We start from the raw sequence: 230,686 nt of genomic DNA on the forward strand, positions 1-230,686 counted from the left end.
ATCATTATGATAAGCGGCCTTATTCGAAATAAGGCCGCTTTTTATTTTGGTCAAATAAAATCATTAACTTATGGAACAAATGGAGCAAATACCTGTGAATTCGAGTGTTGCGCATGAGTTTTTAGCTGTTTACTCGTGAATTCGAACATTACGCAAGATTTTGTGTCATTTACTCATGAATTTGGAGCAAATAATCAAGAGTTTGAAGCGTTACTCGTGAAATTGGAGTAAATACTCGTGAGAATCGTACATTTACTCGTGAATTTGAAGCAAATACACGTAAGGTTTGTACATTTACTCGGATTAAACTGTTTTGGAGGATCTCGACTACAAGAAGATAGGAAATAACAATCTTAATGAAAACCCCCGAATAGCGGCTGCTACTCGGGGGTTTCATTAAGGTGAAAACTTGAAATGCCTCTTTAAGCTCTAGGATAATGCCTTTGCATGAAGAGATCGCTTTTGCCAAGCCATTGTAATCATCAAAGTAATGAATAAGAGGATAAGGCCCAACATGAACGGGTAGGTAATGTGGACATCATACATCATTCCGGCAAGTGTGGGTCCGAGCACATTTCCGATGCTCATATATGCATTATTCATACCCATTGCAAAGCCCTGCTCATTGCCTGCCATCTTGGAAATCAGTGTGTTAAGAACTGGACGTAAGATGGAAGTGGAAAGGAAGATGATAAGTGAAATTAAAAAGAAAATCAGGTAACTTGAAGCAAAAAGTGATAGGAGGAAACCGATGGCTGCAACACTGATAAAGAGATTCAGCACATTCACTTCCCCGAAACGCCGTACAATCCGGTCGACGACAAACAGTTGTACTATTACACTGACGATACCGGTGGCTGTAACCATGACGGCGATGTCCTTAGGACTTGAATTGAATTGATTATCAAGATACAGACCAATTACAGATTCATATGCCATTAAGCCAAAGCTCATTACAAGAGTAATGATAAGTGGGATGAAATAGGGCATTTTCACGGATAAGGCAATCTTCCGAACCATCGTTTCAGTTTTTGCATCCATGGATTGAGTAACCTGTGCCGTTTCGCTTTCTTTTAAAACAAAAATCGAAAATACCACAGCTGATAGGGATACCAGCGCAGAAATCAAAAAGGGAAACTTCAAGCCAAAGTCAGCTAAAAAACCTCCAATTCCTGGACCTACTACAATTCCCAGGGACATGGCGGCAGATACTAAACTATTGCCTTTAGCGCGTTGATCAAATGTGGTGATATCGGCTACATAAGCAAAAATTGCGGGTATAAGCAAAGCTGCCCCGATCCCGCCAATGATACGTGAAGCATATAATAACCAAATGGAATTGACTGCATAAAAAATAAACATGGATAAAGTCAAACCGACCAATCCATAAATAATCATTTTTCTGCGCCCGAATTGGTCAGTCCATTTTCCGGCAATTGGCGAAAAGATAAGTTGTGCACCCGCGAAAATGGCAATCATTAGGCCAGCGGCGGTTCCGCCTTGATTAATGGAAGCAAGGTATGCTGGTAAAATGGGAATGATGATACCGAAACTTCCTATTGCTATAAACATATTGATCATAAGGATAATGATCTTTTTGCGTTGTTCTGCTGACATGGACAGCCTCTCTCTCTCTTTAAAAATCAATAACCAATTTAATTCGCATGGTTAATTTTTTGATACGTTAATTATGTTATAGTTTTAGATAGATAGTGTCAATAAGAAAGGATTGTCAAACATGCATTCAAGTGAATTGTATAATTTACATCTAGAAATCAAGGAACTAAGCAGCCTCTCACAGGAATTGGTTGAACCGTTATTGGTTAAATATGATTTAACTTCTGTACAGTATAGCGCATTGCAATTAATAGTCTTGAATGAATCCATAGCTGTTAAAGATGTTTCGAATCATTTGAAGATTAAACCTGCAGCAGGAACTGCACTAATTGACCGGCTTGAACGGAAGAAATTGATTGAAAGGGTACACAGTGAGGATGATCGGCGGGTCGTTTTTATCCAATCCACCGAAAGTGGAAGGGATGCCTACCATTCTATCAAAAAGGGTTTTGCCAAAATCTTTCGTGACTATTATAGCGTCCTAAATGAAGAGGAAACGGAACGGCTTAAACAAATCGTTGGGAAACTGACCGAACATGTGTCGTCACGCATAGAGAATAAAATATAGTCTTCCTGACGTGTACAATTTCCTTTATAATAGAAAGAAGAAGCTCTATATAATTATTAAAGCAGTGAATTCCACTGTTTTTAGGGGGTTAATTATCAGAATAATTAAAAAATATTCGAATGTGCATTCCCCCGACTATAAAGGTTAGGGGTCATTCAATGATTCTTTAAATGATGTAAGAAATCCATTAAAGAAGATATGACGTTTGGAAAATGAATATGATCAAAAGGGTTAAGAAATTTATTCTCAATGACTCATAATGACGAACCAGGCAGGGTGCTGTAAGCAGAGAATCTCAAAAAAAGGAGATGGTAAAAATGTTTTCCCCATTAACCCCAATGGATTGGAAGCGCAGGGCCGTAAAATATTATCCTCATAAAGTGGCAGTCATCGATGAAGAGAAAGAGTTTACATACAAGGAATTCGGGCAGCGGGCCGATCAGCTTTCCAAAGCACTTTATTCTTCGGGAATTGAAAAAGGTGACCATATTGCAGTAATGTTGCCAAATACGCATTATATGTTGGAATGTTTTTATGGCATATGTCAAATGGGAGCGGTAATGGTTCCTTTGAATTATAGGCTTGCTGCAGAGGATTTGGAATATATCATCAAGCATAGCGATTCAAAAATGTTGATAGTCGATGAAGAATTCACTGCTCCGATCGAAAAGATCATTACTAGACTTTCATTGGAAAAAATCATTATCGTGCCTGTGGAAGGACATGAAACCACTTTACCTGGAATAGACTATGAAAATTTCATTTTGCATGGAATTGATGAAGGACTGCCAGAGGTTACCATCGATGAAAATCAACTTTTGACTATAAATTATACGAGTGGAACGACTTCAAAACCAAAAGGGGTAATGTTAACCCATCGCGGGAATTACATGAACGCCGCTAATTTCATTTATCACCTTGGAGTGAAGCATGACGATGTGTACTTACATACCCTGCCAATGTTTCACGCTAATGGCTGGGGCGGTGTATGGTCGGTAACGGCTACTGGAGGGACTCATGTATGTTTAAGGAAAGTTGATCCCCCTCTTATCCTCAAATTATTCGCCCATCATAATATTACATTGTTATGTGGAGCACCTACTGTAGTAAATATGCTAGTGAATGATCCTAAAGCAAAGGAAACAAGTATCAAAGTGCGTCCAAGGATGGCAACAGCAGGTGCTCCTCCAGCAGCAGCGCTTATACAAAAGGCCCAAGAAATCCTTGGTTTGAATATGATTCACGTATATGGATTAACAGAAACTTCCCCTTTCATCCTATATAACGAGTGGAAGGATGAGTTTGAAGCTAAATCGGCGGACGAACAAGCAATAATAAAGGCAAGACAAGGTATTGAATTGGTTTTCAATGGGGAAACGATGGTAGTCAATCAAGATGGGAAATCAGTCGCTTGGGATGGAAAGGAACTGGGGGAAATCATTACTCGCGGCAATGTTGTAATGGAAGGATATTATAAGGATCCGGAAAAGACGGCCGAAGCAATTAAGGATGGCTGGTTCCATACTGGGGATCTGGCAGTGACCTATCCTAATGGATATATAGAAATACAGGACAGGGCTAAGGATTTAATCATTTCCGGGGGAGAAAATATTTCTTCAACAGAGGTGGAAGGGATATTGTACAAACATCCAGATGTTTTGGAGGCAGCGGTCATTGCCATCCCAGACGATAAATGGGGAGAAACGCCTAAGGCAATCATTGTGCTGCACCCCAAAGCGGAAGTGACAGAAAATGAGATCATTACCTTTTGCCGCTCAAAAATGGCCCACTTTAAAGCACCGACAAAAGTTGAATTCGTAGAGTCTTTACCGAAAACGGCAACAGGTAAGCTACAAAAATACCGTTTGAGGGAAATTCATTGGAAAGGATCGAAAAAGGTAAATTAAAGGCTTTCATTATAGGAACGGGACATGTATTACGGGCTTGCTATAAAAAGTTAAAATAAAAGTACGGCAAATAAAAAAACCAAGAATGCATTTAAATCAGCATTCTTGGTTTTTATAATTATGGAAAGCACAATTTCCTCTATAATACTAGGAACCAGGTAGATTAATTAACGAAAAAGAAAAAAAGAATCTAAATTAGAGATTAGTTTTTCTTTAAAATCATTATTTCTGGATAATTAGAATAGAAGCTTACATCAATGGTTATTTTGTAACAATTCGTAAAAAAACAAAAGGCGGGAAGAAAAACAGATTGTTTTTCTTCCCGCCTTTTGTTTTAAGAATAGTCGAGTGAAATTTAAAAAAACCTAAATGAGATCACGCTATATGGAGGAAACTAATGAGCACATAGAAAAATAAGCGGTGATCTATTAAAGATTTTGTAAATTTAAATCAAACATTATAACGTTATATTGATTAGTTCGACGAAATATGATAATCTATTTTTGTAAAGAGAAATGAAATGAATTCTCACACAATTCAGTGTAACCGTATACAAAGTACTTGCAATCGATAGGATGTACCGAAAAGGATGAGGGAAATGACAGATACGTTAGTTCTGAAGAATGTAAAGATGTTAGAGGGAAATGCAGCGGATATCATACTGGAAAATGGGATGATTAAAGAAATCGCACTTCCCGGAACTGCAACAGGAGATAAGGTAATAGATTATGATCAAAAAGTATTTGTTTCGAGCGGATGGATTGATATGCATGTACATGCTTTCCCGGAATTCGATCCTTATGGTGATGAGGTTGATGAGATTGGATATAAAACTGGTGTAACGACGGTCATTGATGCGGGAAGCACGGGAGCAGATAGGATATCTGATCTGGTTAGCAGTTGTGAAAATTCCAAAACGAATGTTTTCGCCTTTCTGAATATTTCGCGGATTGGATTGAAAAGGATTGATGAGTTATCGGATATTTCATGGCTGGACGAAGGAGAATTAAGGAAGGCAATTTCCAAGTACGGGGATTTTGTCGTTGGACTTAAAGCGAGAATAAGTAAAAGTGTGGTTGGTCCAAATGGTGTCGAGCCATTAAAAATCGCTAGGAAGTTCTCGGCTGAAACTGGTTTACCATTAATGGTTCATATCGGTTCAGGGCCGCCTGATATCAAGGAAGTCCTTGATTTACTTGAGGAAAAGGACATTATTACACATTTCTTAAATGGTAAAGCGAATAATTTATTTGATGAAAGAGAAGAGCCACTGCCTGAGTTATGTAAGGCGATTGAACGTGGTGTTCATTTGGATGTAGGTCATGGAACGGCAAGCTTTTCTTTTAAAACTGCAGAAATGGCGAAAAAGAGGGGAATCCGATTCAATACGATCAGTACGGATATATATCGTAAAAACAGAGAGAATGGGCCAGTTTTTAATATGGCAAAGGTGCTTACAAAATTTTTGTACCTCGGTTATCCATTAAAAGAAGTAATTGATGCCGTTACGGTCAATGCAGCAGCTTGGTTGAATAAACCAGAGCTAGGCAGGATTTTAGCTGGGGATATTGCGAACTTAACCTTATTCTCGATTGATAATGAGCAGACCCTTTTATTGGATTCCGATGGCGAAAAAAGGATGGCAGAAAAAAGAGTTGTTGTTAAAGGAGTGGTTATAAATGGAGAATTCATTGAATGCTAATTACGGTTTGAAAAGAGTCATCAATGCAAGTGGAAGAATGAGCATATTAGGGGTTTCTGCCCCTACTGACACAGTGATGGACGCGATGAAAAAAGGTGGGCAAAATTATGTGGAAATTTCTGATTTAGTCGATAAGTCAGGACAGCATATAGCGAATTTGCTTCATTCTGAAGCAGCGGTCGTCGTTAACTCAGCATCAAGTGGAATTGCGCTTTCAGTAGCGGCGATCGTTACTGAAGGAAACAGAAGGAAAAGCGAAAGGCTTCATCAAGATCTCATTCAAAAGAATGAAATCATCATGCTGAAAGGCCATAACGTTCAGTATGGTGCTCCGGTTGAAACCATGATTTACCTTGGTGGCGGAAAATTGGTTGAAGTTGGGTATGCAAACGAGGGAAAGGCGGAACATATTGCGGATGCCATTAATGAAAATACTTCCGCCATTTTATATGTGAAATCACATCATGCCGTACAGAAAAATATGATATCGGTCGAAGAAGCATGGGAAGTGGCCAATACGAATAATATCCCTCTGATTGTCGATGCAGCAGCGGAGGAAGACTTGGAAAAATATGTGCAATTTTCAGACCTGGCGATTTATAGTGGATCAAAAGCCATTGAAGGTCCCACATCCGGTATCGTTGCTGGCAGAAAGAAATATATCGAATGGTTAAAGGTTCAATTGCATTGTATTGGAAGGAGCATGAAGGTCGGAAAGGAAACTACCTTTGGGCTGCTTCAGGCATTGGATGAGTATTTTGTCAAGACGGATAATAGCGAAAAAGAAAAAGCTAGTTTACAAGTTCTCACATCACTTGACTCCATTGATGGCGTAAAAGTAACGATAGTTCAGGATGAAGCAGGTCGTGCCATATATAGAGCACGTATTTCCATTGATCCTTTGATAACGGAAACAACGGCGAAAGATGTGAACGAGCAGCTCAGAAATGGAGATATTGCCATTTATACACGTGATTATGGGATACGGCAAGGCTTTTTCGATATAGATCCGCGTCCATTGCAAGGTGATGATATAAATGTCATTGAAGCTCAATTAAGAACCATATTAGGAGGAAAACAAGGATGACTAACATAAACAAACGGTTATTGAATGATCGTGTAGCCTTAAATGTACTTGCAAATAGTGTAGAAAATGCAGTGGAAGTCTTTGAAGCAGCTGAAGGACATGTATTGGTTGGAGTACTTTCAAAGGATTATCCAACAGTGGAAGCTGGTGTTACAGCAATGAAAGAGTACGGTGAAGCCATTGATGAGGCCGTTTCAATAGGATTGGGCGCGGGCGATAATAGACAGGCAGCAGTTGTCGCAGAAATAGCAAAATACTATCCAGGCAGTCATATTAACCAAGTTTTTCCGGCTGTTGGTGCTACGAGGGCCAATTTAGGTGAGAAGGATAGCTGGATAAATTCACTTGTTTCTCCAACTGGGAAAGTCGGTTATGTGAATATCTCCACTGGTCCAGTAAGTGCAGGTGCAAGTGAAACTGCCATTGTGCCTATCAAAGCTGCTATTGCGCTGGTTCGCGATATGGGAGGAAATGCATTGAAATACTTCCCGATGAAAGGCCTGAAGCATGAAGATGAGTATCGTGCTGTAGCAAAAGCTTGTGGTGAAGAGGGATTTGCTTTGGAACCAACAGGTGGAATCGATTTAAATAATTTCGAGACCATTCTAGAAATCGCATTAGAAGCAAAAGTGCCTAAAGTCATTCCCCATGTATATTCTTCCATCATCGATGAAGAGACTGGAAAAACGAATGGGGAGGATGTTCGGAAATTATTGGCCATAACAAAAAAATTGGTTGAAAAATATGCCTAAAAGAATTGTGGCATTCGGGGAAGTAATGATGCGTTTGCAGGTACCAGGGTATGAATTGCTTTCACAGGCTAACACTCTGCAATACTCCTTTTCAGGCACGGGGGTAAACGTTGCTTCTGCGATGACAAAGCTAGGACATGATGGATATCTTGTGACAAAGTTACCGGATAACCCGCTTGGGGATTCAGCCATTTCATCTTTGCAGCGCTTAGGAATAGGAAGGGACTTCATCTCTAGAGGTGGCAAATACATGGGGATGTACTTTTTGGAAAATGGTTTTGGACAGCGGGCGAGCCGTGTCACATATTCCAATCGACTTGAAAGCAGTTTTAATACAGCTTCCTTATCCGATTATGATCTGGATATGATTTCGGATAATACGGATATCATCCATTTTTGTGGGATCACGCTTGCAATGGCGGAAAATGTCCGGGAAAGTATGAAGGTGCTGGCTAGAAAAGTCAAAGAAAAAGGCGGTACAGTCTGTTTCGATTGCAATTACCGCCCCTCTTTATGGGAGGGAGGTTACGCTGACGCAAAACCTCATTATGAAGAAATGCTTTCTTTGGCTGATATCGTAATGATGAATGAGAAAGACGCCCTATATATATTAGGTATGAAGTCAGAAGGCTCCACAAGGGAAGAGCAGCTTATTGAATTGATCCCTGAAGTGGCCAAGACATTCAATATTCAATCAATAGCAGGGACGCATCGTTCAATCAACAGTGATAATAGCCATACATTGAGGGGGTATATGTACAAGGAAGAAACATTTTACTTTTCCGATAGCCTATCATTTTCCGTATATGATAGAATAGGTTCTGGCGATGCTTATACCAGCGGAATCTTACATGGCGAATTACGGGGATATTCCCCTGAAAAGACAGTTCGGTTTGCGGCTGTATCAGGAATGCTGGCATGTACTGTCGTTGGAGATACTCCTTTGGCAACCGAAAAGGAGATACTCTCGGCAATGGAAGGTAAAATGGAAGATATTAAGAGATAAAAGGCAGGAGATTAGGAATGAATGTGAACAGAAAAAATGGACCGATGTATTTACAGATAAAAGAAATATTAAAGGATCGTATTTTACATGGGGTTTATGCCATCGACACAAACATTCCCTCTGAGCCTCTTTTGGAAGAAGAATTTAACGTAAGTAAGGTCACTGTCCGTAATGCAATCAAAGAACTTGTGCAAGAGGGGTATGTTGAAAAGAAAAGCGGCAAAGGCACTAGAGTGATAGCTAATGGTTCGATTGTCAAACTTTCCAAAGGAAAGCGTTTCACAGAGCTGTTGGTGGAGGAAGGGCACTCCATTTTAAAAAAGGTGTTAAACATAAGTCATGTTGACCTTTCTTCAGACTCTAAGCTGCAATCTTTATTTGGTGACCATTGCATAAGTATCGAACGGATATATTTATTGGACAATGAACCTTATATTTACTTTACACATTATGTATCACTTGATTTAAACCAAGAAGAGATAAAAGAGGTCCAAATCAATTCATTGTACCGCTTTTTGGAAGATCAAAACTTTAAACTTGAAACATTCAGAGATGAGTTTGCCGTTGCTATCGCTCCGGATCACATTTGCGAAACACTGAAAATCGAAAACAATAGTCCTGTACTAAAAAGGATTCGGATTTCCAGTGATGGGGACGGAAATGTTATGGAATACAGTGAAGGGTATTACAATACGGCTAAACAGAACTACATTGTGACATATAACGAGCCGGTACAATAATTTCCATTTATTGTATTGGTTTGAATGTAAGCGATTTCTTAGGGGTGGGGAGAACATATGGATCTATATTTATTAGGAATCACGCTGATAGCAATCGTAATTGTTATTTTGGGGGTATCATGGTGGAAATGGCATGCATTCATTAGCTTGACTGTAGCCAGTTTATTTTTAGCGGTTTTTTCTGGACTGCCCATGGACAAGATTGTTGGAGCTTATGAAACGGGTGTCGGAGCGGTCCTTGGACATCTTATTGGAATATTGGCCTTAGGGACCATCTTAGGAAAGATGATGTCCGACTCTGGAGCTGGTATGCAGGTTGCTGACTTTTTCATTAATAAATTCGGTGTGAAAAACCTGCCATGGGCCATGCTTTTATCTGGTTTCATCATCGGCATTCCGGTATTTTTCGAGGTTGGTTTAGTAATATTGCTGCCTTTGGTCATTTCCATTCGGAAATCAACCAAAGTGAACATCTTGTTAATTGGTATTCCAGTACTTGCTGGTTTATCGATTGTACATGGGCTGGTACCTCCGCATCCGGGAGCCATGACAGCTATCGGAATCTATAATGCTAACATGGGGCACGTACTTCTGTACTCATTGATCATCGCATTCCCGACTGCTGTAATTGCGGGACCTCTATTCGCAAAATGGATTCATAAACGGGTTATTCCTGTTGGAGAACCCGAATTGATCCGGGTGGAAACAAAGTCAAGTGGATTACCAGGCACTGGAGTTTCGTTCTTCATCATCCTTTTGCCTGTATTGTTGATGGTTTTAACTGTAGTGGCTCCTTATCTTCCGATACCGGGTTTCATTGAAAAATTCTTATTGTTTATCGGAAGTCCAGTGATCGCCCTATTAATCTCCTGTTTTGCAGCTTACTATTTCTTGGGCTACAGACAGGGAATGGATAAATCACTAATTAAAAAGTTGACGGAAGAATGCTTATTGCCATTAGCTTCCATAATACTAATTATCGGTGCTGGCGGAGGATTCAAGCAAATCTTAATTGATAGTGGCGTAGGGACTGCAATCGCTTCTATGTCTGAAGAAATTTCTTTATCCCCGATCGTTCTTGCTTTCCTTGTGGCCGGATTGATTCGGATTGCCACAGGTTCTGCAACCGTCGCTTTGACCACGGCAGCGGGGATCGTTTCACCGGTCGTTGCCAATATGACGGGTGTTAATCTAGAATTGCTTGTTATTGCCACGGGAGCAGGATCACTTATGTTCTCCCATGTTAATGACGCCGGTTTCTGGTTAGTAAAAGAATACATGGGACTAACCGTTAAAGAAACATTCAAAACATGGACAGTGATGGAAACATTACTTTCCTTCGTGGCATTCGGTTTGGTTTTAATTTTCGATATATTCATTTAATAAATAAAGGGTCTGAATAAGTAGCATTTACCTCCTTGATCTGTCTTGGGGTGACAGATCAAGGAGGCTTTTATTTAGTTATGAACATACAGGGGAGGGATTTATTCTCTAAGTAAATGACTGGCTTAGCTCTTAAAGATAGGTCGATTGTGGAAAACAGAAACAAAATTCATTCAGAATTCGAAGTAGTATGACTGTGACAGGGGTGTAGTTTCATCCAGAAGACGTTTGTTTTGCTCCCCGAAGATATAATTCCTGACAGAGACTTCTATATTGAAAGATCGACAGCTTTCCGTTTACATATTCATTCTGAATATAATCCAGCAATTCATTGGCATGGTTAGGCTTCTGACGTTTTTCCTGAATATAATGGAGGATTAAAACTTCTATATTCACACACTCACCTTACTTGACAAGTATTTTTTTCCATTAACAATATAACATGGGTATTCAAAAAAATATCATTTTTTGAATATTTTAACTATCGACATATTTATACAAATAAAGGAGCGATTTGGGCAAGAGCTGGAAAATTGACAAAATATTATCGGGATATGCAAAAAAGAGCGATACCTTCTGGTATGAGCTCTTTCTAACTTCTATTCTACCGTCTAGCTTTTAAGTCTGCTCAAGAAAAAACCCTTGAATTTCAAGGGTCGGATAGTTCATCAAAGTGATAAAAAAATGTTGGCCCTAATTTTACAAGGGGCATTCAGCTTCATACTTGTATCTTTTGTACAGGTATAGGTGATAAGCGCAGCTCTGCGGATTCTCTCTTTATGGAGAATAAATAAGCGCCCAAGCCTAAGAGGGCTGTAAAAATCAGCATGGCGATCGATGAACTGAAGTCCCCGCCAGACAAGTCACGAAGCCATCCCATAATATAGCTCGAAAAGCCGCCCATGATATTCGTGAATCCAATTAGACCAGCGGCTCGTCCTGCCGTTTCAGGTGTTGAGTATTTTACCATGAGCATATTGCTTAGGTGGAACACACCGCCTTGACATCCCATTGCCAGTCCCATACATAGTCCGGCCAAAATAGGGTTGGGGATAAAGACAGCTACAGTTAAAAAGACTGCCGTCAATGAAAATAGAATCGTGGCCATCAAACTTGGACGTCTGGTTTTGTCAGCCAGAAAACCGCAGGCCAAGACAAATCCTAAAGCGAATAGCCAGGAAAGTGAAGTAATGCTCGACATTCCTTCCTTTTCGAATCCTTTTGCTTCAATGAGATATGTAGGAAGCCAAATGCTGATTCCGAAAAATAAGAAGGAGCATACGAGCATGCCGAACCAAACGATCCAGAAACGATAATCTTGGGCGAAACTCTTCTTGTTCTCGGAGGAGGTGGTTTCTTTCATTTCATCATCCGTTTGGCGAATGAAAGCCAATTCCTCCTTACTTATACGGGGGTGCTCTTCTGGCGTATTCCTCGTCATAAAGATGAACATCGGGATATTTATAAATAAGTTGAAAGCTGCAAGCATAAAGAAAGCTGCTTGCCAGTGGAGTAAAGATATCACGAGCACCAAAACAACGGCTCCCATTGCCGGTCCTAAATAGTTTCCGGTAAGCCAAGATGCCTGGGCCCTCCCCAATTCGCGTTTATTAAACCAGTTAGAAATGAGCTTTCCGGAAACCGGAATCATCATCCCTTCACCAAAACCAAGAATTATCCTGCTAATTAAAAATATTTCATATGAATTTGCTAGGCCTGACATAATCATCGTGAGTGTCCAAACGAATAAACCGGCGATGGCTGTTTTTCGGGCACCTAATTTATCAATGATGAAGCCCCAAAAAAGATTTGAAACTCCATAAGCAATGGTGAATACAAAAGATAGAAGACCGATCTTTGCATTTTTGTCATCACCAGTCATACCGAGTGCATGAAGGAATTCTGGATCTGTTTGAATGATGGAAATGCCAACCTTATCAATTTGTCCGAAAAACCAAAAGAAAAAAATTGGAACGGCAATATACAACCATCTTTTTTGCCCATTTAACATAATACCATCTCCTTGTCGCTTTTTAGCATTCCTTAAAACACTTACCATTGAGTATAAGTGTCTTAAGGTTATCCCTTTAGAAAGGTACTAGTTTTGATTTTTCATTTAAGAGCTTTATCCCGCCTTTCTTTATAATTTTGATAGATAAAAAGTAACGGTATGTTTTGTAAGGGAAACAAAGTTTTACTTTCTTAACGATAAATTAAAATAATTTGATTGTCAATTTAATATTTTGACAATTTTCTATTTTTAGAATATAAGCGCTTTCAGTTCAAAATCGAACTTTGTTGCATCCTATTGAGTAGATGGAACTCTATCAAGCAAGGACTTAAAATGGAAGTAAATCTAATTCTTTGTGTCCAAAAAACAAATTATTAACAAATTATTAAAAATTCCGACTTGTTGATATTGAATTTAAAATCAGGAAAATCTATAATTCATTTATATTGTTTTGTATATGAAATACTTAATACGGAAAATTTCGTGATTTGGCAGAGAATATCGATGTATTAAAATTCTTTATTTGTTTTCACTTGTATAATTGGTTATATTTGGTTATATAACAACGAGCTTTTCTATCGAAACGTCAATTAAGCTAGGCCTTCCAAATAGTTTTATATATGTAAATATGCTTTAATTGACACATAAACACTATTCTATTTATACATGAAGAGTAAAGGATTGTGAGGTAGAAATGGTTGCCAATTTGCAGTACTGCCCAATTCATTATCAGGAATAGGGATAAGGAATAGCCCTTGAAGACACCAGCTCGGTTATCGCTCTCGGCTTTTACTAGCCGTTTTCCGGAAGTGGAGAAAGCGTTGATTATATCTGATGTGACTCGTAGACCAGCTGTTGTTAGCATGAAAGAAAGTAAACGGAAACTTTTGAATTGATTACAATCCATCGAAATATGATCGGATGAACTTGTAAAGCAGAGGGCAGTGCGCAGCTACTGGCGCCAAAGTTCCTGTCTAGTTAAGGAAGCAAAAGAAAACAGGCAACCATTGAAGTATGCATCAAAAACATTCACAAAATGAACTATCAGAAAAAAATGTACATATACTGCAAGTTCTTCTTTCTAGGTATGAAGAAAGCTTTACTGAATGGGTTTTAGTCAGGAGAAAATGAGATTTATTCACAACGGGGGGAATACTCGAATGGCAAGCGAAGAAAAAGAGAAAGAGAAATATAGTGCTAATTCATTGGTTAGAGGCTTGGAAATCATTAAGCTCTTTAATGAAGTACAGCCGAGCTTGTCTCTTTCAGAAATAGCAAAACAACTCGGAGTAAGCAGAACAGTACCATATCGTTTATTATTCACATTACAAAATATTGGTTACTTGTCTCAGGATGAACATACCAAACGTTATAGTTTAACTCCTAAAGTTCTTGAATTGGGATTCAGCTATTTGAATAGCTTGAAATTCCAGGAAATTGTCCAACCTTATATGGAGACCTTGCGTGATGAAATCGGAGCCTCCTGCCATCTGTCCATTTTGGATGGACAGGAAGTTGTTTATGTTGGAAGTGCCCCGATCAGAGGTGTATCCGCTGTCAATGTGAACATAGGTTTGCGGCTGCCGGCACATGCTTTGGCCAATGGAAAATTACTTTTGGCATATCAACCGAAAGAAATGCTAATGCAAATGTTCAAAATCTCAAACCTAACTCCTTATACAGACAAAACACTCACCGCGCCGGGTGAATTTCAAAAACAGTTGGAATCGATTCGGCAAAATGGTTATTCGATGACAAGCGGGGAATTCCACCCTGGCATCCGTTCCGTTGCCGCCCCGATTTTTGACAGGACTGGGAAAGTATTGGCTGCCTTGAATGTCGTGGCAACAGAGTCTGCTTACCAGGAGGATTTCATCGATAAAATTGCCTTGCCGAAACTGTTGGAAGTTTCTCGGCAGTTATCCGTTTATATGGGATATAGCGGGGTTAAGCCTTATCAACACGAAGATGTCTGAACGATATAAAAACTATTAATAAATGAATAACCTCTTTCGAAAGTGTGGATCTCCCAATAGGGTATCCACACTTTTTTTGTTAAGAAAAGCAAATCGTTACAAGTTTACCCCATAGTGGTGAGCGTTCGGATTATAAAAATAGTTTTAAATATTCTAAAAACTAATTGACAATGAAGCGGTTTCATTTTAGACTTAATTCATAGACAAAACAATGTTTTGCTTATGAAACATAATACGGTTTAGAAACAACAAATAAGGGAGGAATTTTAAAATGACAAAAGAAGCTTTTTCAGTGAAGGATTTTGAAAAAAAATATGTTGCCCGATTGAAAGACCGTTCGCTTGATTGGGATGTCTTGAAGTTCCAAGAAGAAATTGATCCCGCTTATAGACGCGCACAGATGAGATATATCGGACGTGGTGCCACTGCCAATAACGATACGAATGTAATTGCAGGTGAACATTTCACTTTAAGTACAATGGTGCTTCCTCCGGGATGTGTCGGTCCTTTGCACCTTCACGACGATGTTGAAGAAGTGTTTTTCATTCTTGAGGGTGAAGTCACGGCATTAATTCAAGAGGACAGCTACAGTGAAGTGCATGAAATTAAATTAAGTGCGAGAGACTGCATCAGCAGCCCACCAGGGGTTTATCGGGGAATCAGGAATGACGGGGATGTAGAGGCGCGCATGCTAGTGATGCTAGGGGCAGTGAAGCCTAACTTACCGACATATCCTGAAGGCAGTGAACTGGAAGAACTGCGTAAACAACGCTCTAAAGAAAGAGAAGCCATCATTAAAGACTGATCATTTAGCCGAAAAGGGCACCTGCATTATGAAAATTAATGAGGCGCCCTTTTCGATTAGATTGTAAAAGATGGCCAATGCAAATTATCTAAAGGGCAATCTAAATTATGGGAGGTATAAAAAATGCTTGGGATTACTCATTTACGACATATAAGCATGATAACTCCGAATTTCGACGATCAAGCAGAGTTTTATGAAAAGGTATGGGGACTGGATAGAGTGGATGTTCCGGAAGAGGAGAATACGGTTTATTTCCGCGGGGCTGGACCGGAACATCATATTTTAAGCCTTCACAAGGGAGAAAAACGAGGATTGCACCATATAGCTTTTGGCATGGTCGATAAAAATGCGGTGGATCGTGCAGCCGGGATATTACAATCGAAGGGCGTTCGAATTATTGAACCACCTGGATATTTGGATGAAGCAGGTGCCGGTTATGGCCTGCGGTTTATTGATCCGGAAAACCGCGTGATTGAGCTTTCGGCTTGGGTGGAAGTGCAAACGTCTATTTGGAGTAAGAAAAATGTTGATCCAGTGAAATTGAATCATGTTGTAATGAACACGAAGAACTTAGATATGATCGTTGAGTTTTATACGGATGTACTTGGTTTTAAAGTTACTGATTGGAGTGAGCACCAAATGTCATTCCTCCGGTGCAACAGAAAGCATCACTCCATTGCCTTCAATCAAGATGAGCATGCGTCAGTCAATCATATCGCATACGAAGTCGATTCCGTGGATGAATTGATGCGAGGTATAAGCAATGTGCGAAAGGCGGGCTTGTCAGAACTTTGGGGACCTGGACGTCATGGGCCGGGAGACAATATTTTCTGTTATTTTCAAGACCCAGGCGGTTTTGTTATGGAGTATACATGTTATCTGGAAACGATCGAAGATGAATCTGAGTGGAGAGCACGTGTATGGAAACGGGTTCCGCATTTAATGGATCAGTGGGGGATTGCAGGGCCGCCGAAACCTGAAGCCCGCAAAGCAATGGGAGGAGATCCCGATCCAGGCTGGATTGATTCTCATTTAGATGATTCTGTCATGGCGGAAAAATGAGGAGGATTTTGATTTCCTCCCATGATTCTTGCGCGTAGTTAGCTTCTTGTTGATTAAAGGATATCGTTTGAGGAAAATGACTTTGAAAAGGAGTGAAGAGAGTGGATTTAGGATTACAAGGAAAAGTGGCTGTCATTATGGGCGGCACGTCGGGCGTGGGATTAAAAACAGCAGAAATGTTTTTAGCTGAAGGAGCGAAAGTTGCTATTTGCGGCAGAAGCGCTGAGCGTATGGAAAGTGCACAAAGTCAATTGCTCTCATTTGGTGAAAAGGCAGATATTTTTGCATCAACATGTGATGTCACATCAAAATCGGATGTGGATTCTTTCATTAATGGTACCGCTGAGAGGTTTGGCGGAATCGATATATTGGTGAATGCAGCCGGTCAAAGCGTTATGGGTCACTTTTTTGACATAACGGATGAGCAGTGGGAAGAGCAGATACAGTTAAAGTTCTTTGCCATCATATATGCCGTTCGTGCTTCGCATCCTCATTTAGTGAAAAGGGGAGGAGGGCGGATTATTAATATTAATGCAACGCTTGCTAAAGAACCTGAACGTCATATGGTAGCGACTGCAGCAGCAAGGGCTGGCCTCCTTAATTTAAGCAAAACCTTGTCCCAGGAATTGGCCTTTGACAATATATTGGTTAATTCAGTGAGTCTTGGATTGATCCGGACCGATCAATGGGAGCGAAGAAGATTGAAAAATGCGCCTGATATGGACCCTGAAGAGTATTACGGAGACCTTGCGAAAAAACGGAATATCCCTCTCGGCCGCGTAGGGGAAGCGGAAGAAGTGGCCAGTGTCATTGTTTTCCTTGCTTCAGACAAAGCAAGTTATGTAGCGGGCTCGACGATTGAAACGGCAGGAGCGATCGGAAAGGCACTTTAAATTTATTAAAAAGGTAGGATAACGCGATGAAAATACATGAAGAAATAGAGTTTACGACCGCCGATTCCATTGTAAAGGAGCTGGTTCAAGCAGGAGTGGAAGCTGCTTTCGGGATTGTCAGTATTCACAATATGCCCATCTATGATGCAATTCTTAGAGAAGGTAGCATCAAACTCATTTGTTCACGCGGTGAAAGCGGTGCCGTCAATATGGCTGATGGATATGCCCGCGCCACTGGGAAATTGGGTGTAGTGATTACCAGTACCGGAACAGGGGCAGGAAATGCTGCTGGTTCACTAGTGGAAGCTTGGGCAGCAGGTGTCCCCCTTCTTCATCTTACCGGTGAGGTGGCTTCTTCTTACCTTGGTACTGGCAAAGGATACATACATGAGTGTAAAGACCAGCTTTCAATGATGAGCGGTGCTTGTAAAAATGCAGTGAGGCTTAGAAACCCAGAGCAATCTGCAGCAGTAGTAAGAAAGGCGATCCAAGAAGCGTTAACTGCACCAACGGGACCGGTTACATTGGAAATTCCCATTGACTATCAATCGGCGATCATAGAAGATCTTTCACTGGAAGGGCAGCCGGCTTCAACATCAGCAACAAATTCAACGCCATTTATTCCAGAACAAGCCGTGCAAAAAATGATTGGTGCACGCCGTCCTGTAATATGGGCCGGTGGTGGAGTCATCAGTGCAAATGCTTCGCAAGAGCTGCAAAAATTGGCGGAAATCCTTGGTGCAGCGGTTATAACAAGTCAGTCAGGAAAAGGTTCGATTCCAGAAAACCATGAACAATGCATAGGTCATTTTGCGGCATATGAAACAACAAAAGAGTTTTTAAGAAATGCAGATTTATTGATTAGCATAGGTGTAAGGTTTAGGGGTAATGAAACATCCAACTGGAAAGTGCCGGTGCCGGAAGAACATATAGCGATCGATGCGGATTGGCAGGCCATTAACCGGAACTATAAAGCCACGGTAGGTTTGGTTGGCGATGCAAAAGATATGTTAGCTGCCATCATTCAAAAGCTTGAAGAACATTCAGTTCATGCGGAGCCTTCTTATTTACATGAAGTTCTTTCGCTTAGAAATGAAGTTCGCGCCCAACTCAGGGAAACGCTTGGACCTTATGAGCAATTTGTAGATGGCATGAGGGAGATATTGCCTGACGATACCATTCTAGTTCGTGATGTAACCGTACAGGCAAACGTTTGGGGCAGCCGTTTATTTGAAATCTATGAACCGAGAACATCCATTCATGCATCAGGCGGCGGAATTGGTCAAGGTCTTCCAACAGCGATCGGTGCCCAAATGGGGTGCCAAGATAAAACCGTCGTGCTTATGGCTGGAGACGGTGGGTTTATGGTGAATGTTGGGGAAATGGTCACGGCAGCCGAAGAAAACTTACCAGTAATCATCGTATTGTTCGATGACTCAGGCTATGGGGTTCTTCGCAATATTCAAACAGCCGCATATGGCCGGCAGGTAGCAGTGGATTTATTGAGTCCTGATTTTGTGAAACTGGCTGAGTCCATGCATTTTGATGCAGTCCGTATTGGTTCTGGAGATGAATTCATATCAGAACTGAAGAAGGCAAAGGAAAGACGTAAACCTTCAATGATCGTTGTTAATATGGAAGCTGTGGGGCCAATGGCCAAGCCATTTGGCGGACCGCCAGGAGCTGCAGAAGCATTCAAGCCAAAAAAACTATAAGGAGGATTGAAAATGATTTCGACTTACCCATTGGTTTCAGGAAAATACCTAGTTAATGGAGAATGGATAGAATCGACGGAAAAAGTCGATGTAGTAAATCCGGCAAATACATCGGAAGTAGTTGGCCAGGTGGCAAAATGCTCTGAAGAAATCGTGAATGACGCGATTGAAGCGGCAGAAAATGCTTTTGAAACGTGGTCTCGCTCTGATATTGAGGAACGGGCTAACCGGATGAACACTGCGGCAGAAAAACTTTCAAAAGTAATCGAGGAAAATGTTACAGTGTTCGTACGTGAAAATGGCAAAACACTTGTTGAAGCTAAAAAGGATTTACTGCGCTGTGTTGAAGTCATGAAGGGCTGTGCAGCAGAGTTACTTGATTGGTGGAAGCCGGAAGTGCTCCCAGGAAATCAAAAAGTCCAAATCCGGAGAAGGGCAAGAGGTGTCACGGCAATAATCACACCGTGGAATTCTCCGATGATATTAACATTTAAAAGGGTCATACCTGCTGTTTTGGCAGGCAATGCGGTTGTCGTAAAACCTGCAACGAATTGTCCTTTAACGATAATGACCTGTTTAAAAGTAGTTGCTGAACATTTTCCACCTGGTGTCATCAATATAGTCTCAGGATCAGGAAAAGCAATCGGCGACACACTATGCTCCGATTCACGCGTACGGACATTGGCGTTTGTCGGAAGTACGGAAACCGGAAAAGATATCATGCAGAAATCAGCTGGAAATCTGCAAAAAGTATATATGGAACTTGGCGGCAATGATCCTGCCATCATTTTGGAAGATGCCAATATGGATGAAGCGGCCATCAAACGTTTGAGGATGGGGATCTTACGAGCAGCGGGTCAGGTCTGTTCTGCTGTAAAACGAGTTTACGTCCAAGAATCACGTTTTAATGAGGTTGTGGAAAAGCTGACCAAAGAGTTTAGCCGGATGGTAATTGGTGATGGCATTCAGCCTGATGTTACTATGGGTCCATTGAATAATAAAGCACAATTTGACTTTGTGAATGGCTTGATCGAACGTACCGCTAAGTCAGGAGGAAATATAATCACAACCGGCATTCAGCTGAATCCTGAAACTTGGGATAAAGGTTATTATATGCTGCCTTCCATTATTACTGGCGTCGATCAGCAGAGCGAATTGGTTCGGGTAGAGCAATTCGGCCCTATCATTCCAATTTTATCTTTCAATGATATTGATGAAGCTGTAAAATTAGCGAATGATAGTGAGTTTGCCCTGCGTGCATCTGTTTGGACAGAAAATGAAGATATCGCTGTCGAAATGGCAGATCGCCTTGAAGCTGGAGCGGTTTTCCATAATAATCATACCGTTTTCAGCGACTTGGCTCTGGATTTCCCTGGCTTAAAAGAAAGTGGTGTTTCCCGGGAAACAAGACATTGCGGGCTGGAATTTTTTGCGGACTCATACGGGTTTGCTGATTGAGGAAGGATGAAACTACATGAAGTTAGGTTTAATCGGATGCGGTAATATCGGGAAATTTCTGCTTCAGGCAATTAATAACGAAGGGCTTCTTCCAGGTGGGGAAATTGTTGCGATTTATGCCCGCCGAGAAGAAGTCGCGGCACAAATAGCTGAAGAATTCAGGACACGGTCATATAGTGATGTCGACGAACTCCTTAAATCCGATGTGGATTTAGTCATAGAGGCTGCAACGATTGAAGCAGCTGAAGAGTATGCATTAAAAGTGCTTAAAAGCGGGAAGGATCTCTTGCTAAGCAGCATAGGCGTGATGGCGAATGCTGCCTTTGAAGAACAATCAAACCAGATTTGCAAAAATAATAACGTGAATATTCTCCTTCCGTCTGGTGCCATTGGAGGTCTCGATTTACTTAAATCGGCAAAAGCGGTGAATGGCCTTGAATCTGTTTGCATCACCACAAGAAAACCGCCAAACGCATTGCCAGCAAGTTCTTCAGTGACAGAAGAAACAGTATTATTTGAAGGGTCTGCTGCAGAAGCAATCAAACAGTTTCCGAGAAACATAAATGTTGCGATTGTACTGTCTATGGCTGGTCTTGGATCTGAAAAGACGAAAGTGAAAATCATTGCCGATCCAAAAGTGTTAAAAAACATTCACTTGATAGAAGCGTCAGGTTCTTTCGGGAAATTAAAACTGGAAGTGGAAAATGATCCGATGCCAAATAATCCGAAAACGAGTTACCTAGCGGCATTAAGTGTTTTGGCTACTCTGCAAAATAAGGAAAAGAGCGTTCAAATCGGGTAAGACTTATGATTTAAAGCTTGGAAGGGAGAGAAAAAGTATGCTTAAAACTGATAAATCCTTAGAAGAAATGTCGAAACAGCAAGTTATTAACTATCTGAACGAAACGGTTAAACCAGAGGAAGGCGCTATACCTGCATACCTCCTTGGAGACCCAAAGGTTTATGATATAGAACATGAAAAAGTGTTTTTGAAAACATGGGTTTTTGTCGGTCATGATTCTGAAGTACCCAACAAAGGAGACTTCATGACCCGTGAACTAGCTGGCTACTCGCTCATCATCACTCGTGATGCTGAAGGGGAAATCAGGGCGTTTTATAATATGTGCACACATCGCGGAATGAAACTATGCCGTGCAGATAAAGGGAACAAGTCATTATTTACGTGTCCATACCATGGGTTTAATTTCAAAAACACTGGTGAGCTCGTAGGGGTGCCATTACAAAAGGACATATATGGGGGCAACCTTGACCGGGCGGAAATGGGCCTTCACAAAGTGAAGCTTGCATCCTATAAAGGTCTTTTATTTGGAACTTGGAATGAAGATGCAGAGCCGCTTGAAGAGTTTCTTGGAGACATTAAATGGTATTTGGATATACTCGTAGGTCGTGCAGAAATGGAAGTAATCGGGGTTCCGCAAAGATTCGTTGTTAATTCCAACTGGAAAGTTGGTTCCGATAACTTTGTTGGTGATTCCTATCATACGATGGTCACACACGGATCCATTGCCAAACTGGGCATGGTACCCAATGCTACCTATTCAAAGCGTGGTTTTCAAATCCATACGGAAAACGGGCATGGACTGAACTTAGGGACACCTAACCCTGAATTCGCTTTCCCGGAAGAATTGAAAGATGAATTTAAAACTAATTTGTCTGAAGAACAATATGGAGTGTTATCAAACTTAAAGAATATGATTGGGAACGTTTTCCCCAACTTATCATTTTTAATATCCCATACAAAAATCAAAGACCAATTCATCTCCAACACTTCAATTAGAATGTGGCGGCCAATCGGTCACAATAAAATGGAAGTGATCGCTTGGATGCTCGTGGAAAAGAACGCCTCCCAAGATTGGAAAGATAGATCAAGAGATTCATTTATCTTGACCTTTAGCCCATCCGGTATTTTCGAACAGGATGATACGGAAGTGTTTACGGATATTACTGAAGCAGCCCAAGGCCCAATGCCTTTCCTAAAGAATTTAACCTACAATTATACAATGGGGCTTCATCGTGAACCAGTTGATTTTATAGGACCGGGTGTTGCTTACGATGATAAATTCACTGAAGCGAGCCAAAGGAATTTTTACAAGTACTGGCTTGAATTAATGACGAAATGATAAGCGGGAGGGGGAACGGAAATGAATGTGGAGAAAATGTTGCTCAAATGTGAATTTGAACAGTGGCTGTATGATGAAGCTCAACTGCTGGATGATATTGAATTTGATGATTGGTTCGATCTGATGCACCCGAGCTTGCGTTATCAAATGCCTGTACGTGTTAATAAAGAAGGGGTGGAACGCCCGGATTATTCAACGGACATGTTTACATTTAATGATGATATTGAGCTGCTGAGACTGCGCGTGGATCGTTTGAAAACGGATTATGCTTGGGCGGAAATACCGCCATCAAGAACACGGCGTTTTGTCTCCAATGTACGCGTTAAAGACTATGTTGAAGGTGAAAAGGCTGTAGTTAAGAGCTATCTGCTTATTTATCGAAGCCGCAGCACGGATATTCAACATGATTTGATTTCGGGGGAACGAAATGATGAATTCATTTTCGAAGAAGGTAAATGGAAACTTTCCAAACGGATATTCATTGTTGATCAATCAACGATAAATACCAGAAATCTTGCTATCTTCGTATAATATTGACTTGAAAAAAAAGAGATAACAAGGAGGCTGGTTACAATGACAATGGCGTTAAAGGATAAAGTAGTGTTGATTACCGGAGGAAATTCTGGTATCGGAGAGGCTGTCACTAGACGTTTTATACAAGAAGGGGCGAAAGTCAGCATTATCGGCCGCTCGATAGAAACGCTAAAGAAAATGAAAGAGGAATTTGGTGAAGAAATTCTCATTAACCAAGGCGATGTAAGCAAATATGAAGACAATGAGAGGGCTGTCCAGGCCACTGTCAAGCAATTTGGAAAGCTGGATGTTTTCGTTGCTAATGCAGGAGTCTTTGATGGATTTGCTAAATTTGCCGACGTAACTCCCGATGCACTTTCCGAAGCATATGATTTTCTGATTGATATTAACGTTAAAGGATCTTTCTTCGGTGCTAAAGCCGCTCTTAAAGAACTGCAAAAATCGAATGGCAATATTATTTTCACAGTATCCGGTGCTAGTTTTTATCCGGATGGCGGCGGGGTTTGGTACACAGCAAGCAAGCATGCCCAAATAGGGTTGATGCGCCAACTTGCCTTTGAACTTGCTCCTAACATTAGGGTGAATGCTGTAGCGCCTGGTGGCACTCTGACAGCATTATCGGTCATTCCTCCCCTACGTCCATTCGTTAAAATCGTGGATAATGAAACGAAGGCAAATAGCATAAAAAAAAGAAACCCACTTCAGCTTGCACAGATGCCCGAAGATCATGTAGCTGCATATGTCCTGTTAGCATCGGACGCGGCGCGTGCAATTACCGGCGAAGTCATCTCCAGTGATGGAGGATTGTCAGTTCGCGGACTTGGTTGAGTTCATAACAAAATAAACTATGGGAAGAAGGTTTATAAGTATGGCTGAATCGCTATTGGGCAATAGGAATATTAATCAACTCGCATTTGTTGTAAAAGATATTGAAGCTGCTAATATAGCTTTCACAAGACTGCTAGGCATTAAGAAGTCAGAACCATTTCTAACTGGTGACAGTTCTGTTTCGAAAGTCACTTTTAGAGGTGTACCAACGGAATCACAATCCAAACTGGCTTTTCTGAATACACCAACAGTCCAATTTGAGCTAATAGAACCCGATAAAAATCCAGGAACGATGCGTGAGTTCCTGGATGAAGTAGGAGAAGGGATCCACCATATAGCTTTTGATGTAGACTCTATCCAAAAGAGGCTGCCAATCATGGAGAAAAGTGGATACCCGGCTTTGCAAACGGGTGAATTCACTTCAAGTGCCGGCCGATATGTATATGTGGATACACTAGATGATCACAAAACGTTAGTTGAACTGCTTGAAAGTGCAGAGCCAAGAAAAACGGAATGGGAAAGGCCAGAAGATGAAAGCGCTCAGCCGCTATTAGGGACTAACAAAGTGGAACAGCTTGCGTTAGTTGTAAAAGACCTGGATGCGGCTGCAGATGCATATTGTAAGTTGTTGGGTATTAAAAAACCTCCCATCATACATTCTGGTTCAACCGAAATCACAAACGTGATTTACAAAGGGAAGCCCACCGAAGGAAAATCAAAATATATGTTCATCGATACTCCGTTAATTCAAATAGAATTGATCGAGCCGGGCGAATCACCTAGTACATGGAAAGATCATCTTGAAACATATGGTGAGGGTGTTCACCATATCTCTTTTGTCGTTAAAGACATGGAGGCTAAAATGAAGATGTTAGAAGAAATGGGCTATCCGGTGATACAGACAGGTAACTTTTTTAACGGAAAAGGCCGATATGCCTATATGGATACAATATCGACCTATAAAGTGATTATTGAATTGCTAGAACGTTTTGATGAGTAAACGTGTATCAATTGATCATCAAGAAATGTATCTGATGCAATTGTGTGAGCATTTTGCACTTACATAATTAGGAATTATTAAGCCCTGCAATGATTTCGGAAACCTAGCCATTTTCCCACCTAAACAGCTAATTAAAGTGATAACCTTAAAAAGCATATACAAGGCAATGGGCAAGAAGGGGACTTCAACCATGGCCTTGTACAGTGAATGAAAGTGAAATAATTAGAAACAAACGAAAAACTTATTGACAAATAATTCAGAATATTAATATCATTGAAAGTAGTTAGCGGCTTTGGGAATTTTTTTAAACTAAGATGTATACATGTATGCAGGTGAAGATGTTATTTTGGAGCAAAAAAGGTTATAAAAAATTTGTACAATCGGGGGCGGAGAGAATTGGAAATATCCGGAAAAATAAACTTTGATTATAGTGCAGAAGTGATTTGGGAAGCCATGCATAATCCGGAATTACTCAAGAATGCTATTCCAGGATGTCAAGACCTTTCATTAGTTGCAGATGGTGAATATGATGTTGAACTTAAGCTTGGTGTTGCAGCTGTAAAAGGTGACTATACGGGAAAGGTGAAATTGAAGGATTTGGAAGTGCCTTATCAGTATATTTTAAATGCTGAAGGAAGTGGGAAGCCAGGTTTTGTTTCTGCTGAAATGAATTGTAAAATAATACCAGATAATGATGGTTGTCAATTAATTTGGGAATGTAAGGCAGATATAGGTGGAATGATCGCCGGTGTGGGAAGCAGGGTCATTGGTGGTATTGCAAAATTCATGGCAGGTAAATTCTTTAAAGATATGGAGAAACAGTTAAAAACTCATCAAAGGATTTGATGTCGGTCATTTAAACCCATTTTAACGGTGAATTACGAATGGAGGGATTCCTATCAAACCAGCTAAGTTTAATTACCTTCGGCCTTCGAGCTTGGAAGAAGCGGTGCACTATTTATCAGAATACGGGGAAGATGCGAAAGTGTTATCAGGAGGACAAAGCTTGATTCCATTATTGAATATGAGACTTTCAACGCCAAAATACCTGATTGATATAGGCCGGGCTGAAGGGTTGAGCTATATACAAGAAAATGGTGAATCACTGGTCATCGGCGCTTTGACGAAACACAGGGATATAGAAAAGTCCGAAATGGTTAAGGAAAAGTGTCCATTGTTATCGGAAGCGATCCGGTGGGTAGGCCATGAACAAATACGTAATCGGGGAACTGTTGGTGGCAGCATCGCACATGGTGATCCATCTGCGGAGCTACCATGCGTTTTAACCGCTTTAAGAGGAGAAATAGTCATTGCCGATGTAAACGGAGAAGAAATAGTAAGCCCTGAAGAGTTCTTCCTTACCTATATGCTTACATCCTTACAGCCGGATCAATTGGTTAAAGAGATTCGGTTCCCGATAATAAAGCCGACTAGTGGATCGGCATTTGTAGAAGTGGCTAGAAGGCATGGGGATTTTGGTCTGGTTGAGGTGGCTGCAGTAGTGGAGCTAAATGAAGCTGGGAGTTTTTCTGAGGTTAAATTAGCCATTGGTGGCGTGAATTCCGTTCCAACAACTTTAGAGGATGTGGAGAGGCTTTTGGTTGGAAAGGAACCGGCTGAAGAAATTTATAAGGAGGCAAGTGATTTAACCATGGAGATGGTCGAACCTGAATCCGATCTCCATGGTACTGCTGAATATAGAAGGAAACTATCTGGTACGATGGTCATCCGTGCCTTAAAGCAAGCGACCATTCGTGCACAAGGGGGTAGGGTGATCTGATGGATGGAGTTAAGATAAATCTAAAAGTAAACGGACAAAATATATCGAAGGAAGTAGACGCTAGATTGTTATTATCGGATTTTATCAGGGAGAACTTGTTACTTACTGGAACACATCTTGGCTGTGAACATGGAGTTTGCGGAGCTTGTACAATCCATGTTAACGGTGATCCAGTCCGCTCATGTTTAATGCTTGCAGTCCAAGCGGATGGATGTGAAGTCAAGACTGTGGAGTCACTTATCCAGGAGAGTGGGGAACTTAATCACCTACAGCAAGCTTTTTCTGATAATCATGCCCTGCAATGCGGATTTTGTACACCGGGATTTTTGATGACGGTTTCGAGTTTTCTGGAAGAAAATTCAAATCCGAGTGAGGATGAAATAAGGAAATGCATTTCAGGAAATTTATGTCGATGCACCGGTTACTCCAACATTATTAAAGCTGTGAAGCAGGCTGCCCAAACTGTGTCCAATTAAGGAGGGAACAGGTATGACAAAATACGTTGGTCAAAGTGTTAAGCGGAAGGAAGATTATCGTTTGGTTACAGGTACAGGGCAATTCGTGGGAGATATCCGAATGGCAAATATGGTTGAAGCAGTCTTTGTCCGCAGCACTCATGCACATGCCACAATCAAAGGGATTGATATCTCCGAAGCTCGGGCATTGGAAGGGGTGCATGCCATTCTCACCGGAATGGATATAGATGGGATAATAAAGCCTCTTGTCCAATTTGAATCACATTGTGCTTTGCCACCCAATCTAGAGGAAGCGATCAATCCCACTATCCATTATTGTTATGAAGATGTCCTGGCCAAGAATAAGGTGATGTATGTAGGGCAACCCATTGCAGTTGTCGTTGCAGAAAACAGGTATGTGGCCGAAGATGCAGCAGATTTGATAAAAGTGAAATATGAAACGTTACCAGTAGTTGTCGATCCATTCAAGTCATTGGAAAAAGGCGCACCATTGATTCAAGAGCATTTAAAGAATAACGTCCAGTCAGATTTCCATGTTACGACAGGGAATGCTGTACAGTCGCTTAAAGATGCAGATCATATTCTGAAGGCAAGAATCCAAACGCCTAGAGTTTCTTCCAACCCGCTCGAAACGAGGGGGGTCGTTTCCATCTATGAAAACCGTACTGATCAATTGCATGTTTATTCTTCCACTCAACTTCCTTTTGAAATTAGAACCTATATTGCTAGATTATTGGATTTGGTTGAACAGCAAATCAGGGTGACTGCACCTGACGTAGGTGGTGGTTTCGGACCAAAAGGTGGGGTTCACCCAGAAGAAATCATAATCCCATATCTATCCAAGTTATTGAAGAGACCTGTCAAGTGGATTGAAGACCGTCTAGAACATTTGACCAGTGCCCGCCATTCACGGGATCAAACCCATGATGTTGAGGTTGCTTATAACCTGGATGGCACTATTTTGGGAATTAAAGATCACTTTATTATAGATAGTGGCGCCGTCAATTATTTCGGATTAACATGTGCCTACAATAGTGCCTACCATCTAAGGGGAGCATATAAGATTCCAAACTATGATGTTACTTGCCAGATTGTCTTAACGAATAAAACACCAAATGTTCCATTTAGGGGAGCAGGGAGACCAGAGGTCGTTTTCGTAATGGATAGAATTATCGATATGGTCGCTAGAAGGTTGAAAAAAGATCCAGTGGAAGTAATGCGAAAGAACATGATCCAAGCGGAGGATATGCCTTATGACCAAGGGATTTTGGTTAAAGATGGTGCAAAGCTGATTTATGATAGCGGGGACTATCCAGCTGCACTGGAACAAGGTTTGAAAATGGTAGATTATGAAGGATTTAGAGAGCAGCAAAAAGAGTTGAAGAAGCAAGGAAAACTAGTCGGTGTCGGCATTTCAACTTATGTAGAAGGAACAGGTGCAGGTCCATTCGAAAGTGCCTATGTCACCATTGATGGTTCCGGTCAGGTTGTGGCATACCTTGGAGCATCCCCACAGGGGCAGGGGCACGAAACGGTATTTTCCCAAATCTGTGCGGATGAATTAATGCTTAGCCCAAATGAAATTACAATAAGGGTCGGGGATACAACGAACTTGGCCTTTGGTGCCGGAACGTACGCAAGCCGGAGTGCAGTAAATGCTGGATCGGCCATTCAAGTTGCTTCAGCGAAATTAAGGGAAAAAGTATTGGCGGTCGCAGCTGCCATGCTTGAAGTTGAAACCGCTGATTTACAAATGGAAAATGGTAAAGTCTTAGTTAAGGCCGAACCAGAAAAATGTGTGACCTATAAAGAAATTGCGGAAGCTGCACGTCCAGGAAACAGATGCAAGGTGCCTGTTGGAATGGAACCAGGCCTGCAAGTCACACATTACTTCGTTCCGCCCACTGTTACTTTTTCATCGTCCGTTCACATTGCCATGGTGGAAGTAGATAAGGAAACAGGTTTTGTCGAGTTGAAGGGTTATAGTGTGGTTCATGACGCAGGAAAGGTCATCAATCCAATGATCGTGGATGGTCAAGTGCAGGGTGGCATAGCCCAGGGAATTGGTGCAGCTTTATATGAAGAAGTCGTTTACGATGAGAAAGGTCAACTTTTGACCGGTTCTTATATGGATTATTTATTGCCGACTTCCATGGAGATCCCGTCTGTTGAAAAGTCCCATCAAGAATTCCTCTCTACCAGAAATCCACTTGGTATCAAAGGAGTAGGCGAAGGCGGAGCCATTTCCCCTCCTGCAGCCATAGCGAATGCTGTCGTTGATGCGCTCGATCCATTAGAAGTCACGATCAATCAATTGCCCATTAGCCCAAGTAAACTTCGTAATTGGATTAAGGAAGCTGAAACGAAAAAGTACAAAATCGAAATAAGCTAAAAAATTCATTTAGCGGTTCAGAATTCATTTGTTGGTGGATTATACCCTATGCCATTACAGAAGAAAAGACGAGCATGAAAATGGAAGGTGTAAATAGGGGATTACACTCGTTACGACATTTCATGATAATAGGGGCTGATTTTTTTGAATAATTTAAATCCACAACTGCATGATCCATCGAGCAAAATGACGAATACGCGTTGGTTCTTCACGGCCTTTCCTTTGCTTGTTCTTTTCACTGTTTCCATGATGGATAAGGCGAATATTAACATTTTGCTTGCAAACAAGCCCTTTCTAACTGATTTGGGCATTGATGGTAACTTAGTGAAAGGAACACTTAGCAGCATATTTTTAGTGACTTATGCTTTTGGTCAATTAGCCTGGGGCTTCATCGTTGATAAGATAGGTGCACTACGCAGCGGATTCATTGGGATCGCTCTATGGGCATTTGCGATGGTTTTAGGTGGAATGGCCGATTCCATTAGTGCGATTTTATGGTCCAGGGCCATATTGGGAATCGGTGAAGGTGTTCTGTATCCAATGGCATTGAAATTAACCTCAAGCTGGTTCCCGCAAAATGAACAAGCAAAGGCACAGACAACTTGGTATAACGGAAATGCGATAGGACCAGTTCTAGGGCTTCCGCTAATAGCAATCATAGCGTCCACATATGGCTGGAGGGAAAGTTACTTTATACTTGCGGCATTATCTGTCGTATGTTTGATTTTATTTGTGATCATGACAAGAGATAATCCGGCTAAGCATTATGCAGTTAATTCAATGGAATTAAACTATATTCAAAGTAATCAAAAAGTGGGGAAAACTCCAACCGCAAGTAAAGATAATGTTAAAGCGGTTCTTACGAGTCAGATGTTCTGGATCTTAACGATTGTTTATTCTTGCATTTCCATAGCCTATTATGGAATTTCCACCTTTTTACCAAGTTATTTGACAGAGGAAAAAGGAATTGCTTTTGTAAATTCCGCTGTTATAAATGCCGGTGGATTCGCATTAGCCATTGTTGTACAAATGGTGGCGGGGTTTCTCTCCGATCGATTCATGAAGAGGGCGATTTTTGTAGGCGGGGCATGCGGGCTTATCATCGTTTTCATGCTTTTCTCGCTTTTCACTACTAACAGCACAGTTGCGGCCGTCTTGAGCATTTTATTGATAGGTCTTTTGTTTATGCCAGCTGCCCTGACCATGACCATGCTTCACCGTGTCGCTTCGTCCGAGGTAATGGGGAGCATCAGTGGGGTTTTCGGCTGTGTATCTTACCTAATTGCAGCTCTTGGACCCATGGTTGTCGGTTTATTCAGTCAAATGAGCGGTTCATATAATGGCGGGTTTATTGCCCTTTTATGTTTTGTTGCCCTCTCCCTTTTCTTAAGTGTTTTCTTAGTCAGAAAAGGATATTAGCGCTCTGATTTAAATCATTGAAATGAATAATGGGGGAGAGAGACAAATAGGGTATTTTCTATTTGTCTCCCTTTTTCTGCTTCCAAATATGTGAATGTCAGATTTAGTGGAGGGTGTTAAGGATGTCAAGGTTACAAGAATTAAAAGATGTTTTGAAAAATATAAGTTCCGCATGGGAGCGGCACGAAAAGGCAGCCATGGTCATGCAAATAGGTGTAAAGGGTTCAGCATACAGACTTCCAGGTGCAAAAATGATGATGGCATCGGACGGTGATATGTTTGGCACGATAAGTGGCGGATGTTTGGAAAGCGATTTATATGGCTGGGCGGAAAAAGCTATGGAAACCAATACCTGTGTTACTCACCAATATGACTTAAGCGAGAATGAAATTTGGGGGTTGGGAATAGGGTGCAAAGGTAAATTGGATATATTTATCCTCCCTATTGAGCCAAATGACGAATTCTGGATGATGACAAATCAAATTGTCCAGAAAGGGCAGAAATTCACCATGATATTGGATGTATCCTCTGGTAAAGGTTTAATCGTAGATAAATATGGTAACCTCATTGGAAATCCTGGAAGTGTGCCATCTGAAGTAGTTGAAAAAGCAAGGGTGGTAATGGATACACAAACTCGAGCAGAATTGATGAATCTGGAGGGAAAACGATATCTAATTGATGCTATAAAGCCCAGTGAGCACTTGATTATTGCTGGGGCTGGCAAGGATGCTGTTCCAGTTGTCGAATTCGCAGCAAAAGCTGGATTTTCCGTAACGGTATTGGATTCACGTAAGCATTTCAATAATGATCGCTTGTTTCCTTTGGCTTCAAATTTGCAAAAATGCCCAGATGAAATAGACCCTTCTGAATTTACTGGATCATGGTGGGTAGTCATGAATCATATCCAGTCCTTAGATGAGAAAACCTTACAAGTGGCTTTGAAAAGTGACCCACGATATATTGGAGTGCTTGGTCCAATCTCCCGTACAACGGAAATGCTCAATACAATTGGTGAAGACTTCAACAGCGGTCCAATCCACTCACCAATTGGTTTGGATATCGGTGCAGAAACGATGGAGGAAGTTGCACTAAGTATTGTGTCGGAATTGATGTCGGTTAGAAATGGAAGAATTCCTGCACCCTTGCATGGCAAAGTGAAAATTCATGCCTAAAATAGGCGTGATCATACTTGCGGCAGGCATGTCGATTCGAATGGGAGGACCTAAACTGTTACTTCCTTTACGGGGCCAACCTCTATTTCGGCATGCCATTGATTCTATCCTTGGCAGTTCCATGCAGCCGATCTATTTGGTTGCTGGTAAATATATAGAAGAAATTCGTCAACATAGTGAAGATTATCCAGGATTGAAGATTATTCATAATCCGAATTATGCAGATGGAATGTCCACTTCTTTAAAACTTGGAGTTCAATCCATCAAAGAAAATGTGGATGCAGTCATGATTTTCCTTGCGGATCAGCCCCTTATTTCCCGTGACGTCATACAAGCTTTAATAGAAAAATATATAGAGTGTAAAGATGATGGAGTACGGATCGTTCGACCCAAATATAAAGGAGAGGCAGGACATCCGATACTAGTGGATGCAGTAATACTCAAAGAATTTCATTCAATAGAAGGTGATCAAGGAGGGAAAAGCATCATCCAAAAATATGATGCGATGACTGAGACCGTTTCTTTTGACAATTCGATGTGGGGATTTGACATTGACACGCCTGAAGACTTCCTTAAAGTGAAATTGCATTTAAAATCATAATGGAGAACATTGAAATAACATGAGTAATCCTGGGAAAGTATCCTGCGGAACGGCCGGAAAAAGAGAAAGAGGGTCGAAATATTCCCCGAATCGTCCGAAATGCTCCTGAAATACGTAATATATACCTAATATAAAAGGGTTCCTACAATTGCGGACTGAATACTCGCAAATAGGCACCCTTTATTTTAATTTTATTGTGATACACGTTTTATGTAATCAAGGTAATAATCATAGTTTTTTTGGATATGAATCGTATTGACCTTTATTGCTTTTTCTACATCTTTGTCACGAATGGCATGGATTACCTGTAAGTGCTCGTTGTTTCGTTCCTCATACCAAGATTTATCAACCATTGTAACATCTTCATTCCGGGCCGATAAAAAGGAAATTCGAAAAGAAAGCCATAATGAATCTGTAGTCTTTTGGAGAAAAGTATTTCTCGAGTAGGAATATAATAAGCGGTGAAATTCAATGTTTGCACGACTTGCCGCTATTCGGTCATTATTATTTATGGCCTGTTGCAGTTTATCCGTTGCCCATTCCAGTTTTTTTAATTCCTCTTCCGTAATTCCTTCACAAGCTTTTTGTAAAGAATAGTTTTCGAGCAATTTCCTGATTTCCAATTCTTGCTGCAAAAGTTCAATATCCACATTGGATATTACCATCCCTATACCAGGTTTCACCTGAAGCAAATTTTCCTGTTCTAATTTCCGCAAAGCTTCACGAACCGGTGTACGGCTACAATTGAATTGTTGGGCGATATCATCTTCCGTTAAACGATCTCCGGGCAAAAATATCCCTTCAATGATCGCATTTTTAATAACAAAAAATATAGCTTCCCTTAAGGGCTTAGAAGAATAATGTTCTATTTGTTCTGTAATATATTGATAGTGATTGGTTTCCATGGTGCTCCTTTCTAAAATCCAATTATATACAAGTATATTTATTTTATCTTAAAAAACGATTGAAGTCATTCTCTGCTTCAGACTTTTGATTGTTTAAATATTTCAATGGGTCGACCGCTTATGTTTTTGCACAACTAATGATTTAACTTTTAGATCATATAAAAAAGTTAGTTTATATGATCTATGAAACAATTATTACCAAAGATGCTTACAAGGCTATTTATCCTTATTGGCAAGGTATAAAATTCAGGGAAGCCCCAACCATCCTGAAACTGGAGAAAAGCCTGATAATATGGGGGAAAACAAGGGTGTCATAAAATAAGCGGAAGCAAACTTACAGTAAACATCGATATGAAGTGAGTCACTTTGCCGCGATGAATGATGTATTCCATCCTGTAAGAAGTGCAATGAAGTTGCTCGTTTACCTAAACATGCTATGATGGAAATAGAGGCGTTTGATATTATTTATTTACTAATGTAACGAGAGCGCCAGATTAATATTTTTTTCTTTAATGTACAACATAGGATACAGGAGGAGTTTTAAAATGAATTTAGCACAATTTCCTAGAAAGCGATATACACCAGAATATACATCAGTTGAGAGATTAGATCATTTTTCTGAAGTTCTTGGAGGCCCTTCCATTTATGTTAAACGAGATGATATGCTTGGTCTGACGGCTGGGGGAAATAAAACAAGAAAACTGGAATTCCTTGTTGCCGATGCGTTGGAAAATGGCGCGGATACGTTGATTACATGTGGAGGCATTCAATCAAATCATTGCCGCTTGACACTAGCTGCTGCCGTTAAAGAGAAAATGAAATGCATCCTTGTATTGGAAGAGGGCCTTTCAAAAGAGTCAGAGCCGGATTTTAACGGTAACTATTTTCTCTATCATTTATTGGGCGCTGACCAAATTATAGTTGTACCTAATGGATCGGACTTAATGCAAGAAATGCAGAAAGTGGCTAAAGAGGTGACAGAGAAAGGACATCGACCTTACATCATTCCCGTTGGGGGATCCAATGTCATTGGTGCAACGGGATATGTTGCATGCGCTCAGGAGATTTTAGCACAGTCCTTTGAGCAAGGCATTGATTTGAAAACAGTTATTTGTGTAAGCGGCAGTGGGGGAATGCATGCTGGTTTGGTTGCAGGATTTCAAGGAAACCAAAGTGGAATATCAGTAATTGGCATAAATGTAAGCAGAGGAAAAGCTGAACAAGAAGAGAAAGTTTTTCAGCTTGTTAGAGAAACTACAACACACATCGGCATACAAAATGAGATCCCTCGCGAGGCAGTTACGTGTTTTGATGAGTATGTCGGACCGGGTTATGCTCTGCCTACACCTGAAATGGTGGAAGCAGTCAAGCTAATGGCAAGAACAGAAGGGATTTTGCTGGATCCGGTATATACGGGTAAAGCGGCAGCGGGACTCATTGATTTAATCCAAAAAGGCACCTTTAAGCCGGAGGATAACATCCTATTTGTTCACTCTGGTGGTGCTTCATCGTTATATGCCAATACTTCGCTATTTAATTGAAATGTCATTATATAATAAATTCTAAAGTTAAAGTGGAGAAAAGCTGGCTCATTTGCATAGCTCAAATGCCAAGACAACAGAAGCAGTGAGAGTATTCTAAACGATTCTTTCTATACATAATATGCAGGGTGCCTAATCCGACTTTGTTTAATTTATTAAATCAAACAAGCTTTCATGTGAATTTTAAGAACTTATGCTCTAAGTGTGAAAACGTCACAATGAAATTTAATTGAAAAGTTCCTGTAATGGTCAAGAGGAGAGCACGAAAACCATTTGAAAACTGATCATAGAAATAACAATCAAGGCTTAATATCAATTTAAAGAAGCAATAGAATTGATTCAGCAATGGATGGACGTAGTACATTATGGAGCCTGTTCCCCAATGTGCTAACGTGTTGGTAGCGGAATAGACTATTGTCCATGTACAACAGAGGATTCTACAGTTGTAGAATCCTCCTTTAATAATTATGTTACTTTTCGATTAAAGACGTCGTATGATCAAAAACAACTTTACCATCAACGATCGTTAGCCGTATCTTTGTATTGGGGATTTCTTCTACTGGCATTTCAAAGAGATTTCGTTCTAATACTATGATATCTGCAAGTTTTCCTACTTCTAGTGTACCTAATTCCTCATCTCTAAATGTACCATAGGCGGATCCAGCTGTATAAGCTTTCAATGCTTCGGCAAGTGTGATGCGCTCATGTGGATGCCATACCGTTTTTCCGCTGCTGTCGATTCTCGTTACTGCACGATAGATTTGTAGAAGCGGATTAAGGATATCAATTGGGAAGTCCGTTCCAAATGCCAAATTCGCTCCGGCTTTTTGCAATGTATCAACCGTTACGCTTCGCAACTTCGCCATTTCTCCTATACTCAGCATATTTTGCATGGCTTTTTCTCCTAATCAACACTGAATTTATATATATTAATAACATGATTACCACTTATTATAAAGTAGTGATTCTTTTTGTGTATAGCTAGTAGTAGGATAATTCGCAGAACATTGAACTTCTAGGTTTAAGTCGAATAATGGACGGAAAGTTTGTGCAATTTTATGGACATGAGTCATCCATTTCAACAGTTTTTTCTGGAAGCCTGTACTGAATTAATGGAAAAAGTCTACTCTAAGCTATGAAAAAAAGCAAACGAAATTTCTGAATGGTTTGCCAGTTGGACAAAAGTGTTTTAACAATAATTTATATATAAAGTCAATGACTAGTTTCAAAATCAATTGGTTAAAACTGATATTATTTATTTCAACTAAAGTGGCATTGCATGTTTAATAAGGAATTTGTAATGAGGGAACATATGTTTTATAATGTTTTTTGAGTAAGTAATTATTTATCGAAATAGGGGAGGTATTATATGTATATTACAATTTCAGATTTTATTAAAGAATGGAATAAAGAAGCCATACTGACTCAAAATGTTTTGGATAGTTTGACTGATGATTCATTAGAACAACAAGTTTATCCTGAAGGCCGCACTTTAGGAAGAATTGCGTGGCATTTCACCACGAACATTCCAGATTATCTAGCTCATTTCGGATTAAAGATAGACCGGATAGAAAGTTCAGAAAACGTTCCATCTTCAGCCCAGGAAATTGCTATCACTTTTAATAATGTAAGTTCTCACGCAGCCCAAATTATTGAACAACAATGGACAGACGAATCCCTAGAGCAAATACAAGAAGCGTTTGGAAGACAGGAAACAAATGCTTCCATCCTTATGGGACTAATCAAGCATATTGTTCATCATCGCGGACAAGTTACGGTTCTGATGCGTCAAGCAGGAATAAAACCTTCTGGGGTTTATGGACCGCCAAAAGAAGATTGGATTCATTTAGGTGTGGAAAATCCACCACTTTAATGAAGTTGAAGAAAAGACGGGGGCTAAGTTTAATAAATATATCCCAATTTCTCAATTTAATCACTGTTAATAATATGTTAAAGCATCCTTTGAAGGGTGCCTTTTTATTTTTCCAAGGAAAGAAACCAGCTAATTTGAAGACGATGTTTCAACTGGCATTCTCCTTGTTTTTCCTATTAAAGCTAATGAAGTAAAACTAATAATGCGATAGATCAACATGCCTTGCATACAATGAACGTTTATTCCGTCTTTATCCTGTTGATTAGGCTATTACAGGCCGCAATATCCTGGAACCCCACCCTAATGGTTGTCACCACCGGCACAACAAAATCTGTCAATGATTAGAAGTTAAACAAAACGACTTTAAAGACGAGACCTTCACCAAATTAATTAAAGCTGACTGAAAGTATATAGTTATAGAGCAGGACTTATAAATATCAGTATTTTGTAGAAAAATGTCGTTATTTGCGAATATCATTATCGTCATTTCTGAGATATTATAATATTGAATGTACTTCAATACATTGAAGTGGTAATGCAACCTTTATGTCGGGGCTCAACTTAGTGAGTGGGGGAAAATAAATGAGTGTAATCATCGAGAAGAAACGAGTGGAAAACTATACTCATATGGAAGATTTAATGTTGGTTGGGAAAATCCAGAATGGTGATGAAGATGCACTGGACTTTTTAATCAAAAAATACAGATGTGTCGTTCAATCAAATGCTTTGAAGTATTTTTTAACTGGTGGAGATAAGGAAGATGTATTACAGGAAGGGATGATTGGACTATATAAGGCCATTCGAGACTACAAGAATTGCAAAAAGTCGTCTTTCAGATCATTTGCGGAACTGTGCATTACAAGACAAATCATAACCGCTGTTAAAGCGGCTATTTGCCAAAAGCATTCTCCCTTAAATAATTATGTTTCATTGTATACGCCTATCTATCAAGGGGAATCGGAACAGGCCTTAATTGATCTAATCCCTGAACTGAGACAAAATGACCCAGTCACGATCTTAATAAAATCAGAAGAAATTTGCGATATTGAGCTAATTTTAACGGAAGTCCTTAGTGAGTTGGAAAGTAGTGTTGTGGACTTGTACCTAGAAGGAAAAACTTATATTGAAATATCAAAGGAACTGAATGTTCAAAAAAAGACGATCGATAATGCACTTCAGCGTGTAAAAAGGAAGTTGGAGCGGTACTTCGAGTCAAGGAAGTTGGAAGAATAATAACTATAATCATTAAACATAAAGAATCTATTCAATTCCGAATGGATTCTTTTATTTTTACTTCATAATTTGGTCTACTTAAATTTTCAAATCTATTCTTATCCATGCATCAACAATAAATTTCATTCAAGAAAAGGCGCGATTCTTGAATAAGATCCGCTACTTAATTTTCTGATAAAGGGGAATAGAATGTATCTGTTAGTATAGTAAGTAAAGTGTTTAATAACATTGATTTTCGAGATAGAAGTTTTAAAAAAGTAATACTTGGCACACTGGAACTTACACTTTCCAAATGAGAAAATTTAGTAAGGGGATTCCCTTTTTTCATATTATTAATGAGATCTCGGATAACAAGCGAAGCTAGGACATTACTTGGAGGAATAGGGGTTCAGACTGGATGTACAAATGCTCCAACTGAAAGTAATTACTCACAAAAGGAAAAGTTATAACTATCATAAAAGATTTTAACGAGGGAAAAGTAGGTAAGGAGAGGTCACTGTTAATGTTGTGCACCTTGTTCGACAGGCCCGTGAAGGAATTTTTCGATGATTGGTATGATTTTGTATAAGTATAAAATGATGATTTGATATTAGAAAAAAAAGATGCAATAGACATAATGTCAGATTGATAGAAATGAAGCAGCCTGATCAAATGGAGCTGCTTCATTTTTTTGTGCTTTTTCAATGGATAATAAGTTCAAACTCTGCACAAATGACATAATATTTTTAAAATTTGCACAAGTGGTATTTTTTTGTTGACGTAGCTATTTTTGTAAGCGTATACTAAACTCAACAAAGCACAAATGATTGCGATTGCACAAATGTGCATATTAAAAAAGGATGAGGGACTAAATGGATAAAAGAGAAGAAAAAAGACTCTTAGTTAAAATTGCGCAAATGTATTATGAAGAAGATATGACGCAAGGTGCCATTTCAAAAGAATTAGGTATATACCGAACATCCGTCAGCAGACTTTTAAAAAAAGCAAGGGAAGATGGAGTAGTTAAAATTACTGTTAGTAGCGATATTGATGGAGCTTTTGAATTGGAACGTCGAATGGAAAAATTGTTTGGCTTAAAAGAAGTAATAATTCTTCCTGAAAAGAGAGACAGTACAGAACTGGATAAAAAGAAAGTGGTAGCAGTAGCAGGGGCTGAATTATTAAAACGAATTATTAAAGACGGCGATGTCGTTGGCTGTGCCTGGGGAAGCACAATGGCCAGTATGATCGGTGAATTTACCAATGCCGGAAAAAAAGACGCTCATTTTGTCCCTTTAGTAGGTGGACCTGGACCAATGGATACGAAGCATCACGTTAATAGAATTGTTTATAATATTGCAGAGGATTTTGGAGGAACTTCTTATTTTATTGATGCTGCGGCAGTAGTAGAAAAAAAAGAGACAAAGGATGACATTGTTCAATCACACTATTTCACTAAAATAACTGAGCTTTGGGGCAACTTAACAATTGCAGTAGTAGGGATCGGGAACCCAAACCAATCATCTAATTTAGTCTGGGCTGGCTTTTGTGGCAATAGAGAAATTGAAGATTTAAATCAACAAGGTGCCATTGGTGATATCTGCTCACGATTTTATGATATAGATGGAAACCTGATTCAATCTGACTTAACTGACCGAACAATAGCCATTGAGCTGGAAAAATTAAAAAATATTCCTTACTCAATAGGTATTGCAGAGTCTGTTGAAAAAGCTCCTTCCATTATTGGCGGATTAAGAGGAGGATACATTAACACTCTGATCACCACTGAGGAAACGGCAAATGCAATTATTGAAATTATAGAAAAAGGAACTGCCTTATATTAGGAAGTAGGGATTAATTTTAAACTAGATCTTTTTATCTGATTGTAAGCGGAAACAAGATGTAAGATTCAGTTCATATGAAAAGAGGAAATGAAATGCTATGGTATGTCGTTATTTTAATTGGTTTTTCTTGGCTCCTTCAAAGCATTTTTGGATTTTTGCAAATCAAGCATTTTAATAAAAAGTATGCAGAGTTGAGAAAGCTTGGAAGGGTCGCGATTGGGAAAAAAACGGGACTTATTAAATCAGGAACTGTCGTTATGTTTGCAATTGACCGAAAAAACAACATTTTGAAAGCCACCAAAATGCAGGGAGTAACCGTGCTTTCAAGAGTACGGAACTTAAAAGGATTTGAGGGGAAAAATCTCTTACACCTCGGTGAAGAAGATTTATATAAAGTAAATAAGTTAACAAGGTCAGCCATTGAGGATGCACTGAACAGCTATCATGTTATCTCTAAAGGGGGTGAATTGAAGGTTAAGAAAGGCTGGATTGATTTACTCTTATCAAAAAAATAGGAATTATATGAGGTGAATTGAATGGATTGGCTTACAAATGCAGCAGATGGGTTTATGAATTTATTTAGAGCAGGGGCAGAAACTTTTGTCGATTTAGTAACAGGTATTGTTCCACTTCTTATCATGCTTTTAGTTGCAATGAATGCCCTTATACGGTTGGTTGGAGAAGAAAGAGTGGAACGGATCGCAAAGAAATCGAGTAAGAACCCACTTACAAGATATTTTGTTCTTCCGGTAATTGGAACGTTCGCTTTGGCAAATCCAATGACATTGTCACTCGGTAAATTTTTGCCAGAAAAATACAAACCAAGCTATTATGCTGCTGCTTCTTATTCCTGCCACACGCATAATGGACTTTTTCCACACGTTAATCCAGGAGAGTTGTTCGTATTCTTGGGTATTGCTGCAGGAATTACAACACTGGGATTTGAAACCACAGAACTAGCCCTTCGTTACTTCTTGGTAGGTATTTTCACAAACTTTTTAAGAGGCTGGGTAACAGATTTAACAACTTATTATGTATCTAAACAGCAAGGCGTTAAATTGAAGGAAACAGTGGATCTCTAAAGGAGGGGAAAGAGATGACTCAAACGGTTACGCAGTACAAGTCAATTATCGTCAATGCAGGGCAAGGAGGATTTGGTGGGCCATTAGTGATTTCACCGACAGAAGAAAAAAATAAAGTGGTTTATGTAACGGGCGGAACAAGACCGAATATTGCAGACACCATTGCAGAATTAACAGGCTGTGAGTTAGTCGACGGTTTTAAAACGAGTGTACCTGAGAATGAAATGGCGTGTGTCATTATTGATTGTGGCGGAACGCTCCGATGTGGCTTATACCCCAAAAAAAGAATTATGACGATCAATATCATGCCTACTGGACAAAGTGGCCCGTTAGCAATGCACATTACTGAGGACATTTACGTTTCTGGAGTAAAGTCTCAAAACATTGAATTGTATGAAGGTGCTGCAACACCTCCAATATCCAATGTGAACAATGCTAACGGACAAGTTGAGAAAACAATATCTAAACCTAAGTATAGCGCAGATAAAAAAATTAGTGAACAAAGAAAGCCTAAAGGCGTCATAGCACGCATTGGGATGGCGATGGGTTCCATCGTCAATGTGTTTTATCAGGCTGGCCGTGACACGATAGATACTGTCATTAAAACCATTTTACCGTTTATGGCTTTTGTGGCCATGTTAATCGGAGTGATTAAAGCATCTGGAATTGGTGATGTATTCGCACAATATTTATCACCATTTGCAGGATCTTTGCCGGGCTTACTCTTAATCTCTTTAATATGCTCATTCCCATTATTATCACCATTCTTAGGACCGGGAGCTGTTATTTCACAGGTCATTGGGACATTAATTGGAGTGGAAATTGGAAAAGGAAATATCCCTCCGCACCTTGCATTGCCAGCTCTTTTCGCGATTAACTCTCAGGCTGCAGCCGATTTTGTTCCAGTTGGGCTAGGATTGGCAGAGGCAGAAGTAGAAACTATTGAAGTTGGAGTTCCTTCCGTATTGTACGGACGTTTTTTAACCGGAGCACCTACCGTTTTAATTGCTTGGCTTGCAAGCTTCGGTTTATATGAATAATTACTAGAATAGATTCTGAATAGATTATTTAAAGCAAAGAATTGGAGGAGTTTCTTGTGCAAACAGTTTATCAAACTCAAATTAACCAACTTGGTCCATCTGTCTCTGATTTTCTTGGAGAAAAAATGTTCATCCTATTCGGAGCTGATGCTCCGAGTGAATTAGCGGATTATTGCCTATTAATTGAGGTTAATGAAATTAATGGTGAAATTGAAAAGGGTGACATTCTCGAATTAGGCAATCATCAATATACCATTACCTCTGTAGGTGACGTGGTAAAAAAGAATTTAGGTTCACTTGGACATATCACGTTAAAATTTAATGGTTCTGAAACGGCAGAATTACCTGGAACTTTACACCTTGAAGAAAGAGATATACAAATGCCGCCAGCAGGAACAACTCTTCGAATCTTAAAAAAATAAACTTGTCAAAGGTTTAAATAGAATTAAATGCAAGAAGAGAGATGTTTCCTCGAAGGAACAAAACTCTCCATGAAAATTGCATCAGTTAGAGTTAACAAAGCTAAAACAAGAAAAAATAATTTAGAGTTTGTTACTTATTTTTAAATTTCACCTATGATCCTCGACTCTATATATAATAAGGAGGAAAAAGAATGTATGAATCATGGCATCAATTAGAAAATAAAGTGGCAATTGTTACGGGTGGTGCCTCTGGAATTGGCTCAAAAATTACAGCACACTTAGTAAAGAACGGTACAAAGGTGATTGTTTCCGATCTAAATGTAAATACTGGCGAACAAACTGATGGAACTTATCATATTCAATGCGACGTTACCAATAAAGAAAGCGTTGAAAATATGGTCACAAAAGCCACAGAGTTATTTGGCACTGTAGATATCTTAGTTAATAATGCGGGTGTAAACTTACCACGTTTACTTGTTGATTTCCGTGGCGAAAAGCCAGAGTATGAGTTAAGTGAAAAGGATTTTGATTTCATGGTAGCCGTCAATCAAAAAGGACCTTACCTTTGCGCTCAGGCAGTTGCGAGAGTAATGGTGAAAAATAATAAAGGCGTTATCATTAATATTTCTTCAGAGGCAGGGATGGAAGGATCTTCTGGACAAAGTGTTTATTCCGCAACAAAAGGTGCTGTCAATGGCTTTACTCGTTCTTGGGCAAAAGAACTAGGAAAATTCAACATCCGTGTAATTGGTGTTGCGCCAGGGATCAATGAGCAAACAGGTTTAACAACAGATGCTTATAATGAAGCATTAGCATACACACGTGGAGTGACAGTAGATGGTCTTGGATCAGATTACAGCAAAACGATACCTCTTGGACGACCTGGTAAATTGGATGAAATTGGTGAATTGGTCACTTATCTAGCTTCAGACCGTTCTAGCTATATTACAGGTACAACCGTTAATATTTCAGGTGGAAAATCCCGCGGGTAAAATAATGACATCACCCATAAGACCTTATTCATATTATTAATAAATACAAGGATGCTGGGTGTTATTAAAATTCAACATAGAAGCGTTGTATGTTCTATCATTTAACTTTTAAGTAAGTCTTTAATTAACAAACAGGTACTTTAGTTCATTAACAGGGGTTGCTGCGGCAGCCTTTTTTTATGGAACTAAAGGGGCAGGTAGTTTAAGTACATTTCTTCACAAACTCCATTTTAAATGTTTATACTCCTGGTTAAATCTTCTTTGCCCTATGTCATTCTCTTATTCCTCAATATATTGAAGCTAGTTTTCATAGGGGATAACAATAGATTCTTCACCAATAATATCCCACTGGTATCGTTATGACTTATAGCAGGTCATTTCATTCTATTAAATAATTCAATACGAAGATATTTGTGATTTTGTCAAAATAACCATGCGTATAACTTTAATCTTTATTGTGGTAGGATTAGGCAACCATTTGATAGGAATAGGATATCGGTCGTTTTTTCATTTGCTGCATAATAAAAAAGCCTCTACTTTTTCTAAAACAATTATTCTGTTGAAATAAAATCCAAAGTTTCTAAACAGAGTAGTGAAAAGAAACATAAGCAGCTATTCCCCAATAATAATAGTCATTACCTTTGGTATTCAGAATTCAGAATTTTCAACCATAAAAACAGCACCACATCCCAGAATCTTATACTATTTTACTCCAACGAATCAATACAAATACTAAAAATTGTAGGAGGAAAACAATATGAAAAAACTATTATTTACTACGTTCCTTGCATTGGTGATGTCCCTCACTCTTACTGCTTGCAACAACAATAATGACACAAATGGGAGTTCTCAAAAGGGTCCATCGGGTAATACCTCACAGCAGGAGATGGCTGAGTTCAGTCGTGAACTTGTTAAATTCCCTGAGAACTACGATAAGGGTGTGAACTACACGACTGTAAATAGAGGAAATGTCAGAGAGGACCTCTACACGAGCCAGGAAGCAATAGAAGCGGTGCAGAACGGTCAGCCAATCCCTGACGACACCGTAATCACTCTCGAAATCTATAGGGATGAAAAGCTTGATGAAATCTTTGTGATGGAAAAGCGGGATGGCTGGGTAGACCAGAATCCCCCTGAGATGCGTAACGGCGATTGGCTATACCAGGAATTCAATGGAGACAAGTCAGTGGATTACGAGGAAGACATCGGTCGCTGCTTTTCTTGTCATGCCAATCAGGAGCGTGATGACTTCGTGAACACGTTGGATGAAATGAAGAAATATGATCTTGAAGATTTTACAGGATCAAAGGACAGCAGTACAGAATCCAAGATTGCAGGTATTCCTACAAATCACTGGGAGGTAAAAACGTTAGACGATAATCTGGAGGCCTCACGGGATATATTGAATGGAAATAGCTTAATGGAAGATGAAGAAAAAGTGGGGATTATCCAGAAGGTTCTTTTGATGATCCATTTTAATCAAGAGACATAGGAGATTGTCTAGCATTTAAACGAAATTTGAATGATATCATCAATAATACTTCCCATCGAATAACCGACCCAATTATTAATTAAAGTTGAAAGAGGAGAGCCTTTTGAATCGAAATATGTTAATCAGGCTGGTTATTGACCTTTCAATGACCTTTCTGATGTTAGTTGCTATGGCTTACCATATTACCGGAAATACAATCCATGAACTGGTAGGAGTTTTATTGTTTTTGTTGTTTATTGCCCACAATATTTTAAATCGAAGATGGTATAAGACGATTCTTAAGGGAAAGCACAATGTACTACGTATTCTGAGTATTGCGGTCAATTTGCTTTTTCTCGTTTCTATGGCTGTAGTGATGCTAAGTTCTGTACCAATTTCCCATGTCATATTTGCCTTTATTCCTAAAAACAATGACATGATTCTATTACAGATACATGTTATGACTTCATATTGGGGATTTATCTTCATGGCTGTACATATAGGAATGTCCTGGGGAACAATTATAAATGCAGTACGAAAGATGAAGGGAATTACTAACACCAGCCGTATCCACACAATTGTGTTTCGTGTCATAGCGGTGATGATTGTTGTTTATGGTGTGCAGGCTTCTTTCGAGAGAGATATGCTTTACAAGTTAACGGTATATAACCCATTTGGTTGGAACATTGATAAATCCTCCATGGGATTTTTAATTGATCATCTATCCATCATGGGAATATATATTAGTGGGACTCATTATGCTCTGAAATTTGTTCGGAAGCAGGATAAAGCTTTGGGCTACAAAGATAGGTAAATTGCATAATGAAAAAGTGCATGAATCCGGGATTAGATTTATGCACTTTTCTATATTATTTAAAGTGTAGCTGGCACTAAATTAATACATAGAATGAACCCACGTTAAGGGGAATCAAGCTTTTACACTTTGTTCATATTGCTCCTTCAGGTGCTTTATATCTTCTTTTGGTGGTAAACCAAACATGCGCGAATATTCACGGCTGAATTGTGATGGACTTTCATAGCCAACCTGGAAGGCAACATCTGCTGCATCTGCTGATTCGGATAATAATAGGCTTCGGGCTTCTTGAAGTCTCAGTTGTTTTTGGAATTGAATGGGGCTCATCGCGGTTATCTCTTTAAAGTGCCGATGAAGTGAAGAAACACTCATATTTGCTATTTCCGCAAGTTCCTCAATCTTAAAAGACTTTTCATAGTTATTCATGATATGTTCAATCACGTCACTGATTTGATGAGTAGAACTTCCTTCTATTGCTATTTGTTTCAGCATATCCCCATGTTCTCCTTGCAGAACCCTATAGATGATTTCTTTCACGATTAAAGGAGCAAGTACCTTGATGTCTTTTGGAGTATCTAGTAAACGAGCTAATCTTGTTACCGCGTCTAGCAAAGATGGCTCTGTTCTGCTGACGTACATACCTCGTTTTGCATTTTCCTTTTTGTCAACTCCCATTTGGAATTCACGTAACACTTCTAATATTTCACTCGGTGTAAATTCAAGTTTGAGAGCAAGATAAGGCACTTCGAAAGAGGCTTCCGTGACTTGTCCGGTAATTGGCAGCTTAACGGATGCAACAAGGTAATCGGCAGGACCGTACATAAATAGCTCCTGTGACAACAATACCTCCTTCATCCCTTGAACCACTATGCATAAGGAAGGCTTGTGAACTCCGTAATTTGGTCCAGTATCATTAGAATAACGGGAGAAAAATAAAGACGGAATAGCAGTCATTTGAGTATCGTCACGTCCTGTGTGATCTTCTATGATTTTGGCGAGCTCAACTCTTTGTCTATATAATTGTTCAAACATAAAATCCTCCTTTGTTTTCTTCATCCGTGTTGGTCCCATTATAATGCTAATTCACTTTCTACGTAAATGGTCGTGAGAGGATTGGGCAATCATTTGATAAGAATGGGATACCGGTTGCTTTCTCCCTTGTAGCATAATAAGGATGCGGTTAAATAATATAACCGTTTAAAGCGATAATAATGCAAAGAATGAAAGTTAAATCATGCAAAGCGTAGAGTAGAACGAAATGATCCAGAAGTTTCTTCTAACGGGCTGATTGTATGGAAATAAGCTGTTGTTATGCTGTGACTTCCAAGTGTAGAAGTTCGAGGAGGAGTTTTACTGGTAACTAAACAAGATACAAAAAGTCTAAAATGCAAAACTTGATATATCACATCATAGATAAAGGAGTAGATAGAACAGAATGAAAAACACTTGGAAAATTTACATGCTGACCCTTATTAGCTTCGTAGTCGGTACTTCACAATTCGTCATCGTAGGTACGTTGGATCAAGTGGCTGCTTCCGTCGATGTATCGGTAGCAACCGCAGGTCAGCTTATTACCGTATTCGCTCTCGGTAACGCAATCGGAACGCCTCTTGTTATGGTAGCAACCTCGAAGATGGATCAGCGTAAACAGTTGTTACTGGCTCTGGCCATCATACTACTTGGCGTCATTGGGGTAATCACTCTTCCAGGCTTTGGATTGTTGATGGCCTCTCGAGTTTTACTTGGGGTAGGAACAGGGGTCTTCGTTGTCACCGCTTATGGTATAGCTGCAAAACTGGCGGCTCCTGGACGTCAGGGCGGAGCGATGGCTAACATCGCAATGGGGTATAGTTCTTCACTTGTCTTCGGCGTTCCCCTTGGCCGTATGATTGCTTCGTCTTATGATTGGAAGGGCATCTTCTGGGGCATTGGCCTCTTCAGCCTATTGGCTATCTTTTCCGTTGCACGGACGATTCCGGTCATGGAGGGCGAAGCGTCTGTTTCTCTGGGCAAACGTCTTGCCCTATTGAAGAATCCGAGGATTGCACTTACTCTTGGTGTCACCTTCTTTGTATTTATTAGCTATTCGATGCTCAATACGTATATCACTCCATTTCTCACCGCCGTTATGCCAACCATGAAAGGGAAATTAAGTATCATTCTTTTAGCTATGGGTATAGCAAGCTTGATTGGCTCTATGGTTGGTGGCTTATTGGCAGACCGGATCGGCATCGTTCGCACGCTGGTCGGCTCCATGGTTGTCCACATCATCTCGCTAGTGTTGCTGTCCACTGTCTCTGGATTTGGATTGGGAATGGTTACCCTCCCATTGCTTATGATTTGGGAGATCGCTGCTTGGACGTTCGGGCCTACCCAAAACTTTAACCTAGTCTCGTTGACTCCAGAAGCCTCTGGCATCGTGCTTAGCCTGAACAGTTCCTTTGTACAACTTGGGTTTGCCGCTGGTGCTGGAATTGGAGGTATTGTTGCGGGAAGGTCATCAATACTGGAAATCAGTTGGGTTGGAGCTACATCAGTCGTGATTGCTCTACTGATTGGAGTGTTTTCATTTAGACGCGGCCGTGAGCTCTCAAGTGCACAGTTGTGATTATTTTGGATCTGAAAACAGGAATAGATAAAGCTTATGAAGGTGCGATAAACCATGAGAGTATTGCTGGTGCGACAGTTTTTGCCATTGAACAGCCATCAGATGTAGCAATTAATGAAATGCTTATTCGTCCTACACATCAAGTGAGATAATTTAACACCAATAAATTTTGTTTATTGTAAGTAGTATGTTCCGATTTTTTAAAAAAACAGGAGGTTTTTATATGCAAAAAGTAATTTTGAACAATGGTGTTGAGATGCCTATACTAGGCTTTGGTGTTTTTCAGATTCAAGATGAAAATGAGTGTGAACAAGTCGTTTATGACGCTATAATTGCAGGCTATCGTCTGATCGATACTGCTGCCTCTTATCTAAATGAAGAAGCAGTCGGCAGAGCAATCAAACGGAGTGGTGTGCCAAGAGAGGAATTGTTTATCACTACAAAACTCTGGGTTCAGGATGCTGGTTATGAGAGCACAAAGAAAGCATTCAGTAGTTCACTTGAAAGACTGCAATTGGATTATTTGGATTTGTATTTAATTCATCAGCCATTCGGAGATGTATATGGTTCTTGGCGCGCTATGGAGGAATTGTACCGCGAAGGGAAAGTCCAGGCTATTGGAGTTAGTAACTTCCAAATGGACCGTCTGATGGATTTGATGACTCATAATGAAATAATTCCTGCTGTAAACCAGGTTGAGACACATCCTTTCTGCCAGCAAATAGAAAGTGCTAAATTTATGAAAGAGAACAATGTTCAAATAGAGTCTTGGGGGCCATTTGCTGAAGGAAAAAATAACATGTTCCAGAACGAAATTTTAGTATCAATAGCCGAAAAGCATAATAAATCCGTTGCCCAGATTATTCTACGATGGCTGACACAAAGAGGAGTCGTTGCAATTCCGAAGTCTGTTCGTAAGGAAAGAATGATTGAAAATTTCAATATCTTTGACTTTGAATTAGGTCAAGAGGATATGGAAAGAATCGCTACTTTAGATACGAAAGAAAGCTTATTCTTTTCACATCGCGATCCTGAAATTGTGAAATGGATTGGTAGCCGTAAACTTGATATTTAATGCAATCATACACCTTGCGTTAATTCTATGGTAGTTCATGTATGTTCATTTTAAAAAACAGCCAGTTTACCTAACTGGCTGTTTTTATTAAATTATTATTGAACTCCCTCAGTTTAATAGATAATGCTCAACGAATACTCGCTCAATTTTCCCTTCCTTTTCCTTTACCTACTTAGAAAAAACAAATTGTAAGAGCAGATAACGCCTCTCTCCAGAATAGGGAGGGATATGCTGTTTTTTATACTCAAACAGATAATGTCGCTGAATAATTTGTTTTTTTGTTCAGAAACTAAGACTGGTAAAAATATGAAAAATCTCGCAATGGTACTTTCCATTTATTTTTTCAAACTTTCATTGTATTTGTACGATAACTGTTTTCCATATACCTTCAGAACCTTTTGGACTGAAAAATTTGTCACCCTTATGCTGCTTCTTTAAAAGGATGTCTTTAAAGTGTAAAAACATGTCTTCAAAACCCAATTACTTTTATTATATGTTTTTATATAATCAGCTATATTAATAGAAAAAATCATCAATCATTAAATGTATAAAAAAAAGAAACCGATTACATAATGGTATTTTGCATCAAAAAGAAAAATTAGCGAAGCCCTGCGTATCTTAAAATAGATAAAGTGCACCTTACTCAGCATGTAATTAAAAAAGTTTTTTACTTCAATACCTTCGGTTACCGATGATTCTTAGAAAAAAGCAGAAATGATAAGGGGGATATCTCAGCTTTTTTTGGTGAAATACTCCTGTTCAAGCTTGTGAAACTTTAGTTTGGAGAAGTAGAAAGACCAGATGGGTTCAAGGCTTGATAAATCCCTCCTATTCGCAAAACAAAAACATTTAATGAAAGGAGTTGGAAGAATGGCTACAAAAGTTCGTTGGGGAATTTTAAGTACTGCGTTCATTGCTCAAGATGAATTACTTCCAGCATTTACGGATGCATTTAATGCAGAAGTGGTTGCAATCGCTAGTTCAAATAATAAAGTATACGAAATTGCTTCAAATTTTAGGATTCCTAAGATTTACGGGACTTATGAGGAGTTGTTAGATGATCCAGATATCGATGCAGTTTACATTCCTTTGCCAAATGCACTCCATTCAACCTGGGTAAAGAAAACAGCTGAGAAAGGGAAGCATGTCTTTTGTGAGAAACCCGCAGCCTTGACTGTAATAGAAGCAAAAGAAATGATCGAAGTTTGTAAGAAAAATAGCGTTATGTTTATGGAAGGTTTTATGTATCAATTTCACCCACAACATAAAAGAGTAAAAGAAATTATAGCTTCCGGTGAAATTGGTGAAGTAAAGATTATGAGGGTGAGCCTTTCTTTTTTCCTTGATGATCAAATTGGAAATATTCGAATGAATCAAAAATTAGGCGGGGGCAGTATCTATGATGTCGGTTGTTACTGTATTCATTCAATTAGAAAAATTTTAAATACCGAACCTAAACGGGTTTTTGCTTCAACTCAAAATGACATATCTAAGCTAGTAGATATGTCAGTAACGGGAATAATTGAGCTTGAAAATGGGATCATAGCAGAGTTTGATGCTGCAATGGACCGAACAAGAGTGGGTCAATATGAAATTATTGGGACAAAAGGCACCGTTCAAGCGCCAAGAGCCTTTATACCTCAAAATGGAAATGCGCATATTGTTATAGTTGGTGAAAGTGGAAATTATAGGGTAGAAGATTTATACGGACAGCAATACACGTTAGAAGTAGAGTATTTCTCTCAATTAATAATAGAAGGGAAAATGCAAGTGGATCTTTTAGAAGATACCATTCAAAATATGAAGGTTATTGAGGCGTGTTTTAAGTCTATTGAAAAAGAAACATTTGTAAATTTATCATTAGGGAACCTGTCCTATGTCCGTCAATCTAAGGAGCAGCTCTTTTAAAAAAATGATGAGCTGACAAAAGAAATGAAGTATTTGAGAAGGGGAAGTTATCTAATCTAAAAATAAGCATACGTAACAACTCAGGCTGCCTAAAGATATACAAGACAAATAGAGACTATTAAGCGACAGTCCCTATCTTCCAGGGAGTAAAATACCATGCAATCGTTCCTGTCTCGCTGTATTCTTTGAGGGTGAGGAAAATGGATTTACCTTGTTTTCGTAGGGTGCTAATCACACTTCGAATTGAAGGCAGGGACTTTCCTAAATAGGTAAATGTATATACTACATAAATTCTCAGGAGGTTATTTTATGAATAAACTAAATGTTGGTCTAATTGGTGCTGGAAGAATGGGAGCTTTTCATGGGGAGACGCTTGCCTATCGCTTACCACAAACTAAATTATATGCGGTTGCAGCTCCTGCTCCTGGTGCTGCAGAAAAATTTATAAATCAATTAGACATAAATGCAAAAGCATACACAGATCCGATGGAATTAATTCAAGATCCTGAAATAGACGCCGTGGTGATTGCTTCACCAGCACGTACACATGCTAGTCATGTCCTTGCTGCTATTAAACAAGGTAAAGCGGTATTTTGTGAAAAACCTATGGCTGTTAATTTAAAAGAAGCAAACGAAATTGTTCAAGCGAGTGAAAAAAGTAATATTTTGGTTCAAGTTGGTTTTAATAGAAGGTTTGAAAAAGGCTTTAAAGCTGCCCATGAAGAAATTGTATCTGGTAAAATTGGTATGCCACAATTGTTAAAATCTACAACAAGAGATCCAAAGCTAAATAGAGCGGAATCAATTCCAGAATGGGCGATCTTTTTAGAAACCTTAATCCATGACTTTGATGCATTAATGTATTTGAATCCTGGTGCAAAGCCTGTTGAGGTGTATGCGGTGGCAGATGCATTAATTCGTCCTGATTTAAAGTGTAATGGATTACTAGATACTGCTGTTGTTACGATAAAATTTGATAATGGTGCGATAGCAACTGCAGAAGCGAATTTCCAGGCAGTATATGGTTATGATGTGAGGGCAGAGGTTTTCGGATCTGAAGGTATGCTTACTGCAGGGGGAATCCGTGAATCTAGCATGACGAGATATAATCATAACGGGGTAAGTTTTAATACATGTCGATATGATCAAGATTTATTGTTTGATGCTTATATTGCAGAATTAAGAGGTTTCGTAGACTGTGTGATTCATAATAAACCAGCATTAGTAACTGCGGAAGATGCTCGATGGTCTTTGAAAATTGCACTAGCTAGTATTGAATCTGTGAGAAGAAACAGTCCTATTAAACTTGATCAGCATGTTATGATTTGATTCATTAATAGAAGTGATTGAAGGGGGATTCCCGCCTTCACCACCCCCTTCATTTGCAGGCGTAAGGATGCTTTGTGTCCCAGAATAAAATCCTTCTTAAAGTATCCTGTCCCTTTAGTTCCTTAATGGGTACTGCCACATACCCATCAAGCTTAGACAAAACATTAGCCGATCAGCTGAATGGCATGGGGAAAAGCAAAAAAAATAATGGACTCCGCAACTCGAAATCCATTTCCAAAAAACATGTATGAAAGTCACGTAATCAATCTTCGTATGTATATTGAGTTGCTTTTTCATTACCAGGGACACCTCTCTGATTTGGAAGATCGAATAGTGACCCTGGCAAATGAAATGGAAGAATATAAGATTATCCAATCGATTCCCGGTATAGGAGAAAAAATCGCAGCCACGATTATATCTGAAATTGGTGAAATCGATCGGTTTAATCATCCGAAAAAACTGGTTGCCTTCGCTGGAGTAGATCCAAGTGTTCACTCATCGGGTAAGTTTACGGCAACCATAAATCGTATGACTAAAAGAGGTTCGAGCAGACTACGTCATTCTCTGTATCTTGCCGTACTTTGCGACATAAGAAGTTCAAGGAACAAAAACTTAAAGCATTATATGATAAGAAAAAATCAGAAGGTAAACCTGCCAAAGTGTCAATCGTTGCCTGTATTAATAAGTTGCCTCACTGGATTTACGCTTTATTAAAGAGAAAAGAAACGTTACTAGATTTAGCCTAATTAACGGTTTTGTGAAACAGAGAAAAATCCTTCCAAAAGGGTTTTGGAGGGTTATCTGTCATGAACAAAAATAGTATATCATAAGGGAAATGAAAATATTAGAGAAAGATATTGACATCCTATTAGCTGGTTTAGCTGAAGATCAGAGCTGTCTTTAAGGCAGCTTTTTCTTTATGTAACTATCGGGGCAGATTTGGTTATTCAAAAGGGTGCTTTACTTCAATAAGGTAGGTTGCTGAAGCAACCTTTTTGCGGAAGCCTATTAGACAATACTTGCTTTAGATTTTGGCTGAGCTGAAAAATTATCTAAATAATAGAATAACAATATATTAGACCCTAAATATGGGATTAAATGACCAATGGTCATATTTTAAATTTGTGATAATTTAATCTAATGTTTGTGATTATAACTAGTGGGGAAATAAATTACTCAAAAATCAGTTGCTAATGGTAGTGCAGTTCCATCCCATGGGAAAATAAAAATCACTTTAGGTAAATGCCGATGATAAATTCTCTGAGTATAAACACAAAAAGCCCAACTAAAACAGAAGGGCTTTTTACTATGTTCATTTTTTTAATTCACTCTATTCAACTGGAGATTATATCTCAATGTTTCTTCGTCTGAATATAATTTGTATCCAAGTCCATCACTGTAGTTAAGAAAGACTTTATCCGGAAGATGCTTTTTAGACTCACTTGATATTAATATGGGTACCCCATCAATTATGAATCTCTCATCATCTTCGTTCTTATTATCAATTTTCAATTCGTGTTCCACATAAATCGAACAGCTTCCAACATAGATGGCTTCGATACGAACACCTTCATTCTCTTTATAATCCACTTTTAATAGTTGTTCAATCGCTGCTTCTTTAATCTCAATATTCATAAAACCCGCTCCCATACAAAAGTTGTTATTTTTTATCTATACAAGGAAAACAAAAATCAATATATGAAGAATCCTCTATTTATTCGTATACCCAATTGTTTATAAGTTAATGTGTTAGACCTTTCCTTGCGATATAATAGAGTTTCAAAAAAAAAGGGGCTTTCGCAAAATAAATAAGCTCAAAATATTCGATTTTATGGAGTTTAAAACATTGCGGTTCTTTTTTTGGGAGAAATTCCCTTTTTGTTAATCATTGATAAGGTTGAAGTAAAAGATTTAAGGTCATTCTTTGGTGAAACTATGGCTTTTTTCCCGAACAAAAAAACAGGAGCCTTTCAAATAATAATTACTTTTATATATAAATAGAGGGAGCAAAGAAAATCGAGTGTTATCATTTGGTGTTTAATTTAGGATTCTATAGCAAGTGGATTAGTAAAGTCAGTAATTACGACATAAAGCGTATGTTTTTCAACCTCCGAGTAAAGGTTGATTTTGTATCTAAGACTGGCGATGCCAATTAAGGGCCTAATTCAGAAGAAGTTTACCCGATAGAGGGTGTTAGTGCATAAGAAGATATAAAAAAGTCGATTCCTTAATGTTGAACTGCACCTCCAATGTTTTAGTGTGTCAAACAATAGGGGGGCAGTTCATGTATAGTGGATCGACTTTTTTGGTTAGAACTCTCATGCCGTTTAATATATGCGTTTTGCTGTCAGGTAAAGGGGTTTCCATCATTAATGAGACTGCGTTCTCCCCAATGATCATACTTTCGGCTTTGCTTTCATAGGCCATTTTTTGTTTAATTCAGTTATAAAAGTCTTGACATTCTTTTTATCTTTCATGATTGGGGAATAGACATACGAAAGTGTTCTGTTAAAGGATTCATTTTTCACCTGAATAATAGAAAGGATTTTATTTTGTACATCCCTTTCAATAACACTTTGGGAAAGCAGAGCCAGCCCTACGCCGTTTTTTATAAGTGTTTCTTTAATTCCTTGATTACTGCTTATTGTAAGTATCGATTTAATTTTCAATCCATTTGAACGTATGACGTGGTTAAGGTATTCACGTGTACCAGATCCAACTTCCCTGGTTACCCATGCTTGCTCATGTAAATCAGTAATTTCCACTTCATCTTTATTAGAGAGTTCATGATTGTTAGAAGACACAATGAATAGCTCATCTTGCATGAATGGGTGAACAGAAAGCTCCTTTTCATTAGTTTGACCTTCGATTAAACCAATATCCACTTTGTAAAGCCGAACGGCTTGAACGATTTCTTCCGTGTTTCCAATTACGACTTGAAGTTCAAGTTCAGGATAGTCCTCTTGAAGGTCGATGAGTAAAGAAGGAAGAATATACTCTCCTATTGTAAAACTTGCCCCTATCTTTAATTCGCCCTTGATGGACCTATCGTGTTCCTGAATGTCTTGTCTGGTCTGTTCATAGATTGTGATCATTTGCTTGGCCCGGTCGTAAAGAATTTCTCCAGTTAAGGTGACTTTTAGAAATTTAGGAGAACGGAGAAATAATTTGGTTTGGAACTCTTCTTCTAATTTTTTTATATGCAAACTAACACTTGGTTGCGACATTAGAAGAATTTCTGCTGTTTTTGTAAAATTCTTGACTTCCACAAGGGTCACAAATGTTTTTAGAGCATCATAGTACATAGAAATTTCTCCTTATTATTAATATTCTTAATAGTTACAATAAATTATATATATTTTACTAATGATGTGCCTTCCAGTAAAGTTTTAATGAGAAACTTATTTTAGGAAGAGTATAGGCTGGGTAAAGCTATTGTACTTTATAACCTAATTTTATTATTTGTTGCGTGCTATGAACCTATAAGACTGTATTTTAAATTTTTTTGCAATTAAAACCGACTTGGTCTATAGGAGTAAACGAGTTAATTAATTTATGGAATGAAATAAAAATGATTAGACCTACTCGTTATACATAATAGTCAACTAAGATAAGTTAATATCCCTTTGTGAGGTGGAAATCGTGCAACTTCAGGTAAATAACAGTCCCTTTAATCAAGAGCAGGCAGAGCTCCTTAACAGCCTGCTGCCTAGCTTGACAGAAACACAAAAAATTTGGTTGAGCGGTTATCTGACTGCATCTTTGTCAGTTTCGAATATGAGTTCAGCCGACGCCCCGGTATTGGAAGCTCAAAGCGGCGGGAAGACAATATCAAAAGAGGTGACCATTCTTTATGGTTCACAGACGGGCAATGCTCAAGGGCTGGCAGAAAATGCAGCGAGTAAGCTTGAGGGAAATGGCTTTCAGGTTACCATTTCATCCATGAGTGACTTTAAAGTCAACAATTTGAAAAAAATCGAAAATCTTCTGATTGCCGTTAGCACGCATGGAGAAGGTGATCCGCCGGATAATACATTGTCTTTCCATGAGTACCTTCATGGCAGGAGGGCACCAAGCCTTGAAGGTCTCCGCTTTTCGGTATTGGCGATTGGGGACAGCTCATATGAGTTTTTCTGTGAAACGGGAAAACAATTCGATAAACGTTTGGAGGAACTTGGCGGGACACGGTTATTTCCGAGAATGGACTGTGACCTTGATTATGATGAGCCGGCTGGAGAATGGCTGGAAGGAGTCATTTCTAGTTTAAATGAAGGGCAAGGCAATTCTGTTGCTGAAGTTCCCGCAGCGACAACTTCAGTAGGTGAACAAACGTATTCGAGAACGAATCCGTTTAAAGCGGAAGTGCTGGAAAATATAAATTTGAACGGCCGTGGCTCCAATAAAGAGACACATCATCTTGAGTTATCTCTTGAGGGCTCAGGTCTTACATTCGAACCTGGTGACAGCCTTGGTATTTATCCGAAAAACGATTCGGAGTTAGTGGATATGCTTCTTAAGGAACTCAATTGGGACCCTGAAGAAACCGTGAAGGTAAATAAGCAGGGAGAACTTCGTCAGCTTAGGGAATCGCTCATCTCCGATTTTGAAATTACGGTTTTGACAAAATCACTCATTGAACAAGCGGCCCAGCTTTCAGGTAACGAGGATTTAAAGGAGCTTTTAGTGCCAGGTAATGAAGAAAGATTAAAAGAATATCGTGAAGGCCGTGATTTGCTTGATTTTGTCCGTGATTTTGGTTCATGGGGTGAATCGGCGCAAGAGTTCGTATCAATCCTCCGGAAAATGCCAGCCCGTTTATATTCGATTGCGAGTAGCTTATCCGCATATCCGGATGAAGTGCATTTAACAATCGGAGCTGTCCGTTATGAAAGTCACGGTCGGGAAAGAAATGGTGTCTGCTCCATTTTATGTGCGGACAGATTACAGCCAGGGGACTTGCTGCCCGTTTACATTCAGCATAACCAGAACTTCAAGCAGCCGAAGAACCCAGACACTCCGATTATCATGGTTGGACCGGGAACGGGCATTGCTCCATTCAGATCCTTTATCCAGGATCGCGAAGAATCGGATGCGAAAGGGAAGACATGGCTGTTTTTCGGCGATCAGCATTTCGTGACGGATTTCCTTTATCAGACTGAATGGCAAAAGTGGTTGAAAACAGGTTTACTTACGAAGATGGATGTTGCCTTTTCACGTGATATTGAAGAAAAAGTGTATGTTCAAAACCGGATGCGCGAGCAAAGCGGTGAATTATACGAATGGCTTCAAGAAGGGGCAGCTGTATATATTTGCGGTGACGAGAAGAACATGGCACATGACGTCCATAATACGCTTATTGAAATTATTGAAAAAGAAGGCAATATGAGTCATGCTGATGCGCAAGCTTATCTTGAAGAAATGAAACAGAATAAACGCTATCAACGTGATGTGTACTGAAATTTGGATGAAAAGGAGATTACAACATGGTGAACCCACTATTGAAAGCACCAGAAGGCCCGCCTAGTGATGTTGAGCAAATTAAAGAAAAAAGCGATTATTTGCGGGGTACACTTGGAAAAGTGATGCAGGATCGGATCAGCGCCGGTATTCCGGATGATGACAATCGACTAATGAAACATCACGGCAGCTATTTACAGGATGATCGGGATCTACGCAATGAGCGTCAAAAACAAAAACTGGAGCCTGCTTATCAATTTATGTTGCGTGTCCGTATGGCTGGCGGGGTTGCCCAGCCATCTCAATGGCTTGTTATGGATGACCTTGCTCAGAAATACGGTAACGGAACCTTGAAATTGACAACAAGGCAGACGTTTCAAATGCATGGTATTTTAAAATGGAATATGAAAAAAACCATTCAGGAAATCCATGCTTCCATGCTTGATACAATCGCTGCATGCGGAGATGTAAACCGGAATGTAATGTGCAATTCGATTCCATTTCAATCCGAAATCCATTCCGAAGTATATGAATGGTCGAAAAAATTGAGTGATTATCTATTGCCGCGTACAAGGGCGTACCATGAAATCTGGCTGGATGAAGAAAAAGTGGTTGGTACTCCTGAAGTGGAGGAAGTCGAACCTATGTACGGAAAGCTTTATTTGCCAAGGAAATTTAAAATAGGCATTGCCGTCCCTCCATCCAATGACATTGATGTTTACTCCCAAGATCTTGGCTTCATAGCAATTGTTGAAAATGGAAAACTAGTTGGTTTTAATGTGGCGATCGGCGGCGGTATGGGAATGACTCACGGTGACAAGGCGACATATCCTCAACTAGCCAAGGTAATCGGCTTTTGCCAGCCAGACAAAATACTGGCTGTGGCAGAAAAAGTCATTACGATTCAGCGGGATTACGGAAACCGATCCGTTCGGAAAAATGCAAGGTTCAAGTATACGGTTGACAGGCTTGGGCTCGAACCTGTAAAGGCTGAACTGGAAAATCGTTTAGGATGGAAGCTAGAGGAAGCGAGAACTTATCATTTTGAAAATAATGGTGACCGCTATGGATGGGTAAAAGGCATGCAAGGAAAATGGCATTTTACTCTATTTGTTGAGGGTGGACGAATTGCCGATATCAATGATTATAAGCTTATGACCGGTTTGCGCGAAATCGCAAAAATCCATACGGGTGATTTCCGTTTGACGGCCAATCAAAACCTGATCATTGCAGATGTGTCAAGTCAGAAAAAGAAAAAGATCATAGAATTGCTTGAAACATACGGTTTGACGGATGGTGCACATCATTCGGCACTCCGACGCAGCTCGATTGCATGCGTGTCGCTTCCAACATGCGGGTTGGCAATGGCCGAAGCAGAGCGTTATTTGCCGGTTCTGCTTGATAAAGTCGAGACCATCGTTGATGAAAACGGGCTGAGGAACGAAGAAATCACGATTCGCATGACCGGTTGTCCGAACGGATGTGCCAGACATGCACTCGGGGAAATTGGTTTTATCGGTAAGGCACCTGGCAAATATAATATGTATCTTGGTGCTGCATTCGACGGAAGCCGATTAAGCAAAATGTACCGTGAAAACATCGGTGAAGAAGAGATATTAAAAGAGCTGCGTGTACTTCTTTCCCGTTATGCGAAAGAACGACAGCAAGGAGAGCATTTCGGTGACTTTGTCATAAATGCTGGCATCGTCAAAGAAGTGACGGATGGAACGAATTTTCATGATTGATTAATCGAAAGAGAGACAGGGATATGTTCCTGTCTCTCTTTGTATTCAAGGTGTTTTATATTAAGTAGAAAAGTTTTCGAGCGTTTTGTATTTTCAATTCCTTTCCTTTAGGATTGTAGGTACATTAGAGGCGGAAATATAGAGTTTCACTAAAACACTTTGATTAATTAAACTGGAACTTGGTTGAATAGATTCTGTCATAAACAAGCTTGGAGATAGTGACACTCAGTTCGTAAAGAACCAGTAAAGGAATAATGACCAGGATATCCGAGATGAAACCAGGAGGAGTTGTCAGAATTGATACGATAAAAGAACAAAAGTCTAACTTCTTATTTTAACTTACCTTTATTTTTATAGGCTACTTCTGCTTCAATTTCAATCAGATAATCCTGAGAAACCAGACTTTCCACCCCTACTGTTGAACGAGCTGTTTTCACCGGAGTTTCTTTTGTGTTAAAGAACAGATCGTAGGCATTAAACCAACCTTGGTAGTCTGGTGTATCTTCTTTATTTGGATCTGGCGCGACATACACACGCAGATAGGTTACATCAGCGAGGGAAAGTCCTTTTGTTTTCAAATCTGCTTTTAATTTCTCTAAGATTCCGATTGCCTGCCTTTCTGTATTGCCATATCTCTCATAAATAGTTTTTCCATCTTTTTTTAAAAGAGGAGCTACTGTTCCACTAAACACTAACCGGCTATAATCTTGAGGTATAGCAACTGAACTGGAAATCGCCGAAGTTGGGGACCCAAAGAAGGTCACTTTTTCTGAGTTCAATTCATCTTTTTCGCTACTTGCGGAAGCAAAAGAGAATCCCAAGATTACACTTATACCTATTACAGAAGTAGCGATGATTGATTTCAAAGTTTTTTTCATAAAGTCAGCTCCTTTTATTAATAAAAGCATCGAGGGGTAATTAATCTGTTTTACCCTACTTTAGAAGTGGGCTTTTAATACTTCTTCATTGATTCGGTTAACTACCATTCTTGCTAATTCAAAAGCATATGACATTCAAGTTAAATAACTGAGATGACCACCAGCAAGATGAATGTTACCTTGTAGCATATTTAATATATGGTAGTAGTTTTTACGATGGGCTGAAGAATATTCAGCCCATCCGCTTTCACTGTAAAGTGCGCGAACGTGTAGTTCGAAAACACACATGCTCCGATGTCCTTTCGCAGGAGCATACCCCCGGTGTCATATCGAAGTGAATTGAAATTAGTAAAGGCTGTCAATGGTTTCTCGACAGCCTGGGACAGGAATATTCACCTGGAATGTCAGGTGAGAAGGGAACCTATGTTTACTATTTTAGAGATATGTTCAGTCGTAAAGTTACTTACTGTCAGCAGGTAAGAAGTATTCCTATTATTAAATTATTCAGAGACCCCGGTTTGGATGATGTCAACTGTAGTTTCTATATTAATGTCCATCTTCGGATAAATCTTTTTCCAATGTTCATAGGTCATTTTTTTATTTTTGGCGTGGTATTTTTCCTTTAAGCCAATCGGGTCAAGGGATTTTTTCTGAAAATCTTTAATAAGGCGGTTTGCGTGCCTGGTTAAATCATCTTCCATATCCTGTTCAATTTTTTTTATCATCTTTCTATTGGTAAGGTTTTCACTTCGCATGGATTCCTTGATCTGTCCTTTAATTTTGATCTTAATCGTGATCGAGGGACTGCTCTCTGATTCGGATACTTCATAACTTGAACCGCTTCGGATACTTTCCACTACGATATCGCTTCTTTTCTTGTCTTTTAATTTGAATTTGTATACTCCCCGTCTATGATGTTGAACTAATGATTTAAAAATGAACATATCACCCGTTCGAACTTTAGTGACCATCTTATCTTCATGAAATAGTGCGACTCCAGAAACCGCAACTTCATTATTCATTAATTTAATCAAAGGAAGATACGAATCGCCGCCAGCTTCTAGAGCGTTTCCTAAAAAAAGATGGAGGTTAGTATCCGGTCCGTTCCCTGTTTCATTCTGTTGATTAATCAAATCCGATAAAAAGATTCCAATATTCACATTCGTATTTGGTGGTTTCGTATTTATTACATCCTTGACCTTTCCTTCAACGACAGCCAAAATGACCCTGTTTCCAAGTTGCGGCTCACGGTAGAGATAATCGGTTAGTTCTGTTATTCCGATTTCACGAACCATTTTCTCGCTAAATAAAATGATGCGTGTCTGTCCAAGTAACACCGGCTTATCTGCTTTTTTTGAAACGACAGCCTGGACATCACTCGTTGTCGTCGATGTTCCACTTAAAATTTGATATTTACCCATCTTATCCTGTTGGAAGATAGGGATGACGAACATTCCTTCGACATGATCATTCTTGAGTATATCGTAGCCAATGGCTTGGGACATATTGACTTCGTCAACCACCCTTGGCTGGGCACAGCTGCAAAGGAGGGGGAAAGCCAAGATAATAAGAAAAAATTTTCTCATTTCTGTTTCCTCATTTTCTTTATATAGATGATGACCAAAAGAAGTGGCAAGTATACAACAAGGAAGAGTACGCCATATGGATTGATTATTTTATTCAATATATATAGTGAATCGACATCAAAAACAAAAATATTGGTAAGCAGGATAATAATGGACATCCCCCATAATGGATACTTTTGCTGAACATTGAATATACGCTTGAAACCTCGGCTTGCAGCCCACAAGGCGATGGTCATGTTGGGTATGATGACGATGGCCCACCAAGAAACGTCTATATATTCAAATCGCTGGATAAAGGGCAATTCGACAATGCTGGTCAATGACAGTGTTGGCCAAATAGTCAGTTCCAACTGTTTTTGTGAATAAAAAACCAGTGAAACCAAATAAACGAATACGGTTATTAAAGTGGTTGTTAAGGCCCCTCCATGAGCATATTTTTGTGAAGTTTTAGCATCTTTGATGAACGGATAAAACATCAGGATCATTTCAAAACCAAGCATCGTTAATGAAGTACTTCTTGTTCCTTTCAATATATCCAATAGAGTGTGGTGGAAAACAGGAAGCAAATTGATGAATTCAGAGTATTTCATGGCATAGAATAGGACAAATAAAAGCCAGTATGTCATATTGACGCTTAAAAAGGCAATACCCGTAATTGTTCGGAAACCTCCCGTATTTATATAATAAATCAGGATCAGGAATACTAAAGCAAACGCCCAAGATGGTACCTCTTCAAACATCCACACATGTATGACGTTTATATAGCTAATCATGACTGTCATCCCAAGGATCAAAAAGTAAAGGATGAATAATAGACTAAAGAAATTCCCCATCCATTTCCCGAATGCATGATTATTGGCAGAAATGATATCACCAGGAACGATACTGAAGATTTTATATATGACCCAAATCAATATATGAACGATCAGGCCGGCTAGTAGTATCGAAATCCAGCCATCTGTTCCCGTTGTCTTCGCTAAAACTCTTTGAAAACTTAAAACGCCTACTCCGGTTTGCATGGAATGCACTAAAAAAAACACATAGAACGGTGATACCTTATACTTTTCATTAACTCCAGCTTGGTTCATATAGGACCTCATTTAAATGTAAATCATTCATTAAAATCATTTTTTTTGATTCTTGCTTTTTTTGGCTGTGTCTGTCTGTGTATATCATCAGGACGTAAATTTACAGGTCTGGATTTAAAAAAATTAAAAGGAAGCCTGACAAAGCTATCTTTCCAATCTTGCATACGAAATGGGTATATCGGTTCTAGGTACGGGTGTCCCATTGACGTTAATTTGATAAGGTGGGTCATCAAAAACACGGCCGCAATCGTAATCCCGAGCAGTCCCCATATTTGGGCCCCCACTAAAAAGGGGAACCGCAGTACCCTAATGGCATTACCCATTTTATAAATAGGCGTAACAAAAGATGCCAGTGCTGAGAGGGCAACGATGATTAATAAGATATTACTGGTCAAACCTGCTACAACGGCAGCTTGACCGATAACGATACCGCCGACGATACCTAATGTCTGACCTACCTTCGTTGGCAGCCTGGCAGCAGCTTCACGTAATAACTCAATGGAGATCTCTAAAAATAAGGCTTCGATCAAAGGCTGAAAAGGTATCAAGTTCCTTGAAGTGACGATCGTTTCCAAAAGATCTTTAGGAATCAGTTCATAATGATAAGTCAGCACCGCTACATAAATAGGAGTGGCAAATATCGAAAAAGCGACCGCGAATATCCTTAATAAACGGAAAGCAGATGCCGGAATCCATGGCATATTATAATCTTCCATGGTGATGAAGTATTCCAGCAAAATGGTTGGTGTAATAAGTGCTGAGGACGACCTATCGATTAACATAGCTACTTTACCTTCAGCCAATGCACTTGCGATACGATCAGGCCTTTCGGTATTTAAAAAAAGGGGAAATATGGTATTTGAATCATCATAAAGCATTTGAGCGAGATAGGACCCATCCAATATTTCATCAAACTCTATGTCATTGATCCTTTGGATAACATTATCGACATTTTCCTGATCAACGATTCCTTTTATAGATAAAACCGCCACTTTCGTTTTAGACAAGGACCCCACAGTCAATTCACTTACTTGTAATCCAGGGATAGGCAGCCTTTTTCTGACTAGATTCAGATTGATATCAATATCCTCGACAAAAGCTTCTTGAGCACTTATGATTCCAAATTCAAGCTCAGGTTTATCAACTTGCCTTCCTTGTTGGGCCGCAACATTGATTAATAGGCATTCATCAAGATTCGCATCTAAACGAATGGCAATTTCGCCTCTCATGATCCTTTCTTCGATTACAACCTTGGTATTGGTGATAAGTGTATTTTCTATAGGAACGTTTTCTTTAATTTGCTCCAAATTTATCGCTTCCAGAGTCGGGATGACAGAAAGAACACTTTTATGAAGTTCCTGTGCATCAATTAAAGAGCGATAAAAAGACACCCAATAGCCTACACCATTATATGTTCCTTGATGGTTTATGAAATCATTAGATGAAGAAAGCGTATTGAATAGATCTCTTACATCCGAAACTTTATTTAATTCATCATTTTTATCGTTTGGTTGATTAGGTTTTTTTTTGAACTTTCCGCGGTTAAACAATGCTGTCACCTCTAAACTAAAGCTTGTTAACCTATCATTTGCAATTAAATTACATATTAACCATTTTGGATTGTTAAGGATGCTCGTTTAGGAAAGGGAATACATTATAAGAATCCTTTGTCTAAAAGCTGTCGCCATTTCCTGTTCGAATAAAAAAATTGAAAATAGAGGAAACTGATACAATAAAACGCATTTAACCAAAGGAGTTCACCATGGAAAGTACACCCTTGCATATAAGATTGGATCAAAAGCAGGAAAAATTGAAATCTGAATTGTATATGCAGGATGATGTAGTTTTTAAACAGATATTCATTCCCGGTTATGAAGTTTCAGGAATATTTGTATTTGTCAATGGAACGATGAATTATCCAGCATTCAAAGATATAGTCCTAGATTTATCCGCTGCGCAGGTCGAATCAAGGCACCCGGTTTACATCGAGAAGCTGGTCATTTCCAAAATCTGTGCAGTCAGGGAACAAGATGTTGAAACATATGAAAAAGCCAAAGAGCATATTTTTGACGGGAAAACACTTTTATTTATAGATGGAATAACAAATGGTTATGTCTTGAATCTGGAAAAGGAGAAAATTCGTACACTGAGTGAACCTTCGACAGAGAGGGTTGTCCGTGGACCGAAGCTTGGGTTTATCGAAAGTCTCCAGGAAAATATCGGCTTGATAAGACAATATTCAAACCATCCCAACCTAATCGTCAAACAACAGAAGTTAGGGACGCTTGAAAAGCGGGAAGTTGCATTGATCTATTATGAAGGAAAAGCAAGCGATTCTTTGTTAAAAGAAGTGAATAATCGGATTAATGGAGTAAAAGCTACCGATCTCCAAGACTCGGGGATGCTTGAAGAATTAATTGAAGATACATCGTTTAGCCCTTTCCCACAGATCCAGAATACGGAGCGTCCGGATAAAGTATTGGCGGCATTGCAGGAGGGAAGGGTGGTCATCATGGTTGACGGCTCGCCATTTGCATTGATGGCACCTACGACGATTACGATGCTGCTGCAGTCACCTGATGATTATTATGAAAGGTGGGTAGCGGGTTCTTTTCTACGTGTCCTTCGTTACTTTTCTTTATTTATTACCGTTTTTCTTTCAGGAATTTATATCTCTTTGGTTTCGTTCAATCCTGGATTACTGCCGACGGAACTAGCGATGACCATCGCTGGTACTAGGGAGAACGTGCCATTTCCGCCTTTTGTTGAAGCGATCATCATGGAATTGACGATTGAACTGCTTCGTGAAGCAGGCATTCGCCTCCCGGCGCCCATTGGGCAAACGGTTGGATTGGTTGGTGGTGTCATTATTGGACAAGCAGCCGTTCAAGCGAATATTGTGAGTTCCCTCATGGTCATAATCGTTGCGATTACGACGATTACCTCTTTTACGGTACCACAATATAGCTTTGGACTGGCATTCAGGGCATTAAGGTTCGGGGCGATGATTTTTTCCGCCGTTCTAGGCCTATATGGAACCACTTTATTTTTTATCATCGTTATCAGCCATTTGTCGAAATTGACTAGCTTTCAAGAACCTTATTTTCAACCAACGGATTTTATCGGTAAAAAGACTTGGAAGGACGCGTTCCTCCGGTTACCGAAGCGGAAAAAAGGGGGAGAATTATCTTGAGCCAAGCAGACGGCAAAATTCTTAGTGGGGAATTGGCCTCGATCATTTCATGCGCCATGTTAGGAGTTGGGATGCTTACGCTTCCAAGGACGATAACGGAAAAAGTTAATTCTGCCGATGGATGGATCGTCTTGATTTTTAATGGGATCGCTATTGCCCTTTTCTTAAGCTTATTGGTTGTACTGTTAAAAAAACATAAGGTGGCTAACTATTACAAATATATGGAGGAGGCCTATGGAAAGTGGCTCTCCAAAATTATTGGGTTGATCGTGGTGTTTTACTTTATAGGTGTGGCCAGCTTTGAAGTGCTTGCGATGAGTGAAATGGTCCGCTTTTATTTGTTGGAGGATACGCCGGTTGAAATATTGATGCTCACATTGATTTTAGCGAGTGTCCATCTATTGACAGGCAAAATTAAAGCCATTGCAAAGGTGTGCGTCTTCTTTCTTCCTCTGACAATTGTCATCGTTTTGTTCATTTATATGTTCAGTATTAAAGTAGTCGATATAAAAAACCTGCAGCCTGTTCTTGGAAAAGGGTTTCTCCCTGTGATGAAAGGAATGGGCTCCGGGGCTTTGTCTTTTTTTGGAATTGAACTATTCATCTTTTTGTTTGGCGTCGTTAAAAATCAAAACAAGGTAAAAAGTGGCGCTTTAATCGGTTTTTTCATACCGATGATATTATATGTGATTACATATGTTCTGGTAGTCGCTACACTGACTGTACCTGAAGTCAAAGCTGTTACATGGCCAACCATTTCTTTTATTCAATCGTATGAAGTAAAAGGGATATTTATAGAGCGTTTAGAGCTGTTTCTCTTAATCACCTGGATTCTTCAGTTCTTTTGTACACATGCAATTTACTATTACTTCGCAGCAGAAGGACTGACGAAAATTTTCAACAATTCATATTCAACGAACCTTATTGTTTTGGTTCCAATCATTTTTTTTCTTGCCAAAATCCCTAAAAATACAATCGAGATTTTTAAACTGAGCGATTTGCTGGGCTATGTATTTCCCTTTATATTGATTGGCTTGCCAATTATTACATTCGCAATCGTTCAAGTGAAAAGGAGTAGAAGAAGCGGATGAAAAGATTATGGGTAATCTTGCTTATTCCTTTGCTTACAGGCTGTTGGGACAGTCAAAATATTGAAGAATTATCCCTTGTGGTCGGAATGGGAATCGATAATAGTAAAAAGAAAGACGAAATAAAGTTAACACAGCAAATTCTGGTACCTCCAGGAAGTAGTGTTCAGGAGAATCAAGCTCAACTAAAATATAAGAATGTTACAGTCAGTGCCAAAACGTTGCATGAAGCAATAAGGGATTCTTTGCTCATAACCAATACGGTTTTAACCAATCATCAGCGTATCCTGATCATTAATGAAGATGTATTGAAGAAAGTGCCTATGGAAGCTATCATTAATCAGTCCATACGAGATAACAATACAAGAAGAAGTTGTCTTGTTTATTTAACAAAGAGACCAACAAAAGAAATTTTGGGAATAGCCGACGATGGGGAAATCCCTTCGAATGTAATTTATGAATTGAAAGATAATGTGAAGCGAACGAATAAAATCCTTCCGCCTTTAACAATGGGCAAAGCTTCCTCAAGTTTGCAATCGGATGGAAGCTTTGCCATTCAGGCCGTTGATATAAGAGGTGGGAAATTAATATTGGAGGGTGCAGGGGTGATCAACAATTCAAAGTTGGTCGGGGTCATGAATGAGGAAGATATAGCTGCTTTAAATTGGTTGAACGGAAGTTTGAAAGGCGGGATAATCGAAGCGGTCCAACACGGTAAGCCTTTAAGTGTTGAAGTGATCAAAAGGACAAGGAGGAAAGTCACTACGGAATTAAACGGGGATCATTTGACGATAAATGTTAAGGTCGGTTACACAGGAAGACTTTCGGAAGATTGGTATGGTAAGGAAAATTCATTTGAAGAAGCCTATTTAAAAGAGATTGAGCGAATTGCCGAGGATGAAGTTGAGAAGGATGTCGAAAAAATCGTATACAAATTACAGCATGAATATAAAACAGGTGTAGCAGGATTTTATCGTTATGTGGAAAATCAACATCCAAAGTTTTGGGAGAAAAACAAGCAGAATTGGGACGAAGTTTTCAGTAAAGCCGATATAAATTATGATGTGGATTTAAGGGTCATAGACTTCGGTTCAAAAGGAGGGATAAAGTGAATGGTCATAAGAAGAAAAACCTTCCGTATAGGAAGGTTTTTTTGTCAAGTTCTCTTTGTTGAATAATTACTTATTAGTCAATGAAAAGGTCCATTCAAAAAGGCTCACCGAATGTTCTAGGCAGATTCGTCACTTCATGTGCAACCCTGATGCCGGATTGAATGGCACCTTCAATCCATGCTGGTACGGTTGATGTATGCTCACCAGCGAAGTGGACCCTTCCTTCAGGGGTTGGGATGTATGGAAACAAGTCCGTTTCCTGACCAGGCTTAAACATGGAGAAAGCGCCGAAGGCATACTGATTCAGTGTCCAGCTATAAGAAGCTCCTGATAAAAAATGGTCGTATACTTGTGTTCCATGGACCTTTGCCAAGTTTTTCAATGATTGTTGTATACGATCATTTTCCGGAAGTATATCCCACAAAGTGGCATCATCTTCCCATGTATAACTTGCTAAGATGAGACCGGATTCACTCTGGTTGCTCGTTTGGCTGGGGTAATAAGAAAATCTAATGGGTAAATCGGTCGTCAATTTACCGCCGAAAATTCCTTCCTTTTCCCAAAACCTATGTGTGAACTGAAGTCCAATTTTTGTGGACGCAGCATAATGGAGTTCTCTTATTGCCTTCCACTTATTATGGGAAAAGGAATTCCTGGGTTCAATGTCTATAAATTGCAGCAATTGAAGAGGGATAGTCACGATGGCAAGGTCACCGGTGACCGTTAAGGGTCTTTTGCTTTGAGTATGTTTGGAATGGATGGTTACTTGATTATCATGTTGAACGATCTTTGTCACTTCATATCTGAAGTTTAGATTATCCTTCAATTCCGGTAGAAAAGCATAAGGAAGCCGGTCGTTTCCTCCTTCTATTGCAAAAAACTTTATGTCCGGATTAAAGAGCGGCATAAGCTCCCGAAGAATGGCCGGAAAAGAAAGTTCAGGGAATCCTTCTAAACCCATTAATACTTTAATGCTTTCAATCGCCCCCGTAGATAGACTTATCCCTACCGGATTGTACTGCAAAAAGAAGCTCATGGAGTATTTATCAAATTCTTTAATGACTATTTCCCAATTTCTGCGTGGGTTTTGAATGATGAAGTCAGTCACAGGCTTAATTGCCATGTTGAGTAATTCTTCAGCTGTTTTGCCTCTTTCATGGGGAGCTACAGGGTACCTCAGTATATCCGGGTTCCGTTGATATATAGCAGCGGTCGTCTTGATTCCATTGGCATAAATGGGATCATTAGGAGTCGCATTCACAAAAGTGTTGACTCGTAAACCATACTTCTTGATGTATTCAGCAACTAAGTAATGATAATTCGGGATGCGCATGGCACCGGCTTCAAGGTAGGAACCATTTGAAAATGGCTCCCGAATGGTAAAAACACGCCCACCGACTCTCCCGGATGCTTCCAATATCGTTACATCGTGCCCCGCTTGTTTTAAAAGGGATGCTGCAACCAACCCAGACATGCCGGCACCAATGATAATGATTTTTTTTGGGATTTGGGAAGTTCCAAGGCCATTTCTGATCACAGTGAGCATTTGATCGGGTGATAGCGGATCATTGAAAAAGGACAAAGTGTTTTTCTCCTCTCTTGTTACACTTTCTATATTGTGATGTACGCTATCTTATTCCAATTGGGTCACCATTTATGAAGGATCTTCAATTATTTGTCATGATTGATTATTGCTATCATATTCCACTAGGTTTATCCTTTATGTGGAATACTCAATTTTTAGATAATTTAATAGTGCAGGAGATGAAAAAGCTGCTGATTTGTGGTTAAAAGAGGATGCTTTCTTTCGGCAGCTAGCTATCTTAAGACTACTATTTATGATGGAGTCGAAATTAATTTAGAAAGTTAGAGAAGCAGTGTTCAGTCTTTTTGAACGATGGGATGAAATAAGGAATAGAGGCGATAGAGGCAACAGAACGTTAGAAGCTATGGATAGTGTAGGAGTAAATAGTAATTTATCTGTAAAAATGACCCAACTTGGTTTGGACATTGATCGGAATTTTTGTGTTCAAAATATGTGTCTAATTCTTGAGACAGCAAAAAATACAACAATTTTGTGAGAATCGATATGGAAGATAATGCTCATTGCCAAATCACTTTAGATATCCTGAGAGAATTACGCAAACATTTGATAATGTAGGGTATAAGAAGCAAGATTTACGTTGTTGATAAATAAGTCGCTTTCATTGTTAATGGTTCAGTTTCAACGGAACTGGAAATCAAAGAAAGCGCTCGGTGAAGAGTATGATCTGACCCCGTCCTCCCTTGACAGGTGGATTCACCAATATGAAAAGTCTGGTTCCTTCCAAGAGAATGACAACAGTTCACTCGAACAGGAGGAGCTTTTAATGCTACACAAAGAACTTGAGCAACAGCAGATGGTGAATGATATTTTAAATCAAGCTGCGCATTCTCGAACACCAGGCCGTGTAGGCTGATAGTGTTTAAAGGATAAAAAGCTCAAATTTGTATCATAATATTACCATATACTAAAATTTTACATAGGTGATTTCAGGTCCCATGTTTAGGAGGACGGGTTTATGGAAGCAAAATATTGCAAAGAATCAAGGGTGATAAGAACGAGTCGTATATTTCCAAATGATGTGAACAATCATAATACATTATTTGGCGGCCGATTAATGAGTGACGTCGATCAAGTGGCATCGATTTCTGCAGCACGTCATAGTCGAAGTGAATGTGTAACTGCTTCAACAGATTCAGTTGACTTTTTACATCCCATTCGTACAACGGATTCAGTTTGTTTTATATCTTATGTGGCATGGACAGGCACATCTTCAATGGAGGTATTTGTAAAAATTATTGCTGAAGATTTAAAAAGCAGTGTACGTAGAATTGCAGCGACTGCGCTCTTAACATTTGTTGCACTTGATGAACATAAACGTCCAACACGTGTTCCAAATGTTATTCCGGAGACAGAAGAAGAAAAAAAATTACATGAAACGGCATTAGATAGAGCAAGGATGCGGAAACAGAGAAAACAAAAAAGTAAAGATGTGGCTATGTTTTTAAATGTAGATTATCCTTAACTTTCATATAGAAGATAAAACCTATAACCTACGAGGTGCAAAAAGGTAAGAGGCAATCCTTATCAAAATCGATCAAGCTGAAAAGCCTGATAATAAGCAAAGTGAAGTATTAGAGTTACTAAGGTCAACCCTGTCTATTATAAAAAAGTAATTCAAAAGTTAGGATTATAACATCGAAATGTACTAGTTACTGAAAGAACCTCTTCGCATTCTTCCTGTACGAATGTTCGAATGGGTGTTGGTTCATAAAAGTTTTCACCGGCTTTCGTTCTCAACATAATGATGCAGTTGGGCGTACAAAGGGTGGAGTTCGTTTACAACTAGAAGGAACTGCTTTATTCATGTGGATGAGTTTAAGTTGTGGGGTTTTTGATCATCCTTGGGGTGGAGGAAAAGGCGGTGTTGTTTTCGATCCGCCCGAACATGTCCTCTTCTGAATTAGAATGGTTAAGTCGAGGTATGTGGGTGCGATTAGTCAAATTGTTGGAACAACCAAAGATATTTTAGTTCTGGTGGAATCACGGTTCATACTTTGAATGGGTGTAAAACAATCAGGCTATTATTGGACAGAAGAAATGGCACAAAAATTACGAAATAATAGTCAATTCTTTTCAAAAGGTTTCTTCAAAAGCACAATATTATCAAATAGGTATGCTTCTAGTGCTTACATGGTTGGGGGTAAGTGTGAGTATGATAATTGAAATCTCTATTTTATTAGAAAAAGAGGTGTTTAAGGTGAAAAAAGTTATTGAAACTGTCTATAGTCCTTGTTATGGAAAAGTTGAAAACATATTTGTTAGTCAAGGTTCTTATGTATATGAATGGGAAAAACTAATCGTAGTTCATACAACCGACAATAAAAAAGTAGAAATTGAGGCAGGTGTAAGTGGTCATGTTGTTTCAATTGAAGTAACAAAAAATCAAAGTGTAAGTAATGAAACAGTGTTAATTCAGTTACAGGATGATTTATTAATCACAGGAAGTGACTGATAGGAGGTCCAAAGGGTATATTAGGATCCTGAATATGGATTTATCTAAATAAGAGTCTTGTAAAGGTATCTGTTTAATTTTTAGAATATTTTGTATGTTTAAAAGATGCAAAGCAGAATAAATGAAATAAAATCCAGAATTTGTAATTAGTTAAATAACAAAGTAATCCTATTTTTTTATGATAGAAATCTTTGTTAATAAATTTACCGGGTTTATTCATAAAAGTACTATTTATTGAACATATGTTTAAAAAGGCTCTAAGATCTGGTAGAGTTTTTTTATTATATAAGTCCTTTGTTTTAGTGCAATGTCCGCTTGCTAGAAACATAGAGCGATTTTTGCAATAAAGCAATTTTGTATTATATTGTTCTTTTTATGCCGAAGATTTTTCTATGGATTGAAAATGAATATATATAGGCTAGTACCCGTGCTTTTATTCTGATACATAGGAAAATCATTCCTAAAATTAGGCAAAAGTCAATGCCGGCCGCAATACACACATAGACTACTATATTGTAGGGTATGTGTGTATTTTTTATGTGCAGAAAATATAAAAATGAATGTTATTTTGAGGATTGTGAAGAATTCGCGGCAATCTTTGATTCCACTCCTGGTGTTGTAGTGATTGTTTGGTGACTCGTTCGTTATGCGGAACCATAAATTAAAAGTTAAAGAGGAAGGGTTGCTTTAAAAAGGTAATTATAATTCTCAGATGGATATTTCGGAATTAGAGAAAAAGATTAATAAATTGTGTGAAGACGGAAAGAAAGCCTATGCAGTTGTGGTAACGGCTGGAACAACTTTAACGGGTAGTATTGACCCAATCTTATCCATTGTAGAAACAGCAAAGGAATTATGGTGATTACATGTAGATGCTGCTAATGGAGGGCAATAGTATTTTCAGAGAAGTATCGTCAACTACTTTCTGGTATTGAAAGGGCGGATTCTATAACTTTTAACCCTCAAAAATGCATGTATGTTGCAAAAATATTTAGGACCAGTAGCTACAAACCACAGTGGAACACAATTCAAGAACTCATCAACAAAGGTATTGAGGAAATTGCGAAAATTATCGCTGGTTGTTCTAGCAAGCCAGAAGGTTTGGACGGGGGCTACTATGTGAAATCTACTCTCTTTGCTGATGTGACGAACGAAATGACGATAATTTGCACAGTTATAATAAATTTGAGGTACATATATGCAATCTAAGCGAGGTTGAGAAGCGATCAACCGATATAAATATATCCCAAGAATAACCTCGATAGAATATTTAATAAACAATCAACCAAAAGCATCATTAAGTTAAAATACTGTCTTCAGTACCGCCTATGAAAACTTAGTTTGTGGAATATTATTAAATATTTTCCTTTACAGAGGAGATACTACCAAGAGACAAAGGTTAGAAAGGAAGACAGTATGGATCATATACAAATGGCCCGCGCGATGTTCGGGACGAATATGGCTGTACATATCATATTTGCAACGATTGGCGTCGGGTTGCCGATGATGATGTTGGCCGCGGAATTGATGTATCAAAGGACAAAGGATTTACAGTATGTTGTCATGGCTAAACGCTGGACCAAAACATTAGGGGTTTTACTTGGGGTCGGGATCCCAACTGGTACGATTGCGGGTGTGCAGCTGTCACTATTATGGCCTGGGTTCATGGAAGTGATTGGACGTGTCATGGCGCTTCCATTCCAGATAGAGATTTATGCATTCATGGTTGAAGCGCTGTTCATGTCAATTTATGTGTATGCTGCTGAAAAAATCAAGCCATGGGCACGTTTCGTGAGTTTATTCTTTGTTGCTTTCGGAGCAATGGCTTCGGCTGTTTTGATTTCGAATGTCCATGCTTTTGAGGGGACACCGGCTGGGTTCCGGTTTGAAAATGGGGAAATCGTTGATGTCGATCCTTGGGCAGCATTTTTCAACCCAAGTTTCTTGGTGACGGCAGGACATACGGCACTGACTGCTTATACTACAGGCGCTTTTGTCGTAGCGGCCGTTGCTGCCTATAAGATGTTGAAAAATAAATATGGCACAGCTGAATTTAATTTTCACCAAAAAGCACTGAGGCTCAGTATTGTATTGGGTTTGGTTTTTTCTTTTTTGACGGCATTGAACGGTCATGCGACTACACAGCATTTATATAGGGAACAGCCGGAAAAATTGGCGGCGGCAGAAGGTTTGTTTGAAACAAAGGACCATGCCGGACTCACCTTGTTCGGTTATACCGATAGGGAAGCCCAGGAAGTCAAATATGGAATTGAATTCCCATGGTTATTAAGCTTTCTATCTGGAAATAGCTTCGATACGGTCGTGACCGGTTTAAACGATTTTCCTGAAGAGTATTGGCCGCCGCTTTATGTCCATATCTTATTCAACGCCATGGTCGTCATTGGTTCAGGGTTAATCGCGTTAGCACTGTTTGCATTGGTATGGAATAAATGGTTGAAAAAGGAGACTTATCCAAAATGGATTCTCTGGATGTTTGTTGCTGCTGGACCGCTTTCGGTGATTTCGATTGAATGCGGCTGGATTTTTGCCTGTACAGGCAGACAGCCATGGACGATATACAGGATGCTGACTACGGAGGATTCAGTAACGTCTTACGAAAACCTTGGATTTTTATTCACGATGTTCATTATTGTTTATATCATTTTATGCGTTTCTGTCGTGTTTACACTTTTGTATTATTTCAAACGTCATTCCGTGATGGATGATATTTATAAGGCCGAACAGAAAGATGTAAGGCTTTTCGATTCGAATTCATAAAAGGAGGGAAGGCGTATGAGTGATGCTCTTCTTGCAATAACACTGGTCTGGGGCTTTATTTTTCTTTATGCCATCATGGCCTCTATGGATTTTGGCGCTGGCTTCTGGGCAATGACTTACATTAAAAAGGAAGAAACGAATGCTACGAAGATAGCAAATAGCTATTTATCACCAACTTGGGAAGTGACTAATACTTTTGTGGTTGGTCTTGTTATTGCGATTTACAGTTTATTTCCAGGTGCGGTTTTCCCGATTGGGGTAGCCTTGATCGTTCCTGCGAGCCTGATTTTGGTCCTGTTATGTATAAGGAGCGCTTTCTTGGTTTTCTCGCATAGCGTAGACAAATATGAAAAAGCGTTAACCTATATTTCAGGATTGACGGGATTGATCATACCCGGGCTATTAATCAGTGTATTGCCAATCACCCACCTTGGATTTGTCGAAGGCGTGAGAGGAAATGAAGAATTGAATCTATCTAAACTTTTCACGAGTCCGAATGAGTATGCATTTGTGGGGTTTGGAATTATGAGCACGCTTTTTTTATCATCTTTGCTCCTGTCTGATTACTCAAAACAGGCTGATGAAATGAAAGCATACAAAATATATCGCAGGGATGCGATGATAACGGGACCGCTTATGTTAGTCATGGCCCTGTTGGTTATGCTCACGTTAAAAAACGAAGCGAACTGGATCTACCAAGGAATGATGAAAAACTCTGCATTGTTATTCGTCTCGCTCGTTTTTTTCATCATTAGCGGGATAGCACTGTACTTACCTTATTTTTCAAAGCAGGAGGTTAAAGGGATGCCTCGGCTCGCTGTAATAGCGATTATCATTCAGTATTTAATCGGCAGTTATGTTTATGGTATCGCCCATTTACCTTATATCATATATCCAAATGTCACGATTCTTTCAGGATTTACCGACCCGACCTCATTCCGGGCCGTGTTTGCCACATATATCGTGGGCTTTGCGATATTAGTGCCAGGGTTCTATTATTTCTGGTCCATCTTCATGAAAGATCAGCGTCGAAAGTTCAAACGGCGACAAATGTCAAATTAGTTCATCTTGGAAAAGAGAGGTTATCACTATGAAAAAGTTAGATCTGCTAAAATATGCGGTTTTAGTCATCTCACTATTTTTGAGCTACCAAGCGGTTGAAGCGCATGATAAAAATTTTCAGGTAGATGGCACATATATATCAACAAAAAGAGATGTAACAGGTGACCAGAAAATAGACATCATCCAGGTTCAGGGACTTCCATATGAGGAAGGAAGCAAGTTTCTGAAGAAAATTGAGTTGAATGTGGAAAGCAATCGCCGTACAATCAGCGTTCCGCTCGGAGCTGGGTATACTCCAGATCTCAAGGTTGCCGACTTGAATAATGATGGAGTCCAGGATGTATTGGTCACTGTTTTGATGGAAGGTAGAGAGCGGTTGATAACCAGTTACGCCTATACGTTCAAGGATGGAAAAGTGAAGGAACTGGAAGTCCCTCCATCCGTTCCAGTAATGGCACAATTTATTGACGGATACAAAGCGGAAATCATTATTGAAGGTCAAAAGCCTGTGGTGATAGATGTCAGTTCCAGAAAACAAGCTTATGATGAATTGGGCATTTATCGAAATGGAAAACTAAATGAACCGACAGAGCTTTTGATTGATCCATACTCTTCACTGGACCTCAAAACCGTTTTTGGTAAAGGAAAAGCACTTATGGGAGTCCAAAATGTAAAAGGGCCCGATCAACGTGATTCGATATTGGAGATCAAATCAGTATGGAAGTATAACAATGGATGGCAGCTTGTGAAAGCCCAGGTTAAACCGGCCAAGGGAAGAAATAAATAGTGAAGACAATATGGTACAGCATCGAATGTATAATGGACTAGGAATAACTTGGCTATATAAGTAGGTTTACAGCTCTTGGTTTAGAGGGCTGTTTTTTATTTTCAATTAAAAATTGACAATTTTTAAAAATTTGGTAAAATCTAAATAAATCCAGTTTATACATAATCAAACTCTTTATTCTGGATGAAATGTAAGCGGATACAAAGGGGGTGCAGTCTTACGGAGTTAAAAGAAAAAATAATTGAAACATCGTTGACGCTCTTCGATCAGCATGGTTTTCATGGTGTCTCCGTTAACGAAATCGTTAAGGCATGCGGAACTAGCAAGGGTGGTTTTTATCACCATTTCTCTTCCAAAGATGAACTCTTATTTGTCATCCATGATTACTTTATTTCATATGTTTTAATAAAAGCACAGGAAGCCATTTCAGAAAGTACCCATCCAACAGAGAAAATGCAAAAGATCATTCAATCATTCGTTAAAGTTTTTGACCTCTATAAACCACACATCTCAGTTTTCTATCAAGAAAGTATTTACCTAAAACCACCTTATGTTGAAGCAATCAAAAAAAAGCGTCAAATGTATAAAGAAATCATTTTTTCCGTCATTAAAGAAGGTGTTGACAAGGGAGTATTCCGCAGCGAATTGCCGGTGGAAATTACCGGAATGTCAATTCTGGGGATGGTGAACTGGTCCTATAAATGGTACAAAAGGGACGGTGAAAAAACAATCGATGAAATCGGCGATATTTACGTGGATTTAATTTTGAATGCCCTATTGACAGATAGACAAAAAGAAGCGGAAATCACCCAGCCATTTTTACTGAAGAACCAATTTCTTGTGGATTAAACAATAAACTTGATTTGCACAGACCAACTAGTCGGTCTCAATAGAAAGGGGAATGAACATATGGATTTTTCACTTACAAAAGAGCAGCAGATGATTAAGGAAATGGTTAAGGAATTTGCCGAAAAGGAAATTAAACCCATTGCAATAGAGTTGGATGCAAAGTCCATGTTTGCGGAGGATGTATTCAAAAAAATGGGGAAACTCGGGTTACTTGGAATTCCGTTTCCTGAAGAATATGGCGGTTCGGGCGGAGATACGATTTCGTATGCAATTGCAGTTGAAGAGGTTGGCAAGGCGTGCGGGGGAACCGGATTAAGTTATGCAGCAGCCGTTTCGCTCGGAGCAAGTCCAATTTACTATTTTGGAACCGAAGAACAGAAGCAAAAATATCTGGTCCCTATCACGACCGGTGAAACTCTGGCAGCTTTCGGGTTAACAGAGCCTAATGCGGGTTCCGATGCTGGCGGTACGAGAACCACTGCCGTGTTGGAAGGTGATGAATATGTGATTAATGGCGAGAAAACATGGATAACAAATGCCAGCTATTCAAGAACCGTTACCGTCACTGCTGTATCGGGCAAAGATTCCAAGGGCAAGAATATCATCTCGGCATTCATCGTGCCAACCGATACCCAAGGGCTTACGATCAATAGCAATTATGAAAAAATGGGAGTTCGGGCTTCCAATACTTGTGAAATCATTCTGGATAATGTTAGGGTACCAAAGAAAAATTTATTGGGAGATCCAGACAAAGGCTTCAAACAATTCTTATTCACGCTGGATGGAGGAAGGATTTCAATTGCAGCTTTAGCCGTCGGTATCGCTCAGGCTGCCTTTGATAGAGCTTTAGCTTTTTCAAAAGAGCGCATTCAATTCGGTAAATCCATATCAAATTTCCAGGCCATTCAATTCAAGCTTGCAGACATGGCGATGGAAATTGAATTGGCGAGAAATATGGTATATAAGGCTGCATGGTTAAAGGACAATAAAAAACCTTTTGCAAAAGAAGCGGCATATGCCAAGCTTTTTGCAAGTGAGACCGCGTTCCGGGCTAGCAATCAAGCGATTCAAATACACGGCGGATCTGGTTACATGCGTGAATATGAAGTGGAACGCTATTTAAGAGATGCTAAGTTATTGGAGATTGGTGAAGGCACATCCGAAATTCAAAGAATCGTTATTGCCAGACAATTAGGCTGTTAATCTTTCCGAACGTAAAATGAACAATGATGCTTGGGTTCATTTTGGTGAAAAGCAGATGTTATCTATACAGCAAAAAGCGTTCATTCTTACTTTTATTTGATAGGAGGAGTTTGATGTCTGATTTGCTAGATGTTACTATCGGGAAACTGCTTGAAAGGACAGCTGAACAATATGGTGATAATGAAGCGGTGGTGTACCATGAACTAGGCCTGCGCCATTCCTATCGCGAATTTGAAAAGATTTGCCGAAAGGCGGCCAGGGGGTTCATGTCACTAGATATTAAAAAAGGGGAGCATATCGCCATTTGGGCGTCCAATAAACCGGAATGGCTTATATCCCAATTTTCCACCGCGAAAATGGGCGGGGTGCTAGTGACGGTCAATACTAATTACCGCACAAGTGAACTGGAATACCTGCTCAAGCAATCGGATTCGACGACGATCATCCTGATGGAACAATATAAGGATCATTCATATATAGAAACGCTGTACGAAATCGTACCTGAATTGAAAAATTCAGAACCAGGAAAATTACAATCTGAGAAACTGCCAAAATTGAAAAATATCATCGTTTTAGGTGAAACGCGTTATCCCGGAACGTTTTCGTGGGATGAAGTCATTAGCGGGAGCGAATCCGTTTCGGAGGAGTCGTTGGACATGAGAATGGAGGAATTGGCTCCCGGTGATGTGATTAATATGCAATATACATCAGGGACGACAGGATTTCCAAAAGGAGTGATGCTGACGCATTCAAACTTGGTCAATAACGGATTGAATGTTGCGGAATGCATGAAGCTTACCGAAGTTGACAGGCTTTGCATCCCGGTTCCGTTTTTTCATTGTTTCGGCTGTTCACTTGGGACAATGGCCTCTGTTTCTGTAGGGGCAACAATGGTGCCCATCGTGGAATTTAATCCACGCGTCGTCCTACAGACCGTTGAAGCCGAAAAATGTACGGGACTTCATGGGGTACCGACGATGTTCATAGCTGAACTTAATCTCGATGACTTTGACCAGTATGATTTAAGTTCGTTGCGGACTGGTATCATGGCAGGCTCTACATGTCCGATCGAAGTCATGAAAAGCGTGGTGAATAAGATGGGAATCTCGGAAATTACGATTACTTATGGTCAAACGGAATCTTCTCCAGGAATTACAATGACAAGAACGGACGATCCGATCGAACTTCGTGTTTCTTCAGTGGGAAGGGCTTTGCCGAAAGTGGAAGTGAAAATTGTCGATCCAGTTACCGGAGAGGAAGTCCAGCGGGGCAAACAAGGGGAACTCTGTTCAAGGGGATACCATGTAATGAAGGGATATTATAATAATCCGGAAGCCACTGAGCAAGCGATTGACCGGGAAGGCTGGCTTCATACGGGCGATTTGGCGGTCATGGATGAAAGAGGTTATTGCAAGATTACAGGCCGGCTGAAAGATATGATCATCCGCGGAGGAGAAAATATTTATCCTCGTGAGATTGAAGAATTCCTCTATCAACATCCTGCAATTGTCGATGTCCAGGTACTCGGCGTTCCAGACCAGAAGTACGGGGAAGAAGTCGCGGCATGGATCATTTTGAAAGCAGGTGAAAACCTTACGGAGAAAGAATTGATTGAGTATTGCAAAGGGAAAATATCTTTTCATAAAATTCCCCGTTACATTCAATTTACCGATACTTATCCAATGACAGCATCCGGGAAAATCCAAAAGTATAAGCTTCGGCAACAAACTCTTGACCTACTATCGGAACGTACTAAATAAGGAGGATATCGTATGATTCGAAAAATTCTTATCGCAAACAGGGGAGAAATAGCATCACGCATTATTCGTACATGCAGGAAGTTGGGAATACTTACTGTCGCCGTCCATTCGGAAGCAGATTCGGATTCACCATTTGTGAGGTTGGCGGATGAGGCATATTTATTGGGTGGCCCGAGAGTACAGGAAAGCTATTTAAACGTCACTAAGATTTTGGAAATAGCTAAGAAAACCGGAGTGGAGGCCATTCATCCTGGATACGGCTTTCTTAGTGAAAATGCAGATTTCGCACGTTCATGCGAAGAAGCCGGCTTGATATTCATTGGTCCCAAACCAGAGATCATCCAGCAGATGGGCAATAAAGTAGAGGCACGGAAAAAGATGGAGCAAGCGGGACTTCCATTGGTGCCTGGATTTTCACGTCCGTTAATTGATAGTGCAGAAGCGGCAGCGGTTGCTGAAAAGATTGGCTATCCAGTCATGTTAAAAGCAGCAGCAGGCGGCGGGGGAATCGGTATGCAGGCCGTTGCTAATGAAGATGAACTTACCAAGGCCTTCGAAGGGAATCAAAAACGTGCCCAATTGTTTTTTGGCAATGGAGATATGTTCATAGAAAAATTGATTGAGAAGCCTCGTCATATTGAAATTCAGGTATTGGCGGATTCCTTTGGGAATGCTGTTTACTTATGGGAAAGGGAATGCTCCGTTCAAAGGCGCCACCAGAAGGTCGTGGAAGAGGCTCCCTCTTCTTTCCTTGACGAAGAAACAAGAAACAGGATGGGAATGGCTGCAGTGAAAGCGGTAAAATCCATCGGTTATAGCAATGCGGGCACCCTCGAATTTTTAGTTGATGCGGATAAAAACTTTTATTTCCTGGAAATGAATACACGCCTACAGGTAGAGCATCCTGTCACCGAAGAAATTACGGGACTGGATTTAGTCGAACAGCAAATTAAAATTGCATCGGGCAACAAATTGGAATTCACTCAAAGTGAGATTAAACAGGATGGACACTCCATTGAAGTGCGCATATATGCTGAAGATCCGAAAACTTTCTATCCAGCACCGGGTAGAATCACCAGCATGGAACTTCCGGAAGGTGAGGGGATCCGTCATGAATTGGCGGTTCATGGAACTTCCGTTGTATCGCACTTTTATGATCCGATGATCGCAAAATTGGTAGTGAGCGGCGATTCGAGAGATAAAGCGATCGAGAGATTAATAGAAGCGCTGGCAAGCTATAAAATAGAAGGAATTAAAACAAACCTTCCTTTGCTGATGGAAATAATTTCTCATGAAGCTTTTTCCCAAGGAGATACGACTACGGATTTCATTGCGAAATATATTAAAAAATTGACAGTATAACGCGTTTTTAAAACATAATGATCAGGAGGAATATGAGATGGCAGAATTAAAGGCAAGCATGGCAGGAAGCGTTTGGAAAATCGTAGCGAACGAGGGGCAAAGTGTTTCCGACGGACAGGATATCGTTATCTTGGAATCGATGAAAATGGAAATCCCCATTGCAGCAGAGGAAGCTGGCATCATTAAAGAACTTAAAGTGAATGAGGGGGATTTCGTAAATGAGGGCGACGTTTTGGCCGTCATTGAATAAAGGGACGGAGGGGTAAGATGAATTGGCCTGAAAAAGTGACAATTAAGGAAGTGGGTCCGCGCGACGGGCTGCAAAATGAAAAGGTCATGATACCTGCACAAAGCAAAATGGATTGGATCGATCAGCTCTCTGATACAGGATTATCTTATATAGAGGTGACTTCTTTCGTACATCCAAAGTGGATTCCCCAATTGAGTGATGCTGTTGAGGTGGCTAAGGGTATAAAGCGCAATCCCGGGATCACTTATGCGGCCCTTGTACCCAATCAAAGGGGGCTGGAATCGGCCCTTGAAGCCAATATCGATGAAATTTCCGTGTTCATGTCATCCAGTGAAACGCATAATCTTAAAAATATCAATAAATCGATTTCCGATACCTTTCCAATAATGAAGGATGTCATCGGGACAGCATCAAAAAGCGGGAAAACGGTTAGAGGCTATATTTCTACCGTTTTCGGCTGCCCTTATGAAGGGGAGGTTTCGTCCGAACAGGTTTTCCGTGTTTGTGATCAACTTTTTGAATATGGAATCGATGAGGTCTCATTGGGTGATACGATTGGGGTCGCATCTCCAAGACAGGTTGCCTTGTTCCTTGAACAGGCTGTAAAAAGATATGATATAAGCCGAATTGCCCTCCATTTTCATGATACAAGGGGAATGGCGCTCGCAAATGTTCTTGAATCACTGAATTATGGTGTGGGCACTTTTGACTCTTCGCTCGGAGGTTTAGGAGGATGCCCATATGCACCAGGTGCGAGCGGAAATGTGGCTACGGATGACCTGGTTCATATGCTACATAAAATGGGAATTCACACGGGAATCAATTCAGAAAAACTAATGAAGGCTGCAGCCTTGATGCAAAGCTTTTTGGAAAAACCATTGCCTAGCCATCAGATGGCTGTTTATAACACACAATAAGAGAAAATTGAGGTGAATTTATGACATCATTAGTTGAAATAAGTACTGAGGAAAAGGGAATTGCCCTCGTGACTTTGAATCGGCCGGATGCTGCTAATGCTTTATCCACAGAATTGCTTCATTGTTTAGCCGAAGGGCTGGATGAATTGAAAAGAGATTCCAATTTACGAACAGTCATTATTACGGGAGCAGGAGAAAAGGCGTTTTGTGCAGGTGCGGATCTTAAGGAACGAGCAGGAATGAATGATGATAAAGTCAAGGAGACAGTCAAGTTGATTGGAGACACGATTACGGCTGTAGAAAACCTTCCAGTTCCAGTCATTGCTGCGATTAACGGTTCGGCTTTTGGCGGAGGGCTGGAGTTGGCACTCGCTTGTGACATACGAATCGCATCGGAAACGGCGAAGGTGGGACTTACAGAAACGTCATTAGGCATCATCCCAGGTGCCGGCGGTACTCAGCGCCTGCCGCGAATAGTCGGAATGCCGACAGCAAAAGAACTGATTTATACGGCTAGGAGATTGGATGCAAAAACAGCACATGCTTTGAAAATCATAAGTCATGTATATTCACCTCAACATTTACTTGAGGAAGCGAAAAAATTGGCTGGGGAAATTGCGGTTAATGCCCCATTGGCACTCAGGGCTGCAAAAGCGGCGATTAATCAAGGGGCTGAGACTAACTTGAAAACAGGGTTACAAATTGAAAAAGAATGCTATCAGACAACTTTAAAAACCCGTGACCGACTGGAGGGTCTGTCAGCATTCAAAGAAAAGCGCAAACCAGCATTTAGAGGCCAATGATTTCAATTGAAGGAGGAACAGGGATGGTAACGACGGATAAACTAACCGAAACGGTTGAAACGATTAAAAAAGGCGGTTTAGAAAAATATCATCAAAAAAACGCTGAAAAAGGAAAGCTTTTCGTTCGTGAGCGGCTAGAACTTCTTTTTGATGAAGGGGTTGAAATAGAGGACGCTTTCTTTGCTAATTGTTCCAGTGATGGTCTTCCTGCTGATGGTGTGGTTACAGGCATTGGAAAAATCAATGGTCAGAGGGTCTGTGTCATGGCCAATGATTCGACTGTAAAAGCAGGTTCCTGGGGAGCAAGGACCGTCGAGAAAATCATTCGCATTCAGGAAACAGCTGAAAAGTTACAGTTGCCCCTTCTTTATTTAGTTGATTCTGCCGGAGCACGAATTACTGATCAAGTAGAAATGTTCCCGGGACGCCGCGGAGCGGGACGCATCTTTTACAATCAAGTGAAGTTATCAGGAAAAGTCCCGCAAATTTGTCTATTGTTCGGTCCGTCTGCCGCCGGCGGGGCATATATCCCAGCTTTTTGTGATATTGTCGTAATGGTTGAAGGCAATGCATCCATGTATTTAGGTTCACCGAGAATGGCAGAAATGGTCATTGGCGAAAAGGTGAGCGAAGAGGAAATGGGCGGGGCGAAAATGCATTGTTCTGTTTCAGGATGCGGGGATGTACTTGTTAAGTCGGAAGAAGAATCGATCGCGTTTGCGCGCAGGTACTTAAGCTATTTTCCAGGAAATTATCAAGAAAGACCTAAAAGCGTAAAACCTGAGCTACCTGCGGATTTCGAAAAAACTTTGGAAGAACTGATTCCTAAAAATCAGAATGCAGCCTTTAATATGTATGACCTGATCGATAGGGTTATAGACAGGCAATCATTTTGTGAAATCAAGAAGCTATTTGCCCCTGAATTAATCACTGGGCTTGCAAGGCTAAATGGACAAACGATAGGGATCATAGCCAATCAGCCGCGTGTCAAGGGCGGCGTCCTGTTCCATGATTCCGCTGATAAGGCAGCCAAGTTCATCAATTTATGTGATGCTTTCCATATACCGCTGTTGTTCCTGGTGGATATTCCAGGATTCATGATTGGGACGAAGGTCGAACAGGCAGGGATCATTCGCCATGGTGCGAAAATGATTTCCGCCATGAGTGAAGCCACGGTTCCCAAGATTTCTGTCATTGTCCGGAAGGCTTATGGTGCTGGATTATACGCGATGGCCGGTCCCGCTTTTGAACCGGACTGCGTTCTTGCCTTACCGACGGCATTGATTGCCGTCATGGGTGCAGAAGCTGCGGTCAATGCCGTCTATGCCAATAAAATCAATGCAATGGAACCGGAAGAGCGCCCTGCATTCATCGAACAGAAGCGCAATGAGTACAATGAAGACATCGATATCTACCGCTTAGCCTCCGAGATGATTGTTGATGGCATCATCCAGCCAAATGACCTGCGTGATGAATTGTGCGCCCGCTTTGAAGCATATAGCAGTAAGCAATTGACATTTACCGATCGTAAACATGGGGTCTATCCCGTTTAATGAATTCAATAAATAAGCCCGGTCATCATGACCGGGCTATTTATCATGTGTTAAATTAAATGATTTTTCAAATAATAAGAAAATTTTTCTTGTTTTGTGTTGCTAAATCACACAAGGAAGAGTACTATAATTAGTAATTAATGATTTACTAATTACTTAATTCCATACTTAGTGAAAGAAAGTGAGAGTTGCCATGGCTCAGCAGGAAAAAAAGAAATACATTACTCCAGATGGATACACAGCAGATATTGCGATTTTTACTATCACTACTAAGAAAACGGCAGAGAAAGCCCCGCCTGAAATGTTTTTGAAGCTATTATTAATCAAACGTGCCACAAAAGATAAGGAAGGAAGCCCGAATGTTGAAGGAGATAAATGGGCTTTACCCGGAGGTTTCGTCAATGCTGCCGAGACTGCTTATGAAGCTGCCAAAAGAGAATTGAAAGAAGAAACGGGCGTAGCTGGATTCCATGTCAAGCATTTCGGGGTTTATGACCGGCCAGGGCGCGATCCCAGGGGATGGATCATATCCAACGCTTTTTATGCAATTGTCCAGGAAGAGTTTCTTCATCAAAGAAAAGCGAATGACGATGCAGCCGAGGTTGAATTGTTCACGATTCAGGAAGCCTTACAATTAGACCTTGCATTCGATCACTATACAATTATTAACGATGCGATGAATTTAATGAAAAAAGAAATGGTGCAAACGACGATAGCTCAAAAATTCCTGCCGGATGAATTTACACTTTCTGAACTGCAACGGGTTTTGCTGACAGCCAGAGATGATGCAAAAATCAGCGCAGACTCACTTTTTTATGCAAAAGCCCCGAAACTCCCGTTTTTGGAGAAAGTCTTGGATGAAAAGGGAATGCAGAAGAAAACGAAACGTAATTCGTATCGGCCTTCACAGCTTTACCGATTTAATGCAGAGGTTGTCATGGACTCTATTTACTATTGAGGGGGAATTGTTCTATGGGAAAAAAGGCATTGATCAATATAGATTATACGTATGACTTCGTGGCAGACGGGGGTTCATTGACCTGCGGGAAGCCAGGCCAGGATATCGAGAAGGCTCTTGTCAGTATAACCAAGGATTTCATCAAACAAGGTGAATACACGGTCTTCGCGATTGATTTACATGAAGAAGGAGACCGCTTACATCCCGAATCGAATTTGTTTCCACCGCATAATATTAGCGGTACAATGGGTAGAGACCTATACGGGGCGTTAAAAGAGGAATATGAAACAAATAAAAATCAAAAGAATGTTCATTATATAGATAAAACACGTTATTCGGCCTTTGCAGGAACGGACCTTGATATCCGCCTGCGGGAACGTCACATTACCGATGTATATTTAGTCGGGGTTTGTACAGATATCTGTATTTTGCATACGGCAATGGACGCTTATAATCTAGGCTATAAAATCTTTGTATATGAAAATGCAGTAGCCTCGTTTAATAATGCCGGTCACCATTGGGCGCTTGGACATTTTAAAGGATCTCTTGGAGCAACCATTCTATAATATTCATTAACGCAACAGAATAGAAGGGAAGCGAATGCTTCTCTTTTGGGAGGAACTATCCATGGAAAAAAAGTACAACGACGACAGTTTCGCATTACACACTGATCTTTACCAAATCAATATGGCCCAAACTTATTGGCAGGACAAAACACATAACCGAAAGGCAGTTTTCGAAATATTTTTCAGAAAGCTTCCATTTAACAGCGGATATGCGATTTTTGCGGGACTTGAAAAAATTGTCCATTACCTTCAAAACTTTTCCTTCTCGGAAAGTGATATCGACTATTTAAAAAATGATCTGCACTATGATGAAGAATTTTTGGATTATTTGCGAAACATCCGTTTCACTGGAGCGATCCGCTGCATGAAAGAGGGAGAGCTTGTCTTCGGAAATGAACCGATTTTACGGGTGGAGGCACCGCTCGGTGAGGCTCAACTCATTGAAACTGCGCTGCTTAACATTGTGAACTATCACACACTCGTGGCAACAAAAGCTTCGCGCATCAAACAGGTCATCGGTGAAGAATCTGCCCTTGAATTCGGTTCAAGGCGGGCGCAAGAAATGGATGCTGCAATTTGGGGAGCGAGAGCGGCCTATATTGCTGGCTTTGATTCAACCAGTAATGTACGTGCTGGAAAGCTTTTCGGCATTCCGGTTTCAGGGACTCATGCACATTCCATGATCCAAGCTTATAAAGATGAATATACCGCTTTTCATAAATACGCTGTTTCCCATAAAGACTGTGTATTCTTGGTTGATACTTATGATACATTGCGTTCTGGCATTCCGAATGCAATCCGTGTTGCCAAGGAACTGGGCGATAAAATCAATTTCATTGGCGTCCGTCTTGACAGCGGTGATTTAGCTTACTTATCAAAAGAAGCACGACGTATGCTTGATGCTGCAGGGTTCCATGATGCGAAGATTGTCGCTTCCAATGACTTGGATGAATATACGATCATTAACCTGAAACAACAAGGAGCAAGAATTGATATTTGGGGCATCGGAACCAAATTGATTACGGCTTATGACCAGCCAGCGCTCGGTGCAGTTTATAAAATGGTTTCAATAGAGGGTGAAGATGGGAATATGAGAGATACCATCAAAATTTCATCTAACCCTGAAAAGGTTACGACACCTGGCTTAAAACGAGTATATCGAATTATCAATAAAGTGAACCATCATGCTGAAGGTGATTATTTGGCGATGGAATATGAGAAGCCGCAGGAACAGGAAAAATTAAAAATGTTCCATCCTGTCCATACCTTCCTAAGTAAATTCGTCACGGATTTCGATGCGGTTGATCTGCATGTGGATATTTTCAAGGATGGAAGTTTGATTTATGAATTGCCAACCATAGATGAAATCAAGGCATTCACGCAAAAAAATCTCCAAGTATTATGGCCGGAGTACCTGCGTGCACTTAATCCTGAAGAATACCCGGTAGATCTAAGCCAGGATTGTTGGGATAATAAAATGAGGAATATAGATGAAGTTAAAGCCAATGTAGAAAGAATGCTAACGAAGTGACAATCCTATTTTATTAGAAAGCGGGGCTTTGCCAATGCGTCCTTTACAAAAAGAAATCGTAAAAAAATTACTTGTCCAACCAACGATCGATCCTGAAGTCGAATTCAGGAAAAGTGTTGATCTATTAAAAGGGTATATGAATAAAAATACGTTTCTGAAAAGCTTTGTACTTGGAATATCTGGAGGGCAAGATTCAACACTGGCGGGGTATATTGCCCAAACCGCTGTCAATGAATTGAATGAAGAAACGAATGGCAGCGACTATAAGTTTGTTGCTGTAAGCTTGCCATATGGAGTACAGGCTGATGAAGATGACAGGCAGCTTGCGTTAAAATTCATCAAGCCAAGCCAAACGGTTACAGTCAACATCAAGGAAGCGGTGGATGCATCAGTAAAAGCTGTGGAAGAAGCAGTTTCTGAAAAGCTATCGAATTTCTTAAGGGGAAATGTTAAAGCACGTGAGCGAATGAAGGTACAATATGATTTAGCTGGACTTTATAAAGGCGTCGTGCTTGGTACGGACCATGCAGCAGAAGCGATCACAGGTTTCTTTACGAAACATGGTGACGGCGCAGCGGATATCCTTCCATTATACCGATTAAATAAAAGGCAAGGAAAAGAAATCCTGAAATTCGTCGGTGCGCCTGAGCGTCTTTATACGAAAATACCAACGGCCGATTTGGAAGATGACAAACCGTTACTTCCTGATGAAGCGGCTTTAGGCGTTAGCTACGATGAAATCGATGATTACCTTGAAGGCAAGGAAATCAGAACGGAAGCTGCTGAAATCATCGAAGGTTGGTATACTAAAACCGAACATAAACGCAATGAAGCCATTAACGTTTATGATACTTGGTGGAAATAAAAGAAGCTGATAAGTTTTCCCGCATCACAAAAGATGCGGGTTTTTTTGCAAGAACATAACGAGCACCTTGGCCAGCACATCAGTATTGAAATTTTACCGGCAAAGGGGAAAACTAAATGTCGACTCAACATATGGATTTATCCAGGATTATTGAAGAAACGAGCAAGGGAATTGGATTCTCGGGTGTAATCAGTTTAAAAGCGGGAGTTGACCTGATTCATAGCTCAGTACATGGCTATTCCAATCGAGCGGATGAAATCATGAATACGACCGAAACGAAGTTCGGAATTGCTTCTGGGTGTAAACTGTTTACGGCGATAGCCATTTGCCAGTTAATACAAAAAGGGAAACTTAGGTTCGATTCTAAGCTTAAAGACTGTCTTCCAATCGTGTTTCCTGATTTTAACCAAAATGTAACCATACATCACCTCTTAACACACACTTCGGGCATTCCTGATTACTTTGATGAAGAAGTGATGGAGGATTTTGAAGAGCTTTGGCAGAAAAATCCGATGTACCATATAAAAAGATTAAAAGATTTCCTGCCAATGTTTCAAGATGAGTTGATGATGTTCGATCCCGGGGAAAGATTTCATTACAATAATGCAGGCTATATTTTATTAGGATTGATTGTTGAGGAAGTTACCGGACTTGAATTTTCCGAATATATAGAAAAGAACATCTTTCTGCCTTGTGAAATGATAAATTCCGGTTATTTTTCCATGGACCAGCTTCCTAAAAATACTGCATTAGGGTACATTGACGAAGAAAATGGAGCATGGAGAACAAATGTTTATTCCCTTCCGATCAAAGGCGGTGCGGATGGAGGTGCGTATATTACAACATCAGATATGTTCAGGTTTTGGGAGGGGTTATTTTCCAATCAATTACTGAATCAAGCATATACCAATCTTTTATTGAAGCCCCATATTGCTACGGAAGATGAAGGGAAATACTATGGATATGGCATATGGATAAGTAAAAAAAATGAAGCGATTTTCAAATATCATCTTATGGGGTATGACCCGGGTGTAAGTTTCGATTCAGCGGTATATCCGGCAAATCGATTGAAAACCGTCATTACTTCAAATGAAAGCACGGGTCCATACCATATTACTTGCGCGATTGAAAAAGAACTATAAACAAAGGGAACCTTTCTGCTTGTGAAGGGTTCCCTTTGTTTATAGTCAATGTGAATTCATTCATGGAGAACTTGTTTTATATTTAAGAAAGGGACGGAATTGCATCCAATTGCTCAATTGTTTCCAGAACTTCTGGATTTTCAAGTAAAGATAATTCACCTGTATCTTTATTCAAGACGCGGCGCATCACTTTCCATTTCTTGTCTTGGAAAGCGGGCAGATTTTATTATGTTTCAAGGCTTTTCCAAACAAAGCATTTGTATATTTAGATATCTTGAAGTAGAGTATATTTAATAAACATTATTTTAACCGGTATTTTCCGATGGAGGTTCTTTTTACTTTATGAAGGCAAGATATGAACTCGCGAACATGAACTTAACAGTAAGTAATGTGACTTTACGTAATGCGGCGGATAGTTATGTCCTCTTGAAAGCTGCAGATGATCAAAATAATGAAATCACGATCAAGCTTTCCCACGAACAAGCGGAATTTCTAGAAGCGGAATTAAGGGAAGTAAATCGCCGTCGCAGGGAAAATAGTCCTGATATATCCGGGAATGACCAGGAACGTATTAATGACGACGATTCTTTCAATCTGTTTAGCATTGATTTATTCAATGAAAGTGAACCGAAGTAATTGAGCTTATTTACCCCGAATCAAATTTTCTTCTCTGTAACCTTCCTTCCGGTTTAAGATGATGCTACAGAGAGTTTATCATTCCCGCCAATACAAAATCCGAATTTAAAGTTATTGAAAGGCCATTAGGAATGTTTTAAGCAGGTGACCTATCGTTACCTTTATTTTGATTGCTTGAAAAAATTCTTCACCAAAAGGAAAATGGATGATAGTGCAGCAAAAACCATGAAAAATACGATGAACCCCCAAAGGCCTACCGCCGCATCTTGAAACTCCATATTCCCCCTGCTGGTAAGGGCTTGCTGTATTTCAATGGCAAATACTAATACAACCATGACTGTAAAGGTATAAAGGAAAGAGAGTATCGTTATCCCAAAACGCATCCGGGAAATTAAATTAGATAAAATTAACACGAACAAAAATATGATGATACCGATGATTCCCATTATCCAAAAATGCAAATCTTTGTCCGTTGCATTTGAATTTAATGTGTCACTCACAAAGAATAGGATGAAATCGTGAAGATTATTGACGATTTCAGCTAATATCTGGATGATTTCTTTCATTTTTCACACCTCCAATCATTAGATTATAGCAGGTTATAAATCTATTTAGAAGTGGGGTGGGGGGCCAGACTGACCTTCGATGGAAGTAATATGAAATCATAGACACGCTGGGGAAAAAACATAAGTGAATGAAGAAGTCAGTACATGCAACGTCAGCTAAATAAGGGTAGATTGTACAAAATACATAAAAAAATAAAGTATAAGAGAATCAAGAAAAGTAGGAGTGCCTATTTCCAATGTTTTAACACCTTAGCAATCTAAGCCATGATTGTTTTAATTGGTTCCTTTATTAATGCTAGTAAAAAATATCTTTACTTAAAGATTTCATGGTTGGAGGAAAAAAGGATGAATAATGTACATAATCATGTGTTAACAGTAATTGATTTTATGAAAACCGGACATAAAACCTGTTTTGTGAAAGTAAACGGTTTTGATGCTGAATCAGGACAAGATTTTGAAGGCGAAGTTAAATTTGTCGGTGATTTGCCTTTTGGAGATTTGATTCATCCCGAACGGTCACATTTATCTTCCACTTGCAGGGAATTTGTTCGGGATGATTTGTTGAGCAGATACAGTCATGGGCAGTTTGAATGAACTGGTTGGAAATTTTTATAGAGAATCCAATGAGATGATATTCTGCTCACTTGTTTAAAAATGGTAAAATGGCGGGTATAAAGAATATGGTATGTAGGAACTTTTTTATGCCAATCTTCTCTTTCAACTGACAAAATAGCATATTTCTCCCTATTTAACTCTCGGACTATAATCCTTATAATATTAAATAGGAAAATATGACATTTAGTGTAGGATTATACTGTTTCTGAGGTGAGTTTCATGGTTTATGCAGATATTTTGAGTAATATACACTCTGCTATCTCCAGTAAAAAAGCTGATTTACATGTGAAAATTGAACGTTTAGAAAATGCGAAGAACGATATTATAAAAGAGCAAAGCATGTGCTTAAACGAGATTAGGAAAATAAAAGACCCTGAGCTAGGTGGCAGCTGGACAGGGAATCGCTCGGATCAATTTCAGGAAGCCCGTCATGATGCCTATAATGTGATGTTTAGTATCATTCATGACGATTATGACGATTACCAATGGAAAATCGAGGCGATGATTACAAAGCTGAATGCCGAGAATACGCTTCTGAGCATAGCGGGGAATATTGCCCAAGAAGCCGATTCCCTTTTGAGCAAAGGCGAAGAGGCATTTGAGCAGCTGGAAAGTAAAATTTCAGATTTAAAAAGGCGGTTGTTTTAATGACGACAATCAAACTGAATCATCCTGCCGTAATGAAGCAAGTCGATCAGGTGAAGACGGCACTTGGTACAGTCACGCTTGGAAATTTGCCGGCAGGCGAGCTTGGCAGCAATAAATTGGAATTCACTTCGAAATGGATCGACCGGGAAACGAACCTGGAAAAGGTCTTCGAGCAATATATTAAAATCGTTCAGAAAAATGTGGAAGATACCCGTGCCAACATTGACTTATTAAAAGAACAGGATGAAGCCATCGCCCATGCGTCTTCACATGGGTACCCTACGCGATGAAAATATATGAAGCCAAGAAATTGATGGGCGCAACCAAGTCGCGCGCCAAGCAATATGAAGAACTAAAAAAGGAAGTCGCAGCCCTGAAAAAGGAATTTCAGGGCATCGTCGGCTTGGATAACGAGTTTCAAGGAGCTGGTGCCGCTGCCATCAAAAGCTTCTATGAAGCGCAAATCGAGGTGGCGGACGCCTGGATGGAACTATTCACGACCCAGATCAGTTTTTTGGAAGGCATTCCGACCAGTCTGGAAGAGGCGGACCTCTCCGGAAATACGCTGGTCGAGGTTCCCTTTTTAGATGGGGAAGTCTCGAACGGCATCAACCAAGCGAAGTCGCTTGTCGATGAACAAGCGAACGATCTTCAAAGGATTCTCGACAGCATTGACGATATCCTGCCTCTTGATATGTTCGACCAAAAAGACTTTAATGAAAAAATCACGCTGGCCGGGCATAGACTGGATGACACCGTGACAAAGCTTGAGAATGTGGACCGGCAATTGGTCGAGGAATATGATGTGTCCGTCGGGCAGGAAAACGTGGCCGTTGGCCTCTTCCGTGCCTTGCTTGATGCCACCAAACAGGACGGCAACGTTTCGCCGATGACGTTTAACCAATCGGCCTTCAAGAATAGTGACGTCTATCAAGTGAAGGATGAAGTCGCCGGTCAGATGAAAGACTATCAAACCTTCAAAAAGCAGCAAGCCGAAGCCTGGAAAATCGAACAAGAAATGGAAGAACTCGAAAACCGCCCATGGTACGAAAAAGCCTGGGATACGACAAAAACCTTTACAGGGGAATTCACGGGATATTATGATTCAATCAGGGCCTCAACCGGAGTCGATCCAGTAACCGGCCGCAAGCTGTCCGATGCCGAACGAATCGCCGCAGGCGCCATGGCCGCCGCTGGATTCATCCCCGTCGTCGGCTGGGCCGGCCGGGCCATCAAAGGCGGCAGCGCCATCTACAAAACCGCTAAAGGACTCAACGCAACGAACCACGCGCTAGATGCCTATAAAACGACAAAAGGCTTTAGCCTCATCCAGAAAACCGAATACGGGATATACGGACTCCTCGCAGCCAACGGCCTCGGTGAAGCAGTCACTGGCAAAGACATGTTCGGCAACCAGCTGACCGAGGAACAGCGCCAGAACGGCCTGTTGATGGCACTCGGAATAGGCGGAGTGGCAGGTGCAGCCAAGGTCGCCGATAAAGTAGCGAGTGGTACAAAGTTCATTCCTTACAGTAAGGAATTTGCCCAAAAGCAGGTTCAGAAGGTTCAAGCCTTCGGCAGGGAAATCGGCAAGGTGGAAGTACCTCTCCGGATTAGGGTCGAAGAATTAGCTACGGCGTATGGAAACAACTATAAACATGTCACATTTGATAAAACGACGATTAAGGATATCGTGCAGAAGTTTGCGGTGAAGAGTGATGGTGGTAAGGTTTCAAATGGAACTGGAAGTAAACCGGGTATTAACATTGGGAAAGAGGATTTGGAAACTCTTAGAATAAAACTAGGTGTTCCTGAAACTCAAACAATTGCTATTGGAAAAACAGATGTAAAAGGTTTAGAAGGTAAAATATTTGAGGGTGGCTCACCTAAAGTAAGAAAAGAAGCAGGTTTACCTGATTTAGATACAGTAATGCCCAATAGGCCAATTAAGTCACCTTCTTCCCATCCTTTATCTACTAGACATGCTGAGGAGGGTGTAATTAATGAATTCATTTTGGAGGTTGAAAGAGTAGGATTGAAGGCAGAAGAGGTTACCGGTACATTAAATTTACATCAATCTAATCCAAAAGGTGCCTGTACAACTTGTATACAAGGAATTGTTAATCCAAATGTTAAACCAGGAATATTCATGCAACTAAGTAAAAGGTACCCTGAGTTAACGATAAAGTTATCTTCTGAGACAGTAGAGGGGGTTAAACCTGCTGGGAAATTATCCTTTATTTTGAAAAATGGAGTTTTGATTGAATAAGGAGGAAAAGTTTGTGATAGAAAAAATTAATGAAATGAACGCTGATTTACAGGTAGCATTTCTTTTAACTTTGTCTGAAAAAGTTATTGGCATGCTTTCGAACTCTTCTGGGTATAAAGATGCAGTAGAAGCAATTGACTTATGCTGGAGATGGGTTGAAAACAAAAACATTTCTGGAGATACTATCTATCAATTTTTAGATAATGCTGATGAAACAGGTCTATTCATTCTAATGCAATTTGAGGAGAACGAATTAAAGATCAAGGCTTGGAACTGCATTATTGATGCAATTGCTTTTGCTAATTGGAAAGCTTACATTGAGCAAGGGGAAAAATATTTACCTGCTCCAATAGAATCAGTGGATGAAGATCTATTCCATCATTTCATAAATAATTTCTTAGAAATTAACCATGGAACGGATGAAATGATCTATCGTTTAATTGATAGTTTACAAGATAATTATTCAAATAATAAAATTGATGCAAATATAAGAAAACAAATTTTATCTAGCATTGAATAAGTAATTATACAAAAGGCTGTTCAGCTTTTTCCCTTTAAGTTCTTGTTTTTCACGCGCTTATAAAACAACAAAGTAGGTTATGTAAATTGTTAGCGGATGGGTTAACTATGAATATGAGGATATATCCAATGCAGATGATCACGAAAGAAGGATTATTTGGGAATATACTCGATTGGGTCTTTTACCTGAATCTGAATATGATAAGAGTATTTTAGAAGAATACCTTAAGAAAGAATGATGTAGGGCAAGAAAAGCTCGTTCTTTAGTATGACCTTAACGCAAAAGTTAAGGTCTTTTGTCTGTTGAAAAAAAAAGAAAACAGGAATTCTTATTTAAAGAATTCCTGCTTTGCATACTATTTGTTAAGAAATGATTTTTCGAAAAATTCTAGAAGATGCTCTAGAGTGATTGGGTCACTGTATGTGGATGCTTTACTATTTATTTCAAATATACGATCGTTCTTAACTGCAGGTATATTTTTCCATGTGTCGGTCTCCACAAATGAATTAACCACATCCGGGTTTTTACTAAAGATAATATAATCTCCAGTATACTCAGGAAGCACTTCCGATGAGAGGACATAAATGCCGGATTTAAGTGCTTTTTCTTTTACTTTTTCAGGCATTTTCAAATCCATTGCTTGATACAATATTTCTGTTCCACGTGCATAATTATTTCCGAATACATAAAACTCTTTAGCATCATTTTCAATCACAGAAACGGTTGCATCTTCACCAATTTTTGCACGTATCGCTTTTCCTGCGGATGCTGCACGCGTTTTGAAATCATTAACCCATTCTTTTGCTTCCTTTTCTTTATTTAAGAGTTTTCCGATTTCTATTTGCTGTGATAAATAATCTAATTTCCCCCAAGTGAATACTACAGTTGGAGCAATTTCATTTAGCTTTGCAATATTTTTCATCTCGGATCCTGCTATGATAAGGTCCGGTTCCAGTTCAATGATTTTCTCCAGGTTATCTTCTGATACGACTTCGACTCCCTTTAGTTTTTCTTTAAAAAGGGGGTTCATATTGGTCCATTGATCTATCCCGACGACATTACCTTCTAAAGCCAATACATTAGGTCCATTAGAGAGAGCAATTATTCTTTTTGGGTTTTTAGGAATTTCTACAGGACCTGTTTCTGATTGATACGTTATTGTTTCTTTTTTAGTCTTGGATGCATTATTTTCGTTCGCTGTCTCTTTGTTCCCGCAAGCACTAAGAATAAGTACAAACAAGAGCAGGAAGGGTATGAATAGCTTTTTCATTCTGATTTTCTCCTTACTAATTATAGTGTAGGTTAAAAACATATCAAAAAAGTATCTAATTAATAATGATATTCATTTTCAATGACTACAACAACATGTTAATAGGAATGATAATCATTGTCAATAACTTTCGGAAGATTGCTAAACTACGTGAATCAAACTGTCACCCTACTTGTAGAAACATGTTTGAGGCTAGTTGGAGAAGCTATGACACTTTTAAGGAATATGGTCACTGATATATTAATGAAGGAATAAAACTATCCGGTATTTGGTCTTAAAAAAGTAGCCAAGGAAGAGAGGCAAGGTAAGCTCAGGGATTTTTGATAGATCAGAACCACTTTCAATAGGCATACTAGAAGAATTGGATCAATTTATAGGATTTTTAAAAGAAGCCGTTGAGAGTTTTAAGTGTTCAGCCATAAAAAATGTCTTTAAAGTATAAAAATCAGTCCTCATAAAACAAATACGGTTACTAAATATTGTCTTATAATTACAAATGTAGGTAAGTAACTATTAGTTAAATTTCAGGCTAATATAAAGCGTTTTCATGTTGTGAGATTCAAGCATTAAGTGACAACTTTCATAGTAGTGAAGATGCCGAGTAATTTGAAAACATAATTTTAAAGTAATAAAAAGAGTTTTCTAAAAAAACATTGGTTAAAATGTATGTCCTGTAATTAATAATGTAAAAAAGTTTTTTCAAAGAATTTTAAACTAGAAACACAATTTAGTATAATCCAATGCTATTGCTATATCTCACCCTGGAAGGGAGTTGGTTTCTATCACTTATTGTAAGAAGTGATTTGCTATTCCAAAAAATAAAAAATGACTTGAATTGTATAAAAGTACATTCATTAAATCTTTAGGAGGATACGAGAATGAAATTATCTTATGTAACAGATAGTTTGGGACACTTACCATTTGAGGAAATGCTTGATGTTATTAGTGAAATGGGGGTCGATACGGTTGAAATGACGACTGGTGGATGGTCTCCAGCGCCTCATTTGAGATTAGATGAACTATTAGAAAGTCAAAATAAAAGAAATGAATTTTTAACCGCATTAGAAAACCGCAATATTAAACTGTGTGCTTTAAATTGTTCTGGAAATCCCTTAGATCCGGGTGAACTTGGCAAAGAACATCGGGAAGTTACAAATAAAACATTTCAATTAGCGAAGTTATTAGGCATAAACAAGATAATTATGATGAGTGGACTGCCGGCAGGAAGCCCAGAAGATAAAATTCCTAACTGGATTACTTACACTGTAAGTTGGCCCCCGGTTCTAAAAGATATTTTAGATTATCAATGGAATGAGGTAGGGATTCCGTATTGGAAAGAACTAGTTATTAAAGCTGAAGAATGTGGTATTGAAAAGATTGCACTTGAAAACTTTAGTTCCCAATTGGTATATAACCCTGAAACATTATTTAGATTACGTGAAGCAGTTGGACCCATCGTAGGCTTAAATTTAGATCCAAGTCATCTAATATGGATGGGAGCGGATCCCATTTTGGCAGCTAGAGAATTAGGAGAAGCTATTCATCATGTTCATGGTAAAGATGTTCGCCTCGAGAGACATTTATCAGGTATTAACGGTGTGCTGGAAACAAAAGAAGTTACGGATGTAGCGAATAGAGCCTGGAATTATGTAGCGGTAGGTTGTGGACAAGATTTGCAATGGTGGAAAGAGTTTTTCTCCGTGGTTAAGATGATGGGATATGATGCGGAAGTTTCTTTGGAAATGGAAGATCTGACCATGTCAGTAGAAGCAGGGGTAAGAACGTCAATTGATGCTTTAAAACAAACACTTAGCTTTTAGTTTAAACAAATGAATGGCTTCAAATGCTATAGCGGCTATAATTTTTGGAATATTGCGTAAACAATATTTACTTCCGGCTATTTATAAGAAGGATCATTCAAATTAAAAAATATTTGAAAGTGAGGAATATTACTATGATAAATGGAGAGAAGAAAATTGCAAGACCGTTGCGCTGGGGTATGGTTGGCGGAGGACGACTTGGACAGGTTGGTTATAAACATCGAATCGGGGCACTTAGAGATAACACAGCTTTTCAATTGGTAGCCGGGGCATTTGATATAGATCCTGCTAGAGGAAAAGACTTTGGTGTGAACATTGGTGTTGCTGAAGAACGCTGCTATCCAGATTATAAAACGATGTTTGCAGAGGAAGCAAAGCGTGAAGATTATCTTGAGGTTGTTTCAATTGCAACTCCTAATGGTACTCATTACGAAATTTGTAAGGCTGCATTACTAGCTGGTTTACATGTCATTTGTGAAAAACCATTGTTTTTTACCACTGAAGAGGTTCTAGAAATTAAGGCACTAGCTGAGGAAAAAGGAAAAATCGTGGGTGTAACATATGGATTCTCAGGTAACCAGCTGTTACTTCAAATGCGGGCTATGGTTGAAAAGGGAGAAATCGGTGATGTGCGATTAGTCGATTTACAGTATACTCATGGGTTTAATGCCACTGATGATGGAGACAAAATGAATGCTGCACAAAAGTGGCGCGTGGATCCTAAAGTTGCAGGACCAAGCTATGTGTTAGGTGATTTATCTACACACACATACTATATGTCACAGTTAATTCTGCCGAATATGAAAATTAAAAAGTTATTATGTGATCGTCAGAGCTTTATCAGCAGTCGTGCACCGTTAGAGGACAATGCTTACGTTTTAATGCACTTTGAAAATGGAGCTGTAGGAAGACTTTGGACATCTTCTGTCGATGCAGGTTGCATGGATGGACATCGTATTCGCATCGTTGGTTCAAAAGCAAGCTTAGAATGGTGGGACAGCAAGCCAAATGAATTACGATATGAAGTGCAAGGGCAACCGATCCAAACGTTGATTCGAGCGATGCCTTACTTAGATGAAAGGTGTAACGAGGATGAGCGTTTAGGTGCTTTACACCAGGAAGGGCTTTCAGAGTCATGGGCAAACATTTATCTGAAATTTGCGATTGCGATTGATGCGAAAATACGTGGGGATCAAGAAACATTGGATACACTTGTTTATCCAGATATTAATGCGGGACTTGAAGGCGTTCGCTGGATTGAAAATTGTGTCCGTTCTGCAGATCAGGGAGCAGTTTGGGTGGATTTTGAGAGTAATAAAGAAACTTTGTTAGTGGGAAAAAGTATTTAAATTTAGGCAGCATTAAAATAGATTGAAAAGTATAAGAGTCCTTACCAAACTCGTGGGATTGGCTGTGTAAGCCAATTCCATGGAATCTGAAATCGGAATTCTTGAAAAAAATATATAAAATTCGTTCGTTGTAAGCAGTAACTCTTGATTATCAGAAAAACAAACATGGTTAAGCTTTATAAGCACCGCTTATAACTTCATGGATCTTTGGATGAATAATTAGAGAGTGTCATTCATAGAGAAAATAATGTAAGCGCTTCAAAAAACTCAGAATTTGAAAAAGTGGCTTTGAATTTACAATATGCTTATGGGTGATGTGAGAATTTATTCTATTTATCTTTGTTAATAGGTGATGTTTCCTTTACCAAGGAACTAAACGGTTAAGCACTTTTTTTAAATGCATACAATTAGCAAAGGGGGAATTTAACGTGGAAAACATCAAGTTGTCTGATGATCATTCCGTTAACACGGAACCTGACCAGAAGAAGGACCCGAAAAAGTTTCTAAAATTAGTCACCATCGTATCAACTTTTGGGGGGCTATTATTCGGATATGATACAGGTGTTATTAATGGAGCACTTCCATTTATGGCTAGACCTGACCAATTAAACTTAAATCCTTTCACTGAAGGGTTAGTAGCAAGTTCATTAATACTAGGTGCAGCTTTTGGTTCAATATTTAGTGGACGCTTATCGGATAATAAAGGGCGTAGGAAGGTTATTTTGTACCTTGCAATGTTATTTTTCTTTTCTACAGTTGGTTGTGTAATAGCACCAAGTACAACTATAATGGTTGTTTTCCGTTTTCTATTGGGGCTTGCTGTCGGAGGTGCTTCTGTAGTAATCCCATCATATCTTGCTGAAATAGCTCCTTCGGACAGGCGTGGTGTTTTGGTTACTCAAAATGAATTGATGATTGTTACTGGGCAATTTTTGGCTTATATATGTAATGCAGTAATTGGAAATGTTTTTGGGGATGCGGGACATGCATGGCGTTATATGTTGGTGATTGCGACATTACCAGCAATAGCACTTTGGATTGGAGTACTTATTTTACCTGAAAGTCCTCGATGGTTAGCGTCAAAAGGAAAAATGGCTGAAGCATTGAAAATACTACAACAGATTCGAAGTGAAAGTATCGCTCAACAAGAGTTGAAGGAAATTAAAGCCTATATTTCAAAAGAGAAAAAAATAGAATTAATGAGCTTCAAAGATTTAAGGACACCTTGGATTCGACGTATTGTGATTCTTGGTATTTTTATTGGATCTATATCACAATTAGTAGGTATAAACTCTATTATGTACTATGGAACACAAATTCTTGAAAACTCTGGTTTTGGAACAAAAACAGCATTAATTGCAAACGTAGCAAATGGATTAATTGCAGTAGTTGCAGTCATTGTTGGTATGTCTCTGCTGAATAAAGTGAACAGAAGGCCAATGATACTAACAGGCTTAACAGGGGTGACGGTTGCACTTATTACGATTGGTATTTCTACTCTAATGCTTAATGGATCTCCAATGTTGCCATATGTAGTATTATCCATGACGGTAGTATATTTAGCCTTTTTCCAAGGAGCTATCGGCCCAATGGTATGGTTAATACTTGCTGAAATATTCCCTGTTCGATTACGTGGTATTGGTATGGGAATGGCTGTGTTTTTTTTATGGATTTCAAACTTTATAGTAGGAGTATTCTTCCCTGTTCTTATGGACGGCATCGGACTTTCAGGAACATTTTTCCTATTTGCAATGTTTGGTATTGTGGGAATAATATTTGTAGCTAAATTCTTGCCAGAGACTAGAGGACTATCATTAGAACAAATAGAGGCTAACTTTAAAAGAGTAAGCTGATGAATCAGAATTAACGGTTGTTATGTTTAATCCGAAATTCAATTTATAATAATTTGTTTTAATAACATATAGAAATTTCGGAATAAATATGCTTTTTTTAACTTATTCCATAGTCTTATCCGTAATGATAAGACTATTTCTTTTTGTTCCTTTCTTGAAAGTTTCGAGGGTTATATGAAAAATGTCTTTAAAGTATAAAAATAAGTCTTCATAAAACAAATACGCTTACTATATCTTTGCTTACAATTATAAGTGTAAGCAAAAAATTATTGGTTAAGTCTGTAACTATATAAAGCGTTTCATTTGGATTTCAGTAATAAGCAACGCCTTTAATAAAAACTAATGGTGAAGATGCCGAGTGAATACATATATTTTAAAAATATAAAAAGGTGACTTTATAAAATAACATTGGTTAAAATCTATTGTCCTGTATTTGTAAATGAGATTTCCAGTAATAAAAAAGAAAATTGTACTAGATCCTAAAATGGGGATTTGTTGCAGAACTAGGCTGACAAAATATATCGAATTAACACCGCGAGAAGACTTCCTCCCATTTTTAATCTTAGAGAAATATTATATTTGGAGAAGAGGACTTTTAAAAGTTCTTTACCTGAATTATTATAAGGTTATTAGTATTTATAAAAACCCAGATTTTTTCATATGAGAATAGAAAGTAAGTTTAGCATATCCTATCCTTATAAGGTGAACTAATGTAAACCAATTGTATATCTTTTGATTTCTGAATTTTAAAACAATTAAAATAATCGGCTTTGCCATTACGAATATGAATAAAAAGAAAAAATGAAGTAAACGGATGAAAGAAGCCATTTTAGATAGTTATCAATCAATCCAGTAGTAATCTTTTAATTGTTGCCTGGTATATGGTATTCGGAGAAATCCCTACATGTATTATGTTTGTTAGGCAAGAGAAAGAATCTATTAAGGTATTAATCAGGCAGCAAACAATCTTCTACATAATAAATCCTTTTTCAACTTAAAACAGGGGGACTTTTTTTGAATCTAAATGAATATACAGCGGGAAAAATGGCTTTGAATCAATATGTTCATCGTTTAGCGCACAATGGAGCTTCTTTTTATGTTCACTATTGGGGGGTCATGCCAACTCATTATGATAATCTTCTTCATAAACACTCCTTTTTTGAAGTGTGTTTTGTAGTGGATGGGGAAGGGGAGTATATAGATGATGATTGTACCTATCCGTTACAAAAAGACACCATTTTTTTTTCAAAACCAGATGTATTGCACCAAATAAAAAGTGAAAGCGGACTATCGCTCCTCTATGTTGCGTTTGAATTGATAGAATCGGAATCAAGTGACGAATGGATAAAAATCATGGAGGAGACTAAGCAATGTCCTGAAGTGATTATGAATTTAAAAGAAGATAAGGATATGATGGCTGCACTAATTTGGAAATCCCTGCTTATCCAAGCGACAAAGACCGAGCAAGCTTTTTTCGAAGAAATGCTAAAAAATTTGGCTTATTCCCTCATTCTTTCGTTAGTGCAAACTTTTGTTTCTCATTCACATAATGATAATCAACATACCTTTCCTAAAACTGCTTCTTCACTCTTTAATATAGCGAAATTGTATATTAAGGATAATTTGACACAGCCTTTAAAACTTACTGATGCAGCAAGTCATTTGCATATATCCGGTCGGCACTTGTCTCGAATATTTGTCTTGGAATCAGGTGTAAGTTACTCGGAGTTTGTTCAAAATGAGAGAATACAGAGAGCTGCGACCTTACTCAAAACAACAGATTTATCCATTAAAGATATTTCGGAAGAAACCGGCTTTAAAAATATTCACTATTTTACTCGTGTTTTTACTTCTGCAATGGGTTCTTCTCCTGGGCGTTTTCGCTCTCTCTATATAGACTTAAAAGCAACTACCTATACAGAAGGGCAGGTGCAAAAACAATTACTCTAGTATAGAACCATAATTCTAATAAAGGAAAATTAACAGGAATGTTTCACCTTTTTAATGGCCAAGAGACAACAGATACTCGAATTGTCCGTGCAATGGGGCCAAAAGATGTAATAAGAGGGTTCCTTTTAAAGGATACACGGGGTCAACACGTTAAATAGTAATGCGTGCGAAATCCAGTACTGTTCGATTTATCGAGGGGAAACATAGTTTTTTTTAAAAAAAGCCTGACTTAGTATTAAAAAGTAACGTTTAGAGTAGATACTAAAAAGTTCTAAATCTAAAGTAATCCTAATCCTATTTATGCCAGCACCAGCGTAACGTAATAAAATATTAACTATGGAGGGTATTTATAATGCCATTAATCAGATTTGATTTAATCGAAGGGCGAGATAAGAATTCTTTAAGAACTCTACTGGATGCTGCTCACCGGGCAGTTGTTAAAGCTTTCGATGTACCCGAAAAGGATCGATATCAAATAGTTCATCAGCATCCAGCTCATGAATTAATAATAGAAGATACCGGGTTAGGTTTTGAGAGAAGTAAGAACTTAGTAGTAATAAGTGTAACTAGTAAGCAAAGAAGGGAAGAGCAGAAGCAATATTTTTATAAAGTTTTGGTTCAAGAGTTGGGAGAAAATTGTGGAATAGAACCAAATGATATTATGGTTTCAATTGTTACCAATGGGGATGCTGATTGGAGTTTTGGACTAGGGGAAGCCCAATTTTTAAATGGTAAATTATAAATGATATTCTCTTAAATCCTTTGCCTCGGACGAAGAGCATTTAAATATTCTCTAATGAACGATATAAATGACTGAAGAGAAAGGCACCTCTCAATATGAGAGGTGCCTTCACCATTTTGTACAAGCTGATATAACAAATTGGACAAGGAGGGTGTTATTTTAGGTCTTTTATTTTAATAATGGGTTTCATTGGTGCATTTTGCATATCGACGGGTCCTACCATGGACTATGATACCGGAAGTTTTTTCAAACCATTTAAGGGCTCGGGCAGTAGGGCTCACTACTTTGATGTTCTTATGGGAATCGAATTGGGCAGTTGGCCAATTCACGCCTATATTACTTAATGGGCTAGTCAACTTAAAAACTTTCAGGATATTCGCTGCGATTAATGTGATTTGCTTCATCTTCGTTGGGAAAATAATCCCCGAGACCAAAAACAAGACGCTAGAGGAAATCGAACAATTTTGAAAACCGGCTAAAAGCAGAAAATCCAAGAAACACAAGCTAAAGAGAATATCTACAACAGCTCCTCAACTATGTGCAGAGGAGCTGTTGCTTAGCGATTAACAAAACGACATATATATTTGAACTAAAATTTGGAAGTTTCTATAATTCTATAAATATAGTATAGAAAGGAAGAATTATATGAAAAAGTTAAAAAAAGGATTTTTAATCGTGTTAGCAGGTTTTTGTCTTTTATTACTAAACATTTCGACATCGGTTTCAGCTCATGTGAACAATTCAAAACGAACGGTAATAACCAGTGAAGATGGATCAGTAGTCTTAACTCAAATAAAAAAGGATGTATGGGTTCATACAACATATACAGAAATCCAAGGTAATAAGGTCGGTGCGAATGGTCTGGTTCTTAATACTTCAAAAGGAATTCGAAAAACCTGTCAAGCTGGCTATAATAACTCACCACAAATATGATAGAATTGGGGGTATACAGGCATTATTCGATCAAAAATTAAAAACAATAAGTACTCCTGAAACTGCAATAATGGCAAAAGAGTTCAACAATCCTATGCCTGATCCTTCACTAGAGTCAATGGCATCTTCTTTAAAAGTTGGAAATATGAAAATCGAAATATACTTCCCCGGAGAAGCCCATACTTCTGATAACATGTCAATATGGCTTCCAAAGTATAACTTATTATTTGGTGATATGATCTTCGCACTGGAACAAAAGAATTCCGGGATCATTGATGAAGCTAACATGGAAGCTTGGCCAAATACGATGAAGAATTTAATGTATGTTTATAAAGACGCGAAAATCGTTATTCCTGGCCACAAAACTTGGGGAGATTTCAGTTTGCTTCCACATACATTGGAAATTGTCCAGAATCATGGAAAATGATTCACTTCTAAACTTTTAGCAACTTGTCCACACCATCCATCAGTCTATGCATATACAATAGTAAGGAGGGTGTTAGGATGGAGCTAAATTGTTGTTATGAAGAAAAATGTTTTGAGAACAATGACCCAAGTACAGTATGGTTTCCTGGAAAGCGTTGTAAATGTAAATGTAAATGCAAAAAAAACAAGCGCCGTTTTTAGTTAATCACTAAAAGAATGAAGCAACTGTAAAAAAGTTGTTCTACAGAGGCAGTCCTAGTGGCTGCCTTTTTTATTTGGACATACAGTTGCAGATCAGAGTGGGATATATTAGTGGAAAGTGCGCTGAAAATATATAAAGATGAAAAAACACTCAACCGTAATGGCTGAGTGTTTTTAAGCTAGTCTTCCTTAAGGATCAGCCTGCTTTGCTGAATGATTTCATTATTTTTATTAATCGCTTCGACATTGTTTAACTTAACATTGTCATTGATCAATTCATTGTCTTCCATAAATTCAAGTAGCAATTCGATGGATTTATCGAACAATCTTTCCAGTGGCATATCCCTTTCTTCTGCCAAACGAGTAAGCCGCATGTTTAAATGAGAAGCGAGTGAAGAAACGAATGGATCTCTACCTTCGTTCATTTGCATCCCCCCTCCTTTTTAATAATTTTATTATAATATGGAAATAATTGGAAGTGAAATGTAGCAAAGGGAATAAAAATTAATCGAAAGCTGGTTATGGATTGGCGAAGTGTGCTGGGAGTTGGATGATATTTGGATCGGACGCTGTCAATTTATTATTTATATTACATAATTTTTAATAATTATTTTGCGTAAAAAAATGAAGCTACCCATAATATGATAGCTTCTCATTTGTTTTATTTTATTCCAATGCTGGATCCATTAAGGCTCTCTAAAGAGATTTAAAATTAATGATGTAAAGCAAGGGATATAGAATAATAAAAGTTTATTGAACTTAAGTTAATCCCTAGAAATTTAACAGTAATCTGTATTAGTTTATGTTCGGATAGCACAACCCCAATGTCTTATTTTAGTTTAACTAAAATAAGACATTGGTCATCTTTACGTTGGTCAGTGTCCTCTTCATTTCTAAGCGCTTGTATAATTTCCTCTTTAAGTGTAGATAAAGGGGCAGCCGAATAGGTCTTTAACAATGAGCATAAATGGTCTGAACCTAGAGGTTCTTCAACTCCATCTGTATAAAGGCACAGCTTACTGTCCTTATCGTATGTAAGGGTATTTGTTTTAAAAATCATATCTTCAAACATCCCGAGTGGAGGCCGATTAGAACGCAAGTGATATTGTTTTCCGTTAATATCCTGTAAAAGAACAGAAGGATGTCCTGCATTGATATAGTTAATTTCTCTCTTATCAGTATCGATTAAAAGGTAGACGGCTGTGCAATAATGCGAAGATTCACTTGTGTTTTTGAATAAACTATGAAGATGATCATCTAATTCCTTCATCACAGTTCTCACTTCAGAACCTTTTAAAATTAATCTCTGAAATATGGAATGAAGTGACATGGTTATTAGAGCTGAAGAAAGCCCGTGCCCCATCACATCAAGTAGGATAAGGCCATACCGTTGGTCGTCAATTTGGTAAAATCCATAAAGATCACCAGATAATTGATTGGAGCCTTTATAATACGCTTGAATTTCAAGATGTTCATTAATAATAGGAACAGTTAATAGTGTCTCTTGGATTTTTTTGGCCAGATCCATTTCTATTTCTGTATTTACTTTGTATTTTTCGTTTTTTTCGTTCAATTCAATAAGTTTATCCTGTTGTATTTTCATCGTTTCATGAGTATTCTCTAAATCAGAATAAGCCTGATTCCTAGCATTTAGAGCTGTCACTGCCTCTTTTTTCGCAATAAGAAGCTCATTTTCTAATTCGTTTCTTTTTCGCATTGGAATCACAACACACTCAATAATAGTTCTTCCATCTCGCTCTCGTCGAACAGCGTTGAGTAACACAGGTATTTCTCCATCATCTACAGACTTTAAGGATATATATATTTCCTCAATGTGATTTTCTAACTTAATCAGAGGAACCAGATAAAGCTGATGAAAGAGTATTGCAGAAGCCGAAAGGATAAAATTAATATGCTGCCCTTTCAATTGATCGAGATTATACCCCAATATTTTAAGTAAGGTTTGGTTTACGGATAAAATAGTATTTTCTTCTGACAAAGTCAAATATCCGCAGGGTGCCTCATTTAATTGTTCATTCACAAAAATTCACACACCTATCCCTTTCTGTAAATCGTTTATCGGAAATTCATCCAAATACTGACGGATTAGATAAATCGTCTCTTCAGGATGACTCATATGTGGACAGTGTCCTGTTGCTTTCATCATTTTCAATGTACTATCAGGAAGATGCTTATGAATATATTCACCCACTGCTGACGGAGCAATAACATCTTTAGAACATTGCAAAATGAGTGATGGTACTTTTACTTTTGCTAAGTCTTTACGGTTGTCTGCAAAAAAGGTAGCCTCCGCAAATTGTCGAGCGATAATAGGATCAGTAGAACAAAAACGATTCTCTAGCTCCCGTTTAAGCTCTGGGCGATCTGGATTATTCATTACCGTTCCCGCAAAGGCGGTTGCCCAGCCTATATAATTTTTGTCCATCATATCAATCAATCCTAAAAGTTGTTCTTTCTCGAATCCTCCGTAATAATCATTAGGGAGATTCAGGTAGCAAGGGGAAGGACCAACCAGAACAAGTTTAGAAAAATATTCAGGATGTTTAATTGATGCCAGCATGCCAATCACACATCCAACTGAGTGTCCAACAAATATAGCATCTTTTAGGTCTAATGCGGAACAAACATCAAGTACGTCTTGTGCATACCCATCAAGAGTACTGTATCTTTCCACGTCATATGCCTGTATATCTGAATTACCTGACCCAACATAGTCAAATAGGATAATTTGGTATTCATCTTCGAAGTCTTTTGCAACTGATTGCCAGACATTTTGATCACAACCAAAACCTGGGGCAAATATCATTGGTCGTGTACCACTTCCATTAAACTTTACATTATTACGTAATAATATATTGGGATTCATAATTAGCTCCTTCATTAGAAGATATACTTACTATATGTTAACACTAACCTTATTCGAATTAAAGAATTACACTTTAGTACTAAATCGGGAGAACTTATCTTATACTACACCAAGATTTTCTTGAACAGAAAATTGTCTTAGCATCTATTTACCTTAAAAGTTCTGTCACCCCTAAAAAATTGAATGAAACTGGATTGGTTGAATATTCTAAAACGGGAATAAAGTAGCCTTCAATATAATCCAGGATCTTGGAGAGGTATTACTTATCCTGGCTGCTTAGCGAATTAAGGGTTTATTTTTCAATATTTTGGGTATAAAATCAATAAAATCGAATCGAAGGGATGTTACCTTTGAATAACCAAAGTGAAATTTCACATGTAATGGAAGCCATGAGGGGATCCAGTGACCGTCGGGCGTTTGAACGTTATCAAACTATTTACCTTTACATAAAGGTTTACAAGCAAAAAGAAATCAGTGACATCACCCTGCGCAGTCTTAAAACCATCTCCTCTTACATCAATGCTTATAGAAAAGGCGGTATTGATGGTTTGAAAATGGGACACTCTCCTGGTGCACCATACAAGCTAACAGACAAACAGAAGCAAGAACTTGTTCAAGTAATCACTTATCAAACTCCCAATGATTTTGGGATTTCTACAACATACAATTGGACCCTTTCCTTAGTGTCGAAGTATATTGAACTGGAATGGGGGGAGAAGTATACACTTCGTGGAGTTTCAAGACTCTTGAAAACTCTTAGTCTTACGTATACACGAACTTCTTATACCAGGAAAAGGTCGACAACGTTCCTTGATAATTAGCCTTTGGAAAGCCTAATTAATAAGGGATTATGTATAGGGGATCTACGCGGGATTTTTTTGATTAGATTGATAAGAAATATATGGCCAATGATGTTTTTCGTTTAACGGTTCTAAAGTGTAAATTCTTTTTAGAAAACATATTGTAGAGAGTAGAAATAAGTGGAATATAGAAGACTATTGACTGATTATGTGTAGCTCTTTAATCCAATTTATAATCATGATAGAAACGCAACAAAAAATTTTAAAAATATATAAACCCTATTTTATGTCTATATTTGAATAGATAAAATAGGGATTTTTATAATGGGTACCTTAAACATCTCCCTTTTTCTGCTCAAATCCTTCAATATTGTTTTACCCTATCTTTAAAAATTTTCTAATGTCTAATTGGAGCTATTAAAATGTTGCTAGCTTCAGGTTCTTTGCGCAAAAAAATTACAATATTGCGCAATTTAAATATATTGATATCGGACGCATTCTTGGTTTTCCCTGTATAATAATACTATATTTTACATTAGGGGGATTATTCATGGACCAAGCCAGCAGTTTAATAGGGCTTTTTGCAATCATACCGATTTTGTTTTATCTGGGACTTATTGTTTTAAGTGTTTATTTCATAATCAAGATAATAAAATTCATCAATGCAAAGACAAGATTAGATCAAGAAAGAAATGAAAAGCTGGATGAATTGATAAGAGTTATTGGTAAAGATAAAGAAAATCAAAATTAGCCTTTATAAGAGAACAAAAGCACAATCCCATTAAGGGTTGTGCTTTTGTTAATTTACCAGAAATATATGAATGATGAACCCATACTAGGTCAACATAAAAGGGCGTTTTTTGTAACGTCAAGGTAGGTGTACAAGCATTTCCTAATAAGTACCATAACATAATAGGAGGTGATAAAATTGACAGTTAAATTAGAAACTTTATTTGAACGTTCGGAAAAGAATATGGGGAGCGGAATTCATCCAGTCGTCAAAGAATCAGCATTGGAAATGGTTAAACGGGCATACCAAGAAGGCATTTTTGTCCAAATCAGCGCAGGTTATCGGTCTATGGAAGAGCAAGCAAAGTTATATGGTCAAGGTCGCCTAGGTTATATCTACGAGGGTAAAAACTATAGTGATTTATCGAAACCAAGAGTGACCAACGCGATGCCAGGTCAATCTTACCATAACTATGGACTAGCCATTGATTATTTCATAGTCAGCGATGATGGAAAGAATGCCGTATGGACAGTTGATGCAAAATGGAAACGGGTAGCGGCTATTGGTAAATCCTTGGGCTTTGTATGGGGAGGGGATTGGTCAAGCTTAAAAGATTATCCGCACTTGGATATGACGGGCGGACTAACTTATTCTCAGTTAAAAGCGGGAACAAAACCTAGACTGATATCAAAAGTGAATGGAACCATCCCACCAGCAACACAAGTCGAATCGGATGTGATTGTAAAAGATACGCCTGCAAAGGACAGCGGCAATCAGACTATCAAGTCCATTCAAAGGACATTAAATAGCCGGTATTATGCAAAAATAGATGTTGATGGTTATTATATTATGGTCCTAATACAAAAAAAGCTTTGATAAATGGTTTTCAAACCGAACTGAATAAACAATATGGTGCAAAGAATAATATTGATGGAATATGGGGACCCCAAACAAAAGCGGCTTCACCTAATGTTAGGGAAGGGGCGAAAGGGAATATCACCTATATCCTTCAAGCTGCACATTATTTGGAAGGACAAAATCCACATGGCATAGATGGCATCTTTGGAAGCGGAACGGAAATAGCGGTGAAGGCATTTCAAAGGACTAAGGGAATATCTGCAGATGGTACTGCAGGTGAAAATACTTTTGCAAAATTATTTAGATGATATATATATTGGAATAGAACTATAATGCTTAAATGCAATTAGTTTAGCAAAAAAGCCTTAAAAAAAGCCTTGAAAAATGAGGGCTTTTTTTTATGAATAAAAATGTTTTTTAAAATAGCAGTTTTTTTAAAAGTAAATATCCCAATCGTTTAAGAATCGAAGTATAAGAAAAGTAAGAATACATATCGGGACAAGAAATGTAACCGCATTTACGAAATGTAAGTACTTTAATGCTGAATGTTTTATTCCTTTGACTTTTATCACTAAATAGAGGAATGATAAGATTGCGATCAATGGGCATAGCAAGCCAAGATCAGTTAAAATCCTTGAAATGGGGTAATTCGTAATACTAAATCCAATGAGGAATGAAGTAAGGCAGATCACATTGATAACCGACAAAATGGTTGGTATTAACAACAAGTTCTTTTTTATCGCCATAAATTTCACCTCCAAAGTGATAATCCCGCCTGATATCTTATAATATCCACTGATTAAGTAGCAAAGCAAGGTAAGGCTTTGTTAAAAGTAAATGTTGATTTACAAAGTACTAAGAGAAAATATCCAAAACTCGGCCTTTCACAAATGTGAATTGTAATATTTATCGAGTATTTATGCTCATTTTTGTTCACTTAAAATTGACTGAAATATAATAGTATTTTTAATTTTCCAACACACTCCTCCAATAAAGTTAAAGTAGGACATAACTTTATTGGAGGAAAAAAATGAAAAAAATATGGAAAATGCCAATTTTGCCTATCGCCTCTATTAGTCTAGCATCTGTGATGATTGTAAATGCCATTCCAGAAACTCCAGTTCAAGCAGAATTGAATGTTCATTCACAAGTACAGATGAAAAATCATGTGCTTCCGCTGGGAACACCTAATTTGAATGAGAAAAGAACTTCTATGAATCCAGCACCAGGAGTGACGTATACCAAAATCAATCGTGGTGAAATATCTTCTAAAGACTTTTACACAGTGGATGTGGCATTTGTAGAAACACAGAAGCAGGCAAAGAAATTGTTGGGAAATTTAAAGAAGGATGGTTTCAAAACTGCTCGTATCATAAAAGAACCGGATCGGGCCTTGGATGACAGGAAAAAAAGTCCACTTGGATACATTGTTCGCATCGGCCAATATCAGGTGGAAGCGGATGCAACCGAAATGAGAAACAAGTTATCGGAAAAGGGATATTCGGGTCTGCGAACTGTGTATACGGGTGAAGATGGAGAGAAAACAAAAGGACCATGGGTAGTAAATGTCCTTGAAGTGGATCAGGATCGATTTAAAGGGCATGTGGTGCCTGAATTAGCAAATGATGCAGTGACAGGGAAAGAAACATTGACCCAAATGGTAGACAGAAATGATGCCCTTGCTGGAGTTAATGCTGGATACTTTGTTATAGGAGAGAAGGATGGAACAACAGGCGATCTTGCCGGTATATTCGCCAGCAATGGTCACCTTGTCAGTGAAGCGATTAATAGCCGTTCAGCTCTGATTTTATCTTCTGTTGAAGAGAAAGCAAACATTGCTTCTGTTTCCACGTTAATTCAGGCAACTTCAACTGATGGTACGGTTAGGGAAGTGGATGGATTAAATCGGAAGCCAGGATTAATCCGCAATTGTGGCGGTGTTGGAGGAGATACGACAACAGAACTGCCGAAACATGATTTTACTTGTAAGGATGAAAGTGAGCTTATCCAATATACGTCCGTATTTGGAGAAAAGACAGTATCGGGCGACGGTGTGGAAGTGGTAGTAAATCATGCCGGAAAAGTGGTGGAAATTCGTAACCATCGTGGAGGAGTCATTCCAAGCAGTGGTTTTGTTCTTGCGGGAACGGGGGAGGCAGCAGAGTGGCTTCGTGACCATGCCCAACAAGGGATGAAGATTCAAGTGAAGAGTGAAATCACCGGGGATGGAAAGCAAATAAAATTAGATCAAACCACCAGCATGATTAATGGAGGTCCTCGATTATTGGAAAACGGAGAAATTTCCATTAATGCCGTAGAGGAAGGTTTTCACTGGGAAGAAGATCCTGGGTTTTATTATCGTTTTGGGGAACGTCGTAATCCTAGAACGCTTGCAGGAATCAAGGAGAATGGCAATCTATTATTTGTCACGATCGATGGGCGCGCACCTGGATGGAGTGTGGGGGCTAATTTTGAAGAAAGTGCGAAAGTCATGAAAGCATTAGGAGCCGTCGATGCCATCAATCTTGACGGGGGCGGATCGACGACCATGACAGTTGGGGATGACCGAGTCACAAGACCATCTGATGCAGCAGGTGAACGCCCGATTGCCGATGGAATATTGTTAGTAGAATAATAGATGGGCGTTAAGGAGTTAGAGATTAACGTCTTCAGTTATTTTAGAAATTAACTTTAAGAAGGCTGCCCTAAAATTACTGAAACATGATTTGGGGTCAGCCTCTTTATTGATTTTAGAAGAAAATGTTCTTTCCTCGGTGAACCTCCAGATTTTCATTTGCCATCCGAATGGGGTGGAGAACATCGATTGATCTACGCATTCATTTGAATACTTCCAATTAAAAACCGAGAGAGGTCATAATAAAGAAAGAAAAGAGGTTTCAACCACCGGGTTCACGCCCTATAAAGTGTCTAATTTTTGGGGTTCACTTCAATGACGAACTCTTTAACTCCGTTTTAGCGTCCGATGGTGGAAGGTCCATATAAAAATTTATTCAAGATATGCCCTATTAAAAGGTAGACTAGTTACAAAACTCCCTTATAATCTGGTTCCTTATTGCTTCTACCGGAAATCCCTGTTGATAGGTAGAAATCATTAACATGATACCTTGTAGCACAGATGAAAAATATAACGATCGTTTCCTTGGTTCTTTTTCCCCCAAGCTTTCAAATAGTTTACATTGAAACTCAAATTGTCTAGCATTTTCTTCAATTATGAGATGACTGTATTTTATCAACTCACCATCAGCCTCTGGCTGAGTTTGCAGGTGTAGATAGAACCGATGGACTTCCGGTTTTTTGAGGATATTATCAATGGCACCATTGATTATATGTTCAAGCTGTTCACGAGGTGTATTTAAGGTGAATGCTTCTTCCATGACTTCAACCACTTCCTTGATTCTAGCCTCGACCATTTCAGCAAGCAGCTCTTCTTTTCCTTTGTAATAGTTATAGAGTAACCCTTTCGAAATACCCGCCTTCTTGGCTATATCGCTTATAGAAGTAGCGTAATATCCTTGTTTCATAAATAACTCCATGGCTGCAGCACGAATTTTTTCTTTGGATGCTTGGCGAATTCGGTCATTCTCTTCGGGTGTACGTGGCATTTTAACTTCAATCCTCCATAAAAGCAGTGATTTCTTGATATAAATCTTCAGAATGGGTGAGGGGCAGCATATGATCGGCATTCTCTATTTCGATGAAGCTGATGTTTGGAACCTTACGGAAACAATCGGCAACTCGAAAATTATCTGCCAAGTCCTTTTTACCGATAAAAAATAAAGTTTCGGGTTTCAATTCTCCTAATCGTTCCATTGCTGGCGGCTGAGGCCATTTCATGCAGAAATCAGCTGGCCACTTAAGCATGCGCCCGAAATGATGGCTGAGCATTTGAACAGTGAGATCTTTGTGCGGACTATTAAGAACAACTTGATATGTTGGTGAATGAAGGGCAAGCTCTAACATCTTATCTATATTGGGGGCGATTTCCAATATTTTGTTATGATATTGTTCAAACTCTTTTGAATAGGGAAAACCGGTCAAAGAAGGAGCAATTAATACAAGTTTCGAAACTCTTTCAGGGTAATTAAGAGCGAAATCAGTTGCAATCTGCCCGCCCATGGAATGGCCTATAATCGTTGCCTGATCAAGTTCTAGGTAATCCATTAGTGCCAGTACATCGTCAACATAGTTTGCATGCTTTAAAGGGGATGGTGATTTACCGGCACCACGGCCATCAAAAGCAACTACTTTGTAATTCTTGGATATAAGAGATGCTAAAAATGTCCATTGCCTCAAATCAGCCCCACCACCATGAATAAGAACAACAGGGTGACCCTTGCCAGTAATCTCGAAATGTAAATCCAATGCAACCCCTCCATTTTTTTACAGAATTTTCAGTATTATTTTATTATTGAATGAACGTTTAGTCAATGGAAAACGTAATTTAATTTTGAATGACTTAAGATATTTTTTTCTATTCCGCATATATTCTATTGGACTAATAAACATAGAGAGTATAATTTAAAGGTGTAGCCGAATAAGAGGAGTGGTGGATTAAATGGTAAAAATTCGAAAGGCTTTATTTTATGAAGTAGAAATGATTCGTGAACAGAGAGTGAAGGCCTACGAAGAACATGCTCAAAGCATTCCTGAAGGGCATTGGGATGCTCTGAAGAAAGCTATATCTTCAGATGCCGATGAACAGCGAGATGTTGAACTTCTAGTTGCTGAATTTGATGGAGAAGTGGTAGGTAGTGTAGCTTTGTTTCCAGCGAAATCAGATGCCTACAAAGGGCTTGTTGACATGTTAGATTATCCTGAGATAAGAATGCTTGCAGTCACACCACAGGCACGACAAAAGGGTGTGGCTGAGGCATTAATCCAAGAATGCATTCGTCGAACAAAAGTAAACGGTTCACAGTACATCGGCTTACATACCGCAGATTTTATGAAAACTGCTATGCGATTGTATGAACGTATGGGCTTTGTACGATTGCCGCAATTCGACTTCCAACCTGCCGATGATGGTATCATTGTGAAGGCGTATCGACTATCTATCGAATGAATAATATCAAAACGAAAAACAATCACCTTAACATAAGGAGATTGTTTTTTGTTTGTAGAATAACAAAATAATGACATACCAGAAGTTAATCATTTAAGGGCGAAAACGACAATGACGTATAGCATCGACTAATTAAGTCGTCATACTAGCCGTTTAGCGTTAGATATTCGGTTAATAAGCCGAAAGATTTATATGATATTGCAAGGTTAAAAAAAGCTAGTACAATCGCTTAGAAAATAGGTATTACTTGGGGAGGTGAGTGGAAATTTAGTTCTGTTATGCTGCATTTCGAAGTAACGAAAGATCGTGTACCTAGTGAATCAACTTGCTACAATGGCAAGTGGTTCTGATAATAACACCTCTAATGCTGCTATTGTACCTTATCCAGGTAAAGTGATTAAAAGTGGATCAAAAGGAAAAGATGTAGGGCGTATTCAGCGTGCGTGAAAAAACGAAGCTGATGATAGAGATATTAAGTGAGGAAACGAAAGCAGCTGTGAAAGCTTATCAGAAATGAAAAGGGTTAGTTGCTGAAGGACTCCTCTAAAACCTTTACGTATCCTTTAATACCTCTAATTAAATGGTCTTGACGTTTCCCAACCATTTCTGCAACTTCAAGACTATCAGCAATTGTCCATTTTGATTAATAACCCATAATTCATTTACCATTTCCCCTTTTTCGTAATTCGGAAGGCTTCATCTTTACATCTACACAGGTTTTTTTAGGCTATCTTTGTGATGAGCAAAAAATGTTGTATAATGAACACGTTTTCAACACTTTGAAAGTAGGTATGAAAGTCATGGAAACCATCTCTAATATATTGCATAAACTGGAAACTGATAATGAAATACTCTTTATAGGAAATACCGAAGATGAGATTTCGTTTGTGAATAGTAAAATCAAATTTTTTGGTGAAGGAAATCGGTTAATTATTGAACGTGGATCCGAAATTAAAAATGCAACGCTGAATTTTAATGGCAACAACTCGCTCATAATCATTGGGAAATCCAATCGCAATGCAACGATGAGTGTCAATGTTTGGAATGACAATACATTTTTCCTAGGTCGCAACTATTCATTTAATGGAGCAGCGAGATTTATTCTCTCTGAGCAAAAGAATCTATTCATCGGTGATGATAATATGTTTTCAAGTGGTGTAGTCGTTCGTTTGGCAGATCCACATTTGATATACGATGGAAAAACTCGAAAACGTATTAACTCAACAAAGAGTGTGTACTTAGGTGACCACATTTGGATTGGGCAGGACGTCATGATTCTAAAAGGAGTAGAAGTTGGTACAGGTTCAATTTTAGGTGCAAAGTCACTCGTGACAAAATCGCTCCCATCAAATGTATCAGCTGCAGGAAGTCCTGCAAGTGTGGTACGGAAAAATGTTTTTTGGGCACGTCCGTCTGTCCATGAATATACTGAAAAAGAAACAGCAGAATCACAAAAATTCCCAGATGGGCGTTTTGTCTATACGCTAAAAGGCTCAATAGCAAAACATTTTGCAAAAATTGAAGAACAGCTAAATACCGCAACTTCTGTAGATGAAAAGACTGACATATTAACGCCTTATCTTGATGTAACAAATAAGAATCGTTTCTTTCTTCCTGGTCCTCCTGAGAAAAAGAAAACATTTCTCGATCGAGCGTTTCGCAAAGGAAGTAAGTAGTAAATGAATGAATGCTTTCGTTATTCTTTTTTATAAACGGTGCGACTTTCTTTTAAAGCCACCAGAGTATGTCAAAAAAATCGAAGAAAAGATTAATGAAAATCCCAAATGGTAGCTAAGAATGATGGATACAGGAATAATTACAAGATTTTTTAAAATTCATTTCAAAGGGTGTAGTTTCTTATTGTCTTTTTTAGGGTTGTTCCTTTTCTACAAAGAAGAATTAGCAATGGGAACAACGTTGAAGAAGGAACAACTGAATAACTTATCGTTTAGTTATAAACGAAAAGACAGTAAGCAAAGATTAGCCCGCTGTCTTTTTTGATTTAATATTTTAAGTTACTTAATTTAAGGAAACCCTTGCTATGACCTAAATATAAAATTTTTCCCGGTACAACGTTCATAAATATAATAATAATACATTGTAAAAATGGAATAACTATAATATTTTGAAAATATAATACAATTCTCCTATTATTATGGTAAAATTTAACTGATATTTTAGAAGGGGGCGAAATTATGAAGTGGTTGCTAAAATGGGTAATAATTGTTTTTATTTGCATCATATCAGGATTCAGTATAAATCCAGTGGTTAAGGCAGAAAGTACAAAGCCAAATATTTCTTTTAGTATTATTTCCCCTACGTCAAATACTACGAAAAATGATGAATTAAAAGTTATTATTTCTAAACCCAACTCCACCTACCAAGTAAGTGAAGTTAAGGCAAAGGTTGAGGGAAAGGAAATCCTTCTAACATATGATAACAATGCTTATGGTGAACATCTTCCAGGCTGGGTTGGTATATTAAATTTGAATGGTTTATCAAGAGGAATAAAAACACTTGAAGTCACTGTCTATGATGTTTATGGGAATTCTGTAGCGAAACAAACGACATTTAAGTATACGCAGCCACCAGGTTTGAATATTAATTCTCCTAAATCTTTTGATTTTGCAAATGGAGAATTACGGATCACTGCAGAGGCTTCTGATTTAGCTGGTGAAACCTCTACAATAGGGGTATATGTCTCTTCTAATGATGAAGGTTATGGGACGAAATTGCTGGAGAGAGTAAATAGAATCGATGAGACTGTTGATATTAGTAAATATAATGGAAGAGAAATCTATATGAATTTTGTAGTTTCAAATGAATCTGGGGGTACATTTACTACAACTAGGGAAATTTATGTTGATAATAGCCCACTCTTAAGCCCAAAAGATCGAATTGATGGGGAAATATTAGATTATAAGGATAATAAAATATTATATCGAACTAATAATGATATAAGAATAAAAGATTTACACACAACAAACGATACATTAGTTTTTTCTCATGCGAAAAATAAAGTGGATTATGGTTATTTAACTCCTTTAGGTGTGATGCTTGTTGTACAAAATGTTGATCCATATTATATCTCCAATAGTTTATTTGAATATAAAAATGGTACTCTTACTTATTTAGGGAGATTAAACTCAAATAGCTCTTTAAAGGTTAATGGTCAATACGTCATTTGGAATGGTGATTTAAAACCTCTTTCAACACCTGGTATTGCTTCTGGAACCGAATTATATTTAAAGAATCTAGAGAGTGATAATATCACACTTGTATCTAACGAAGCAGGAAATTGGATGAATAATGTAACATCTAATGGTGATGTGATCTATTGGTCAGATTCTGGATGGAATGGGTCGGGGGATACAATATTTAATTACAATATTTATAAATATTCCAATGGAAATACAAGTAGGCTTTCTTCGGATGGAAGTTATTTTAATGTATATCCAGTGTCGGATGGAAGCTTAACTGTATATGAAAGACATCGATATAATGAGAATAAACATTTCTTAATTTTGAATGTTAATGGAAAAGATGAGACGATTGCTACATCATCAAATGATTTCTCACCTGGAAGAGATTATACCATTAACAATGGCTATGTGGCGTATACCAATTATATAAATGGAACAAAGCAAATTTTTATTTGGAAAGATGGTATTTCTAATCAAATCAGTTATTTAGGATCGGATACATCAATTGAATCTCTAAATGCTAATGGTGATGTCATAGCAAGGTTTATTAATGGATACTACCTTATCAAGAATGACGGTAGTCAACCAATAAAATTATATACAATAGGTTTGAACAATTACTGGGTTAATAATCAGCTTTATGGCGTTATCGGTGGGTCACTTTTAAAAATAGAGACAAAACCAGTTTTAGTTACAGGAGTTACTCTTTCAAAAATGGATCTTGAATTAAAAATTGGAGAAGAATTTTATTTGACTGCTAGTGTTTTGCCTTCTAATGCAACAAATCAAAGGGTTAAATGGGAAAGTAATCATTCAGATATCGCAACTATTGATGACACAGGTAAAATAATCGCAAAAAAAGAAGGTACAGCTACCATAACAGTAACCACTGAGGATGGAATTAAGACCGCAAGCTGTACTGTGGTGATAAAAGATGTAACAGCACCATCCATACCAACAGTCAATGCTGTATATGATAATGCTACTGTTATTACTGGTAAAGCTGAATCAAATGCAAAGATATATGCGATGGTAGGAAGCAAGAAAATTGGAGAAACAACTGCAAAAAATGGTCAATATACGATTAAGATTGCAAAACAAAAAGCAGGTACAACCATCGTTGTTTATGCTAAAGATACTTCAGGAAATAAGAGTGGAAGTAAAACAGTTAAGGTAATAGACAAGACAGCTCCATCCGTACCAACAGTTAATACTGTATATGATAATGCTACTGTTATTACTGGTAAAGCTGAATCAAATGCAAAGATATATGCGATGGTAGGAAGCAAGAAAATTGGAGAAACAACTGCAAAAAATGGTCAATATACGATTAAGATTGCAAAACAAAAAGCAGGTACAACCATCGTTGTTTACGCTAAAGATACTTCAGGAAATAAGAGTGGAAGTAAAACAGTTAAGGTAATAGACAAGACAGCCCCATCTGTACCAACAGTTAATACTGTATATGATAATGCTACTGTTATTACTGGTAAAGCTGAATCAAATGCAAAGATATATGCGATGGTAGGAAGCAAGAAAATTGGAGAAACAACTGCAAAAAATGGTCAATATACGATTAAGATTGCAAAACAAAAAGCAGGTACAACCATCGTTGTTTATGCTAAAGATACTTCAGGTAATAAGAGTGGAAGTAAAAAAGTTAAAGTTAAAGACAAAACTGCTCCATCTGTACCAACAGTTAATAAAATTACAAGTAAGACAGTAACAGTAACTGGCAAAGGTGAAAAGGGTGCATCTATTTATATTTACAATGGAAGTAAGAAGATCGGGCAAGGAATCGTGGATAGTCGAGGAAACTTTAAAGTGAAAATTAAGGCACAAAAGAAGGGTTCGTCATTAATGGTATACGCTCAAGACAAATCAGGCAATAAGAGTAAGAGGAAAACGGTAAAGGTGAGTTAGTATCAAGAAAAAATTAGATAAATTTGCTATTAAGCTATCTGATTATAGATTTTGCGGTAATACTGAACCAAGTATTACCGTTTTTTTACCTATTTATATAACTAGATAGCCAGGATGGATAAAAAAAGGTTTTAACTACGCTATTTAGAAGTGTGGTATCCACTACTCTAGTTAAAAATATGCACCGTGCAATTAGTTAGATTATTGGCTTTATTATCATGGTTTTACCGTGCATAATAAATGGCTGAAAAAATGGAAATCGAAAAAATTAATATGATGTTAGCGGTGGCGGAATTAGCTGAAAATATAAATGGAGGTGTTTGATCTTGGCAAAAGTATACTATGACTTAATCAAACTTGGATTACGGAAGATTGAAAATGTCCCGTTGCAATGGCGTTCAGATGTTCAGGAAATGTTGAATGCGTAAAAATAGTTTAGTGACAGGTATTTTAAGTCATCCATTATGGAGGCTTTTTTATTTTGTCAATAATGAGGAGTGAAAAAATGACTGACGTAAATGTTAATTTTCCACCTACGTTTTCACCGGATAGATCGGTGACTGCAGGTGATGTGGAATCAATGGTAACACAAGTAAACTAAAACCCAAAAAAGAGTGTGAGAACTTCACACTCCAACATCATATTTCTTTTATTTCCGGATTCAAATTTAGATCTTTAATAGCGAAAGTATTAAGCCATGAAAAGGTTGAAACACCTATCCAATTTAACCGATCGTTTAATTCGCATTTAATAATGTCAGTACTAAAATTCGGATCAATTTCTAACATAATTGATAAATCATAATTATAATCGGCATTAGAAAAATTTAATTCTAAATTATGAGCACATTGATTTCTAAGCCTGTTGAGTTTAGAAAGGTTCTTATGTAATCCATCTGGTAATTGAACTAAACTATGAACAATATCTAATTTCTGTTTGTAGTTTATCTGGTTAGGTAAAGAATTTGGGTTTGTGCATATTGAAATCAGTATTCGATCTAACCAGTATTCGGAAAATAAGTGGATTGTAATTACTTGAGCTAAGGGGTCTCTTATTTCATTAAGTCGATCCAGATACGAACTCAATATAAATTTTTTATTCATAAATTCATCTCCTTTATTCCTTGTTTCGACAAAGTGATAAGTAATTCCTGTTAAGCGAACAAATAGTCGGAACAAACTGTGTGGTAATGGATTACCAATCTAACTATTAAATACAGTATAAAGAATGTTATATTTCAGCAAATCTCCCTGTTATAATTATTAAAAACGGAGGAGATTTGCTAATGAAACAGAACGAAAAGAAATCCTTTAAAGAAAAAGCAAAGGAAATTATAGATGTTAGTACCGAGGGCAGTGCATCAACAATATCTGAGATATTCCTAGAAGGTGCATTAGGGGCTGTCGTTCCAGGTGCCACCAGTGTGGTTTTTAGTTATAAACAAAAAAGAATGGAAAAAAATTTATTGAGGTTTATAACAGAGCTTCAGGAAAGGGTTAACCTAATTGAAGAACAGTTTGGAAAGCTATGTTATGATGATCAGCAGCTTGTAAGAGATTTTTTTGCTGGATTAGTATGTGACTATGTAATTGATGAACAGGAAGAAGAGAAAATAAAATATATCGCAAATGGTTTTGTTTCATTAACAGGGAGCGAGAATTTACAGATAGATCAGACAATAATCTTTTTAGATATACTTAAAAATTTAAGATTCATTGACATTAGAATATTGTTTGACAGAGTTAACGGATTCATTCACAATGTTGAGAATTTCAATGATTATTTAATAGAATTAGGTATAAGCCACGACCAGTATGTAATGATCAAAGAAAAATTACTTAGACTAGGCTTGTTAAAAAGCTCCTATGATGATGATTTCCAAAAGATTGTTAAGAAAGTGAATGACATTACTGACTATACAATGTCTTTACAGAAAGGAAAGCCTAAAAAACTACCGAACAACTTTGCAAGTTTTAAACCGAAGGATAGAGAAACCATCACTTCTAGTAAATTAGGAAGAAGTTTTTTTGAATATTTCTCAGGAGAGGGGAAGAAAAATGAATAATAACGAGTTGGTGTCTATTACTTGCCAATATAGAGAAATTTTATTTTCGTTAATTGAAGCTCTTGATGAAAATAAATTAAGCCCGTTAACCGATGCTGTAAAGAGTGATGTTCGTAAAGTAGACATGAAGGCTAAAGATTTACCTCAACTGCGTATACTATTTTGAATGAATTTAATCATAGGTACATAAAAAGAACCTTTAAAATTACAGAAGTACGAAAATGAGATCAACATAAAAAATATTTACTTCAATAAACACAGAGTCGTCCTTTAAGGGCGGCTTTTTTTATGCAATGAAAGGGGTGATAGACATTGGAAACAGAAATATTTAATTTATTTTTAAAACAGGGTGGATACGCAGTCTTATTCGTATGGTTACTATGGACAACTATGAAAACCAATAAAGAACGGGAAGCGAATTATCAAGCTGTAATTGAAAAGAATCAAGACGTAATTGAAACACAAGCTCAAGCATTCTCAACATTAGCTCAGGATGTAAATGAAATTAAACAAATCATTGTTAGTGAAAAGCTAAGGGAAACAACTTTTACATAAGGCCAGAAACACCAGTCTATTATGAGTGGTGTTTTTTATTTTATATAATTTTACTTGTTACTATTTTCATAGAAAATTTAGTGAAATGTGAATATAAGTTATTTTGTTTGGAGATTATTATGTAGGACAGGAGAGTGATAATTGATTGGATAAAAAGTCAAAAATAAATCTTAATGATGTGGATATGACCGATGTAGAAGTTATTTCAACGGAGAATATCGATATTAATGAATATTTTAGAAAGAAGCTTCTCGAGTGTATAGCCAAAGAAGAAAGTAGACTGTTTTTGTATAAGGAAAAGAATAAATAGTTTAATTGAAAGGACTATTCTAATGTGAAAAAGAGTAAACCAAGAAAAGAACTGCGAGGAAATGGCTATTTTGTAAATGAACCTAACTACGAATTAATGGCTAAGGCGTTTACGGAACTATACTTTAGTTTTACTAAAGGTGGATCTGGAGATGTAGAATTCGACAAATTAGGCACGATAGCTTAATTTTCTGCATTGGCAAATGATGAAGAAGGGAAACAAAAGGAATTAGATTAAATGAGAGCTCACGTTAAAAGACTTAAGAATGAAAAAAAGAAATAGATAAAGTCTTGTCGTGGTCATCTAGTTTACCCTCTGCATGCAGAGTACCGATAAATAGGGAAGCAAACAAAACATAGCCCCCAAATACACCATCCATGTAGTATTTGGGGGCTACTTGACGTTTACCTTTATAGCGAATTTACTTAAAATAAGGAACCTTTTTCAAAGCCACACAAACTGGAACGGCAACGATAATTCCTAATATATTTTGAACGAGATCTCCAGGTATCGAAGCTAAAGGTGCAATCCAATTACCGTATAGAATCCCTTCACCAATATAATAAACAGCTATCATAAATGGAATGGAAAAGATTGTTGCTATTACATTGAAAGCAATGCTAGTACCGTTGCGACCCTTTGACCAAGCGATTTTACCAACTATATATCCTTGCAAACCACGCGCCACAATGGTGATAGGTGCCCACAATGTCCACCCTCCAACTATATCAAATAACCCCATTCCTATCGCACCAGCAAGAGCTGCTTTTTTAGGACCAAATAAAATAGATGCAATAAAAAGCATAGCTGTTCCTAGATGAACTAACCCTCCATTTGCGGCAATTGGCAGTTTAATATTCAAAAAGAAAGTAGATAGGAACACAAGTGCAATCAACATTGCGGTAATAATTAAATCCATAGTTTTTTGACTTGACCTTGAATAACTTTGTGTATTTTGCATATCTGTAAACCTTCCTAACTAGAATTTTCCTATGATTTTAGCAAAAGACTGGTGTCTATAAAAGTGTCAATTTATTAAAAAACTATGAGGTCAGTTGATAAAAAATACAGATATTATACGTATTGAAAAGAGAGAGGAGATGACTGTTTTAAGCTGATTTATGATAAGATAAATAAAGTTTAAAGTGGATAGGCCATATGGAGGTTATTATGAAAAAAGTTGCTGTACTACAGGATTTATCATCTTTTGGAAAATGTTCATTAACAGCTGCAATTCCGGTTCTTTCGGTCATGGGCGTGCAGGCATGCCCTTTACCAACGGCCATATTGACTGCGCAAACCGGATATCCAAGTTTTTTTTGTGAAGATTTTACATCCAAAATGAAATACTTCATAGAAGAATGGAGCAAGCTTAATGTAACCTTTGATGGAATCTATACCGGCTTCGTTACTGGTGAAGAGCAAATTAATAATATTTTCCATTTTTTAGATAAATTTTATACAAAAGAAACCATTTTACTTGTTGATCCAGTAATGGGGGATATAGGAGAAGTCTATAAACTTTTTACCGATGAATTACTGGTACTTATGAGAGAACTGGTGAAGCGTGCAGATGTCATTACACCAAATGTTACAGAGTGCTGTTTATTAACCGGATTGTCTTATGAAAAGCTGCATAGCTATTCAAACGAAGAGGACTATATTAAAGCGATAGAAGAAGCAGGGAATATGTTGCAGCAAGAAACGGGAGCTCAGGTTATCATCACTGGAATGAATCCACCGTCAGCAGATTCAGAGAAGCAGTTTATCGGAAATATGCATTTGGACGGAAGTAGAACCTTTTATAGTGCGACGCAGTATAACGGTGAAAGCTATTCAGGTACTGGTGATTTATTTGCATCTGTGATTATGGGAAGCATGATGCGTGGAGAGAACCTAGAAAAATCCGTACAGCTCGCAGTGGCATTCCTGACAGAGGCTATCAATGATTCCTCCTTAGAGCAAATTCCTAAAGTAGAAGGAGTTAACTTCGAAAAATATTTACGAATGTTATTATGAATGCTTTAAAAAATGGAAAAAATAGAGTAACAAAAGCTCGGCTTTTTGACTAACCGAGCTTTTTGTATAAATCAAATAGTACTTATATTTTGCCGAATATTGTAAAAAATCACTTAAATAATAAGGAAACTTTCTATTTACCCCACAACAGCCAGTATTTATGTTCGTTAAAGTTTGAAAATATTTAACTTCCATAGACCTTTACAAAGATTAAGAAAAATTACTTGAAGAAAAAACAATATTATCTACAATCGAGGAATTAGAAGCTCTATTTCCTGATAAGGATAGATCAGAAATTATAAAGAAAATGCGTCAATTAGGTTGCTTAGAATTAAAAAACGCAAAAATTCCCTGGAGTGCAAAAACAAATAAAGAAGATAGACCGCCTTGTAAAATTACTTATGCTAATGAGCCTAATATGGAATTAATGGCTAAAGCATTCACTCACCTATATTATGAACTATTAAAAAAGGGTAAACTTAACGATAAACCTTGGCTTGAAGAGGAATGAAAAAAGCTAAGGAATATACAATATACCTCAGCTCAGTTAAGGGGAATTAATAAAGAAAGAAAAGCTAGTGATAATAATATCTTTTATAATAAATTTCCTGTTTATACAAAAGACCACCAGTAATTGCTATTGGTGGTTTTCTTCAGTTTGAACTAATTCAATTTCAAATAAATCTTCTATAGATATATCTAATGCTCTGGATATTAAAACTGTATGAGTATCCTTATGACTTTCTAATTTATCAAACCTTGAAATGTTTCCTTGAGGGATTCCTGTAAGTTCACTCAATTTAACTTGTGTCATTCCTCTTTCCTTCAATACTTTACCTAATCTTGGAGTGACCTTTACTGTAGTTTTCATTCTCATACAACCCCTTTTATTTACTTATATAATTATACTATATCCTATATCGTCTAGAATATAAAAAGATAATTTGGAAAAATTGTAATTTATTGTTGATATAATATATACTATATAGTATAGTTAACTTATCAGCAAGACGGACAACGAAAAAATCCAAACAAAAAAACAGCCGAAAGGCAAAAGGGGATAAATATTATGACAACTCAAACAATTGAAGTTAAAAAGGTATTCGTAACTGACAACCAAGAGCAATGGATCGTATTTGAAGAAGAAATGCAAGCAGGATTCCAATACAAATTAGCTTCAATTGATGACCTACACGACTATGTAGCAGGTACAGGCGAAGTATTTACATACAACATAGAAACATCAGAGGGCGTTGCACAATGGCACGAAGAACAATTTCCTGTAGGCTCTCCAATTAATTATGTTTGTGAGTACCGGGTGATCAACTAATCTTATGAGAAAATGCAAGAGGATCTGCCTAAAAGTAGCAGGGAAGGGGAAATTTATAACTTTGGAATACCTGAACATGAAGTTGTATGAAAACAAGTTCTAAAAGAAAAGAGCCTAAGTAGCAGTATTTACTTAGGCTCTTGATAAGCATGCATTTCAAAAAAATATATATAACTTCTTAATTGAAAATAGAAGTTAGGAGTTAAATTTAAGAGTATTAATAGTATTTTAAGGGTCTAAAATTGATCACATACTGCTCACATTTTTGCTCACAAAACCTTTCTTAAACCTTCCTACTAATCCGCTCCACAATCTCCATCAAATCATCCGGCCTATGAAACTCAATCGGTGAAACGCCTTTATCGAACTCTATTGTATCGGATTCTATCATTAATACATACTTCCCATTAATCTTCCCTAAATGGATGCTATCGCCAAAATCGGCTAGCAGTCCTTTGATGGATGTACTCCCAAGCTTCATTCGCAGTTCGGCTTCAGGTGTATGTTCGACAATCTGGGCTGTGGCTTCGACGACCTGATGGGTTTCAAGGCGTTCTTGAATTTCACGCTTTTCACTCGTTTCCCAGATTTCCAGGTCCTGTTCGAATTTGTGCAGTTCGTCACTGTTTTCTTCGAATTGAGCGGATACATGTTCATGGACCATGTGGATGACCTGGTTTTTCATGATTTCAGGCATCGATTCGCCATATTCAACGAATTTCAAAAAGTCCTCAAAGTAACGGGCATGTGAGGCCTGGTGAATTTTCAGTTCGCCTTCTTCGACCATACCTTCTTCGGGCATGTATGGATATTGAATGGATTTCATATTTTTAGTGGTGATTGCCATTTCAACGTGCCTGATCAAGGTCCGTTCATCTGAAATGGAAGCAACTTTCGGCTCGAAATCACATTTTAATAAGAAAACGAATGGTTCATCAAGATATTTCGATAATTTAGCCGATGCGATAATGAAGACACCGCCACGTACGGCACTTGTATCAATATAGGAACGCGTGAATTGTTCATTTTCCTCTTGGAATTCTTCTTTCGTTTTAGCATATCGAACACGGTTAAATACATTGTAATTAGGGTTGGAATCAAGTGCATGTCCTTCTTCGACAATAAAAGAACCGATTTTCGTCGGTATTTGTTCAGTTTTTGGATGACGGTCCACTTTTCGTTTGGAAATCTTCATCAATTCCCCATCCAAAAAGTCCTTTAGAGGACTTTCCTCGTATTCTTGGGTATCGAGAGTTTGGAAATGTTTAAAACGCTTATCAGCCTGATCGCCTTTTCCTTCGACTTGGATTAGATAAAAAGACAGATAGGTAATTGTAAAATCCATGAATGTCACCTTCTTCAATTATTAAGCATAATTCCCGTACTTTTTTTAAGACTTAATAAGTATAGTGATGTACATTGATTCCGTCAAACTATTGGTGCAAGAATGATCAGAATAATTTTGGTGTATTATTCCATAATAATACATAGAGAAAAATAATAATGAGTTCCTATAGAATTAAAAATATTAGAACTTTTACAAGAACAATTTAATGGAACATCACTTTATGATAATAGAATAATGAATTGTTAATCATTTATTGTTAATAATGGAGTGTTCTGTTGAATAATAAGCCTTTTTTTTCAAAGAATATTCTAAAAATAGAATTTTACAATAATAAATCGTTGACGATAAAAAGGTTAATACGGAAACACAGGAGCAAATGACGATCATCTCAAAAGATATGGAACAGCTATCCAATACTTCAAAGGAAATTGAACGAATGGTCACGATAATCACTTCAATTGCAGAGCAAACGAATTTATTGGCGTTGAACGCAGCGATTGAAGCGGCAAGAGCTGGTGAAAATGGTAAAGGATTTGCGGTTGTAGCTGGTGAGGTAAGGAAGCTTTCTGAAAATACCAAGCAATCAGTTTCGGAAGTAGTGAAACTGGTTAATGGAATTGCTCATTTTACCAATGTCATGAACACATCAATTTCCATGGTTAGCGGGGAAATTATTAAAGGCACTAAACAAGGAACAGAAACTGGCATATTTTTTACTGATATAGCAAAGTCCATGCTTTCTGTTAAAGAGCAGAATATTAAGATCACCAAGGAAATGACAGAGCTGAATGATATATTCGATGAAATAAATGAAGGGTTCAATCAAGTGGCCGTTTCTTCGGATCAACTGACTCAATTGACAATGAACTTGTAATGAGATTAAACAGTTTTATTTGAAATAACACCTTATTGGGGATCAATTGTATTTTAATAAACAACTCGATAGAATATTTAATAAAAGCTCAAAAGCAGTTTATAGAATAAGAACAAACTATAAAATAATAAGGATTAAAATCAATGCCAAGGGATGCCGTTAACAGGCTGCTCAATAAATCACTTGATATAATATAAGTTTAATGTTATATTAATAAAGCGATGAGCTAATTTGTGTAAGTCGAAGAACATGCTTTTAGCTAAACGTCGGGATGTGGCCTGACGGTTCTGCGCCACAAACGCATCAAAGACGCCTGCTGCGTGCAGGCGTCTTTTTCATTTTATTGATTCTTTTTTTGCAGCTTGTACGTCCTCTTTGAATTCCTCTTGTATTTCTTCTGTTATTCCCTTGGTTGCATCCTTAAACTCCCTAAGCGAGGTGCCGACTGCCCGTCCGATTTGAGGTAGCTTGTTCGGTCCAAAAACAATTAAAGCTAAAAGAAGGATTAAAATTAAACCGGGAAAACCAATGTTTGAAAGCATAACTAGTCACTCCAATCAAATCTGTTAGTTAATATTATAGACTCCTTCCATGTATTTGCAAATGATATTTAGGATATATTATAGAGTTCAGCATCCGATGATCTATGCAAAACAAACACTTTCAATTCCGTCCCACAATTTTATCTTGCACATTCTATCTAAAAATATTTACTTACCCAAGCATGTTATTCCTTAATAAGATATCAATGAAGTGGGGGAAGGTAAGTGAAACCAGAGTGTCGCCATTAGTTTTGCCGTTTGGGCATGTAACTAACAAGGCTACACCTGCTTAATTTGTAGCATGAAATTTTTTTGTTGCTTGGGAATGATTAAACTTGCAAGATTGAAGATATTTCGGTATTATAACTATACAAGCTGCGTTGTTCGTAATGATAATTAAGTTTTAACCTTTAAGCTGTAATAGGGAGTTTTACATCGAAACAGGAATGTTATGCCTCGTCACTGACTTGGACAACAGGATTGTTTCTGCAAACACCCACTTTGAGGAGTGGTGGTTTAAAACTTTCTTACTTGAATACGGCAATTGCGGCTTACTACTTTAATAATTAGAAACCAGTTCCGACAGGGACTGGTTTTTTGTTGTTTTTACGCATGTTCGGTACGTTGGATATAACGATAGCATCAGAAAACATATTAAGATATTTATGAAAATTATATGAAAGTTTTTATTGAAATATCAGATAATTAGCATTTATAATAATAATTAGATAACTCGGTTCACTATTTATATAAAATTATAGTGAGTCGATGTTTTTTGAATGATTACGTAAGCGCTATCATTTTGATGAAAGTATTGCAGTCACCTAGAGAGGAGAAAATTTTATGGCTAAAATTAATACGACTGAGGTAATTAGCAACAGTAAGTTCAATCGCTTTCATTTTGGATTGCTGGCATGGTGTTTTATCATTATCCTTTTTGATGGATATGACCTCGTCGTTTACGGAACGGTAGTCCCGGTATTGACGGAGGAGTGGAACCTTACTTCCGTGGAAGCGGGGGCTATGGGTAGCTACGGACTATTTGGAATGATGTTCGGGGCCATCTTCTTTGGTACTTTAGCAGATCGGATAGGCAGAAAAAATGTAATTGCGATTTCACTGATTTTATTTAGTTTGTTTACGCTGTTATGTGGATTTGCGAACACGCCCTCCATGTTTTCGACTTTCCGATTTCTAGCGGGCTTAGGGCTAGGGGGAATCATGCCGAACGTCATTGCCTTATTGACGGATTATGCACCGAAAACGATGCGGAGCATGGTCGTTTCAATCGTTTTGTGCGGTTACTCATTCGGAGGGATGCTTGCCCCGATACTGGGTATCTTGCTTATGCCTTCACTAGGATGGGAATCAATATTCTGGTTTGCAGGAATACCACTGTTATTTTTACCCTTCATGATGAAGCGTTTACCAGAGGCTTCGACGCATCTGATCAGAATTGGCAGAAAAGAAGAATTGATCAGGATATTATCAAAGGTAAGTCCGGAAAGTAAATTCGACATCAAGGATGAAATTGTTGAAGTGAAAAAAACAGATACGAATATGCCGATTCTTGGATTGTTTAAGGATTCCCGTGCTCTAAGCACACTGATGTTCTGGATCGCCTTTTTCATGTGCCTTTTGATGGTTTATGGATTGAATACATGGCTACCAAAGTTAATGATCGAGGCAGGGTATGCGCTGAATTCAAGCTTAGGTTTCTTGATCGTTCTTCAAGGGGGCGCTATCGTAGGCACGCTTATAATCGCTAAACTTTGTGATCGTTACGGATCCAAGAAAATGCTTGTGCCTATGTATGCGCTTGGGGCAGTCAGTTTGACGCTATTGGGAATGGGAGGAAGCTCATTTGTGATATACACATTGGTAGCGATTGCAGGAGCCTGCACCATTGGTGCCCAAAACCTTGTACAAGCCTATGTCTCCCAGTACTACCCACCAAATATGAGATCGACGGCATTAGGGATGGCATCTGGAATCGGAAGGATCGGAGGTATGCTCGGACCCATACTTGGCGGATTCTTATTATCAATCTCGTTTCCCATCCAAATGAATTTCCTTGCCTTCGCCATTCCGGGTCTCATTGCCGCGGTTGCCTTATCATTCGTTCCTGCGAAAATAGCTTATTATAAACATGATAATTCGGAACCAACTGAAGAATTGGTGGTAGAATCCAATAAAATGAATGTCTTGTAAAATTAAATGCATGAAATGCAGTGCAGGGATAACCTCACTGTCATTTCATGCATATTTTTTTATTGGCCTTTTTTACAGTAGTAGTTTGTCTAGAGGAAAATTGCAAATTGCCAATAAATAGCGTAAAGATTCTCTAGAAATTGTTCGGCTTGATCTATTTCTTAAGAAAAGTTGCTTAAATGTTCATAATTTCGTAATACAAGTCACTCTTAATATAAAGAATAAATGTTAGAATGATGGTACGGATAATTAATTCTCCCTTGAAGTGGAGCGAACTAGAAATTAATCACATCTTTTGTGAGGAGTCATTACTTTGAAAATTTTAAAACATGTAATTTTTTGGTTATGCATTATAGGGACATTATTCTCTATGATTTATTTCTTTGTAGCGGACATTCCGTTATATGTTAAATTGTTAGGCGGAGCCATCATCCTTTATCTTGGTTATGATCTAATAACAGAATCAAGAAAAAGAAAGCGTAAAGAAGCCTTGGACGCTTAATCCTTATATTTTTTAAAAGCCCTCTTTGATAAGAGGGTTTTTTTGTTGATTAATTTGGCTATTTGACATTGATTATTGACAATATTCTAAAAATTAGGTTAATATATAGTGAACTTAGTTCTATATATGTATAATTAATCTTTGTGACTACATTATCAGTTGTCATTTTCTAAATGTTAGTTCGGCCCAAAAAATAGAGATATCCTTAAGATTACGTTAAAAGGCAAAGCAGAAAGAGGGGAAGGAAATGTGCACAATCCAAGTGTCTGAAATGATGGACGAACAAAAATTTAACCGCTTTCATTTGCAGATTTTATTATGTTGTATCTTTATCATCATCTGTGACGGATATGATATGTTCATGCTTGGGACGATCCTGCCATCTTTGATGGCGGAGTGGAGGATAACTGCTGTAGAGGCAGGGTTATTCAGCAGCTATGCTTTGTTTGGAATGATGATAGGAGCGCTGGTATTTGGACCGATGGCCGATAAATTCGGCAGAAAGAAAGTCATTTTGATTTGTACCGTCATTTTTTCCGTATTTACATTTACATCAGGTTTTGCCGATGATCCAACTACTTTTGGAATACAACGTTTTCTTGCAGGACTAGGCTTGGGAGGAGTCATGCCGAACCTAATTGCAATCATTACTGAATATGCTCCTAAAAAACTTAGAAGTACCTTGGTCGCGATCATGTTCAGCGGGCACGCTCTAGGGGGAGTTGTTGCTTCAATGGGGGCGATGTATCTGATTCCGAACTTTGGTTGGCGGGCAGTGGTTTGGCTTGGTGCACTCCCTTTAGTCTTCATGCCCATATTATATAAATTGTTGCCCGAGTCAATAAATTATTTCATGGCAAAAAACAAGAAAAGCAAATTGGTGAACGTTCTGAATCAAGTGAATGTATGCGGGCAATACACCACGAATGATAATTATGTCCTTCAGGAGCAACTCAAAAGTGAAATGAAAGGGTTTCCAGTTAAACAGTTATTCAAGAATGGGAGGACTCTAAGCACCCTTATGTTCTGGATTGCATTTTTCATGTGTTTGTTCGTAATGTACGGCTTGAGTACATGGCTTCCAAAAATCATGGGAGGGGCAGGATATGAATTGGGTTCAAGCCTGACATTCTTAGTCGTATTGAACCTTGGAGCAGTTTTTGGAGCGATCGTTGGAGGGAAGCTTGCAGATAGATATGGTTCCAAGAGGATTCTGGTTACTTTCTTGGTCATTGGATTCATTACGCTTACGATGCTGAGCTTCAAGCCAAGCATGATCATGCTTTATATACTGATTGCCATTGCAGGAGGTACGACAACAGGTACACAAATTGTAACGAATGCCTATGTATCCCAGTATTATCCGAATGAAATCCGTTCTACAGGTGTCGGCTGGGCATTAGGAATCGGCAGAATTGGCGGAATACTCGCTCCTACTTTCTGTGGGGTCCTGCTTGATATGAAGTTATCATTGCAAGTCAATTTTTTAGCTTTTGCCATACCATGCATCATTGCAGCAGCGGCGATTTGGTTCATTCAGGATAATTTCAGCAATATGACCGCAAACAGGCAGGAAAAGAAATTGATATAATGACACCCTACCTGAATCACTGTATAAAATGTTCAAATGAAGATTGTCCAAACAACAAGGGGAGATTTTGGTAAAAGAAATGAAAGGGCCTTATGCCCTTTTATTTTTTTAATGTCTAGGACCCCATATAATGACTGAAACCCCGACTAAGCATATAACAGCTCCAATCCAATCATATAAATCAGGGGTTTTCTTATCGATGCCCCATCCCCATAAAACCGATAATACAATGAAAACCCCGCCATACGCAGCATATACACGTCCAAAGGTAGGGAAAGTTTGGAAAGTTGCAATGATGCCGTATAACACCAACCCGAAACCTCCGGCTAAACCTAGATAAATGGATTTACCTTCTCTTAACCAAAGCCAAATAAGGTAGCCGCCACCAATTTCCGCTAGGCCAGCCATAAGGAATATTACGGTAGTAACTAACATATATGTATACCTCACTTCCTCGTTGAAATTTTATCATATTTGAAACAGTAAATGCTCATACTTTACTAAGTTCTTAATTACTGAAAGTTGACCGGAGTATCACCGTTAAGGCATGAAAATGATTCTTCATTAAAAAGATATTGTAATGAGGTTGCTTGTGCGTGATCGTTGAAAAGATTAGCTTTTTTAAAAAAATATCCCAACGTTATCTTTTAACTCTAACTTGGATTGCAATACAAATGCAAAGGGTACTATACCTAAAAAGGAATATAGTAATCTAGTTGAGGAGTTGCAGCCATGAAATCCCGAACATTTGCATACACGTTAGCCATATTTCATTCAAGTATTGTCGGCCTATCTTTCTTATTTACGAAAATGGCGATTGCAGAATCGAATCCGCTTGATACTTTGGCGTTCCGATTCACGGTTTCCTTCGTCATCATTTTATTCCTGGTCGCCTTTAAAGTCATTAAGGTGAATTATTCCTGGGAGTCGGTTAAAAATCTGGTCCCGCTATCCTTGTTGTTCCCAACTCTTTTCTTTGCCTTTCAAACTTTCGGACTTAAGTACTCGCAATCCACCGATGCTGGAATTCTGTCTGCCGTCACCCCAATTCTAACATTGATGATAGCAGGATATTTCCTGAAGGAGAAAACTTCTTTATATCAAAAGCTTTCGATTGTTTTGTCGGTAGTTGGGGTCATTTTCATTTTTGTGGTGAAAGGGAGCACAATCAATTTTTCCGACATGCTTGGGATGGGTTTGATCTTGCTATCCTGTATTGCAACTGCCTGTTATACAACGATGACCCGCTCACTTGCCAAGGACTATACACCAGGTGAAATGTCCTTTTTCATGATGGGAACAGGCTTTGTCATTTTTAACGTGGCCGCGCTCGTTACCCATTTAAAACAAGGAACGATGACGGAATTCTTTACACCATGGTCGAGCATGGAATTCATCAGTTCCATTTTGTATTTGGGAATATTGGCTTCATTGGTAACTTCGTTATTATCCAATATGATTTTATCAAAAATCAAAGCGTCCCAAATGAGTGTGTTTGCAAATCTTTCCACTGTTGTAACGATTGCAGCAGGAGCTCTCATTCTAAATGAAAAGATTACAATCTACGATATACTGGGGTCGATACTAATCATTTTAGGTGTAATAGGCACGAATTATTTTGGAGTGAAGAAAGAGCATTCAATAAAGGTGAATCTTGAATATAATGAAGGGAAAATGTGAAATGAAAATGGTCCATCCCATTAGGAATGGACCATTTTCATTTCCACCATATTGTTTGAGGGAAATCTGTTGAACCAATCGCTACTGGTTCGCCTATTTGAGGTGTGCAGACCTGGACGGCAAGATCATTGGCAGCTTTTGTTACCCGTTCTATCGGATCTGTCCAGTCATGAAAAGACAATGTGAAACCAGCCCAATGAATGGGGATCATCAGTTTTCCTTGTACGTCGATGTTTGCTTGAACAGTTTCTTCTGGAATCATATGGATGGTTGACCAGCGCTCATCATATTGGCCGCATTCCATTAAAGTTATATCAAAAGGTCCATATTTTTCGCCGATTTCTTTAAAATGGCTGCCGTAGCCACTATCGCCGCTGAAAAATACCTTTTCTTGTTTGCCTTTAATTACCCAAGAACACCATAGTGTCGTATTGCTATCGCGTAAACTTCTTCCAGAAAAATGCCTTGCAGGCGTACAAACAAATTGCAATTCCTTGAATGAAACTTCATCCCACCAATTATGTTCCTGTATCAGTTCTTGTTTAACGCCCCATCTTTCAAGATGTCCACCGACACCGAGTGGGACAATGAACTGACTGACCTTATCCTTTAATTTCTTTATTGAGAAATAATCCAAATGATCGTAGTGATCATGTGAGAGCAGGACGGCATCAATAGGAGGCAGCATATCCAAATCGATAGGCAACTCCCCGCTGAAGCGCTTGTTCCCAAACCAAGGAAAGGGAGTGGGTGCTTTGCCAAACATGGGATCGACTAAAATGGTTTTCCCATCTAACTCCAACATGAATGCAGAATGACCAAACCAGGTGATTTTATTGGAATTCACATTTACAGGATCTTTTGTTCCAATTACAATTGGACGGTCGGGCCTCCGTCTTGGATTAGCTTTTATGTAATCACGTAAAATGGAACCAGTATGTTTAAGACTCATCGCTTGACTGGCAGGGATCTGATTTTGGAATTTTCCCTTGGCAAAATTCTCTTTGGTAGTGAAACTTCTCAGTTTTTCTTTATTTGCCCTTCTGCCAAGTGGAGGATAGAGGTTCAGGAAAAGTAACAATACTATAAAAGAAGAGATGGTGATTTTAACAATTTTCAGCATGATAGGTTCCTCCCATATTAATCAGACCTTTTCTTAAAACATAGCATATCACAGAATATATAAGGTTATTTACTATGATGCCCCACAAGAAAAATGATAAAGATATACCCTTCTGAGAAAAAGAGCAATGAAGGGTGAAACACATAAGATTCATTAACTGTAAACTCACTTTAGGAGGAGTGTTTTTTTCATTTAGTGAAAACTTATGACAAGTGTTTAAGTTTCACCCGTCTTAAGGCAGGGAATAGAGGTATAAATAATGAATAATATAGAGAGCGGGATAAGGATTGTAGCAGCCGAAGGGTAGGGTGATAAATCGATTGTTAATGTTTTTTAGAGTCTTTGTATGGGTAGTATTTTTTGCTTTATTAGCCTATGTCATTCTTTCTTGGAAATATAAAGACAAGGTAAGTAAAAGGATTGAAGCGATTCGAAAAACCTGGTATATCATTTTTATACTGGGAGCATTGATATATTGGAATTTCTATCCGATGAGCATTTTTAATGAGTGGAAAAACTTCTTGATTATGGCTATCGTATTCATCCTGATTGATATGTTTGTGTTCTTGAGCATGTATATATCCAAGATTGGCGATAACGAGCTGTCCTATGCAACAAAAGCGGTTGCGGAAAGTGACAAACTTTTAACGGATAATAGGGAAAAGGTCAAGAATATGTTTCATCTCCTAAAAAAAGAAGGAATACCTGAGTATTATCAAACGAATAAGGAATATTTGGCTTATTTGAGCATCCTCCTACAAGCGTATGCAGCAAAGGAAGGGATGAACGTGAAAATCCTTCCTTTCAAAACGGAACAGGACAAGCAATTGGTGATAAATGGGCATCCGAACTTGAATGGCAGTACCATTCGTGCTACATTGGAAAGAGAAGATACGTATTATAATGATGAAGAAAAAATGGCTTTGCAGCCTGTAAGCATTTTGATGGAACCCTATATCCTTGATGTTAAATCAGAAAGCTTCGTTTCAGAAGTCGATTGTTTATTAATAGCATTATTAATCATGATGTTCGATATGGTCATAAAACAAAAACCAGGTGGTGAAGGATAAATGAGCATTTATGATAAAGCCGGCAATGACGTGTCAGTTGCCGTAATCAAACCACAGGTAAACATACCCGATGTAGGTTTAAGTCCCCACACTAAAAAAGTGATGAAACAGAACGAGCGCATTATCCTGAAACAAAAAGAAAAAGCTGCACGCTTCAGCCGGTTAAAAAACGTTTTATAAGGAAGGGCAGAGGTTTTTCCTTTCATTATGATATTTAATGGAAAACCCGCATATACTATTCAAAATCAAAGAATAGGAAGGGTCTTTCAGAATATGAACAAAAAACCCGAGAGAGTTAACATCCCGGTCCCCTCCGCTTCACCATCTGAGCAACGGATACATAAGGGTAACGCTGATTTGCTCAAGCTTCTGCAAAAGTTGAAAGCTAAACGTTGGATTTTTTTAAGGTAAAAGAAAGCCAGTCTCTAAGGAGAACTGGTTTTTTATTTTTCAGGATAATCATTGTGGAAGTATTGTATTTTCTTACGTCCAGACTCTTTAGCCTTATACATGGAACGGTCCGCTTTTTTCAAAAGTGACACCATTTCCGTACCATTATGAGGATAAAAGCTTATTCCTATACTAGCAGATACAAAATGATCATTTCCATTAATGTGAATGGACATGGTGGATAAATGGTTCAATAATAATTCAGCGTTTAATTGAGTGCTTTTCATTAAATCCTCACAATGAGATGGATGTAATAATACAATGAATTCATCACCACCGATTCGAGCCACATGACTACCTTCGGGGACAGATTGCAAAAAACATGCCGCTACTTTTTTAATAACATCGTCACCAGCATCATGACCAAAGGAATCATTGAAAAATTTAAAATGATCAAGATCGATGTAAAGTAGGGCCATTTCATCGTTCGTTTTATCTTTATGATAATCAAAATAATTATAAATGAAGTGCCGATTATAAAGACCTGACAATGGATCCCTGATAATCCCTTTTTCAAGAATGATTGTATGACTAATCAAAGCTGCCAAAGACTTAATGAGAATCAGATCATACTCTTTAAAAACATGAGGTTTAATGTCGAATGCACATAATGTCCCAATGATTTCACCCTCATTTATTAGCGGAGCTCCCATAAAACACCCATTCCCTATAAACTTCGTTGCGGGGTGGCCACTAGTCAATTCATGTTCCCTCAAATTCGGGATAACGAGTGGTTCCAAGCCATTCTCAATAACTAATTTGCAATAAACCATATTATAAGGAAGGAAGTCACCTTCACAAATTAACTTTGCATTTCTATTGAAGGATTTGATCATAAGGCTCTGTATGGGGTTCACTATAGAAAGGAAGAATGTATTGACCTCAACGGTTTGAGCTAAAAGTGCTAATACTTCTTTAGCGATAGAATCGAAATTCGTATAATAGTTGATATCTTGCTGAATCATTTTCAGGCTCCTCTTTTATTTATAGTCTTTTTAGATTTCCGGATGTTATTTCTCATATTGAACAATAAAGACACAATAGTGGAATCTGAATACCGTGACAGTTGTGCGGATTTCCACTAAACTCAATTAAGGGGTTGGATTCGTTTTATCGATAAATAATCGAGTAAGTTGAAAAAATTGAAATTTACTTTATTTTCGGCTTTTTTTAATATCATTAAATTTTTATTTACATGATTATCAAATAGCTAAATCTGAGTATCCGTTTTTCGATTTCCGGAATGGGCATCGACCCATAAAGTCTAAGTTAATCAGTATTTATCATGCATTATACTGTAAATGAAATGGTAAGAGTACTTTGGATGTCCATAGTTGTTATCTTTTTCATATTTTTCCTTGGAGAGTATGTAGGTAAAGCAACTTGGCATTTCTGTACCTTCTCATGATAACGGAGCATTTGAATTTAAATAGATTAAACGAATGTATCTGGCTCATTTATAAAAAAAATTTGGGGAGGATAAAAGGAAGTAATAAAGTACATATTGGATAATTCAAAAGGGGATCATTATGGGAAAATTAGAAAGTATATATCCTATTGCTATAGAGAATACAAAAGAAAAAATAATCCAGGATATGGATTTTTATTTAGAGAATCATGAGACAATGCCTTCTTATTCAGCATATATATCAGACAGGACGTCTTTTATTGAGCAAATTTGGATAAATGTTTGGTTAAATAAAGCATCAAACGATGTGCCAAGAAAGGAAAAAAGGGTGTTTTTAAGCGAAAGGGGATTTGTTACGGAAGGTTCAGATCATAAGCTGATCAATAGCATGTTCCGAAACGAATTAAAGAAGTATCGCCCGTTTGATGGCTTAACGTGGATTAAAAAAACCTTTGCTGATAATCAAGAAGATTGGGAGAAGAGATATAAAAATGCAAGGGAAAAATTCTTTAGGCGGCAAGAAGAACAGCGGCTTGCCAAGCAGCGTTGGAAGATACGCGCTAGGCTGCAAGAAGAGGCTAATACATTTTTTGAGAAAAACTCACTTCTTTTATATTTAAATGTCAGGTATTATATTGCTGGATTTTTGACAAAAGATATTAAGAATAAGCCTAAATTCCAATATGTCGATCCATACTTGCTTGAAGAACAATTGGTTGAAGAGGGTGGCTTTCAAGCTACCGAATACCTAATGGTCACTGATTTTTTTGAAGAACTGACAGGCGATATTCACTCGTTAATCGGTTGGGGAAGGAACCGTTATGAATATGAAAATTACTTCTACAGGTATGAAAGATTAGTTTCGGATTTCATTAGGAGATTAGCCCCTGACAAATACTTGAACCATTTACCTGCTGAACTCCATCATGATTTTTTTGAGTCATATGGGGAAAGGCTGACGGTTGAGGCCCTTCAAGGTATACTAAGCGATGAATTGGCCGATTTGTCTCAGTCCTGTTTTGATGAACTTCAGGAAGAATACCTTTCTGATTTACTGAACCTTGAAGGAATTTCTTTTAATGAAACATTGCATGAAGAAATATTTGAAAAAGACGTGGAGAACAGAGAAAGAAGAAAAGCTGAAGTATTGGCAGAGCAAGCCAAGAAGCGGGCAGAAGAGCAAAGGATGATCGATGACATCATCGGTAAGGCTTATATTCCATCATTAGGGAAAAAAGTTAGATATGTTTTGCATATCGGAGAAACCAATACCGGGAAAACGCATAAGGCCCTTGAAAAAATGAAAGAGGCGGAAAGCGGTTTGTATCTTGCGCCCCTTAGACTGCTGGCCCTTGAAGTGTTTGATAAATTAAATGCGGACGGTGTACCTTGTTCATTAAAAACCGGTGAAGAAGAAAAGGCAGTTGAGGGTGCTAAACATGTCTCCAGCACCGTTGAAATGTTTCATGAAAAAGACTACCATGAAGTAATCGTCATAGATGAAGCCCAAATGATTGCCGATAAAGATCGAGGCTTTTCATGGTTTAGGGCAATCACGCAAGCTAATGCGAAAGAAGTACACATAATCGGGAGCAAGAATATCAAAATGATGCTTCTGAACCTTTTGAATGAAGCTGATCTAGAACTCCACGAATACAGACGGGAAATTCCGCTCGAGGTAGAACAAAGGGAGTTTGGGCTGAAGTATACAAAAAAAGGGGATGCCCTCATTTGTTTTTCGAGAAGGCAGGTACTGGAAACCGCGTCCCGGCTAAAAGAGAGTGGACATAATGTCAGCATGATATACGGCAGTATGCCTCCTGAAAATAGAAAACGGCAAATAGAGCTATTCAATCGCGGTGAAACATCAGTTGTCGTTGCCACCGATGCGATTGGAATGGGATTGAACTTGCCAATACGCCGAATCGTCTTTCTTGAAAATGAAAAATTCGACGGGACACGAAGAAGAAGATTGACTTCTCAAGAAGTCAAGCAAATTGCTGGTCGAGCTGGTAGAAAAGGGATTTACGACACTGGCAAGGTAGCATTTACAGCAGACATCAAAATTATGAATAAGTTGCTGGAACAGGTAGATGAGCCAGTTCAAACCTTCACTATCGCCCCAACCTCTGCTGTATTTGAACGTTTTCAAAAATATTACCGGAACCTAGGGACATTTTTCGAAATGTGGGAGAGGTTTGAGCCGCCTAAAGGCACGAAAAAGGCATCGTTATCGGAAGAAAGGGAGCTTTACGAACTGATACGGGATACCGAAATTGAAGCGCGCTTTTCCTTAATGGATTTATATGGTTTCCTGCATATTCCTTTTTCGGCAAAAGAACCAAGTCTGATCAGACAGTGGCTGGAAACGGTCGAAGCGATTGCCGAGAGCAGTGACCTTCCTGAACCGATCATCAAGACTAGAAATCTGGAGGAATTGGAGCTATCCTATAAAGCGATAGGTCTTCATCTATTATTTTTATATCGGATGGGTAAACGAACGGAAGCTGTTTATTGGGAGCGTATCCGTGAAGAAATCAGTGATGGAGTCCATGATCAGTTAAAAGACGAAATGTTGAATTATCAAAAAAAATGCAAGCGCTGTGGAAAAAAGCTGCCGGATGACTCACGTTTTCAAATATGTGATGCTTGTTATTATAGAGGGCGAAGGAAGACGCACAGATTCAATTAAATGCATTCTTTTGATAGTAATAACCCGAATAAAGTGCACCTTGGTGTCGTTATTCGGGTTATGAGCGGTTGTTTAAATTACTTAGTCGTTTGTTTCGTTTTAGCTATAAGTGCAGCTTGCTGTTTCATTCGTTTATCAGCTTTCTTATCATGCACCACTAAAATTGCGTGAATTAAACCGGGGACGTAAAAAAATAGTGTGAGGACTAAATTACACACAGCCTGTATGGGTTTACCGGATAATAATACGGCTAATGGAGGGAAAAGAATCGCAATCAAATATAGAATGGTGATCACTCCCCAATGTAATGATTTTTCTGACTATTACGGCTTGATTCTCTCTTTTTGAAAAAATATTATAATACTTAATTAGGTTCATTCTTATCTAAAACAAATGCTTTCTTTACTTGAATCGATTAGGTACAGCAGTTCCATTTCCCTAGTGATAACACCTGCTATCGCCTTGATAAATATATGCTTGAGAGCACGATTCATACCAACCGAGGATTCTGATTCTAGGATATACTTTCAGCGGGCTTATTACCGTTTTTTTGCCGGTAAAGGTCAAAGTAACGACGCTTTCTGTGTTAGAATAATCAGAATACTAATCGATGAAAGCGGGAGATTTATGAAAATAAAGATAGGCTGTTTGCATGCGCACTATACAAATATAGAATACATAGAAACCGCATTCTCGAAATTTGATATTGAATGGCTTCATTTTGTAGATCCGGGATTGATGCATCGGGTGTCAACGGATAAAAATTTTAAGAATTCGGATGCACAAAAAAGGGTTAAAGAACAAGTCGAATGGATTGCCGAATGTAAAGTGGATGCCATTCTGATAACCTGTACAAACTACATCACCTTTTTAAACGAAGAACAACTATCCTTACCCATGCCTATCATTAAAATCGATGAACCATACTTTAAGCAAATTTGCCAATTGCAGCAACCGCAAATGATATTATTCACGAACCCTGCCACCGTTGAAGGAACAGTCAAACGTTTAAATGCCCATGCTGAAAAATATGGGGCTGTGGATTTTGAAGTGATCATCATCGACAATGCCTTTGAATTCATTATGCAGGGATTGGGAGAGATATATAACCAAGAAATCATGAACTTCCTATACCAGTTTAATAACGAAAAAAGACAGCTGTCTGTAGCTCAACTATCCATGGTCGAAGCAGCAAAGAGATATGAACTTCAGACAGGAAAGACAGTTTTAAATCCATTGGATGCATTAGTTGATTCCATGATCGTTCAACTAGAACTAAGGTCATTACGTGGTTTTTGAATCAAAGGATTTCTGGTGCCGCATGAACAGAATGATTTTTAAAGTCTTTGTATATAAAAGGAAAGAAATAATCCCCCTGCATGATCAGGTTAAATCCCAATGCAGGGATTTTTTTATTATTCCTTTGTGCGGATTTGTTCACGGATATTTTCAAGTTCTTCAAGGGATAGATCAGTTAGGGAATTTTTTATTTCTTCTTCGACCCGTTTTCGATCAAGCTCCCTATATTCGCTCCACCAATCCCGCAGCCCTTCAGTATTTTCAAGAAGATACTCTATATCAATTTCTTCTTGCTCATCATCTGATAAATAACGCATGACCGCACCTAATAATCGATTGAGTTTGGCTATTTCACTTTCCTTATCAGGTGAAGGAGGGGTATCTTTCACTTCTAAATCATCTTTAGCCGTAATATTCCGAGGTGTCATAACATCCTCCTGTTTTTAATACTAGTGTGCCTAAAAAGGGCAGTTTTCAATATATGTTTTTGGTATTTTTAAAAATTTCATTATTAAATTATTAAATAATTTCAACATATACCTCGCTAGAATATATCTGAGATATCATCACCCTTTAATAGATTTAATAAAAGAATGGGTAGGTAAGGGGGAAGTTTAATCCAAGGAATAGCTTAGTGTTATTCCTTACATCAAGTGGCTAACTTTCAGCATACTATTGCGCATCTCAAGCATGCCTTAGCACATTTTTGACAATGTTCATGATCGTGTTTTTTTCATTCGTTTCCGCAGCTTCTCTTGGCACAAACTTCAGCCGACTTTGAAATAAACGGCGTACCTCTTCCTATCGCCTATACTAAATAAGAGCAAATATCCGTACTTATCCAAGCGAATGCATTCTACCATCATGTTTACATGATCTTCTTTTAAGCATGCGTCGTAACAATGATTACACGCAGTCATACAATCATTAAAGTTTTGATAACAAATGAACAATTCTCCTCCTTAATATGGTCTCTCCCTTACTATTATCCTTTAAACATCTTTTATGATAAGTTGAATCGTTCTTTAAATGTGACCGGACAGGGATGGACTTTAGGGAATGAATGGAATGGACAGTGCATAAATTTAAATGAAGGGAGTGGATATATGAAAATGTTTATTAAATTAAGTGTGGCCAGTGTTTCCGGAGCCGTCGTGTATTTGATATATAATGTCAATCAGACGCTGCGGAAAGGAATGGGAACACTTGAAGAAACAAATAAGACATTGGAAGAGGTAAGAAATGCAGTACAAGGATTGACGCATGAGTCCAAACAATTGATCCACTCTGCCAATCAAATTACAGCGGATGTGAAAGGGAAGATGGAAAATGTCGATCCTTTGTTAGAATCCGCTCAAGATGTTGGGGAAATGATTCATAATGTAACCAATTCCATGAAAGAAGCAAGTTTGGAAGGCCGCCATAAAGATTTATCCACTCCGACAGTTCCTTCAACTCGAACTGAAGCTGAGGGGGTTCAAATCAAGATCAAATAGTATCATTTATCAATAAAAAACAGGCACCCCGGGATCCACTAACATATTTGAAGTAATCGTTTCTACTTTTAAATTTAGAGGGGGAGCTTTATTTTGATTATTGAATATAGTGTGGCTGCAATAGCTTTAGCCTTCATTTGGTTGGTCGTATTTTTAATCAGCACCCTTCAAAAGGGAATGGCCACGATAGGAGAAGCCAATCAAACATTGGCTGAAGTGAGAAATGCCATCCACGATCTGTCTGGCGAATCGAAACAACTATTGCAAACTGCAAATGAAATCACCGACGATGTAAAATCTAAAATGAAAACGGTTGAACCATTATTGGATTCTGCTCAGGATGTAGGGGAAGCGATACATTCAGTTACAGACTCTGTTAAAAAAGCGACTAATGGCTTCCGGACAGAGTTTTCCCCGAAAAAAATAAATGCTATCAAACCCAGATAAAAAGAAAATATTAAAAAAATGAAAGACACTACCGGGATTGGGAGTGTCTTTTTTGAGGATATGTAATGCCGTGCTTTTCTTGTTCATATGGATATCGCCCGTGGTTTATTATCTATAAGACCCATTTCTCTCATACAGATCTCTTAACACCCTGTATGAGAATATGGAACAAACATTAATTTTGTATGGGTTTTAAAACAAGCATTTATTTTTCTGTCTTGTCACCTGCAGCATGACCGGATGTTTTTGAGTCATTGGAATGTTTGACGCCTTTACTTACATATGGTTTGGCGTTTTTTTTCTTGTTGGCACTTGTTTTCCAACGATTCCAGCCCTTCTTACCCGTTCCTGTGCCCGTACCTTTACCCGTTCCGCTCTTAGCCTTAGCTTTACTCATGAAATCACTCCATTACTATTGTATGGTTAGTTTAAACCATTTTACTTGATTATTACCCAAGTATGTTGAAATATACAGTAACGAAGGTGATATGTACAGGGAAAGGCACAATATTTTTAATATAAATCTTTATATACCAATAACAGCAAGGGATTTTGCTGGATGGAACTTAGTTTTTGCCTCACTTTATCGATATCGATCTTGATTTCGTCAGTAAGATGCTTATGCCGATTTTTTTGCAAATGGTCAAGTAGTGCATGAAAGTTAATAATACAGCACCAGTATTCATTCCTAAAATGATTCCTCCCATATTAAGTGAAGCCTGAGACCCTAGGATATACATCATTAGAAAGGCAACAATATGGGACCATACGGTATGGATGAAAGCATCTTTCACTAAACCCAGGCCGATGAGATAGGCTTGCATAGGAATGACAAAAAAATGAAAAAGGAAGTAAGGGCATAATAATTTTAAATAGTATGCGGCAGATGTTGAAGAAAAAAAGAGGGAGGTCAAAGGTTCCGCAAAGAAATAAATGAAGATCACAGCCGGAACTCCATACAATACGGTGAAAGACATCGATTTTTGCAATAATACCCTCAATTTTTCCTTATCCTGCTTTTTGTAAGCATTCGAAACGTTCGGAATGAGCATGATCATTAAGGAATGCGCGATAAAGGCTGGAAAGAAGCCAATCGTCATCGCAACTCCAGTGAGCATCCCAAAATGCTCTGTAGCCACTACCGCACCGAATCCTGCCGAGAGAAGGGCAGTATGGATCAAAAAAGGTTGGATGGCATTTGTTATCGCATGAAAAATCCTTAACCCCATGGTAGGCAGCGATACCGCCAATAACTTTTGCCGTGCATGTTTACCTGTTGTCCGCGAGTTCTTACCGCGGCTCATGATTCGCATTTGAAGAATCAAAAGGTTGATCAAGTATAGAAAAACGAGGAACTCACTGCCAATCAAAACAAAAAAGGCCATCAATAATGACTTTTCCTGGTTAAAATGAAATAAATTAAAGAGGAGGAAAAGCAAACCGAATTGAATGATATCTTTTAAAAAGTTGGATAAGGCAATCTTCCCCATTTGTTGGACACCCATGAAATAGCCTCTTGCAATCGATGAAAAGGCAACTATTGGTATCAATGTAATGAGCAGCCATTTAATATAGGGATGGTATCTGTCCATTATGGATGAGAAGGAAAGTATGAAAGGCATGACTACACACATAACCAATACGACAACTGCAGCCATTTTAAGTGCATGAATGATAAGATTATAATGCATTGCTTGTTTATTTTCCGCAACGAATTTTGAAATGGAAATATGTAATTCAAGGCTGGCAATCACATATATCAAAAAGAAAATTGGCAAAATGGACATATAAAGGCCCATGCCCTCTTCCTGTAATTCCCTGGCTAGGAGCATGTTCACTAAAAATTCGATACATTCACCAAAAAACGCTGCGACAATCAAAATGAGCGTTCCTTTATAAAAAGACTTCATGTTGGCCCACTCCTAACAAGGTGTTTGTATAAAGATATGAGACATGCCATGGAATATTCATGAGGAACTGCATATCCCGGCGATACATAATGCGGTTATGCCTAGGGAAATCCTTATTAATCGTTGTTGAAAGATAAAAAATTAAATCAGGATAAGGGTGGGAAATTGAATGAAATCGATCGGTTACATTCATTTCTTATGCAGAAATCCATACCCATGCCAGCATCATAGAAAGGCTTCAAAGGGTGATATTCCAAACAAGGTAAGATTTTTTGTCATATTCCCTTTAGTTGAAAGTGTCAGATGAATCATGAACATAAGAACGGAACTTTAATTTCATTTTGAAATTCATGCTTTATTTTGCTATCCTTTAGGGGAGGGGATGATCAATATGAAATTCACATCTATTAGTCAATCAAATATAGATGAATTGTGCATTGCGTTTGAAAGTTGTCTTACGAAACATGACATTACATTTAAATATGTAGATATGACGGAAGAGAATGGAATCATATCGTTTATTTTTTGTAATGACCCGACAAATGCGAGATCGGTCGAATTGGAAAGTGAACGTTTCATTGGATTAGATACTGATTACATAGCCAAGGAAATTTTAGAGCCAATCCTGCCTAGATTAAAGGAATATGCACAAAATAAAATCATCGATTAAGATGATTTTTTTGTTTTATACTTGTTTTTATTGCCTAAATGGAGGAGCTGAAAATTTAACTTCCTATTATATGCTTATTATCATAGACATGGAGATAATATTTCTTTGATCAGAAAGTGTATAGTTAGGGGATGTAAAAAAGCTGGAAGGGAAAAGGAAGAATTTATAAAGCGGTTTACCATTGGATAGCTATGCAGGAAATGGTGATAAATAAAAGAAAAACCCTAGGTGTGAAAACATCCAGGGTTTTTCTTCTTTGAAAAGCAATCTTTATGGATTGTAAAGATCGCTTTTCACCACTTACTCTACTCCGCAGTGTTCAGGATCAAATGACCATTTTTTTACCGGCAGTTAATTCAACTTCCTGCATTGGAGATTCCACTTTCTTGTTTTTCTTCACTCTAAAGTGATAAACCGCATAACATCCAAGGAAGAATGCCCCCCCGCAATAAAGGGCCATTCGCTGCTCAGGAACAAACGCTAAACTGATCATGACGATGCAGTTTGCTATCAAGGCAAGAATGGGGATGAATGGATATAGCGGTACTTTGAATTTCAAGTTTTCCACCTGTCCACCTTTGCGGATATATGATCTTCTAAAAGCAAGAAGACAAGCCGCGATTGCGATCCAGCCAATTTGTGCTCCTAATCCTGCAAGGGAGAGAAGAAAGACAAACACTGTTTTGGCGGCAAGTACACTTGAAAGTAAAGACAAACCAGCTATTGCAAGGGTGATAAGCAAGGCATTAAGCGGAATTCCTCGCTTATTTACCATACCGAGCTTTGGACTTGCCATGCCTTCCTTAGAAAGCGAGTAAAGCATACGTGTTGCCGCATAAAGGCCGGAGTTTGCAACGGACAATAGCGCTATAAGAATGATGAAGTTCATAATGTCAGCCGCATAAGGAACTCCGATACTATCCAGTACAACAACGAATGGACTTTCAACGATTCCTGCCTGTTCTCTTGGAATCATCGCTGAAAGAACAGAAACAGAAAGAACGAAGAAGAAAAGGGTACGCCAAACGGTTTGTTTGATCGATTTAGGTATGACCTTTTCTGGATTTTCACTTTCTCCCGCGGCAATTCCGATTAGCTCTGTGCCCTGAAAGGAAAAGTTCACTGTAATCATTGTGATAAGCAGGGCCGATATTCCATTCGGGAAGAGGCCTTCACTGAAAAAGTTGGAGAAAAATGGTGCTTCTTGTCCACCTTTCATATCAATAAGACCAAACATGGCAGCACCGCCAACTCCGATAAACAGGATTATGGCCAATACTTTTATACTTGAAAAAACAAACTCAGATTCGCCAAATGCCTTTGCTGATAATGCGTTCAGTAAAAATATGAGTAAAGCAAAGATTGCACACCACATCCAAACAGGTGATTCAGGGAACCATCTTTGCATAAGCTGTCCAGCTGCCAAAAACTCCAAGGCAACCGTAACAGCCCAACCTAACCAGTAAAGCCATCCTATGGCAAAGCCGGTTCCAGGACCGATGAATTTAGTCGCATATGTCTGAAACGAACCGGAAACAGGCATGGCAACCGATAGCTCCCCGAGACAAAGCATCGTTAAATACATGATAAAACCGCCGACTATGTAAGAGAGGATAGCCCCGATGGCCCCAGCTTCATGAATGGTGTAGCCTGAACCAATGAAAAAGCCAGTACCAATACATCCCCCTATTGAAATCATAAATAAATGTCTTGCTTTCATGCTCCGTTTTAATTCATTTGGTTGATTTTCTATTGTCTTCATTGAAAAACTCCTTTACCTGATGGGTGCAAACGGTTTCATTTATGTCTGGACGTTATTAGGGAATTTGTGTATTTTACTCACAAATGTAAAAGATTTGATTTGAATCTTAGATGTTGTTGAATTCCCTAGAATAAGAGATTATTTCTGCATTTATAGATATAAAGGTTCCAATGCAGAATTAATTTCAGGTAGCGCCGCTTATAAAGAAAAGGAAGCCAAGCGTCAGGAAACTAGGGATGAATGGATTCATGTGGACCATCCTTCAATGGGTAACAAGCACCCTGTTGAAGTAGGGGCTATTTCCACTGGGCCATCTATTTAACGAAATCTCTCATAAAGTCTTACAATACCAGTTATTTAAAAAGAAGTTCAACTATTTAACATCAACCAGTAAATCAGTAGTATTAAATTGGTCTTCCGCTCCATAAAGTAATTTCTCACCAAGCAATGAGCCCATTAATGCGACAGCAACTTCAGCAGTTTTATTATGCTCGTCCAATATTGGGTTTATCTCTACAAACTCAGCAGATGTAATGATATTAGCTTCGGCTAGCATTTCCATGGCAAGATGGCTTTCACGGTAACTAATACCTCCCATTACAGGTGTTCCAACCCCAGGTGCGTCATCTGGATCAAGACCATCAAGATCAAGGGATAAATGTACAAGATCCGTACGTTCTTTCAGATAAGCAATTGATTCTTCCATCACTTTTGTCATACCTAATCTATCAATCTCATGCATTGTAAAAACTTTAATCCCTTTTTCCCTGATTAACTCTTTTTCCCCTTGGTCTAAGGAACGGGCACCAATAATGACAATATTCTCTGGTTTGACCTTTGGAGAATATCCGCCAATGTTAGTCAGTGCAGGGTGGCCAAGGCCCAAACTTACTGCTAGGGACATTCCATGAATGTTTCCTGATGGGGAAGTTTCGGCAGTGTTCAAATCGCCATGTGCATCATACCATATTACCCCTAAGTTTTCAGAATGCTTCGCTAAACCGGCTAATGTACCGATAGCTATACTGTGATCTCCCCCTAATACTAAAGGAAAACGATTTGCTTGGATAACTTCATTCACTTTTTGACTCAATTTTTCATTACCTTCTGCTACGTCCTGCAGGTTCTTTAAATTTGTGTCGCTATCACTTTGTGCTCTTTCCTGTATTTCTACTTTAATATCACCTTCATCACGAACAGTGTATCCTATGCTTTCAAGTCTTTCACTCAATCCTGCATATCTGATTGCGCTAGGACCCATATCGACTCCTCTTCTAGTTTGACCAAGATCCATTGGAACACCAATGATTGAAATTTCCTTCTTCATGTATAATTCTCCCCTTTCAATTTTTCTTCCCTAGTATAAGGGTAAAAGTATAGATGACTCAACTCGACATTTTTTTGAATATTTATACGATTGAGAAAAGGGTAAAAGTCTTGGGTTAATATTCCTATTTTTAATTTTGTGAAATGCCTGGATTTTTACCGGATAGGGTATATTGAATGATTGAAAAGTGCGTAAAATAAAATAAAACCCTCACTCCTATTGAATTTGGAAATTCAATAGGAGTGAGGGGGAGTCTTCCGTTTAACATTTATCGTAAACGGTATTAAAGAGTTGGTGAATATATTTTACTAGGTACATTTATTTATAAAATGAGGCTATAACTCTGATGAAAGGATTAATAATTTTCATAATGAATAATAAGGAAGACTAAAAATAGATGATTTTACACTTTATTTCACTTTGTTAGCATAATATTTTTTTCCGAAATATATATATTATCTGAAATATAATGAATTTTTTCAAAAAGTAAGGATGAAAACATTGGGAAAAAGGCCTGGAGTCAAAGGGTTGAAAGTATTAAGTATTTATCGAACCGCTGGTCTAGAAAAAATTGATAAAAATTTTTCCAGTGTATTTTATTTTAATAAATCTCAAACCTTTAAAAAGATTTGCTCCATTCCTCATCTTCTAAAGGCACACCATTGGTACTAATATATTCTACAATTATATTTCCATGTTTAAGAATTCCATCTTTTTTTAGGGCATTGATAATTTCGGTAAAGCGGTCTTCATCTGCGTCCTGTTTCTTACGTGAAAGGGTAATCCGTATGGTTGGGGAAACTTCGTAATCTTTATAGCTGGCTGGTTTATTCGGATCAATCTTCAATTCTTTACCGATCCCCTCATCAAAGATCAAGAGTAATTGATTATAATCTCCTATTTCTTCTTGAATCTCATCCCAATCTTCACTCTCTGCAAAATCTCCCATTTCTTTGGAAATCAATACGTCACCCAGTTCTTTTTCAACATAAGGCCTGATTTCTTTTTCTGCATCATCTTGCCATTTATCAGATAGGAATGTATCCTCCATTTCCCCTGTTTCATCATTAAAGAAAACTAGAAATTGTGTACCATATTTTTTATGTTTCACTTTAGCTGCATAATCAAAATAGCTCCAGTTTCCCATATTATCGTATAGGACATCATATATTTTGGTTCCTTCATCAAAAGTTTTCTCTAAATATCGTTCAGCTTGTTCCTGGACCTTCTTTTCTTCATCAGAATCTGCTTTCATACTCTGTGTGAATGAAAACACAAGTATCACCACTCCGGCGAAGATGATTAAAAAAACACCTAGTAAAGTCAGTAAAATCTTTTTTGTTTTGCTCAAGGAACACCCTCCTGTTATCTCTGCTACTCCTCAATAATTCCCATATTATTCTAACATTTTTATAGCTCATTTTACTAAGGAAATTGGGCCGATCTTTTCCCGGTGCGAAATCTATATGACCTGCCCTCCAAAATATCGGGATACTTTGTTACAATAAATAAATGGTTAGTACCCTAAAGGGAGAGATTGATTTGGAAAGCTATCAAAGAAAAATGAATCATAATCGGGATGAATACAGAAAGTTGCGGTGGAAACAGCATCGTAAACAAGTTACAGAGTTATTCGAGGCCGTTTTTTCGAAAAAAGCATTCGTAGATAAAGTGGCTATCGTTGGTGCAGGCAATTGCGATGATTTGGATATAGAGTATCTGGCAACTAAATGCAACTCCATATATTTATTTGATATTGATATGGAAAGTATGGAAAAGGGTACGGCGAATTTGCCTGAAAGGACCCGGAAGAAAATTCAACTTGTTGAAATCGATGTAACAGGCCTCGATAAAGTGGATTTTGATCACCACCTATCTTCCATGCTGAATCGTGGTGAAACGGCAAAGGGAATTATTCAATATTTAAAAGATACCGAGAGTCGGTTAGGTCAGCTTTCTGAAAGTGTTTTTGCTAATTATTATAATGATTTTGATATTGTGGCAACTTCCGCCATTTATACCCAACTATTTTATAATTGGGCCAAGGAACTGCTTTCTGATCATGCAAACCACTATCAAAAAAATGACGAAGATGAGTTGAGAAATGGAATTTTAGATCTAAGGGATGAGATCGTACGTACAGTGAATCACTCTATATCTAAATGTACCAAGCAAAATGGATTTTGTATTACATGGACTGATATCTTAAAAATCGAACCTGAGTATATAGATACCATTAATGAAGGGATGAATGCCATCTTTGCATTGGCCTCGAACGTGGGATATGGGGCAGCATTGATCGGGGTAAGAACGTTTATTGAAAAAGTGGATAAAAGCGAATTATCCCTTCGATACTGGACATGGGATTTTAATGCAAACAAACAGTATTTGACTATTGGCATTATCGGAAGATTGAATGAGTTGTAAAAAAAATGAAAAGGCGGGATGGGTAAGCATATCAGCAGCTATACCTATCCCTTTTTTATATTGGTTATAGTCCCTTAGGAATATTATTAATCTATTTTGACGTGATAAAAAGGGAACTGGATCAAAAAATCCTAGGAAATAAGACATAATTATATAAAAGGTATAAAAAAACGATGAAATTTTTGACTATTTGTCTAATGATTTCACAATATCGTGCGGATATAATGAATCTGTTGAAAACAGAATATTCCGATAAGTGAAGGTGAAAGAAAGCAAAGGAAGATGACTTAGTAATGAGGGTGAAACAATAAGGAAGGGGTGTGTTGTTTGAAAGCTGATATCGTGTTCATAAACGGCGAGGTCATAACCGTTAATCAAAAAAATGATGTCGCAGAAGCTCTGGCAATTAAAGGTAATCATATCTCGGCAGTCGGAACGAATCAGGAAATCAAGTTATTTATCGGAGAAGAAACAAATGTGATTGATTTGCAGGGAAAGTCATTACTTCCTGGGTTTATAGATTCTCATATTCATCTTATATTGTACGGTGTCAATCAATTGGCAGTAAGTTGTAAAGCTGAACATATCAAATCTGTAGAAGATTTATTAATCGATCTGAAGAAAAAAGCTTCGACGGTCCCTAAAGGTGAGTGGATCCGCGCCTGGGGCTTTAATGAGACCGCTGTTAAAGAAAAACGTTATCCTACAATAGCGGAATTGGATGCCATATCAACAGACCATCCCATTATCGTGACCCGAACATGCAGCCATATAAGCGTGGTGAATAGCAGGGCGTTAGCGATTGCCCGAATTGATGAAAACTCAGAGAATCCAACTGGGGGGATCATTGAAAAGGATAGGGCAGGGAGGATTACAGGCAAACTTATTGAAACAGCAAATATGATAATGGCAGACAGAGCAAGTTATTCAGAAAGTGAACTTTTGAAAGCCGTGAAAATAGCGTCGAAGCATTTCATCGCAGCAGGCATAACAAGCATTCATGAAGCTGGTGCTCATGGTCCTGAAAGTTTCCGTTTAATGCAGCAGGCCATAAAAAATAAGGATATTCGTGTCCGTATCTATGCCATGGTAGGTTCATTGAATAATTCTCATGAATTTGTAAATAAAATGGTAGATTCGGGAGTCATAACTGGAACTGGGGACGAAAGATTCAAAATCGGACCAGCTAAATTGTTTACGGATGGCAGCAGTACCGGTCCGACAATTGCTACCCGTGAGCCTTATTCGAGTGATCCTGGCAATTTTGGCATTCTTTATTATAAAGAAGAGGAGATCTATCAAGTATTAGGTCAGGCACATAAAAAAGGCTATCAAATCACAGTCCATGCCCAAGGTGACAAAGCGATAGAGATGTATTTAAATTGCGTGGAAAAGGCTTTGAATGAATCGCCAAGGAAAGATCATAGACATAGAATTGAGCATGCTGGAATATCTTCGCCAGATTTACAAATTAGGATGAAAGAACTTGGAATCATCCCAATCCCCAACCCCCCTTTTCCTTATGAATTCGGTGATATATATATTGAACATTACGGCAATAGGGTCAACCACATGTACGCTGCCCGTGATTTTATTGATAATGGCATCCTGATCGCAGGTGGTTCAGATGCTCCCGTTACTGATCACGACCCTTTATTAGGCATACACGTTGCTGTTAATAGAACAAGCAGGTCTGGTACGAAGATAGGTACGGTTCAATCGATTAGCGTATTGGAAGCCATTAAACTATACACTTGGAATGGCGCGTTTGCGAGTTTCGATGAAGATATCAAAGGCAGCCTGGAGGCAGGCAAGCTGGCCGATCTAGTAGTACTGAATGATAGTATATTGAAAGTGGAATCCCAAAATATCAAGGATTTGAAAGTTGAATCAACGATTCTGAATGGGGAGATTCTTTATCATAGGGAAACATTGGTAGAAATATAATCTAGCGTAACTATTCTAAAACAACAAGACCTTCACTTTCATCTTTTGGCTTAAGCGAACGTAAGCAGGATTTAGCAGGTTATCTAAAAGGGGGATATTCGCTATGAAAAAGCAAAAATTATTAATTAATGGTGAGAGGCTGAGTCGTACGCTAGAGAAATTTGCTGATTTTGGACGTACAGAAAACAACGGAGTCACACGGCTATCCCTTTCCGAAGAAGATCGATTAGTCCGTGATTACTTTTGCGGTTGCTGTAAAGAATTGGGTATGACTATTAAGGTTGATGATATGGGGAATATTTACGCTACTTTGGCGGGACTGGAAAATAAACCTCCTATTGTAATGGGATCACATATGGATACCGTAAAAAAGGGCGGTAGGTTTGATGGTATCTTGGGTGTAGTTGCAGGCTTGGAAGTCGTGCGGACTCTGGTCGAAAATAATATTCAACCTAAAATTCCGGTAATGATCGTCAATTTTACAAACGAAGAGGGAGCCAGATTCGAACCTTCCATGATGTCTTCGGGAGTTCTTTCAGGTAAATTCGAAAAATCCATCATGCTGCAAAAGACAGATAGTGACGGAACGACTTTCGAAAGTGCTTTGAATGCCATTGGATATGCAGGGGATAAAGAGAATCGTTTAAAAGAAGCGACTGCATTTCTAGAATTGCATATTGAACAAGGGCCGATTCTTGAACGTGAATCACTAACGATCGGTGTCGTTGAATGTGTCCTTGGTATGGTGTGCTATGAGATAGAAGTTACAGGAGAATCCGATCATGCCGGAACCACCCCGATGAATATGAGAAAAGATGCTTTCTTCACTGCGAATAGCTTGATTATGGAGGCTCGTCAGAAGCTAGGCATGCTTGATGACGATTTGGTTTTTACGATGGGAAGGGTAAATGTGTTTCCTAATATCCATACGGTTATCCCTAATAAAGTGGTTTTTTCGCTAGAAGCGAGACATAAGGATTCCAATGTCATCGAAAAGGTGGAGGAAGTCATTGAAAGCCTTAAAACAACAGGTTCAGAAGGCGGCTGCGACATCCAAGTGAAAAAATTATGGGACAGGGATACCGTTTGGTTCGAAAAATCCATTTGCAATTTGCTTGAGCAATCGAGCAATACATTAGGTCTACCCTATAAGAGAATGGTAAGCGGTGCAGGACATGATGCGCAATTTATAGCCAGTTATATACCGACTGCCATGGTTTTCGTTCCAAGCATCAACGGTAAAAGTCATTGTGAAGAGGAACTTACTACTTGGGAAGATTGTGAAAAAGGCGTCAATGTAATATTGGAAACGGTCCTTGCCATTCAGTCCGCTTAAGACGCATATACGGTTGGTTGAAAGCAGCTAATGACAGTAAGCCACGGATGCTATCAAACCATCAGTTCAGTTTGAAACTAGGCTTGACTGATGGTGATACATCCATGTTCGGAACCTAATTAGGGGAGGGTATAATTTGGATGCTATTAAGCTATTGCTTTTTGTTCCATTTATAGGATTCTTAGGTTTATTGCCCTATGCAAATAAAATAGAACCGTACATATTGGGTATGCCTTTTTTGTTATTTTGGGTTGCATTTTGGATGGTCATGGCATCGATCATCTTAATGATTGTCTATAAGTTCGATCCTGATAATAAAGGGAGTGATTCTGAATGAATATATCATTACTCATCATTTCCATCTTCTTGGTTCTGGCACTTTATTTAGGGATAAAAGCAAGAAAAGGGAAGGATATGGACATGGAGCAATTTGCCGTAGGGGGCAGGGGCTTCGGTACATTCTTCATTTTTCTCTTGATAGCAGGTGAAATTTATACAACTTTTACATTCCTGGGCGGAAGTGGGTGGGCTTACTCAAAAGGTGCCGCTGCTTATTATGTTCCCGCCTATATTTTCTTAGCCTACGTCCTATCATATTGGCTCGTCCCTAAAATATGGAGATATTCAAAACGCCATTCCATTATCTCTCAGCCAGAGTATTTTGCATCTAAATATAAGAGCAGGACAATGGGGATGATCGTAGCTGTATTGGGAAGCTTAGCCCTCGTGCCGTACATAGTCATACAGCTCAAAGGATTAGGTATCATTGTTTCCGAAGCATCTTACGGAGCAATTTCTCCAGTTGCTGCAAGTGTCATCGGTGCTGTTGTCGTAACTACCTATGTAATGATTTCAGGCATTCATGGATCAGCATGGACAGCCATACTGAAAGATTTCATGATCTTGGTGGTCGTTATCTTTTTAGGGATTTACATTCCATTTCATTACTTCGGAGGCATACAGCCAATGTTCGAGACCGTCCAATCTGCTAAACCGGAAATGTTGGTTTTGGCAGATCAGGGATTGAGTCAGTCCTGGTTCGTGTCCACCGTTTTGCTGAATGCACTAGGATTTTATTTGCTGCCACAAACATTCATGGTCGTTTTATCGTCCAATGGGGAAAGGACCCTTCGCAAAAATGCGATTGCTTTACCCTTATACACATTGTTACTGCTATTCGTTTTTTTTATCGGATTTACAGCCATCATGGAAATCCCGGGTTTGCAAGGGGCTGATGGGGATCTCTCACTTTTAAGGCTGGCGATTCAAACATTCGATCCATGGGTGATAGGGGTTATCGGAGCTGCAGGGTTATTGACGGCCCTAGTACCGGCTTCAGTCATGCTAATGGCTGCATCGGTAGGTCTGACAAATAGCTTTTACAAAGTTCTCGTCCCTGGTGCGACTGAAACACATCAATTGATTGTCTCCAGGTTCATCATCATCGGTATCTCAATCATTGCTTTAATTGTAACGGTAACAGGCGGCGAGGCTTTGGCCATCTTGAATATCATGTCATACAGTTTAATTACACAACTGGCACCTTCGTTGTTTTGCAGTTTACCAAAAACCAATATAATCAATAAGTATGGTGCAATGGCAGGGATATTGGCAGGCGTCCTGATTGTTTTATATGCGACAATTGCAGATGTGAAGGTTGCTACATTCCTGCCGGATATCCCACATGTAATTAATGATATCAGTACAGGCGTCATAGCTTTGTTAATTAATATACTAGTAACATTCATTGTAAGTGCACTGACTAAACATATCTCTAGGCAACAGACCGAAATGAATGATCTTAACAAGATATCCTGATTTCTTTTTAACAAGGCTAATGAATTACTTACTGTGAGAAGTGATAAAACATGATTTGGGAGGGCTTTTGTGAAAATTAAAATAACGGCTTGTCAATTTCGTGTAGAAAAAGTTTCAGCTTTCAATGAATTTCAGGAACAAGTAGAAAACTTGTTCACCCAAGTTCCCGAAAACTCGGATTATATCATTTTCCCTGAACTGTTAACCATCGGGTTATCAGCGGCCTTTGGAGAACCGGATGCTTCGTCCGTTATCAGGATCGATGAATATACCAATCAATACAAAGATCTTTTCAGGTCACTTTCAAGAAAAAGAAAACAGGTCATCATTGCGGGCACGCATCTGGAACGCCGCGAAAATGAATACTTCAATATTGCCTATATTTTTGATAGAGACGGATCGGTTGTTGAGCATAAAAAAACTCATATCTTTCCTGCTGAAGCGAATTTGCATACTTCTGAAGGTGATAATTTGGAAGTTTATTCCATAGGTCCAATTAAGATAGGAATAGCGGTATGTTATGAAGCGGAGATACCTGAAATTTCAAGGATATTATCAGTGAAAGGGGCTGACATCATTTTTTGCCCTTCATACACATTTACAGAGGCAGGTTTTTGGCGAGTTCGCCATTGCGCACATGCACGTGCCATCGAAAATCAGGTATATTTTGTTCATTGCCCCACTGTTGGTGAACCAGGGGCACCCCTGCCGAACGGATACGGCCGTGCCAGTATACTTAGCCCATGTGACAGCGCTTGGCCAGCAAATGGAATAGTAGCCGAGGCGGTAATGAATGAACATACGATCATAACCGGTACGGTCGATATGGACGAACTTTATGAGAATCGAAAAAATGGTGCGGCAACCACTTTCAAGGATCGTAATCGCCGAAAAGATATGTATGCAAAATATGAGCCATACGAAGGGCTGAAATAATCAGTTGTAAAAGGCACTATTAACACAATAGTGTCTTTTACTCAATAACAATAATTTCGAAAGGGTGATTAATTTGAAAAGGTTAACCGTTTTTGTGCTATCTTTATTTGCTCTAGGTATATTAGTATTCAGTCCCAATGAAGCTAGTTCAAGAGAGAAGCAGAGAGTTGCTTATGTAGACGTAAACGTGGCAACTCTTTGGACTGAGCCAGGATTATTAAGGGAAATCGATGCTCCTTCAGCATCGAACCCTGCTGATTTGAATGCCTGGATCGACTCGATGAATTATGAAGACAAACTGTGGCTTGTGGGTAACCTGGAAACACAAGCGTTATATGGTTCAAAAGTGACGATTCTAGAAGATCAGGGTAAATGGGTGAAAGTAGCCGTTGCCAATCAACCGACGCCCCGCAATGATATTGGTTATCCAGGATGGATGCCAAAGGCACAATTAATAGACGGAAATTCTTTTGAGAAGCAATTTAAACGAGGATTTGCCCTTGTAAATGCCCCAAAGACTTGGCTTTATTCGGATTCGAAACTTCGGTCCAAATTTATGGAGGTCAGCTTCGATACCCGCCTCCCGCTATTGCAGGTGAAAAAAGATAAAGTGAAGGTGATGACACCGAGTAATGGAGCAAAATGGATAGAAAAGCAGGACGTGTCAGTCTATCAAAATAAAAATCAAATACCTGCTCCAACGGGAATGGACATCGTTGAATCAGGAAAAGGATTTTTAGGGCTTCCTTACTTATGGGCTGGAATGTCCGGTTTTGGATTTGACTGTTCTGGATTTACCTATACAATGTACCATGCTAATGGAATAACGATCCCAAGGGACTCTTCCATTCAGGCGCAACATGGAAAAAAGGTGGAACAAGAAAATCTTCAACCAGGTGATTTACTATTTTTTGCCTATGATAAAGGGAAAGGAAAGGTCCATCATGTCGGAATGTATATTGGTGACGGCAAAATGATCCATTCGCCAAACAGCTCAACACATGTAAGAATAGATGAAATAAAAACATCGGGATACGGAGAGGAATATGCCGGAGCAAGAAGATATATCGATTGATTCTTAATGATACACAAACTCCAGTAAAGAAGGTATCTGGTAGGTTGTGAAAATAGATTATTATTTTGATAGTAAAAATGATGGGAGAATATAATCGGAAAATTCACTATTGAAGTCTATGAACGAGAGAATGGTTGGTTTAAACAGAATGCATCACTAGTGATCCAAGTGGCGGAGTATAGAATAAAGGCCCGTTGAGCAGCTCAATTGAGTTGCAATAATATTTAAAACCTCTCAATAAAGAATATGTGAATACCGAGGAAATTCCGCGCTTGCCAAACTCTTTTTATTTTGGCGCTATCACTTCGGAAGTTACACCTGTTATCTTAAATTTAGATATAAGTCTTATCTTTTTATTCTTTTAAGAATTTTTATTGGTATTATAATTATTTGAAAACCCAGATTATTCTACTGCTGTTATATGTTTTCTAGCAGGTGGTTTAATTGGAGAATATATGATAATCAAGAAGTGGTAAAAAGAAAAGTAAACCATAAAAAACATCAGTGGGAGAAAATAATGATTCTCCCCCACTGATGTTTTTAAATATAAAGTTTTTCTTGAAGTTATTTTACTATAATAATTGAGTGGGAGAATTGTAACTTTATCGCCTTCCTATTTGATGGTTTCAAAAAGACGTTCCAAATCCTTATCCATAATGAAAACCTCAATTCTTTCACCTGTTTTAGTGCTTATATCACTGTGAGATGAAAGAACCTTACAACCCGTATGATCTTCAACTATTTTTTCATATTCCTTTGTATACATCTCACGTAGTAGTGAGCGCATTTTTTTCACAAGTTTTTTGCCGGAATTATGACTCACAAGGTGCTTTTCCTCTACAGTAAGGACACCCTTAAAACGTGTTATTAACATATCATTGATTATATAAGTTTTAGTTTCCTGAGGTCCTCTTCCTATCAATTCACGCTGGAATTTAATGAATGCTTCGCTTATTTCAGCCTCGATCCTTTTTTTTGTATTTATCATAATGCCTCCAGTTCATCTGACGAATTTATGGGATTTATCATAATCCCGACGTCAAGTTCCTGTCAATGAAAGTTTGTAAAACTTTAGAAAAAAGTGAAAAAGTTAGTAAATTTAAGTAATATAGCATTTTTGCTGATTAATTGGGTGAATATCGTCTTAAATAATCAGAAATGGAGGTTTTTAAAGGTTTATATGAGTTTACAAACCTTTAATTAGGAGCGTACAATAATCCTCATGAAAAACAATTAGATACCGGCCAAATCTCAAGTGATTGAGAACGGAGGACCCACTATTTATGGGGTTAATTCTGCATTTGCAGAAGGGATGAGACACTCTTTCGCCATCCTACCCGTCAGCTAACTTCGTCGGCTAAAGCGAAGGAGGTCATAAGACCACCTTGATTCAGGAGGCTTTTTTGTTATTCTATAGCAAAATTGCAATCTGACATTTCCGTAGGTCTTTTTATTATGCCTATAATTGAAAAGGTTTCTTGGAAGACGGATCGTTGAGTAAGCGCTATCGCTTGCTGGGCGTTAAGTAGACCAATGATTACTTTTTCTCCAACAAAATGTTTGTTTTCTGTATATCATTCTTTTTCTGATGCGTCGTGGTTCATGACGCTGTAGGACAGAGATTGTATTTGTGCAGCGCTGCAAACTGGGGGAAAAGTAACATTGGTCTATTTTTTTATGCCTTAACGGACGTCTGTCTGAGCAAAAGAAAAGTATAAAAAATGTATCTTTAAGGAGGTGAAGGAGAATATAGGCATTTATTAATGCGGAAGGAGCGAGAAAAATGGATAGTATAGTAATTTCTTTAATGGTTATACCGTTTATCCTCTTTTTAGGATTCATTCATTTTTGTAATAAAGTCATTTCAAAGGGAGAGTAGGGAAATGTTCTTAATGATAATCGTCGGAGCGGTAACGTTGTATTTAATACATGCCCTCATATATCCGGAAAAATACTAGGGGTGACTAACGGAGGAGAAGTAAATGGATCTATTGCAAATCGTTGTGGTATTGGCAGTTGCGGTTATATTAGCCATACCAATGGCTAAATATTTAACGGATGTTTATTCCCTTGAATTGACGAAACAAGATCGCGTGTTTGGGAGGATGGAAAATTTTATCTTTAAGCTATCCGGCATTAAGACAGAGGATATGAAATGGCAGCAGTACGCCAAGGCTCTGCTGATGAGTAATTTAGTGATGTTCATTGTCTCTTATATTATCATTCGCTTCCAAGGGGAGTTACCTGGAAATCCCAATAAGATAGACAACATGGAGCCATTGTTGGCATTGAATACCGCTGCAAGCTTTCTTACGAACACCAATTTACAGCATTATAGTGGAGAATCGGGACTTTCTTATTTATCTCAAATGGCGGTAATCATATTCTTGATGTTCACGACCCCAGCTACCGGCATTGCTTTATGTATGGCTTTTTTTAGGGGCTTAACAAGCCAGCTGAGTCTAGGAAACTTCTATGTGGATGTAATCCGAACGATTACTCGAGTTCTGCTCCCATTATCGATATTGATTGGTTTAGTCCTAGTATCCCAAGGCGTACCGCAAACATTTAGCCCAACGGCAGTTGCGACAACATTAGAAGGAGCAACCCAAAATATAGCAAGGGGACCTGTAGCGGCCATGGAATCCATTAAGCACATAGGTACAAACGGAGGAGGGTTCTTTGGGGTCAACTCAGCCCATCCATTTGAAAATCCTAATGCTATCACGAATGTCATAGAAATATTATCCATGTTTCTTATACCTGCTGCCCTCCCGTTGACGTTTGGATATATGGCGAGGAATAAGAAGCAAGGCTGGATCCTATTTTCAGCGATGGCATTCATGTTACTTCTATTCTTAAGCATTGCTTATTTTAATGAAAAAAATGGCAATCCAGCATTGGAGCAAATAGGCCTTTCACAAGAGGATGGGAGTATGGAAGGGAAAGAGGTTCGTTTCGGGGTGGCTCAGAGTGCTTTATTCACTAGCATAACTACAGCTGCAACTACAGGGTCGGTAAATAATATGCATGATACCCTAACACCGCTAGGAAGTATTGCTCCACTTGCAATGATGATGGTGAATTGTGTATTTGGCGGAGATGGTGTGGGGACGGTCAATATTCTCATGTATTCCTTATTGGCTGTATTTCTTGCCGGACTTATGGTAGGACGTACACCTGAGTTTTTGGGTAAGAAAATTGAAGGCCGTGAGATGAAGTTAATAGCTATAGCGATTCTTCTCCACCCATTGATCATCTTAGTTCCATCGGCCATTGCTTTAGCGACACAAATGGGATCAGCAGCTATATCAAACCCGGGATTTCATGGTATTACTCAAGTAGTTTATGAGTTTACCTCTTCGGCAGCCAATAATGGTTCCGGTTTTGAAGGTTTAGGCGACAATACACCTTTTTGGAATGCTTCCACTACTATAGTCATGTTATTCGGACGTTATTTTTCCATGATTGCCATGATCGCCGTCGCAGGATCATTACTGATAAAGAAACGTGTTCCAGAGACTATCGGAACCTTCAAAACGGATAATAGTACGTTCTTTGTCATTCTTTTAGCTTCAGTTTTAATTATTGGAGCTTTGACTTTCTTTCCAATAATAGCACTTGGACCGGTTGCGGAGTCGCTTACGATTAGATAAATGTTGAAAAGGGGCATTTCAAATGAGCATAGAGCGAATAGCAAATTTAAATAAGAACATTGTTTATGAGGCAGTTAAAGAAGCACTCAAAAAATTGAATCCAAAAGTTATGGCTCGCAATCCAGTCATGTTTGTAGTTGAAGTGGGGTTTGCCATTACGCTTCTTCTGTCCATATTTCCTGCGCTATTTGGCGGAGTGGCTGATAAGGGGTATAACATTGCAGTATCCATTATTTTATTCTTAACGATCATTTTTTCTAATTTTGCCGAAGCTCTTGCAGAGGGACGCGGAAAGGCACAAGCCAATAGCCTCAAAAAGACAAAGCAGGATACTAAAGCAAGGTTATTCCAGAAAGATGGGTCCGTAAAAGTAGTTGATGCCTTGCAATTACGTAAAGGCGATATGGTTTTAGTGAAGGCAAACGATTTAATACCGACGGATGGAGAAATCATTGAAGGAGTGGCCGCTATAGATGAATCGGCGATTACCGGTGAATCTGCTTCCGTAATAAAAGAACCTGGTGGGGATTTCAGTTCTGTAACAGGAGGTACAAAAGTCATCAGTGATTTTATCATAGTTAAAGTCAGTGCAGACCCTGGTGAATCCTTCCTTGATCGGATGATAAATTTGGTCGAAGGAGCTAAAAGGCAAAAAACACCGAATGAAATCGCACTAGGTACACTCCTGGTTAGCTTAACCATCATCTTTTTACTTGTATGTACCACGCTGGTTCCGATTGCGTCATATATTCATGTTACCCTTCCGATCGCTACCCTGGTAGCTTTGCTGGTTTGCCTGATCCCTACCACAATCGGAGGATTACTCTCAGCCATTGGAATAGCAGGTATGGATAGGGTCACCCAATTCAATGTAATTGCGAAGTCTGGAAAATCGGTGGAAGCCGCAGGTGATATTAATACGATCATCCTTGATAAAACAGGAACCATAACACATGGTAACCGTATGGCCTCAGCCTTAATACCAGCTACCGGTATAAGTCAGGAAGAGCTTAACCAATATGCTGTATACGCATCTTTACATGATGAAACCCCTGAGGGCCGGTCTGTTTTGGAATTAGCCAAAAAAAATGGATTACCTGAAAACTTGCTGAATAAAAACGGTACGGAAGGGATTGAATTTACTGCTGAAACCAGAATGAGCGGAACGGACTTTCCAGATGGGAAAAAGGTCAGAAAGGGTGCAGTAGATACGATAATGAAATATATATTGCATCAGGGAGGGAATGTGCCTATCGGTTTAAAAGATACTTGTGAAGAAGTGGCAAAAAAAGGCGGTACTCCTTTGGTTGTCACAGAGGGAAGCCGTATACTTGGAACTATATATTTGAAAGATACAGTGAAACCAGGCATGAAGGAACGTTTTGATGAATTAAGGAAAATGGGTATTCAAACCATAATGTGTACAGGGGATAATCCCTTAACAGCAGAAACAATCGCGAAAGAAGCAGGGGTCGATGATTTTATCGCCGAGGCAAAGCCAGAAGATAAAATCTCAGTCATCAAGCGGGAACAAGCGGATGGCAAGCTTGTGGCCATGACTGGAGACGGTACGAACGATGCACCAGCATTGGCACAGGCAGATGTGGGATTGGCGATGAATACAGGAACTAACGCGGCGAAGGAAGCCGCCAATATGGTGGATTTAGATTCGGATCCGACAAAAATCATTGAAGTGGTAGCCATTGGCAAACAGCTGCTCATGACCCGGGGGGCATTGACAACCTTTAGCATCGCTAATGATGTAGCTAAATATTTTGCGATAATCCCAGCCATGTTCATGCTGGCGATACCTCAAATGAAAGCCCTCAACATTATGGGATTGGCGACACCCCAAAGCGCCATATTATCAGCTTTAATATTTAACGCCATCATCATTCCATTGCTTATACCGTTGGCAATGAAAGGGGTTAAATATGTTCCTATGAGCGCTACAAGATTATTGACCAGGAATTTGTTTTTTTATGGATTAGGAGGAGTGTTAGTTCCCTTCTTGGGAATTAAATTAATTGATTTGCTTCTTGTTGTCTTTAAAGTGGCTTAAAAATTTATATTTTGAAGGTGGGGGGAAATCCATGTTAAAAAATATACGTTTGGTTTTGGTGCTTCTTATCATTTGCGGGATGGCATATCCGTTACTGATGACAGGATTAGCACAGTTGATGATGCCCGAAAAAGCAGAGGGAAGTTTAATTAAAAATGATTCGGGCGAATTGATTGGTTCGAAAATGATCGGTCAATCCTTTAAAGAGCCTGGGTATTTTCATGGCCGTGTTTCTTCTATTGAATATGATGCGGCTGGTTCAGGTACGCCGAACTTTTCTTCTTCAAATGAGGAGTTCTTAAATCGGACAAAAGAAGATATTTCTAAATTTTTAAAAGAAAACCCTACTGTCGAAAAGGCAGATATACCATCTGACTTAATGACGAATTCGGGTTCAGGGCTTGATCCCAATATTTCCCCTAATGGCGCAAAGGTACAGGTTTCCCGTATTGCTCATGAAAGGGGTTTATCTGAAAAAAAGGTATATCTTCTTGTGGAAAAACATACGAGCAGCCGATCGCTTGGAATTTTTGGTGAACCGCGAATTAATGTTCTGGAGTTGAATATGGCATTGGACGAATTGAAATAATGAAGATTTGGAGAGTTTAGTAGACTCTCCTTTTGCTATAGAACAATAATTGGAGGTGGTAATATGTCGGAACAATTTCGAAGGAAAACACCAAATGAAATTATCGAGTCGATTTCCAATATCAAAAGGGGAAGGCTGAAAATCATACTTGGAGCTGTAAGCGGTTCAGGAAAGACTTATCAATTGCTTCTTGAAGGAAATGAAATGAAGAAACGTGGGATTGATGTAGTTGTCGGGGTAGTCAACAAGTCCTGCAGTCCTGGGACACTTAAGCAATTAGGCAGTCTTGAACTTATCCCGATTATAGAATGGGAGCGAAATGGACACGTAGAACAGGATCTTGATTTAGATAAGATTTACAAACGGAATCCGGAGGTTGTTTTAGTTGATCGATTGGCTCATGAAAATCATATAAATTCAAAAAACGCCACCCGATTGGAAGACGTTATGGAATTAATTAAGAATGAAATCAGTGTCATTACGACGATAAATATTTATGAGTTGAAAGGAGTGAAGAAAGTCGCAGAGCAATTGCTGAATCTGCCGCTTCACGTAGAGGTTACGCTTCCAGAAGATACTTTGACAAAGGCTGATGAAGTACGTTTATTGGACGTCACTCCAGAAGCCATTTTAAAACGTCTGCAAAATGGGGAAATCGGTAAAAAAGACGAAGGGCCGTTACAGTTTTACAACAACGGAAATCTTGCCACCCTTAGAGAATTGTCACTTCGGTTTTTAGCGGAAGAAGTGGAAGATGACCTGACTGAACATAGGGAACTAGAAGGGTTAATGGGACCTTCAGGTGCTACGGAACGAATATTGGTCTGTGTACAATATCATTGGAATGGCTCCATATTAATAAGAAGAGGAGATCAAATTGCCAAGCGGTTAGGCGGTGAATTTTTAATCGCCAGCTTTATCCCACTATCAAAAAAACTATCAAAAGAGGAAGAAATCTTTAAAAGCTCTATGCAAAAACTGGTCAATAAATTAAATGGGGGTTTTTTTGAGATTACAATGAATGGTGACGAAATAGCAGAAGAAATAGTCGGATTTTCCATGCAGCATCAAATAACTCGAATTATCCTGGGCCAATCAAAAAAGCCAGTGTGGGAAGAAGTGGTCAGCGGTTCAATAGTCAATAAAATAATGAGAAAGTCAAAGAGTATCGATGTATATATTATGGCAGACCGTGTAAAAGCATTTGGTGAGAGGATCATCCCCGCAATCAAGACGGAAAAAAAGAAGGAAAATCCTTATCGCAGACTTTCCAATGATGAAATGCACGATAAAGTGGAACGGGTAAAAAAAGGGACATTTAAGATTTATCTCGGAGCTGCTCCTGGTGTTGGTAAAACCTATACAATGCTTAGGGAAGCGAATCAATTGAAGGAAAACCAAATTGATGTAGTGATTGGACTATTGGAGACACACGGTCGAAAAGAGACAATTGCCCAAGTGGGAAATTTGGAAATCCTGCCTAAAAAACTTATTCCATATAAAAACGTAATGTTGGAGGAAATGGATCTAGATGCGATTATCATTCGGAATCCTGAAGTGGTCTTAATAGATGAATTAGCACATACGAACGTACCGGGTAACAAAAATCAAAAAAGATATCAAGATGTAATGACCATTTTGGACGCTGGAATTTCTGTTATTTCCACGATGAATATTCAACATATAGAAAGCTTGAAAGATAGTGTAAAGCAAATTACAGGTGTTTTCGTAAGAGAAACAGTACCTGACAGCTTTCTCCAATTATCGGATGAACTTGAGTTGATCGATATTTCACCAAATGCGCTCAGAAAAAGGATGGAGGAAGGTAATATATATGCCATGGATAAAGTGGAACAGTCTCTTAGCCATTTCTTCAAGACACAGAACCTTATAGCGTTGAGAGAACTTGCGCTCCGTGAATTGGCGGATGATGTGGATGACAGATTAGAATCCATGAAACGTAAGGAAGGAGTAAGGGGACCATGGAGAAAAGATGAAGTGATTTTTGTCTGTGTCAATCTTAGAGCGGATTCTGAGCGTTTAATCAGAAGGGGCTTCCGCATAGCCTACCGACTCAAAGCGGAGTGGTATGTTATTTTCGTCAAACATCAAAGTGAACTGCGAACTGATGAAAAATTGATACTTGATAAACTGGTAAGCCTTACACATCGCTTAGGAGGCGTTTTTGAAATATATACAACGAGGGATAGGCGATCTGTGGTCAAGGAGATCAAGAAACAATTACAGACTAAAAAAGCAACACAAGTCATTTTAGGGCAATCAGCAAGAACGAGATGGCAAGAAATTATGGGTGGATCCATTGTAGCTCATCTTCTAAGAGAAGCTAGACATCTTGATGTTTTGATCGTAGCTGATTAATTCTTATATCAGGGCAGTAATTTTTTAAGAAATGGCGATCGTGATTTTCCAGATTTCATTTTACCTGCTGTCACAAGGAAAAATATGGTATAATTAATTACAGATTTTTCATTATATTATAAATGTGAGGGGTTGTTAATGATGATCACTTTTCCAAAACCTGATGTTGAGCAATTTTTACGAACCTTTTCCATTGCTGATTTTGCTGTAAGTCCAGATGAAAAACATCTGGTTTTCAGTACGAATCTGAGCGGCAAGTATAATTTATGGGGAATGGATTTGCCCAACTCCTTTCCTTATCCGCTTACATCCATTGATCAAAGCTGCCAAGCACTGATATATGATAAGAAGAGCCGGTTTATAATTGCTGGGTTCGATCAAGACGGTAATGAAAATACCCAGTTTTACGGGGTTCCTTTGAATGGCGGGACAATGAAGGAAATCGTCCATCATGAAAATACACGTAATTTCATGCCAAAATTATCGAATGACAGTAAAAAGCTCTATTACACGACATCTAGAGGAAATCCTTCCTTTCTAAATTCCTATTGTTTAGATTTAGAATCAGGACAGGAAAGGCTGGTACTGGAGGGGAAGGATGCAGCGACCTATTTATTTGGCTTCAGCCCTGATGAAGAAACCTTACTTTACTATAAACACTTTGCTAATACATATACTCTTCTCTATGCAAAGAAAGGGAACGAAGATATCCTGCTCACTCCGCCCACTGAGAAACAACACACAGTGAATGATGGTGTTTTTGTTTCCGATTCGATAATATATTTATTGACTGATTATGATTCGGACTTTACCTATTTGGCTTCATATAACCTTGAAACAAACAAATTCTGTAAAGTTAAAGAATTGGAGAATGAGAGTTTTACTGCCATTAAATTTAGTAAAGAAAATCAACTATTATATATAACCAGTCAAAAGGGTGTAGAAGATCAATTATATGAATTCAATCTGCAAAATGAAGATTGGAGAAATATCCCCGTGCCATGCAGCGTCATTAATAAACTTGAAGTAGCTGCATCAGGAACGCTTTACTTATTTGGCATGAGCGCAACCAAGCCTCACAATATCTATAAAAAATCAGGTGATGAGTGGGTATCATTAACTAAATATACTGTTCCTGGCGTCGATTCTAATGATCTGGTTGAACCGGTTATCATTACATTCCCTTCCTTTGATGGACTGGAGATCGAATCGTTATTTTTTAGGGCAAAAAAGGAAAATGATAATGGTGAAGTCATTTTTTGGCCTCATGGAGGACCTCAAGCGGCGGAACGGAAGTCCTTTAGAGCTTCATTTCAATTTTTCCTGAATCACGGCTACAGTATTTTTGCACCAAACTTCCGCGGTTCTACTGGTTATGGATTGGAATTCATGAAAATGGTAGAGGGAGATTGGGGAAATGGACCACGACTTGATAATGTAGCGGGCCTTGATTGGCTGATAGACCAAGGGCATGCACAAAAAGGTAACATTCTATTGATGGGAGGAAGCTTCGGAGGGTATATGGCACTTCTGCTGCACGGACGACACGCGGATTATTTCAAGGCGGTTGTCGATATTTTCGGCCCATCCGATCTATTCTCATTTATCAATTCCGTTCCAGAAGAATGGAAGCCAGTCATGGATCAGTGGGTAGGAAATCCCGAAAAAGATAAAGAAAAACTAATCGAGTATTCTCCTATCACCTATTTGGAATCCATGATAAAGCCAATGCTTGTCATTCAAGGAGCGAATGATCCCCGTGTAGTCAAAGAGGAATCGGATCAAATCGTTCAAGCGTTGAAGGATAAAGGAAGAGATGTCGATTATATGCTTTTAGATGATGAAGGACATGGATTTTCCAAAAAAGAAAATGAAATTGCCGTCTATCAAAAAATACTCACATTCTTAAAGCGATTCACAGCAGTAACAGAGAAGGTATAATCCGCATCTAAAACTTCGTTTATTTACAATTGAATTAGAAACCCTGCCACTCACATTCAAAGTGATGAAGCAGGGTTTTTATGTTTGAAAACTGGATGTCATTTTAGGTTTGGCGGTTTGGGGAGCTAGTAAATAACTTCCCAATATGGCGTGTTTATAAAATCCTGCCATTTCAAATTTAGAATTCCCAGAATAAACTCTAATCATCTAGTCATAAAGCACTATATAATATACGAAAAAAGTATTTTTTTGTTAAACGGAGTTGATTCGCATTGCCACGGGAATTATTGTCATACATACTCGTTGTTATAATGGCAGGTGCTTTAAGCTTGTTCCTGTGTTTATTTACACAGTTAAAGATCAAGGATGCACCTGGAGCAAAACCCTATATTCTCGTGACACTATTGTCTTCCATTTTTACTTTTTCCTATGCTTTCGAACTTTCCAGTACATCTTTAGAACAAATCATATTCTGGTTAAGGGTCGAGTACTTGGCCTTACCATTCATCCCAGTATTCCTTTTGTTGATGTGTATTGAATATGTAGGGCATAGAATTAATAAGGTGTGGAAATATGCACTCTTCATCATACCTTTCATCAATGACCTTCATCACTTTTATTACAAATCAATGGGATTGAGAAGCGATAGTCCTTTTCCAATAATTAAACTGGTGGGCGGCCCTTGGTTTTACGTCCACTCCCTTTTCCTTTTTTTATGTGTCATGTTAAGTATAATCATATTGCTAAAGCAGGTGAAAAAATCCTCATTCAGATTCAGGATGCAAATATCAATGATGGTGGCAGGTCTTATTATTCCTATATTGGCAGATTACTATTATATAAATGGATTAAGCTCATATGGTATCGATCTTGGTCCTGTATCCATGAGTATCACGTTTATCTTTCATGGTGCGGCACTTTTGACTTTTCAAATGTTCAATGTAGCACCGATTGCTCGGGAAACTGTCTTTGAAAGTATGAAAGAAGGTGTCATCGTTTTAAATCAACAGGGTTTGATTGTTGACTATAACCATGGAATGCGCAAAGTCATACCCATGTTGGATGAACATTCCATAGGTAAATCGATTACAAGTGTGTTAAATGGGAATCATCATCTTAGGGAAATAATCGACCTTAAGCAAGACAGTGATTTTAATTGCAGCCTAAATGGTAATATGGTACATTACCATATTGGTTTTTCACCTGTGTTCAACAAAAGTAACTTGCCTATCGGACAGATCATTACCTTCGCCGACGTAACTGAAAGAGTGCTCATGCTGGAAAAGCTGAAACAACTTGCCAGCTTGGATGGATTAACTCAAATATTGAATAGAACATTTTTCATCAAAAAATCGGAAATGATATTTGATCTATTAAGCTTGGAAGGTGGCAGTGTTTCAGTCATCATGTTTGATATCGATCATTTCAAAAATGTAAATGATACTTTTGGACATGAAGCAGGGGATGCGGTCATAACGCTTGTTGCAAATACTGCAAAGGAACACATTCGGGAAGGAGATTTATTGGGGCGTTATGGCGGTGAAGAATTTATCATTTGTTTGCCGAATACCGCTTTACCCTCTGCATATGAGTTGGCCGATATTATAAGGGAAAAGGTTTCTGAAAATATTGCACTTGTAAATGAAGAGAAGATTTCCGTTACCTGCAGTTTCGGGGTGACTCATGCATTAATTGAAGCTGGTGACCGAGTCCATTCCATCAAAACATCGATGCGACGGGCCGACCAAGCCTTATATGCCGCAAAGAAGAATGGCCGAAATTGTGTACAGATCATCGCCTAAGATTATTAGATCATCCCTTTAAACCTTGAACTTGTTCTAGGTTTTTTTCATTGTATTCATAATTAATTCCAGAAATCTCTATACATTTAAAAACGGAAAAATCAACGTGCTTTTTGAAGCTAGAGCCAAAGGTTCCATAAAACATAATAAATTCCCTATTTTTTACTATTAATGCAGGCAAGGTGTTGAAAGACCAAGTAGAGGAACCGCTCATCAAGGAATCATACACCGGACTACTCCGAACCGTGTATACATTCGTCCATTTAATGGTGGCAGAAAACATTATACTCAGATCCGGATTCCAAAAAACATTTTAGGTTGCATCAATATAAAAGCCGAGTTTCCTTCATGGGGTAACGTCAGGAAAATATAGATTTACAATGTTAAGAATATCCAAATAAAATAAGTCCAATATCTCGATGTTGTAAACGAGATATTGGGCTTTAGTTACTTCGTAAAAGCATCTGTTATTGGTTACCATTATTAAAAAGAGTTGCCACAAACATTTTTTTGAAGTTTTGTACGATAAGCAATTTCGACATTGCATTTTCATTAGTTATGCTGCCTTTTGTTGAACTGAAGGGAGCCTATACAATAATAAGAAATGTCCAGAAATCAAGAGAGCAATTAAAATGAAATTTAAGCTATAACTGTTAGTTAGTTCCATGATTTTACTTGAAGCCGCTGGACCCAATGCCATACCTACAAAATTTAATAAGTTATATAAGCCGAGACCTACTCCGATCTTAGCTGGATTTAAAGTTTGTGGAACAAGTGTATTTAATGACACTTGGATGGCGGAATAACTCATCAATGTTAAAATTAATGCGATTGACAGAATAATTACATTCGGATTTGGAATTAAAGCCAGCATGAAAAAGCCAATAATCATTACGATAGTCGATATATAAATCATTTTAATATTCCCAATTGTCGGGAGTATTTTTCCTGTTACAAAACTAGATAAAATGCTAAATAAAGATGCAATAAACACTATGATACCGATTGAAAATGGTGATAATCCATTTCTTTTCGCTAACAACACAGGAAGAAGAAATAAATTTGCCATCAATCCCACATTAATAATAAAACCAATCGTAATAACGCGTATAAATGTATTATTTTTAAATAGCTCTATATCAATGAGAGGATGTTTTGATTTTGTCATCCGAACCTTAAATAAGATCAAGAGCACGATTGAAAGAATAAACAGCATTTTATTTATATTTACTCCTAATAAAGTAGAAGCAATTAATGCAAATAACAATCCAGCACCAATAAAATCAAAATGAAATGAAGAAGGATTAATCTCTTCCTTAGGCATGAACTTTAGAAGCAATCCTATCCCGATAATACTAACCACCATAGTTAAGAATAGAAAAGGCCAGCCGATTAAATTGGTAATCGCTCCGCCTACTAATGGACCAATTCCAACAGCCAACGCGATAGACGCACTAATCATGGCTAAAGCTGTCGGGCGTTTAGTTAATTCCACCATTTTTGCCACTGTAACCATGGAAAGTGCAATAAAAGCAGCCCCACCACTTGCTTGTATTAGCCTTGCAAGAATAATAATTGAAAAAGTTTGATTACTAAAACCTATGATTGATCCTAAACTTAATAATAAAATGGCTATAATAAACAGCTTTTTAATACTAATATAATCAGCCAATTTCCCATATACCATGGAGCCTATTGCAACAACCATCGAATATCCCACTACAATCCAGCTGACCTGGGACGTACTTATGGATAAATCCATTGAAATGTTTACTAAGGCTACATTGAATAGAATAGCGTTCATAACACCCAATATAACTAAAAAACATAATGTTAAAACTAACACTTTTGATTGATTACTTTTCTCTGTATTCAAAATTCACACCTCTTTATTTGATAGTTCTAAAACTTTCAAACAATTAATCGAAAATAATGGTTTTTTAGCCCTCTCTTAAAGAGTTGCCAAAAAACCCGGTAGTAATTCGTGAAAAATATCCTCATTTATTGTAATGAATTTATATTGTCCATGTCGTTTTACATCAATTAAGCCAGCTTCCCCCAGTATCTTAAGATGGTATGAACGGTTGGACTTATTCATTCCGAGTGATTCTTCAATATCTCCGCAAGTATGTTTATTTTTATCATGATAAAGATAACGAAGGATTTCAATTCGCTTTACTTCCGCCAAGGCTTTAAAAATTTTTACACGTTGTTCATCTGAATTAAATTGTTTGATAGTCATAGAACTATGATAATTGTGGATTATCATTAAGTCAAGCATCAAAAAATAAAAATAAAATATGACGTAATACAACCACTCTAGATACCAGTTGGACTTAAAAAAGATGACACCTGTTCAATGCAGAGATCACCTTCTTAAGTCAGCCTAGCCTTTTTTTATAATTTTCCATTACAAAGGGTACAGTTTATGTGGAATGAACCCACTCTTTATTTATCCCATAAACAAAGACATGCAGCTTGGTCTCTGTGTTTTCACTCCTGTTATCCGTTAGTAAAACTGTAAAACCTTGAATGAAGTTGGCTTACTGAAGTTAAAAAGACCGGGCAAGACGGAATCCTAGGTCGTCTATGCAAAATGTCGGATGGCTGCGCCGACGACATGAAGCTCCACAACCCCTGGCATCTTCAGCCCAGCTACCTCCTCGAAAAATACGGTAGGTGCCATACACTTGTTCATCATATAAATCCCAACACCATTCCCAAACATTCCCTAACATATCATGCAGCCCCCATGGATTCGCTTCCTTCTTTCCTACTTCATGTATTATGCCCCCTGAATTTTCGCTATACCAGGCAATCTTATTCAGCTCTCCGTATCTATAACCAGCAGTTCCGGCTTTACATGCATATTGCCATTCTGCTTCTGAAGGGAGTCGAAAACCGTTCGATTCCCAATCACAAACAATGTTTTCACCATTAATAGAATAAGACTCTCTCAGTCCAGCTTTCTGTGAAAGTAGATTACAAAAAGAAATAGCATCATTCCAAGAAACATTCACAACAGGTTCTAGATCTCGATCAAAAGAATTAGGTGATTTGTTTGTAATAGTATAGTAGAGATCCGTAGTAACAGGATAACGGGCAAGTAGGAACGGACTTATTTCAGCTTTCCATTTGCTGTTAATTCTATCGTCCCTTAATTGTATTTCTCCCCCTTGAATTTTCACCATTGGATAATCAATGTAACTCAATATTTCCTTTGACAATCTACCTTCCTCCAAAAAAAAATACATTTTACCAAATTTTACCACGACCAGAACCGTTAAATCAATACAAATATTATGTTTGTATTGGAGTTAAATAAGTACTAAAACGATCGTTTTTGAAGAAGGTATGCACACATTTGACTCACTTAGGAGTAGACGGGAATTTTTTCAACAATCAGGTTTTCTCTGTCTATGAACATTCATGCGGGTAAAGGGTCAAGTATAAGCTTCGTTACGTCACCATTCAATTTATATAAATAAGTTTGTAGGTTTAGGAATACAAATTATAAGTGAGGTTATGTTAACTTATTTTATGGAGGAGAGCGATGAACGAGTTTTTGGAGTAAACAGCAAGATTCGAGCATCGGTTTTGGCTGCAAATCTTAGGAGACCATGCCAGGTTCATCCATGAGTCTTTAGCTCCGATTGAAGTGGAGAACATTGAAATTGCCTCAGAATTCATTCAAATTTTTGATACTCTCCTTGGTAAAGCGAATTCGGAAGAGATTTTGCAACTTACTGCCATGGCAGAAGAAGAGGCATTAAGATTTCGAGAGTTTAAGCTAAGCCTAATTAAAGAACATCTGGTAGGTAAAATAAAAATACATCTTTCACCTTCATTCATAAATCATATGGTAAACGAATTAGAAGAATATTTAAGATTATTGAAATACTTCAATTCAAATCAAATGCCGCCTGTTTTCCATGAACTTCATCATCATTTGATTTGGCTTTTAGATGCAGCTGGGCATGCAAGTGCAATATCATCCAATATGGATGAAGTTGAAAAAAGATTAAAGGAGAAAAGTGACCATTATAAAAAACATTTTAATGATTTTTATTTAAAAGCGGTTGAAATGGCTGGATATTTACGGACCAATCTGTCAACATTCCCCGCATTGGAAAAAATGAATGATGATGTTGCATTAGAAATGAAATTTTTTCAGCACTTTCTGCTTGAATTGGAGGAACTTGACCTCAGTGCGCAGGCTCTTGGAACGCTTTCGCCATTAATAGCCGTTCATATGTGGCGGGAAGAATGTTATTATTTAACGAAACTCGCTGAATCGACAGACTCAGAAAGGCCAAACTGCGATCCAGCGAAACCTAGGCTAATGGAGTAAAAATTACACCATGGAGCCCTTTCTATAAAAGGGGCTCTTTATATATTGAATTTAACTACAGAATAGTAGGATATGTATAACTCCTCTAGAAATGTTTGGTCATCAAGTCTTTTTAAGCTTTTTCCATATCGGTTAATTTGGTTTTCTTATTAGTTAATAATGTGGGTTGAAATTTTTAAAGGAAGTTAATTCCTATCCGTATGTTATACTAAAAGAACTAAAATTAATTATAGAAGTATAGGAGTGCTGAAAGATGTTTGGAAATACTTCCAATTTGACGGATGGCATTTATTTTGGAGAATCGTTACCACAACAAATCGCTAAACACATTTTAAAAAAAATCATTGAAGGGGAAATAGAAGCTGGAGAGAAAATCGTCGAAGAAGATATTTCCAAAGAATTGAATACGAGCCGTGCACCAGTTCGCGAAGCCCTTTATCTATTGCAGGTTGACGGTATTGTTGAGAGAATACCGAGGCGGGGAACGATCGTCAAGCCATTTTCACAAAAGGAAATCATTGAGTATAATGATGTTGCAATCGGGCTGATTCAGATGGGCATAGAATTTTCCCAAGGGAAATGGAACGCGGAAAACAAGCAATCATTACGAAAACATTTGGGAATTGCAACGGATGAGTGTGAAAAAAGTAATGTAATGGAGTATCAAAAAAAAGCTGAACAGATATTTCGATACATTTTTTCAATCGCTAGTAACAAGGCATTATCAAGATTTTTTGAGGAAGCCAGTCATATCCTCATGGTTTTTGCCCAAAGTCAATGGAATACAGAAACGATGGAAAATTTCCATTTCAGATTAAAAATGTCTGTTGAGGCCATTCTCGAAGACGATTTCGTTAAAGCAAAAAATGAAATTCATGAAGCTTTGAATCGTGGAGTGATGTAGAGTCTTGGACTCTAAAACCAAATTGTCGACAATCGACATAAAAATTGTTATGATGTAATCGTATTCAAACAAGAATTACATCACCAAGATCAAAGGGAGAAGGGGAGAAATATTATGCAAGCATTTGATTTTACAGAAAAAGTAGCAATTGTTACCGGTGGCGGCGGGGGTATCGGCCGAGCAGCTTCCATAACACTTTCAGAAAATGGAGCCAAAGTGGTTGTTGTAGATCTTTCTGAAGAAGCTGGCATGTTAACGGTAAATGAAATCAAAGAAAAAGGCGGCGAAGCGAAATTTGTTAAAGCCGATGTTACAAAGGAAGACGATATAAAAACTTATGTTCAAAAAACGATAGATTCTTACGGCAAAATCGATATTTTCTTGAATAATGCAGGATGGGAAGGCAAAATATTGCCGCTTGTCGATTATCCTACTGAGGTTTTCGATCAATTAATGTCAATAAATGTACGCGGCATTTTCTTGGGCTTGAAACATGTATTGCCCCATATGATTGAACAAAAAAGCGGGGCGGTCGTGAATACAGCTTCTGGAGCTGGTTTACTGGCAACGCCAAACATGGTGGCGTATGGCGCAAGTAAACATGCGGTTCTTGGAATCACGAAAACTGCTGGTGTCGAAGTTGCTCCCCATGGTGTCCGGGTGAATGCAGTCTGCCCAGGTGTCGTCAACACGGCTATGATGCGGTCGATTGAAAGCGGATTTGGTCAAGGTGATTCCGCGGCAGCTGAAACGGCTAGAAAACAGTTGGAAGCAACGACTCCGGATGGCCGGTATGCTGAGCCGCAGGAAATTGCAAATCTAATGATGTACTTAGTATCAGATCTTTCCAGCCATATTACGGGTCAAGAACTTGTAATTGACGGGGGAGCCATTTTAATCTGATAAGTAAAAAAATTATAGGGGGACGAATATATGAGTTTGAAAGGAAAAGTCATAATAATTACAGGTGCAGGCAGTGGAATTGGAAAGGAAACAGCATTTAAATTAGCTGAACAGGGAGCTATTGTCGTAGCGGCTGATTACAATGATATTGCCGCTAAAGAAACGGCTGAATCTATTCAACAAAAGGGAGGAATGGCTTCTTTTGTGAAAGTGGATGTAGCTAAAGCGGAAGAAGTGGAAGCAATGGTCGAAGCTGCAATTGCCAATCATGGCACCATCAATGGCATTTTCAATAACGCTGGAATTGGACTAGTAAAACCATTTTTAGAGATGGATCCTGAGTCTTACCACAGAGTTGTTGATGTTGACCAACACGGCGTTTATTATGGCATGTATTATGCAGCACGGAAGATGGTGGAGCTTGGTGTAACTGGCGCAACGATCGTTAATACGGCCTCAATATATGGGACGATGGTTTCAATTGGCAGCTTTAATTACCATGCTGCAAAAGCTGCAGTCATCGCCATGACTAAATCTGGAGCAATTGAACTTGCGCAATATGGGATTCGTGTTGTCGGTGTGGCACCAGGTTTTATCGAAACACCGATCATTGGTGATGATCAAGAATTCCTAGACAGTTTGGCACAACTTCATATGAGGAAAAAATTGATTCAGCCAGAAAAAGTTGCTGAAGTTGTAACGTTCTTGTTCTCTGAAAAAGCGGATGCCATTAATGGACAAGTCATTCCTGTTGATGATGGATTCTTAAGCTTTAAAGGGTAATCACTATAATCAAATAGATTTTCGATATAACTTAAAAGGGGAGTTTTGACATATGAGCAATCGATTTGATGGCAAAGTTGTAATCATTACTGGGGCAGGATCAGGTTTAGGGCAAGCAGCCGCATTGGAAATGGCTAAAGAAGGAGCTAAACTTTCATTAGTTGATTTAAACGATGCATCTTTGGAAGAGACAAAAAAATTGATCTTAGAAATTGCTCCAAAATCGGACGTGCTTCTGATCACTGCAGATGTATCGGATGAAGAAGCAGTAAAGAACTATGTAGACCAAACAGTCAACAAATATGGTAGAGTCGATGGATTCTATAATAATGCGGGTATCGAAGGTAAACAGGCCCCTATGGCTGAATACGATAGCGAAGTTTTCAACAAAGTAACAGACATCAATATCAATGGTGTATTCTATGGTATGAAATACATTCTGCCAATCATGAAAGAACAAGGATCAGGGGCAGTGGTGAATGTGGCTTCTGTAGGTGGAATTCGTGCTGTTCTTAACCAAAGTGCGTACGTTGCGAGTAAACATGCTGTAGCAGGTTTAACAAAAACAGCTGCCATAGAATATGGTCAATATGGAATCAGCATAAATGCCATTGCACCAGGAGTAATTTTAACAGCGATGGTAGAAGGTTCATTCAGGCAAATAGGCGGGGAGAATTGGGAAGAAGCAATGGCGGATTTCGTCAGTGTGAATCCTAAGAAACGCTTTGGTAAACCTGAAGAAGTCGGCCGTTTAGTCGCTTTCTTATTATCAGGGGAATCAGAGTTCATCAACGGGGTAGTCATTCCGATTGATGGCGGACAATCATCACAATACTAATTAAGTAAAGGGAGTGCCAGTATTAGGTCACTCCCTTTTTAATCGTATCCTTTATGGTGTTAGAGACCAAAACATTTTTGGATTTGATAAAAACGAAGACTTTCTGGGTTTTCGTTTTTTTTGCTTATGTAAAAAATCAGTTTATAGCCTAAATGCGAACCTTTAGAATAGATTCAAGAACTCAAAACAGATGAACTCATTAAAAAAACGCCATACAAGGCGCTTAACAAAATTTCAAGAAACCAATCGTTATTTTTCTTTATCATGAAGCTTATCTTCATATTCAGTTTCCAGCATACCATACAGACCATTCATTTCTTGTTCATCAGGATCTGCCCCAAACTCATTTCTATTTTTTTTCTTTTTATCATCAAGGATTTCTTCTTTATCATTCTTCCTATCCATACATATCACCTCCACACAATATGGTGTCTCATTATCCGAAAAAACATACGCTGAGTGACCAGGTATTTTTAAGTTTTCTTGCGTTTAAGTTAAGAGTTAAACATAAAATACTAATTCATTACTAGTAATCTTATTTTCAAGAACATTTAATTGGTATTCTAAATAGTTATAACTCTTACTATTTGTTAAGATATAAATATATAACTTAGAGATAACGGAGAGAGAATGTGAAGAAAAAACGTAAGAAACGTAAGAAATCAAAGAATATTTTTGTCATTTTTATCCTGTTTTTTGCATTTTTGCTCATTAAGGAGATCATGAAAACCCCCTATTCCGAAAATGTTTCCACATCGGTAAATACGCTTGATTCTTTTGCGAACGTGAAAAAGTATAGTTCACTTCTCAGAGACGAGTTGGCTAAATACGGGCTTGAGGAGCATACTTCGACATTGATTGCTTTGATGCAGCAGGAAAGCCGAGGACGGGGCGGTGACCCAATGCAGGCATCTGAGTCAGCGGGTCTTGATCCAAATACAATCACAGATCCAACGGAAAGCATTAAGTATGGAGTGAAACATTTTAAGAGAATCAATGAATATGGCAATGAAAAGGACGTGGATTTTGCCACGATCATTCAAGCATATAACATGGGAATTGGTTATATTGATTTCGTTGCGAATAAAGGGGGCAAGCATACTGAGGAGCTTGCGAAGAAGTTTTCCATGCTTCAGGTCGAAAAAAACCCTACCCTTTATGATTGCGGCGGAGACAAAGAGAATTTTCGATACCCATATTGCTACGGTGATTACTCATACAGTGCGAAGGTATCTAAGAACATTGAGGAGCTTGCCGACAGTATATCGGCTCAAGCTGATGGTGAGTGAGGGAGAACAAAAAAGCCTGCTGAATGAAGTAGGCTTTTTTTGTTCATGCTAAAGGTTTCACTTTTGTGGAGTTCAAAGTATCAAAACCAATGTCATTTGTTGTTCAACCACGGAAGGAGGTAGGTATGTTTATAGAGTTTCTCGGATTCTGTAATGATTTGGGAAAGAAGAATATCAATGGAATCAAGTAAAGAGTTTAGGGCTTGATTAACAAAACCACTCTCAAATTGCTCTAATGGCACAGGTAACTCTTCCTCGTCTAAAATAAAGTAGTCCCCGTCTGGAAGTACCAAAATATCAATGATCAAATCCTCAAAGGATACCAACGTATCCGCCATATATGTATTTCTTACAATATTAAAATAGGATCCTAAATAATTCCCTTCGTTATCTCTCCAAATGTATAAATTATAAGGACGGTCTTTCCAATAATGAGCAATCGTATAACTGCCTATAGGAATGGTTAGTTTTATTGGACCCGCTTTCATCGTAAACGAATCCATGATTTCATGAAAAAGTACGACATGTTGATTTTGTGCTTTTAACAGCAAACAGTTATATTCCACAACTAAGGAGTCATAGCAGATTTTTCTTTCTATTATTTCATCGCCACGCTGTAGTGCTGGTGTAAATATATTGTCCATCGTTTCTATTTCTCCCTTAAAAACTATCTAGATCATTTATTTCATTATACTTAATAAGGTTTGTCTTTTCTAATAGAGGGCTCGCCAGGGAAATGGGGGATTAACAGCTTTAAGGAAATTCAAATATTAAAACCTAATTTCACACCTACAATAACGAGAAACTAGGCTTTATTTACTTCAATATCGTACACTTCTGGAATAAACACAACTTACAAGATAGTTGTTTCTTGGACCTATCCTTTATACACTTGCTTTAAAGTTTTTATGTCAATTTTCTTCATTTGAAGCAACGCTTTCATAACTTTTTCCGATTTTTCAGGATTGGCGTCGTTTACCATCTCGGTTAGTTCCGCAGGGACAATTTGCCATGACACACCAAATCGATCTTTCAGCCAACCGCACACTTGCGCTTTTTCGTCTCCGCCTTCGGAAAGTTTTTCCCAATAATAATCCACATCTTCTTGATCCTCGCAATTGATGATAAATGATATTGCCTCTGTGAATTTGAATTGAGGACCGCCATTCAATGCTACGAATGCTTGTCCTTCCAATTCAAATTCCACGGTCATCACTGACCCCTCTTGCTTCCCGTGGATTTGATTTCCTTCATTTCCATAGCGAGTGATCCTACCGATCTTAGAATTTTCAAAGATTGAAGTGTAGAATTTAGACGCCTCTTCAGCTTGTGTATCAAACCACAAGTTGGTTGTGATTTTTTGAATTTTGTTTTTCATAATTTCTCCTTTTCGGTTTACATATTTAGCAGGTTTTTGATAACTAAAATCCTTCTGCTATTAGGAGTATCAGGAAATGCGGATTTTTCGATAAGATTAAATATCTTGAATGTACCCTATTACTATACACCATTTATCAGGAACCAAGAAAGTTATGTAAGGGCTAGTGTGAAGCCATGAACCGTTTTGTGTATTCATTTTTCACAACCCATATTTAACTAATTCCCTTAATTGAAATGACCTTTATATAGCATCCCACCTCTAAGGGTTAACGAAAAATTATTATGCTATGCTAGTTACAGTATCTTTGCCTCCTGGTGATGGAAATTTAAAAAGGATATAGAAACTTTTCACCAGTGAAAAGTCCTATATCCAAATTGAAGGTGAATCAATAAAGGGTCATGTTCATTTCTCAGCTCTCGAAGTTAAATTGCCATTTGATTCCGAATTTATCGGTTAACTGACCGTAAATTTTACTCCAGAATGTTTCTTGGAGCTCTAGACCAATCGATCCGCCTTCACTTAGTTTGTTAAAGATCGATTTAATTTCATCCACATCATTACTGACATATGCCAGGCTGATATTGTTTCCTTCAACAAAAGGCATACCAGGAAAAGTATCTGAAAACATGATATTGCTTCCATTAATATTTAGCCTTGAATGCATGACTAAATCCTTCGCTTCTTCTGGTAGGGTAAATTCCGGATTAGGCGGTGTTTCCCCAAAAGTCATGATATTAGGTTGTTCCGTTCCAAAAACCTCTGCGTAGAACTCTACTGCTTCTCGACAATTCCCATTAAAATTAAGATATGCATCAACTGACATTTATCTCACTCCTATTTTTTTATTTGTTGCTAAAAGTTTATAATGACATAATGTTTCATTATTACCTGACGAAAAATTCCGGTGGTTCAATTCCGAGCGCTCTAAGATAGATATAACCCTGTCCCCTATGATGGATCTCATTTTCCAAAGCATATTGAAGTCTATCAAAGTGGCTTTGTGAGGGACCGAAAAAGGGATCCTTTTCCACCACTCCAAGTGTTTCCTCGGTTATTTCCTCCCACAGTTTCCTAGTATCATCCCTTACTGCCTCGCATGCTGAAACTAGTTCCTCTTTGGTAGAAATTCCAGCAAACGAATCTGGATACTCCCAAACACTAAGTGCAATCCCACGCATATATCCAGTCTCAATGTTCATGATTTCTTTAACCATCTCTGCGAAAGGGCGAAGCTTCCCGGCCGGTGTATAGTGAAATAATTCCTCTTCAGGAAAGGCTTCAACCACCCGGATCGTCAATCTCCTGTTGCCTTCTAATATATTTAACAAACCCTCTTTCGATAGAACCATCATTTCACTCTCCTTTGAGAAATACTCTGTATAGAAGTTCTGGGGAAAATCGAAAAGTCCTGCAAATTTCTGTATATAAAGATTGCACAGCTTTATTAATTTAAACACTGGGGCAATCCCTATTACTATGTATAATTAACCATAAGATAATTTATAAAGGGGAAATGTCATATGTTCGGTTCCTTAAATAGATCAAAATTAATAAAAAACGATTTAAAAGGCATTGCGAAATTAATGTATCAGGATGTGTCAAAAGATACTTGGGATCAAGAGAACCTAACAAAGAGAAATTTAGATTTCACTATGGAAAGCATTCGCTATATAGATGCTTATACGAAAAGATTAAGTACAACTTACATGGGTAGTGAACTTTTAAAGTATCATTTTGATAATTTTGTGATAAGGATAGGTGCCTATATTGGTGAAGTTATAAAAAGGGATATAAATCAAGATTATAAATGGTATGAATATGATTCTGTATATCATTTTTCTTCGACACTTGATGGGGTGCATAGGGGTATAAAAACAGAGACGGTTCTTTATTCCAAAAAGAAAGATATTGTTATCTTACCATTATCCGTGGTTGCGCAATTTCTGGAAGGTAATTCGAAACATACAAATTTCTTGGAATATGCAGAAGAAATAATTAAGCAAAATTCGTAAGAGATATCTGCTTTCCTTAAGCAATTGTGTAGATTTCAAAAACCCTCACTAAATTGGAGAATGGAATTATGGTAAATATTGATTAAATCTTGCATTTATTATACGATTATATTAGTAATATATTTCCAACCAATAATATGCTTATACGTAAACGATATCATTAATAACGGAATCAACAGAAAGGGAGAAAAGCAAATGATAAATAACGTCGGTCAAATTATGTTATATGTAAATAACCAAGACGAGTCATTGAAATTTTGGACGGAAAAATTCGGTTTTAGCGTAATTTCTGAAGAAGATAACGGCCAAGGACTAAGATGGATTGAAATAGCCCCAACAAAGGAAGCACAAACGAGTATCATCCTGCATAATAAGGAATTCATTGCTAAAATGCAGCCTGAATTAAATCTTAATACACCTTCGTTAATGTTTTACTCCGATAATCTTGATGAATTATATAAAGACTTTTCAGAGAAGAATATCAAAGTGGGAGAACTTGTAAATATGCCATCTGGAAGAGTCTTCAATTTTGCTGATAATGAAGATAATTACTTTGCGGTTATGGAAAAGAAGTAACTCTTTTAGTTAAAGATTAAAAAAACATCAAAACGACTAGAAAAACTATTTTTAGTCGTTTTGATGTTTTTTGTTTAAACTACGACATGAAACTATTTAGTCTGCAGGCCTTGGTCCAGCAGGAATTCCAGAGTTCTCAACTGTCTTGATCGGCCGGATTGTTATGTCTCCATTCACGTAAATTTGACAAGATAAACGCAAATGATCCTCCATTCCTTTTTCCTCACACATCTTTTTTTCTTTATGTGTGACCTCCAAAAAATCACCTGCTAATATTTCAACTCTGCAAGTTGTACATTTAGCCTTCCCGCCACACCGGTGGAGAATATTTACACCGTTATCTTCCAATGCTAATACTAACTTTTTTCCCATTTCAACTTCAAACGTTCCTTGGTCAAATACTGTTACATAAGGCATCTAATACCACCTCTTATTATAGGATATCTTTCAATAGGCCATTAACATATCTATTCTCTTACCTTGTCCATATGACATAAAAAAATGTGAAGTCATTATTAATTGATAGTAAAGATGAATAATTAATTATCGTGAAGACAAACTTTAAGTACATTCATAATTATAAATTTAACAAGGCTTAAATAGAGCTAGGGAAAATAAGCATGCCAATTAAGATTTATTGAAAAAAGAGAGTCTAATAATATAAGGGAGGTGCATGCCTGTGAATAATGGCAATTGTGATTTTTCACCAATGAAACAAATGTTAAAAGAGGATATACGGCAAGTAATATCGGCATTACAGGATAACTTAGAAGCAATGGGTGATGAAAATTATTGTCTCCTTGGAAATTTCGAGAAAATAAAGGATAAATTCGTATACATCGATATGAAAGCAGCAACATTTTATTTGAACTGTTATTTGTCACCGTTTACGGACAAATATCCCGAATTATCAATTTGCGTACAAAATTTATCAAATTTGAGACATGGCGGGTTGATAGTGATTCAACGGGGAGATCCACTTGATACTTTGATTCAACCAGGTATCCCAATAGGAGCTGAATTAACCCATTCCTTATTGGAATCAATTTTTTTTCCTGGAAATCCACTACATGATGGTGCCGTATTGGTTAGTCAAAATCAGATTGTTTCCGCAGCAAATGTCCTTCCGCTTTCAGACAGATCAACAGGGGGAAAAAAACTTGGAACACGCCATCGCTCTGCTTTAGGTTTATCTGAACGTAGTGATGCCCTTGTATTAGTCGTATCAGAGGAAACAGGAAGAGTTTCATTTGCATTTAATGGGAACCTTTACCCAATTAATGCTCATGGGCCTATATAGAATTTTTAAGACAATTAAGTCCCATGGTAATTTTAATGTTCTAGGTAATTCACAACCGGAAATTCAATTGTGTAAAAAAACGGAAACGTTGACTTCCATTTTTATCACTTTTAAAATTCAAAAGCTTATTTTCTCAGAATTACAGGTACATAAAAGGTCATGAATTAATTAACCCGGTGATTTTTACCGGGTTTTTGGTTGCTTTTTATATAAAAAAAGGCATATGATAAATAAGGAGTTTCAATCAGAAAAGTTATAAAACGAAAGAGGATTTTAAATGATAACCATTAAAAGTGAACGAGAAATAAATTTGATGCATGAAGCGGGCAAACTTCTTGCTGCGACGCATAGAGAAATCGCAAAAATGATAAAACCGGGCATCACGACTTGGGAAATCGAAGAATTTGTCGATAAGTACTTGGCAGAGCATGGTGCTACACCTGAACAAAAGGGCTATAACGGCTATAAATATGCAACGTGTGCATCAGTAAATGATGTTATTTGTCACGGCTTTCCGCAAAAGAAAGCCCTAAAAGAGGGAGACATCGTTACGATTGATATGGTGGTGAACCTTAACGGCGGTTTGGCGGATTCAGCTTGGACATATGCAGTCGGTGAAGTTTCAGATGAAGCTCAGCGTTTAATGGATGTAACCAAGAATGCTTTATATAGAGGCATCGAAGTTGCACGGGCAGGAAATCGTCTCGGGGACATCGGGCACGCAATCCAGTCATATGCAGAAGGTGAAAAGTTTTCTGTTGTTCGCGATTTTACAGGACACGGAATCGGTAAAACCATGCACGAGGACCCAACTGTCCTACATTATGGTAAGCCAGGTAAAGGTGCCCGTCTAAAAGAAGGTATGGTCATCACGATCGAGCCAATGTTGAATGCAGGAACATGGCATATGAAAATGGACCAAGACGGCTGGACGGCAAGAACGGCAGATGGAAAGCTTTCGGCCCAATATGAACATACCCTCGTCATTACAAAAGAAAATCCGATCATTTTAACGGAACAGTAAACAAAAAGAAGAAACGGCCCATGATAAGGCCGTTTCTTCTTTTTGTTAAGCTATTTCAGAATAAACCTCGACAGAATATTCTGAATTAATTCGCCTCACAATAAATCGAATTCGAAAAATTAGTACTAGGTAGTTAGGCATTAAAAACTTTACTATTATGTGGCAGCACAGGATAATAAGGGGAAGGAAGAAATATTTAATTATGTGTTTTATAAACAGTATATAAAGGGGGTTTTGACAGTGAAGAAAGGGGAGAAACTGTCTGCAACAGTTGAAACGGTTGGGTTGAGCCAGCGGGAATTTTTAACGATTTTTTTACTCCACTCTTTGAGAATAAAAGCGAATTATCCAAGGGCTATTCATCAAGATCTAAAAAATACGTTCACTGGAAAAGTGCATAGCTATGACTATTTATGTAAAATATCCAATACGCTAGTCGAATCCAACCATCTATCACTATATACGAATAAGGGCAGAAATTACTATCAAATTACTGAAAAAGGCAAAGAGCTTTACATATGGTACCAAGAAAATTTCCTGGAACGGTTTTCCGAAGTGAAAAAGGTCATTGATCGCTTCATGTTCGATCTAAGGGGTTCTGGTGAAAACCCACCTGTTCTTAATGAGCTTCCTGAAGAATACAGGTCGTATTTCTCGAAAATAATATCGGTGAAGGACCTTGTCCGTTATATAACTTTAAAAGCCGCTTTCACTAAGAAGCCCATTTACATGGGGGAAATTGGCGATCTGCTTAAAAATCATTTCGGTTGGATCGCTTCAAACGGCTATTTATACGATTTATCTCATGAAATGGAAGAGAACGGCCTTCTTGTCGGCAGGTGGGAAAGTGAAAAACGAACTAAAAGATATTTACGAATTACTGATGAAGGACAGCATCATTACAAACAGATAGCGGATTCTGCCGCCTTTCAAGTCCAGGAAATCCAAAAATACATGGCCAGTGTCGTTATGTTCTTAAAAGAAAAGAGTTAAATGAATCTAAGAAATGGAGCCCCTTAATTTTGCAAGGAGAATGAAGTTACATGCTTAAATTGAATTGTTCAAGGGTAAATGTTACTTAAAACACTTCTTAACAAGGGGGAATGAGTGATGGTGGAAAAACACGATGAAATGGGAAGCATATTCAGTTTCATTAAAGGACAGGTAGATAAGCTGCCCATTTCACAGGCAAAAAAGAACAAAATGCTCGACCAGCTCTTAAAACTTAAAACGATGACAGTTGATGCGAGGGAACCGCGAATTGCACTTGTCGGAAGGCGAGGGTCCGGAAAGTCATCACTGATCAATGCGATGTTTGGGCAGGAACGGCAATATGTCAGTTCCGTTAAATCTGGAACGGGTAAGGGAAAATGGCTATGGTACCCGAGTGATTCCGAGCCCAAAATTCGCTTACTGGATTCACGCGGGCTGGGTGAGAGTGAAGCTCCTACGGAAGAATTCGAAGAAGAAACACCAATGGATGAATTAAAAAAAGCGGTAACCGAAGAACAGCCTGATGTGTTTCTTTTCTTGATTAAAGCAAAAGAAACGGATTCAAGGGTTGAAGAAGATTTACAGGAATTGAAAAAGCTGCGCAAAATCGTTAAAGAGAATCACCATTATGATGTACCCGTCATCTGTGTGGTCACCCAAGTGGATGAATTAGATCCACCACATTATAAACAAGCACCATTTGATGCCAATCCCAAGAAAAAGCAGAATATTGATGAAGCCATCACTTTGATGTCAAAACGATTTAAAGAGAGTGAAATACCACTTTTGAACATCATTCCTATTTGTTCTTATATTGATTTTGATGAAAGCGGAAATATTGAATATGATATGCGTTGGAACATAGATTTGCTTTCTGATTATTTGATCGAGGCCTTACCCAGTGAAGCCAAGCTGAAGACCGCCAAAGCGATGCAGAGCCAATTCGTTAAGAAGAAATTCGCGCGGAAGATAGTGGGAACGTTTACGGCAATCGCCGGTTTAATCGGTGCAGAACCAATACCTTTTGCCGATTTCCCCATTTTGACCGGCATTCAAGGTTTGATGATTGTAGTGATTGGTTTTATCGCGGATAAAGAAATTAATACAAAAACGGCAAGTGAATTCATTGCGGCATTAGGGATCAATGTTGGAATCGGTCTCCTTGTCAGGGAAGGTGTCAGGGCTGCAGTACGATTCATCCCAGGAGCTGGTCTAGCCGTTTCCGGTGCAGTAGCAGGCGCCGTCACATATGGAATCGGGCAAGCAGCGATAGCTTACTTCCTCGAAAACAAAGATATCGATCAGGCGAAGGAAGCTTACAAGAACGCGAACAAAGAATATAAAAATGAAGACATTGACTCTTAATGGGCAGATTCAAACCATAAACTACACTAAGGTGATATGATAAAGTGGAGTTCGCAGTTCTGTTTCTGCTGCTGGATGGTTCAGCATTTTGTTTACTACAGGAGGGATGATCTTCATGTCGTTTTTTCAATCACAGAGGCAAAAAGAATATATACAAAAATTGGAGGAAGCGATTCAGTCCTTTTCCGGCCGATCTGAAGCACTTGATGATTCAAGGGGTTTTCCTTTTGAAAACATTCAGGAGTTAAAGGAATTCGGATATCCCCAATTAACGTTAGCAAAAGAAAATGGCGGATATGGGGGTTCCTTATATGATTTTCTCCTATGCCAAGAAAAAATAGCTCAACATTGTGGCCCAACAGCCTTAGGAATAGGCTGGCATGTCGGAACGGTCCTATCCTTAACGGAGAAGAGACCATGGGAAAAAGGAGTCATGAATGAATTGTTTGATGAAGTGTCGAAAGGCGCCCTCATCAACACAGCAGCTTCTGAAGCTGGAACAGGTAGTCCGACGCGCGGAGGCCGTCCGGAAACGATCGCTATCAAACAGGGTCAACAGTGGATTTTGAATGGCAGAAAGACTTTTACTACACTCTCTCCCGTCCTTGATATTTTTCTAGTAACGGCATGGGTACCCGAGGATGAGCAGCTAGGCACATTTTTAGTTCATCGTGATGTAATGGGGGTAAGTATAGAAGAAACTTGGGATATGATTTCCATGCAGGGGACAGGAAGTCATGATTTGGTGTTAAATGATGTCAGCCTGCCTGAAAAGTATTATGTCATGAAAAGCAATCCTGGTGAGAAAAGAAAACCCGAAGCGTGGCTATTACATATACCTGCTTGCTACTTGGGAATTGCAGTGGCTGCTAGAAATTACGCAGTAGAATTTGCGAAAACCTATTCTCCCAATAGCTTACCAGGACCAATCAGGGACATTCCGAATGTTCAACGGACAATCGGGGAGATGGAACTGGAATTGGGCGAAGCACACCATTTCCTCTACTCTGTCGCGGAAAAATGGGTGCGGCACCCTGAAGATCATGATGAATTATCGAAGCAATTGGGGGCTGTTAAGTTATCGGTCGTCAACAAATCGATTTCCATCGTCGATAAGGCGATGAGAGTCGTCGGAGCCAAAAGCTTACAACGAAATAATCCACTGCAACGCTTCTATAGGGATGTACGCGCAGGACTTCATAATCCTCCGATGGATGATGCAACAATCACCATGCTCGCAAAGTCAGCTCTTTATTAAGTTCGTATTCGGGTATTTTTCTTTTGACACTGAAATGACTTCGTCATTTCAGTGTTTTTTCCTGTTCTTTTAATAACCCTGAATTATCCGCTTTATTTGTTTGGCCCTCTATGCTTTAGCTTACTCTTTTTTTAGTCCCGCATGTTAATTTTACTAGCTTATCATTCTTTATCTTGTTATTATTTAAATACCTGTCTAAATCTTCGAAAAATATCGAAAGTTCGGTGTGAAAATGAATCTTATGACCAAAGATTTACTGATTAACTTTTTAATTATCCTTTTTCCGATTTTTTTATTGCAAATGAGCTATCTTGTGAAATACGTATACCGTTTAGATGCATTAAAAGGATCGTTCCTATCGATTTTCCCTATTCTTTCACTTGTTCTATGCATGCTGTTTCCTGTGGTTATAGAAGAGGATTTTGTTTGGGATCTTAGATGGATCCCTTTTCTTTTAGGGGGTTTGTATGGAGGCTACCGTTTAGGAATCTTCTTAATAGTCATTACTCTTGTTATTCGCTATTTATCAGGGGGGGAAAATGGATTTTATATATCATGCATCACTTTTCCGCTAATTGGAGTTTCCCTGTTTTTTATATCTAAATATTATCTGAAAATGTCTGTAAGTAAAAAAATCCTCATCGGTATATCATTAATCTTTATTGTTCAAATTCTCACACAGTTTATTTCAACAGAAGTATTTGAACTTACTATCGGCATAAGTCTATGGAAACAATACTTCACGATCCAAGTCATAGGAATCGTTGTTGTAATCATACTATGGGAGGTCATCCTCACTAATTTTCAGGTTCTCGAAAAATTAGTGAAAGCGGAAAAATTGCAGATCGTTAGTCATCTGGCTGCAAGCATATCACATGAAGTCAGAAATCCCCTTACTGTTACCAGGGGATATATTCAAATGTTAAGCGAAGACGTGTCTCCCAATACAAAGGTCGAATATGCAAATATTGCACTGAAGGAATTAGATCGGGCCACGGATGTCATTAATGATTATTTGACGTTTGCTGCCATAAGCCCTGAAAACACAGAGCGATTAAGGGTATCCGAGGAAATTCAGCATGTCGTGAACAGCATAAAACCGTTGGCAAACAATAATGGAACAGAATTGAAGTTATCCCTATTCGAAGATGGAGCTTATTATATCATGGGGGAAAGGAAGAAATTCCAGCAGTGCTTGTTCAATATCTTAAAGAATGGGATAGAATCGATGCACCATGATGGAGAAATATACATACATTTAATTCGTCTTGCCTCCACCATCCAAATTAAGATCCAAGATCAGGGAATTGGGATGACACAGGAACAAATATACCGTTTAGGTGAACCTTACTTCACGACAAAAAATAAAGGGACGGGATTAGGCATGATGGTTTCATATAGCGTTATCAAAAGCATGGATGGAACGGTACATGTTTCAAGTGTACAAGGGAAAGGGACATGTTTCTCTATTAACCTGCCCATACATGGAAACGAGCCTATTTGAGTTTAGTGTAAATTGACGGTTTTACACTCATAGATTACAATTTAAGTAAACTACCAATTTTTATGAAATGATTCAATAACGCATTTGATACCTAAGGGAGATGATTGAATGAAATCGCTTACAGATGGACAAATCATTTGGGAACCGACAAAGGAACAAATCGAGCAAACGGTATTGACTCAATATGTGAAATGGTTAAAAGAAAAGAAAGGTTTAACATTTCATGATTATCATGAATTATGGAAATGGTCGGTAGATGAACTGGAGGAATTTTGGGCTTCCATTTGGGATTATTGTGATGTAAAAGCCGGCAGGAAATATGACAGGGTTTTAGCTGAGCAATCAATGCCAGGTGCGAAATGGTTCGAGGGGGCAAGGCTAAATTATGCTGAAAATGCATTATTGAATGATCAAGAAGAGAAAACGGCGATTTTTTTTCGTTCCGAACATATCAGGCAGCAAGAGGTTAGCTGGAAAGAGCTGAAAGAAAAAGTAGCTTCTGTCGCCCATTCATTAAGGGAACTTGGTGTGAAATCCGGTGATCGTGTTGTTGCTTATATGCCAAATATACCTGAAGCGGTGATAGCTTTCTTGGCAACAGTAAGCATAGGTGCCATCTGGTCCAGTTGTTCACCTGACTTTGGGGCAAGAAGTGTCATAGATCGTTTCAAACAGATTGAACCGGTTGTATTACTGGCGGTTGATGGGTATCAGTACAATGGAAATGTATATGATAAAACACCAGTCGTCTCACAACTTAAACAGGAATTGGTCACTGTCAAGCATACCGTGTTGATTCCTTACATAGAAAAAAAGAATTTGGAAGAAAATCTGGCAGATACGATTCCTTGGGATGACCTTTTAAAAGAAAAGGCAGAATTATCTTTTGAAAGTGTTCCGTTCGATCATCCGCTTTGGATTCTCTATTCATCAGGTACAACCGGGATGCCAAAACCAATTGTACAAGGACATGGCGGTATATTATTGGAGCATTTTAAATCAACAAGAATCCATCAAGGCATGACCTCCGAGGATACTGTATTCTGGTTTACGACGACAGGCTGGATGATGTGGAATCTCCTTATGGGTGGTTTGCTTAATGAAGGGACCATCGTCCTTTATGACGGCAGTCCTTCTTTTCCCAATATGGATGCCCTTTGGGAATTGGCTGAGGATGCTGGCATGACTTTCTTTGGAACAAGTGCACCATTTCTTACGAATTCCATCAAGTTAGGAAACAAGCCCATGGGAAAATATGATTTATCGAAATTGAAGGCTCTTTTTTCCACTGGAGCTCCATTGTCTGGCGACGGTTATAAATGGGTGTATGATAATGTCAAGAAGGATATCTGGCTCAGTTCATCCAGTGGCGGAACCGATGTATGTGCCGGATTTGTAGGTGGTGTTCCAACATTGCCCGTGAGAATCGGAGAGATACAAGGAAGGGCTTTGGGTGTTTGTGCTGAAGCCTTTGATGAGCATGGTCAAACATTGATTAATGAAGTCGGTGAATTGGTCATTACCAAACCGATGCCGTCCATGCCGCTATACTTCTGGAATGATCAAGACGGGACAAGATACTACGAGAGTTATTTCGATACGTATCCTGGCATATGGAAACATGGTGATTGGATAAAAATCGACGACAAGGGCAGCTGTATCATTTATGGACGTTCCGACTCGACCATCAACCGTTCTGGTGTAAGGATGGGAACCAGCGATATCTACCGAGTCGTCGAAGCGATTGACGAGGTGATGGAAAGCCTTGTCATTGATAGGGAAGTGCTTGGCCGCGGTTCCTCACTGCTGCTGTTCGTTGTTCTTAAGCCCGGTAAAATACTGGATACAGCATTGACGGCAAAAATTAAGGAACAAATCAGAGGGCATGTGTCCCCTCGCTTTATCCCTGACCAAATCCATGTCGTTGAACAAATTCCTAAAACGTTGAACGGAAAGAAAATGGAAGTCCCGATACGTAAAGTGTTATTAGGTTTCGAGTTTGATAAAGTAGTGAATGCAGACTCCATGGGAAATCCAGAATCGCTATTGTTTTTTAAAGAATTAGCTCTTGAGTTGAATGAGAAAAAAATATTCTAGAATTCAGGCGGAGCAAAAAGCTCCGCCTTTTTTAGTTTAATGGGCCTGGTGCAATTTCCCCAACAAGCACTTCTCCATTTCTGGATATGTGTTTTTATTTTCGAAGTCAATATGAAAATATTTTTACACGATGAACGAAAAAGGAAAGCTCATTAGCATAAATCCAGAGCTGAAGGAGTAATAGTTCATGATTATGAATTTCGGTGAACACCTGGATGACGATAAGAACTAGCCAACAGTGTCCCTGTAGGCAATATACCCAATAATGACTCATTATTTTTGAATAGTATTTTTATAATTAATTTATAGGAAGCAGTTAGAGGGCTATGAAGAAGCAGGAGAAAGATAAACGGGAAAAGACGTAATATCTTTTGCGAAGGTGTAATCGCAACTTCCATGTGGCGGAGGTGGATTTTCATTCTTTGCAATAATTGGTATGTTTCTGCTGAAAGATAAACCAGAAAGGAAATGGTGCCTATAAATTCGATTACACTGGCTTGTTCATTTTTACCATTATAATGATTGCCTTGAATGTATTTATTAATTACGGAGCAGATTAGGATGAACAAGTCCGGTTTCAATCGTCCTACTCGCTGCCACAATCATAGGCATTATTGTTTTAATCGTTGTGAATAGCAAAGATATCGTTCTGATTGATTTTGCTGTATTTCAAAATAAGCCATATACAGGTGGCAAGCTCACTTGGCAGTGCATTCGGCGTCGCGATTTCTTCAGCTGCTGTTTACGGCGGAATAGCAGCAAATTGAAAGCTTGAAACAGCGACTTCTATAGGGATTTTCGTAAACGTTATATTCGCTGTTCTTACAATATCATCTATTATCTTTTTGGTGCAAAAGATACAGCTAAAACATCTAATGCTCCTAAAAAATCACCTGCTAGTAGCAACCGGAACCCTATTGCAGAATAATTAGCTGTTGGAAATGTAAAATGCCACATTTAACGGCGTTTTCGAAAAATAATGAAGGGATGAAGAGATTATGAGAAGTGAATTAATGTAAATGCTAGAATCCCGTACGGATGAAATGATTGAAATTCGTAGATACCTTCATGAAAATCCTGAGCTTTCTTTTAAAGAAGAAAAGACAGCTCAATATATTATCGATTTTTATAAAGAAAAGGACGTAGAAATTCAATCTAATTTAGGTAATGGATACGGAATTATTGTGACCATTAAAGGTGGAAAGCCTGGAAAAAACATCGGTCTTCGAGCTGATTTTGATGCGCTTCCAATTGTTGAAGAAACGGATGTACTCTTTAAATCAAAAAATGAAGGCGTTATGCATGCGTGTGGTCATGATGGACATACAGCCTACTTGTTAGTCTTGGCGGATTGCCTCATTCAATTAAAAGATGAAATTCCAGGTACAATCAAAATTATTCATCAGCTTGCGGAAGAAGTTCCGCCAGGCGGGGCAAAGAGTATTGTAGAATCCGGCGTGATTGACGATTTAGATAATATATTTGGCATCCATCTGTTGCCAATGGATTCAGCAGGAGTTGTTGGTTATCACGCTGGATACTCTTTTAACGGCAGGGCTTATCTAAAATTAAAAATTCAAGGCAGAAGTGGACATGGTTCCTCACCACACCTAGCGAATGATGCCATTGTAGCTGGTGCTCATTTTGTTACAGCTGCTCAAACGATTATTAGCCGTCGATTAAGTCCTTTTGATATTGGTGTGATTACTATTGGATCTTTTGATGGAAAAGGAACATTTAATATAATTAAAGACAGCGTAGAGCTTGAAGGCGATATCCGTTATATGAGTGTTGAAACAAAAGAAAAAATTGAAAAGGAAGTTAAACGCCTTGTAAAAGGACTAGAAGAAGAGTTTGGAGTAACATGTGATCTTACATATACGAATGACTATCCACCTTTATATAATGATCCCGATCTAACAGGAAAGGTTGCTGAGTTTCTTAAGAATGCAAAGGATAAAGATATTAAAGAAGTAATGGAATTTCCAGCAATGCCGCCATCTGAAGACTTTGCTTACTATTCTGAAAAAATCCCTTCCTGCTTCTTTTACATTGCTTGTACACCTAAAGGAGTAGAAAAACCTTATTTTAATCATAATCCTAAATTTGATATCGATGAAGATGCCCTTCTCGTGGCAGCAAAAGCAGTAGGATATGTTGTTTGTGGTTATTATGAGTTAGATTAAGGGAAGAATAGAATCATTTGTAAGGTGTGGTTTTAGATTACCACAGGATGAATTAGATGTTTCTATACGCAAAAAGTAAAACGATTACGGAGAAAGGCTAATGGTAGTACCTGATAGACGGATCTCCGTGTGAAGGGAAACTTTCATGCACGGTGCGAGGTAGGGGCTGATTGATTCTATAAAGAAAAAATCAACCACCCTATTACTATGGAAAAGGCAACAATAACTGCGAATTTTCACCTATCTGTAAATAGGGAATGCAAATAAATCAACCCATTTTATAAAAAAATGAATCAATTGAATTTTTATAAGGGCGTGTTTGGAGCATCCTAAACACGCCCTTAAAATATGTCATTTTATCAAGGTAAGGTATAGAATTGATCATACTGTATGAATATGTTTTAAAAGAAGAGGCTAACCAAATTAGAGTCCTGGCATGGGAGATGGTTTCTTTAGCACGTTAAGCATAGTGAAAATGAATGCGTGATGATAAATATAAACCGTATTGATCCAAATTATGTTATTCTATTTTTGTTTACAACAGTCCGTCTGAAAAACTGTAAAGGGGGTATAAGGTTAAATGGTTAAGGAAAAGAAAATCAAGCTAAAGAAGCCAAAGAAGTGGTGGGTATGGGTTCTAGCAATAGTCATCATTGCTAATATAGCAGGTGGTGGGGCTGAAGAGGAAGTTGATAAAGAAGAGAAGGCTTCTGATGCTGCTGAACTTAGGGAGGAAGCTCCTAGACAATCTTTACTGCTGCAAGGATTTTCGCGAGTCTCGAATTTTCTCTTTTTCCATACATTAATTATGTTAAAACTATAGACTTTATTTCCTTTCCCATCTTTAAAATTTAGCCGTGTTGTCACCCGGAAAAATGTAAAAATGTTTCGCCTATACATAAGCTTGTTTGGGATTCATTGCGACATAGAAAAGCTGCTATGTTTGTTCGTAGCTAATAACTTCAAATTAAACATGTTCATAAAATTCAAACTTGTCCTTGTTCAATTATCAGAAAATATAGCTTTTTCAGATAATAATTGAAATATCCATTAAAACCCGATAATATACAACTAGTAGTACAACTCTATATCAGCGGATGAAGATTGTGGGAGAGACTAAACATTGTTTAGCACCGAAGGAGCAAACCCTAAAAAGCAAGGGAATAATCTCTCAGGTAAAAGGACTACAATTGGACGCGTCTCTGAAGAGAGCCATAGGCCACCGAAGGAGCTAAACTCTCAGGTAAAAGGACAGAGGAAGTTAGGAAAATCCCTATCTTTCCTCTGTCTTTTTTTGTACTTGGAAAGATAAAAAGAGAGGAGAGTGCATGGAGATATGTAGATAAATGAGTCTATCTTTTGATTTGTACAACTAATGATATATTTTCAAAAAGGTTGGTAGATCTATTTCAAAAAACTATATCAAGTACCCACCAAGAAAGCGTTTACAGTGATAGGGCAGTCTCCAGTATGCTAATAATTCACTCTCATTGAAGGACTGACCCTTTTTAAAGAAAAAATTCCAAGTAGCCTATAAAAGTAGAAAGTGGGGAATCGTATGCAGGAACAAAAGTTGGATAGAGGGTTAAAAAACAGGCATGTACAACTCATAGCTATTGGTGGTGCAATCGGAACGGGATTATTTCTTGGAGCAGGAAAATCTATTCATTTAGCTGGGCCATCAATTCTATTTGCTTACATGATTACAGGCATCATTTGTTTTTTAATCATGCGCGCACTTGGAGAACTACTCTTATCTAATTTGAACTATCATTCCTTTGTTGACTTTGTAAGAGACTATTTAGGTAATATGGCAGCATTTGTAACCGGCTGGACATACTGGTTCTGCTGGATTTCAATCGCAATGGCCGACTTAACAGCAGTTGGACTTTATACTCAGTATTGGTTTCCCTCCGTACCGCAGTGGATGCCTGGATTAATTGCACTAGTCATTCTGCTATTTATGAATCTTGCAACCGTAAAACTTTTTGGCGAAATGGAATTCTGGTTCGCATTAATTAAGGTCATAGCTATTCTAGCATTAATTGTTATCGGTATTTTCATGATAATTAAAGGCTTTTCCACTGATTCAGGCGCAGCAAGTTTCACGAATCTATGGAGTCACGAAGGTATGTTCCCAAATGGAATAAATGGTTTTGTCCTCTCATTCCAGATGGTAGTGTTTGCGTTTGTGGGCATTGAACTTGTAGGACTTACAGCAGGTGAAACAGAAGATCCAGAAAAAGTTATCCCCAAGGCGATCAATAATATTCCTATTCGGATTATAATTTTCTACATTGGCGCACTTATTGTCATCATGAGTGTTTATCCGTGGAACGCAATCATCCCAACGGAAAGCCCATTCGTTCAAGTATTTGTGGCTGTAGGTATCGCTGGAGCTGCTGGTATCGTTAATTTTGTCGTCCTAACATCGGCTGCTTCGGCATGTAACAGCGCAATCTTCAGTACAAGCCGGATGGTATACTCACTTGCCAAAGATAAAAATGCACCTGTACCGTTTGCAAAACTTAATGACCGTAAAGTACCTTCCAATGCATTGTTCTTTTCAACTGTTGTTATTTTAATTTCTGTTGTTTTGAATTATGTAATGCCTGAAGGGGTATTTACCTTGATTACAAGTATTTCTACAGTATGTTTCATCTTTATTTGGGGAATTACAGTCATCAGTCATTTGAAATACCGTAAAACAAGACCAGATCTAGTGAAAAAGAACAAATTTAAATTACCACTTTATCCAATTTCCAATTACTTGATCCTTGCTTTCCTAGCGTTCGTCCTTGTTGTTCTTGCACTTGCGGACGACACTCGTGTTGCCTTATTCGTTACTCCTGTTTGGTTCATTATGCTGATTGCGATTTATAAGATGCGCATAACGAAGGTGGATCAGGCGAATCAGAGAGAGGTAGCGGGGAATTAAGAGGCAAGAAATCCTTTGATTCTATTTGCTGTGTTTGTCCAGATAGTTGCCGCTCCATTTTTTCCAACTCGGTGAGTAAAAAATCTGCCCATTTTAAAAAGCCAAATATATCTGGTTGATTCTATGATAATTCGAAATAAATATTTTAGAAAAGTATTGTTAGCGCTTTCAAAAATGCTTGACATTATTAATTTCAACAACTATTCTAAATGTACCAAATTGAATAAGCGGATGACAGTTGTGGGAGAGTGCAAAGCGACAAGCCACCGAAGGAGCAAGTTCCAAAAAGACCCTTGGAACAAATCTCTCAGGTAGATGGAACCACAACTGGACGCACCTCTGGAGAGCGCGTATAAACAAGTACGCCACCAAAGGGGAAAGGTTCTATTTTAAAATGGAGCTAAACTCTCAGGTAAAAGGACAGAGAAGGGTAGAGAACGCTACGTTACCCTTTTCTGTCCTTTTTTGCGTGCAAAAAAGGTAGTAAATCATACTGTTTTTAACAGTCTTCATAGAAAAGTAGATGTAGCGGGAAAGAGATTTTAGTGTCTCGAACCGTATTAAAATTCAGAATAATAAAAAAATAACTAGGAGGAAAATAAAATGAGTTTAAAACAAAATGATTCAACCATTTTTGAAGCGATTGAGAAGGAAGGACAACGTCAACATCAAACCCTGGAATTAATTGCATCAGAAAATTTTGTTAGCCCAGATGTATTAGAGGCAATGGGAAGCGTGATGACAAATAAATATGCAGAAGGTTATCCAGGAAAGCGCTATTATGGTGGATGTGAATTTGTCGATGTGGCAGAACAAATGGCCATTGAGCGTCTAACAAAGCTTTTTGGTGCCAAATATGCAAATGTTCAGCCTCACTCAGGTGCACAAGCCAATTTCGCAGTTTTTTTCGCACTCCTTCAGCCTGGTGATAAGGTGATGGGAATGAACCTTTCACATGGTGGCCACTTAACTCATGGAAGTCCAGTCAGCGTTTCAGGAAAATGGTTTGAAGTTGTGTCTTATGGAGTTAGAGAAGATACTCAGTTAATTGATTATGATGAGTTGGAAGCTATCGCAAAGAAAGAACAACCTAAATTGATTATTGCAGGAACAAGTGCCTATCCAAGAACGATTAATTTTGCACGATTTAGAGAAATTGCCGATCAAGTTGGTGCAAAACTTATGGTGGATATGGCTCATATAGCCGGGCTGGTAGCTACTGGTCATCACCCATCCCCAATCCCATATGCGGATGTTGTGACAAGTACAACTCATAAAACATTAAGAGGACCTCGGGGAGGCATCATTTTAACGAACGATGAAGTAATTATCAAAGCGATTAATAAATCCGTATTCCCAGGAATTCAAGGCGGTCCACTTATGCATATCATTGCAGCAAAAGCAGTTGCATTCAACGAAGCTTTACAACCAAGCTTTAAGGATTATGCAAAACAAGTCATTGAAAATGCTGCAACACTTGGCGAAACATTAAAAAATGAAGGTGCAGCACTTGTTTCTGGTGGAACAGATAATCATATTGTCCTATTGGATTTGCGTCCGTGGAATTTAACAGGAAAAGAAGCGGAGAAATTATTGGAAGACGCAGGCATTACCGTGAATAAAAATACGATTCCCTATGATCCAGAAAAGCCATTTGTTACGAGCGGTATCCGAATGGGGACAGCAGCTTTAACAACTCGAGGAATGAAGAGGGAAGAGATGGTGAAAATTGGTGAAGTGATTGCAACTGTTCTAAAGAGTAAAGGTAATAAAGACGTCCTTCAGAAAGCAAGAGAAACAACCAAAGAGATTTGTGATGTTTATCCGTTATTTCAACAGCCAACTACTGTGTAAAGAAAGGGGCAGTTTAATGGAATTATACCTTTGCTGAAACCTGAGCAACTGCCATGGCAGCGAGATACTACTAGCAATAAAGAAACCTGTAACAGTTGAACTATTTTGCAGAAAATCATAATTGGGGGTAAACCATGGGTATTGAAACAGCATTAAAGCAAACACCGCTTTTTGAAGTATATGAAAAATACGGAGCAAAAGTCATAAATTTTGGTGGCTGGGCTCTACCGGTTCAATTTACCAGCATTTTAGAAGAGCATGAAGCTGTTCGAACTGAAGCAGGACTTTTTGATGTTTCCCATATGGGAGAAGTACTTGTGGAAGGTAAAGATGCCGAGAGTTATATTAACTACCTTGTTACAAACGATGTGACAAAGCTTGGCATCAATCAAGCACAGTATACCGCAATGTGTTATCCAGACGGTGGGACGGTCGATGATTTGTTAGTTTATAAATTAGGGAATGAAAAATATTTACTTGTCATTAATGCTGCAAACATTGAGAAAGATTACGAATGGATGAAGCAGCAAGTAAAAGGAGAGATGGAGCTGCAAAACATTTCGGAAGACATCGCTCAGCTTGCCATCCAAGGACCAAAGGCAGAAAGCATTTTGCAAAAGTTAACGGAAATAGATTTATCAGAAATTGGTTCTTTTAAATTCGCCCAGCATGTCAACATCTCTGGGATTACCGACGTACTTGTATCCCGTACAGGGTACACAGGAGAAAATGGATTTGAACTTTATTTATCTGCAGACAAAGCGGTAGTACTTTGGGAAAAAATCTTAGAAGCAGGAGCAACGAGTGGATTAAAACCATGCGGACTAGGTGCACGGGACACGCTTCGTCTTGAAGCACGTCTTGCACTCTATGGTCAAGAACTGAGTAAAGACATCAGCCCGCTTGAAGCAGGAATCGGCTTTGTCGTGAAGACGAATAAAGAAAGTGACTTTATCGGAAAATCTGCTCTTACAGAACAAAAAAAAGCTGGATTAAAACGAAAATTAGTAGGAATTGAAGTAACAGGCCGTGGGATTCCGCGACATGGTTACAAGGTAATTTCTAAAGATGGAGAGGAAATAGGTATTGTTACATCAGGAACACAATCACCATCTTTGAAAAAAAGCTTAGGTCTTGCCTTGTTATCAGCCGATCTATCTGAAGTGGGTACGCCGATAAAAGTGGAAATCCGAAATAAACAGATAGAAGCCGTTATTGTTAATGTACCATTCTACAAAAGATAAGCGTAAATATTTTAATAGTGTTTTCGAGTAGTTTTCTTGAGTTAATTTCCGTTACCGGTAATGCAGCCTAAAATCGATTACCTAAGAGTTAAATTACCCAAAATATATTCAGAATTATTACAATAGTTAAAAAATGAAAAGAAAAGGGGAAAATACAATGACGAAAGTAATATCAAGTTTTCGATATAGCAAAGAACATGAATGGGTCCAACAATTAGAAGGAAATCGTGTACGTATTGGAATCTCTGATTATGCACAAAAAGCGTTAGGTGATATCGTCTTTGTTGAAAATCCAGAGATTGATGATGAAGTAACGGTCAATGAATCGATGGGAACGATCGAGTCAGTTAAAGCAGTTTCCGAACTTTACTCACCTGTTTCAGGTACGGTGGTTACTGTAAACGAAGAGTTAGAAGGTGCCCCAGAGACGATTAACGAGCATCCATTTGAAGCAGGGTGGTTAGTCGAAGTAGAAATGTCCAATCCAGAAGAGTTAGACTCACTTCTAAACGAAGATGAGTATCAAGTATTTACTAATGAAGGAGAGGAATAATATGACAGCCACATATAGATACCTTCCTGATACGAAACAAGATCAAGACGAAATGCTTTCATTTTTAAATATTTCTTCAATAGATGAGTTATTTGAAGATATTCCAGCTGAAATTAGGCTGCAGGGTGAGCTAAATATCCCGAAGGCGGTTCCTGAACCGCTTCTTTTGAAAAGAATGAACCAGCTTGCTACAAAAAACAAAAATGCGAATCATTACCCGACTTTCCTAGGTGCGGGTACATATGATCACTACATTCCAAGTGTGGTAAACCATATGATTTCACGCTCTGAATTTTACACGGCCTATACACCTTACCAACCGGAAATCAGTCAAGGTGAATTACAAGCAATTTTTGAATTTCAAACGATGGTTTGTGAGTTGACCGGAATGGATGTGGCTAATTCTTCCATGTACGATGGTTTTACATCGCTTGCGGAAGCTGCATCGCTTGCTGTTACATCTACAAGACGTTCGAAAGTTCTTGTATCCAAAGCGGTACATCCTGAATCCCGTGCTATTTTACATACAGTAGCAGCAGGTCCGGGATACACAGCTGAAGAAGTAAACCTTGCCGGTGAGATTACAGATTTAGGGAAGCTTCAAGAACAAATTGATAAAGACACTGCTGCGGTAATTGTTCAATATCCAAATTTCTTCGGTTCCATTGAGGATATAAAAGCAATTAAGAAAATTGCGGAAGAAAAAGGTGCCCTTTTAATCGTAAGCGCCAATCCTCTTTCACTAGCACTCTTACAGGCTCCTGGGAAACTTGGGGCAGATATCGTGATCGGTGATATGCAGCCATTAGGAATCCCGATGTCCTTTGGCGGGCCACACTGCGGCTATTTTGCGGTAAATAAAAAACTCATGCGCAAAATCCCAGGACGAATTGTAGGCCAAACAGCAGATGAAAAAGGACAGCGTGGATTTGTGTTAACGCTTCAAGCACGTGAACAGCATATTCGCCGTGATAAAGCCTCATCGAATATTTGTTCCAACCAGGCATTAAATGCTCTTGCCTCTTCTATTTGTATGACATCACTTGGAAAGCAAGGGATTCGTCAAATGGCACAGCTAAACATTGAGAAAGCTGATTACATGGCGAAAACTCTAGAACAGAAGGGCTATACCATAATCAATGAGGCACCATTCTTCAATGAGTTTGTTGTCGGACTTCCTCGTTCGGTAAAGGAAGTCAATGCAAAACTTCTTAAGGCGGGTATTATCGGTGGATTTGATTTAGAAAGTGATTACGGTTTTGAAAACAAAATGCTGCTAGCTGTGACTGAGCAGCGAACAAAAGAAGAAATTGACCAATTTGTTGAGGCTTTGGAGGCGATTGTAAATGGTTGAATATAATGAGTTGATTTTTGAAATAAGTCGTCCAGGACGGGTAGGTTCAAGTATTCCGGATAGTGACGTTGACTATGTTGATATAAATGAAAAATTTCCAAAGCACTTAATCCGTGACGAACCTGCTGAGCTGCCAGAAGTATCAGAGTTGCAGCTTGTTCGCCATTACACAGCGCTCTCTAATAAAAACCATGGAATCGATAATGGATTCTATCCACTGGGTTCTTGTACGATGAAGTACAATCCGAAAATAAATGAAGATGTGGCACGGTTGGAAGGCTTTAGCCGCATTCATCCCTATCAGCCCGTTGAAACAGTACAGGGTGCATTAGAAGTTTTATATGAATTACAAGAAGAGCTAGCTGTCATTACAGGAATGGATGCTGTAACTTTACAGCCATCTGCTGGGGCTCAAGGGGAATGGACAGGTTTAATGATGGTTAAGGCGTATCATGCTGAAAAAGGCGAAACCAGAACAAAAGTACTTGTTCCAGACTCCGCGCATGGTACAAATCCTGCAAGTGCAAGCGTTGCTGGTTTTCAAACGATCACAATCCCATCCGATAAAAATGGATTAGTTGACCTAGAAGCATTAAAGAAACATGTGGGACCGGATACAGCTGCACTTATGTTGACAAATCCCAATACCCTTGGACTTTTTGAAAAAGAAATTGTGGAAATCGCTCAGGTTGTTCATGAAGCAGGGGGCCTATTATATTATGACGGAGCGAATGCTAATGCCATTTTAGGTAAAACTACACCAGGTCAAATGGGCTTTGACATCGTGCACTTAAATCTTCACAAAACATTTACGACGCCTCATGGAGGTGGTGGTCCAGGGGCAGGCCCTGTCGGTGTGAAAGAGAAACTTACTCCTTACTTGCCAGTGCCGCATATAGAAAAAGAAGGTGATAAATATGTGCTGAATGCTAAATATCCGCACTCTATCGGAAGGGTAAAAGGGTATTATGGAAACTTCGGAATTCTCTTGCGTGCGTATACTTATATTCGCACGATGGGGCCTGAAGGGCTGCGCCAAGTATCTGAAAGTGCCGTGCTTCATGCTAATTACCTTCGTAAAAGATTAGAGCCATATTTTGAAGCGCCTTATTTACAAATTTGCAAGCATGAATTTGTTCTATCCGGATCTAGGCAGAAAAAGCTGGGTGTAAGAACACTTGATATGGCAAAGCGTCTGCTAGATTTCGGCTACCACCCGCCGACCATCTATTTCCCGTTAAATGTTGAGGAATGTTTGATGATTGAACCGACAGAAACAGAGTCGAAAGAAACACTCGATGCTTTTGCGGATGTAATGATTACAATTGCCAAAGAAGTAGAAGAAAACCCAGGTGTTGTCTTAGACGCACCACATACTACGGTCATTGGGCGATTGGATGAGGTCCAAGCAGCTAGACAACCAATCTTGCGTTATTCAAAAGAGGAAGTAGTAGAGGAAGAAACGGTAAAGTCATAAATGAATGATTGAACATGAACCACCAAGGATGAAAATAAAGAGAAGAATCTCAAATCTCATTATTTCATTCATGGTGGTTTCATATAAGCACGTGTAAAAAGGATGACAAAAAGAGCCAAGATGTGCAAGGAGAAGTAGTCTTGAGAACCAAAATGTCAGAGGAACGGAGAAACTCAATCGGTCTTTTTATAGGTAATTGAATAACCTCTTTAAGCAAAAAATTACATATGCTCATAGGAGTGAGAAATAAAATGTCCATCAGTAATCTTCGTAAACCAGAATGGCTTAAAATTAAATTAAATACGAATGAACAATATACGGACTTAAAGAAAATGATGCGTGAAAAAAAGCTTCATACAGTTTGTGAAGAAGCAAGATGTCCTAACATTCATGAATGCTGGGCGGTCCGAAAAACGGCAACTTTCATGATTTTAGGAAGTATATGTACACGAGCTTGCAGATTTTGTGCAGTTCAAACAGGGCTACCATCAGAGCTTGATTGGGAAGAGCCTGAACGTGTCGCAGAATCAGTAGAGCAAATGGGTTTAAAGCATGTTGTGATTACCGCTGTTGCTCGTGATGATTTAAAAGACGGCGGAGCAGAGGTATTTGCGGAAACTGTAAAGACAGTGAGGCGGCAAAATCCATTTTGCAGCATTGAAGTTCTCCCCTCCGATCTGAATGGGGAATATGACAACTTAAAAACATTAATGGATGCAAGGCCAGACATTTTGAATCACAACATTGAAACAGTAAAACGCTTATCCCAAAAAGTTCGTGCACGTGCAACATACGAACGTTCACTAGAGTTTTTAAGGCGGGCAAAGCAAATGAATTCCACTATCCCGACGAAATCAAGCATTATGATTGGTCTAGGAGAAACACAAGAAGAAATTATGGAAACGATGGAAGATCTTCGTGCTAACGATGTAGACATCATGACTATTGGTCAATATTTGCAGCCTACTAAACGACATTTGAAGGTCGTAAAATATTGGAGTCCAGAAGAGTTTGAAGAACTGAAAAACATTGCCATCTCAAAAGGGTTTAGTCATTGCGAAGCCGGTCCGCTTGTTCGGTCCTCCTACCATGCAGATGAACAAGTCCGTGCAACTAAGGCTAATGCGTAATCATTATTCAATAAACCATTAAGAAAGGGGAGAAGCAGATGATAGTCAAAATAACAGAGGCAGCCATGAATAAACTGAAGGAAATGACACGTAAGGATGCGCAAATTCCTCGCATTGATGCTGATATTGCGGGAGGCTGCGGGGTGTCGGTGAAGTTCTCCCTCTTATTGGACGAGCCCCGCAGAAACGATGTAATTATTGAATCTGAGGGAGTTCAGCTTAGATTAGATCATTTTACAAAACGCTATTTAGATGAAGAAACACAAATTGATTATAAAGAAGATAGTGGCTTTATTGTTGGAGAAAGCTTTGCATCCAGTGCATGTGCCATTGAAATAAATTAAAGTATCATGAGCGTTTACTTATTAATAGAATAAATCGTGTTAAATAAGTTAGTTGTTATCTTAGACTATCCATATATCTCTATGGTTATGAAAACAAAAGGGGGTAGTATTAGGTGAATCAAAAATATGACGTTGTTATCATCGGTGGGGGCACCGGTGGATATGTTGCGGCCATTCGTGCGTCTCAATTAGGATTAAAAACGGCGGTAGTTGAACAAGGTAAACTTGGTGGTACATGCCTTCATGCAGGTTGTATTCCAAGTAAAGCATTATTAAGAAGTGCAGAGATATATTCGAATGCAAAAAATGCAGATAAATTTGGTGTTATTGCACCGGAAGTTGGACTGGACTTCTCAAAAGTACAGGCCAGGAAAGAAGAAATTACTGAACGCTTATTTAAAGGTGTACAACATTTAATGAAAAAAGGGAAAATAGATGTGTTTGAAGGGAAAGGGAGTATTTTACAGTCAAGAGATGTTTTAGTGAGATTTAATAATGATGAACGGGAAACAATATTAAACTCTCGAAATATTTTAATAGCTACAGGATCTCGTCCAAGGACATTACCCGGCCTAGAAGCAGATGGCGAATATGTGATGACATCGGATGAAGCGCTACAAATGAAAGAGCTCCCCAATTCCATCATTATTGTCGGCGGCGGTGTTATTGGAATAGAATGGGCTTCGATGCTTATTGACTTTGGATTAGAAGTGACTGTGATTGAGTATGCCGATCGCATTTTACCGACGGAAGATAAAGATATTTCAAAGGAAGTACAGCGACTAATGAAGAAAAAAGGTGTGAAAATCGTAACAGGGGCAAAGTTGCTTCCAGAATCGTTAGAAAAAGGTGAGGGTGTCTCTATAAAGGCGGAATATAAAGGGAAAGACACGACATTTTCAGCAGAAAAATTATTAGTATCTGTCGGAAGATTACCAAACATAGAAGGCATTCACCTTGAAAATACGAAAGTTGAAGTCGAACATGTTATACAAACAAATGAGTATTATCAAACGGATGAGCCAAACATTTATGCAATTGGAGATGTGATTGGAGGATTGCAGCTTGCCCATGTTGCTTCACATGAAGGAATCATCGCCATTGAACATATGGCAGGAAAAAACCCTGTGCCACTTGATCCATCGCTTGTTTCAAAATGCATATATAGTAGCCCGGAGATAGCTAGTGTTGGACTAACAGAAGAGGAGGCGAAGGAGAAAGGATATCAAGTAAAAACAGGGAAATTCTCCTTCCGTGCGATTGGAAAGGCACTTGTTTTTGGTGAATCAGACGGTTTTGTCAAACTTGTTGTTGAAGAAGAGTCTAGTAAGTTGTTAGGAGCGCATATGGTTGGGCCACATGTAACCGATATGATTTCAGAAGCGGGTCTTGCACGAGTATTAAATGCAACAGCTATGGATATTGCTCATACGATACACCCTCACCCTACATTAGCGGAAGCAATTGGGGAAGCTGCCCTAGCTGTATATGGTAAGGAAATACACGCTTAAATAGTAAAAGAATAGAGGCGAACACCTCTTCCTTCATGGTGGGAAGGGTGAACCTTTTGATAGGTGGGAGAAGCAAGGCATTAAGTATCAGGTAGTATATTTCCTCTACTTTAAGCATTATGAAAACTGAAGATATGGAGATATGAAGGTGTGAAAGGAAAAACGTCTGTCAGTAATTTTTAAGGGTCTATCGCCCGCCCTCACTGTAGTTCATGAAGGCTAGAATTGTAGTAACAGTATTTTTCGGACACCAAAGGCAGTTGTGTTTAGCCATCATTCTGAATTCGAAAGCTTTTTACAACTTTTACGTACAACTCTAAAGGATGGTGAGAGACCATTGTATAAAGAAGTGAATGTTAACCGTGCTAAATTATTAATATCTTGTCCAGAGAAGCCAGGTATTATCTCGGCTGTATCTAACCTTTTATTAGAAAGCAAAGCAAATGTTGTTCATTTTGATCAACATACGACGGATCCACAAGCAGGTATGTTTTTTATGAGGATCGAATTTGATTTAAACGACGTTGATGCTTCCTATGCAAAACTTGAGGAGGACTTACATGTGCTGGCTCAGGCTTATGCGATGGAATGGAGCTTAAGTGGTAATATGAAAAGGAAACGAATGGCCATCTTTGTATCCAAAATGGATCACTGTCTTATGGAGCTTATATGGCGTTGGAAATCAAATGAACTTCCAGTAGAAATCCCGATGGTGATCAGTAATCATCCTGATTTTAAAAAAATAGTAGAAAGTTATGACATCCCTTATTATCATATTCCTTTAACTCATGAAACGAAACAACAAGCAGAACAGAAAGCGCTAGAACTACTGAAAGGGAAAGTAGACTTTATTGCCTTAGCTAGATATATGCAAATTCTTTCTCCTACATTTATATCGGAGTTTCCAAATCAAATTATTAACATTCATCATTCTTTCTTACCGGCGTTTGTCGGAGCAAATCCTTATGCGAGAGCCTATAATCGTGGTGTTAAGCTAATTGGAGCAACTGCTCATTATGTTACGAATGATCTTGATGAAGGACCCATTATTCAGCAAGATGTAAAGCGGGTTAATCATAGACATACAATAGAAGAATTAAAGGTTGCCGGAAGTCATGTGGAAAGACAAGTTCTTGCCCAAGCTGTTTCCTGGCATATTGAAGATAAAGTTATTATTCATGGTAATAAAACAATTGTGTTTGATTGAGTACAATATTAAGATGCATCAAAGATAGTAGGGATAAACAAAAATTAAAAAGATAATTGAGTAACTTATTATATTTTTTTCAATATTTTCAAAGATTTTACTACTAATTCTATTTGAACAGACAAAATACTCGACCTTGTGAGTATTTTGTCATACCTCAAACGGGACACTAGTACTAGTTATACCTATTCCTATATTAATACCCACATATCCATCTATTTTATAATTTTAATCAATTTCATAAAAAGTTTTTCTTTCGTGAGAGCGGCTAAACAAATTTTTTTGCCAGAAAAGGGGCATTAAACAATGAAATATAGATCTGCATTCGATATAATCGGTCCCGTCATGATTGGACCTTCAAGCTCACATACAGCAGGAGCTGCCAGAATTGGCAGAGTAGCAAGGACATTATTCGGAAAGCAACCGAAGAAAGCCATTATTTCTTTATATGGTTCTTTTGCAAAAACATACAGGGGACACGGTACGGATGTTGCTGTCGTAGGCGGGATATTGGATTTCGATACGGATGATGAACGAATCCCTGCCTCTTTAACGATAGCGGAAGAAGCCGGAATGGAAGTTTCCTTTACAATCGAGGATACTGTGATGGATCATCCTAATACAGTCAAGATCAGACTGTTCGACGAAGATAAAGAATTGGAACTAGTTGGGATCTCGATTGGCGGCGGAACGATAGAAATAACGGAGTTGAATACGTTCAAGCTTAAATTGTCAGGTGAAAACCCAGCCATTTTAGTCGTTCATAACGATGTGTTTGGAATCATATCTTCCGTTTCGACAGTATTGGCTAATCATGAGATTAACGTTGGACATATGGAAGTTTCACGAAAAGAAAAAGGTCAAATGGCCCTTATGGTGATTGAAGTCGATCAGAAAATCAAGGGCGATGTCATGAAGGAAATTGAAGGATTGGAAAACGTGTCGCAAGTCATAAGGATGGTTGAATGATAATCATTAAAAGTGTTGGCATAGATATGGAGGTAAAAACATGTTCCGAAATGTAGCAGAGTTGGTTGAACTTGCTGAAAGTAAACATGTAAAAATCGCGGAAATCATGATTTTACAAGAAATGGAGTTCTCAAGCCTGTTGAGAGAACAGATCATTGAAAAGATGGACAGGAATTTGACAGTGATGGAACAAGCGGTGGAAAGAGGTCTGAAAGGTGTGCAATCCGTTACAGGCCTAACGGGCGGAGATGCTGTTCTTTTGCAAAATTATATCAAGTCGGGCAAGGCACTCGCAGGCGATTTATTATTGGATGCCGTCAGTAAAGCTGTTGCGACGAACGAAGTGAATGCTGCAATGGGAATGATTTGTGCTACGCCGACTGCAGGTTCTGCGGGCGTTGTTCCTGGTACATTATTTGCTGTGAAAGAAAAATTAAACCCGACCCGAGCAGAGATGATTGAATTTCTTTTCACTTCCGCTGCCTTCGGATTCGTTGTTGCAAACAACGCTTCCATTTCTGGAGCGGCTGGAGGCTGCCAAGCAGAAGTGGGCTCGGCAAGTGGAATGGCGGCAGCTGCGATTGTAGAACTGGCCGGAGGCACACCAAGCCAAGCCGCAGAAGCGATGGCAATCACATTGAAAAATATGCTTGGGCTAGTTTGTGATCCAGTGGCAGGTTTGGTTGAAGTTCCTTGCGTGAAACGTAACGCAATGGGAGCATCCAACGCAATAACGGCAGCTGATATGGCACTTGCAGGCATTACGAGCCGCATTCCATGTGACGAAGTGATCGATGCCATGTATAAAATAGGATTGACCATGCCAGTTGCACTTCGTGAAACGGCAGAGGGCGGTCTGGCTGCGACTCCTACTGGGCGTAGATTGGCAAAAGAAATTTTCAGTTCATTTAAATAAACTAAAGGATTATATAAATTCATGGTTCCAAACAATTGTTGATCCATACTATAAGCTAGAACAGGCATATTTTAAAAATTACAGACAAAAAGGACTTAATAAAGAGATTCTAAGTATTATGGAAGAAACAATTCCTGTATATGCTTAATATATCGCTAAAAGGGTAAACTCATCAATAAGTTTGCTCTTTTTTTATTATGTCCAATGCAATCAAAAAAGAATTTGGAAGTGAAAGAAATATTATCATTTCATTACCACATTTAGCCTTTGAACAGAGAATGGAGCTTGATCTAGGAGGAGTATCTTGTCTTTTGCAGCATGTAGGTGGCGATCATTCCCCAGATTCTATCATTGTCTATATCAAAGAAGAAAAAATTCTATTTCTTGGCGACTCTATTTATGCAAATATCTATTCAAACAAAAGGAATTATACGACTCAAAGTACGATTCAATTATTAGACACAATCGATCAATTTGATGCTGAAATCTATGTACTCTCCCATTGGAAGCCAATATCGAATGATGAATATCAGAAAGAAGCAATACTATTAAGGACTGTAGCCACCTTGACAGATCAATATAAGGGACGCTTTAAAGATATAAAGAAATCTTATCAACTAAAGCTAAACAGGGAGCTAAATGAAGAAGAGCTTGAAACGATTGGAAAATTTGTGAAGGGGTTCGAAATAAATAATTAGCTTAATAGTTTAGTCCTCAAGGTTTATAAGAATTCTGATTTAATTAACGGTGGGCATTTTATAAAATTGGAGACGAGGCCCTTCTAATTGAACAAACGGGGGCTTTAGTCAAATAAGTTTCAGCAAAATGGTCAGACTTTATTATAAAAATCACATACCTAATTTAAAGCAAAAACTCCATTTTGATCAATCTTTAATCAAAATGGAGTTTTTGCTTTGGCTCTCATCGCTTATTAATGACAGATGTTTAAATTTCTCAAACTAAAAATTAGTTAATTCGGTTAGATAATCGAAGGAAAACAAAGGTTTTCACTCGTACTTAATCATATTAATATTTGTTCATTTATCAAGGTTTCTTGTAATAATTGTATTAAACTTTGTATCAAAGCTACATCGGCCCCATCTCCGAAGTCCCACACACTACTAGAAGAGCTGGATCTTAACAACTCCATCACGATGCAGACAAGCCGAATCCCAGTCAAAGAATAAAAGCTCCACATCGCTGTAAGAAAGGAAAGCTTTTTAATAAAAGGTTCTCCATTAATAAAAAAACCAACTCTATTGCTTTGAAATGGAGGGAATTATCTGGTGAATCCTGTTAGCTTATTTAATTTTTGTGCTAGTATAGGAATAGATACAATAATCAGTCAATTTTGAATAATGGATAATCAGTAATGACTAGGAGGTAAACCATGGATTTAAGAGAAGACGTTTCTATATTTTTAAAACATATTCTAGAACATTCTTTTGATGAAATCTTTATTGCTGACGCAGTGGGTAATATTTTATACACCAGCCAAACCACCGAAAAAATGTTTGGAATTCCATTTGAACCAAAAATGAATCAAAATATCTTTGACCTCGAAAAAGATGGCGTGTTTTCTCCCTCCGTCATTGCGAATGTATTGAGAAGCGCAAGAAAAGAAACCCTTATTCAAGAGACTATACATAATAGGAAAACTATCATCTCTGGCTATCCTATCTATGATGACAAAGGAATTTTGATTGGAGCACTTAGTTTCTCAAGGGACATAACAGAATTTGAATACTTAAAAAATGAAAACGAACAGGTTGCAAAAGCTGTGCAGTTATACAAAAAAGAAATTGAAAAATTAAAAAAACAGGCTATTAACACATTTTTTCCTAATAATGAAAAAATGGAAAAAGTGCTTGATGTCATTTCAAAAGTAACAGATTTGGATGTAACTGTTTTGTTAGTTGGCGAGTCGGGGGTCGGTAAAAACCGAATCGCACGAATGATTCATGAAATGTCCAAAAGAAGCATTCACCCTTTTATTGAAGTAAACTGTGGCGCCATACCGGAATCATTGATTGAGTCTGAATTATTCGGATACGAAGAAGGAGCTTTTACAGGTGCAAAAAAGGGTGGAAAACAAGGGTATTTTGAAGCTGCGGGGGAAGGGACGTTAATCTTAGATGAAATTGGAGAGCTCCCAATGAACCTTCAAGTGAAATTATTGTCTGTTTTACAAAACAAATCATTGATGAGAATAGGCGGGAAGAAATCTGTTCAGCTTTCCTGCAGAATAATTTGTGCCACGAATCAAAATTTAGAAGAACTTGTAAATGCAAAGCAGTTCAGGGAAGATCTTTATTATCGTATAAATATTGTTAAAATTATAATCCCTCCTCTTAGGGAGAGAAGGGAAGAAATCATATCCTTGATTTTCGATATAACGAAAGAAATGAATAAGAAATATGACATGAATAAACGGTTTACACCAGCCATGCTTGCCTGGATCGGTCAACAAGAATGGAAGGGTAATATTAGAGAGTTGCGTAATTTCATTGAAAAAGCAGTTATCACCTCAGGCGAAGATGAGATTGACTTCGAGATTGATGGTGAAGATTTTGAACAATTTTCAGAAAAGAGAATGAAAGAAACCACTTTACAAAAGTATATGGAATCCATCGAAAAGGAGTTTATTATGCGCATGTATCAAAAATACCCAAGTAGTATTAAACTTGCAGAAAAATTGAATATTAGTCAGTCGACAGCAAATAGAAAGATACAAAAGTATATAGAAGAGCGCTAGTCACTTTTGACTATATCCTCTCATAAATACTGACTTTTCAAAATGGCATGGAAATTGCTTTTATTTGAGTGTAATAACATTTTGAAGGAGGCAATTAACATGTCTAATCGAAAAGAAAAAGATTTCCTTAATCTTCCCTTTACAGGAATCTGTACGTTTGGAAAATACCCGATTTGTACTGACCTCGATCAACTTGATGCAGATGTAGCTGTCATTGGTGTTCCTAATGATATGGGTACACAATGGAAATCAGGAGCGAGAATGGGGCCGCGTGGAATACGTGAAGGATCTACATTATATAGCTTCGGATTAGACGGTGCCTATGATATCGAAAAAGATATTATGTATTTAGGTCCCGATTGGAAAGTTGTTGATTGTGGCGATGTGGATATGGTACATGGAGATTTGCTGCAGTGTATGGAGAATACAGAAGAAGCAATAAAAAAAATCGTTTCAAAGGGGGCGATGCCGGTTATTTTAGGTGGCGATCACTCTATTACGATTCCAGTAGGAAAGGGATTAGCTGAAGCGGGACCTTTCCATGTTATTCAAATAGATGCTCATTTGGATTGGGCAGATCATCGTTCAGGGCAACGGTATGGTCATGGAAGCTGCATACGTCGATTGTCTGAAATGGATCATGTGGATAAGATTTTTCAGTTTGGTATTCGAGGAATCAGTAGCAGTAAAAAGGAAGATGTCGATGCTGCAAGAGAATATGGAAGTGTTATATTATCACCGCGTCAAATGAGAAAAATGGGAATAGAAAGCGTTATAGAACAAATTCCAGCCGGGGAACGCTATTTCATTACCATTGATATTGATGGTTTGGATCCTTCAATAGCTCCTGCAACGGGAACACCTTCTCCAGGCGGTCTCATTTATGATGAAGTAAATGAATTACTCGAAGGGATTGCGAAAAGGGGGCAGGTCATTGGGTTTGATATGGTCGAAGTAGCACCTCCATATGACCATGCGGGTATGACTGGACAAGTAGCAGCACGGCTTACTTTAGACTTAATGAGTTTTATTTTAAAAGAAAGAGAAATAGTGAGTGGTACTAAAACAGAAAAAATTTCCTTATGACTTAAAAAATATATCATTGGTTTATTTGGCTCTTAGATTTACATAGAAAACGACTTTCTATGTAAATCTTTTCAATCGATTCGACGGACGTATCACAGGGAACTTACAAAAAAGAACCGGAGGGGTGTCTATGAAAGTAGAGACAAGGAGCATTGAGTATATTCCCGAAAATGAACGTCATGGGAAAGCAAGAGGGCTATTCCCAGTTTGGTTTGGTGCCCAAATGCATTTGACCACTCTAGTTACAGGAGCCTTATGCATTAGTTTTGGATTAAATCTTTTCTGGAGTGTAATGGCAATTATTACAGGAAATTTACTCGGAGCCATTTTTATGGCTTCGCACTCCGCGCAAGGACCGAAACTTGGTATTCCACAAATGATACAAAGCCGGGCGCAATTTGGTGTTATTGGTGCTGTGATTCCCTTAATACTTGTTATATTTATGTACTTAGGATTCTTTGCGAGCAGCGGTTTGCTAGGTGCTCAAGTCTTGAGCAACTCATTATCAATTGATTTGACATGGAGTATTATTATTATGAATGGCATCACTTTCATCGTTACGATGATAGGCCATGACTTAATTCATAAAATGCAGAAATATTTATCATGGTTCTTTTTTATCATATTCTTAGCTGCGACAATAGTCGTCTTCAATTTGCCAATACCAGCAGAAAGCTGGTCTCCGGCTGGATTTGAGTTTTCAACTTTCATGTTATGCGTTAGTATTGTAGCTACCTGGCAGCTCTCATTTGCTCCGTATGTTGCAGACTACTCGAGGTATTTACCGATTGACACCCCTCCAGCTAAAACATTCTGGTATACGTACACAGGATCAGTCATAGGAACCGTGTGGATGATGTTATTAGGGGTCCTTTTAGCTGTTTCCATTCCTGGTTACCTTGAAAACTCCGGGACTTATTTGTCTCAATTGCTTGGTAATCGATTTGTGTTTATTATGCTTCTGGCCATTTTTTTAGGCCAACTCTCTATCAACGTGTTCAATTTGTACGGTTCTTTCATGTCAACAGTATCAACCATTGAGCCTTTTACAAACTTAAAAGTATCTCCAAAAGTAAGAATGTTTTTTGTCTTAGGTATCACTATAATTGGAACTTTATTAACAATAATCGGCAAAGGGAATTTCTTGGAGTATTTCACCAACTTTATTTTATTGATCAGTTACTTTTTAATCCCCTGGACGGCCATAAATCTCGTTGATTATTATGTACTTCGAAGGGGAGAGTACAATATTAAGGACATGTTTGATTTAAACGGGCAGTATGGAAAGGTAAATTGGATTACCACCTTTTCATTTTTAATATCCATTATTGTTGAATTACCTTTTATCAATACATCTATCTATGTCGGCCCGATTGCTCAATCTTTAGGAGGTGCTGATCTTGCATGGATTGTAGGGCTGATTGTTCCATCTTTTCTCTACTATGTTATGATGAAAAGAAAATTATATCATTCACCAAAAGTTTCACTCAGTGAGAGTAAAACTACAAATCTCTTTAGGTAATACAGGATAGTGTATGAATGAAATTTTCACCACTCGGGAAAGTGTATGAATATTAGAATTTTAATAAAATCTAATGCTGGTTCTCTATTTGTATGGTCCCTTAACATGCTTTTTCGGTAGCATATAATGCATAAGGAAGCATCATTAGGACTCTCGACAACAATCCAGTTTATTGAATCAGCTAAACCCGAAGACAAGATAGTAGCCCATGCAAAAGAAGATAAACGAAACTATCGGACAGAATTTTATCGAATAGACGTCTTACATGGGCAAAATCTGATAACAACCATAGAGAATCCATTTTGATTAATCTTTTTTCAAAATGGATTCTTTTTATTTACGCTAATATGGGGGTTCAGGTGTTTATGAATGAAGATTCCCATTTAGTGGTTTTTTTGTTGGCATCCTTTCTGAAAAAAGAACTAGCCATTAGCTAGTTCAATTCCATATCAAAACTTCTCCTATATCTTTCGTCTAAACCATACACATAAACATTTGTCCTGCGAAAATAGGTCAGACCTTTTGAACGGGAACTTGAATTTCAAAGGTAATCTCGTTTGGTTTATCTGTGATCGTAATATCAACATGCATAATTTGCAGCGCATCGCCGGTAATTTGATAACCACCTTCATCAAGATAATCCAATATTTTACTCAAGCTTTCACTTCGGTTCCATAGTAATTCTCCGTTATAACGGGTACACGCAAATAACCCAGCCGGAACGATCCGTTGGTACTGTTTTGGTATTTTTTCTTTACTTTTTGCCACAACAAAAATGACTGATGGTTCTTCAAAACGTTTAGCTCTAAGATCTGCTTCCTGGATGAGAATGCCTAGTCTGTTACTGGCCAGAATCGGTGTCTTCTCAGCAAGCATATTTTCTAGCCTGATAACACCATAACAAAGTTCCAAATTATTATTGATTTTTTCATTCAATGTAATTAACTTTCTGCGTCCTATTTCACGAAACATAACCGTTTGAAGTTCCTTTTCTCTTGCTACGTGATCCAAATATACAATTTTTTCCCGGATATTTTCCTCCAAATCAGTTAATTCGTTTAGTTTTGAAACAAGATCCGCGTGCTTTGCTTTAAGAATGTCCAAAGACTTACTAAAATTGCGTTCATTGAAATAATCCTTTATTTCGTCCGTACTCATTCCAAGTTGCCGTAACTCTTTAATGGTTCCTAAAACCTCGTACTGGAAAATAGAATAGTAGCGATACCCCGAGTTTGGATCGATATATTGCGGCTTGAATAAGTCAATCCGATCATAGTGGCGCAAGGTCTCCGCAGTCATCCCTCTTAACTTTGCCATCTCACTGATGGTTAGTTTTTCTTTCAATTTAACCACCTCCTTAAATAATATAATACAGTATTGACCTTTGTGTAACAAAAACCTTTATAATCAAGATACAAAATATTCTAAAACTTCTGAGTATTCTTTATCAATAGGAGGGAGCTGATTATGGAAAGAAAGAAGCTTGTTAGAACGCTTACTTTGTCACAGGTTGTTTTTTTAGGAATTGCTTGGAATAACCCCATGGTATTTTTTAATACCTATGGAATAGCTACCGTAACCTCACATGGTGTAATTACGGGTGCGTACATTATTGCATTTCTAGCGATACTGTTTACAGCCCTCAGCTACGGAAAGATGGCAAAGGCATATCCTATCTCAGGTTCAGCTTATACATTTACTCAAAAGTCTATTAATTCTGAAGTTGGGTTTCTTGTAGGTTGGACAATTATGCTTGATTATATTTTAACACCTATGGTGACGTGCTTGATGTCCACTGTCTTTTTAAATGCAGTGTTTCCGGGGATTCCGCATTATGTGTGGATTATTCTTTTGACTGCTATCATAGTGGTACCGAGCATACTAGGTGTAACGATATCAGCATCCACAAGTAAAATTTTTGTTATTGCTCAAATCATTTTCGTTTGTTTTTTCTGGCTATTAACCGTCAAAAGTTTATTAGAAGGAGTAGGGACAGGCACTCTTTTCTCAAGTAAACCATTGTTAAATTCAGATGTTCCCTTGTCCGTTATCTTAGCAGGAGCTTCGATTCTTTGTTTTAGTTTCCTTGGTTTTGACTCACTTACTACCTTGTCAGAAGAAACAATTAATCCCGAAAAAACGATCCCAAAAGCTATTATCATAATGCTTTTGTTTACAGGGGTCTTGTACATTGGCTCTTCCTATTTAGCACAATTGGTGCAGCCAGGCTTTACATTCGAACACCCTGATTCTGCAGCCATGGAAATCGCGATACTTGTAGGAGGAAACGTATTTAAATCATTATTTATTACTGGAGTAATTGTTGGGAACTTTTCTTCGGGAGTTGCTGCAATTACAAGCGCATCACGTGTGTTATATGCCATGGGACGGGATTCTGTATTGCCTAAAAATCTATTTGGTTATATTCATCCCAAATTTAATACACCGTCACACGGCATTATCGTGATAGGCACAGTTTCTTTACTAGGTATTTTGTTGACCTTGGAGCAAGTCATCAAGTTTATCAATTTTGGAGGGCTCATTGCTTTTACATCCGTTAATCTATCTGTCATCGCCCATTATTTTATTAGAAATCAGAAACGTTCTTTTAACGACTGCATACGGTATTTATTTTTACCGCTCATAGGTGCAGCATTCACTATGTGGTTATGGTCATATTTAGAAATAGAGGCTTTGATCCTTGGAGGCATCTGGGTCGCATGCGGCTTGGCATATCTTCTTTACATGACAAAATTTTTTCGCAAGCCTCTTCCAGAGTTTCATTTTGATGAAGAGACCATTCCTCAAGAGGTAGAAGATATGAATGAAAAAATTCTTTCCCAAAAGGTAGAAGACTTTTAATCCTTTTTTTACACTGAAGTAAGTATATGTAACTAAAAGAGGGATGAATATTTTGAAAATAAAGAAAAATGAAAGCGTTATCTATTTTTAAGGCGAGATCGTTAAAGTAAGAATAACGAACAGGAGGTTTTTTCAAATTGTTAAAGCTGAAAAAGTTTATAAACGGTGAGTGGATGGATTCTTTGAGTAAACAAAAGAGTAATGTTGTTAACCCCGCAAACGGCAAGATCATTGCGGAGGCTCCCAACGGAAATGCAGAAGATGCCCGGATGGCCATTGATGCGGCACGAACCGCGTTTGATTCCGGGATTTGGTCAGACCTGTCAGCTTCGGAACGGGCTTCCTATTTATTTAAAATAGCAGAGAAAATTGAAGAACATGCATCTGAGCTTAGCCAACTTGAAACAGCCAATACCGGAAAACCTCTTAAAGAAGCAGAGTTTGACATTGCGGATGCAGCGGATTGTTTTCGTTATTATGCCGGTTTAGTCACTAAACCGGACGGCCAAACGTATCCTGTTTCCGGTCCTGTACAGGCCATGGTTGTTCGAGAGCCTGTGGGGGTATGTGGACTGATTGCTCCATGGAATTTTCCTTTACTGACTGGAGCTTGGAAAATAGCCCCTGCCCTTGCTGCAGGAAATACGATTGTGTTTAAAACATCCGAGGTTACTCCGATTACGACTACTAAATTATTTGAGATTATCGAAGAAGTTGGCATACCGGATGGCGTTGCAAATCTAGTTATGGGTGGTGGTGCAACAGTAGGAAATGAACTAGCGGAAAGCGATAAAGTTGATATGGTTTCGTTCACTGGCAGTACATCGACAGGCAGAAGCATCATGAAAGCAGCAGCTGGAAATATTAAAAACATTGCACTCGAATTAGGCGGCAAGTCACCTAACATCGTTTTCGCCGATGCGGATTTTGAGACAGCCGTGGATTATGCTTTATATGGGATTTTTGTCAACGCCGGCCAAGTTTGTAATGCAGGATCTCGTTTACTGCTTGAAGAGAGCATACACAACAAGTTTATCGATAGATTGATAGAGAAAGCGAAAAAGATCCGAGTCGGCCCTGGCGATCAACCGTCTACACAAATGGGTGCCCTTGTCAGTGAAGCACATATGAATAAGGTACTCCAATATATTCAACTTGGCATAGAAGAAGGGGCGAAATTAGTCTGCGGCGGCAAACGTATCACAAGCAACGGGCTTGAAAATGGCTATTTTGTTGAGCCGACGATATTTGTTGACACTAAACCTGACATGAAAATTGTTCAGGAAGAAATATTCGGGCCAGTACTTACCGTGCAAAAATTTAAAGATGAAGCGGAAGCTATCCAGCTTGCGAATGATACCCCATATGGCCTCGCAGCAGGTGTATTTTCACAAGACGGTGCGAAGGCTTTACGAGTAATTAAGAAAATAAGAGCCGGAATTACATGGGTTAATGCCTACAATCTAGCCTACAATGAAGCACCGTGGGGAGGATACAAGCAGAGCGGAATTGGACGGGGGTTAGGAACTTTTGGGTTAGATGAGTTTAGTGAGGTAAAACAAATTAACATTAATTTAGAAGTAGAGCCAACTAAGTGGTTTGATCATTAAAAATGGAAAAGTAGATATAAAAGAGTAAAAGAGAGTGAGTCACTATACTATTACACTATTTGAAAAATTGAAAGGGGAAATTAATGATGATCTGGGATTTTAATTTCAATATTCCTACCTCTATAGAGTTTGGAGGCGGAAAAGTTAAAAATATTGGGAAAAGAGCAAAAGAGCTAGGAGGAAAAAAGGCTCTTGTTATTACCGATAAAGGACTAGCACAAACTGGAATTTTGCAAAAGGTTATAGATTCGTTAGACCAAGAAGGTATCAATTATATTGTTTTTGATGAAATTACTCCTAATCCAAAAGATGTAGATTGTCAAAGAGCCTATGAGCAATTTAAAGACGAGGAAATAGATCTTTTGATTGGTCTTGGCGGAGGAAGTTCAATGGATACAGCCAAAGCAATTGGTACACTTTTAACCCATGGAGGAGAGCTTAGAGAGCGTTACGGTGTAAATTTACTAGAGCGAGAAATCACTCCACTTATTTGTATTCCTACAACTTCAGGTACTGGTAGTGAAGTTACAACAGGTTCTGTCATTACAGATACAGTTACAAAACAGAAAGAGGCTATACTTGACATTAGATTGGCTCCGAAACTAGCAATTTTGGATCCTGAATTAACTCTAACTCTGCCTAAATCTATTACTGCTGCTACTGGAATGGATGCACTTACACATGCTATCGAAGCTTATACCAGCAATATTTCTGAACCCATTTCCGATGCTCTCAGTCTTTATTCAATTGAATTAATTGCTAAGTACCTTCCGTTAGCTGTAGAAAATGGGAACGACTTAGAAGGACGGAAAAATATGCTTGTAGCCAGTTTAATTGCAGGTATGGCATTTAATCACGCGGATCTTGGTGCTGTACATGCTATGGCTGAACCACTTGGAGGTCTTTATGATACTCCACATGGGGTAGCAAATTCTATCTTTCTTCCACATGTTTTTGAATTTAATATTCCTTCAAACCCTGAAAAGCATGCAATTGTAGCTGAAAAACTTGGAGCAAATAAAGAAGGTAAAACAATTGAAGAAACTGCCTATGAAGGTGTTGTATTGTTAAAAGAGCTTGCTCGTAAAATTGGCATTCCTGATTTTCGAGATTTAAATAATGTCAATCCTGAAGATTTCCCATTCCTTGCTGAAGGAGCAGCAGTTCATTTATGTACACAGACGAATTCAAGAAAAGTGACACGCGAAGATTATTTGGCATTATTCCAAAAGACTTATGAGGCGAAAAACACAACATTAATTTAACTATATAGATAGATTTAGAAAATTTGACATGACCAATTCTAAATGTTCTTCGATGGAATGAAGATGTGTCGAGTTATTAAGTGTTCATGTGGATTAAGAGTTGTTGAATCGGTGGTCAGCTTGATTAGGAGTTTTAATTGGGCGGCCACCATGGCTTACATAAAAACTGGAGGTGTTTTTACAGTGTTAAATCTGAAAATGTTCATAAACGGTGAATGGATGGATTCTTTAAGTAAACAAAATAGTCAAGTTGTAAACCCTGCAAACGGCAAGTTCATTGCAGAGGCTCCTAAGGGAAATGCAGAAGATACCCGAATGGCCATTGATGCGGCGAGAACCGCATTTGATTCCGGGATTTGGTCAGATCTGCCAGCTTCAGAACGGGCTTCCTACCTATTTAAAATAGCAGAGACACTTGAAGAACGTGCATCTGAGCTTAGCCAGCTTGAAACAGCGAATACCGGAAAACCTCTTAGAGAAGCGGAATTTGACATTGCGGATGCAGTGGATTGTTTTCGATATTATGCCGGTTTAGTCACTAAACCCGATGGACAAACATACCCGGTTTCCGGTCCTGTACAGGCTATGGTTGTTCGGGAGCCGGTAGGGGTATGCGGACTAATCGCTCCATGGAATTTCCCTTTACTGACAGGAGCCTGGAAAATTGCCCCTTCCCTTGCTGCAGGAAATACGATTGTGTTTAAGCCAGCCGGGATCACTCCGATTACGACTGTTAAATTATTTGAGATTATCCAAGAAGTCGGCATACCGGATGGCGTTGCCAACCTAGTTATGGGCGGCGGGGGAACAGTAGGAAATGAACTAGCGGAAAGCGATAAAGTCGATATGGTTTCGTTCACTGGCAGCACAGAAACAGGCAGAAACATCATGAAAACAGCAGCTGGAAATATTAAAAATATTGCACTTGAATTAGGTGGCAAGTCACCTAATATTGTTTTCGCTGATGCAGATTTTGAAACAGCCGTGGATTATGCTTTATATGGAATTTTTGTCAATTCCGGCCAAGTTTGTAATGCAGGATCTCGTTTACTGCTTGAAGAGAGAATTCATGACAAGTTTATCGAGAGACTGGTAGAGAAGGCGAAAAAAATCCGGGTCGGCCCTGGCGATCAACCGTCTACAGAAATGGGGGCGCTTGTCAGTGAAGACCATATGAATGAGGTGCTCAACTATATTCAACTAGGTATAGAAGAAGGGGCGAAACTAGCCTGCGGAGGCAAGCGTATCACAAGCGATGGGCTTGAAAATGGCTATTTTGTTGAGCCGACGATATTTGTTGACACTAAACCTGACATGAGAATTGTTCAGGAAGAAATATTCGGTCCGGTACTGACTGTGCAAAAGTTTAAAGATGAAGCAGAAGCCATCCAGCTTGCGAATGATACCCCATATGGCCTCGCAGCAGGTGTATTTTCCCAAGACGGTGCGAAGGCATTAAGAGTGATTAAGAAAATAAAAGCCGGAATTACATGGATTAATGCCTACAATCTAGCCTACAACGAAGCACCGTGGGGAGGCTACAAGCAGAGCGGAATTGGCCGGGGGTTAGGAACTTTTGGTTTAGATGAGTTTAGTGAGGTAAAACAAATCAACATTAATTTAGAAGTGGAGCCAACCAAGTGGTTTGATCATTAAAAATGGAGAAGTAGAGATAAATGAGTAAAAGAGAGTGAGTAATGCTACATCGAAGAAATTTTTGACTAATAATAGAGGATGCATTTTTTTGAATTTGCCAATATTTTAAAATTTAATAATTTTCAAATATTAATTCTGGAGATGGGCTTTAACAGAAAGAAAGCTGTCAGCCTACTTGATTATTTTACGAGTAAAAGACCAGTTCATCAAGATTTGTCTTTTTTAAGACCTAATAAGACAGCATAGTATATGAATTATATTCTCCGAGCTCTTTCTCAGTGGCGTTTACTAAGAAAAATCGAGTAATCAGAAAATATGTTGGTTCCTAGTAGTCATTATTGACTCCTAGTTTTATAGGTTGGCATGAAGCATACGTATATTATCGAGAACGTAATACAAGTGGGAGGCAACGTACATGTCGAATAATGAAAAACAACACCTTAATTTACCTTTTACCGGAATCTGTACTTTCGGGAAATATCCCGTATGTCCTGATCTAGACCAGCTAGATGCAGATGTAGCTGTCATTGGAGTTCCAAATGATATGGGAACACAATGGAAGTCAGGCGCAAGAATGGGTCCAAGAGGAATTCGTGAAGGCTCTACATTATATAGTTTCGGGTTAGATGGAGCCTATGATATTGAAAATGATATCATGTATCTTGGCCCTAAATGGAAAGTTGTTGATTGCGGTGATGTAGACATGGTACATGGGGATATGATGCAATCCCATGATAATACGGAAGAAGCCATTCGAAAAATCGTTTCAAAAGGTGCAATGCCGGTTGTTTTAGGTGGAGATCATTCCATTACAATTCCAGTAGGAAAGGGCTTGGATGAACTCGGGCCATTTCATGTGATCCAGATTGATGCGCATTTAGACTGGGCAGATCACCGTTCAGGAATGCGGGTTGGACATGGAAGCTGCATCCGCCGCTTATCTGAAATGAATCATGTTCAAAAGATTTTCCAATTGGGCATTCGTGGAATCAGCAGCAGTAAAAAAGAAGATGTTGATGCTGCCAGAGAATACGGAAGTGTCATCTTGTCTCCCCGCCAAATGAGAAAGATGGGATTTGAACAAGTTCTGGAACTTATTCCAGCAGGTGAAAAATATTATATTACCATGGACATTGATGGCCTCGACCCATCAATCGCCCCTGCGACAGGCACACCTTCTCCTGGAGGCCTGCTTTATGATGAAGTCAACGAATTACTCCATGGAATTGCAAAAAGAGGAGAAGTAATCGGTTTTGATATGGTAGAAGTAGCTACACCTTACGATCATACTGGAATAACTGGACAAGTGGCAGCGCGCCTCTCATTAGACTTACTTAGTTATGTTTTAAAAGAAAAAGAGAAAAACAGGCTGCAATCAGCGATCATCAAGAGAAGAAATTCATAAAGAAGCATTAGTCTGTTAAATTTGAAAGCGTTTGCTGATATAAAGTGATTTTCCTCTTAGTTTCCTAAATATGTATAAATATAGAGGCGATATCATAAAAAAATTATGTAAATAATTGTTTATTTTGAGTATATTGAGTATCTAAAAAAGTATAGAGGATGACGATTGTGGGAGAGTGCAATGTAGACAGCCAACGAAGGAGCAAGTTCCAAATAAAACCTGGAACAAATCTCTCAGGTAAAAGAAACATAATAGGACGCAACTCTGGGGAGCGCGTTTATAAAACGCCACCATTGGGAAAACTCTTTTTAGCATAGAGTTAAACTCTCAGTTAAAAGGACAGAGAAGGGAATGTTGCCATTACTCTTTTCTGTCCTTTTTTGCTTTGTGCGGGAGCCATTCTATTTAGGCTCCATTGGTAACGATTTGTATTGTATATATGTGTAACCAAACTGTATTTTCATTGATATCGATTTTCCATAATAGTAGTTGCCAGCAATGGAACTAAATGTGAATAACAGTACGATAATGGCAAACCAAAATGCCTGCCCAAGATCCTAATATCGTATCAAGTCTATTTTGTGTAAGGATGAAATCATCT

At 38.5% G+C, this 230,686-nt stretch carries 207 protein-coding genes, 1 other RNA gene, 7 pseudogenes and 4 riboswitches; of the genes and pseudogenes, 164 read left to right on the forward strand and 51 right to left on the reverse strand.

Going from position 1 to position 230,686, the window contains the following annotated elements; genetic code table 11:
• Positions 1-429: 429 nt before the first annotated feature.
• Positions 430-1,617, reverse strand: a complete 1,188-nt coding sequence (locus NYE63_RS12910) for an MFS transporter (RefSeq protein ID WP_342605443.1) — start codon at positions 1,615-1,617, stop codon at positions 430-432.
• A gap of 121 nt (positions 1,618-1,738) precedes the next feature.
• Here NYE63_RS12910 and NYE63_RS12915 point away from each other — a divergent pair, with 121 nt between their 5' ends.
• The 8 genes from NYE63_RS12915 to NYE63_RS12950 all read left to right on the forward strand — a co-directional run bounded on the left by NYE63_RS12915 (position 1,739) and on the right by NYE63_RS12950 (position 10,762).
• Entirely contained in the window at positions 1,739-2,185 is a 447-nt protein-coding gene (locus NYE63_RS12915; protein WP_342605444.1) for a MarR family transcriptional regulator, read from the forward strand.
• Positions 2,186-2,502: 317 nt separating this feature from the next.
• Positions 2,503-4,092, forward strand: a complete 1,590-nt coding sequence (locus tag NYE63_RS12920) for a long-chain-fatty-acid--CoA ligase (RefSeq protein ID WP_342605445.1) — start codon at positions 2,503-2,505, stop codon at positions 4,090-4,092.
• A 598-nt stretch (positions 4,093-4,690) separates the two neighbouring features.
• On the forward strand, positions 4,691-5,794 hold the full coding sequence (locus tag NYE63_RS12925; RefSeq protein ID WP_342605446.1) for an amidohydrolase/deacetylase family metallohydrolase: 1,104 nt from the start codon (positions 4,691-4,693) through the stop codon (positions 5,792-5,794).
• Positions 5,772-6,881, forward strand: coding sequence for a DgaE family pyridoxal phosphate-dependent ammonia lyase (locus NYE63_RS12930; protein ID WP_342605447.1), 1,110 nt, complete (start codon positions 5,772-5,774; stop codon positions 6,879-6,881). The genes NYE63_RS12925 and NYE63_RS12930 overlap by 23 nt, the downstream gene beginning before the upstream one ends.
• Positions 6,878-7,633 carry a KDGP aldolase family protein gene (locus NYE63_RS12935; protein ID WP_061463022.1) on the forward strand — a complete coding sequence of 252 codons (756 nt, stop codon included), beginning with the start codon at positions 6,878-6,880 and terminating at the stop codon, positions 7,631-7,633. The genes NYE63_RS12930 and NYE63_RS12935 overlap by 4 nt, the downstream gene beginning before the upstream one ends.
• Positions 7,626-8,639, forward strand: coding sequence for a sugar kinase (locus tag NYE63_RS12940; protein WP_342605448.1), 1,014 nt, complete (start codon positions 7,626-7,628; stop codon positions 8,637-8,639). The genes NYE63_RS12935 and NYE63_RS12940 overlap by 8 nt, the downstream gene beginning before the upstream one ends.
• Before the next feature lie 17 nt (positions 8,640-8,656).
• Complete coding sequence (locus NYE63_RS12945) at positions 8,657-9,379, forward strand: GntR family transcriptional regulator (protein WP_342605449.1); 723 nt, start codon at positions 8,657-8,659, stop codon at positions 9,377-9,379.
• A gap of 57 nt (positions 9,380-9,436) precedes the next feature.
• A complete protein-coding gene (locus tag NYE63_RS12950) occupies positions 9,437-10,762 on the forward strand; it encodes a gluconate:H+ symporter (RefSeq protein ID WP_342605450.1) in 1,326 nt (441 codons plus the stop codon).
• Positions 10,763-10,975: 213 nt separating this feature from the next.
• Here the strand turns inward: NYE63_RS12950 and yppF are convergent, their stop codons facing one another.
• Together yppF and NYE63_RS12960 are read right to left on the reverse strand one after the other, a co-directional pair.
• On the reverse strand, positions 10,976-11,158 hold the full coding sequence (gene yppF / locus NYE63_RS12955; protein WP_342605451.1) for a YppF family protein: 183 nt from the start codon (positions 11,156-11,158) through the stop codon (positions 10,976-10,978).
• A 322-nt stretch (positions 11,159-11,480) separates the two neighbouring features.
• Positions 11,481-12,773 (reverse strand): MFS transporter, encoded by a 1,293-nt coding sequence (locus tag NYE63_RS12960; protein ID WP_342605452.1) that lies wholly within the window; start codon positions 12,771-12,773, stop codon positions 11,481-11,483.
• Between the two features lie 1,160 nt (positions 12,774-13,933).
• On the opposite strand from NYE63_RS12960, the gene NYE63_RS12965 reads away from it, so the two are divergent.
• The 18 genes from NYE63_RS12965 (at position 13,934) to NYE63_RS13050 (ending at position 33,025) form a co-directional block, all read left to right on the forward strand.
• Positions 13,934-14,749, forward strand: coding sequence for an IclR family transcriptional regulator (locus NYE63_RS12965; protein WP_137020733.1), 816 nt, complete (start codon positions 13,934-13,936; stop codon positions 14,747-14,749).
• 271 nt (positions 14,750-15,020) lie between these two features.
• Entirely contained in the window at positions 15,021-15,554 is a 534-nt protein-coding gene (locus NYE63_RS12970) for a cupin domain-containing protein (protein WP_342605453.1), read from the forward strand.
• A 123-nt stretch (positions 15,555-15,677) separates the two neighbouring features.
• Complete coding sequence (locus NYE63_RS12975) at positions 15,678-16,616, forward strand: VOC family protein (protein ID WP_342605454.1); 939 nt, start codon at positions 15,678-15,680, stop codon at positions 16,614-16,616.
• A 101-nt stretch (positions 16,617-16,717) separates the two neighbouring features.
• Positions 16,718-17,509, forward strand: a complete 792-nt coding sequence (locus NYE63_RS12980) for an SDR family oxidoreductase (RefSeq protein ID WP_101221933.1) — start codon at positions 16,718-16,720, stop codon at positions 17,507-17,509.
• Between the two features lie 26 nt (positions 17,510-17,535).
• The gene (locus tag NYE63_RS12985) at positions 17,536-19,224 is read left to right on the forward strand and encodes a thiamine pyrophosphate-binding protein (protein ID WP_342605455.1); all 1,689 of its coding nucleotides are present in this window, start codon (positions 17,536-17,538) and stop codon (positions 19,222-19,224) included.
• A 12-nt stretch (positions 19,225-19,236) separates the two neighbouring features.
• A complete protein-coding gene (locus tag NYE63_RS12990) occupies positions 19,237-20,682 on the forward strand; it encodes an aldehyde dehydrogenase family protein (RefSeq protein ID WP_342605456.1) in 1,446 nt (481 codons plus the stop codon).
• A 16-nt stretch (positions 20,683-20,698) separates the two neighbouring features.
• Positions 20,699-21,484: an aspartate dehydrogenase gene (nadX, locus tag NYE63_RS12995; protein ID WP_342605457.1), complete on the forward strand. Its 786-nt coding sequence runs from the start codon at positions 20,699-20,701 to the stop codon at positions 21,482-21,484.
• 37 nt (positions 21,485-21,521) lie between these two features.
• On the forward strand, positions 21,522-22,823 hold the full coding sequence (locus NYE63_RS13000; protein ID WP_342605458.1) for an aromatic ring-hydroxylating dioxygenase subunit alpha: 1,302 nt from the start codon (positions 21,522-21,524) through the stop codon (positions 22,821-22,823).
• Between the two features lie 21 nt (positions 22,824-22,844).
• Positions 22,845-23,354: an aromatic-ring-hydroxylating dioxygenase subunit beta gene (locus tag NYE63_RS13005; RefSeq protein WP_063233598.1), complete on the forward strand. Its 510-nt coding sequence runs from the start codon at positions 22,845-22,847 to the stop codon at positions 23,352-23,354.
• 42 nt (positions 23,355-23,396) lie between these two features.
• Positions 23,397-24,185 carry an SDR family NAD(P)-dependent oxidoreductase gene (locus NYE63_RS13010; RefSeq protein WP_342605459.1) on the forward strand — a complete coding sequence of 263 codons (789 nt, stop codon included), beginning with the start codon at positions 23,397-23,399 and terminating at the stop codon, positions 24,183-24,185.
• Between the two features lie 40 nt (positions 24,186-24,225).
• On the forward strand, positions 24,226-25,185 hold the full coding sequence (locus NYE63_RS13015) for a VOC family protein (protein ID WP_342605460.1): 960 nt from the start codon (positions 24,226-24,228) through the stop codon (positions 25,183-25,185).
• Positions 25,186-25,581: 396 nt separating this feature from the next.
• A complete protein-coding gene (locus tag NYE63_RS13020) occupies positions 25,582-26,031 on the forward strand; it encodes a carbon monoxide dehydrogenase subunit G (RefSeq protein WP_342605461.1) in 450 nt (149 codons plus the stop codon).
• Between the two features lie 52 nt (positions 26,032-26,083).
• Positions 26,084-26,965, forward strand: coding sequence for a xanthine dehydrogenase family protein subunit M (locus tag NYE63_RS13025; RefSeq protein ID WP_342605750.1), 882 nt, complete (start codon positions 26,084-26,086; stop codon positions 26,963-26,965).
• On the forward strand, positions 26,965-27,441 hold the full coding sequence (locus NYE63_RS13030; protein WP_342605462.1) for a (2Fe-2S)-binding protein: 477 nt from the start codon (positions 26,965-26,967) through the stop codon (positions 27,439-27,441). Before NYE63_RS13025 ends, NYE63_RS13030 begins: the two co-directional genes overlap by 1 nt.
• A gap of 13 nt (positions 27,442-27,454) precedes the next feature.
• Positions 27,455-29,833, forward strand: a complete 2,379-nt coding sequence (locus NYE63_RS13035; RefSeq protein ID WP_342605463.1) for a xanthine dehydrogenase family protein molybdopterin-binding subunit — start codon at positions 27,455-27,457, stop codon at positions 29,831-29,833.
• A 144-nt stretch (positions 29,834-29,977) separates the two neighbouring features.
• A complete protein-coding gene (locus NYE63_RS13040) occupies positions 29,978-31,252 on the forward strand; it encodes an MFS transporter (protein WP_342605464.1) in 1,275 nt (424 codons plus the stop codon).
• A gap of 122 nt (positions 31,253-31,374) precedes the next feature.
• Complete coding sequence (locus NYE63_RS13045) at positions 31,375-32,424, forward strand: XdhC family protein (RefSeq protein ID WP_342605465.1); 1,050 nt, start codon at positions 31,375-31,377, stop codon at positions 32,422-32,424.
• On the forward strand, positions 32,417-33,025 hold the full coding sequence (locus NYE63_RS13050; RefSeq protein ID WP_342605466.1) for a nucleotidyltransferase family protein: 609 nt from the start codon (positions 32,417-32,419) through the stop codon (positions 33,023-33,025). Before NYE63_RS13045 ends, NYE63_RS13050 begins: the two co-directional genes overlap by 8 nt.
• Positions 33,026-33,216: 191 nt before the next feature.
• Here the strand turns inward: NYE63_RS13050 and NYE63_RS13055 are convergent, their stop codons facing one another.
• The gene (locus NYE63_RS13055; protein WP_342605467.1) at positions 33,217-33,930 is read right to left on the reverse strand and encodes a GntR family transcriptional regulator; all 714 of its coding nucleotides are present in this window, start codon (positions 33,928-33,930) and stop codon (positions 33,217-33,219) included.
• A 545-nt stretch (positions 33,931-34,475) separates the two neighbouring features.
• On the opposite strand from NYE63_RS13055, the gene NYE63_RS13060 reads away from it, so the two are divergent.
• Positions 34,476-35,471 (forward strand): D-cysteine desulfhydrase, encoded by a 996-nt coding sequence (locus tag NYE63_RS13060; protein ID WP_342605468.1) that lies wholly within the window; start codon positions 34,476-34,478, stop codon positions 35,469-35,471.
• A gap of 470 nt (positions 35,472-35,941) precedes the next feature.
• On the opposite strand, the gene NYE63_RS13065 is transcribed toward NYE63_RS13060, so the two are convergent.
• Positions 35,942-36,364, reverse strand: a complete 423-nt coding sequence (locus NYE63_RS13065; protein ID WP_342605469.1) for an amidohydrolase family protein — start codon at positions 36,362-36,364, stop codon at positions 35,942-35,944.
• Between the two features lie 476 nt (positions 36,365-36,840).
• Here NYE63_RS13065 and NYE63_RS13070 point away from each other — a divergent pair, with 476 nt between their 5' ends.
• From NYE63_RS13070 to NYE63_RS13115, 10 genes are all read left to right on the forward strand, one after another.
• Complete coding sequence (locus NYE63_RS13070; RefSeq protein WP_342605470.1) at positions 36,841-37,344, forward strand: DinB family protein; 504 nt, start codon at positions 36,841-36,843, stop codon at positions 37,342-37,344.
• A gap of 582 nt (positions 37,345-37,926) precedes the next feature.
• Entirely contained in the window at positions 37,927-38,577 is a 651-nt protein-coding gene (gene sigH, locus NYE63_RS13075; protein ID WP_342605471.1) for an RNA polymerase sporulation sigma factor SigH, read from the forward strand.
• Between the two features lie 851 nt (positions 38,578-39,428).
• Positions 39,429-40,400 (forward strand): sugar-binding transcriptional regulator, encoded by a 972-nt coding sequence (locus tag NYE63_RS13080; protein ID WP_141994262.1) that lies wholly within the window; start codon positions 39,429-39,431, stop codon positions 40,398-40,400.
• Between the two features lie 92 nt (positions 40,401-40,492).
• Positions 40,493-40,915, forward strand: a complete 423-nt coding sequence (locus NYE63_RS13085; RefSeq protein WP_342605472.1) for a transcriptional regulator GutM — start codon at positions 40,493-40,495, stop codon at positions 40,913-40,915.
• A gap of 21 nt (positions 40,916-40,936) precedes the next feature.
• Positions 40,937-41,482, forward strand: a complete 546-nt coding sequence (locus NYE63_RS13090; RefSeq protein WP_063233613.1) for a PTS glucitol/sorbitol transporter subunit IIC — start codon at positions 40,937-40,939, stop codon at positions 41,480-41,482.
• Between the two features lie 14 nt (positions 41,483-41,496).
• On the forward strand, positions 41,497-42,522 hold the full coding sequence (locus tag NYE63_RS13095; RefSeq protein ID WP_342605473.1) for a PTS glucitol/sorbitol transporter subunit IIB: 1,026 nt from the start codon (positions 41,497-41,499) through the stop codon (positions 42,520-42,522).
• A 56-nt stretch (positions 42,523-42,578) separates the two neighbouring features.
• Positions 42,579-42,944 carry a PTS glucitol/sorbitol transporter subunit IIA gene (locus tag NYE63_RS13100; protein WP_342605474.1) on the forward strand — a complete coding sequence of 122 codons (366 nt, stop codon included), beginning with the start codon at positions 42,579-42,581 and terminating at the stop codon, positions 42,942-42,944.
• Between the two features lie 191 nt (positions 42,945-43,135).
• Entirely contained in the window at positions 43,136-43,936 is an 801-nt protein-coding gene (locus NYE63_RS13105) for an SDR family oxidoreductase (protein WP_342605475.1), read from the forward strand.
• Between the two features lie 757 nt (positions 43,937-44,693).
• Complete coding sequence (locus NYE63_RS13110; RefSeq protein ID WP_342605476.1) at positions 44,694-45,428, forward strand: cytochrome P460 family protein; 735 nt, start codon at positions 44,694-44,696, stop codon at positions 45,426-45,428.
• A gap of 103 nt (positions 45,429-45,531) precedes the next feature.
• Positions 45,532-46,221, forward strand: coding sequence for a DUF4405 domain-containing protein (locus NYE63_RS13115; protein ID WP_342605477.1), 690 nt, complete (start codon positions 45,532-45,534; stop codon positions 46,219-46,221).
• A 114-nt stretch (positions 46,222-46,335) separates the two neighbouring features.
• Here the strand turns inward: NYE63_RS13115 and NYE63_RS13120 are convergent, their stop codons facing one another.
• Entirely contained in the window at positions 46,336-47,253 is a 918-nt protein-coding gene (locus NYE63_RS13120; RefSeq protein WP_342605478.1) for an AraC family transcriptional regulator, read from the reverse strand.
• A gap of 403 nt (positions 47,254-47,656) precedes the next feature.
• On the opposite strand from NYE63_RS13120, the gene NYE63_RS13125 reads away from it, so the two are divergent.
• The 6 genes and pseudogenes from NYE63_RS13125 to NYE63_RS13150 form a co-directional block, all read left to right on the forward strand.
• Positions 47,657-48,829, forward strand: coding sequence for an MFS transporter (locus NYE63_RS13125; RefSeq protein WP_342605479.1), 1,173 nt, complete (start codon positions 47,657-47,659; stop codon positions 48,827-48,829).
• Positions 48,826-48,981, forward strand: a complete 156-nt coding sequence (locus tag NYE63_RS13130; protein WP_342605480.1) for a hypothetical protein — start codon at positions 48,826-48,828, stop codon at positions 48,979-48,981. The genes NYE63_RS13125 and NYE63_RS13130 overlap by 4 nt, the downstream gene beginning before the upstream one ends.
• A 71-nt stretch (positions 48,982-49,052) precedes the next feature.
• A complete protein-coding gene (locus tag NYE63_RS13135) occupies positions 49,053-49,904 on the forward strand; it encodes an aldo/keto reductase (protein WP_342605481.1) in 852 nt (283 codons plus the stop codon).
• An 870-nt stretch (positions 49,905-50,774) separates the two neighbouring features.
• Positions 50,775-51,812, forward strand: coding sequence for a Gfo/Idh/MocA family oxidoreductase (locus tag NYE63_RS13140; RefSeq protein WP_342605482.1), 1,038 nt, complete (start codon positions 50,775-50,777; stop codon positions 51,810-51,812).
• A 309-nt stretch (positions 51,813-52,121) separates the two neighbouring features.
• Positions 52,122-53,141, forward strand: coding sequence for a Gfo/Idh/MocA family oxidoreductase (locus NYE63_RS13145; protein ID WP_342605483.1), 1,020 nt, complete (start codon positions 52,122-52,124; stop codon positions 53,139-53,141).
• A 192-nt stretch (positions 53,142-53,333) separates the two neighbouring features.
• Positions 53,334-53,887, forward strand: a pseudogene (locus NYE63_RS13150) (transposase); the annotation flags it as partial.
• A 574-nt stretch (positions 53,888-54,461) separates the two neighbouring features.
• On the opposite strand, the gene NYE63_RS13155 reads toward NYE63_RS13150, so the two are convergent.
• Together NYE63_RS13155 and NYE63_RS13160 are read right to left on the reverse strand one after the other, a co-directional pair.
• Complete coding sequence (locus NYE63_RS13155; protein WP_342605484.1) at positions 54,462-54,776, reverse strand: iron-sulfur cluster biosynthesis family protein; 315 nt, start codon at positions 54,774-54,776, stop codon at positions 54,462-54,464.
• A gap of 761 nt (positions 54,777-55,537) precedes the next feature.
• Complete coding sequence (locus tag NYE63_RS13160; protein WP_342605485.1) at positions 55,538-56,446, reverse strand: LysR family transcriptional regulator; 909 nt, start codon at positions 56,444-56,446, stop codon at positions 55,538-55,540.
• Between the two features lie 337 nt (positions 56,447-56,783).
• Between NYE63_RS13160 and NYE63_RS13165 the strand changes: the two genes are divergently transcribed.
• Both NYE63_RS13165 and cysI read left to right on the forward strand, forming a co-directional pair.
• Positions 56,784-58,598, forward strand: a complete 1,815-nt coding sequence (locus tag NYE63_RS13165) for an assimilatory sulfite reductase (NADPH) flavoprotein subunit (RefSeq protein WP_342605486.1) — start codon at positions 56,784-56,786, stop codon at positions 58,596-58,598.
• A 26-nt stretch (positions 58,599-58,624) separates the two neighbouring features.
• A complete protein-coding gene (gene cysI, locus NYE63_RS13170; RefSeq protein WP_342605487.1) occupies positions 58,625-60,343 on the forward strand; it encodes an assimilatory sulfite reductase (NADPH) hemoprotein subunit in 1,719 nt (572 codons plus the stop codon).
• A gap of 163 nt (positions 60,344-60,506) precedes the next feature.
• On the opposite strand, the pseudogene NYE63_RS13175 reads toward cysI, so the two are convergent.
• The 5 genes and pseudogenes from NYE63_RS13175 to NYE63_RS13195 form a co-directional block, all read right to left on the reverse strand.
• Positions 60,507-60,650, reverse strand: a pseudogene (locus NYE63_RS13175) (twin-arginine translocase subunit TatC); the annotation flags it as partial.
• A gap of 22 nt (positions 60,651-60,672) precedes the next feature.
• Positions 60,673-61,221 carry a Rid family hydrolase gene (locus tag NYE63_RS13180; RefSeq protein ID WP_342605488.1) on the reverse strand — a complete coding sequence of 183 codons (549 nt, stop codon included), beginning with the start codon at positions 61,219-61,221 and terminating at the stop codon, positions 60,673-60,675.
• A 500-nt stretch (positions 61,222-61,721) separates the two neighbouring features.
• The gene (locus tag NYE63_RS13185) at positions 61,722-62,807 is read right to left on the reverse strand and encodes a Ger(x)C family spore germination protein (protein ID WP_342605489.1); all 1,086 of its coding nucleotides are present in this window, start codon (positions 62,805-62,807) and stop codon (positions 61,722-61,724) included.
• Complete coding sequence (locus NYE63_RS13190; protein WP_342605490.1) at positions 62,804-63,895, reverse strand: GerAB/ArcD/ProY family transporter; 1,092 nt, start codon at positions 63,893-63,895, stop codon at positions 62,804-62,806. The genes NYE63_RS13185 and NYE63_RS13190 overlap by 4 nt, the downstream gene beginning before the upstream one ends.
• Before the next feature lie 23 nt (positions 63,896-63,918).
• Entirely contained in the window at positions 63,919-65,445 is a 1,527-nt protein-coding gene (locus tag NYE63_RS13195; protein ID WP_342605491.1) for a spore germination protein, read from the reverse strand.
• Positions 65,446-65,657: 212 nt separating this feature from the next.
• Here NYE63_RS13195 and NYE63_RS13200 point away from each other — a divergent pair, with 212 nt between their 5' ends.
• From NYE63_RS13200 to NYE63_RS13210, 3 genes are read left to right on the forward strand one after another with little or no spacing between them, the layout of a single operon-like run.
• Entirely contained in the window at positions 65,658-67,088 is a 1,431-nt protein-coding gene (locus NYE63_RS13200) for a spore germination protein (RefSeq protein ID WP_342605492.1), read from the forward strand.
• Positions 67,085-68,179, forward strand: coding sequence for a GerAB/ArcD/ProY family transporter (locus tag NYE63_RS13205; RefSeq protein ID WP_342605493.1), 1,095 nt, complete (start codon positions 67,085-67,087; stop codon positions 68,177-68,179). Before NYE63_RS13200 ends, NYE63_RS13205 begins: the two co-directional genes overlap by 4 nt.
• Positions 68,176-69,288, forward strand: a complete 1,113-nt coding sequence (locus NYE63_RS13210) for a Ger(x)C family spore germination protein (protein WP_342605494.1) — start codon at positions 68,176-68,178, stop codon at positions 69,286-69,288. Before NYE63_RS13205 ends, NYE63_RS13210 begins: the two co-directional genes overlap by 4 nt.
• 94 nt (positions 69,289-69,382) lie before the next feature.
• Here the strand turns inward: NYE63_RS13210 and NYE63_RS13215 are convergent, their stop codons facing one another.
• Positions 69,383-70,834 carry a flavin monoamine oxidase family protein gene (locus NYE63_RS13215; protein WP_342605751.1) on the reverse strand — a complete coding sequence of 484 codons (1,452 nt, stop codon included), beginning with the start codon at positions 70,832-70,834 and terminating at the stop codon, positions 69,383-69,385.
• Between the two features lie 388 nt (positions 70,835-71,222).
• Between NYE63_RS13215 and NYE63_RS13220 the strand changes: the two are divergent.
• From NYE63_RS13220 to NYE63_RS13320, 21 genes and pseudogenes are all read left to right on the forward strand, one after another.
• A pseudogene (locus NYE63_RS13220) lies at positions 71,223-71,434 on the forward strand (proline dehydrogenase); the annotation flags it as partial.
• A gap of 415 nt (positions 71,435-71,849) precedes the next feature.
• Positions 71,850-72,356: an acyl-CoA thioesterase gene (locus NYE63_RS13225; protein WP_063236011.1), complete on the forward strand. Its 507-nt coding sequence runs from the start codon at positions 71,850-71,852 to the stop codon at positions 72,354-72,356.
• Between the two features lie 245 nt (positions 72,357-72,601).
• Positions 72,602-72,793: a Glu/Leu/Phe/Val dehydrogenase dimerization domain-containing protein gene (locus NYE63_RS13230; RefSeq protein WP_342605752.1), complete on the forward strand. Its 192-nt coding sequence runs from the start codon at positions 72,602-72,604 to the stop codon at positions 72,791-72,793.
• Between the two features lie 298 nt (positions 72,794-73,091).
• Positions 73,092-73,346: a biotin/lipoyl-containing protein gene (locus NYE63_RS13235; RefSeq protein WP_342605753.1), complete on the forward strand. Its 255-nt coding sequence runs from the start codon at positions 73,092-73,094 to the stop codon at positions 73,344-73,346.
• Positions 73,347-74,762: 1,416 nt separating this feature from the next.
• On the forward strand, positions 74,763-76,124 hold the full coding sequence (locus tag NYE63_RS13240) for a cytochrome ubiquinol oxidase subunit I (protein WP_342605495.1): 1,362 nt from the start codon (positions 74,763-74,765) through the stop codon (positions 76,122-76,124).
• 15 nt (positions 76,125-76,139) lie between these two features.
• On the forward strand, positions 76,140-77,186 hold the full coding sequence (locus tag NYE63_RS13245; RefSeq protein WP_342605496.1) for a cytochrome d ubiquinol oxidase subunit II: 1,047 nt from the start codon (positions 76,140-76,142) through the stop codon (positions 77,184-77,186).
• Positions 77,187-77,214: 28 nt separating this feature from the next.
• On the forward strand, positions 77,215-77,973 hold the full coding sequence (locus tag NYE63_RS13250) for a hypothetical protein (RefSeq protein WP_342605497.1): 759 nt from the start codon (positions 77,215-77,217) through the stop codon (positions 77,971-77,973).
• A 183-nt stretch (positions 77,974-78,156) separates the two neighbouring features.
• Positions 78,157-78,822 carry a TetR/AcrR family transcriptional regulator gene (locus NYE63_RS13255; RefSeq protein WP_342605498.1) on the forward strand — a complete coding sequence of 222 codons (666 nt, stop codon included), beginning with the start codon at positions 78,157-78,159 and terminating at the stop codon, positions 78,820-78,822.
• Positions 78,823-78,882: 60 nt separating this feature from the next.
• The gene (locus tag NYE63_RS13260) at positions 78,883-80,025 is read left to right on the forward strand and encodes an acyl-CoA dehydrogenase (protein WP_342605499.1); all 1,143 of its coding nucleotides are present in this window, start codon (positions 78,883-78,885) and stop codon (positions 80,023-80,025) included.
• A 122-nt stretch (positions 80,026-80,147) separates the two neighbouring features.
• Positions 80,148-81,785 (forward strand): AMP-binding protein, encoded by a 1,638-nt coding sequence (locus NYE63_RS13265; RefSeq protein WP_342605754.1) that lies wholly within the window; start codon positions 80,148-80,150, stop codon positions 81,783-81,785.
• A 12-nt stretch (positions 81,786-81,797) separates the two neighbouring features.
• Positions 81,798-83,147: an acetyl-CoA carboxylase biotin carboxylase subunit gene (locus NYE63_RS13270; protein WP_342605500.1), complete on the forward strand. Its 1,350-nt coding sequence runs from the start codon at positions 81,798-81,800 to the stop codon at positions 83,145-83,147.
• A gap of 37 nt (positions 83,148-83,184) precedes the next feature.
• Positions 83,185-83,397, forward strand: a complete 213-nt coding sequence (locus NYE63_RS13275; RefSeq protein WP_342605501.1) for an acetyl-CoA carboxylase biotin carboxyl carrier protein subunit — start codon at positions 83,185-83,187, stop codon at positions 83,395-83,397.
• Positions 83,398-83,414: 17 nt separating this feature from the next.
• Positions 83,415-84,314, forward strand: coding sequence for a hydroxymethylglutaryl-CoA lyase (locus NYE63_RS13280; RefSeq protein WP_342605502.1), 900 nt, complete (start codon positions 83,415-83,417; stop codon positions 84,312-84,314).
• 20 nt (positions 84,315-84,334) lie between these two features.
• Positions 84,335-85,117 carry an enoyl-CoA hydratase gene (locus NYE63_RS13285; RefSeq protein ID WP_342605503.1) on the forward strand — a complete coding sequence of 261 codons (783 nt, stop codon included), beginning with the start codon at positions 84,335-84,337 and terminating at the stop codon, positions 85,115-85,117.
• A 23-nt stretch (positions 85,118-85,140) separates the two neighbouring features.
• Positions 85,141-86,670, forward strand: a complete 1,530-nt coding sequence (locus NYE63_RS13290) for an acyl-CoA carboxylase subunit beta (RefSeq protein ID WP_342605504.1) — start codon at positions 85,141-85,143, stop codon at positions 86,668-86,670.
• Positions 86,671-86,863: 193 nt separating this feature from the next.
• Positions 86,864-87,628 carry an NUDIX domain-containing protein gene (locus NYE63_RS13295; protein WP_342605505.1) on the forward strand — a complete coding sequence of 255 codons (765 nt, stop codon included), beginning with the start codon at positions 86,864-86,866 and terminating at the stop codon, positions 87,626-87,628.
• A 14-nt stretch (positions 87,629-87,642) separates the two neighbouring features.
• Positions 87,643-88,194, forward strand: a complete 552-nt coding sequence (locus NYE63_RS13300) for an isochorismatase family cysteine hydrolase (protein WP_342605506.1) — start codon at positions 87,643-87,645, stop codon at positions 88,192-88,194.
• A 61-nt stretch (positions 88,195-88,255) separates the two neighbouring features.
• A complete protein-coding gene (locus NYE63_RS13305; RefSeq protein ID WP_342605507.1) occupies positions 88,256-89,725 on the forward strand; it encodes a nicotinate phosphoribosyltransferase in 1,470 nt (489 codons plus the stop codon).
• 34 nt (positions 89,726-89,759) lie between these two features.
• On the forward strand, positions 89,760-90,590 hold the full coding sequence (gene nadE / locus NYE63_RS13310) for an ammonia-dependent NAD(+) synthetase (protein WP_342605508.1): 831 nt from the start codon (positions 89,760-89,762) through the stop codon (positions 90,588-90,590).
• Positions 90,591-90,706: 116 nt separating this feature from the next.
• Positions 90,707-91,732 (forward strand): serine hydrolase, encoded by a 1,026-nt coding sequence (locus tag NYE63_RS13315; protein ID WP_342605509.1) that lies wholly within the window; start codon positions 90,707-90,709, stop codon positions 91,730-91,732.
• Positions 91,733-92,074: 342 nt separating this feature from the next.
• Positions 92,075-92,368: a hypothetical protein gene (locus NYE63_RS13320; RefSeq protein ID WP_283902509.1), complete on the forward strand. Its 294-nt coding sequence runs from the start codon at positions 92,075-92,077 to the stop codon at positions 92,366-92,368.
• Between the two features lie 161 nt (positions 92,369-92,529).
• On the opposite strand, the gene NYE63_RS13325 is transcribed toward NYE63_RS13320, so the two are convergent.
• The gene (locus tag NYE63_RS13325) at positions 92,530-92,934 is read right to left on the reverse strand and encodes a hypothetical protein (protein WP_230161702.1); all 405 of its coding nucleotides are present in this window, start codon (positions 92,932-92,934) and stop codon (positions 92,530-92,532) included.
• A 345-nt stretch (positions 92,935-93,279) separates the two neighbouring features.
• Here NYE63_RS13325 and NYE63_RS13330 point away from each other — a divergent pair, with 345 nt between their 5' ends.
• The 6 genes from NYE63_RS13330 to NYE63_RS13355 all read left to right on the forward strand — a co-directional run bounded on the left by NYE63_RS13330 (position 93,280) and on the right by NYE63_RS13355 (position 97,224).
• Positions 93,280-93,528 carry a hypothetical protein gene (locus NYE63_RS13330; RefSeq protein WP_342605510.1) on the forward strand — a complete coding sequence of 83 codons (249 nt, stop codon included), beginning with the start codon at positions 93,280-93,282 and terminating at the stop codon, positions 93,526-93,528.
• 240 nt (positions 93,529-93,768) lie between these two features.
• On the forward strand, positions 93,769-94,197 hold the full coding sequence (locus tag NYE63_RS13335; protein WP_283902511.1) for a DUF5082 family protein: 429 nt from the start codon (positions 93,769-93,771) through the stop codon (positions 94,195-94,197).
• Positions 94,197-94,487: a YwqI/YxiC family protein gene (locus tag NYE63_RS13340; RefSeq protein ID WP_342605511.1), complete on the forward strand. Its 291-nt coding sequence runs from the start codon at positions 94,197-94,199 to the stop codon at positions 94,485-94,487. Before NYE63_RS13335 ends, NYE63_RS13340 begins: the two co-directional genes overlap by 1 nt.
• Positions 94,484-96,466, forward strand: coding sequence for a T7SS effector LXG polymorphic toxin (locus NYE63_RS13345; RefSeq protein ID WP_342605512.1), 1,983 nt, complete (start codon positions 94,484-94,486; stop codon positions 96,464-96,466). The genes NYE63_RS13340 and NYE63_RS13345 overlap by 4 nt, the downstream gene beginning before the upstream one ends.
• A 13-nt stretch (positions 96,467-96,479) precedes the next feature.
• Positions 96,480-96,986 (forward strand): Imm6 family immunity protein, encoded by a 507-nt coding sequence (locus tag NYE63_RS13350; RefSeq protein ID WP_342605513.1) that lies wholly within the window; start codon positions 96,480-96,482, stop codon positions 96,984-96,986.
• 85 nt (positions 96,987-97,071) lie between these two features.
• Positions 97,072-97,224 carry an immunity protein YezG family protein gene (locus NYE63_RS13355; RefSeq protein ID WP_148358221.1) on the forward strand — a complete coding sequence of 51 codons (153 nt, stop codon included), beginning with the start codon at positions 97,072-97,074 and terminating at the stop codon, positions 97,222-97,224.
• Positions 97,225-97,341: 117 nt separating this feature from the next.
• On the opposite strand, the gene NYE63_RS13360 is transcribed toward NYE63_RS13355, so the two are convergent.
• Positions 97,342-98,256 (reverse strand): iron-hydroxamate ABC transporter substrate-binding protein, encoded by a 915-nt coding sequence (locus NYE63_RS13360; RefSeq protein ID WP_342605514.1) that lies wholly within the window; start codon positions 98,254-98,256, stop codon positions 97,342-97,344.
• Positions 98,257-99,134: 878 nt separating this feature from the next.
• On the opposite strand from NYE63_RS13360, the gene NYE63_RS13365 reads away from it, so the two are divergent.
• From NYE63_RS13365 to NYE63_RS13405, 9 genes and pseudogenes are all read left to right on the forward strand, one after another.
• Positions 99,135-100,076: a sugar phosphate isomerase/epimerase gene (locus NYE63_RS13365; protein WP_342605515.1), complete on the forward strand. Its 942-nt coding sequence runs from the start codon at positions 99,135-99,137 to the stop codon at positions 100,074-100,076.
• 134 nt (positions 100,077-100,210) lie between these two features.
• On the forward strand, positions 100,211-101,425 hold the full coding sequence (locus NYE63_RS13370) for a Gfo/Idh/MocA family oxidoreductase (protein ID WP_342605516.1): 1,215 nt from the start codon (positions 100,211-100,213) through the stop codon (positions 101,423-101,425).
• A gap of 443 nt (positions 101,426-101,868) precedes the next feature.
• Positions 101,869-103,278 carry a sugar porter family MFS transporter gene (locus tag NYE63_RS13375; RefSeq protein ID WP_342605755.1) on the forward strand — a complete coding sequence of 470 codons (1,410 nt, stop codon included), beginning with the start codon at positions 101,869-101,871 and terminating at the stop codon, positions 103,276-103,278.
• Positions 103,279-104,322: 1,044 nt separating this feature from the next.
• Complete coding sequence (locus tag NYE63_RS13380) at positions 104,323-105,228, forward strand: AraC family transcriptional regulator (protein WP_342605756.1); 906 nt, start codon at positions 104,323-104,325, stop codon at positions 105,226-105,228.
• 107 nt (positions 105,229-105,335) lie between these two features.
• Positions 105,336-105,445 (forward strand): annotated as a pseudogene (gene glpX / locus NYE63_RS13385) (fructose-bisphosphatase class II); the annotation flags it as partial.
• A 135-nt stretch (positions 105,446-105,580) separates the two neighbouring features.
• Complete coding sequence (locus NYE63_RS13390; RefSeq protein WP_342605517.1) at positions 105,581-105,970, forward strand: tautomerase family protein; 390 nt, start codon at positions 105,581-105,583, stop codon at positions 105,968-105,970.
• 228 nt (positions 105,971-106,198) lie between these two features.
• Positions 106,199-106,438: an MFS transporter gene (locus NYE63_RS13395; protein WP_342605757.1), complete on the forward strand. Its 240-nt coding sequence runs from the start codon at positions 106,199-106,201 to the stop codon at positions 106,436-106,438.
• A gap of 177 nt (positions 106,439-106,615) precedes the next feature.
• A complete protein-coding gene (locus NYE63_RS13400; RefSeq protein ID WP_342605518.1) occupies positions 106,616-106,903 on the forward strand; it encodes a hypothetical protein in 288 nt (95 codons plus the stop codon).
• Positions 106,827-107,330 carry a hypothetical protein gene (locus NYE63_RS13405; RefSeq protein WP_342605519.1) on the forward strand — a complete coding sequence of 168 codons (504 nt, stop codon included), beginning with the start codon at positions 106,827-106,829 and terminating at the stop codon, positions 107,328-107,330. Before NYE63_RS13400 ends, NYE63_RS13405 begins: the two co-directional genes overlap by 77 nt.
• A gap of 379 nt (positions 107,331-107,709) precedes the next feature.
• On the opposite strand, the gene NYE63_RS13410 is transcribed toward NYE63_RS13405, so the two are convergent.
• From NYE63_RS13410 to NYE63_RS13420, 3 genes are all read right to left on the reverse strand, one after another.
• The gene (locus NYE63_RS13410; protein WP_342605520.1) at positions 107,710-107,955 is read right to left on the reverse strand and encodes a hypothetical protein; all 246 of its coding nucleotides are present in this window, start codon (positions 107,953-107,955) and stop codon (positions 107,710-107,712) included.
• Positions 107,956-108,359: 404 nt separating this feature from the next.
• Positions 108,360-109,571, reverse strand: coding sequence for a SpoIIE family protein phosphatase (locus tag NYE63_RS13415; RefSeq protein ID WP_342605521.1), 1,212 nt, complete (start codon positions 109,569-109,571; stop codon positions 108,360-108,362).
• A 6-nt stretch (positions 109,572-109,577) separates the two neighbouring features.
• Entirely contained in the window at positions 109,578-110,417 is an 840-nt protein-coding gene (locus tag NYE63_RS13420) for an alpha/beta hydrolase (protein WP_342605522.1), read from the reverse strand.
• Between the two features lie 350 nt (positions 110,418-110,767).
• Here NYE63_RS13420 and NYE63_RS13425 point away from each other — a divergent pair, with 350 nt between their 5' ends.
• The 5 genes from NYE63_RS13425 (at position 110,768) to NYE63_RS13445 (ending at position 115,440) form a co-directional block, all read left to right on the forward strand.
• Positions 110,768-111,238 carry a helix-turn-helix domain-containing protein gene (locus tag NYE63_RS13425; protein WP_342605523.1) on the forward strand — a complete coding sequence of 157 codons (471 nt, stop codon included), beginning with the start codon at positions 110,768-110,770 and terminating at the stop codon, positions 111,236-111,238.
• Between the two features lie 529 nt (positions 111,239-111,767).
• Complete coding sequence (locus tag NYE63_RS13430) at positions 111,768-111,968, forward strand: hypothetical protein (protein ID WP_342605524.1); 201 nt, start codon at positions 111,768-111,770, stop codon at positions 111,966-111,968.
• 177 nt (positions 111,969-112,145) lie between these two features.
• Positions 112,146-112,823: a M15 family metallopeptidase gene (locus NYE63_RS13435; protein ID WP_342605525.1), complete on the forward strand. Its 678-nt coding sequence runs from the start codon at positions 112,146-112,148 to the stop codon at positions 112,821-112,823.
• Positions 112,820-113,113 (forward strand): peptidoglycan-binding protein, encoded by a 294-nt coding sequence (locus tag NYE63_RS13440; protein WP_342605526.1) that lies wholly within the window; start codon positions 112,820-112,822, stop codon positions 113,111-113,113. The genes NYE63_RS13435 and NYE63_RS13440 overlap by 4 nt, the downstream gene beginning before the upstream one ends.
• A gap of 722 nt (positions 113,114-113,835) precedes the next feature.
• On the forward strand, positions 113,836-115,440 hold the full coding sequence (locus tag NYE63_RS13445) for a phosphodiester glycosidase family protein (protein ID WP_342605527.1): 1,605 nt from the start codon (positions 113,836-113,838) through the stop codon (positions 115,438-115,440).
• Between the two features lie 403 nt (positions 115,441-115,843).
• On the opposite strand, the gene NYE63_RS13450 is transcribed toward NYE63_RS13445, so the two are convergent.
• Complete coding sequence (locus NYE63_RS13450; protein ID WP_342605528.1) at positions 115,844-116,428, reverse strand: TetR/AcrR family transcriptional regulator; 585 nt, start codon at positions 116,426-116,428, stop codon at positions 115,844-115,846.
• 7 nt (positions 116,429-116,435) lie between these two features.
• Complete coding sequence (locus tag NYE63_RS13455) at positions 116,436-117,188, reverse strand: alpha/beta hydrolase (protein WP_342605529.1); 753 nt, start codon at positions 117,186-117,188, stop codon at positions 116,436-116,438.
• A gap of 193 nt (positions 117,189-117,381) precedes the next feature.
• On the opposite strand from NYE63_RS13455, the gene NYE63_RS13460 reads away from it, so the two are divergent.
• Positions 117,382-117,888, forward strand: coding sequence for a GNAT family N-acetyltransferase (locus tag NYE63_RS13460; RefSeq protein WP_342605530.1), 507 nt, complete (start codon positions 117,382-117,384; stop codon positions 117,886-117,888).
• A 544-nt stretch (positions 117,889-118,432) separates the two neighbouring features.
• On the opposite strand, the pseudogene NYE63_RS13465 reads toward NYE63_RS13460, so the two are convergent.
• A pseudogene (locus tag NYE63_RS13465) lies at positions 118,433-118,557 on the reverse strand (transcriptional regulator); the annotation flags it as partial.
• A 131-nt stretch (positions 118,558-118,688) separates the two neighbouring features.
• Here NYE63_RS13465 and NYE63_RS13470 point away from each other — a divergent pair.
• The 3 genes from NYE63_RS13470 (at position 118,689) to NYE63_RS13480 (ending at position 123,442) form a co-directional block, all read left to right on the forward strand.
• Positions 118,689-119,564: an acyltransferase gene (locus NYE63_RS13470; protein WP_342605531.1), complete on the forward strand. Its 876-nt coding sequence runs from the start codon at positions 118,689-118,691 to the stop codon at positions 119,562-119,564.
• Between the two features lie 519 nt (positions 119,565-120,083).
• Complete coding sequence (locus NYE63_RS13475; protein WP_342605532.1) at positions 120,084-123,014, forward strand: Ig-like domain-containing protein; 2,931 nt, start codon at positions 120,084-120,086, stop codon at positions 123,012-123,014.
• A gap of 326 nt (positions 123,015-123,340) precedes the next feature.
• Positions 123,341-123,442, forward strand: coding sequence for a CD1375 family protein (locus tag NYE63_RS13480; RefSeq protein WP_342605533.1), 102 nt, complete (start codon positions 123,341-123,343; stop codon positions 123,440-123,442).
• 210 nt (positions 123,443-123,652) lie between these two features.
• Here NYE63_RS13480 and NYE63_RS13485 read toward each other — a convergent pair whose 3' ends face one another.
• On the reverse strand, positions 123,653-124,117 hold the full coding sequence (locus NYE63_RS13485; RefSeq protein WP_342605534.1) for a hypothetical protein: 465 nt from the start codon (positions 124,115-124,117) through the stop codon (positions 123,653-123,655).
• Between the two features lie 182 nt (positions 124,118-124,299).
• Between NYE63_RS13485 and NYE63_RS13490 the strand changes: the two genes are divergently transcribed.
• The 4 genes from NYE63_RS13490 to NYE63_RS13505 all read left to right on the forward strand — a co-directional run bounded on the left by NYE63_RS13490 (position 124,300) and on the right by NYE63_RS13505 (position 125,944).
• A complete protein-coding gene (locus tag NYE63_RS13490) occupies positions 124,300-125,079 on the forward strand; it encodes a hypothetical protein (protein WP_342605535.1) in 780 nt (259 codons plus the stop codon).
• The gene (locus tag NYE63_RS13495; protein ID WP_342605536.1) at positions 125,072-125,245 is read left to right on the forward strand and encodes a hypothetical protein; all 174 of its coding nucleotides are present in this window, start codon (positions 125,072-125,074) and stop codon (positions 125,243-125,245) included. Before NYE63_RS13490 ends, NYE63_RS13495 begins: the two co-directional genes overlap by 8 nt.
• A gap of 146 nt (positions 125,246-125,391) precedes the next feature.
• A complete protein-coding gene (locus NYE63_RS13500; protein WP_342605537.1) occupies positions 125,392-125,634 on the forward strand; it encodes a BhlA/UviB family holin-like peptide in 243 nt (80 codons plus the stop codon).
• Between the two features lie 145 nt (positions 125,635-125,779).
• Positions 125,780-125,944, forward strand: coding sequence for a hypothetical protein (locus NYE63_RS13505; RefSeq protein ID WP_342605538.1), 165 nt, complete (start codon positions 125,780-125,782; stop codon positions 125,942-125,944).
• A gap of 421 nt (positions 125,945-126,365) precedes the next feature.
• Here the strand turns inward: NYE63_RS13505 and NYE63_RS13510 are convergent, their stop codons facing one another.
• Entirely contained in the window at positions 126,366-126,905 is a 540-nt protein-coding gene (locus tag NYE63_RS13510) for an ECF transporter S component (protein WP_342605539.1), read from the reverse strand.
• A gap of 209 nt (positions 126,906-127,114) precedes the next feature.
• Between NYE63_RS13510 and NYE63_RS13515 the strand changes: the two genes are divergently transcribed.
• Together NYE63_RS13515 and NYE63_RS13520 are read left to right on the forward strand one after the other, a co-directional pair.
• Positions 127,115-127,963 (forward strand): pyridoxamine kinase, encoded by an 849-nt coding sequence (locus tag NYE63_RS13515; RefSeq protein WP_342605540.1) that lies wholly within the window; start codon positions 127,115-127,117, stop codon positions 127,961-127,963.
• 307 nt (positions 127,964-128,270) lie between these two features.
• Positions 128,271-128,474, forward strand: coding sequence for a hypothetical protein (locus tag NYE63_RS13520; RefSeq protein WP_053346496.1), 204 nt, complete (start codon positions 128,271-128,273; stop codon positions 128,472-128,474).
• 126 nt (positions 128,475-128,600) lie between these two features.
• Here NYE63_RS13520 and NYE63_RS13525 read toward each other — a convergent pair whose 3' ends face one another.
• Positions 128,601-128,834, reverse strand: coding sequence for a helix-turn-helix transcriptional regulator (locus tag NYE63_RS13525; protein ID WP_061463132.1), 234 nt, complete (start codon positions 128,832-128,834; stop codon positions 128,601-128,603).
• A gap of 198 nt (positions 128,835-129,032) precedes the next feature.
• Here NYE63_RS13525 and NYE63_RS13530 point away from each other — a divergent pair, with 198 nt between their 5' ends.
• Positions 129,033-129,293: a hypothetical protein gene (locus NYE63_RS13530; protein WP_342605541.1), complete on the forward strand. Its 261-nt coding sequence runs from the start codon at positions 129,033-129,035 to the stop codon at positions 129,291-129,293.
• A 283-nt stretch (positions 129,294-129,576) separates the two neighbouring features.
• On the opposite strand, the gene NYE63_RS13535 is transcribed toward NYE63_RS13530, so the two are convergent.
• Positions 129,577-130,638, reverse strand: coding sequence for a DUF3900 domain-containing protein (locus NYE63_RS13535; protein ID WP_342605542.1), 1,062 nt, complete (start codon positions 130,636-130,638; stop codon positions 129,577-129,579).
• A 337-nt stretch (positions 130,639-130,975) separates the two neighbouring features.
• Here NYE63_RS13535 and NYE63_RS13540 point away from each other — a divergent pair, with 337 nt between their 5' ends.
• A complete protein-coding gene (locus NYE63_RS13540) occupies positions 130,976-131,515 on the forward strand; it encodes a methyl-accepting chemotaxis protein (protein WP_342605758.1) in 540 nt (179 codons plus the stop codon).
• Positions 131,516-131,850: 335 nt separating this feature from the next.
• Here the strand turns inward: NYE63_RS13540 and tatA are convergent, their stop codons facing one another.
• The gene (gene tatA, locus NYE63_RS13545; RefSeq protein WP_192204717.1) at positions 131,851-132,057 is read right to left on the reverse strand and encodes a twin-arginine translocase TatA/TatE family subunit; all 207 of its coding nucleotides are present in this window, start codon (positions 132,055-132,057) and stop codon (positions 131,851-131,853) included.
• 369 nt (positions 132,058-132,426) lie between these two features.
• On the opposite strand from tatA, the gene ssrS reads away from it, so the two are divergent.
• The 4 genes from ssrS (at position 132,427) to NYE63_RS13565 (ending at position 136,361) form a co-directional block, all read left to right on the forward strand.
• A non-coding RNA gene (ssrS, locus tag NYE63_RS13550) (6S RNA) lies at positions 132,427-132,614 on the forward strand.
• A 286-nt stretch (positions 132,615-132,900) separates the two neighbouring features.
• Positions 132,901-134,268 (forward strand): aromatic acid/H+ symport family MFS transporter, encoded by a 1,368-nt coding sequence (locus NYE63_RS13555; protein WP_342605543.1) that lies wholly within the window; start codon positions 132,901-132,903, stop codon positions 134,266-134,268.
• 313 nt (positions 134,269-134,581) lie between these two features.
• Entirely contained in the window at positions 134,582-134,770 is a 189-nt protein-coding gene (locus NYE63_RS13560) for a hypothetical protein (RefSeq protein WP_252280909.1), read from the forward strand.
• A 247-nt stretch (positions 134,771-135,017) separates the two neighbouring features.
• Positions 135,018-136,361: an aromatic acid/H+ symport family MFS transporter gene (locus NYE63_RS13565; protein ID WP_342605544.1), complete on the forward strand. Its 1,344-nt coding sequence runs from the start codon at positions 135,018-135,020 to the stop codon at positions 136,359-136,361.
• A gap of 108 nt (positions 136,362-136,469) precedes the next feature.
• On the opposite strand, the gene NYE63_RS13570 is transcribed toward NYE63_RS13565, so the two are convergent.
• Positions 136,470-136,796, reverse strand: coding sequence for a YnfA family protein (locus NYE63_RS13570; RefSeq protein WP_342605545.1), 327 nt, complete (start codon positions 136,794-136,796; stop codon positions 136,470-136,472).
• 297 nt (positions 136,797-137,093) lie between these two features.
• Between NYE63_RS13570 and NYE63_RS13575 the strand changes: the two genes are divergently transcribed.
• The gene (locus tag NYE63_RS13575) at positions 137,094-138,041 is read left to right on the forward strand and encodes a DMT family transporter (RefSeq protein ID WP_342605546.1); all 948 of its coding nucleotides are present in this window, start codon (positions 137,094-137,096) and stop codon (positions 138,039-138,041) included.
• Positions 138,042-138,078: 37 nt separating this feature from the next.
• Here NYE63_RS13575 and NYE63_RS13580 read toward each other — a convergent pair whose 3' ends face one another.
• Positions 138,079-139,164: an MBL fold metallo-hydrolase gene (locus NYE63_RS13580; RefSeq protein WP_342605547.1), complete on the reverse strand. Its 1,086-nt coding sequence runs from the start codon at positions 139,162-139,164 to the stop codon at positions 138,079-138,081.
• A 326-nt stretch (positions 139,165-139,490) separates the two neighbouring features.
• Here NYE63_RS13580 and NYE63_RS13585 point away from each other — a divergent pair, with 326 nt between their 5' ends.
• Positions 139,491-140,234 carry a type II toxin-antitoxin system SpoIISA family toxin gene (locus NYE63_RS13585; protein ID WP_342605759.1) on the forward strand — a complete coding sequence of 248 codons (744 nt, stop codon included), beginning with the start codon at positions 139,491-139,493 and terminating at the stop codon, positions 140,232-140,234.
• A complete protein-coding gene (locus NYE63_RS13590) occupies positions 140,235-140,414 on the forward strand; it encodes a hypothetical protein (protein ID WP_063233870.1) in 180 nt (59 codons plus the stop codon).
• A 263-nt stretch (positions 140,415-140,677) separates the two neighbouring features.
• Here NYE63_RS13590 and NYE63_RS13595 read toward each other — a convergent pair whose 3' ends face one another.
• Positions 140,678-141,649 (reverse strand): sensor domain-containing diguanylate cyclase, encoded by a 972-nt coding sequence (locus NYE63_RS13595; RefSeq protein ID WP_342605548.1) that lies wholly within the window; start codon positions 141,647-141,649, stop codon positions 140,678-140,680.
• A gap of 564 nt (positions 141,650-142,213) precedes the next feature.
• Here NYE63_RS13595 and NYE63_RS13600 point away from each other — a divergent pair.
• Positions 142,214-144,784: a helicase-related protein gene (locus tag NYE63_RS13600; protein ID WP_342605549.1), complete on the forward strand. Its 2,571-nt coding sequence runs from the start codon at positions 142,214-142,216 to the stop codon at positions 144,782-144,784.
• 77 nt (positions 144,785-144,861) lie between these two features.
• On the opposite strand, the gene NYE63_RS13605 is transcribed toward NYE63_RS13600, so the two are convergent.
• Complete coding sequence (locus tag NYE63_RS13605; RefSeq protein WP_342605760.1) at positions 144,862-145,071, reverse strand: YqaE/Pmp3 family membrane protein; 210 nt, start codon at positions 145,069-145,071, stop codon at positions 144,862-144,864.
• 340 nt (positions 145,072-145,411) lie between these two features.
• Here NYE63_RS13605 and NYE63_RS13610 point away from each other — a divergent pair, with 340 nt between their 5' ends.
• Positions 145,412-146,083, forward strand: coding sequence for a hypothetical protein (locus NYE63_RS13610; RefSeq protein WP_342605550.1), 672 nt, complete (start codon positions 145,412-145,414; stop codon positions 146,081-146,083).
• A 116-nt stretch (positions 146,084-146,199) separates the two neighbouring features.
• Here NYE63_RS13610 and NYE63_RS13615 read toward each other — a convergent pair whose 3' ends face one another.
• Together NYE63_RS13615 and NYE63_RS13620 are read right to left on the reverse strand one after the other, a co-directional pair.
• Positions 146,200-146,511 (reverse strand): hypothetical protein, encoded by a 312-nt coding sequence (locus tag NYE63_RS13615; RefSeq protein ID WP_342605551.1) that lies wholly within the window; start codon positions 146,509-146,511, stop codon positions 146,200-146,202.
• 236 nt (positions 146,512-146,747) lie between these two features.
• Positions 146,748-147,003 (reverse strand): annotated as a pseudogene (locus tag NYE63_RS13620) (four-helix bundle copper-binding protein).
• A 186-nt stretch (positions 147,004-147,189) separates the two neighbouring features.
• Here NYE63_RS13620 and NYE63_RS13625 point away from each other — a divergent pair.
• Both NYE63_RS13625 and NYE63_RS13630 read left to right on the forward strand, forming a co-directional pair.
• Entirely contained in the window at positions 147,190-147,579 is a 390-nt protein-coding gene (locus NYE63_RS13625; RefSeq protein WP_342605552.1) for a DUF948 domain-containing protein, read from the forward strand.
• A gap of 93 nt (positions 147,580-147,672) precedes the next feature.
• Positions 147,673-148,026, forward strand: coding sequence for a DUF948 domain-containing protein (locus NYE63_RS13630; RefSeq protein WP_342605553.1), 354 nt, complete (start codon positions 147,673-147,675; stop codon positions 148,024-148,026).
• 205 nt (positions 148,027-148,231) lie between these two features.
• Here the strand turns inward: NYE63_RS13630 and NYE63_RS13635 are convergent, their stop codons facing one another.
• Both NYE63_RS13635 and NYE63_RS13640 read right to left on the reverse strand, forming a co-directional pair.
• On the reverse strand, positions 148,232-148,423 hold the full coding sequence (locus NYE63_RS13635; protein WP_063233863.1) for a DUF3934 family protein: 192 nt from the start codon (positions 148,421-148,423) through the stop codon (positions 148,232-148,234).
• Between the two features lie 181 nt (positions 148,424-148,604).
• Positions 148,605-149,936, reverse strand: coding sequence for an oligosaccharide flippase family protein (locus NYE63_RS13640; protein WP_342605554.1), 1,332 nt, complete (start codon positions 149,934-149,936; stop codon positions 148,605-148,607).
• 391 nt (positions 149,937-150,327) lie between these two features.
• Between NYE63_RS13640 and NYE63_RS13645 the strand changes: the two genes are divergently transcribed.
• Entirely contained in the window at positions 150,328-150,606 is a 279-nt protein-coding gene (locus tag NYE63_RS13645; RefSeq protein WP_342605555.1) for a hypothetical protein, read from the forward strand.
• A gap of 325 nt (positions 150,607-150,931) precedes the next feature.
• Here NYE63_RS13645 and NYE63_RS13650 read toward each other — a convergent pair whose 3' ends face one another.
• The 3 genes from NYE63_RS13650 to NYE63_RS13660 all read right to left on the reverse strand — a co-directional run bounded on the left by NYE63_RS13650 (position 150,932) and on the right by NYE63_RS13660 (position 155,046).
• On the reverse strand, positions 150,932-152,368 hold the full coding sequence (locus NYE63_RS13650; RefSeq protein WP_342605556.1) for an amino acid permease: 1,437 nt from the start codon (positions 152,366-152,368) through the stop codon (positions 150,932-150,934).
• 373 nt (positions 152,369-152,741) lie between these two features.
• On the reverse strand, positions 152,742-153,695 hold the full coding sequence (rocF, locus tag NYE63_RS13655; RefSeq protein WP_342605557.1) for an arginase: 954 nt from the start codon (positions 153,693-153,695) through the stop codon (positions 152,742-152,744).
• A 619-nt stretch (positions 153,696-154,314) separates the two neighbouring features.
• Positions 154,315-155,046, reverse strand: coding sequence for a hypothetical protein (locus NYE63_RS13660; RefSeq protein WP_342605558.1), 732 nt, complete (start codon positions 155,044-155,046; stop codon positions 154,315-154,317).
• A gap of 191 nt (positions 155,047-155,237) precedes the next feature.
• On the opposite strand from NYE63_RS13660, the gene NYE63_RS13665 reads away from it, so the two are divergent.
• From NYE63_RS13665 to NYE63_RS13695, 7 genes are all read left to right on the forward strand, one after another.
• On the forward strand, positions 155,238-156,122 hold the full coding sequence (locus tag NYE63_RS13665; protein WP_342605559.1) for a hypothetical protein: 885 nt from the start codon (positions 155,238-155,240) through the stop codon (positions 156,120-156,122).
• A gap of 327 nt (positions 156,123-156,449) precedes the next feature.
• Complete coding sequence (locus tag NYE63_RS13670) at positions 156,450-158,069, forward strand: amidohydrolase (RefSeq protein ID WP_342605560.1); 1,620 nt, start codon at positions 156,450-156,452, stop codon at positions 158,067-158,069.
• 103 nt (positions 158,070-158,172) lie between these two features.
• Positions 158,173-159,405 (forward strand): Zn-dependent hydrolase, encoded by a 1,233-nt coding sequence (locus NYE63_RS13675; RefSeq protein WP_342605561.1) that lies wholly within the window; start codon positions 158,173-158,175, stop codon positions 159,403-159,405.
• Positions 159,406-159,541: 136 nt separating this feature from the next.
• A complete protein-coding gene (locus tag NYE63_RS13680) occupies positions 159,542-159,742 on the forward strand; it encodes a DUF3311 domain-containing protein (RefSeq protein ID WP_095393819.1) in 201 nt (66 codons plus the stop codon).
• Positions 159,739-161,223 (forward strand): sodium:solute symporter family protein, encoded by a 1,485-nt coding sequence (locus NYE63_RS13685; RefSeq protein WP_342605562.1) that lies wholly within the window; start codon positions 159,739-159,741, stop codon positions 161,221-161,223. The genes NYE63_RS13680 and NYE63_RS13685 overlap by 4 nt, the downstream gene beginning before the upstream one ends.
• A 69-nt stretch (positions 161,224-161,292) precedes the next feature.
• Entirely contained in the window at positions 161,293-162,159 is an 867-nt protein-coding gene (locus NYE63_RS13690; RefSeq protein ID WP_342605563.1) for a nitrilase-related carbon-nitrogen hydrolase, read from the forward strand.
• Positions 162,160-162,226: 67 nt separating this feature from the next.
• A complete protein-coding gene (locus NYE63_RS13695) occupies positions 162,227-163,234 on the forward strand; it encodes a C40 family peptidase (protein WP_342605761.1) in 1,008 nt (335 codons plus the stop codon).
• A 613-nt stretch (positions 163,235-163,847) separates the two neighbouring features.
• On the opposite strand, the gene NYE63_RS13700 is transcribed toward NYE63_RS13695, so the two are convergent.
• Positions 163,848-164,225, reverse strand: a complete 378-nt coding sequence (locus tag NYE63_RS13700; RefSeq protein ID WP_063233850.1) for a DUF2294 domain-containing protein — start codon at positions 164,223-164,225, stop codon at positions 163,848-163,850.
• Between the two features lie 241 nt (positions 164,226-164,466).
• Positions 164,467-164,608, forward strand: a riboswitch (cyclic di-AMP (ydaO/yuaA leader).
• A 608-nt stretch (positions 164,609-165,216) separates the two neighbouring features.
• Between NYE63_RS13700 and kdpA the strand changes: the two genes are divergently transcribed.
• The 6 genes from kdpA (at position 165,217) to NYE63_RS13730 (ending at position 175,663) form a co-directional block, all read left to right on the forward strand.
• Complete coding sequence (kdpA, locus tag NYE63_RS13705) at positions 165,217-166,890, forward strand: potassium-transporting ATPase subunit KdpA (RefSeq protein ID WP_342605564.1); 1,674 nt, start codon at positions 165,217-165,219, stop codon at positions 166,888-166,890.
• Between the two features lie 22 nt (positions 166,891-166,912).
• On the forward strand, positions 166,913-168,952 hold the full coding sequence (gene kdpB / locus NYE63_RS13710) for a potassium-transporting ATPase subunit KdpB (RefSeq protein WP_342605565.1): 2,040 nt from the start codon (positions 166,913-166,915) through the stop codon (positions 168,950-168,952).
• A gap of 31 nt (positions 168,953-168,983) precedes the next feature.
• Positions 168,984-169,541, forward strand: a complete 558-nt coding sequence (gene kdpC, locus NYE63_RS13715) for a potassium-transporting ATPase subunit KdpC (protein ID WP_342605566.1) — start codon at positions 168,984-168,986, stop codon at positions 169,539-169,541.
• Between the two features lie 63 nt (positions 169,542-169,604).
• Positions 169,605-171,920 (forward strand): histidine kinase, encoded by a 2,316-nt coding sequence (locus tag NYE63_RS13720; protein WP_342605567.1) that lies wholly within the window; start codon positions 169,605-169,607, stop codon positions 171,918-171,920.
• A gap of 141 nt (positions 171,921-172,061) precedes the next feature.
• On the forward strand, positions 172,062-173,861 hold the full coding sequence (locus NYE63_RS13725; protein WP_342605762.1) for a S9 family peptidase: 1,800 nt from the start codon (positions 172,062-172,064) through the stop codon (positions 173,859-173,861).
• 272 nt (positions 173,862-174,133) lie between these two features.
• Complete coding sequence (locus tag NYE63_RS13730; protein ID WP_342605568.1) at positions 174,134-175,663, forward strand: histidine kinase N-terminal 7TM domain-containing protein; 1,530 nt, start codon at positions 174,134-174,136, stop codon at positions 175,661-175,663.
• Between the two features lie 10 nt (positions 175,664-175,673).
• On the opposite strand, the gene NYE63_RS13735 is transcribed toward NYE63_RS13730, so the two are convergent.
• From NYE63_RS13735 to NYE63_RS13750, 4 genes are all read right to left on the reverse strand, one after another.
• Positions 175,674-175,892 carry a hypothetical protein gene (locus NYE63_RS13735; RefSeq protein ID WP_342605569.1) on the reverse strand — a complete coding sequence of 73 codons (219 nt, stop codon included), beginning with the start codon at positions 175,890-175,892 and terminating at the stop codon, positions 175,674-175,676.
• A gap of 327 nt (positions 175,893-176,219) precedes the next feature.
• Positions 176,220-177,539, reverse strand: a complete 1,320-nt coding sequence (locus NYE63_RS13740) for an MFS transporter (RefSeq protein ID WP_342605570.1) — start codon at positions 177,537-177,539, stop codon at positions 176,220-176,222.
• 75 nt (positions 177,540-177,614) lie between these two features.
• Positions 177,615-177,905: a metalloregulator ArsR/SmtB family transcription factor gene (locus NYE63_RS13745; RefSeq protein WP_063233908.1), complete on the reverse strand. Its 291-nt coding sequence runs from the start codon at positions 177,903-177,905 to the stop codon at positions 177,615-177,617.
• Between the two features lie 310 nt (positions 177,906-178,215).
• Positions 178,216-178,854 (reverse strand): SUMF1/EgtB/PvdO family nonheme iron enzyme, encoded by a 639-nt coding sequence (locus NYE63_RS13750; protein WP_342605763.1) that lies wholly within the window; start codon positions 178,852-178,854, stop codon positions 178,216-178,218.
• 362 nt (positions 178,855-179,216) lie between these two features.
• Here NYE63_RS13750 and NYE63_RS13755 point away from each other — a divergent pair.
• From NYE63_RS13755 to NYE63_RS13775, 5 genes and pseudogenes are all read left to right on the forward strand, one after another.
• Positions 179,217-180,014, forward strand: a pseudogene (locus NYE63_RS13755) (DUF2935 domain-containing protein).
• Positions 180,015-180,267: 253 nt separating this feature from the next.
• Positions 180,268-180,918 carry a GntR family transcriptional regulator gene (locus tag NYE63_RS13760; protein ID WP_342605571.1) on the forward strand — a complete coding sequence of 217 codons (651 nt, stop codon included), beginning with the start codon at positions 180,268-180,270 and terminating at the stop codon, positions 180,916-180,918.
• Positions 180,919-181,032: 114 nt separating this feature from the next.
• Positions 181,033-181,821 (forward strand): glucose 1-dehydrogenase, encoded by a 789-nt coding sequence (locus tag NYE63_RS13765; RefSeq protein ID WP_342605572.1) that lies wholly within the window; start codon positions 181,033-181,035, stop codon positions 181,819-181,821.
• A 30-nt stretch (positions 181,822-181,851) separates the two neighbouring features.
• Complete coding sequence (locus tag NYE63_RS13770) at positions 181,852-182,604, forward strand: SDR family NAD(P)-dependent oxidoreductase (RefSeq protein ID WP_342605573.1); 753 nt, start codon at positions 181,852-181,854, stop codon at positions 182,602-182,604.
• A 52-nt stretch (positions 182,605-182,656) separates the two neighbouring features.
• On the forward strand, positions 182,657-183,442 hold the full coding sequence (locus NYE63_RS13775) for a glucose 1-dehydrogenase (protein WP_342605574.1): 786 nt from the start codon (positions 182,657-182,659) through the stop codon (positions 183,440-183,442).
• A 249-nt stretch (positions 183,443-183,691) separates the two neighbouring features.
• Here the strand turns inward: NYE63_RS13775 and NYE63_RS13780 are convergent, their stop codons facing one another.
• Positions 183,692-183,847 carry a DUF4021 domain-containing protein gene (locus NYE63_RS13780; RefSeq protein WP_098372249.1) on the reverse strand — a complete coding sequence of 52 codons (156 nt, stop codon included), beginning with the start codon at positions 183,845-183,847 and terminating at the stop codon, positions 183,692-183,694.
• Positions 183,848-184,074: 227 nt separating this feature from the next.
• Between NYE63_RS13780 and NYE63_RS13785 the strand changes: the two genes are divergently transcribed.
• Positions 184,075-184,731: a lysozyme family protein gene (locus NYE63_RS13785; RefSeq protein ID WP_342605575.1), complete on the forward strand. Its 657-nt coding sequence runs from the start codon at positions 184,075-184,077 to the stop codon at positions 184,729-184,731.
• Between the two features lie 92 nt (positions 184,732-184,823).
• On the opposite strand, the gene NYE63_RS13790 is transcribed toward NYE63_RS13785, so the two are convergent.
• The 4 genes from NYE63_RS13790 to NYE63_RS13805 form a co-directional block, all read right to left on the reverse strand.
• Positions 184,824-185,375 carry a DUF402 domain-containing protein gene (locus NYE63_RS13790; RefSeq protein WP_342605576.1) on the reverse strand — a complete coding sequence of 184 codons (552 nt, stop codon included), beginning with the start codon at positions 185,373-185,375 and terminating at the stop codon, positions 184,824-184,826.
• 233 nt (positions 185,376-185,608) lie between these two features.
• Entirely contained in the window at positions 185,609-186,109 is a 501-nt protein-coding gene (locus NYE63_RS13795) for a VOC family protein (protein ID WP_342605577.1), read from the reverse strand.
• A 412-nt stretch (positions 186,110-186,521) separates the two neighbouring features.
• Positions 186,522-186,935 (reverse strand): VOC family protein, encoded by a 414-nt coding sequence (locus NYE63_RS13800; RefSeq protein WP_342605578.1) that lies wholly within the window; start codon positions 186,933-186,935, stop codon positions 186,522-186,524.
• 61 nt (positions 186,936-186,996) lie between these two features.
• Entirely contained in the window at positions 186,997-187,464 is a 468-nt protein-coding gene (locus tag NYE63_RS13805; RefSeq protein WP_342605579.1) for a DinB family protein, read from the reverse strand.
• Between the two features lie 168 nt (positions 187,465-187,632).
• Between NYE63_RS13805 and NYE63_RS13810 the strand changes: the two genes are divergently transcribed.
• Both NYE63_RS13810 and NYE63_RS13815 read left to right on the forward strand, forming a co-directional pair.
• Positions 187,633-188,124: a hypothetical protein gene (locus tag NYE63_RS13810; RefSeq protein ID WP_342605580.1), complete on the forward strand. Its 492-nt coding sequence runs from the start codon at positions 187,633-187,635 to the stop codon at positions 188,122-188,124.
• 195 nt (positions 188,125-188,319) lie between these two features.
• A complete protein-coding gene (locus tag NYE63_RS13815; RefSeq protein ID WP_342605581.1) occupies positions 188,320-188,700 on the forward strand; it encodes a VOC family protein in 381 nt (126 codons plus the stop codon).
• A gap of 96 nt (positions 188,701-188,796) precedes the next feature.
• Here NYE63_RS13815 and NYE63_RS13820 read toward each other — a convergent pair whose 3' ends face one another.
• Positions 188,797-189,117, reverse strand: a complete 321-nt coding sequence (locus tag NYE63_RS13820) for a 2Fe-2S iron-sulfur cluster-binding protein (RefSeq protein WP_342605582.1) — start codon at positions 189,115-189,117, stop codon at positions 188,797-188,799.
• A 262-nt stretch (positions 189,118-189,379) separates the two neighbouring features.
• Between NYE63_RS13820 and cdaS the strand changes: the two genes are divergently transcribed.
• The 7 genes from cdaS (at position 189,380) to NYE63_RS13855 (ending at position 198,241) form a co-directional block, all read left to right on the forward strand.
• The gene (gene cdaS / locus NYE63_RS13825) at positions 189,380-190,000 is read left to right on the forward strand and encodes a sporulation-specific diadenylate cyclase CdaS (protein WP_342605583.1); all 621 of its coding nucleotides are present in this window, start codon (positions 189,380-189,382) and stop codon (positions 189,998-190,000) included.
• A gap of 277 nt (positions 190,001-190,277) precedes the next feature.
• Positions 190,278-191,024 (forward strand): type I methionyl aminopeptidase, encoded by a 747-nt coding sequence (map, locus tag NYE63_RS13830; RefSeq protein ID WP_342605584.1) that lies wholly within the window; start codon positions 190,278-190,280, stop codon positions 191,022-191,024.
• Positions 191,025-191,264: 240 nt separating this feature from the next.
• Positions 191,265-192,017, forward strand: a complete 753-nt coding sequence (locus NYE63_RS13835) for a helix-turn-helix transcriptional regulator (RefSeq protein ID WP_342605585.1) — start codon at positions 191,265-191,267, stop codon at positions 192,015-192,017.
• 117 nt (positions 192,018-192,134) lie between these two features.
• On the forward strand, positions 192,135-193,382 hold the full coding sequence (locus tag NYE63_RS13840) for a GTPase (protein WP_342605586.1): 1,248 nt from the start codon (positions 192,135-192,137) through the stop codon (positions 193,380-193,382).
• 115 nt (positions 193,383-193,497) lie between these two features.
• Entirely contained in the window at positions 193,498-194,640 is a 1,143-nt protein-coding gene (locus tag NYE63_RS13845) for an acyl-CoA dehydrogenase family protein (RefSeq protein WP_342605587.1), read from the forward strand.
• Between the two features lie 313 nt (positions 194,641-194,953).
• Positions 194,954-196,144 (forward strand): HAMP domain-containing sensor histidine kinase, encoded by a 1,191-nt coding sequence (locus NYE63_RS13850; RefSeq protein WP_342605588.1) that lies wholly within the window; start codon positions 194,954-194,956, stop codon positions 196,142-196,144.
• A 108-nt stretch (positions 196,145-196,252) separates the two neighbouring features.
• Positions 196,253-198,241, forward strand: a complete 1,989-nt coding sequence (locus NYE63_RS13855; RefSeq protein ID WP_342605589.1) for an acetoacetate--CoA ligase — start codon at positions 196,253-196,255, stop codon at positions 198,239-198,241.
• Between the two features lie 191 nt (positions 198,242-198,432).
• On the opposite strand, the gene NYE63_RS13860 is transcribed toward NYE63_RS13855, so the two are convergent.
• Positions 198,433-198,822 carry a hypothetical protein gene (locus NYE63_RS13860; protein ID WP_342605590.1) on the reverse strand — a complete coding sequence of 130 codons (390 nt, stop codon included), beginning with the start codon at positions 198,820-198,822 and terminating at the stop codon, positions 198,433-198,435.
• Positions 198,823-199,260: 438 nt separating this feature from the next.
• On the opposite strand from NYE63_RS13860, the gene NYE63_RS13865 reads away from it, so the two are divergent.
• The 18 genes from NYE63_RS13865 to NYE63_RS13950 all read left to right on the forward strand — a co-directional run bounded on the left by NYE63_RS13865 (position 199,261) and on the right by NYE63_RS13950 (position 221,287).
• Positions 199,261-200,427 (forward strand): amidohydrolase, encoded by a 1,167-nt coding sequence (locus tag NYE63_RS13865; RefSeq protein WP_342605591.1) that lies wholly within the window; start codon positions 199,261-199,263, stop codon positions 200,425-200,427.
• A gap of 580 nt (positions 200,428-201,007) precedes the next feature.
• Entirely contained in the window at positions 201,008-201,250 is a 243-nt protein-coding gene (locus NYE63_RS13870) for a hypothetical protein (protein WP_252270045.1), read from the forward strand.
• A 274-nt stretch (positions 201,251-201,524) separates the two neighbouring features.
• Positions 201,525-201,624: riboswitch (glycine riboswitch) on the forward strand.
• A gap of 361 nt (positions 201,625-201,985) precedes the next feature.
• On the forward strand, positions 201,986-203,365 hold the full coding sequence (locus tag NYE63_RS13875; RefSeq protein WP_342605592.1) for an amino acid permease: 1,380 nt from the start codon (positions 201,986-201,988) through the stop codon (positions 203,363-203,365).
• Between the two features lie 329 nt (positions 203,366-203,694).
• A riboswitch (glycine riboswitch) is annotated at positions 203,695-203,799 on the forward strand.
• A gap of 169 nt (positions 203,800-203,968) precedes the next feature.
• On the forward strand, positions 203,969-205,219 hold the full coding sequence (gene glyA, locus NYE63_RS13880) for a serine hydroxymethyltransferase (protein WP_342605593.1): 1,251 nt from the start codon (positions 203,969-203,971) through the stop codon (positions 205,217-205,219).
• A 134-nt stretch (positions 205,220-205,353) separates the two neighbouring features.
• Complete coding sequence (gene gcvT, locus NYE63_RS13885) at positions 205,354-206,463, forward strand: glycine cleavage system aminomethyltransferase GcvT (protein ID WP_342605594.1); 1,110 nt, start codon at positions 205,354-205,356, stop codon at positions 206,461-206,463.
• Between the two features lie 157 nt (positions 206,464-206,620).
• Complete coding sequence (gene gcvH, locus NYE63_RS13890) at positions 206,621-207,016, forward strand: glycine cleavage system protein GcvH (protein WP_342605595.1); 396 nt, start codon at positions 206,621-206,623, stop codon at positions 207,014-207,016.
• A 1-nt stretch (position 207,017) separates the two neighbouring features.
• Positions 207,018-208,370, forward strand: a complete 1,353-nt coding sequence (gene gcvPA / locus NYE63_RS13895) for an aminomethyl-transferring glycine dehydrogenase subunit GcvPA (RefSeq protein WP_342605596.1) — start codon at positions 207,018-207,020, stop codon at positions 208,368-208,370.
• A complete protein-coding gene (gcvPB, locus tag NYE63_RS13900) occupies positions 208,363-209,847 on the forward strand; it encodes an aminomethyl-transferring glycine dehydrogenase subunit GcvPB (protein WP_342605597.1) in 1,485 nt (494 codons plus the stop codon). Before gcvPA ends, gcvPB begins: the two co-directional genes overlap by 8 nt.
• 251 nt (positions 209,848-210,098) lie before the next feature.
• A complete protein-coding gene (gene lipA / locus NYE63_RS13905) occupies positions 210,099-210,977 on the forward strand; it encodes a lipoyl synthase (RefSeq protein ID WP_342605598.1) in 879 nt (292 codons plus the stop codon).
• Positions 210,978-211,015: 38 nt separating this feature from the next.
• Positions 211,016-211,321: an iron-sulfur cluster biosynthesis family protein gene (locus tag NYE63_RS13910; RefSeq protein ID WP_342605599.1), complete on the forward strand. Its 306-nt coding sequence runs from the start codon at positions 211,016-211,018 to the stop codon at positions 211,319-211,321.
• A gap of 113 nt (positions 211,322-211,434) precedes the next feature.
• Complete coding sequence (lpdA, locus tag NYE63_RS13915) at positions 211,435-212,832, forward strand: dihydrolipoyl dehydrogenase (protein ID WP_342605600.1); 1,398 nt, start codon at positions 211,435-211,437, stop codon at positions 212,830-212,832.
• Positions 212,833-213,169: 337 nt separating this feature from the next.
• Positions 213,170-214,039 (forward strand): formyltetrahydrofolate deformylase, encoded by an 870-nt coding sequence (gene purU / locus NYE63_RS13920; RefSeq protein WP_342605601.1) that lies wholly within the window; start codon positions 213,170-213,172, stop codon positions 214,037-214,039.
• A gap of 306 nt (positions 214,040-214,345) precedes the next feature.
• On the forward strand, positions 214,346-215,008 hold the full coding sequence (gene sdaAB, locus NYE63_RS13925) for an L-serine ammonia-lyase, iron-sulfur-dependent subunit beta (protein WP_342605602.1): 663 nt from the start codon (positions 214,346-214,348) through the stop codon (positions 215,006-215,008).
• Between the two features lie 40 nt (positions 215,009-215,048).
• A complete protein-coding gene (sdaAA, locus tag NYE63_RS13930) occupies positions 215,049-215,924 on the forward strand; it encodes an L-serine ammonia-lyase, iron-sulfur-dependent, subunit alpha (protein ID WP_342605603.1) in 876 nt (291 codons plus the stop codon).
• A gap of 197 nt (positions 215,925-216,121) precedes the next feature.
• Entirely contained in the window at positions 216,122-216,622 is a 501-nt protein-coding gene (locus NYE63_RS13935) for an MBL fold metallo-hydrolase (protein ID WP_342605604.1), read from the forward strand.
• A gap of 692 nt (positions 216,623-217,314) precedes the next feature.
• The gene (locus NYE63_RS13940) at positions 217,315-218,679 is read left to right on the forward strand and encodes a sigma 54-interacting transcriptional regulator (RefSeq protein WP_342605605.1); all 1,365 of its coding nucleotides are present in this window, start codon (positions 217,315-217,317) and stop codon (positions 218,677-218,679) included.
• A 99-nt stretch (positions 218,680-218,778) separates the two neighbouring features.
• The gene (gene speB / locus NYE63_RS13945) at positions 218,779-219,765 is read left to right on the forward strand and encodes an agmatinase (protein WP_252270075.1); all 987 of its coding nucleotides are present in this window, start codon (positions 218,779-218,781) and stop codon (positions 219,763-219,765) included.
• Positions 219,766-219,895: 130 nt separating this feature from the next.
• Positions 219,896-221,287 carry a cytosine permease gene (locus tag NYE63_RS13950; protein WP_342605606.1) on the forward strand — a complete coding sequence of 464 codons (1,392 nt, stop codon included), beginning with the start codon at positions 219,896-219,898 and terminating at the stop codon, positions 221,285-221,287.
• A gap of 513 nt (positions 221,288-221,800) precedes the next feature.
• On the opposite strand, the gene NYE63_RS13955 is transcribed toward NYE63_RS13950, so the two are convergent.
• Entirely contained in the window at positions 221,801-222,631 is an 831-nt protein-coding gene (locus NYE63_RS13955) for a MerR family transcriptional regulator (RefSeq protein WP_342605607.1), read from the reverse strand.
• A gap of 123 nt (positions 222,632-222,754) precedes the next feature.
• On the opposite strand from NYE63_RS13955, the gene NYE63_RS13960 reads away from it, so the two are divergent.
• From NYE63_RS13960 to speB (NYE63_RS13980), 5 genes are all read left to right on the forward strand, one after another.
• Positions 222,755-224,149: an APC family permease gene (locus NYE63_RS13960; protein WP_342605608.1), complete on the forward strand. Its 1,395-nt coding sequence runs from the start codon at positions 222,755-222,757 to the stop codon at positions 224,147-224,149.
• Positions 224,150-224,286: 137 nt separating this feature from the next.
• Positions 224,287-225,759 (forward strand): aldehyde dehydrogenase family protein, encoded by a 1,473-nt coding sequence (locus NYE63_RS13965; protein WP_342605609.1) that lies wholly within the window; start codon positions 224,287-224,289, stop codon positions 225,757-225,759.
• Positions 225,760-225,842: 83 nt separating this feature from the next.
• The gene (locus NYE63_RS13970) at positions 225,843-227,024 is read left to right on the forward strand and encodes an iron-containing alcohol dehydrogenase (protein ID WP_342605610.1); all 1,182 of its coding nucleotides are present in this window, start codon (positions 225,843-225,845) and stop codon (positions 227,022-227,024) included.
• Positions 227,025-227,207: 183 nt separating this feature from the next.
• Positions 227,208-228,680 (forward strand): aldehyde dehydrogenase family protein, encoded by a 1,473-nt coding sequence (locus tag NYE63_RS13975; protein WP_342605611.1) that lies wholly within the window; start codon positions 227,208-227,210, stop codon positions 228,678-228,680.
• Between the two features lie 415 nt (positions 228,681-229,095).
• Positions 229,096-230,085 (forward strand): agmatinase, encoded by a 990-nt coding sequence (gene speB, locus NYE63_RS13980; protein ID WP_342605612.1) that lies wholly within the window; start codon positions 229,096-229,098, stop codon positions 230,083-230,085.
• A gap of 158 nt (positions 230,086-230,243) precedes the next feature.
• A riboswitch (glycine riboswitch) is annotated at positions 230,244-230,344 on the forward strand.
• Positions 230,345-230,686 lie beyond the last annotated feature (342 nt).

The sequence above is a fragment of the Peribacillus sp. FSL E2-0159 genome, from assembly GCF_038643155.1.
Lineage (GTDB): Bacteria > Bacillota > Bacilli > Bacillales > DSM-1321 > Peribacillus > Peribacillus simplex.

Bases quoted from the DNA above. Each gene is read 5' to 3' on its own strand.
- NYE63_RS13575 (WP_342605546.1), top strand. From the start codon at position 137,094: ATGAAATCCCGAACATTTGCATACACGTTAGCCATATTTCATTCAAGT.
- NYE63_RS13060 (WP_342605468.1), top strand. From the start codon at position 34,476: ATGAATTTAGCACAATTTCCTAGAAAGCGATATACACCAGAATATACA.
- NYE63_RS13340 (WP_342605511.1), top strand. From the start codon at position 94,197: ATGACGACAATCAAACTGAATCATCCTGCCGTAATGAAGCAAGTCGAT.
- cysI (WP_342605487.1), top strand. From the start codon at position 58,625: ATGGTGAACCCACTATTGAAAGCACCAGAAGGCCCGCCTAGTGATGTT.
- NYE63_RS13555 (WP_342605543.1), top strand. From the start codon at position 132,901: ATGGCTAAAATTAATACGACTGAGGTAATTAGCAACAGTAAGTTCAAT.
- NYE63_RS13345 (WP_342605512.1), top strand. From the start codon at position 94,484: ATGAAAATATATGAAGCCAAGAAATTGATGGGCGCAACCAAGTCGCGC.
- NYE63_RS13450 (WP_342605528.1), bottom strand. From the start codon at position 116,428: ATGCCACGTACACCCGAAGAGAATGACCGAATTCGCCAAGCATCCAAA.
- sigH (WP_342605471.1), top strand. From the start codon at position 37,927: ATGAGTGTAATCATCGAGAAGAAACGAGTGGAAAACTATACTCATATG.
- rocF (WP_342605557.1), bottom strand. From the start codon at position 153,695: ATGAAGAAGGAAATTTCAATCATTGGTGTTCCAATGGATCTTGGTCAA.
- NYE63_RS13625 (WP_342605552.1), top strand. From the start codon at position 147,190: ATGAAAATGTTTATTAAATTAAGTGTGGCCAGTGTTTCCGGAGCCGTC.
- lipA (WP_342605598.1), top strand. From the start codon at position 210,099: ATGTCCATCAGTAATCTTCGTAAACCAGAATGGCTTAAAATTAAATTA.
- NYE63_RS13250 (WP_342605497.1), top strand. From the start codon at position 77,215: ATGAAAAAGTTAGATCTGCTAAAATATGCGGTTTTAGTCATCTCACTA.
- NYE63_RS13760 (WP_342605571.1), top strand. From the start codon at position 180,268: ATGTTTGGAAATACTTCCAATTTGACGGATGGCATTTATTTTGGAGAA.
- NYE63_RS12960 (WP_342605452.1), bottom strand. From the start codon at position 12,773: ATGTTAAATGGGCAAAAAAGATGGTTGTATATTGCCGTTCCAATTTTT.
- NYE63_RS13395 (WP_342605757.1), top strand. From the start codon at position 106,199: ATGATACCGGAAGTTTTTTCAAACCATTTAAGGGCTCGGGCAGTAGGG.
- NYE63_RS13640 (WP_342605554.1), bottom strand. From the start codon at position 149,936: ATGAAGTCTTTTTATAAAGGAACGCTCATTTTGATTGTCGCAGCGTTT.
- NYE63_RS13720 (WP_342605567.1), top strand. From the start codon at position 169,605: ATGTCGGAACAATTTCGAAGGAAAACACCAAATGAAATTATCGAGTCG.
- NYE63_RS13105 (WP_342605475.1), top strand. From the start codon at position 43,136: ATGTATGAATCATGGCATCAATTAGAAAATAAAGTGGCAATTGTTACG.
- NYE63_RS13160 (WP_342605485.1), bottom strand. From the start codon at position 56,446: ATGTACTATGATGCTCTAAAAACATTTGTGACCCTTGTGGAAGTCAAG.
- NYE63_RS13795 (WP_342605577.1), bottom strand. From the start codon at position 186,109: ATGAAAAACAAAATTCAAAAAATCACAACCAACTTGTGGTTTGATACA.
- NYE63_RS13360 (WP_342605514.1), bottom strand. From the start codon at position 98,256: ATGAAAAAGCTATTCATACCCTTCCTGCTCTTGTTTGTACTTATTCTT.
- NYE63_RS13590 (WP_063233870.1), top strand. From the start codon at position 140,235: ATGAGCATTTATGATAAAGCCGGCAATGACGTGTCAGTTGCCGTAATC.
- NYE63_RS13845 (WP_342605587.1), top strand. From the start codon at position 193,498: ATGTCGTTTTTTCAATCACAGAGGCAAAAAGAATATATACAAAAATTG.
- NYE63_RS13400 (WP_342605518.1), top strand. From the start codon at position 106,616: ATGAAAAAGTTAAAAAAAGGATTTTTAATCGTGTTAGCAGGTTTTTGT.
- NYE63_RS13000 (WP_342605458.1), top strand. From the start codon at position 21,522: ATGCTTAAAACTGATAAATCCTTAGAAGAAATGTCGAAACAGCAAGTT.
- NYE63_RS12925 (WP_342605446.1), top strand. From the start codon at position 4,691: ATGACAGATACGTTAGTTCTGAAGAATGTAAAGATGTTAGAGGGAAAT.
- NYE63_RS13200 (WP_342605492.1), top strand. From the start codon at position 65,658: ATGGAAAGTACACCCTTGCATATAAGATTGGATCAAAAGCAGGAAAAA.
- NYE63_RS13615 (WP_342605551.1), bottom strand. From the start codon at position 146,511: ATGACACCTCGGAATATTACGGCTAAAGATGATTTAGAAGTGAAAGAT.
- sdaAA (WP_342605603.1), top strand. From the start codon at position 215,049: ATGTTCCGAAATGTAGCAGAGTTGGTTGAACTTGCTGAAAGTAAACAT.
- nadE (WP_342605508.1), top strand. From the start codon at position 89,760: ATGCGTCCTTTACAAAAAGAAATCGTAAAAAAATTACTTGTCCAACCA.
- NYE63_RS13775 (WP_342605574.1), top strand. From the start codon at position 182,657: ATGAGCAATCGATTTGATGGCAAAGTTGTAATCATTACTGGGGCAGGA.
- NYE63_RS12965 (WP_137020733.1), top strand. From the start codon at position 13,934: ATGGCAAGCGAAGAAAAAGAGAAAGAGAAATATAGTGCTAATTCATTG.
- NYE63_RS13580 (WP_342605547.1), bottom strand. From the start codon at position 139,164: ATGCTGAAAATTGTTAAAATCACCATCTCTTCTTTTATAGTATTGTTA.
- speB (WP_252270075.1), top strand. From the start codon at position 218,779: ATGTCTAATCGAAAAGAAAAAGATTTCCTTAATCTTCCCTTTACAGGA.
- NYE63_RS13525 (WP_061463132.1), bottom strand. From the start codon at position 128,834: ATGAAAACTACAGTAAAGGTCACTCCAAGATTAGGTAAAGTATTGAAG.
- NYE63_RS13820 (WP_342605582.1), bottom strand. From the start codon at position 189,117: ATGCCTTATGTAACAGTATTTGACCAAGGAACGTTTGAAGTTGAAATG.
- NYE63_RS13255 (WP_342605498.1), top strand. From the start codon at position 78,157: ATGAAATGTAAGCGGATACAAAGGGGGTGCAGTCTTACGGAGTTAAAA.
- NYE63_RS13800 (WP_342605578.1), bottom strand. From the start codon at position 186,935: ATGTCAGTTGATGCATATCTTAATTTTAATGGGAATTGTCGAGAAGCA.
- NYE63_RS13530 (WP_342605541.1), top strand. From the start codon at position 129,033: ATGACAACTCAAACAATTGAAGTTAAAAAGGTATTCGTAACTGACAAC.
- NYE63_RS13225 (WP_063236011.1), top strand. From the start codon at position 71,850: ATGGAAGCAAAATATTGCAAAGAATCAAGGGTGATAAGAACGAGTCGT.
- NYE63_RS13125 (WP_342605479.1), top strand. From the start codon at position 47,657: ATGAAAAACACTTGGAAAATTTACATGCTGACCCTTATTAGCTTCGTA.
- NYE63_RS13910 (WP_342605599.1), top strand. From the start codon at position 211,016: ATGATAGTCAAAATAACAGAGGCAGCCATGAATAAACTGAAGGAAATG.
- NYE63_RS13745 (WP_063233908.1), bottom strand. From the start codon at position 177,905: ATGACTATCAAACAATTTAATTCAGATGAACAACGTGTAAAAATTTTT.
- NYE63_RS13290 (WP_342605504.1), top strand. From the start codon at position 85,141: ATGGTAACGACGGATAAACTAACCGAAACGGTTGAAACGATTAAAAAA.
- gcvH (WP_342605595.1), top strand. From the start codon at position 206,621: ATGACGAAAGTAATATCAAGTTTTCGATATAGCAAAGAACATGAATGG.
- NYE63_RS13510 (WP_342605539.1), bottom strand. From the start codon at position 126,905: ATGCAAAATACACAAAGTTATTCAAGGTCAAGTCAAAAAACTATGGAT.
- NYE63_RS13280 (WP_342605502.1), top strand. From the start codon at position 83,415: ATGAATTGGCCTGAAAAAGTGACAATTAAGGAAGTGGGTCCGCGCGAC.
- NYE63_RS13185 (WP_342605489.1), bottom strand. From the start codon at position 62,807: ATGAGAAAATTTTTTCTTATTATCTTGGCTTTCCCCCTCCTTTGCAGC.
- NYE63_RS13305 (WP_342605507.1), top strand. From the start codon at position 88,256: ATGGAAAAAAAGTACAACGACGACAGTTTCGCATTACACACTGATCTT.
- NYE63_RS13135 (WP_342605481.1), top strand. From the start codon at position 49,053: ATGCAAAAAGTAATTTTGAACAATGGTGTTGAGATGCCTATACTAGGC.
- NYE63_RS13120 (WP_342605478.1), bottom strand. From the start codon at position 47,253: ATGTTTGAACAATTATATAGACAAAGAGTTGAGCTCGCCAAAATCATA.
- tatA (WP_192204717.1), bottom strand. From the start codon at position 132,057: ATGCTTTCAAACATTGGTTTTCCCGGTTTAATTTTAATCCTTCTTTTA.
- NYE63_RS13295 (WP_342605505.1), top strand. From the start codon at position 86,864: ATGGCTCAGCAGGAAAAAAAGAAATACATTACTCCAGATGGATACACA.
- NYE63_RS13010 (WP_342605459.1), top strand. From the start codon at position 23,397: ATGACAATGGCGTTAAAGGATAAAGTAGTGTTGATTACCGGAGGAAAT.
- gcvPA (WP_342605596.1), top strand. From the start codon at position 207,018: ATGACAGCCACATATAGATACCTTCCTGATACGAAACAAGATCAAGAC.
- NYE63_RS13140 (WP_342605482.1), top strand. From the start codon at position 50,775: ATGGCTACAAAAGTTCGTTGGGGAATTTTAAGTACTGCGTTCATTGCT.
- NYE63_RS13725 (WP_342605762.1), top strand. From the start codon at position 172,062: ATGATCACTTTTCCAAAACCTGATGTTGAGCAATTTTTACGAACCTTT.
- NYE63_RS13080 (WP_141994262.1), top strand. From the start codon at position 39,429: ATGGATAAAAGAGAAGAAAAAAGACTCTTAGTTAAAATTGCGCAAATG.
- NYE63_RS12985 (WP_342605455.1), top strand. From the start codon at position 17,536: ATGAAAATACATGAAGAAATAGAGTTTACGACCGCCGATTCCATTGTA.
- NYE63_RS12945 (WP_342605449.1), top strand. From the start codon at position 8,657: ATGAATGTGAACAGAAAAAATGGACCGATGTATTTACAGATAAAAGAA.
- NYE63_RS13045 (WP_342605465.1), top strand. From the start codon at position 31,375: ATGTCAAGGTTACAAGAATTAAAAGATGTTTTGAAAAATATAAGTTCC.
- NYE63_RS13635 (WP_063233863.1), bottom strand. From the start codon at position 148,423: ATGAGTAAAGCTAAGGCTAAGAGCGGAACGGGTAAAGGTACGGGCACA.
- NYE63_RS13260 (WP_342605499.1), top strand. From the start codon at position 78,883: ATGGATTTTTCACTTACAAAAGAGCAGCAGATGATTAAGGAAATGGTT.
- NYE63_RS12935 (WP_061463022.1), top strand. From the start codon at position 6,878: ATGACTAACATAAACAAACGGTTATTGAATGATCGTGTAGCCTTAAAT.
- NYE63_RS13780 (WP_098372249.1), bottom strand. From the start codon at position 183,847: ATGGATAGGAAGAATGATAAAGAAGAAATCCTTGATGATAAAAAGAAA.
- NYE63_RS13300 (WP_342605506.1), top strand. From the start codon at position 87,643: ATGGGAAAAAAGGCATTGATCAATATAGATTATACGTATGACTTCGTG.
- NYE63_RS13405 (WP_342605519.1), top strand. From the start codon at position 106,827: ATGGTCTGGTTCTTAATACTTCAAAAGGAATTCGAAAAACCTGTCAAG.
- NYE63_RS13430 (WP_342605524.1), top strand. From the start codon at position 111,768: ATGGACCAAGCCAGCAGTTTAATAGGGCTTTTTGCAATCATACCGATT.
- NYE63_RS13190 (WP_342605490.1), bottom strand. From the start codon at position 63,895: ATGAACCAAGCTGGAGTTAATGAAAAGTATAAGGTATCACCGTTCTAT.
- NYE63_RS13390 (WP_342605517.1), top strand. From the start codon at position 105,581: ATGCCATTAATCAGATTTGATTTAATCGAAGGGCGAGATAAGAATTCT.
- NYE63_RS13215 (WP_342605751.1), bottom strand. From the start codon at position 70,834: ATGCTCACTGTGATCAGAAATGGCCTTGGAACTTCCCAAATCCCAAAA.
- NYE63_RS13675 (WP_342605561.1), top strand. From the start codon at position 158,173: ATGAAAAAGCAAAAATTATTAATTAATGGTGAGAGGCTGAGTCGTACG.
- NYE63_RS13970 (WP_342605610.1), top strand. From the start codon at position 225,843: ATGATGATCTGGGATTTTAATTTCAATATTCCTACCTCTATAGAGTTT.
- NYE63_RS13370 (WP_342605516.1), top strand. From the start codon at position 100,211: ATGATAAATGGAGAGAAGAAAATTGCAAGACCGTTGCGCTGGGGTATG.
- NYE63_RS13765 (WP_342605572.1), top strand. From the start codon at position 181,033: ATGCAAGCATTTGATTTTACAGAAAAAGTAGCAATTGTTACCGGTGGC.
- NYE63_RS13285 (WP_342605503.1), top strand. From the start codon at position 84,335: ATGACATCATTAGTTGAAATAAGTACTGAGGAAAAGGGAATTGCCCTC.
- NYE63_RS12940 (WP_342605448.1), top strand. From the start codon at position 7,626: ATGCCTAAAAGAATTGTGGCATTCGGGGAAGTAATGATGCGTTTGCAG.
- NYE63_RS13650 (WP_342605556.1), bottom strand. From the start codon at position 152,368: ATGAAGACAATAGAAAATCAACCAAATGAATTAAAACGGAGCATGAAA.
- gcvT (WP_342605594.1), top strand. From the start codon at position 205,354: ATGGGTATTGAAACAGCATTAAAGCAAACACCGCTTTTTGAAGTATAT.
- NYE63_RS13805 (WP_342605579.1), bottom strand. From the start codon at position 187,464: ATGATGGTTCTATCGAAAGAGGGTTTGTTAAATATATTAGAAGGCAAC.
- NYE63_RS13180 (WP_342605488.1), bottom strand. From the start codon at position 61,221: ATGAAAAAAACTTTGAAATCAATCATCGCTACTTCTGTAATAGGTATA.
- NYE63_RS13145 (WP_342605483.1), top strand. From the start codon at position 52,122: ATGAATAAACTAAATGTTGGTCTAATTGGTGCTGGAAGAATGGGAGCT.
- NYE63_RS13015 (WP_342605460.1), top strand. From the start codon at position 24,226: ATGGCTGAATCGCTATTGGGCAATAGGAATATTAATCAACTCGCATTT.
- NYE63_RS13940 (WP_342605605.1), top strand. From the start codon at position 217,315: ATGGATTTAAGAGAAGACGTTTCTATATTTTTAAAACATATTCTAGAA.
- NYE63_RS13320 (WP_283902509.1), top strand. From the start codon at position 92,075: ATGAAGGCAAGATATGAACTCGCGAACATGAACTTAACAGTAAGTAAT.
- NYE63_RS13315 (WP_342605509.1), top strand. From the start codon at position 90,707: ATGTCGACTCAACATATGGATTTATCCAGGATTATTGAAGAAACGAGC.
- kdpA (WP_342605564.1), top strand. From the start codon at position 165,217: ATGGATCTATTGCAAATCGTTGTGGTATTGGCAGTTGCGGTTATATTA.
- NYE63_RS13270 (WP_342605500.1), top strand. From the start codon at position 81,798: ATGATTCGAAAAATTCTTATCGCAAACAGGGGAGAAATAGCATCACGC.
- NYE63_RS13535 (WP_342605542.1), bottom strand. From the start codon at position 130,638: ATGGATTTTACAATTACCTATCTGTCTTTTTATCTAATCCAAGTCGAA.
- kdpB (WP_342605565.1), top strand. From the start codon at position 166,913: ATGAGCATAGAGCGAATAGCAAATTTAAATAAGAACATTGTTTATGAG.
- NYE63_RS13790 (WP_342605576.1), bottom strand. From the start codon at position 185,375: ATGGACAATATATTTACACCAGCACTACAGCGTGGCGATGAAATAATA.
- NYE63_RS13055 (WP_342605467.1), bottom strand. From the start codon at position 33,930: ATGGAAACCAATCACTATCAATATATTACAGAACAAATAGAACATTAT.
- NYE63_RS12975 (WP_342605454.1), top strand. From the start codon at position 15,678: ATGCTTGGGATTACTCATTTACGACATATAAGCATGATAACTCCGAAT.
- NYE63_RS13585 (WP_342605759.1), top strand. From the start codon at position 139,491: ATGTTTTTTAGAGTCTTTGTATGGGTAGTATTTTTTGCTTTATTAGCC.
- NYE63_RS12970 (WP_342605453.1), top strand. From the start codon at position 15,021: ATGACAAAAGAAGCTTTTTCAGTGAAGGATTTTGAAAAAAAATATGTT.
- NYE63_RS13050 (WP_342605466.1), top strand. From the start codon at position 32,417: ATGCCTAAAATAGGCGTGATCATACTTGCGGCAGGCATGTCGATTCGA.
- NYE63_RS13810 (WP_342605580.1), top strand. From the start codon at position 187,633: ATGTTCGGTTCCTTAAATAGATCAAAATTAATAAAAAACGATTTAAAA.
- NYE63_RS12950 (WP_342605450.1), top strand. From the start codon at position 9,437: ATGGATCTATATTTATTAGGAATCACGCTGATAGCAATCGTAATTGTT.
- sdaAB (WP_342605602.1), top strand. From the start codon at position 214,346: ATGAAATATAGATCTGCATTCGATATAATCGGTCCCGTCATGATTGGA.
- NYE63_RS13485 (WP_342605534.1), bottom strand. From the start codon at position 124,117: ATGAATAAAAAATTTATATTGAGTTCGTATCTGGATCGACTTAATGAA.
- NYE63_RS13110 (WP_342605476.1), top strand. From the start codon at position 44,694: ATGAAAAAACTATTATTTACTACGTTCCTTGCATTGGTGATGTCCCTC.
- NYE63_RS13070 (WP_342605470.1), top strand. From the start codon at position 36,841: ATGTATATTACAATTTCAGATTTTATTAAAGAATGGAATAAAGAAGCC.
- NYE63_RS13950 (WP_342605606.1), top strand. From the start codon at position 219,896: ATGAAAGTAGAGACAAGGAGCATTGAGTATATTCCCGAAAATGAACGT.
- NYE63_RS13155 (WP_342605484.1), bottom strand. From the start codon at position 54,776: ATGAATATTGAGATTAAAGAAGCAGCGATTGAACAACTATTAAAAGTG.
- NYE63_RS13410 (WP_342605520.1), bottom strand. From the start codon at position 107,955: ATGAACGAAGGTAGAGATCCATTCGTTTCTTCACTCGCTTCTCATTTA.
- NYE63_RS13240 (WP_342605495.1), top strand. From the start codon at position 74,763: ATGGATCATATACAAATGGCCCGCGCGATGTTCGGGACGAATATGGCT.
- NYE63_RS13815 (WP_342605581.1), top strand. From the start codon at position 188,320: ATGATAAATAACGTCGGTCAAATTATGTTATATGTAAATAACCAAGAC.
- nadX (WP_342605457.1), top strand. From the start codon at position 20,699: ATGAAGTTAGGTTTAATCGGATGCGGTAATATCGGGAAATTTCTGCTT.
- NYE63_RS13090 (WP_063233613.1), top strand. From the start codon at position 40,937: ATGGATTGGCTTACAAATGCAGCAGATGGGTTTATGAATTTATTTAGA.
- NYE63_RS13520 (WP_053346496.1), top strand. From the start codon at position 128,271: ATGCGTCAATTAGGTTGCTTAGAATTAAAAAACGCAAAAATTCCCTGG.
- NYE63_RS13210 (WP_342605494.1), top strand. From the start codon at position 68,176: ATGAAAAGATTATGGGTAATCTTGCTTATTCCTTTGCTTACAGGCTGT.
- NYE63_RS13065 (WP_342605469.1), bottom strand. From the start codon at position 36,364: ATGCAAAATATGCTGAGTATAGGAGAAATGGCGAAGTTGCGAAGCGTA.
- NYE63_RS13840 (WP_342605586.1), top strand. From the start codon at position 192,135: ATGGTGGAAAAACACGATGAAATGGGAAGCATATTCAGTTTCATTAAA.
- NYE63_RS13475 (WP_342605532.1), top strand. From the start codon at position 120,084: ATGAAGTGGTTGCTAAAATGGGTAATAATTGTTTTTATTTGCATCATA.
- NYE63_RS13770 (WP_342605573.1), top strand. From the start codon at position 181,852: ATGAGTTTGAAAGGAAAAGTCATAATAATTACAGGTGCAGGCAGTGGA.
- NYE63_RS13565 (WP_342605544.1), top strand. From the start codon at position 135,018: ATGTGCACAATCCAAGTGTCTGAAATGATGGACGAACAAAAATTTAAC.
- NYE63_RS13595 (WP_342605548.1), bottom strand. From the start codon at position 141,649: ATGATTCAGCAAGATATCAACTATTATACGAATTTCGATTCTATCGCT.
- NYE63_RS13685 (WP_342605562.1), top strand. From the start codon at position 159,739: ATGAATATATCATTACTCATCATTTCCATCTTCTTGGTTCTGGCACTT.
- NYE63_RS12990 (WP_342605456.1), top strand. From the start codon at position 19,237: ATGATTTCGACTTACCCATTGGTTTCAGGAAAATACCTAGTTAATGGA.
- NYE63_RS13460 (WP_342605530.1), top strand. From the start codon at position 117,382: ATGGTAAAAATTCGAAAGGCTTTATTTTATGAAGTAGAAATGATTCGT.
- NYE63_RS13420 (WP_342605522.1), bottom strand. From the start codon at position 110,417: ATGAATCCCAATATATTATTACGTAATAATGTAAAGTTTAATGGAAGT.
- NYE63_RS13365 (WP_342605515.1), top strand. From the start codon at position 99,135: ATGAAATTATCTTATGTAACAGATAGTTTGGGACACTTACCATTTGAG.
- NYE63_RS13380 (WP_342605756.1), top strand. From the start codon at position 104,323: ATGGCTTTGAATCAATATGTTCATCGTTTAGCGCACAATGGAGCTTCT.
- NYE63_RS13245 (WP_342605496.1), top strand. From the start codon at position 76,140: ATGAGTGATGCTCTTCTTGCAATAACACTGGTCTGGGGCTTTATTTTT.
- NYE63_RS13005 (WP_063233598.1), top strand. From the start codon at position 22,845: ATGAATGTGGAGAAAATGTTGCTCAAATGTGAATTTGAACAGTGGCTG.
- NYE63_RS12920 (WP_342605445.1), top strand. From the start codon at position 2,503: ATGTTTTCCCCATTAACCCCAATGGATTGGAAGCGCAGGGCCGTAAAA.
- NYE63_RS13035 (WP_342605463.1), top strand. From the start codon at position 27,455: ATGACAAAATACGTTGGTCAAAGTGTTAAGCGGAAGGAAGATTATCGT.
- NYE63_RS13865 (WP_342605591.1), top strand. From the start codon at position 199,261: ATGCTAGAATCCCGTACGGATGAAATGATTGAAATTCGTAGATACCTT.
- NYE63_RS13610 (WP_342605550.1), top strand. From the start codon at position 145,412: ATGAAAATAAAGATAGGCTGTTTGCATGCGCACTATACAAATATAGAA.
- NYE63_RS13275 (WP_342605501.1), top strand. From the start codon at position 83,185: ATGGCAGAATTAAAGGCAAGCATGGCAGGAAGCGTTTGGAAAATCGTA.
- NYE63_RS13470 (WP_342605531.1), top strand. From the start codon at position 118,689: ATGGAAACCATCTCTAATATATTGCATAAACTGGAAACTGATAATGAA.
- NYE63_RS13855 (WP_342605589.1), top strand. From the start codon at position 196,253: ATGAAATCGCTTACAGATGGACAAATCATTTGGGAACCGACAAAGGAA.
- NYE63_RS13325 (WP_230161702.1), bottom strand. From the start codon at position 92,934: ATGAAAGAAATCATCCAGATATTAGCTGAAATCGTCAATAATCTTCAC.
- NYE63_RS12930 (WP_342605447.1), top strand. From the start codon at position 5,772: ATGGAGAATTCATTGAATGCTAATTACGGTTTGAAAAGAGTCATCAAT.
- NYE63_RS13490 (WP_342605535.1), top strand. From the start codon at position 124,300: ATGAAACAGAACGAAAAGAAATCCTTTAAAGAAAAAGCAAAGGAAATT.
- gcvPB (WP_342605597.1), top strand. From the start codon at position 208,363: ATGGTTGAATATAATGAGTTGATTTTTGAAATAAGTCGTCCAGGACGG.
- NYE63_RS13085 (WP_342605472.1), top strand. From the start codon at position 40,493: ATGCTATGGTATGTCGTTATTTTAATTGGTTTTTCTTGGCTCCTTCAA.
- NYE63_RS13515 (WP_342605540.1), top strand. From the start codon at position 127,115: ATGAAAAAAGTTGCTGTACTACAGGATTTATCATCTTTTGGAAAATGT.
- NYE63_RS13095 (WP_342605473.1), top strand. From the start codon at position 41,497: ATGACTCAAACGGTTACGCAGTACAAGTCAATTATCGTCAATGCAGGG.
- NYE63_RS13030 (WP_342605462.1), top strand. From the start codon at position 26,965: ATGGATGGAGTTAAGATAAATCTAAAAGTAAACGGACAAAATATATCG.
- NYE63_RS13645 (WP_342605555.1), top strand. From the start codon at position 150,328: ATGAAATTCACATCTATTAGTCAATCAAATATAGATGAATTGTGCATT.
- NYE63_RS13330 (WP_342605510.1), top strand. From the start codon at position 93,280: ATGAATAATGTACATAATCATGTGTTAACAGTAATTGATTTTATGAAA.
- speB (WP_342605612.1), top strand. From the start codon at position 229,096: ATGTCGAATAATGAAAAACAACACCTTAATTTACCTTTTACCGGAATC.
- NYE63_RS13870 (WP_252270045.1), top strand. From the start codon at position 201,008: ATGGTTAAGGAAAAGAAAATCAAGCTAAAGAAGCCAAAGAAGTGGTGG.
- kdpC (WP_342605566.1), top strand. From the start codon at position 168,984: ATGTTAAAAAATATACGTTTGGTTTTGGTGCTTCTTATCATTTGCGGG.
- NYE63_RS13495 (WP_342605536.1), top strand. From the start codon at position 125,072: ATGAATAATAACGAGTTGGTGTCTATTACTTGCCAATATAGAGAAATT.
- NYE63_RS13750 (WP_342605763.1), bottom strand. From the start codon at position 178,854: ATGGTGAAAATTCAAGGGGGAGAAATACAATTAAGGGACGATAGAATT.
- NYE63_RS13445 (WP_342605527.1), top strand. From the start codon at position 113,836: ATGAAAAAAATATGGAAAATGCCAATTTTGCCTATCGCCTCTATTAGT.
- map (WP_342605584.1), top strand. From the start codon at position 190,278: ATGATAACCATTAAAAGTGAACGAGAAATAAATTTGATGCATGAAGCG.
- NYE63_RS13960 (WP_342605608.1), top strand. From the start codon at position 222,755: ATGGAAAGAAAGAAGCTTGTTAGAACGCTTACTTTGTCACAGGTTGTT.
- glyA (WP_342605593.1), top strand. From the start codon at position 203,969: ATGAGTTTAAAACAAAATGATTCAACCATTTTTGAAGCGATTGAGAAG.
- NYE63_RS13935 (WP_342605604.1), top strand. From the start codon at position 216,122: ATGTCCAATGCAATCAAAAAAGAATTTGGAAGTGAAAGAAATATTATC.
- NYE63_RS12915 (WP_342605444.1), top strand. From the start codon at position 1,739: ATGCATTCAAGTGAATTGTATAATTTACATCTAGAAATCAAGGAACTA.
- NYE63_RS13875 (WP_342605592.1), top strand. From the start codon at position 201,986: ATGCAGGAACAAAAGTTGGATAGAGGGTTAAAAAACAGGCATGTACAA.
- NYE63_RS13335 (WP_283902511.1), top strand. From the start codon at position 93,769: ATGGTTTATGCAGATATTTTGAGTAATATACACTCTGCTATCTCCAGT.
- NYE63_RS13600 (WP_342605549.1), top strand. From the start codon at position 142,214: ATGGGAAAATTAGAAAGTATATATCCTATTGCTATAGAGAATACAAAA.
- NYE63_RS12910 (WP_342605443.1), bottom strand. From the start codon at position 1,617: ATGTCAGCAGAACAACGCAAAAAGATCATTATCCTTATGATCAATATG.
- NYE63_RS13570 (WP_342605545.1), bottom strand. From the start codon at position 136,796: ATGTTAGTTACTACCGTAATATTCCTTATGGCTGGCCTAGCGGAAATT.